The sequence below is a fragment of the Exiguobacterium aurantiacum genome, assembly GCF_001766415.1.
Classification (GTDB): Bacteria; Bacillota; Bacilli; order Exiguobacteriales; family Exiguobacteriaceae; genus Exiguobacterium; species Exiguobacterium aurantiacum_A.
This window is the reverse complement of record NZ_MKXO01000002.1, coordinates 1-227457: the sequence shown is the minus strand read 5'-3', so window position 1 is coordinate 227457 and position 227457 is coordinate 1. Positions and strand designations below refer to the sequence as shown.

The 227457-nt window shown below is 52.0% G+C and carries 234 protein-coding genes and 4 pseudogenes (1 of these 238 only partly in view); 116 read left to right on the top strand and 122 right to left on the bottom strand.

Annotation, left to right across the window (positions count from 1 at the left end; all coding sequences use genetic code 11):
* Together upp and BJU60_RS07040 are read left to right on the top strand one after the other, a co-directional pair.
* Nucleotides 1-380, top strand: the 3' portion of a protein-coding gene (gene upp / locus BJU60_RS07045) for a uracil phosphoribosyltransferase (protein WP_035386536.1). Its footprint begins 250 nt before the window's first position; 380 of the gene's 630 nt are visible here — the last part of the coding sequence; the start codon falls outside the window, past its left edge; the stop codon is at nucleotides 378-380.
* Between the two features lie 149 nt (nucleotides 381-529).
* The gene (locus BJU60_RS07040; protein WP_070328184.1) at nucleotides 530-1681 is read left to right on the top strand and encodes a GGDEF domain-containing protein; all 1152 of its coding nucleotides are present in this window, start codon (nucleotides 530-532) and stop codon (nucleotides 1679-1681) included.
* Between the two features lie 91 nt (nucleotides 1682-1772).
* On the opposite strand, the gene BJU60_RS07035 is transcribed toward BJU60_RS07040, so the two are convergent.
* The 3 genes from BJU60_RS07035 to BJU60_RS07025 form a co-directional block, all read right to left on the bottom strand.
* A complete protein-coding gene (locus BJU60_RS07035; RefSeq protein ID WP_070328183.1) occupies nucleotides 1773-3359 on the bottom strand; it encodes an ABC transporter permease/substrate-binding protein in 1587 nt (528 codons plus the stop codon).
* On the bottom strand, nucleotides 3356-4480 hold the full coding sequence (locus BJU60_RS07030; protein WP_070328182.1) for an ABC transporter ATP-binding protein: 1125 nt from the start codon (nucleotides 4478-4480) through the stop codon (nucleotides 3356-3358). The genes BJU60_RS07035 and BJU60_RS07030 overlap by 4 nt, the downstream gene beginning before the upstream one ends.
* Nucleotides 4481-4659: 179 nt before the next feature.
* Entirely contained in the window at nucleotides 4660-7326 is a 2667-nt protein-coding gene (locus tag BJU60_RS07025; RefSeq protein ID WP_070328181.1) for a cation-transporting P-type ATPase, read from the bottom strand.
* A 410-nt stretch (nucleotides 7327-7736) separates the two neighbouring features.
* On the opposite strand from BJU60_RS07025, the pseudogene BJU60_RS15370 reads away from it, so the two are divergent.
* From BJU60_RS15370 to BJU60_RS06950, 16 genes and pseudogenes are all read left to right on the top strand, one after another.
* Nucleotides 7737-7790, top strand: a pseudogene (locus BJU60_RS15370) (helix-turn-helix domain-containing protein); the annotation flags it as partial.
* A gap of 36 nt (nucleotides 7791-7826) precedes the next feature.
* Nucleotides 7827-8162, top strand: a pseudogene (locus tag BJU60_RS07020) (RNA-guided endonuclease TnpB family protein); the annotation flags it as partial.
* 858 nt (nucleotides 8163-9020) lie between these two features.
* On the top strand, nucleotides 9021-9248 hold the full coding sequence (locus BJU60_RS07015; RefSeq protein WP_070328180.1) for a hypothetical protein: 228 nt from the start codon (nucleotides 9021-9023) through the stop codon (nucleotides 9246-9248).
* Nucleotides 9245-9673: an ATP synthase subunit I gene (locus BJU60_RS07010; protein WP_070328179.1), complete on the top strand. Its 429-nt coding sequence runs from the start codon at nucleotides 9245-9247 to the stop codon at nucleotides 9671-9673. The genes BJU60_RS07015 and BJU60_RS07010 overlap by 4 nt, the downstream gene beginning before the upstream one ends.
* A complete protein-coding gene (gene atpB / locus BJU60_RS07005) occupies nucleotides 9673-10410 on the top strand; it encodes a F0F1 ATP synthase subunit A (protein WP_016510243.1) in 738 nt (245 codons plus the stop codon). The genes BJU60_RS07010 and atpB overlap by 1 nt, the downstream gene beginning before the upstream one ends.
* A gap of 81 nt (nucleotides 10411-10491) precedes the next feature.
* The gene (gene atpE, locus BJU60_RS07000) at nucleotides 10492-10704 is read left to right on the top strand and encodes a F0F1 ATP synthase subunit C (RefSeq protein WP_035386543.1); all 213 of its coding nucleotides are present in this window, start codon (nucleotides 10492-10494) and stop codon (nucleotides 10702-10704) included.
* A gap of 71 nt (nucleotides 10705-10775) precedes the next feature.
* Nucleotides 10776-11303, top strand: coding sequence for a F0F1 ATP synthase subunit B (gene atpF / locus BJU60_RS06995; RefSeq protein ID WP_016510248.1), 528 nt, complete (start codon nucleotides 10776-10778; stop codon nucleotides 11301-11303).
* On the top strand, nucleotides 11303-11836 hold the full coding sequence (locus BJU60_RS06990; protein ID WP_070328178.1) for a F0F1 ATP synthase subunit delta: 534 nt from the start codon (nucleotides 11303-11305) through the stop codon (nucleotides 11834-11836). The genes atpF and BJU60_RS06990 overlap by 1 nt, the downstream gene beginning before the upstream one ends.
* Nucleotides 11837-11854: 18 nt before the next feature.
* Complete coding sequence (gene atpA, locus BJU60_RS06985) at nucleotides 11855-13363, top strand: F0F1 ATP synthase subunit alpha (protein ID WP_070328177.1); 1509 nt, start codon at nucleotides 11855-11857, stop codon at nucleotides 13361-13363.
* Between the two features lie 36 nt (nucleotides 13364-13399).
* Nucleotides 13400-14257, top strand: a complete 858-nt coding sequence (gene atpG / locus BJU60_RS06980; RefSeq protein ID WP_070328176.1) for an ATP synthase F1 subunit gamma — start codon at nucleotides 13400-13402, stop codon at nucleotides 14255-14257.
* Between the two features lie 34 nt (nucleotides 14258-14291).
* Complete coding sequence (gene atpD / locus BJU60_RS06975; RefSeq protein ID WP_070328175.1) at nucleotides 14292-15710, top strand: F0F1 ATP synthase subunit beta; 1419 nt, start codon at nucleotides 14292-14294, stop codon at nucleotides 15708-15710.
* A 28-nt stretch (nucleotides 15711-15738) separates the two neighbouring features.
* Nucleotides 15739-16149, top strand: a complete 411-nt coding sequence (locus BJU60_RS06970; RefSeq protein ID WP_016510237.1) for a F0F1 ATP synthase subunit epsilon — start codon at nucleotides 15739-15741, stop codon at nucleotides 16147-16149.
* A 192-nt stretch (nucleotides 16150-16341) separates the two neighbouring features.
* Nucleotides 16342-17532, top strand: coding sequence for an EAL and HDOD domain-containing protein (locus tag BJU60_RS06965; protein ID WP_070328174.1), 1191 nt, complete (start codon nucleotides 16342-16344; stop codon nucleotides 17530-17532).
* Between the two features lie 204 nt (nucleotides 17533-17736).
* Complete coding sequence (locus BJU60_RS06960; protein WP_070328173.1) at nucleotides 17737-17982, top strand: DUF1146 domain-containing protein; 246 nt, start codon at nucleotides 17737-17739, stop codon at nucleotides 17980-17982.
* Between the two features lie 212 nt (nucleotides 17983-18194).
* Nucleotides 18195-19496 (top strand): UDP-N-acetylglucosamine 1-carboxyvinyltransferase, encoded by a 1302-nt coding sequence (murA, locus tag BJU60_RS06955; RefSeq protein ID WP_070328172.1) that lies wholly within the window; start codon nucleotides 18195-18197, stop codon nucleotides 19494-19496.
* A gap of 75 nt (nucleotides 19497-19571) precedes the next feature.
* Nucleotides 19572-20558 (top strand): rod shape-determining protein, encoded by a 987-nt coding sequence (locus BJU60_RS06950; protein WP_070328171.1) that lies wholly within the window; start codon nucleotides 19572-19574, stop codon nucleotides 20556-20558.
* Between the two features lie 159 nt (nucleotides 20559-20717).
* Here the strand turns inward: BJU60_RS06950 and BJU60_RS06945 are convergent, their stop codons facing one another.
* On the bottom strand, nucleotides 20718-21482 hold the full coding sequence (locus tag BJU60_RS06945; protein WP_070328170.1) for a response regulator: 765 nt from the start codon (nucleotides 21480-21482) through the stop codon (nucleotides 20718-20720).
* Nucleotides 21463-23271 carry a sensor histidine kinase gene (locus BJU60_RS06940; RefSeq protein WP_070328169.1) on the bottom strand — a complete coding sequence of 603 codons (1809 nt, stop codon included), beginning with the start codon at nucleotides 23269-23271 and terminating at the stop codon, nucleotides 21463-21465. The genes BJU60_RS06945 and BJU60_RS06940 overlap by 20 nt, the downstream gene beginning before the upstream one ends.
* Before the next feature lie 189 nt (nucleotides 23272-23460).
* Between BJU60_RS06940 and BJU60_RS06935 the strand changes: the two genes are divergently transcribed.
* The 4 genes from BJU60_RS06935 (at nucleotide 23461) to BJU60_RS06920 (ending at nucleotide 28287) form a co-directional block, all read left to right on the top strand.
* Nucleotides 23461-25392, top strand: a complete 1932-nt coding sequence (locus BJU60_RS06935; RefSeq protein WP_070328168.1) for a sensor histidine kinase — start codon at nucleotides 23461-23463, stop codon at nucleotides 25390-25392.
* A 157-nt stretch (nucleotides 25393-25549) separates the two neighbouring features.
* Entirely contained in the window at nucleotides 25550-26323 is a 774-nt protein-coding gene (locus BJU60_RS06930; protein ID WP_070328167.1) for a flagellar hook-basal body protein, read from the top strand.
* An 11-nt stretch (nucleotides 26324-26334) separates the two neighbouring features.
* The gene (locus BJU60_RS06925) at nucleotides 26335-27120 is read left to right on the top strand and encodes a flagellar hook-basal body protein (protein ID WP_070328166.1); all 786 of its coding nucleotides are present in this window, start codon (nucleotides 26335-26337) and stop codon (nucleotides 27118-27120) included.
* Nucleotides 27121-27183: 63 nt separating this feature from the next.
* A complete protein-coding gene (locus BJU60_RS06920) occupies nucleotides 27184-28287 on the top strand; it encodes a glycerate kinase family protein (protein ID WP_070328165.1) in 1104 nt (367 codons plus the stop codon).
* A gap of 17 nt (nucleotides 28288-28304) precedes the next feature.
* On the opposite strand, the gene mscL is transcribed toward BJU60_RS06920, so the two are convergent.
* Complete coding sequence (mscL, locus tag BJU60_RS06915) at nucleotides 28305-28685, bottom strand: large-conductance mechanosensitive channel protein MscL (protein WP_070328164.1); 381 nt, start codon at nucleotides 28683-28685, stop codon at nucleotides 28305-28307.
* A 205-nt stretch (nucleotides 28686-28890) separates the two neighbouring features.
* On the opposite strand from mscL, the gene BJU60_RS06910 reads away from it, so the two are divergent.
* The 7 genes from BJU60_RS06910 to BJU60_RS06880 all read left to right on the top strand — a co-directional run bounded on the left by BJU60_RS06910 (nucleotide 28891) and on the right by BJU60_RS06880 (nucleotide 36823).
* Nucleotides 28891-29142: a DNA-directed RNA polymerase subunit beta gene (locus BJU60_RS06910; protein ID WP_070328163.1), complete on the top strand. Its 252-nt coding sequence runs from the start codon at nucleotides 28891-28893 to the stop codon at nucleotides 29140-29142.
* A gap of 13 nt (nucleotides 29143-29155) precedes the next feature.
* Complete coding sequence (fabZ, locus tag BJU60_RS06905; RefSeq protein WP_070328162.1) at nucleotides 29156-29578, top strand: 3-hydroxyacyl-ACP dehydratase FabZ; 423 nt, start codon at nucleotides 29156-29158, stop codon at nucleotides 29576-29578.
* A gap of 11 nt (nucleotides 29579-29589) precedes the next feature.
* The gene (locus BJU60_RS06900; protein WP_070328161.1) at nucleotides 29590-30042 is read left to right on the top strand and encodes a hypothetical protein; all 453 of its coding nucleotides are present in this window, start codon (nucleotides 29590-29592) and stop codon (nucleotides 30040-30042) included.
* Between the two features lie 94 nt (nucleotides 30043-30136).
* On the top strand, nucleotides 30137-31876 hold the full coding sequence (locus tag BJU60_RS06895; RefSeq protein WP_070328160.1) for a methyl-accepting chemotaxis protein: 1740 nt from the start codon (nucleotides 30137-30139) through the stop codon (nucleotides 31874-31876).
* A gap of 63 nt (nucleotides 31877-31939) precedes the next feature.
* Nucleotides 31940-32989, top strand: a complete 1050-nt coding sequence (locus tag BJU60_RS06890; protein WP_070328159.1) for a C45 family autoproteolytic acyltransferase/hydolase — start codon at nucleotides 31940-31942, stop codon at nucleotides 32987-32989.
* A gap of 113 nt (nucleotides 32990-33102) precedes the next feature.
* Nucleotides 33103-33381 carry a hypothetical protein gene (locus BJU60_RS06885; protein ID WP_070328158.1) on the top strand — a complete coding sequence of 93 codons (279 nt, stop codon included), beginning with the start codon at nucleotides 33103-33105 and terminating at the stop codon, nucleotides 33379-33381.
* A 160-nt stretch (nucleotides 33382-33541) separates the two neighbouring features.
* Nucleotides 33542-36823 carry an Ig-like domain-containing protein gene (locus BJU60_RS06880; RefSeq protein ID WP_217265638.1) on the top strand — a complete coding sequence of 1094 codons (3282 nt, stop codon included), beginning with the start codon at nucleotides 33542-33544 and terminating at the stop codon, nucleotides 36821-36823.
* A gap of 51 nt (nucleotides 36824-36874) precedes the next feature.
* On the opposite strand, the gene BJU60_RS06875 is transcribed toward BJU60_RS06880, so the two are convergent.
* Nucleotides 36875-37321, bottom strand: a complete 447-nt coding sequence (locus BJU60_RS06875; protein WP_070328156.1) for a class I SAM-dependent methyltransferase — start codon at nucleotides 37319-37321, stop codon at nucleotides 36875-36877.
* Nucleotides 37282-37506 (bottom strand): hypothetical protein, encoded by a 225-nt coding sequence (locus BJU60_RS15365; protein WP_254281667.1) that lies wholly within the window; start codon nucleotides 37504-37506, stop codon nucleotides 37282-37284. Before BJU60_RS15365 ends, BJU60_RS06875 begins: the two co-directional genes overlap by 40 nt.
* Nucleotides 37507-37746: 240 nt before the next feature.
* Between BJU60_RS15365 and BJU60_RS06870 the strand changes: the two genes are divergently transcribed.
* From BJU60_RS06870 to BJU60_RS06855, 4 genes are read left to right on the top strand one after another with little or no spacing between them, the layout of a single operon-like run.
* The gene (locus BJU60_RS06870; protein ID WP_070328155.1) at nucleotides 37747-38148 is read left to right on the top strand and encodes a hypothetical protein; all 402 of its coding nucleotides are present in this window, start codon (nucleotides 37747-37749) and stop codon (nucleotides 38146-38148) included.
* Between the two features lie 4 nt (nucleotides 38149-38152).
* Entirely contained in the window at nucleotides 38153-38938 is a 786-nt protein-coding gene (locus BJU60_RS06865) for an ImmA/IrrE family metallo-endopeptidase (RefSeq protein ID WP_070328154.1), read from the top strand.
* 6 nt (nucleotides 38939-38944) lie between these two features.
* Entirely contained in the window at nucleotides 38945-39850 is a 906-nt protein-coding gene (locus BJU60_RS06860; RefSeq protein WP_070328153.1) for a hypothetical protein, read from the top strand.
* 31 nt (nucleotides 39851-39881) lie between these two features.
* Nucleotides 39882-41360, top strand: coding sequence for a cryptochrome/photolyase family protein (locus BJU60_RS06855; protein ID WP_070328152.1), 1479 nt, complete (start codon nucleotides 39882-39884; stop codon nucleotides 41358-41360).
* A gap of 86 nt (nucleotides 41361-41446) precedes the next feature.
* On the opposite strand, the gene BJU60_RS06850 is transcribed toward BJU60_RS06855, so the two are convergent.
* On the bottom strand, nucleotides 41447-42121 hold the full coding sequence (locus BJU60_RS06850; protein ID WP_070328151.1) for a hypothetical protein: 675 nt from the start codon (nucleotides 42119-42121) through the stop codon (nucleotides 41447-41449).
* A gap of 288 nt (nucleotides 42122-42409) precedes the next feature.
* Here BJU60_RS06850 and BJU60_RS06845 point away from each other — a divergent pair, with 288 nt between their 5' ends.
* The 6 genes from BJU60_RS06845 to BJU60_RS06820 are packed head-to-tail and all read left to right on the top strand — an operon-like array spanning nucleotide 42410 to nucleotide 47816.
* Complete coding sequence (locus tag BJU60_RS06845; RefSeq protein WP_070328150.1) at nucleotides 42410-43006, top strand: glycerol-3-phosphate responsive antiterminator; 597 nt, start codon at nucleotides 42410-42412, stop codon at nucleotides 43004-43006.
* A complete protein-coding gene (locus BJU60_RS06840; protein ID WP_070328149.1) occupies nucleotides 43003-44094 on the top strand; it encodes an ABC transporter ATP-binding protein in 1092 nt (363 codons plus the stop codon). The genes BJU60_RS06845 and BJU60_RS06840 overlap by 4 nt, the downstream gene beginning before the upstream one ends.
* The gene (locus tag BJU60_RS06835; RefSeq protein ID WP_070328148.1) at nucleotides 44091-44996 is read left to right on the top strand and encodes a carbohydrate ABC transporter permease; all 906 of its coding nucleotides are present in this window, start codon (nucleotides 44091-44093) and stop codon (nucleotides 44994-44996) included. The genes BJU60_RS06840 and BJU60_RS06835 overlap by 4 nt, the downstream gene beginning before the upstream one ends.
* Nucleotides 44993-45802 carry a carbohydrate ABC transporter permease gene (locus BJU60_RS06830; RefSeq protein ID WP_070328147.1) on the top strand — a complete coding sequence of 270 codons (810 nt, stop codon included), beginning with the start codon at nucleotides 44993-44995 and terminating at the stop codon, nucleotides 45800-45802. The genes BJU60_RS06835 and BJU60_RS06830 overlap by 4 nt, the downstream gene beginning before the upstream one ends.
* Nucleotides 45803-45817: 15 nt before the next feature.
* Nucleotides 45818-47125: an ABC transporter substrate-binding protein gene (locus tag BJU60_RS06825; protein ID WP_070328146.1), complete on the top strand. Its 1308-nt coding sequence runs from the start codon at nucleotides 45818-45820 to the stop codon at nucleotides 47123-47125.
* Nucleotides 47088-47816: a glycerophosphodiester phosphodiesterase gene (locus tag BJU60_RS06820; protein WP_083274047.1), complete on the top strand. Its 729-nt coding sequence runs from the start codon at nucleotides 47088-47090 to the stop codon at nucleotides 47814-47816. Before BJU60_RS06825 ends, BJU60_RS06820 begins: the two co-directional genes overlap by 38 nt.
* A 51-nt stretch (nucleotides 47817-47867) precedes the next feature.
* On the opposite strand, the gene BJU60_RS06815 is transcribed toward BJU60_RS06820, so the two are convergent.
* The 3 genes from BJU60_RS06815 to BJU60_RS15230 form a co-directional block, all read right to left on the bottom strand.
* The gene (locus BJU60_RS06815) at nucleotides 47868-48215 is read right to left on the bottom strand and encodes a hypothetical protein (RefSeq protein WP_070328144.1); all 348 of its coding nucleotides are present in this window, start codon (nucleotides 48213-48215) and stop codon (nucleotides 47868-47870) included.
* Nucleotides 48216-48306: 91 nt separating this feature from the next.
* Nucleotides 48307-48459, bottom strand: coding sequence for a hypothetical protein (locus BJU60_RS15235; protein WP_161567338.1), 153 nt, complete (start codon nucleotides 48457-48459; stop codon nucleotides 48307-48309).
* A gap of 49 nt (nucleotides 48460-48508) precedes the next feature.
* Nucleotides 48509-48655, bottom strand: a complete 147-nt coding sequence (locus tag BJU60_RS15230) for a hypothetical protein (RefSeq protein WP_167615672.1) — start codon at nucleotides 48653-48655, stop codon at nucleotides 48509-48511.
* 245 nt (nucleotides 48656-48900) lie between these two features.
* Here BJU60_RS15230 and BJU60_RS06810 point away from each other — a divergent pair, with 245 nt between their 5' ends.
* On the top strand, nucleotides 48901-50343 hold the full coding sequence (locus tag BJU60_RS06810) for a carbon starvation CstA family protein (protein ID WP_070328143.1): 1443 nt from the start codon (nucleotides 48901-48903) through the stop codon (nucleotides 50341-50343).
* 41 nt (nucleotides 50344-50384) lie between these two features.
* On the opposite strand, the gene BJU60_RS06805 is transcribed toward BJU60_RS06810, so the two are convergent.
* Nucleotides 50385-51512 carry a sensor histidine kinase gene (locus tag BJU60_RS06805; RefSeq protein WP_254281666.1) on the bottom strand — a complete coding sequence of 376 codons (1128 nt, stop codon included), beginning with the start codon at nucleotides 51510-51512 and terminating at the stop codon, nucleotides 50385-50387.
* A 178-nt stretch (nucleotides 51513-51690) separates the two neighbouring features.
* Between BJU60_RS06805 and BJU60_RS06800 the strand changes: the two genes are divergently transcribed.
* The gene (locus tag BJU60_RS06800) at nucleotides 51691-52554 is read left to right on the top strand and encodes an SDR family oxidoreductase (RefSeq protein ID WP_254281665.1); all 864 of its coding nucleotides are present in this window, start codon (nucleotides 51691-51693) and stop codon (nucleotides 52552-52554) included.
* 41 nt (nucleotides 52555-52595) lie between these two features.
* On the opposite strand, the gene BJU60_RS06795 is transcribed toward BJU60_RS06800, so the two are convergent.
* Nucleotides 52596-53312 carry a peptidoglycan DD-metalloendopeptidase family protein gene (locus BJU60_RS06795; protein ID WP_070328141.1) on the bottom strand — a complete coding sequence of 239 codons (717 nt, stop codon included), beginning with the start codon at nucleotides 53310-53312 and terminating at the stop codon, nucleotides 52596-52598.
* A gap of 460 nt (nucleotides 53313-53772) precedes the next feature.
* Between BJU60_RS06795 and BJU60_RS15495 the strand changes: the two are divergent.
* Together BJU60_RS15495 and BJU60_RS15490 are read left to right on the top strand one after the other, a co-directional pair.
* Nucleotides 53773-54354, top strand: a pseudogene (locus BJU60_RS15495) (RNA-guided endonuclease InsQ/TnpB family protein); the annotation flags it as partial.
* Nucleotides 54249-54584, top strand: a complete 336-nt coding sequence (locus tag BJU60_RS15490) for an RNA-guided endonuclease TnpB family protein (RefSeq protein WP_438802340.1) — start codon at nucleotides 54249-54251, stop codon at nucleotides 54582-54584. The pseudogene BJU60_RS15495 and the gene BJU60_RS15490, both read left to right, overlap by 106 nt.
* 284 nt (nucleotides 54585-54868) lie before the next feature.
* Here BJU60_RS15490 and BJU60_RS06785 read toward each other — a convergent pair whose 3' ends face one another.
* A complete protein-coding gene (locus BJU60_RS06785) occupies nucleotides 54869-55498 on the bottom strand; it encodes an NAD(P)-dependent oxidoreductase (RefSeq protein WP_070328140.1) in 630 nt (209 codons plus the stop codon).
* A gap of 116 nt (nucleotides 55499-55614) precedes the next feature.
* Between BJU60_RS06785 and BJU60_RS06780 the strand changes: the two genes are divergently transcribed.
* Nucleotides 55615-55956, top strand: a complete 342-nt coding sequence (locus BJU60_RS06780; protein WP_070328139.1) for a winged helix-turn-helix transcriptional regulator — start codon at nucleotides 55615-55617, stop codon at nucleotides 55954-55956.
* On the opposite strand, the gene BJU60_RS06775 is transcribed toward BJU60_RS06780, so the two are convergent.
* The 5 genes from BJU60_RS06775 to BJU60_RS06760 all read right to left on the bottom strand — a co-directional run bounded on the left by BJU60_RS06775 (nucleotide 55951) and on the right by BJU60_RS06760 (nucleotide 58362).
* Nucleotides 55951-56142 carry a hypothetical protein gene (locus BJU60_RS06775; RefSeq protein ID WP_070328138.1) on the bottom strand — a complete coding sequence of 64 codons (192 nt, stop codon included), beginning with the start codon at nucleotides 56140-56142 and terminating at the stop codon, nucleotides 55951-55953. The genes BJU60_RS06780 and BJU60_RS06775 overlap by 6 nt on opposite strands.
* A 333-nt stretch (nucleotides 56143-56475) precedes the next feature.
* Nucleotides 56476-57171, bottom strand: coding sequence for a TerC/Alx family metal homeostasis membrane protein (locus BJU60_RS06770; RefSeq protein ID WP_255569856.1), 696 nt, complete (start codon nucleotides 57169-57171; stop codon nucleotides 56476-56478).
* A 102-nt stretch (nucleotides 57172-57273) separates the two neighbouring features.
* A complete protein-coding gene (locus tag BJU60_RS15435; protein ID WP_255569849.1) occupies nucleotides 57274-57396 on the bottom strand; it encodes a hypothetical protein in 123 nt (40 codons plus the stop codon).
* A 201-nt stretch (nucleotides 57397-57597) separates the two neighbouring features.
* Entirely contained in the window at nucleotides 57598-57786 is a 189-nt protein-coding gene (locus tag BJU60_RS06765) for a hypothetical protein (protein WP_070328137.1), read from the bottom strand.
* Nucleotides 57787-57924: 138 nt separating this feature from the next.
* Nucleotides 57925-58362 (bottom strand): Rrf2 family transcriptional regulator, encoded by a 438-nt coding sequence (locus BJU60_RS06760; protein WP_070328136.1) that lies wholly within the window; start codon nucleotides 58360-58362, stop codon nucleotides 57925-57927.
* A gap of 148 nt (nucleotides 58363-58510) precedes the next feature.
* Here BJU60_RS06760 and BJU60_RS06755 point away from each other — a divergent pair, with 148 nt between their 5' ends.
* Together BJU60_RS06755 and BJU60_RS15225 are read left to right on the top strand one after the other, a co-directional pair.
* Entirely contained in the window at nucleotides 58511-59374 is an 864-nt protein-coding gene (locus BJU60_RS06755; RefSeq protein WP_070328135.1) for an SDR family oxidoreductase, read from the top strand.
* Nucleotides 59375-59598: 224 nt separating this feature from the next.
* On the top strand, nucleotides 59599-59772 hold the full coding sequence (locus tag BJU60_RS15225) for a hypothetical protein (protein ID WP_161568103.1): 174 nt from the start codon (nucleotides 59599-59601) through the stop codon (nucleotides 59770-59772).
* Nucleotides 59773-59861: 89 nt separating this feature from the next.
* On the opposite strand, the gene BJU60_RS06750 is transcribed toward BJU60_RS15225, so the two are convergent.
* Nucleotides 59862-60557 carry a TVP38/TMEM64 family protein gene (locus BJU60_RS06750; protein WP_254281664.1) on the bottom strand — a complete coding sequence of 232 codons (696 nt, stop codon included), beginning with the start codon at nucleotides 60555-60557 and terminating at the stop codon, nucleotides 59862-59864.
* 158 nt (nucleotides 60558-60715) lie between these two features.
* Between BJU60_RS06750 and BJU60_RS06745 the strand changes: the two genes are divergently transcribed.
* On the top strand, nucleotides 60716-62425 hold the full coding sequence (locus tag BJU60_RS06745) for a methyl-accepting chemotaxis protein (protein WP_070328134.1): 1710 nt from the start codon (nucleotides 60716-60718) through the stop codon (nucleotides 62423-62425).
* Nucleotides 62426-62466: 41 nt separating this feature from the next.
* Here BJU60_RS06745 and BJU60_RS06740 read toward each other — a convergent pair whose 3' ends face one another.
* The 5 genes from BJU60_RS06740 to BJU60_RS06720 all read right to left on the bottom strand — a co-directional run bounded on the left by BJU60_RS06740 (nucleotide 62467) and on the right by BJU60_RS06720 (nucleotide 65335).
* Nucleotides 62467-62889, bottom strand: coding sequence for a DUF1801 domain-containing protein (locus BJU60_RS06740; protein ID WP_070328133.1), 423 nt, complete (start codon nucleotides 62887-62889; stop codon nucleotides 62467-62469).
* Nucleotides 62889-63248: a DUF2200 domain-containing protein gene (locus BJU60_RS06735; RefSeq protein WP_131464509.1), complete on the bottom strand. Its 360-nt coding sequence runs from the start codon at nucleotides 63246-63248 to the stop codon at nucleotides 62889-62891. Before BJU60_RS06735 ends, BJU60_RS06740 begins: the two co-directional genes overlap by 1 nt.
* Nucleotides 63249-63336: 88 nt before the next feature.
* Nucleotides 63337-63951: a flavodoxin family protein gene (locus tag BJU60_RS06730; protein WP_070328131.1), complete on the bottom strand. Its 615-nt coding sequence runs from the start codon at nucleotides 63949-63951 to the stop codon at nucleotides 63337-63339.
* 29 nt (nucleotides 63952-63980) lie between these two features.
* Complete coding sequence (locus BJU60_RS06725) at nucleotides 63981-64643, bottom strand: haloacid dehalogenase type II (RefSeq protein ID WP_070328130.1); 663 nt, start codon at nucleotides 64641-64643, stop codon at nucleotides 63981-63983.
* An 11-nt stretch (nucleotides 64644-64654) separates the two neighbouring features.
* Entirely contained in the window at nucleotides 64655-65335 is a 681-nt protein-coding gene (locus BJU60_RS06720; RefSeq protein ID WP_070328129.1) for a Crp/Fnr family transcriptional regulator, read from the bottom strand.
* 83 nt (nucleotides 65336-65418) lie between these two features.
* On the opposite strand from BJU60_RS06720, the gene BJU60_RS06715 reads away from it, so the two are divergent.
* On the top strand, nucleotides 65419-65646 hold the full coding sequence (locus BJU60_RS06715; protein WP_070328128.1) for a glutaredoxin domain-containing protein: 228 nt from the start codon (nucleotides 65419-65421) through the stop codon (nucleotides 65644-65646).
* A gap of 142 nt (nucleotides 65647-65788) precedes the next feature.
* On the opposite strand, the gene BJU60_RS06710 is transcribed toward BJU60_RS06715, so the two are convergent.
* Both BJU60_RS06710 and BJU60_RS06705 read right to left on the bottom strand, forming a co-directional pair.
* Nucleotides 65789-66211, bottom strand: coding sequence for a hypothetical protein (locus BJU60_RS06710; RefSeq protein WP_070328127.1), 423 nt, complete (start codon nucleotides 66209-66211; stop codon nucleotides 65789-65791).
* 111 nt (nucleotides 66212-66322) lie between these two features.
* Nucleotides 66323-66829: a peroxiredoxin family protein gene (locus BJU60_RS06705; RefSeq protein ID WP_070328126.1), complete on the bottom strand. Its 507-nt coding sequence runs from the start codon at nucleotides 66827-66829 to the stop codon at nucleotides 66323-66325.
* A gap of 96 nt (nucleotides 66830-66925) precedes the next feature.
* On the opposite strand from BJU60_RS06705, the gene BJU60_RS06700 reads away from it, so the two are divergent.
* From BJU60_RS06700 to BJU60_RS06680, 5 genes are all read left to right on the top strand, one after another.
* Nucleotides 66926-67531, top strand: a complete 606-nt coding sequence (locus tag BJU60_RS06700) for an FMN-binding negative transcriptional regulator (RefSeq protein WP_070328125.1) — start codon at nucleotides 66926-66928, stop codon at nucleotides 67529-67531.
* A gap of 140 nt (nucleotides 67532-67671) precedes the next feature.
* Nucleotides 67672-68691: an iron-siderophore ABC transporter substrate-binding protein gene (locus BJU60_RS06695; RefSeq protein ID WP_070328299.1), complete on the top strand. Its 1020-nt coding sequence runs from the start codon at nucleotides 67672-67674 to the stop codon at nucleotides 68689-68691.
* Nucleotides 68692-68695: 4 nt separating this feature from the next.
* Nucleotides 68696-69715: a FecCD family ABC transporter permease gene (locus BJU60_RS06690; protein WP_070328124.1), complete on the top strand. Its 1020-nt coding sequence runs from the start codon at nucleotides 68696-68698 to the stop codon at nucleotides 69713-69715.
* Complete coding sequence (locus BJU60_RS06685; protein WP_070328123.1) at nucleotides 69712-70743, top strand: FecCD family ABC transporter permease; 1032 nt, start codon at nucleotides 69712-69714, stop codon at nucleotides 70741-70743. The genes BJU60_RS06690 and BJU60_RS06685 overlap by 4 nt, the downstream gene beginning before the upstream one ends.
* Before the next feature lie 146 nt (nucleotides 70744-70889).
* The gene (locus tag BJU60_RS06680; protein WP_255570025.1) at nucleotides 70890-71312 is read left to right on the top strand and encodes a cytidine deaminase; all 423 of its coding nucleotides are present in this window, start codon (nucleotides 70890-70892) and stop codon (nucleotides 71310-71312) included.
* Nucleotides 71313-71346: 34 nt separating this feature from the next.
* Here the strand turns inward: BJU60_RS06680 and BJU60_RS06675 are convergent, their stop codons facing one another.
* Entirely contained in the window at nucleotides 71347-72063 is a 717-nt protein-coding gene (locus BJU60_RS06675) for a polysaccharide deacetylase family protein (RefSeq protein WP_070328122.1), read from the bottom strand.
* Between the two features lie 153 nt (nucleotides 72064-72216).
* Nucleotides 72217-72936, bottom strand: a complete 720-nt coding sequence (locus BJU60_RS06670; protein ID WP_070328121.1) for a GntR family transcriptional regulator — start codon at nucleotides 72934-72936, stop codon at nucleotides 72217-72219.
* A gap of 148 nt (nucleotides 72937-73084) precedes the next feature.
* Here BJU60_RS06670 and BJU60_RS06665 point away from each other — a divergent pair, with 148 nt between their 5' ends.
* Together BJU60_RS06665 and BJU60_RS06660 are read left to right on the top strand one after the other, a co-directional pair.
* Nucleotides 73085-74434 (top strand): 6-phospho-alpha-glucosidase, encoded by a 1350-nt coding sequence (locus BJU60_RS06665; RefSeq protein ID WP_070328120.1) that lies wholly within the window; start codon nucleotides 73085-73087, stop codon nucleotides 74432-74434.
* 70 nt (nucleotides 74435-74504) lie between these two features.
* On the top strand, nucleotides 74505-76058 hold the full coding sequence (locus tag BJU60_RS06660; RefSeq protein ID WP_070328119.1) for a PTS transporter subunit EIIC: 1554 nt from the start codon (nucleotides 74505-74507) through the stop codon (nucleotides 76056-76058).
* A 51-nt stretch (nucleotides 76059-76109) separates the two neighbouring features.
* Here BJU60_RS06660 and BJU60_RS15220 read toward each other — a convergent pair whose 3' ends face one another.
* Both BJU60_RS15220 and BJU60_RS06655 read right to left on the bottom strand, forming a co-directional pair.
* Nucleotides 76110-76262: a hypothetical protein gene (locus tag BJU60_RS15220; RefSeq protein WP_167615675.1), complete on the bottom strand. Its 153-nt coding sequence runs from the start codon at nucleotides 76260-76262 to the stop codon at nucleotides 76110-76112.
* Between the two features lie 107 nt (nucleotides 76263-76369).
* The gene (locus tag BJU60_RS06655) at nucleotides 76370-77461 is read right to left on the bottom strand and encodes an RNA-guided endonuclease TnpB family protein (RefSeq protein WP_070328118.1); all 1092 of its coding nucleotides are present in this window, start codon (nucleotides 77459-77461) and stop codon (nucleotides 76370-76372) included.
* 296 nt (nucleotides 77462-77757) lie between these two features.
* Between BJU60_RS06655 and BJU60_RS14995 the strand changes: the two are divergent.
* The 4 genes and pseudogenes from BJU60_RS14995 to BJU60_RS06640 form a co-directional block, all read left to right on the top strand.
* Nucleotides 77758-77883, top strand: a pseudogene (locus BJU60_RS14995) (SDR family oxidoreductase); the annotation flags it as partial.
* Nucleotides 77884-77997: 114 nt separating this feature from the next.
* Nucleotides 77998-79236 (top strand): peptidase T, encoded by a 1239-nt coding sequence (gene pepT, locus BJU60_RS06650; protein ID WP_070328117.1) that lies wholly within the window; start codon nucleotides 77998-78000, stop codon nucleotides 79234-79236.
* 54 nt (nucleotides 79237-79290) lie between these two features.
* On the top strand, nucleotides 79291-79737 hold the full coding sequence (locus BJU60_RS06645) for an SACOL1771 family peroxiredoxin (protein ID WP_070328116.1): 447 nt from the start codon (nucleotides 79291-79293) through the stop codon (nucleotides 79735-79737).
* 2 nt (nucleotides 79738-79739) lie between these two features.
* A complete protein-coding gene (locus BJU60_RS06640) occupies nucleotides 79740-80462 on the top strand; it encodes a DNA/RNA nuclease SfsA (protein ID WP_070328115.1) in 723 nt (240 codons plus the stop codon).
* 23 nt (nucleotides 80463-80485) lie between these two features.
* Here the strand turns inward: BJU60_RS06640 and BJU60_RS06635 are convergent, their stop codons facing one another.
* Nucleotides 80486-81097 (bottom strand): stage II sporulation protein M, encoded by a 612-nt coding sequence (locus BJU60_RS06635; protein ID WP_070328114.1) that lies wholly within the window; start codon nucleotides 81095-81097, stop codon nucleotides 80486-80488.
* A 132-nt stretch (nucleotides 81098-81229) separates the two neighbouring features.
* Between BJU60_RS06635 and BJU60_RS06630 the strand changes: the two genes are divergently transcribed.
* A complete protein-coding gene (locus BJU60_RS06630) occupies nucleotides 81230-82855 on the top strand; it encodes an ABC-F family ATP-binding cassette domain-containing protein (RefSeq protein WP_070328113.1) in 1626 nt (541 codons plus the stop codon).
* Nucleotides 82856-82890: 35 nt separating this feature from the next.
* On the opposite strand, the gene BJU60_RS06625 is transcribed toward BJU60_RS06630, so the two are convergent.
* Entirely contained in the window at nucleotides 82891-83640 is a 750-nt protein-coding gene (locus tag BJU60_RS06625; protein ID WP_070328112.1) for a FixH family protein, read from the bottom strand.
* Nucleotides 83641-83945: 305 nt separating this feature from the next.
* Here BJU60_RS06625 and BJU60_RS06620 point away from each other — a divergent pair, with 305 nt between their 5' ends.
* Entirely contained in the window at nucleotides 83946-85115 is a 1170-nt protein-coding gene (locus tag BJU60_RS06620; RefSeq protein WP_254281663.1) for a LysM peptidoglycan-binding domain-containing protein, read from the top strand.
* 37 nt (nucleotides 85116-85152) lie between these two features.
* Here BJU60_RS06620 and BJU60_RS06615 read toward each other — a convergent pair whose 3' ends face one another.
* The 10 genes from BJU60_RS06615 to BJU60_RS06570 are packed head-to-tail and all read right to left on the bottom strand — an operon-like array spanning nucleotide 85153 to nucleotide 92415.
* Entirely contained in the window at nucleotides 85153-86163 is a 1011-nt protein-coding gene (locus BJU60_RS06615) for a ThiF family adenylyltransferase (protein WP_083274040.1), read from the bottom strand.
* Nucleotides 86160-86624, bottom strand: a complete 465-nt coding sequence (gene moaC / locus BJU60_RS06610) for a cyclic pyranopterin monophosphate synthase MoaC (protein ID WP_070328110.1) — start codon at nucleotides 86622-86624, stop codon at nucleotides 86160-86162. The genes BJU60_RS06615 and moaC overlap by 4 nt, the downstream gene beginning before the upstream one ends.
* A gap of 4 nt (nucleotides 86625-86628) precedes the next feature.
* Entirely contained in the window at nucleotides 86629-86856 is a 228-nt protein-coding gene (locus BJU60_RS06605) for a MoaD/ThiS family protein (protein WP_035385838.1), read from the bottom strand.
* Nucleotides 86853-87308, bottom strand: coding sequence for a molybdenum cofactor biosynthesis protein MoaE (locus BJU60_RS06600; protein ID WP_070328109.1), 456 nt, complete (start codon nucleotides 87306-87308; stop codon nucleotides 86853-86855). The genes BJU60_RS06605 and BJU60_RS06600 overlap by 4 nt, the downstream gene beginning before the upstream one ends.
* On the bottom strand, nucleotides 87286-87765 hold the full coding sequence (gene mobB / locus BJU60_RS06595; protein WP_070328108.1) for a molybdopterin-guanine dinucleotide biosynthesis protein B: 480 nt from the start codon (nucleotides 87763-87765) through the stop codon (nucleotides 87286-87288). Before mobB ends, BJU60_RS06600 begins: the two co-directional genes overlap by 23 nt.
* Nucleotides 87741-88976 (bottom strand): molybdopterin molybdotransferase MoeA, encoded by a 1236-nt coding sequence (locus BJU60_RS06590; protein ID WP_141737229.1) that lies wholly within the window; start codon nucleotides 88974-88976, stop codon nucleotides 87741-87743. Before BJU60_RS06590 ends, mobB begins: the two co-directional genes overlap by 25 nt.
* Nucleotides 88976-89524 carry a molybdenum cofactor guanylyltransferase gene (locus BJU60_RS06585; RefSeq protein WP_070328106.1) on the bottom strand — a complete coding sequence of 183 codons (549 nt, stop codon included), beginning with the start codon at nucleotides 89522-89524 and terminating at the stop codon, nucleotides 88976-88978. Before BJU60_RS06585 ends, BJU60_RS06590 begins: the two co-directional genes overlap by 1 nt.
* A complete protein-coding gene (locus BJU60_RS06580; protein ID WP_070328105.1) occupies nucleotides 89521-90024 on the bottom strand; it encodes a MogA/MoaB family molybdenum cofactor biosynthesis protein in 504 nt (167 codons plus the stop codon). The genes BJU60_RS06585 and BJU60_RS06580 overlap by 4 nt, the downstream gene beginning before the upstream one ends.
* A 4-nt stretch (nucleotides 90025-90028) precedes the next feature.
* Nucleotides 90029-91039, bottom strand: a complete 1011-nt coding sequence (gene moaA, locus BJU60_RS06575) for a GTP 3',8-cyclase MoaA (RefSeq protein ID WP_083274039.1) — start codon at nucleotides 91037-91039, stop codon at nucleotides 90029-90031.
* Between the two features lie 59 nt (nucleotides 91040-91098).
* The gene (locus BJU60_RS06570; RefSeq protein WP_070328103.1) at nucleotides 91099-92415 is read right to left on the bottom strand and encodes an MFS transporter; all 1317 of its coding nucleotides are present in this window, start codon (nucleotides 92413-92415) and stop codon (nucleotides 91099-91101) included.
* Nucleotides 92416-92637: 222 nt separating this feature from the next.
* Here BJU60_RS06570 and BJU60_RS06565 point away from each other — a divergent pair, with 222 nt between their 5' ends.
* Complete coding sequence (locus BJU60_RS06565) at nucleotides 92638-93150, top strand: hypothetical protein (protein ID WP_236633528.1); 513 nt, start codon at nucleotides 92638-92640, stop codon at nucleotides 93148-93150.
* Here BJU60_RS06565 and BJU60_RS06560 read toward each other — a convergent pair whose 3' ends face one another.
* The 7 genes from BJU60_RS06560 to BJU60_RS06530 all read right to left on the bottom strand — a co-directional run bounded on the left by BJU60_RS06560 (nucleotide 93151) and on the right by BJU60_RS06530 (nucleotide 98835).
* On the bottom strand, nucleotides 93151-93843 hold the full coding sequence (locus BJU60_RS06560) for a Crp/Fnr family transcriptional regulator (protein ID WP_070328101.1): 693 nt from the start codon (nucleotides 93841-93843) through the stop codon (nucleotides 93151-93153).
* Between the two features lie 113 nt (nucleotides 93844-93956).
* Complete coding sequence (locus BJU60_RS06555; protein WP_070328100.1) at nucleotides 93957-94157, bottom strand: hypothetical protein; 201 nt, start codon at nucleotides 94155-94157, stop codon at nucleotides 93957-93959.
* Entirely contained in the window at nucleotides 94147-94653 is a 507-nt protein-coding gene (locus BJU60_RS06550) for a ubiquinol-cytochrome c reductase iron-sulfur subunit (protein WP_070328099.1), read from the bottom strand. The genes BJU60_RS06555 and BJU60_RS06550 overlap by 11 nt, the downstream gene beginning before the upstream one ends.
* 20 nt (nucleotides 94654-94673) lie before the next feature.
* On the bottom strand, nucleotides 94674-95216 hold the full coding sequence (locus BJU60_RS06545; protein ID WP_070328098.1) for a 4Fe-4S dicluster domain-containing protein: 543 nt from the start codon (nucleotides 95214-95216) through the stop codon (nucleotides 94674-94676).
* A complete protein-coding gene (locus BJU60_RS06540) occupies nucleotides 95213-97459 on the bottom strand; it encodes a molybdopterin oxidoreductase family protein (RefSeq protein WP_070328097.1) in 2247 nt (748 codons plus the stop codon). The genes BJU60_RS06545 and BJU60_RS06540 overlap by 4 nt, the downstream gene beginning before the upstream one ends.
* Nucleotides 97452-97706, bottom strand: coding sequence for a hypothetical protein (locus BJU60_RS06535; RefSeq protein ID WP_070328096.1), 255 nt, complete (start codon nucleotides 97704-97706; stop codon nucleotides 97452-97454). Before BJU60_RS06535 ends, BJU60_RS06540 begins: the two co-directional genes overlap by 8 nt.
* 13 nt (nucleotides 97707-97719) lie before the next feature.
* Nucleotides 97720-98835, bottom strand: a complete 1116-nt coding sequence (locus BJU60_RS06530; RefSeq protein ID WP_070328095.1) for an MFS transporter — start codon at nucleotides 98833-98835, stop codon at nucleotides 97720-97722.
* Between the two features lie 133 nt (nucleotides 98836-98968).
* On the opposite strand from BJU60_RS06530, the gene BJU60_RS06525 reads away from it, so the two are divergent.
* Complete coding sequence (locus BJU60_RS06525; RefSeq protein WP_070328094.1) at nucleotides 98969-99340, top strand: DUF3221 domain-containing protein; 372 nt, start codon at nucleotides 98969-98971, stop codon at nucleotides 99338-99340.
* Here BJU60_RS06525 and modB read toward each other — a convergent pair.
* From modB to BJU60_RS06495, 6 genes are all read right to left on the bottom strand, one after another.
* The gene (gene modB, locus BJU60_RS06520) at nucleotides 99337-99978 is read right to left on the bottom strand and encodes a molybdate ABC transporter permease subunit (RefSeq protein WP_070328093.1); all 642 of its coding nucleotides are present in this window, start codon (nucleotides 99976-99978) and stop codon (nucleotides 99337-99339) included. The genes BJU60_RS06525 and modB overlap by 4 nt on opposite strands.
* The gene (modA, locus tag BJU60_RS06515; protein ID WP_070328092.1) at nucleotides 99975-100712 is read right to left on the bottom strand and encodes a molybdate ABC transporter substrate-binding protein; all 738 of its coding nucleotides are present in this window, start codon (nucleotides 100710-100712) and stop codon (nucleotides 99975-99977) included. Before modA ends, modB begins: the two co-directional genes overlap by 4 nt.
* Before the next feature lie 110 nt (nucleotides 100713-100822).
* Nucleotides 100823-101530 carry an iron-sulfur cluster repair di-iron protein gene (gene ric / locus BJU60_RS06510; protein ID WP_070328091.1) on the bottom strand — a complete coding sequence of 236 codons (708 nt, stop codon included), beginning with the start codon at nucleotides 101528-101530 and terminating at the stop codon, nucleotides 100823-100825.
* Nucleotides 101531-101678: 148 nt separating this feature from the next.
* On the bottom strand, nucleotides 101679-102959 hold the full coding sequence (gene aceA, locus BJU60_RS06505; RefSeq protein ID WP_070328090.1) for an isocitrate lyase: 1281 nt from the start codon (nucleotides 102957-102959) through the stop codon (nucleotides 101679-101681).
* A gap of 66 nt (nucleotides 102960-103025) precedes the next feature.
* The gene (locus tag BJU60_RS06500; RefSeq protein ID WP_070328089.1) at nucleotides 103026-103322 is read right to left on the bottom strand and encodes a hypothetical protein; all 297 of its coding nucleotides are present in this window, start codon (nucleotides 103320-103322) and stop codon (nucleotides 103026-103028) included.
* The gene (locus tag BJU60_RS06495; RefSeq protein WP_070328088.1) at nucleotides 103319-105511 is read right to left on the bottom strand and encodes a malate synthase G; all 2193 of its coding nucleotides are present in this window, start codon (nucleotides 105509-105511) and stop codon (nucleotides 103319-103321) included. Before BJU60_RS06495 ends, BJU60_RS06500 begins: the two co-directional genes overlap by 4 nt.
* Before the next feature lie 180 nt (nucleotides 105512-105691).
* On the opposite strand from BJU60_RS06495, the gene BJU60_RS06490 reads away from it, so the two are divergent.
* Nucleotides 105692-106138: a MarR family winged helix-turn-helix transcriptional regulator gene (locus tag BJU60_RS06490; RefSeq protein WP_070328087.1), complete on the top strand. Its 447-nt coding sequence runs from the start codon at nucleotides 105692-105694 to the stop codon at nucleotides 106136-106138.
* Nucleotides 106135-106770, top strand: a complete 636-nt coding sequence (locus BJU60_RS06485; RefSeq protein ID WP_070328086.1) for a nitroreductase family protein — start codon at nucleotides 106135-106137, stop codon at nucleotides 106768-106770. Before BJU60_RS06490 ends, BJU60_RS06485 begins: the two co-directional genes overlap by 4 nt.
* A 38-nt stretch (nucleotides 106771-106808) precedes the next feature.
* On the opposite strand, the gene BJU60_RS06480 is transcribed toward BJU60_RS06485, so the two are convergent.
* From BJU60_RS06480 to BJU60_RS15430, 4 genes are read right to left on the bottom strand one after another with little or no spacing between them, the layout of a single operon-like run.
* Entirely contained in the window at nucleotides 106809-107471 is a 663-nt protein-coding gene (locus tag BJU60_RS06480) for an NAD(P)H-dependent oxidoreductase (protein WP_070328085.1), read from the bottom strand.
* Between the two features lie 16 nt (nucleotides 107472-107487).
* Nucleotides 107488-108099, bottom strand: a complete 612-nt coding sequence (locus tag BJU60_RS06475) for a class I SAM-dependent methyltransferase (protein WP_070328084.1) — start codon at nucleotides 108097-108099, stop codon at nucleotides 107488-107490.
* Complete coding sequence (locus BJU60_RS06470) at nucleotides 108092-108793, bottom strand: ABC transporter permease (protein WP_070328083.1); 702 nt, start codon at nucleotides 108791-108793, stop codon at nucleotides 108092-108094. The genes BJU60_RS06475 and BJU60_RS06470 overlap by 8 nt, the downstream gene beginning before the upstream one ends.
* A complete protein-coding gene (locus tag BJU60_RS15430) occupies nucleotides 108790-108912 on the bottom strand; it encodes a hypothetical protein (protein ID WP_285801022.1) in 123 nt (40 codons plus the stop codon). The genes BJU60_RS06470 and BJU60_RS15430 overlap by 4 nt, the downstream gene beginning before the upstream one ends.
* A 136-nt stretch (nucleotides 108913-109048) precedes the next feature.
* Between BJU60_RS15430 and BJU60_RS06465 the strand changes: the two genes are divergently transcribed.
* On the top strand, nucleotides 109049-109921 hold the full coding sequence (locus BJU60_RS06465) for an ROK family protein (RefSeq protein ID WP_070328082.1): 873 nt from the start codon (nucleotides 109049-109051) through the stop codon (nucleotides 109919-109921).
* A 42-nt stretch (nucleotides 109922-109963) separates the two neighbouring features.
* On the opposite strand, the gene BJU60_RS06460 is transcribed toward BJU60_RS06465, so the two are convergent.
* The 5 genes from BJU60_RS06460 to BJU60_RS06440 form a co-directional block, all read right to left on the bottom strand.
* The gene (locus BJU60_RS06460) at nucleotides 109964-110458 is read right to left on the bottom strand and encodes a hypothetical protein (protein WP_070328081.1); all 495 of its coding nucleotides are present in this window, start codon (nucleotides 110456-110458) and stop codon (nucleotides 109964-109966) included.
* Nucleotides 110455-111972 (bottom strand): diguanylate cyclase, encoded by a 1518-nt coding sequence (locus BJU60_RS06455; protein ID WP_070328080.1) that lies wholly within the window; start codon nucleotides 111970-111972, stop codon nucleotides 110455-110457. Before BJU60_RS06455 ends, BJU60_RS06460 begins: the two co-directional genes overlap by 4 nt.
* Nucleotides 111973-112325: 353 nt before the next feature.
* On the bottom strand, nucleotides 112326-113066 hold the full coding sequence (locus tag BJU60_RS06450; RefSeq protein WP_083274037.1) for an AAA family ATPase: 741 nt from the start codon (nucleotides 113064-113066) through the stop codon (nucleotides 112326-112328).
* Nucleotides 113057-114325: a HAMP domain-containing sensor histidine kinase gene (locus tag BJU60_RS06445; protein ID WP_070328078.1), complete on the bottom strand. Its 1269-nt coding sequence runs from the start codon at nucleotides 114323-114325 to the stop codon at nucleotides 113057-113059. The genes BJU60_RS06450 and BJU60_RS06445 overlap by 10 nt, the downstream gene beginning before the upstream one ends.
* The gene (locus BJU60_RS06440) at nucleotides 114325-114972 is read right to left on the bottom strand and encodes a response regulator transcription factor (RefSeq protein WP_070328077.1); all 648 of its coding nucleotides are present in this window, start codon (nucleotides 114970-114972) and stop codon (nucleotides 114325-114327) included. Before BJU60_RS06440 ends, BJU60_RS06445 begins: the two co-directional genes overlap by 1 nt.
* A gap of 143 nt (nucleotides 114973-115115) precedes the next feature.
* Between BJU60_RS06440 and BJU60_RS06435 the strand changes: the two genes are divergently transcribed.
* Entirely contained in the window at nucleotides 115116-115679 is a 564-nt protein-coding gene (locus BJU60_RS06435) for a hypothetical protein (RefSeq protein WP_070328076.1), read from the top strand.
* 31 nt (nucleotides 115680-115710) lie between these two features.
* On the opposite strand, the gene BJU60_RS06430 is transcribed toward BJU60_RS06435, so the two are convergent.
* Both BJU60_RS06430 and BJU60_RS06425 read right to left on the bottom strand, forming a co-directional pair.
* Nucleotides 115711-116418, bottom strand: coding sequence for a hypothetical protein (locus tag BJU60_RS06430; RefSeq protein WP_070328075.1), 708 nt, complete (start codon nucleotides 116416-116418; stop codon nucleotides 115711-115713).
* A 94-nt stretch (nucleotides 116419-116512) separates the two neighbouring features.
* On the bottom strand, nucleotides 116513-118423 hold the full coding sequence (locus tag BJU60_RS06425; RefSeq protein WP_070328074.1) for an endonuclease MutS2: 1911 nt from the start codon (nucleotides 118421-118423) through the stop codon (nucleotides 116513-116515).
* Between the two features lie 457 nt (nucleotides 118424-118880).
* Here BJU60_RS06425 and BJU60_RS06420 point away from each other — a divergent pair, with 457 nt between their 5' ends.
* The 3 genes from BJU60_RS06420 to nagE are packed head-to-tail and all read left to right on the top strand — an operon-like array spanning nucleotide 118881 to nucleotide 121721.
* Nucleotides 118881-119369, top strand: a complete 489-nt coding sequence (locus BJU60_RS06420) for a PTS sugar transporter subunit IIA (protein ID WP_070328073.1) — start codon at nucleotides 118881-118883, stop codon at nucleotides 119367-119369.
* Between the two features lie 19 nt (nucleotides 119370-119388).
* On the top strand, nucleotides 119389-120237 hold the full coding sequence (locus BJU60_RS06415) for a PRD domain-containing protein (protein WP_070328072.1): 849 nt from the start codon (nucleotides 119389-119391) through the stop codon (nucleotides 120235-120237).
* Complete coding sequence (gene nagE, locus BJU60_RS06410; RefSeq protein ID WP_070328071.1) at nucleotides 120234-121721, top strand: N-acetylglucosamine-specific PTS transporter subunit IIBC; 1488 nt, start codon at nucleotides 120234-120236, stop codon at nucleotides 121719-121721. Before BJU60_RS06415 ends, nagE begins: the two co-directional genes overlap by 4 nt.
* Nucleotides 121722-121757: 36 nt before the next feature.
* Here the strand turns inward: nagE and htpX are convergent, their stop codons facing one another.
* A complete protein-coding gene (gene htpX, locus BJU60_RS06405; RefSeq protein ID WP_070328297.1) occupies nucleotides 121758-122639 on the bottom strand; it encodes a zinc metalloprotease HtpX in 882 nt (293 codons plus the stop codon).
* Between the two features lie 21 nt (nucleotides 122640-122660).
* On the bottom strand, nucleotides 122661-123209 hold the full coding sequence (locus tag BJU60_RS06400; RefSeq protein WP_070328070.1) for a LemA family protein: 549 nt from the start codon (nucleotides 123207-123209) through the stop codon (nucleotides 122661-122663).
* A 203-nt stretch (nucleotides 123210-123412) separates the two neighbouring features.
* On the opposite strand from BJU60_RS06400, the gene BJU60_RS06395 reads away from it, so the two are divergent.
* Nucleotides 123413-124597 carry an amidohydrolase gene (locus BJU60_RS06395; protein ID WP_070328069.1) on the top strand — a complete coding sequence of 395 codons (1185 nt, stop codon included), beginning with the start codon at nucleotides 123413-123415 and terminating at the stop codon, nucleotides 124595-124597.
* Between the two features lie 12 nt (nucleotides 124598-124609).
* On the opposite strand, the gene BJU60_RS06390 is transcribed toward BJU60_RS06395, so the two are convergent.
* The 5 genes from BJU60_RS06390 to BJU60_RS06370 all read right to left on the bottom strand — a co-directional run bounded on the left by BJU60_RS06390 (nucleotide 124610) and on the right by BJU60_RS06370 (nucleotide 128392).
* Nucleotides 124610-125899, bottom strand: coding sequence for a hemolysin family protein (locus BJU60_RS06390; protein ID WP_254281662.1), 1290 nt, complete (start codon nucleotides 125897-125899; stop codon nucleotides 124610-124612).
* Between the two features lie 126 nt (nucleotides 125900-126025).
* Complete coding sequence (locus tag BJU60_RS06385) at nucleotides 126026-126502, bottom strand: DMT family transporter (RefSeq protein ID WP_070328067.1); 477 nt, start codon at nucleotides 126500-126502, stop codon at nucleotides 126026-126028.
* Nucleotides 126503-126513: 11 nt separating this feature from the next.
* On the bottom strand, nucleotides 126514-127185 hold the full coding sequence (locus BJU60_RS06380) for a Crp/Fnr family transcriptional regulator (protein WP_083274036.1): 672 nt from the start codon (nucleotides 127183-127185) through the stop codon (nucleotides 126514-126516).
* Nucleotides 127186-127196: 11 nt separating this feature from the next.
* Nucleotides 127197-127622 carry a DMT family transporter gene (locus BJU60_RS06375; RefSeq protein WP_070328066.1) on the bottom strand — a complete coding sequence of 142 codons (426 nt, stop codon included), beginning with the start codon at nucleotides 127620-127622 and terminating at the stop codon, nucleotides 127197-127199.
* Between the two features lie 110 nt (nucleotides 127623-127732).
* Nucleotides 127733-128392, bottom strand: a complete 660-nt coding sequence (locus tag BJU60_RS06370) for a type 1 glutamine amidotransferase domain-containing protein (RefSeq protein ID WP_070328065.1) — start codon at nucleotides 128390-128392, stop codon at nucleotides 127733-127735.
* Nucleotides 128393-128774: 382 nt separating this feature from the next.
* Here BJU60_RS06370 and BJU60_RS06365 point away from each other — a divergent pair, with 382 nt between their 5' ends.
* Nucleotides 128775-129881: a glycerol dehydrogenase gene (locus BJU60_RS06365; protein ID WP_070328064.1), complete on the top strand. Its 1107-nt coding sequence runs from the start codon at nucleotides 128775-128777 to the stop codon at nucleotides 129879-129881.
* Between the two features lie 15 nt (nucleotides 129882-129896).
* Here BJU60_RS06365 and BJU60_RS06360 read toward each other — a convergent pair whose 3' ends face one another.
* Nucleotides 129897-130364 carry a hypothetical protein gene (locus BJU60_RS06360; RefSeq protein ID WP_070328063.1) on the bottom strand — a complete coding sequence of 156 codons (468 nt, stop codon included), beginning with the start codon at nucleotides 130362-130364 and terminating at the stop codon, nucleotides 129897-129899.
* Between the two features lie 59 nt (nucleotides 130365-130423).
* Entirely contained in the window at nucleotides 130424-130642 is a 219-nt protein-coding gene (locus BJU60_RS06355; RefSeq protein WP_016507949.1) for a hypothetical protein, read from the bottom strand.
* Between the two features lie 207 nt (nucleotides 130643-130849).
* Between BJU60_RS06355 and BJU60_RS06350 the strand changes: the two genes are divergently transcribed.
* Nucleotides 130850-131689, top strand: a complete 840-nt coding sequence (locus BJU60_RS06350) for a M15 family metallopeptidase (protein ID WP_070328062.1) — start codon at nucleotides 130850-130852, stop codon at nucleotides 131687-131689.
* 91 nt (nucleotides 131690-131780) lie between these two features.
* Nucleotides 131781-132104 (top strand): antibiotic biosynthesis monooxygenase, encoded by a 324-nt coding sequence (locus BJU60_RS06345; RefSeq protein ID WP_254281661.1) that lies wholly within the window; start codon nucleotides 131781-131783, stop codon nucleotides 132102-132104.
* Here BJU60_RS06345 and BJU60_RS06340 read toward each other — a convergent pair.
* Nucleotides 132087-132788, bottom strand: a complete 702-nt coding sequence (locus BJU60_RS06340) for a CBS domain-containing protein (RefSeq protein WP_070328060.1) — start codon at nucleotides 132786-132788, stop codon at nucleotides 132087-132089. The genes BJU60_RS06345 and BJU60_RS06340 overlap by 18 nt on opposite strands.
* 113 nt (nucleotides 132789-132901) lie before the next feature.
* Here BJU60_RS06340 and BJU60_RS06335 point away from each other — a divergent pair, with 113 nt between their 5' ends.
* Nucleotides 132902-133633, top strand: a complete 732-nt coding sequence (locus BJU60_RS06335) for an AzlC family ABC transporter permease (protein ID WP_070328059.1) — start codon at nucleotides 132902-132904, stop codon at nucleotides 133631-133633.
* On the top strand, nucleotides 133630-133932 hold the full coding sequence (locus BJU60_RS06330) for an AzlD domain-containing protein (protein ID WP_070328058.1): 303 nt from the start codon (nucleotides 133630-133632) through the stop codon (nucleotides 133930-133932). Before BJU60_RS06335 ends, BJU60_RS06330 begins: the two co-directional genes overlap by 4 nt.
* 39 nt (nucleotides 133933-133971) lie before the next feature.
* Here BJU60_RS06330 and BJU60_RS06325 read toward each other — a convergent pair whose 3' ends face one another.
* A complete protein-coding gene (locus tag BJU60_RS06325; protein WP_070328295.1) occupies nucleotides 133972-135420 on the bottom strand; it encodes an HD domain-containing phosphohydrolase in 1449 nt (482 codons plus the stop codon).
* A gap of 146 nt (nucleotides 135421-135566) precedes the next feature.
* Nucleotides 135567-137339, bottom strand: a complete 1773-nt coding sequence (locus tag BJU60_RS06320) for a mechanosensitive ion channel (RefSeq protein WP_070328057.1) — start codon at nucleotides 137337-137339, stop codon at nucleotides 135567-135569.
* 224 nt (nucleotides 137340-137563) lie between these two features.
* Here BJU60_RS06320 and BJU60_RS06315 point away from each other — a divergent pair, with 224 nt between their 5' ends.
* From BJU60_RS06315 to BJU60_RS06300, 4 genes are all read left to right on the top strand, one after another.
* Complete coding sequence (locus BJU60_RS06315) at nucleotides 137564-137977, top strand: methylglyoxal synthase (protein WP_070328056.1); 414 nt, start codon at nucleotides 137564-137566, stop codon at nucleotides 137975-137977.
* A gap of 79 nt (nucleotides 137978-138056) precedes the next feature.
* Complete coding sequence (locus tag BJU60_RS06310; RefSeq protein ID WP_070328055.1) at nucleotides 138057-138878, top strand: hypothetical protein; 822 nt, start codon at nucleotides 138057-138059, stop codon at nucleotides 138876-138878.
* A 114-nt stretch (nucleotides 138879-138992) separates the two neighbouring features.
* Nucleotides 138993-139508 (top strand): general stress protein, encoded by a 516-nt coding sequence (locus BJU60_RS06305; RefSeq protein ID WP_070328054.1) that lies wholly within the window; start codon nucleotides 138993-138995, stop codon nucleotides 139506-139508.
* Between the two features lie 13 nt (nucleotides 139509-139521).
* A complete protein-coding gene (locus BJU60_RS06300) occupies nucleotides 139522-140133 on the top strand; it encodes a general stress protein (RefSeq protein WP_070328053.1) in 612 nt (203 codons plus the stop codon).
* Nucleotides 140134-140179: 46 nt separating this feature from the next.
* Here BJU60_RS06300 and BJU60_RS06295 read toward each other — a convergent pair whose 3' ends face one another.
* The 3 genes from BJU60_RS06295 to BJU60_RS06285 are packed head-to-tail and all read right to left on the bottom strand — an operon-like array spanning nucleotide 140180 to nucleotide 143457.
* Entirely contained in the window at nucleotides 140180-141142 is a 963-nt protein-coding gene (locus BJU60_RS06295) for a 2-hydroxyacid dehydrogenase (protein ID WP_070328052.1), read from the bottom strand.
* A 41-nt stretch (nucleotides 141143-141183) separates the two neighbouring features.
* Nucleotides 141184-142326: a YcjF family protein gene (locus BJU60_RS06290; RefSeq protein WP_070328051.1), complete on the bottom strand. Its 1143-nt coding sequence runs from the start codon at nucleotides 142324-142326 to the stop codon at nucleotides 141184-141186.
* Between the two features lie 12 nt (nucleotides 142327-142338).
* Nucleotides 142339-143457 (bottom strand): GTPase, encoded by a 1119-nt coding sequence (locus BJU60_RS06285; RefSeq protein WP_070328050.1) that lies wholly within the window; start codon nucleotides 143455-143457, stop codon nucleotides 142339-142341.
* Between the two features lie 80 nt (nucleotides 143458-143537).
* Between BJU60_RS06285 and BJU60_RS06280 the strand changes: the two genes are divergently transcribed.
* Both BJU60_RS06280 and BJU60_RS06275 read left to right on the top strand, forming a co-directional pair.
* A complete protein-coding gene (locus tag BJU60_RS06280; RefSeq protein WP_070328049.1) occupies nucleotides 143538-143924 on the top strand; it encodes a VOC family protein in 387 nt (128 codons plus the stop codon).
* 96 nt (nucleotides 143925-144020) lie between these two features.
* Nucleotides 144021-144821: a formate/nitrite transporter family protein gene (locus BJU60_RS06275; protein ID WP_070328048.1), complete on the top strand. Its 801-nt coding sequence runs from the start codon at nucleotides 144021-144023 to the stop codon at nucleotides 144819-144821.
* A gap of 45 nt (nucleotides 144822-144866) precedes the next feature.
* Here BJU60_RS06275 and BJU60_RS06270 read toward each other — a convergent pair whose 3' ends face one another.
* The 13 genes from BJU60_RS06270 to BJU60_RS06215 all read right to left on the bottom strand — a co-directional run bounded on the left by BJU60_RS06270 (nucleotide 144867) and on the right by BJU60_RS06215 (nucleotide 156272).
* Nucleotides 144867-146327 (bottom strand): alanine/glycine:cation symporter family protein, encoded by a 1461-nt coding sequence (locus BJU60_RS06270; protein WP_070328047.1) that lies wholly within the window; start codon nucleotides 146325-146327, stop codon nucleotides 144867-144869.
* 346 nt (nucleotides 146328-146673) lie between these two features.
* Nucleotides 146674-146841, bottom strand: a complete 168-nt coding sequence (locus tag BJU60_RS15215) for a hypothetical protein (RefSeq protein ID WP_016507944.1) — start codon at nucleotides 146839-146841, stop codon at nucleotides 146674-146676.
* 1 nt (nucleotide 146842) lies between these two features.
* Nucleotides 146843-147046 carry a YwbE family protein gene (locus BJU60_RS06265; RefSeq protein ID WP_016508010.1) on the bottom strand — a complete coding sequence of 68 codons (204 nt, stop codon included), beginning with the start codon at nucleotides 147044-147046 and terminating at the stop codon, nucleotides 146843-146845.
* Nucleotides 147047-147110: 64 nt separating this feature from the next.
* Nucleotides 147111-147443, bottom strand: coding sequence for a hypothetical protein (locus tag BJU60_RS06260; RefSeq protein WP_070328046.1), 333 nt, complete (start codon nucleotides 147441-147443; stop codon nucleotides 147111-147113).
* Between the two features lie 38 nt (nucleotides 147444-147481).
* Complete coding sequence (gene mnhG, locus BJU60_RS06255) at nucleotides 147482-147841, bottom strand: monovalent cation/H(+) antiporter subunit G (protein ID WP_070328045.1); 360 nt, start codon at nucleotides 147839-147841, stop codon at nucleotides 147482-147484.
* Nucleotides 147828-148103 carry a Na(+)/H(+) antiporter subunit F1 gene (locus tag BJU60_RS06250; RefSeq protein ID WP_016507952.1) on the bottom strand — a complete coding sequence of 92 codons (276 nt, stop codon included), beginning with the start codon at nucleotides 148101-148103 and terminating at the stop codon, nucleotides 147828-147830. Before BJU60_RS06250 ends, mnhG begins: the two co-directional genes overlap by 14 nt.
* Entirely contained in the window at nucleotides 148103-148579 is a 477-nt protein-coding gene (locus BJU60_RS06245; protein ID WP_070328044.1) for a Na+/H+ antiporter subunit E, read from the bottom strand. Before BJU60_RS06245 ends, BJU60_RS06250 begins: the two co-directional genes overlap by 1 nt.
* Nucleotides 148576-150066: a Na+/H+ antiporter subunit D gene (locus BJU60_RS06240; protein ID WP_070328043.1), complete on the bottom strand. Its 1491-nt coding sequence runs from the start codon at nucleotides 150064-150066 to the stop codon at nucleotides 148576-148578. The genes BJU60_RS06245 and BJU60_RS06240 overlap by 4 nt, the downstream gene beginning before the upstream one ends.
* Nucleotides 150059-150397 (bottom strand): Na(+)/H(+) antiporter subunit C, encoded by a 339-nt coding sequence (locus BJU60_RS06235; protein WP_070328042.1) that lies wholly within the window; start codon nucleotides 150395-150397, stop codon nucleotides 150059-150061. The genes BJU60_RS06240 and BJU60_RS06235 overlap by 8 nt, the downstream gene beginning before the upstream one ends.
* Nucleotides 150397-150834 (bottom strand): Na(+)/H(+) antiporter subunit B, encoded by a 438-nt coding sequence (locus tag BJU60_RS06230; protein WP_070328041.1) that lies wholly within the window; start codon nucleotides 150832-150834, stop codon nucleotides 150397-150399. The genes BJU60_RS06235 and BJU60_RS06230 overlap by 1 nt, the downstream gene beginning before the upstream one ends.
* The gene (locus tag BJU60_RS06225; RefSeq protein WP_070328040.1) at nucleotides 150831-153239 is read right to left on the bottom strand and encodes a Na+/H+ antiporter subunit A; all 2409 of its coding nucleotides are present in this window, start codon (nucleotides 153237-153239) and stop codon (nucleotides 150831-150833) included. The genes BJU60_RS06230 and BJU60_RS06225 overlap by 4 nt, the downstream gene beginning before the upstream one ends.
* Nucleotides 153240-153692: 453 nt before the next feature.
* Complete coding sequence (locus BJU60_RS06220) at nucleotides 153693-155348, bottom strand: glycoside hydrolase family 13 protein (RefSeq protein WP_070328294.1); 1656 nt, start codon at nucleotides 155346-155348, stop codon at nucleotides 153693-153695.
* 168 nt (nucleotides 155349-155516) lie between these two features.
* Complete coding sequence (locus BJU60_RS06215) at nucleotides 155517-156272, bottom strand: alpha/beta hydrolase (RefSeq protein WP_070328039.1); 756 nt, start codon at nucleotides 156270-156272, stop codon at nucleotides 155517-155519.
* A gap of 385 nt (nucleotides 156273-156657) precedes the next feature.
* Here BJU60_RS06215 and BJU60_RS06210 point away from each other — a divergent pair, with 385 nt between their 5' ends.
* The 9 genes from BJU60_RS06210 to guaC all read left to right on the top strand — a co-directional run bounded on the left by BJU60_RS06210 (nucleotide 156658) and on the right by guaC (nucleotide 172549).
* The gene (locus BJU60_RS06210) at nucleotides 156658-160173 is read left to right on the top strand and encodes a chitobiase/beta-hexosaminidase C-terminal domain-containing protein (protein ID WP_070328038.1); all 3516 of its coding nucleotides are present in this window, start codon (nucleotides 156658-156660) and stop codon (nucleotides 160171-160173) included.
* Between the two features lie 98 nt (nucleotides 160174-160271).
* Entirely contained in the window at nucleotides 160272-161477 is a 1206-nt protein-coding gene (locus BJU60_RS06205; RefSeq protein WP_070328037.1) for an NAD(P)/FAD-dependent oxidoreductase, read from the top strand.
* A 51-nt stretch (nucleotides 161478-161528) separates the two neighbouring features.
* A complete protein-coding gene (locus BJU60_RS06200; RefSeq protein ID WP_070328036.1) occupies nucleotides 161529-162179 on the top strand; it encodes a hypothetical protein in 651 nt (216 codons plus the stop codon).
* 102 nt (nucleotides 162180-162281) lie between these two features.
* A complete protein-coding gene (locus BJU60_RS06195; protein ID WP_070328035.1) occupies nucleotides 162282-164366 on the top strand; it encodes a heparinase II/III family protein in 2085 nt (694 codons plus the stop codon).
* A 112-nt stretch (nucleotides 164367-164478) separates the two neighbouring features.
* Nucleotides 164479-166488, top strand: coding sequence for a catalase (locus BJU60_RS06190; RefSeq protein ID WP_070328034.1), 2010 nt, complete (start codon nucleotides 164479-164481; stop codon nucleotides 166486-166488).
* 133 nt (nucleotides 166489-166621) lie between these two features.
* Nucleotides 166622-167878: an MFS transporter gene (locus tag BJU60_RS06185; protein WP_070328033.1), complete on the top strand. Its 1257-nt coding sequence runs from the start codon at nucleotides 166622-166624 to the stop codon at nucleotides 167876-167878.
* 140 nt (nucleotides 167879-168018) lie between these two features.
* Nucleotides 168019-169203, top strand: a complete 1185-nt coding sequence (locus BJU60_RS06180) for an MFS transporter (protein WP_070328032.1) — start codon at nucleotides 168019-168021, stop codon at nucleotides 169201-169203.
* 93 nt (nucleotides 169204-169296) lie between these two features.
* The gene (locus BJU60_RS06175; RefSeq protein WP_254281660.1) at nucleotides 169297-171363 is read left to right on the top strand and encodes a PAS domain S-box protein; all 2067 of its coding nucleotides are present in this window, start codon (nucleotides 169297-169299) and stop codon (nucleotides 171361-171363) included.
* 202 nt (nucleotides 171364-171565) lie between these two features.
* On the top strand, nucleotides 171566-172549 hold the full coding sequence (gene guaC / locus BJU60_RS06170; protein ID WP_070328030.1) for a GMP reductase: 984 nt from the start codon (nucleotides 171566-171568) through the stop codon (nucleotides 172547-172549).
* A gap of 28 nt (nucleotides 172550-172577) precedes the next feature.
* On the opposite strand, the gene BJU60_RS06165 is transcribed toward guaC, so the two are convergent.
* The 3 genes from BJU60_RS06165 to BJU60_RS15425 are packed head-to-tail and all read right to left on the bottom strand — an operon-like array spanning nucleotide 172578 to nucleotide 177087.
* Complete coding sequence (locus BJU60_RS06165) at nucleotides 172578-173015, bottom strand: GNAT family N-acetyltransferase (protein ID WP_070328029.1); 438 nt, start codon at nucleotides 173013-173015, stop codon at nucleotides 172578-172580.
* Nucleotides 173015-173875 carry an MBL fold metallo-hydrolase gene (locus BJU60_RS06160; protein ID WP_070328028.1) on the bottom strand — a complete coding sequence of 287 codons (861 nt, stop codon included), beginning with the start codon at nucleotides 173873-173875 and terminating at the stop codon, nucleotides 173015-173017. The genes BJU60_RS06165 and BJU60_RS06160 overlap by 1 nt, the downstream gene beginning before the upstream one ends.
* Before the next feature lie 17 nt (nucleotides 173876-173892).
* Nucleotides 173893-177087 carry an EAL domain-containing protein gene (locus BJU60_RS15425; RefSeq protein ID WP_070328027.1) on the bottom strand — a complete coding sequence of 1065 codons (3195 nt, stop codon included), beginning with the start codon at nucleotides 177085-177087 and terminating at the stop codon, nucleotides 173893-173895.
* Between the two features lie 155 nt (nucleotides 177088-177242).
* Here BJU60_RS15425 and BJU60_RS06150 point away from each other — a divergent pair, with 155 nt between their 5' ends.
* Nucleotides 177243-177554, top strand: coding sequence for a hypothetical protein (locus BJU60_RS06150; protein WP_070328026.1), 312 nt, complete (start codon nucleotides 177243-177245; stop codon nucleotides 177552-177554).
* Nucleotides 177555-177593: 39 nt separating this feature from the next.
* Here BJU60_RS06150 and BJU60_RS06145 read toward each other — a convergent pair whose 3' ends face one another.
* Nucleotides 177594-178586 (bottom strand): MsnO8 family LLM class oxidoreductase, encoded by a 993-nt coding sequence (locus BJU60_RS06145; RefSeq protein WP_070328025.1) that lies wholly within the window; start codon nucleotides 178584-178586, stop codon nucleotides 177594-177596.
* A 275-nt stretch (nucleotides 178587-178861) separates the two neighbouring features.
* On the opposite strand from BJU60_RS06145, the gene BJU60_RS06140 reads away from it, so the two are divergent.
* The 4 genes from BJU60_RS06140 (at nucleotide 178862) to BJU60_RS06125 (ending at nucleotide 182226) form a co-directional block, all read left to right on the top strand.
* Nucleotides 178862-180238 (top strand): YjiH family protein, encoded by a 1377-nt coding sequence (locus tag BJU60_RS06140; protein WP_070328024.1) that lies wholly within the window; start codon nucleotides 178862-178864, stop codon nucleotides 180236-180238.
* 75 nt (nucleotides 180239-180313) lie between these two features.
* Complete coding sequence (locus tag BJU60_RS06135; RefSeq protein WP_070328023.1) at nucleotides 180314-180961, top strand: C39 family peptidase; 648 nt, start codon at nucleotides 180314-180316, stop codon at nucleotides 180959-180961.
* A 59-nt stretch (nucleotides 180962-181020) separates the two neighbouring features.
* On the top strand, nucleotides 181021-181731 hold the full coding sequence (gene rluF / locus BJU60_RS06130) for a 23S rRNA pseudouridine(2604) synthase RluF (protein WP_070328022.1): 711 nt from the start codon (nucleotides 181021-181023) through the stop codon (nucleotides 181729-181731).
* 168 nt (nucleotides 181732-181899) lie between these two features.
* Nucleotides 181900-182226 carry a hypothetical protein gene (locus BJU60_RS06125; protein WP_070328021.1) on the top strand — a complete coding sequence of 109 codons (327 nt, stop codon included), beginning with the start codon at nucleotides 181900-181902 and terminating at the stop codon, nucleotides 182224-182226.
* A 33-nt stretch (nucleotides 182227-182259) separates the two neighbouring features.
* Here the strand turns inward: BJU60_RS06125 and BJU60_RS06120 are convergent, their stop codons facing one another.
* The gene (locus BJU60_RS06120) at nucleotides 182260-183009 is read right to left on the bottom strand and encodes an SDR family NAD(P)-dependent oxidoreductase (protein ID WP_070328020.1); all 750 of its coding nucleotides are present in this window, start codon (nucleotides 183007-183009) and stop codon (nucleotides 182260-182262) included.
* Nucleotides 183010-183131: 122 nt separating this feature from the next.
* Between BJU60_RS06120 and BJU60_RS06115 the strand changes: the two genes are divergently transcribed.
* The 5 genes from BJU60_RS06115 (at nucleotide 183132) to ahpF (ending at nucleotide 189261) form a co-directional block, all read left to right on the top strand.
* The gene (locus BJU60_RS06115; protein WP_070328019.1) at nucleotides 183132-183758 is read left to right on the top strand and encodes a TetR/AcrR family transcriptional regulator; all 627 of its coding nucleotides are present in this window, start codon (nucleotides 183132-183134) and stop codon (nucleotides 183756-183758) included.
* A gap of 301 nt (nucleotides 183759-184059) precedes the next feature.
* Complete coding sequence (htpG, locus tag BJU60_RS06110; RefSeq protein WP_070328018.1) at nucleotides 184060-185928, top strand: molecular chaperone HtpG; 1869 nt, start codon at nucleotides 184060-184062, stop codon at nucleotides 185926-185928.
* Nucleotides 185929-186025: 97 nt separating this feature from the next.
* Entirely contained in the window at nucleotides 186026-186820 is a 795-nt protein-coding gene (locus BJU60_RS06105) for a hypothetical protein (protein WP_070328017.1), read from the top strand.
* Nucleotides 186821-187161: 341 nt separating this feature from the next.
* Nucleotides 187162-187725: an alkyl hydroperoxide reductase subunit C gene (gene ahpC / locus BJU60_RS06100; protein WP_016510347.1), complete on the top strand. Its 564-nt coding sequence runs from the start codon at nucleotides 187162-187164 to the stop codon at nucleotides 187723-187725.
* 12 nt (nucleotides 187726-187737) lie between these two features.
* A complete protein-coding gene (ahpF, locus tag BJU60_RS06095) occupies nucleotides 187738-189261 on the top strand; it encodes an alkyl hydroperoxide reductase subunit F (protein WP_070328016.1) in 1524 nt (507 codons plus the stop codon).
* A 36-nt stretch (nucleotides 189262-189297) separates the two neighbouring features.
* On the opposite strand, the gene BJU60_RS06090 is transcribed toward ahpF, so the two are convergent.
* The 5 genes from BJU60_RS06090 to BJU60_RS06070 form a co-directional block, all read right to left on the bottom strand.
* Nucleotides 189298-189699, bottom strand: a complete 402-nt coding sequence (locus BJU60_RS06090; RefSeq protein WP_070328015.1) for a hypothetical protein — start codon at nucleotides 189697-189699, stop codon at nucleotides 189298-189300.
* 100 nt (nucleotides 189700-189799) lie between these two features.
* On the bottom strand, nucleotides 189800-190504 hold the full coding sequence (locus BJU60_RS06085; protein ID WP_070328014.1) for a hypothetical protein: 705 nt from the start codon (nucleotides 190502-190504) through the stop codon (nucleotides 189800-189802).
* A gap of 24 nt (nucleotides 190505-190528) precedes the next feature.
* Nucleotides 190529-191482, bottom strand: a complete 954-nt coding sequence (locus BJU60_RS06080) for an ABC transporter substrate-binding protein (RefSeq protein WP_070328013.1) — start codon at nucleotides 191480-191482, stop codon at nucleotides 190529-190531.
* Nucleotides 191483-191501: 19 nt separating this feature from the next.
* Entirely contained in the window at nucleotides 191502-192503 is a 1002-nt protein-coding gene (locus BJU60_RS06075; RefSeq protein ID WP_070328012.1) for a FecCD family ABC transporter permease, read from the bottom strand.
* Nucleotides 192500-193564, bottom strand: a complete 1065-nt coding sequence (locus BJU60_RS06070) for an iron ABC transporter permease (protein WP_141737227.1) — start codon at nucleotides 193562-193564, stop codon at nucleotides 192500-192502. Before BJU60_RS06070 ends, BJU60_RS06075 begins: the two co-directional genes overlap by 4 nt.
* A gap of 137 nt (nucleotides 193565-193701) precedes the next feature.
* Between BJU60_RS06070 and BJU60_RS06065 the strand changes: the two genes are divergently transcribed.
* The gene (locus BJU60_RS06065) at nucleotides 193702-194538 is read left to right on the top strand and encodes an aldo/keto reductase (RefSeq protein WP_070328011.1); all 837 of its coding nucleotides are present in this window, start codon (nucleotides 193702-193704) and stop codon (nucleotides 194536-194538) included.
* Nucleotides 194492-195013, top strand: a complete 522-nt coding sequence (locus tag BJU60_RS06060; RefSeq protein ID WP_083274033.1) for a DUF4304 domain-containing protein — start codon at nucleotides 194492-194494, stop codon at nucleotides 195011-195013. The genes BJU60_RS06065 and BJU60_RS06060 overlap by 47 nt, the downstream gene beginning before the upstream one ends.
* 12 nt (nucleotides 195014-195025) lie before the next feature.
* Here BJU60_RS06060 and BJU60_RS06055 read toward each other — a convergent pair whose 3' ends face one another.
* From BJU60_RS06055 to BJU60_RS06045, 3 genes are read right to left on the bottom strand one after another with little or no spacing between them, the layout of a single operon-like run.
* Complete coding sequence (locus tag BJU60_RS06055) at nucleotides 195026-195841, bottom strand: MetQ/NlpA family ABC transporter substrate-binding protein (protein ID WP_070328009.1); 816 nt, start codon at nucleotides 195839-195841, stop codon at nucleotides 195026-195028.
* 25 nt (nucleotides 195842-195866) lie between these two features.
* Nucleotides 195867-196529 carry a methionine ABC transporter permease gene (locus tag BJU60_RS06050; RefSeq protein ID WP_070328008.1) on the bottom strand — a complete coding sequence of 221 codons (663 nt, stop codon included), beginning with the start codon at nucleotides 196527-196529 and terminating at the stop codon, nucleotides 195867-195869.
* Entirely contained in the window at nucleotides 196522-197268 is a 747-nt protein-coding gene (locus BJU60_RS06045; protein WP_070328007.1) for a methionine ABC transporter ATP-binding protein, read from the bottom strand. The genes BJU60_RS06050 and BJU60_RS06045 overlap by 8 nt, the downstream gene beginning before the upstream one ends.
* 190 nt (nucleotides 197269-197458) lie before the next feature.
* On the opposite strand from BJU60_RS06045, the gene BJU60_RS06040 reads away from it, so the two are divergent.
* Nucleotides 197459-199243: an SLC13 family permease gene (locus tag BJU60_RS06040; RefSeq protein ID WP_070328006.1), complete on the top strand. Its 1785-nt coding sequence runs from the start codon at nucleotides 197459-197461 to the stop codon at nucleotides 199241-199243.
* A 48-nt stretch (nucleotides 199244-199291) separates the two neighbouring features.
* Here the strand turns inward: BJU60_RS06040 and BJU60_RS06035 are convergent, their stop codons facing one another.
* Nucleotides 199292-200035: a hypothetical protein gene (locus tag BJU60_RS06035; protein ID WP_083274032.1), complete on the bottom strand. Its 744-nt coding sequence runs from the start codon at nucleotides 200033-200035 to the stop codon at nucleotides 199292-199294.
* A 192-nt stretch (nucleotides 200036-200227) separates the two neighbouring features.
* Between BJU60_RS06035 and adhP the strand changes: the two genes are divergently transcribed.
* The 3 genes from adhP to BJU60_RS06020 all read left to right on the top strand — a co-directional run bounded on the left by adhP (nucleotide 200228) and on the right by BJU60_RS06020 (nucleotide 202483).
* The gene (gene adhP / locus BJU60_RS06030) at nucleotides 200228-201259 is read left to right on the top strand and encodes an alcohol dehydrogenase AdhP (protein WP_070328005.1); all 1032 of its coding nucleotides are present in this window, start codon (nucleotides 200228-200230) and stop codon (nucleotides 201257-201259) included.
* Nucleotides 201260-201419: 160 nt separating this feature from the next.
* On the top strand, nucleotides 201420-201854 hold the full coding sequence (locus BJU60_RS06025; RefSeq protein ID WP_070328004.1) for a MarR family winged helix-turn-helix transcriptional regulator: 435 nt from the start codon (nucleotides 201420-201422) through the stop codon (nucleotides 201852-201854).
* A 104-nt stretch (nucleotides 201855-201958) separates the two neighbouring features.
* Nucleotides 201959-202483, top strand: a complete 525-nt coding sequence (locus tag BJU60_RS06020) for a CarD family transcriptional regulator (RefSeq protein ID WP_016510581.1) — start codon at nucleotides 201959-201961, stop codon at nucleotides 202481-202483.
* 30 nt (nucleotides 202484-202513) lie between these two features.
* Here the strand turns inward: BJU60_RS06020 and BJU60_RS06015 are convergent, their stop codons facing one another.
* The 3 genes from BJU60_RS06015 to mqo all read right to left on the bottom strand — a co-directional run bounded on the left by BJU60_RS06015 (nucleotide 202514) and on the right by mqo (nucleotide 205327).
* Nucleotides 202514-203209 (bottom strand): hypothetical protein, encoded by a 696-nt coding sequence (locus tag BJU60_RS06015; RefSeq protein ID WP_070328003.1) that lies wholly within the window; start codon nucleotides 203207-203209, stop codon nucleotides 202514-202516.
* 14 nt (nucleotides 203210-203223) lie between these two features.
* The gene (locus BJU60_RS06010; protein WP_070328002.1) at nucleotides 203224-203712 is read right to left on the bottom strand and encodes a hypothetical protein; all 489 of its coding nucleotides are present in this window, start codon (nucleotides 203710-203712) and stop codon (nucleotides 203224-203226) included.
* A gap of 115 nt (nucleotides 203713-203827) precedes the next feature.
* Nucleotides 203828-205327 carry a malate dehydrogenase (quinone) gene (gene mqo / locus BJU60_RS06005; protein ID WP_070328001.1) on the bottom strand — a complete coding sequence of 500 codons (1500 nt, stop codon included), beginning with the start codon at nucleotides 205325-205327 and terminating at the stop codon, nucleotides 203828-203830.
* Nucleotides 205328-205569: 242 nt separating this feature from the next.
* On the opposite strand from mqo, the gene BJU60_RS06000 reads away from it, so the two are divergent.
* Entirely contained in the window at nucleotides 205570-205983 is a 414-nt protein-coding gene (locus BJU60_RS06000; protein WP_070328000.1) for a (deoxy)nucleoside triphosphate pyrophosphohydrolase, read from the top strand.
* Between the two features lie 20 nt (nucleotides 205984-206003).
* Here the strand turns inward: BJU60_RS06000 and BJU60_RS05995 are convergent, their stop codons facing one another.
* Nucleotides 206004-208883, bottom strand: a complete 2880-nt coding sequence (locus BJU60_RS05995; RefSeq protein ID WP_070327999.1) for a DUF3427 domain-containing protein — start codon at nucleotides 208881-208883, stop codon at nucleotides 206004-206006.
* Nucleotides 208884-208995: 112 nt separating this feature from the next.
* Between BJU60_RS05995 and BJU60_RS05990 the strand changes: the two genes are divergently transcribed.
* Nucleotides 208996-209538, top strand: a complete 543-nt coding sequence (locus tag BJU60_RS05990; protein ID WP_070327998.1) for a histidine phosphatase family protein — start codon at nucleotides 208996-208998, stop codon at nucleotides 209536-209538.
* A gap of 47 nt (nucleotides 209539-209585) precedes the next feature.
* Here BJU60_RS05990 and BJU60_RS05985 read toward each other — a convergent pair whose 3' ends face one another.
* Nucleotides 209586-210449 (bottom strand): DegV family protein, encoded by an 864-nt coding sequence (locus BJU60_RS05985; RefSeq protein WP_070327997.1) that lies wholly within the window; start codon nucleotides 210447-210449, stop codon nucleotides 209586-209588.
* 259 nt (nucleotides 210450-210708) lie between these two features.
* Here BJU60_RS05985 and mprF point away from each other — a divergent pair, with 259 nt between their 5' ends.
* Nucleotides 210709-213207: a bifunctional lysylphosphatidylglycerol flippase/synthetase MprF gene (gene mprF, locus BJU60_RS05980; protein WP_254281658.1), complete on the top strand. Its 2499-nt coding sequence runs from the start codon at nucleotides 210709-210711 to the stop codon at nucleotides 213205-213207.
* A gap of 47 nt (nucleotides 213208-213254) precedes the next feature.
* Here mprF and BJU60_RS05975 read toward each other — a convergent pair whose 3' ends face one another.
* The 4 genes from BJU60_RS05975 to BJU60_RS05960 form a co-directional block, all read right to left on the bottom strand.
* A complete protein-coding gene (locus BJU60_RS05975) occupies nucleotides 213255-215645 on the bottom strand; it encodes a carbohydrate binding domain-containing protein (protein ID WP_070327995.1) in 2391 nt (796 codons plus the stop codon).
* 201 nt (nucleotides 215646-215846) lie between these two features.
* Nucleotides 215847-216398 carry a DUF1349 domain-containing protein gene (locus BJU60_RS05970; protein ID WP_070327994.1) on the bottom strand — a complete coding sequence of 184 codons (552 nt, stop codon included), beginning with the start codon at nucleotides 216396-216398 and terminating at the stop codon, nucleotides 215847-215849.
* Entirely contained in the window at nucleotides 216391-216933 is a 543-nt protein-coding gene (locus tag BJU60_RS05965) for an NUDIX hydrolase (protein ID WP_070327993.1), read from the bottom strand. The genes BJU60_RS05970 and BJU60_RS05965 overlap by 8 nt, the downstream gene beginning before the upstream one ends.
* A gap of 13 nt (nucleotides 216934-216946) precedes the next feature.
* Nucleotides 216947-217438, bottom strand: a complete 492-nt coding sequence (locus BJU60_RS05960; RefSeq protein ID WP_070327992.1) for an LURP-one-related/scramblase family protein — start codon at nucleotides 217436-217438, stop codon at nucleotides 216947-216949.
* A gap of 129 nt (nucleotides 217439-217567) precedes the next feature.
* Here BJU60_RS05960 and mntA point away from each other — a divergent pair, with 129 nt between their 5' ends.
* From mntA to BJU60_RS15350, 3 genes are all read left to right on the top strand, one after another.
* Nucleotides 217568-217975, top strand: coding sequence for a type VII toxin-antitoxin system MntA family adenylyltransferase antitoxin (mntA, locus tag BJU60_RS05955; protein WP_070327991.1), 408 nt, complete (start codon nucleotides 217568-217570; stop codon nucleotides 217973-217975).
* On the top strand, nucleotides 217968-218375 hold the full coding sequence (gene hepT, locus BJU60_RS05950; RefSeq protein WP_070327990.1) for a type VII toxin-antitoxin system HepT family RNase toxin: 408 nt from the start codon (nucleotides 217968-217970) through the stop codon (nucleotides 218373-218375). The genes mntA and hepT overlap by 8 nt, the downstream gene beginning before the upstream one ends.
* 215 nt (nucleotides 218376-218590) lie before the next feature.
* The gene (locus BJU60_RS15350) at nucleotides 218591-218824 is read left to right on the top strand and encodes a hypothetical protein (protein WP_233589705.1); all 234 of its coding nucleotides are present in this window, start codon (nucleotides 218591-218593) and stop codon (nucleotides 218822-218824) included.
* Nucleotides 218825-218860: 36 nt separating this feature from the next.
* Here BJU60_RS15350 and BJU60_RS05940 read toward each other — a convergent pair whose 3' ends face one another.
* Both BJU60_RS05940 and BJU60_RS05935 read right to left on the bottom strand, forming a co-directional pair.
* Nucleotides 218861-221638, bottom strand: a complete 2778-nt coding sequence (locus tag BJU60_RS05940) for a glycoside hydrolase family 3 C-terminal domain-containing protein (protein ID WP_070327989.1) — start codon at nucleotides 221636-221638, stop codon at nucleotides 218861-218863.
* Nucleotides 221635-222717 carry an alpha/beta hydrolase gene (locus BJU60_RS05935; protein WP_070327988.1) on the bottom strand — a complete coding sequence of 361 codons (1083 nt, stop codon included), beginning with the start codon at nucleotides 222715-222717 and terminating at the stop codon, nucleotides 221635-221637. Before BJU60_RS05935 ends, BJU60_RS05940 begins: the two co-directional genes overlap by 4 nt.
* 289 nt (nucleotides 222718-223006) lie before the next feature.
* Here BJU60_RS05935 and BJU60_RS05930 point away from each other — a divergent pair, with 289 nt between their 5' ends.
* Nucleotides 223007-224452, top strand: coding sequence for a DEAD/DEAH box helicase (locus BJU60_RS05930; RefSeq protein ID WP_070327987.1), 1446 nt, complete (start codon nucleotides 223007-223009; stop codon nucleotides 224450-224452).
* A 411-nt stretch (nucleotides 224453-224863) separates the two neighbouring features.
* On the opposite strand, the gene BJU60_RS05925 is transcribed toward BJU60_RS05930, so the two are convergent.
* On the bottom strand, nucleotides 224864-226057 hold the full coding sequence (locus tag BJU60_RS05925; RefSeq protein ID WP_070327986.1) for a DUF4317 domain-containing protein: 1194 nt from the start codon (nucleotides 226055-226057) through the stop codon (nucleotides 224864-224866).
* A gap of 255 nt (nucleotides 226058-226312) precedes the next feature.
* On the opposite strand from BJU60_RS05925, the gene BJU60_RS05920 reads away from it, so the two are divergent.
* Entirely contained in the window at nucleotides 226313-226945 is a 633-nt protein-coding gene (locus BJU60_RS05920; RefSeq protein WP_070327985.1) for an HNH endonuclease family protein, read from the top strand.
* A gap of 18 nt (nucleotides 226946-226963) precedes the next feature.
* The gene (locus tag BJU60_RS05915) at nucleotides 226964-227206 is read left to right on the top strand and encodes a hypothetical protein (RefSeq protein WP_070327984.1); all 243 of its coding nucleotides are present in this window, start codon (nucleotides 226964-226966) and stop codon (nucleotides 227204-227206) included.
* Nucleotides 227207-227457: the final 251 nt, after the last annotated feature.

The window sequence follows — 227457 nt, the reverse complement described above, 5'->3', positions numbered from 1 at the left end:
TGGTGGATGGCTTCCTCAAAATGATGCCGAACGTCAAAGTCGGTCACATCGGTCTTTACCGTGACCCAGAGACGCTCGAGCCGCACGAATACTATCTCAAGTTGCCGACAGATATTACCGAGCGTGACTTCATCGTCGTCGACCCGATGCTTGCGACCGGCGGATCTGCAGCTGATGCGATCGCAGCCCTTAAAAAACACGGCGCGAAGTCGATCAAGCTTGCTTGTCTCTGCGCAGCGCCAGAAGGCGTCGAACGCGTTCAAGCCGAGCACCCAGACGTTGAAATCTATCTCGCCGCACTCGACGAGAAGTTGAACGAACATGGCTACATCGTGCCAGGACTCGGTGACGCAGGTGACCGTTTGTTCGGAACAAAATAAGCAAAACGAAAGGAGGCTCCAGTCGGATCCTCCTTTTTTGTGCGCTCAATCTGTGGAAACCAATCCATAATAGTTGAGAAAATCGAAGCAACAACCGATAGTGAAGACAGAAGCGAATGTCATCTGTTGAAATGAGGAAGAGAACGACCATGAGGCCAAAACTGTCACTTTTGCAAGCCTATCTGTTGATTGCGTTATTAGCGCTGTTCTTGACGAGTCTATGGAGCTACAGCGCCTTCCAAAACATCGAACGGCAGAACGAGCGTATCGTCGAAGAGGCGATTCCGATCGCGAACGCGGCGTCTGAACTGTTCGCGCTCCTGCTCGATCAAGAGTTATCGGTCCGTGGCTATACATATAATCAAGATATGTTGTCGCTCCGACAATATAATGAGACGAAGTATGCTCTTGCTGAGACGATTCAAGTCATCCACGAGCTTGACCATCGCCATCCGATTATGCAGGAAATCATTCAAGGAGAGGCGCTTCCGCTTATTAATGAAATGGAGCTGTTTTATGAGTCGCAGCTTGCCCTCGTCGATGCGGGCAAAATTGTGGAAGCGAATGCACGGCGCTATAGCGGGATTGATTACATCAATCAATTTCGAGACGTTGACGCCGACATCCGGGAGGACATCGACAAGATCATTCAAGAGGCGTCACAGCGAAGTGTCAGTGCCTCGAATTCGGCGACGTGGGTGATCGTCATCGTCGTCGCGATCGCCATCCTCTTGTTGCTCGCATTCGTGCACACGTTCCGGCTCGAGCGCAGCAAGCAGGCGCTGATCCATCGGTCGCTTCATGACGCTTTGACCGGCGTTTGGAATCGTCGTGCCTTCGATGAAAAGCTCGAGCGACTTTGGGACGAGACGGAAGAAACAAGTACGGATGTCGCGCTCCTCCTGCTCGACATCGATGCGTTCAAACTGTATAACGATACGTACGGTCATTTGGCGGGGGACGCCTGTCTCGAACGGGTCGCACACGCCGTTTATAAAGCGGTCGGGGAAGATGGCATGGTCGCCCGCTATGGCGGCGAGGAGTTCGCGGTGTTACTTCGGCCGCACCATGCCCGTCAGTCAAAAGAAGTCGCGGAACGGATTCGCCAAGCAGTTCTTAAGCTGAACATTTTGCATGAAGCGTATCAGCCGCTCCGCAAAGTGAGCGTCAGCATCGGCGTCGCAGAACACATCCCCGGACTAGACGTCGAGAAGTCTGATTTGATCGAAGCGGCTGACCGAGCGCTCTATCAGGCGAAGCAAAGCGGACGTAACCGCGTTTCGATGGGGAAAGCGATGTAGGTCGTTCGATTCGAGGCGCCGAAAACGACCAACGTGGTCAACAAACGGACAGACAAAATCCCGCCCTTTTCAAGGGGCGGGATTTCTGTCTTTATTCTTCGATTAAACCTTCAGAGACGAGGAAGTCGTGAGCCACTTTCTCGGGACGTTGTTTTTCGACGTCGGCGAGGTAGTTCAACTCTTGCATGATTTCGTCCGTGATTTTGCCGTTGAGCAAGTTCAACACGTCTGCGAGCTCGGGATGCTCGGTGAGCGTCTCTTCATTGACGATCGGGACGGCGTAGTAAGGCGGGAAGAACTGTTGATCGTCTTCGAGGACGACGAGTTCGAACCGCTTCAATAGGCCATCGGTTGAGAAACCATCGATTGCCTGGCTCTCGCCGTTCATGAGCGCCGTGTAACGAAGGCCGCCATCGACCGGTTTCACGTCTGCGAAGTTGAACGGATACACTTCTTTCAAGCCGAGATAGCCGTCTTCCCGGTTCGAGAATTCGATTGTCGGGCCGAAGACGAGCTCGTCACTCACCGCGGCAAGGTCAGAGACGGTCTTCAAGTTATACTTGTCGGCGTCTTCTTGTTTGACGGCGATAGCGAACGTATTGTTAAATCCAATCGGGTCGAGTGTCCGGATATCGAACCGCTCTTGCATTTGCGACCGGACCTGTTCGTAGACAGCGTCCGGGTCGTTATCGACTTCTTGCTTCAAGACGTCGACGAAGAGTGTTCCGGTGTACTCGACATAGGCATCGATTTCACCGGTCCGGAGTGCGCTGAACGCGACTTGCGTACCGCCGAGGTTAAGTTGACGCTTCACCTCGAGGTCGGTCTTGTCTTCGATCAAATCGGCAACCATGTTCCCGAGGATCGCCTGCTCCGTATAGTTTTTCGAGCCGATGACAATCGTATCGTCTTCACGGGTGAAGGCGTAGATCGAACCGGCGAGGAGCAAGGCGAACGCTGTCGCGATCACGATGAGCGGTTTCGCCACTTTTCTAGCGGGACGGTGTTTTTTCTTCTTCATCCGTCCGTCGGCGAGGACAATCCCGTTCGGAGCGACTTTATACTCGATACGGCTGACGATGAAGTCGATCAAGAGTGCGAGTAGACCGGCCGGAATCGCACCTGCTAAGATCTGGTTGTTGTCGACTGTCTGGATACCGGCGAAGACGAGGTAACCAAGACCACCTGCTCCGACGAACGCTGAAATCGTCATGAGACCGACAGCTGTGACGGCTGAGATTCGAATCCCGGCCATGATGATCGGCAAGGCGAGCGGCAATTGGATCTTGCTTAAAATTTGGCGGTCGGTGAGGCCGATCCCTTTAGCGGATTCAAGCGTGTCACCCGGAATGCTCGACAGACCCGTGTACGTGTTCTTCACGATCGGGAGCAGCGAATACAGGACGACCATGATGATGGCCGGTGTCGAACCGATTCCGATGAACGGGATGAGGAAACCGAGCAAGGCAAGACTTGGCACAGCCTGAACGACGCTCGTCAGACCGAGGATCGGTTTGGCGAGGCGTGGCATCCGGAGAATCAAAATACCGAGCGGGACACCGATCAGTACTGCGAGCGAGACGGCGAAGACGGTCAGTTGCAAGTGTTCAAGCAAGAGCGTACCGATTTGGTCGGTGTTGCTCGCGACGTAATTGAAAAAAGATTGAATCGTATTCATATTGTTTCCTCCTCTTGCATGAATTGCTCACTGAGGACGGAAAGCAAACTGCTGCGTGTGATGAGTCCGTTAAGGATAGGTCCGGTCACGACCGGCAGATAGCCTTGGTCGCTCGTGTTCATGACGTCTAAAATATCGAGGAGCGAGTCCTCGCTCGAGACGAAAGCGTAGTTCACGTTCATGACTTCCTCGAGTCGTCTCGTCTTATCTTGGATCCCGTGGACGTCTTTCAATTTGATGAGTCCTTGAAGGACGCGATCGCGGTCCGTGATCAGGAGACTGTCGACTTTGCGTGAACGCATGATTTCAATCGCTTGCAACACCGTGCGTTTGCCGCTGATCGAGACAGGGTCCGTGATCATGATATCTTTCGCTTTAATGTATTCAGGGCTGTTCCAAATTCGATTTTTACCGATGAACGCTTCGACGTACTCGTCCTGCGGATTACGGAGAATCTGTTCCGGTGTATCGAACTGAACGATTTCCCCGTCACGCATGATACAAATACGATCAGCCAGCTTGATCGCCTCATCCATATCGTGGGTGACGAATACAATCGTTTTCTTGACTTCTTCTTGCAGGTTGAACAGTTCTTCTTGGAGGTCGTTCCGTGTCACAGGGTCGAGGGCGCTGAACGGCTCGTCCATCAAGATGACTTCCGGGTCGTTCATGAGGGCGCGGGCGAAGCCGATGCGCTGCTGTTGACCGCCGCTCAGTTCACTCGGATAGCGATCGATGAATTGATCCGGGTCGAGGCCGACCATGCGGAGCAAGTGCTCGGTCCGGGCGTCCATATCCTGTTCGGCGTGTCCTTCGAGACCGGCGATCAATTGGATATTCTCGCGGATCGTCATATGAGGGAAGAGGCCAGTCTGTTGAATGACGTAACCCATTTGGCGTCTCAGTTCGATCGGGTCCATCTTGCGTGTGTCTTGACCGTTGACGATAATCGTCCCAGATGTCGGTTCGATCAAACGGTTGATCATTTTAAGCGACGTCGTCTTACCGCAGCCGGACGGGCCGATAAAGACGACGAGTTCGCCTTTGTTAATCGTCAAGTTCATTTCCTTCAGTACAGTCGTACTTTTGAAGGTCTTCTCTACATTTTTAAACTCAATCATTGACTCAACTCTTTTCAAAAATTATTTTCACATAACCTTATTATTCCCTTGTGGTTAAAATGTAAACATTTATTTTTCAATTTTAGGTTTAACAACACTTAAAAACGGGATAAGGTATGTTTACAGCCATATAAAAAGCCCGTTCCTCGATTGAGGGACGGGCTGTTCGCGCGTTCGGGTTACTGTTTACGTTTCATGACGCTTCGAGATATTGCCTTCTCGATTTCAATCAAGAAGAAGACAACCAGACCGAAGACGAACGGAATGATCCAATCCGTTGCCGCAATCGCGACCGTACCGAATGCGGTGTTCATGAACGGTACGTATGTGATGAACAGTTGGAGCAAGACGAGCGCCCCGGATACGTAAAATGCGATCTTATTGTCGAAGAACGAGCGATTGAGTGCCGGTTCTGTTTCGACGCGAACGTTGAACAAGTGGAACATCTGGGCGATGACGATCGTGTTCAACGTCATCGTGTGGATATATTCGACGCTGTAGTCACCTGCGTTCATATACAGGTTGTAAATCAGTGTGCCGCCCCCGATGATGAGCGACACGAGCAAAATCCGAAAGATATAGTAAGGACTAAGGAGCGGCGTCTTCTTCGGTCGAGGGGCTCGCTTCATCGTTGACGGTTCGAGCGGTTCAAACGCGATCGCGAACGACAGTGTGATGGCGACGACCATGTTTACCCACAGAATCTGCAGCGCCGTGAGCGGCAACTGGGTGCCGAGGAAGATGCTCATGAGGAGGACGAATCCTTGGGCTCCGTTCGTCGGCAAGATAAACAGAATCGTCTTTTTCAAGTTGTCATAGACGCGTCGACCTTCTTTGACTGCTTTGAAGATTGTGTTGAAGTTGTCGTCGACGAGGACCATTTCGGCCGCTTCTTTCGAGACTTCTGTTCCTTTGATTCCCATCGCGACACCGATGTCGGCACGGCGCAGTGCCGGGGCATCGTTGACGCCGTCGCCGGTCATGGCGACGATATGGTCTTGCTCTTGAAGCGCTTTAACGAGGCGTGTCTTATTCTCTGGACTCGTCCGGGCAAAGATATTATAGTTGCCGACGACTTGAGTGAGCTCTTCGTCAGTCAAATCGTCGATGTCGGTTCCTTGGAGCGCGCCTGCTTCTGTTGGGATACCGAGCTCATTTCCGATGGCGATCGCGGTCTCTTTATGGTCGCCCGTGATCATCTTCACTTGAATCCCGGCCGACTGGCATTCATTGACCGCTTCGATCGCTTCAGGGCGCGGTGGGTCCATGATACCGATAAGACCGAGAAACTCGATATCATCATATAGATCGTCGTGGTCAATCTTTTGTTTCGACGTGTTAAACGTACGTTTGGCGACACCGATGACACGTTGTCCTTTTTTGGCGAACGCCGTCATCTTCTCTTCCCATTCGGCGACCGGGAAGTTAGGGTTGCCCGATTCGACCATCGTAAACAAGCGGTCTGGTGCCCCTTTCAAGTACATGACATGCTCGTCGCCATGTGCAGATAGTGTCGCCATGTATTTATGGGCAGAATCGAACGGGATTTTTGAGATGGTGCGGAGCGGATGAATCGGCGCGTCTGCCTTTTCACCGAGCGTGAGCAAACAGCCCTCGGTCGGGTCACCTGTAATCATCCATTGTTTCGTCTCTTCGTCATAGAATAGATCCGAATCGTTACACGTCACCCCAGCTAGGAGAAGTTCATTGAGCGTGTCGTCCTGTTTATTGGAATAGAGCGATCCTTCGTGTTCGATTCGACCTTCTGGAACGTATCCCGAGCCGGTGACGCTGAGCGTCCGGTCAGCGAGTTGGATATTTTGTGCCGTCATCTCGTTTTTCGTCAACGTACCGGTCTTGTCAGAACAGATGACCGATACGGCGCCGAGTGTCTCGACAGCGGGCAAACTTTTGACGATTGCCTGATTGTCAGCCATTTGGCGGACACCGAGGGCGAGGATGATCGAGATGATCGCCGGAAGTCCTTCGGGGATGACGGCGACAGCGAGACCGATGACCGCGAGCAACAGCTCGGCTGTCTCATAATCGCGGAGGAAATAACCAAAGATGAACGCGAAGACAGCGACCCCTGCGATGACGCTTGCGACCGTCTTACCGAAACGTTGTGTCTGCTGAATGAGCGGTGTCTGCACTTTTTCAACCTCAGCAATCGATGCGTTGATCTTCCCGAGTTCGGTTTTCGAGGCCGTCGCGACGACAATTCCTCTACCTGTACCGGCCGCGACCGACGTTCCCGAGAACGCTAAGTTAGTCCGGTCGCCGAGACCGATTTTCTCATCGAGCGGTTCGAGTGTCTTGTCGACTGTCGTCGCTTCACCGGTCAACGCCGACTCTTCGACTTTCATATTCTCGGCCGATACGAGACGCAAGTCGACAGGGATTTTATCCCCTGGTTTCAAATAAACGAGGTCACCCGGAACGAGATACTCCGCCTCAATCTCTTTTCGCTTCCCGTCACGCCTTACGAGGGCGGATGGGGACAACATGTTTTTGATTCCCTCGAGCGCTTGCTCGGCCTTGTTTTCTTGCAAGTATCCGATGATCCCGATGATAAGGACGACGAGCGCAATGACGATCGTGTCATACCAGTACCCAAGAACGCCTGTAATGACAGCAGCGACGAGAAGGACGTAGATGAGAACGTCGTTGAAATGACGCAAAAACTTGAGCCATTTCGGGTCCTTCTTCGGTTCGGGGAGCACATTTTTCCCGTGCTGTTCAATACGTGCTTGAGCCATTTCTTTCGTCAATCCTTGATCGATGTCAGTATCGAGATGGTCCTCGGTCTCTTGAATCGATAGCGTATGCCAGTTCCGTTCTTCCATTTCAAAACCCCTTTCACTACTCGCTTTTTGTCTGTGTATAAAAAAGCGTTCTACAACAATTGTTACCCGTAGTGAAAATGAATGTAAACTTTAATTCCATGTGAAATAATCGGAATTATGAAGTATATGTGAAACTCCATGCAAAGAAGTATGAGGATACAAAACAAGTTTGGCTGGCTGTCGGTCGAATCCTTTAACATAATTAAGCGAGAATTCTCCCACCTCTAAGCGTCTGGGGCGAAGCTTAGCGTAGGTGGGAGAATTCTCGCCCGTACATAAACCTCTTGGCCACCCCTGTGACAGATATAACGAACAGAAGTTCGTAATTCCGTCGGCTTTCCCTTCCCCCGCCGCGGGTATCGGAATGAGAAGAGAATCATCCTACTATCTGGTGGAAGGGAGGGGCAGACATGCTGAAGGGCTACAAATACAGGCTCCACCCGACGGCGGCACAGGCCGAGTTCCTCGTCAGGACGATCGGCTGCGCCCGCTTCGTCTACAACAAGCTGTCGCGACGCATCGTCGACGAGAACCAAGTCGTCGTCGTCGAGACGCTGAAGCCGAGGGAGATGATGCAGGACCGCCGCCTGGCAAAGTCGATCGGGGACGCCGGGTGGGGCGAGTTCGTCCGCCAGCTCGCCTACAAATGCAGGTTCCACGGCCGGACGCTGATCCAGGCCGACCCGTGGTTCGCCTCGACTCAAATCTGTTCGGCCTGCGGCGAGAACGATGGCGAGAAGGACCTGCACGTCCGCGAGTGGACATGTGTCGCATGCGGCACGCACCACGACCGCGACGTCAACGCGAGCCTCAACCTGTTGGGTCTCGCCGACTGAAACACCCCAGGGCAGGGACTGCCCGACGAGCTTGGTCCACAACCGTGGCTGGTCAAAGCACGGTCTTCCCAAGAAGCTCCCACTTCAAGTTGCGAAGCAAACAAGTGGTGAGTAGTTCACTGAATATATGATTCGGCCATCGCCTCGACGAGTAGGTCAGCCGAATGAACGGTGTGCATCGGCTTCGTCCGAGATTCGTGAATGCCGAGCTGTTCCTGCACCTAGAAAACCGGGTTTAACGTGACCATCGGCTGGCCTTTGCGTATGTTCGGTTTCGGAAGTCACAAAATAGACATAATTTCAGAGGTTGCTTACATCGTAATAGGTGCCACTCAACTGGTACCATATATCCATTTGAGCTTGATATTATAGCGTTTCCAGCCAATTCCTTCCCGGGATTAACACTGTGAGATTCATCACTACAAATTTGTCAGAATCGCTCGACACGGCAAAAAGATAATCGGTATACTGATACAGGATAATGAAAACGATTTCAATGCGAAATCAGCGTCCGTTTTAAAACCTTTTGTGAACGTGGGGAGGTTTGCGTTGTATTTTCCAATACGCGGATGTATAACTGAACTATTCCTCATCTGATTCGGTTTGTGAAATATTATAAAGTCAACATTTTTATTTCACCGTTTCTTCACACTTCTTTAAAATTTAGTGATTTTAATTTAGTTTGTGAAGTGCGTAAAAGCCTTGATACGACTTGGTTTAAAGCGCTTTTATAATTGTGAAATCAATTGACTTCTTATGCTATTTCCAGTACTCTGAACTTGTGTGACTTTTGATGGTCACGCGAGTGTGAATCGAAGAAGATGAAGTGCTGGCTGCCAGTTAGAAAGGGGGACTAGGATGACGAAAAAAGACAATCGTTACCTATCCTACGCCTCGCTCGCCTCACAAATCTCGACCGCGCTCGCCGGACCGATCGTCATCGGTTATCTCGTCGGCCAATATGGGGCGAGACGTGAATTTTGGGGCACGTTTGGTTGGAATGTGTCGGTGTTTCTCGGAATGTTTGTCGGGATCACCGCGCTCGTACTCACCCTTCGAAGTTTAATGACAGGAGAGGACGAATGAAGCTAGAACAAACGGAACTACAACAAGTGCAAGCAGACAGAAAAGCACAACAAGAGTTGATGAAACGCTATACGAAGTGGTTTGTCGGATGGTTCGCCATTCTCCTCGTCGGAGCGCTCATCGTCCCTGTGTACAAACCGGTATTTCTCGGCTTGTTCCTGGGTGGGGTCGCCAGTCTGATCATTCTACATATGCAGAATCGCAGCGTCATTCGAATGTTTGACGTGATCGAACATGGGCGACGCCCGAAATCGCACGGGACTGTTTCAAGAATGGCAGTCGGTGCGTTAGCCGTGATAGTCGGTCTCTTCTATGAAGATCGAGTATCGCTGATTGCGGTGGTAACTGGTCTAATCGCCGGCCACATCATACAATTTGGCGAGTTCACACTTGCCCAGCTCAGCAGGAAAAGAGGTGAATACTAATGGGTCATGAGTTTCCCACATATTCTCTACAACTTGGAGACTATACGTTATATGGGAGCTGGACGAACGTCATTACGGTGCTAATCGCATCACTGCTCGTCTTTGCGTTCGCCGTTTGGGGAACACGACGCTTGGCCATGAAGCCGACAGGTAAGCAGAACTTGATGGAATTCTTCGCGGAATTCGTACGCGGGATCATCTCGAGTGCGATGGATTGGAAGACAGGAGGCCGCTTTATCGGGTTTGGAATGACGTTGATTTTGTTCATTCTGATTTCGAACTTGATGGGTCTGCCGTTCAACGTCATTTCCGGTCACTATCTATGGTTCAACTCACCGACGGCCGATCCTTACGTCACATTGGCGTTGTCGACACTCGTCGTTGCAATGTCACACTATTACGGCGTGAAGCTACACGGTTTCAAGCACTATTCGGCGGAATTCGTGAAGCCGGTCTGGTTCTTATTGCCGATCAAGCTTATCGAGGAGTTCGCGAACACCTTGACGCTCGGTCTGCGTCTTTACGGTAACATCTTTGCCGGTGAAATCATGATTACCATCATCTTGGGACTCGCAATTACCGCACAAGGAGCACTTAACCCGCTCGGTGCTGTGTTCGCAATCCTGCCGATGATTTTATGGCAAGGTTTCTCAATCTTTATCGGGGTTATCCAATCCTACATTTTCCTGACGCTTGCCATGGTGTACATCGGGCATAAAGCTTCAGCCGAGCATTGATTCGGATAAGCTGGCCTCGCCAAAGCGTTGAACAAAAAAACTATTTACTTACTTTTAGGAGGAACATACACAATGGAACAAATGAATCTTCTCGCAACAGCAATCGTTATCGGTCTCGGAGCACTCGCGGCTGGTATCGGTAACGGTCTCATCGTATACGGAACAGTACAAGGACAAGCACGTCAGCCAGAACTTAAAAACGAACTTCGTCAAACGATGTTCATCGGTATCGGTTTGGTTGAGGCCCTCCCGATCATCGGTGTGGCTGTCGGTTTCCTTCTCCTCAACTCTTGATTACGAGTTAACGAGAACAACAAACGAGGGAGCAAGCCTCCCTCACTTATTTAGTCAAGAGGAGGGTATGCATGGATACGATGATGATTGCAGCTGGTGCTGGTGGCGAAGGCCTCCGCATCCTGGATATGATCTTTACACTTTTCACATTCCTCGTACTCTTGGCCCTGTTGAAGAAATTTGCTTGGGGACCACTCCTTGGAATGATGAGACAGCGTGAAGAGTATGTAGCGAACGAAATCGAGCTTGCTGAAAAGAGCCGCAAAGACGCGGAGACATATGTCGTCGAACAACGTGACGCTTTAAGCGCCGCACGTACAGAATCAAAAGAGATGCTTGACTCAAGCCGTCGTCAAGCTGAAGCCGAACAAGCACGCTTGGTGGAGCAGGCGCGTTTGGAAGCCGAAAAAATCAAGATCGAGGCTGGAAAAGCGATCGAGCGTGAGCGCGAGCTCGCGAAACAGTCGCTTCAAACCGAAGTCGTCACACAGGCGCTCTCGGCAGCACGCCACGTCCTTCAGTCAGACCTTAAAGGCGACGAAGTGAAACAACGTGCCCTCGTCACAGACTTCCTGTCTAAAGCGAAAGGCGCTAACTGATGAACATATCGTTAGCAAAACGCTATGCCAAAGCGCTCTTCGACTTAGCGCGGGAGCAAGGCACGCTCGACCAAGTCGAAGCGGAAGTGCGTCTGCTCGATGAAGTGCTCCACGCGACGCCTGAACTGACGGATCTCTTAACGAATCCTGCAGTCAGCGACAGCGAGCTTGCACAGCTTTTAACACACAGCTTTGGTGATATGACAGAAATCGTGCTTAACACACTTCTCGTCATGGTCGAGAACGACCGTGCGAGCGAAGTTCGCGGGCTGCCGCGTTACGTCTTAGATTACATCAACGACTTCCGCGGCATCGCTGAAGGGTTCGTCACAAGTGCTTACCCGTTGTCGGCAGCAGAGTTGAAAGAAGTCGAACTCGTCTTCGGTCAGAAGATGAACAAGACGCTTCAATTGAAGAACGTCGTCGATGAACAGGTTATCGGTGGACTTCGTGTCCAGATCGGTTACACGACGTATGATGACACAATCGAAACTAAACTAACACGCCTTGAGCGTGAATTGTTGAATGCGTAAGAAATAGGGGTGAATTCAATGACGATCAAAGCTGAAGAAATCAGCGCCCTGCTAAAAGAGCGAATCGCTTCGTACGGTTCTGAAATCGAAGTTAGTGAGACAGGTACAGTCATTCAAGTAGGTGACGGTATCGCTCGTGCATTCGGACTCGATAACGTTATGGCAGGAGAACTCGTAGAGTTCTCAAACGGCATAATGGGCTTGGCGCAAAACTTAGAAGAAGGCAACGTCGGGATTATCATCCTCGGCGACTACAAAGGTATCAAAGAAGGCGACTCGGTTAAACGTACGGGCCGCATCATGGAAGTACCAGTCGGTGATGCGCTCCTCGGACGCGTCGTCAACCCGCTCGGACAACCAATCGACGGTCTTGGACCGATCGTGACGGACACATACAACCCGATCGAACGTAAAGCTTACGGCGTTATGGCCCGTAAGTCAGTTCACGAACCGCTCCAAACTGGGATCAAGGCGATTGACGCCCTCGTACCAATCGGTCGCGGTCAGCGTGAGCTCATCATCGGTGACCGTCAAACTGGTAAGACTTCGGTCGCAATCGATGCGATCATCAACCAAAAAGAAGAAAACATGGTTTGTATCTACGTCGCAATCGGTCAGAAAGAATCAACTGTCCGTGGCGTAGTTGAGACGCTCCGTAAAAATGGTGCCCTCGATTACACAATCGTCGTTTCGGCTTCGGCTTCACAGCCTGCCCCGCTTCTTTACCTCGCGCCGTTTGCAGGGGTATCGATGGGTGAGTACTTCATGGACCGCGGACGACACGTCCTCGTCGTGTATGATGATCTCTCGAAACAAGCGGCAGCTTATCGTGAGCTCTCGCTTCTTCTCCGTCGTCCTCCAGGCCGCGAAGCCTACCCAGGTGACGTCTTCTACCTCCACTCACGCCTTCTTGAGCGTGCGGCGAAGTTGAACGACGAACTCGGTGGCGGCTCGCTGACAGCTCTTCCGTTCATCGAGACACAAGCGTCGGATATCTCGGCTTACATCCCGACGAACGTTATCTCGATCACAGACGGTCAAATCTTCCTTCAGTCAGACCTCTTCTTCTCAGGGGTACGTCCCGCGATCAACGCCGGTCTCTCGGTATCGCGTGTAGGTGGTGCGGCTCAAGTGAAAGCGATGAAGAAAGTTGCTGGTACGCTCCGTCTTGACCTCGCGTCATACCGTGAGCTCGAGGCGTTCGCCCAGTTCGGGTCAGACCTCGACAAAGCGACACAAGCGAAGTTGAACCGTGGACAACGGACGGTTGAAGTCTTGAAGCAAGAATTGAACGCACCGCTCTCGGTCGACAAGCAAGTGTTCATCATCTACGCTCTCACGAAAGGTCATCTCGATGACGTCCCAGTCGAAGACATCCGTCGTTTCGAAAAAGACATGAACGCATGGCTCGACCAAAACCGTGCGGACCTCTGCCGTGAAATCCGTCAAACAGGAAACCTTCCTGCTGACGAGGCGATGGTCGATGCAATTGCGGAATTCAAAAAGACATTCTCGCCATCGGTTTAATCCGGTGACGAGCGTCTATTAAGGTGGTGAATCGAAATGGCATCATTACGTGAGATCCAGATGCGGATCACCTCGACCCAAAGCACGAAGCAAATCACGAAAGCGATGAACATGGTGTCGGCCTCGAAGTTGAACCGCGCTCAAGGGAGCAACGCCAACTTCAAGCCGTACATGACCAAGTTGCAAGAAGTCATCTCGTCGATTGCCGGCGGTACTTCAGGCGCAACACACCCGATGCTTCAAGTCCGTCCCGTCAAACGGACCGGCTACATCGTCATCACGTCGGACCGCGGACTTGCTGGTGGATATAACGCCAGCGTCCTTCGCGACGTGTACCGCGAGTTGAAAGCCAAACACGATTCGACAGACGAGTACCGTCTGTACGTGATCGGGAAGGTCGGCGTTCAGTTCTTCAAGACACGTAACATTCCGGTGTACAGTGCGATGACAGGACTTAACGACCAGCCAACATTCATTGAAGTCGCGGAGATCGTCAAACAGACGGTCGGCGCGTTCAGTGAAGGCGAGATCGATGAATTGAAGCTCTGCTTCAACTCGTTCATCTCTGTCATCAGCCAAGAAGTGAAGATGGATCGATTGCTTCCGCTTGGGGATATCGAACAGACCGCATCTAATGTGATGTATGAATACGAACCAGAAGAAGAAACGATCTTAGCAGCGCTCCTCCCGCGTTACGCGGAAGGGCTCATCTACGGCGCGCTTCTCGATGCGAAAGTATCGGAGCACGCGGCTCGGATGACGGCGATGGCGAACGCGACAGACAATGCGGATGATCTCATCCGCGGACTCAAGCTCAAGTTCAACCGCGCGCGCCAAGCGGCGATCACACAAGAAATCACAGAGATTGTCGGAGGTGCGGCTGCGCTTGAATAAGCGCACGCCCTCTAGATTGTAGGAGGCTAACACGATGAACGAATACGGCATAAAAGGCCGCGTAGTCGCAGTCATGGGCCCAGTTATCGACGTTAAGTTCGAGAATCACTTACCGAACATCTACAACGCCCTCAAAGTCACATACGTGGCACAGACGGCGCAAGATGTCAGTGTCGACTTGACGCTCGAGGTGGCGATTCACCTTGGGGATGACACGGTCCGTACGATTGCGATGGACTCAACGGACGGCGTTCGCCGCGGCATGGAAGTACTTGACTTAGGTTCACCGATTTCAGTACCAGTCGGAGAAGAGACGCTCGGTCGTGTCTTCAACGTACTCGGTAACCCAATCGACGATAAAGAAGTTTCACCGACTGTACGTCGGGCACCGATTCACCGTCTCGCACCTACGTTTGATGAATTGTCGACAAATGTTGAGATCTTGGAAACAGGGATCAAAGTCGTCGACCTTCTCGCACCGTACATCAAAGGTGGTAAAATCGGCCTCTTCGGTGGTGCCGGTGTAGGTAAAACTGTCCTCATCCAGGAACTCATCAACAACATCGCGCAAGAGCACAGCGGGATTTCTGTATTCGCAGGAGTTGGCGAGCGTACGCGTGAAGGAAATGACTTGTTCCACGAGATGACGGAATCAGGCGTTATCAAGCAGACGGCGATGGTATTCGGTCAGATGAACGAGCCGCCGGGCGCGCGTCTACGCGTTGCCTTGACGGGTCTCACGATGGCAGAATACTTCCGCGATGAGCAAGGACAAGACGTTCTTCTCTTCGTCGATAACATCTTCCGTTTCACACAGGCAGGTTCTGAAGTATCGGCCCTTCTCGGTCGGATGCCATCTGCCGTAGGTTACCAGCCGACACTCGCGACGGAAATGGGTATGCTTCAAGAGCGGATCACGTCGACAGCTAAAGGATCGGTCACATCGATCCAAGCGGTTTACGTACCAGCCGATGACTATACTGACCCGGCTCCAGCGACAACGTTCGCCCACCTCGATGCAACGACCAACCTTGAGCGTCGTCTCTCGGAGATGGGGATCTACCCAGCCGTTGACCCGCTCGCATCGACTTCACGTGCCCTCTCGCCTGACATCGTCGGACCTGAGCACTATGAAATCGCGCGTAACGTCCAGCAGACGCTTCAGCGTTACAAAGAGCTTCAAGATATCATCGCGATCCTCGGTATGGACGAGTTGTCTGAAGACGATAAGCTCACGGTTCACCGTGCCCGTCGGATTCAGTTCTTCTTGTCACAAAACTTCCACGTGGCTGAGCAGTTCACTGGCCAACAAGGTTCGTACGTACCAGTTAAAGAGACAGTCCGTGGCTTTAAAGAGATCCTCGATGGTAAACACGATGATCTCCCGGAAGACGCATTCCGTCTCGTTGGTCCAATCGAAGACGTCATCGAAAAAGCGAAGACGTTGGTCTAAGACCTACACGGAAGGGGGAAACTAGACGATGAATACTCTTCACGTCAACGTCGTCACCCCGGATGGTGCAGCTTACGAGGGCGAGGCACGAATGGTCGTCGCCAAATCGGTGACAGGTGAACTCGGTATCTTACCGAAACACATCCCGATGGTGACGCCACTCGACGTCTCGGTCCTTAAACTGCGCCACGAAGATGGTGGACGCACGCTGATCGCACTCAGCGGCGGTTTCATGGAAGTTCGTCCCGATATGGTGACGATCTTAGCTGAAACGGCCGAAATGGCGGATAAGATCGACTACGACCGCGCCTCTGCGGCGAAATTCCGCGCCGAACGTCGCCTTCAAGATTCGAAGATTTCGGATACTGAATTCCGACGTGCGGAGCTGGCGCTCAAGAAAGCGGTCAACCGCTTGAGCATTCGCGATATTAAAGAATGACGAGCATCCTCTCTCACGTTTAGTGGGAGAGGATTTTTTCTGGTCTCATCCTTTTTGAACCAGACGTTTGAACCAGCTTCCTTCATTATATGTAGGTGGAAAGAACCATGTTTTTTTTGTGTCCAAATAGTGGAATGCAGGAACGGGTCGTCCGATAATATAGGTGGGAACTATCAAAAAGGAGATAAATGGATGAAAGTTTACGTTGCGCGTCAACCGATCTTTGACCAGAAACTACGTGTCTGCGGCTACGAACTGTTGTATCGCCGCAGCGAGAAAAATATGTTCGAACACGTCGACGATGCGCTTGCGACCGCCGACGTGATCCATAACGCCTACCTCGTCTTTAATTTTCGGGAATTGACCGAAGGGACGCGGGCGTTCATCAACTTTCCACAGAACTTGATCGAAGGGGAAGTGCCTTCATTATTGCCGCGGCAATCTCTCGTCATCGAAGTGCTTGAACACGTCGAACCGACCGAGAAAGTACTTGCCGCCCTGCGATCACTTCGTCGGAAAGGTTATACGATCGCCTTAGACGATTTCGTCTTCGAAGAGAAATACCGCCCGTTGATCGGGCTTGCGGATATTATTAAAATCGATTATCAGGCGACACCGGTCGATCAACAGAAACGCTTGATCGATGCGCTCGGACACCGGATCGAATTTCTGGCGGAAAAGATAGAGACGAAGCTTGAATATGATATCGCGAAAGAGCTTGGCTATAAAATGTTCCAAGGTTATTTCTTCAGTCGTCCGACAGTCATTCATGGGGCGGAAGTCCATCCGCTCCGTAATACGCTCGTCGAGGTGCTGAAAGAGCTCGATAAACCAGAACCGAACTTCCGCCGCATCGCCGGGCAAATTGAACGAAGTGTCGATCTGTCCTACAAGATGCTCCGGTCGGTGAACACGGTCTATCAAAAGGGCCGTACGACGATTCAATCGATCGAACAAGCCGTTGCCCGCATCGGACTTGATGAGATGCGGCGCTGGTCGTATTTGATGTTGCTTCGGGAGATGCAGACGTCTGAATCGAAAGAATTGATCAAGCAAAGCGTTATCCGTGGGAAGATGATGGAGTTGATTGCCGATGAGACAATTCCGGGGGTAGCTCCGTTTGATGCGTTCATCACCGGGATTTTCTCTTCACTCGACGTCATTTTGGACGAGACGATGCAAACGCTGATCGCCGAGCTCCCAGTCGAACCGGTTGTCAAAGAGGCACTTCTCGGTAAGCCGAACAAGTTGCATGAACTGCTCGAATCGGTGAAGGCATATGAGCAGTTAACTGTGCCAGTCGACGAGACGGCTCTAGATTGGTCTCGTTACTATATCGAAGCGATCCGCTGGGCGCTCGCACAGGACGAAAAAAAGGAATAATGTTTGAAAATTTGGTGGGACGTCAATTACTGTAGTAAAGGCTATGCGCCGATGACGTCCCTTTTATATGCGGTTTATTTAAAGAGAGTGAGCTGATAGGATGAGACGATTCGATTGATCATCATCATGCTAAGTCTTTTTTTCTCTGTCGCAACGTGCTATGATTAAAAATGGTACAAAATTTCGAAAAGAGGGGAATCGAGGATGTTAAACACCGTCTTATCGCTCGTCATTTATGTCGTAGCGATCTACGTCGCTTGGTGGGCACTCATGCCAGTTAAGTGGGAGAGCGTGCTCAACCAAGTGAGAAGTACGCAAGCCGCTGTCTTGCGTGTCCTCGTGGCCGTCGTCTTCGGTTCTCTGATCGCCCAGTTCTTTTTGGAGTATATCCGATTAGCTCAGGCGCTCGTACCATTACAGTCGATTTTCCAAATCATTAACAAACTGTAATCCTGTTGTAACGACTCCTATATGTATATCATGTAGGATAAACTCGTCTGACATGACGACCAATCATCAGGACAGATTATGATTTTATTTTTATTTTTTTCTGATGAGGCGTCACGTTAAAAAAACATCATAGTAATCGACATAACCACATCCGGAAACGGATATCGACGCATAAAATAAAAAAACAACGAAGCTGGAGGACAAAGAGAGATATGAAGGATTTGATTGTAGTCCGTGGAGGACGTAAATTGTCAGGTATTGTGCGTGTTGAAGGAGCTAAAAACGCCGTACTGAAAACATTGGTTGCCACTCTTTTAGCAGGCGAAGGAAAATCGGTACTTCAAAACGTGCCACGTCTTGCTGATGTTTACACGATTAATAAAGTGCTTCGCCACCTCGGTGCAGAGGTCGCGTTCGATGAAGCAAACAACGAAGTCACTGTCGATGCCTCGGGCACAATCAAAGACGAGGCACCGCTTGAGTACGTTCGCAAAATGCGTGCCTCGATCCTTGTCATGGGTCCTCTCCTTGCTCGTCTTGGCCATGTGCGTGTCGCAATGCCAGGCGGATGTTCGATTGGATCACGTCCGATCGATCTCCATTTAAAAGGATTTGAAGCAATGGGCGCGAAGACAGTGATCGGCAACGGTTTCGTCGAAGCATCAGTTGAAGGTCGCTTGAAAGGTGCGAAGATCTATCTTGACTTCCCATCGGTCGGTGCGACAGAAAACATCATGATGGCGGCGGTTCTCGCTGAAGGAACGACTGTTATCGAGAACGTTGCGAAAGAACCGGAAATCGTCGACCTCGCGAACTTCTTGAACGGTATGGGCGCTCACGTCCGCGGTGCTGGAACGGAAACGATCCGCATCGAAGGCGTAGACAAGTTGCATGGTGCTGAGCACTCGATCATTCCGGACCGTATCGAAGCCGGCACGTTCCTCGTTGCTGCTGCGATCACAGCCAGCGACATCGAAGTCATCGGAGCTGAGCGCGAACACCTACGTCCACTCATCTCGAAGATGGAAGAGATGGGCGTCAAGTTCGAAGAGACGACGGAAGGTATGCGTGTCATTGGACCAGAAGTGTTGAAACCGATCGACTTGAAGACGATGCCACACCCTGGTTTCCCGACAGATATGCAAGCGCAAATGATGGCCCTCGTCTTAAAAGCGGGCGGTACATCGGTTATTACGGAGACTGTGTTTGAAAATCGCTTCATGCATGTCGAAGAATTCCGCCGCATGAACGCAAATATTAAGATTGAAGGTCGTTCAGCAATCATTAAAGGTGGCGTCCGCCTCCAAGGTGCCGAAGTCGTTTCGACAGACCTTCGTGCCGGGGCAGCGCTCGTCCTCGCAGGACTCATCGCCGACGAGGAAACTCGTGTCGGTGACTTATACCATATCGACCGCGGATACGTCGATTTCCACAAGAAACTTCAAGCACTCGGTGCCGACATCGAGCGAATCGAAGGAACTGTCGAAATCGCTGAAGAAATGGTCAACAACTAATTAATAGACTCATAGGAGCGAGGAGATTCTTCTCGCTCTTTTCAATGAAGTAACGAACGGAGGAACCTACACACCATGTTTTCAAAAGATATCGGGATTGATTTAGGAACAGCAAACGTCGTCATCCACGTGAAAGGCCGAGGCATCGTCCTCGACGAGCCTTCAGTCGTGGCCATCAAGCGTTCGACAGGGAAAGTACTCGCCGTTGGTTCGGAAGCGTATCAGATGGTCGGGCGTACGCCTGGCGACATCGTTGCCATCCGTCCACTCCGTGACGGGGTCATCGCCGACTTCGCGACGACAGAAGCGATGCTTCGCCACTTCATCGAGAAGATTCAAGTCCGTGGCTTCTTCGGTGGCATCCGGATGCTGATCTGTACACCGGCCAACGTGACACCGGTCGAGGCGAAAGCCATTCGTGAGGCCGCTGAGAAAGCTGGCGCCAAAGAAGTCTTCCTCGCCGTGGAACCGAAAGCAGCGGCCGTCGGCTCGGGCATGGACATCTGGAAACCGGTTGGACATATGATCGTCGATATCGGGGGCGGGACGACCGACGTCGCTATCCTCTCGATGGGCGACATCGTCTGCGGTGAAACGATCAAGATTGCCGGAGACCGGTTCGATACGGACATTCTCCGTGCCATCAAAGACAAGCACAAGCTCATCATCGGTGAGCGTACGGCCGAGCAGATCAAAAAAGAGATCGCGACCGTATTCCCGGGTGGGCGCAACGAGACGATGGATATCCGAGGCCGAGACATGGTGCGTGGGCTTCCGCGTACAGTAACGATCACGTCAGAAGAACTCCGTGAAGCGATGGCCGAGTCGGCGAACGAGATCGTCGAAGCGACGAAGCGCGTCCTCGAGCAGACGCCACCAGAACTCGCGGCCGACATCATCGACCGCGGCATCATCATGACAGGTGGCGGATCGCTCCTTCACGGCATCGACCAGCTCGTTGCTGAACGAGTCGGTTTGCCAGTCATGATCGCCGACGAGCCGACGCTTAGCGTCGCGCACGGTACGGGCATCATGCTTGAGAACTTAGATCGATTGAAATAAGAGGAAAACTCGGTACACGGCGTCTACGCTTCCTAGAGAAGACGGGACGCCTGGGCCGAGTTTTTTTGTTCGTCCTTGTTGACTAGCCTTACACTAGTTTTTTGCTCCCCTAAACATCGGACGATAAAAAAACTTCTTCCCCGAGCGGGAAGAAGTTTTTTAGTGCCACTTGTAATCTTTGTCGACGAACAGGCGAGTGTTTGCTTCCGTCTGACCGGCGTTCAACCAGTCGTGGTAGTCACATGAACAAACGTCCTCTAAATGAAGCGAGTAGCCATTGTTGATTGTTTGGACCGTGATGTTCAAGTCGAAATCAGCAAGCGTCTTCTTTAAGCGATAGATGAGGTTATAGACGTTATGGAGTGCCCGTTGCGGATCATCGATATCGGGATAGAGCGTCTCGGCGATGAGCCATTTATTGACGACCTTGTCGCGATGGTAAATCAAGTAGGCGAACAGTTCTTCGGTCTTTTGGGTCGGCCATTTGACGAGGTCGCCTTCGTGCGTCTTGACGGAGAAATTGTTGAAACATTGGATCGTACACGTCCGATGATGCTTGGGCTGAAGCGTTTCTGTATACCGTTTCGAGACGAGCGGGACGAGGTCGTGAATCATTTCTTCGGTGATCGGTTTGAGGAGATAGTGGGTCGCCTGTAACCCGAACGCCTCGACCGCGTATTGGCTGTGTGCCGTCGTGAAAACGACTTGTGTCGTCTCAGGCAGGCGCTTGGCGAGGTCGATTCCGTTCATCTTTGGCATTTCGACGTCGAGAAAGACGAGATCGACTTCTTGCGTCGTTAAAAATTCGAGTGCTTGGACGGGGTCGTGGAACGAGCCCATCCATTTCAAATTCGGTTCTGCTTGGATGAATCGTTCCATCATCCTCAAAATATGGGGCTCGTCTTCAATCAGGATCGTCCGCATGTGTTACTGTCATCCTCTCTCGTTTCGGAAGCCGAATGTGCACGTTCGTGCCGACCCCGTGTTCAGAATTCAATTTAAACGTGGCGTCAGGAAGGTAACCGATTCGGCTCTTGACGTTCGGGATACCGATACCGCTCACTTCGTGAAGCACTGTCTTCGGGTCAAAGCCGACTCCGTTATCCGCGATACGGATATCGATCATATCGCCGGCGTCTTGGACGGATAGCATGAGACGTTTGACGCCGTCTTGTTTCATCAACCCATGCTGGACCGCATTCTCAACGAGCGGTTGGATCAAGAGTGGAGGAATGAGGGCGTCAAGAACGGTCTCGTCAATCTCTTTGATGATGGTGAAGGCGCCGTCGAACCGCGTCTGCTCGATCATCAAATAAGAATCGATCACCGCGAGTTCTTGCCGGAGTGAAATATCTGTCTCTGTGCGTCCGTTCTCGAAAATGAAGCGGACATACGTGCTCAAGTGACCAAGGAGGCGTGCGGCTTCATTCGGTGCCGTGTAGCAGAGTGCGATCACGTTCCCGAACGTGTTATACAAAAAGTGCGGTTTGATTTGAGAGTTGAAGAATGAGATCTCGCTTTGTGTGGCGAACGTCTGCACTTCCCGCTTCTGTTTTTTGTCGGTCGATAAATGAACCGGTAGCAACATGAACATGAGTAAAAAGTAGATGAGCGACAGGACGTTCGAATACAACACTTGGTTCGGATGCGTGATGAACACGTAGATGAGTTGGCCGATATAGCCGATGACCAACGCGAGCGTAAAGATTAGAAATTCAAACGGATACCTATCGTCTTTTCGTTCGAATAGCCAATGGATATTGAGTCCTGTCCAAAACAAGGCGATTACGAGTACATAAACCCAGGCAACATAATCAAACGTCGCGTGTACACTGTACGGAATGATGAGTGCGATCAAGCTGAACGCGTAGAGTGGGTAAGATGCGATGGAGAGGAAACGGCTGAACGGGACTTGCTCGAGCCGGAGTGCGAATCCGATCAGCATGGTCAAGCTAAGGAGTCCTGTGATCATACTGAACTTATGGGCAACGACGTAGGTCATGGCCGGGATGAATTCGAATATGATCATTTGATCACGTGTCAACAGCGACAAGCCGATCAAGAAGAAGAAGGCGGCACCATATAGATAGAGTGACTCTTTCCGGTGGAACATAAAGACGATCGCATAGAATGAAAAAATTAAAAGTGAAATCAAAATAATAATAAAATCGTAGGTGAAAAATTTATTTTGGAGGGCCATGATACTGCTCGTCGGACCGATGAGCAGACTGTCTTGGATGCCGGTTGTGCGTTCATCCGATCTGGTCACTTGCATCGTCAAGCGAAAATCGGGCGTGTGCGTATCGAGTAAGACGAGATAGGCATGCCGTGAATCGGGTGTCGACGAATAGACGGGAGATACCGCTTCACCATCGATTGCGAGACGGATATGCGGGTGGTTTCTCGGGACGCGTAACGCGTACTGGCCAGGCGGGAGAGAGACGTCCACTTCGTACGTCGCCACTTGATGTGGGGTCACGTACGGGACGTTGCGATACGTATGACGGTCGACTTGGTCGAGCAGGCTCGATTGAAAACGCCAAGTCCCGTCAAGACGTACGATTGTGTCAGTCACTTCGGAAGCGCTCAAGTCGGCAGTTCCTTGGATGACGGTAGCTGTACTGTCAATCGATTGCCCGCGTGTGAACGTGAGCCCACCTGTCAATGCCAGGAGGAGAATCAACAGCGTCAGCCCGATATATTTAGGGGTCATCAGCATGTTCCCTTCGCTATTTGTGAGTTTCTTGTGAGAAGTCATTGCTATACTGTTACTAGGTCAGGAAAAAAACTACATTTTTTAGAATAATAGTGTCTAACATCTAATTATAATACACGAATCTAGCTTATGTGAATAGCGAACGTAAATAAATAAAATATAACTGATACGGAAAGAAGGCCATGTATGAAACACTGGATCGAACAACGGATTAGCCGGCAAGTCCTAACGGTGTTCTACGTTCTCATCGTTTTAATTTCCGTTCCCTCGCTCGGGACTTATTTTTATACGCAACAGGCGATCGATGAGACGATGGTTGAACTCGAGCGGATCAGTGAACAACGGGCGCGTGCGACCGACTTGTTCGAGACGTGGCAATCGATGCAGTATGAGATGCGCGGGCACGTCCTGCTCGGTGAGGCGTCACTGCTAGATGAAGTACGAGCGGCACAAGGCCGGATCGACGAACAGACGACGTGGTTCGAACAAAGCGCCGCGAGCGCAGAAGAAGTGACGTTCGCGACTGAAGCCCGTCTCCTGTTCACAATCTATACGTCCCGGGTCATGCCCGGACTCGAGCGTTACGTGATTGCCAAGGCGAACGGAGAAGTCGATGAGCCGTTCTTACAGATGGCGACCGTTGGCCAACTCATGCCGCAAAACGCGAGCTCGGACCAGACACGATTCAAATTGAAGCCGACTAACGCGGCCGATATGAGCGCGAGCATCGTCGACATGGAATCGATATTCACCGATTATCGGTCCGAACTTGACTTCCAAGAAACCGGACTGCGTGAGTCGTTATCTGAACAGCTCGCCAAAGCCCAATGGAGTTGGCTCATCATCTTACTCGGCGCCCTGTTTACGCTCTTTATCAGTCTGCAACCGTATATCGTCCGGTTGACGAACCAGCTCCAGGCACTCATCACGAACAGCGAACGGTTGGCGGTCGATCCGCACGCATTGCTCGTCCCGGTCGATCCGCTTCAAAATGAGGTGGGGCAGCTTTCAAGATCGTTCAACGCGATGTCGAGCTCGCTCATCCGACAGCATGATGAATTGGAGCGGGAACGAGAGAAGACGGCACGAATCGTTCATACGATGCGAGACGCGATTGTATTTGTTAAGACGGACACAGGGCAAAGGTATGCCAATGCGGCGTTGTTTGATCTGTACGAACAACCAATCCCATTTGATGATCGCCAAAGTCTCTATCCGATTGAAGAGTTTTACCGACCGTTCATGGATCAAATCGACGATCAGGAAGGTCTCAACCGGTTCACAAATCGAGCGAAGCACGAAGGAATATTCGATGAGACGTTTACGTACTCGATGCAAGGGGGAACACGTATCATACGGATGTACGCCGAACCAATCGAACTACAGGACGAACGTGTTGGTGTTATCTTTGTGTTGCGCGACGTCACGAAAGAGATTGAGGTCGATCGGTTGAAAACTGAATTGGTCGCGACCGTATCTCACGAGCTACGGACGCCTTTGACATCCATCCTCGGCTTCACGGAGCTCCTCGAGCACCGTCACGTCGATGAACTGAAACGCAAGCGTTACCTAGGGATGATCAGCAGCGAGACGAGACGGCTCGAACGGCTCGTCAGCGACCTGCTTGACGTTCAAAAGATGGAAGCGGGAAAAATCCAGCAAGCCTTTAAAGTCGAAAGTTTGTTCGATCTCCTCTCGGACGTCCTTGAGGTTCATGCGGGGTCGACCGAGCTGCATGCGTTCCATTTCGAGTGTGACGAGGAGATTCGCGTTTCAGGGGACCCAGCCCAACTACGCCAAGTGTTCTCGAACATCTTGAATAACGCCATCAAATATTCACCCGACGGCGGGAATATTGCCGTCAACGTATCGTGTGAAGGGGACGTCATCCGCGTCGCCATCGAAGACGAGGGCATCGGGGTGACAGCAGAAGACGCCGAGCGACTATTCGAAAAGTTTTATCGCGTACAGAATGAACAGAGCCGCAACATTGGAGGCACCGGCCTTGGGCTCGCCATCTGTAAAGAGATCATCGAATCACACGGCGGAACGATTTCAGTCCGTTCTAAATCAGAACAAGGGACGACGATCATCGTCGAATTGCCGATTGTTGAATGATTGCATAGACAAAGCCCACTTCAGTCAAACTGAAGTGGGCTTTGTCTCGTATTGACGACTAAGAAGTTTTTATGCATTTTTTCGAAAAAGGGTGAATGATTCCTTCCTTTGGTACGATATAAGAAGTAGAAACTTTAAGGATGAAGGGAAGACGAACATGTTACGTGGACTTTATACGGCGGCGGGTGCGATGAACGCGCTTCAGCGGCAACAAGAGATATTGAGCAACAACCTTGGAAACGTTCGGACTCCGGGCTTCAAGGCATCAAACGGTGTCGTCCGGTCGTTCCCTGAACTATTGCTCGCCGAGGTGAGCCATCCTGGTAACGACCGTTCGCGCGTCCAAGGCGAGGTCGGCACGCTCTCGACCGGCGTGTATTTGCAGGAAACGATGCCACGCTTCTCTGCTGGCAGCGTCACGGCGACGGATAGCCCGACCGACGTATATTTGAAAGTTCCGGCTGACTTTACAGGCGCCGCCATGTTCGCGGTCGAACAGAACGGGGAGGCGCTCTATACGACGAACGGCCGCTTCTCGGTCGACGATGAGCGGTTCCTCCGCTCGGCGGATGGTGGGTACATCTTGTCTGATACGGGTGAACGCATCCAGTTGCCGTCTAGTGACTTCGAATTGTCAGGCGACGGTCAAATCACGTCGCTCGGTCAGGACGTAGCGACGCTCGGGGCGGTTCAAATCGATGATTTGGCCACGCTCGAACAAGTCGGGAACGACTATCGCGTCAACGGGGGAGCAAATCCCGCTGCGAACGTCCAGTTCCAACAAGGCTATATCGAGGAAGCAAACGTTGACCTCGACCGGACGATGGCTGACCTCATGGTGACGTACCGTCAGTTCGAGGCAAACCAAAAAGTCGTCCAGGCGTATGACAAGAGTGCCGAGCGGGCCATCGAAATCGCTCGGATTCGATAAGGAGGAAACCCATGCAGTCCATTTATAACTCGGTCTCGTCACTAGCCCAGCTTCAACGCCAGCTCGATGTGACCGGCCACAACATCGCGAACGTCGACACGGTCGGCTTTAAACGCCAGCAAGGTCACTTCGCCTCGCTCCTTTCGCAAGCGTATGACAATCAGCCTCGGGCCGAACTTGAAGTCGGCCGCGATACACCGAACGGGATCCGCATCGGTGTCGGCGGTCATGTCGGTGACATCTCCCAACAGTTCAACATCGGCCAAATCAAGAAGACGGACCGAGGTCTTGACGTCTTCTTGCAGGCGAGCCGCCAGTTTTTCGTCGTCGAGACGGAAGACGGGATCGGTGTGACCCGGAGCGGCAACATGCAGCTCTCGGTCGGCAATGACGGGACGACACTTTCTGACGTGAACGGCAACGCACTTCTCGGTGCAGATGGCAATCGCATCGTCACGCCGAACGAAGCGACGAATCATCGCGTCCGTCAAGACGGGGTCCTCGTCGCCAGCGTGAACGGCGTCGAAGAAGAGTTCGGGCGCCTCGACATCGTCGAGGTGCGCAACACGTCGGAACTTCGTCCGCTTGGGAACAACGTCTATTCGGCTGATCTTGACATCGAAGTCGACCGTCCAGTCGGGAATCTCTTATTAGAAGGGACGCTCGAATCATCGAACGTCGACTTGATGAAAGAGATGACCGATATGACGATCACACAGCGTGCCTACCAGATGAACTCCCGGGCGCTGTCGATGAGCGACCAGATGATGGGGCTCGTGACGTCACTTCGCCCATAACATTGACCGCTTCTCTTCGGAGGAGCGGTTTTTATTTTATAATGAGGTGAAGGAGGGAACGGTATGAGAATTGTTGTGGCGATGGATTCATTCAAAGGCTCGCTGACGAGTCAGGAAGCGAATCGGGCGGTGCGACGGGCGCTTGCGGAACATGACGTCGTAGAGATCCCCGTATCGGACGGGGGCGAAGGGTTTCTCGACGCCTGGCTGGCGACACATCCGGAAGCGAAGGCGGTCGAACAGGAAGTGACTGCGCTCGACGGACGGGTCCGTCAGGCGCGCTACGGATGGCACGAAGCAACACGAGAAGCGGTCGTCGAAGTGGCGGAAGCGTCCGGATTGACGCTCGTCAATCGGTTCGACCCGTGGCGGTACAGTTCTTACGGGACGGGGATGCAACTCAGACAAGCGATCGAACGCGGAGCGGGGCGCATCACGATCGGTCTCGGCGGCAGTGCGACTGTTGATGGTGGCAAGGGCGTGCTCGAAGCGCTAGGCGTCCGTTTCCTCGATGAGTCCGGACGAGTGCTCGAACCGTTCCCGCACGGACTCGAGCGCGTGAAGCGCGTCGACTGGTCCGGTCTGATGCCGGAGGCGAAGCACGTCACGTGGCGAATCGCCTCGGACGTGACGAACCCGCTCCTCGGACATGCGGGCGCGGCGGCCGTGTTCGGTCCACAAAAAGGTCTGGCACCAAGTGACGTCGCCCGCTATGACGACTTGATGAGCGCTTACGCTGCTTGTTTCGATCGCGCCGATACGGCGGTCGCCGGGGCGGGAGCTGCTGGTGGCATCGGTTTTGCAATGTACCAACTCGGGGCGACGTACGTGAATGGCATCGAGGAAGTGATGCGTTGGTCATCGTTTGACGCGCAACTGCATGGGGCCGATTGGCTAATCACGGGAGAAGGTCGCTTCGATGAACAATCGCTTCATGGGAAAGCCCCGTATGGTTTGGCTCGTTTTGCGCACGAACATGGTGTCCCGACGCTCGTCTTCACCGGCCAGACCGACATGACGGCACTACCGGAAGTCGGGATTGAAGCCATTTTCCCGATCATTTCCCGGGTCATGCCGCTCGAGACGGCACTGATGGAAGCGGCACCGCTCTTGACGAACGCGGTCACCCGGGCATTTCGACTAATTGAAAAAACGTCTAAACCGTGACGGTTCAGACGAACGCCTCATAGCGGACGGTTTTTGAGCAGATCGCGAATCTCGGAGAGCAACTGTTCTTCGCGCGACAACTCTGGCTCTGGCGTCTCTTCGACCGCTTGCTCGCGCTTCAGGCGATTGATCCCTTTGACCATCATGAACAAGGCGAAAGCGATCAGGAAAAACTTGACGATCTCTTGCAGAAAGTTGCCGTATGTGACGCTGACGCCGAGCACGGTGACTGCGAGCGTCGAGAAATCGATGCCGCCGATCAGGATGCCGAGGAATGGCATGAAGATATCGTTGACGAGCGACGTGACGATCGCCGTGAAGGCGGCCCCGAGGATGAAGGCGACAGCAAGGTTGATCACATTACCTTTGATCGCAAAGTCCTTGAATTCTTTCCACATGAAATGAATCCTCCTTTTACACTGAATACTCTCACGTTAGCATATTATTTAGGGCAAGCCGTATCTTTTTTCGCACGGGCGCTCGACTGCCAGAGGACGGGGCGCTTGTTCGACATTTCTAGATACGTTACACTTATAAAGAACTTATGAAACAATTTTAATACCTGGTACTAATATGTTATAATCAGATCAGCTGAAAGGATGAATGGACGTGACGAACGAAGAACAGAAGGGCTCGGAAGAAAAAGAGCCTAAAGAGCGGACGGAGCGAAAGCGCTTGTCGAACAACCGCCGTTTCCCGATCTTGTTACGCATCATCGTTGTCTTGATCTTGGCCGCCGCGATGCTCGCGATCGGTGCCATTATCGGGTACAGCGTGATTGGCGGAGGCGAGTGGAGAGACGTGTTCAACATCGACACGTGGCGCCATATCACCGATTTCTGGCTAACATCATAAGGGTGGTGGAACCATGTACACGATTGAACAGATTAAAGAAGTGATCCCGCATCGGTACCCGTTCTTGCTCATCGACCGGATTCTCGAGGTCGAAGAAGGCGAACGGGCCGTCGGTTTAAAAAATGTGACGGCGAACGAAGAATTCTTCAACGGACATTTCCCAGACTATAACGTCATGCCGGGCGTTTTGATCGTCGAAGCACTGGCCCAAGTCGGTGCGTTTGCGATGCTCAAACAAGAGTCGAACCGAGGTAAGCTCGCGTTCTTCGCCGGCATCGACAACTGTCGCTTCAAACGTCAAGTCGTCCCGGGCGACCAGTTGCGCCTCGAGGTCGAGATCTTGAAGGTGCGTGGTCCGATCGGTAAAGGACGTGCCGTAGCGACGGTCGACGGAGAAGTGGCGTGTGTTGCAGAACTGACTTTCGCCTTGAAGTGAGGGGAAACGAGATGCGTGTATTAGTGATTGCCTTGATGCTTGGATTAGCGACGATCGTCGGATGCCAACAGATGCAGACAGAAGAAGCGACAGAAGAGAACGTCGTCTTCGAACAGACGGCGGGCGATTCGATGATCGACAAGCGGGCCGGACAGTCTGAGTCGATCGCCGTGTCGCTCGAGCGGACGAACAGCTCGACAATGCTGTTCACGATCCGAATGCTCGAAGACCGTCGGCTCGACCCGACGACGGTGATCAGCTACGAAGTCGATGGCACGCGCGTACCGATCCCGTTCGGTGAAATCGTCGCCGAGCGTGAAGGTGACGTGCGGACGTACGTCTATCAAGCCGACATGAACCCTGAATTGTTCGTGCCGGAGACGCTCCCGTTGTTCCATATCGGAGAAGAAGGTGAGGCGGAGGTCTCGATGCCGCTCGAAGCCGTTAATTCGACAAATGAATAAAAAAACGGATGATTTTGTCGAAAATCATCCGTTTTTTGTTTACTCTTTTTTAGTTTCTTCCGATATAACCAATAAGGAACTAGGAGGGGAATTTATGAAACAAAATAAACCACAGTCACTACAGAATCGGATTCTCGCGGCGATGCTCGCCTTTGTGACGCTACTCATCGTCATATTCGGGGTCACTCAATACGTGAGTACGAAACATACGGTGCTCAGTTCGATGCAGGCCGTCTTGCTAGAAGACGCTGCTCGGATCAGTAAGGAGATAGATGCGGACGCGTATGTGGCGTTTTTACAAAACCCGGAGAAGAATGAACGATTCGAGCAGTTTCGGGAGCAACTCGATACGTATCGCACGCAAATCGGGGCGATGTACGTCTACACGCTCGCATTGGACGGTGAGGAGCTACAAATTATTGTAGATGGAATGAGTGGGACAGACGCGTCCGAGATTGGGGAACCGGTGTCTGCAACTTCGCTCGAAGACGCACAGCCGGCGTTTGAAGGCGGAACCGGCACGACGCCGATTGTCGAAGACCCGGAGTTTGGGACCTATATGACGGTGCTCGTCCCAATCAAGCAAGGGGATGAAGTCATCGGTGTCATCGGCATCGACAAAAGCGCGGCCGATGTTGCGGCGGTCACGACTGACGTATTACGTGAAAGTCTGCCCCCGGTACTCATCGGACTCGTCATCTTGCTCGGTCTCGCCTCGGTCATCATCTGGCGTTACCTCGGTTGGAAATTACGTCCGCTTCGTGATCTTGAACGTGTCGCAACGCATATCGCCGGTGGCGACTTGGCGACGGCGTCGGTTGAGATAAACAACATTCAACTGCGCGCGAATGATGAGATCAAGCGCCTCACTGTCTCGATGGACCAAATGACGAAGATGTTGAAAGGGTTGATCTCAAACCTACAGACGTCGGCACAGACGGTCCGGGATGAGAGTGGCAACGTCGCGAGCATCTCAGAGGAAGTAAACGACGCGTCGCGACAGATTGCGTTCACAATGGAAGAAATCGCCGGCGGGGTCGAGAATCAGAGCGTGCTCACGATGAAGCTGTATGGACATATGAACGAGTTCTCAGGACTCGTCGAACAGACGGCGACGGACGGGCACGGCGTGAGCACTCAAGCGGAAGTCGTCAGTCGAGTGACAGCAGAAGGGCTGCAACTCATGGAAGACGCGGTCGGGAAGATGACGAACATCCACGCGCAAGTGAATGAGTCGCAAGGCCAAGTGAAAGACTTTGAGCAACAGGCGGACGAAGTGACGGAGCTCGTCACGATCATCCGACAGATCTCGCAACAGACGAATTTGCTCGCCTTGAACGCGGCCATCGAGGCGGCCCGTGCCGGGGAGCACGGGAAAGGGTTTGCCGTCGTCGCCTCCGAGATTCGCGGTCTGTCGAACAGCGTCGCCCAGTCGGTCAGTGAGATCTCAGAGATCGTCGGCAGCGTCAAACGGAATTCGATCGCGCTCGGCGAGACGTTCACTGACAGTATGCACGCCGCCGAAGACGGCAGACGGACGCTCGAGGCGACGAAGCAGGCGTTCAATGAGATCGAGGCGAGTGTCCGTGAGATGCAGCGGTTGACCGGGTCGATGCAAGGACAGCTCGGTCGCGTCAAGACGAACCAAGAAGACATCAAGCGCGGTCTTTCAGACATTGCGTCGATCTCCGAAGAGAGTACGGCCGGTAACGAGGAAGTGGCCGCCTCGACCGAACAGATGTCGGCGACGAGCGAGACGATGAACCGTCTTGTCAAAGACTTGTCGCTCACCGCGGAAGACATGCAACAGATGAGCCGTCAGTTCAAGCTATGAACAGCTTCAAGTCAGACATCCCTCCCGCACGTCCGCTATAATGGGCGCAAGGGAGGTTTTTTCATGCAACGTGTCTCAAGCGAACTTACACAATTCCGCGGCAGTCATTATGACTTTGGCCGCTTTCAAGGTGAATATATCAAGCGCAGCAAGCTGCTCGAGAACCGGACCGATCAGTGGAAGCTGCGCGTCCCCCGGTTTGAGATCGACGAGCGCGAGGCGAAACAAGCGTTCGACCGGTTCGCCCCGCGGATTTGGGAAGAACTGCTCGGCCTGCAGGACGCGCTCGAACTGACGCTCGGCGATACGCTCCTTCACTTCGGTCATTTCCGGGTCAATAACCCGATCAGCGGCTGCTCGATTTTGACAGGGGACAACTTCCTCGTCCGCAACTACGACTATCATCCGATGACGTATGACGGGCGCTACAACGTGTTCCAACCGGACGAGGGCTACGCCGTCATCGGACCCGTCTCGCGCGTCACCGGGCGGATGGACGGAATGAACGAGCGCGGACTCGCCATGGGCTATAACTTCATCAACCGACGCCGCCCCGGCGACGGCTTCGTCTGCCAGATGATCGGACGGATGATTCTAGAGACGTGCGCGACGGTCGAAGAAGCGGTCGATCTGTTGAAAGACATCCCGCACCGCGGCTCGTTCACGTACGTCGTCCACGACAAGTCGTCAAACACACGTGTCATCGAGGCAACCCCGCGCGATATCCGCGTCCGCGAGTCGAACATTTGCACGAACCATTTCGAGCTGTTGCAGCACGAGAACCGTTACCATCTCGACGACTCGACGCGGCGGATGATGGAGATCAAAATGTATCAACATATCGTCCAAGACGCCGAGAGCGCGTTCCGGCTCATGAACGACTCGGATAAAGGTGTGTTTTCGGAGCTGTATAAAAGTTGGGCCGGGACGATCCATACGGCCGCCTATTTCCCGGAGACGCTCGAGACGTGGTTCGCCCTCGGCGGCGACCGCGACCCGGTCATCTTCGACTTTCAGACGTGGCTCGACGGGGAGGATTTCGACTTGCACGCCCTCGACGGTGAGATCGCGACCGATATCGAGTTCGCCAACACGGTCCAACTTTGGCGCTAACTAAAACAAGCAACGGCTCATTGCGAGTCGCTGCTTGTTTTAGTTCGTCTGGCGCACGTTAGCCCGTACTGTTTTCTGTAAAACCGGGAATACATAGAACAGGAGGGATTCATATGAAACGAATCGGATTATTGGCCATCATGCTCGGGTTGGTTGTCGTCCTCGGCGGCTGCGTGCCGGGTGACGGCTCCTACACGACGGATCCGGCCGGCTTTTTTTGGGGTGTCTGGCACGGCTGGATCGCACCGGTGTCACTGATTCTAGGGTTGTTCAATGACACGTATCGCGTCTATGAAGTGAACAACACCGGCTGGTTTTATGATTTAGGATTCTATATCGCCATCATCAGCGGTTTCGGCGGGGTGGCCGTGACGCGGAAGAGCCGGGGCTAGACACAATTGTCTGGCTCTTTTTTATTGACCTTCTTTTTGAAAACGGCGACTAGTTTATTGAAAATCGTGCTATATTTTTTATTGTTTAATCAGATATTACCAAAAGGAGACAAGGAAGATGGTTGCACGTATAAAGAAGAGTTTCATATTATTCATATTAATGATGTTAGTCGGGGCGATGATTCCGATGCCATTAACTTCAGCCGCGACGTTAAATCAGACAATAACCGATGCACGAGTAGTGGAAGGAACGACGGATCAGCCGAACCAACACGTTACGATCGTTGCGAATCACCAAGTTGTGACAACGACGAGTGACGCCACGAAAAAATATACATACACGTTTGATGATGTGCCAGTCGGTCAAATTGCGGTGTATCAGCGAGATCAATATGGGTTCGACCAATTGATTGATGTGACGATACGTCCAGAACCAAAATCCCCAGAGATGTTAGTGAAACCTCAAGATGCGACATTTGTAGGGATCATCGACAACGAGTTTGTGTTCGTCACACATCCCGATCATACAATCCATGCAACGTATGAAGGACGAGCAAAAGAAGGGATCGGGGAGTTATACATCCCTAAAAACAAAGCGGAGACTGTGAGTGTGTACGTCAGCAGCCCAGAGAAAGCTTCGACTCCAATCAAATCTTATGAAGCGGCTCCAGCGAACCCTGATGTGATGCAATTAGACGAACCGCCGCATGAAACATTACGTGTTTCAGGTACCACATTGCCTTACGTCACAATTTTTATCCGATTAGGCGATCTTGTAAGGACGGGTCAAGCAGATGCGAGTGGAAAGTTCGATTTTCCGTTCACAGGTTGGGAGCAACGAGCGTATGAGCAACAGACATACAGCGTAGAAGCGATGCACTTTGTGAACAAAGCAGAGGGAGCAGTGAAAGAATTCACGATTCCAGCATTCGTACCGACCGCCACGCAACCCCTACTCATTAGTGAAGAGTCGCTCACAAAGTTTAGTGGTGTGACGTATCCGAACGCAGACATCCTACTTGACGGAGAACGATGTGAAACGAGTAAAGATAACGGCTCTTTTTATTGTGAATACGAGCTGAATGAGCAAGTAGATCGAGTCCTCACCATTCAAAAAGATGGACAGATTTTATTTACGAAACAAGTTAAAGTGAAGCGAAATGACGCGACAATGAAATTTGAAAAAGTGTCTTTCGAGTTAGAGGATGCTCAATTGATTGGAAAAGCGACGCCAAATCAAACGTTTAACGTATGGTATTGGGACCGCAAAAATACTAGCTATGATAACTATCAAATTCATATACAAGCGAAGAGTGACGCACAAGGAAACATCGTATTCAACTTACCAAAACAATATGAAGTCGACTATATGGTATCGTATGTCGACGAGGAAGGACTCAGGACGCCAAAAGGAGTGTTCCGTGCCGACGACAACCGTGTACCGCCGACACCTATCCTGAAGATGGAGAGTAACCAAGTCGCCATCACGATTCCGCCGTTCCATTACCCGTATCAATTTTTGTGGTTTGAAGCGAAAATTGATAAAGCAGATGGACGTTCTTTTACGCAAAAGGTTTTCCCGAATAATCCTGTACTTTCACTTGGTGTGAACGACAAGTTCATGATTCGGACTGTTCTTTACGACGGGCGCGTGTCGGAGTGGGTAACAGGCACGTTCAATGCGATTCAAAAGCCGCTCATCCTTGACTTAACGAACGATACGACGTTGTTGAAAGGGACGACGGAACCGAACGCATCACTCAAGTTCACGAGCGGTGTTGTCAAAGAAGTAACAGCAGATGCCCAAGGGAAGTTTGAGTTTGCCGTCAACTTGAAGAAAGTGAACACGTTTAACGTGCTCGTCAGTGTTCCTGGTAAGGCGGAGCAGACGTTCAAGTATGAAGTGAAAGACACGGTGCGACCGACGTTAGAAATTTATAATATTCTTTCTGAGGACGCAAAAGAAATCATGTTTGATGCGAATGAGTACGTTGGCAACTTTGAAATCGCGTATTACAAAAACAGTTCGGTAGTGCGTAAAGAAAAAGTGAAATCAACGAAATCCTACATGATTCACAGTTCTGGCTTTGTTAGATCGGGATATTTTCCTGTTTCTGGCCTTAAGGCAGACGGCATCACGCATCTCATCATTTATGCGGAAGATTTGGCCGGCAACCCTTCTGGCGGAAATAAAATCACGGTGAAAGATACGACAGCGCCACGTGTCATTCTCCAAAAACACGTCCTAGCTGCAGAACATTTAATCTACGGAAAAACAGAACCCGGATCAACCGTGACATTCACGTACCGAAGTGACAAAGAAAAACCTGTCGTCGTCTCGAGCACGGGAATGTTCACAATCAAGACGACCGATCCAGTCGTTTCTCAAAAGTATGGGCAAGTGAAAATCACGGCTACGGATAAGGCGGGCAACAAAGGATATGGCTATATTTCGCCGAATGGAGAGAAGGTTCAAGACATTCGTCTAGATGGCGGTCAAAAGGCATGGTTCTATATGCAAAATGAGTATATGAACCAAAATCACTATGAATTCACCATTAACGGAAAAACGCAAAAGTATACCCAGATTGGGAACGTGATCACCTGGCCGAACGACATCGTATTACCTGCGACCGTGACAGTCAAACTCATCAATCCAGATAAAACGGTTAAATATGAGATGACAAAAGTGATTACAAAACCATATGTCACGAAACCGCTCTCGAACGTGAAATTCCAGCAAGGCGTTCGCAGAATCACAGGGAACGGGGACCCGTATGCGACGCTCGAAGTATGGAGCGGGACGACACGAATCGGTTATTCGGCGGCGGATGGAACCGGAAGATTTGATTTCAATTTGGTGCGCGCTTATACAGAAGGGGAACAACTTCGTTTTGTGATGTCGCCTCGTATAGGCAAGCAAGTCGTGACGACGATCAAGGCAAAAGACAACACGGCTCCGACGAAGCCAACCGTTAACGAGATTTCGGCAGTGACGACGAAAATCACGGGGAAAGCCGAAAAAGGTGCGACTGTTCTCATCACGTATAACGGGCGCACGTATTCGACTAAAGCGAACAACTCAGGTGTATATGCTTATTCTATTAAGAACTGGACGCCGGGAAAAACGGTCTCTGTTCGGGCGAAAGATGCATCAGGGAACCTGTCAGCTGTTCATGCCCAAACGATTAAATACGTGTTCAGACAGTTCAGCGTCAATACGCTTCGGACGAGTCACACTTACGTGACCGGCAAAGGCCATCCTGGCGCCATGGTCCAAGTGTACAACGGCGCATCGAAAGTCGGGAAAGCCGTCAAAGTCGATGCGAAAGGCAACTTCAAAGTGTACGTAAATAAACAACGTCAAAGCAACACGTTGACTGTTGAAATGACGCGGTCAGGCTATGTGACGAAACGAATCAATGTCATCGTCGCGAAATAAAAAATATCTCCTAGGACGATGTGTCCTGGGAGATATTTTTCGTATACATTGTCATACGCCCTGCTGTTTTTGTCCGCGGACAGCGACCGTATGATAGTCGCGCGAATCAGGCCCGCGCGTCACGACGATGTCGGTCAGACCGAGTCGGACGGCGGCCGGGATAAACTGTTCTAATACGACCGCTGTGATGCCGTCCCACGTCACGTCGCCTTTTCCATCGCAGTACGTGATGACGAACGACCCGCCCGGTCTGAGGACACGCTCGACTTCAGCCAGAATGGCATTCACATCTTCCCAAAAATAGAGCGTATGAATGCTGAAGGCACGATCGAACTGCGCGTCCGGGAACGGGAGTGTCCCGAGGTCGCCTTCAATGACTTCGGCCCGGCCTGCTTGCACGTCGGCTCGATTTCGTTTCAATGCCGAGCGGACGATGGTCGGGGAACGGTCGAGACCGGTCACATGGATGTGGTTGTGCGCCCGAAGGAGGCGTGCCATGGCGTCACCGGCGCCGCAACCGAGGTCGAGGATGCGGTCATTCGGCGAACCGTCAACTGTTCAATCGTCCAGTCGACTTCGACGCGATGTTGGCGGACCATCTTCTCGCCGATATATCTCCCGACGATGCCGCGCGGGTTCTCGTATTGACTGTCAATCCATATTTGGAGGCGCTTTAGGAGCATGGACTCAGTCCTCTCATTAGAAAATGTTTGTGAATCGAGTGTAGCACAATCGAACTATCACAGGGATGTCGGGGGAGAGACTAAAAAGAATTGACCTCAAACTAAAAAGAATCTTGATATTCCGCTTAAAACAAACTTACAATAGGTAAAGTGGTCAATTTAGATATCGAATCTCATTTATTTAGTTAAAAAGTTTGTTTTAACCGTAATAAAGGAATTGGTAGTAAAGGGGGAATTAATATGAATCAAAATGAATTGAATCAATTAGTCGGTAGAAATATCAAGCTTTATATTGAAGCAACGGGAAAATCTCCGAAGTGGGTATATGAGAGAGCAGGCATGACGAAATCGACATTTTACGACTTGTTAAAAGGTAATGGTGATGTTAATAAAAACGTCCAAAAAATAAACAAACTGTTTCGAATCAATGAACCATTTTATTTCTATAATGAACAGTTCATGCCACCGAAAACGATCGAACAGATTAATCTAGAGTCTAATCTCATAAATGTTGCGGCTGCTAGTTATCACAAAAGTGGGGATGAACATCGTCTTGATGAAACGATGAAAATGCTTGAAGATTTTATCTCGATGATTGACGTATTGGAACGATTGAATCAAATAGACAAGGAGCAATCATAATCTTATGATCAATCAGCAGAACTTGTTAGATGTCATAAAACAAAATAAACGATTGTTGCCAGAAGTAATCAGCAAAGTAGAGAATACGAAAGACAAAGGTTTGTCGTTTCGGTTAAAGACCCATGAAGCCATCAAAAATGAGTTAATGAAGCATGCATATGTGTTGTTGTTTCCAAGTGAAGAGCAACATTATGGAGGGTTGGTCACGTATCGAAACGGTAACTTTTATATTCACATTAATACGTCGCAACCAAGGGTCTATGAAAATTTTATGTGGGCTCACGAGTATTATCATTACATGTATGAACAAGAAGAAATTAAAAACAGTACCACACAAACGTTTTTTGACGACTCGGTTTTAAACGAAAACGAAAGAAAAGCTAATTTGTTTGCTGCTGAACTATTAATTAACAGCCACGTATTGAAAGAGTCATATGAATCAATTAAAGAGCTTTATTCAGAGGACGATTATCGCTTAAACATTATCCGTCTCATACCAATTTTTGAAGTGCCTTATAAATCATTGGTCATAAAAATGACTCAGGATGGTTTGATTAATGAAACAGAAGGCTTGGATGCTATCGATTATGACTACCGAAATCAACTGCCTAGTGACATCGACCATTCTCTGTTCAATCCTACGCTCGCGATTAAATTGAACGAAATTAATCGTATGCTCCAACAACAACGAATCAATCCGATGCTCAGAGAAACGGATTTAGGAAGTTTTGAATCAGTTTACGCGGACCACATGAAACGTCTTGTAGAGTTGCAACAGGAGAAGTGGTGACTTCCGATGAGTGAACTGAATGATTCGTTAATCACCTCGATTAATCCTTTTATCGAGAGAAGGTATGTCCCACCGACTTCTGTTCAACAAGCGTGTCTGTTCGACACCATGATTTTGACTCGATTAGCCAAAGTCGCGCGAGAGCACCCTGAAGACATGAATCTCTTTATCGACGAGTTGGTTGCAATCAATGCTGTTCTCTATATCCCAGAAACCATTCTTGCAGAGACGGCAGGAAATCAAGGTATGACAATGGAACGATATCGCGCTTTACACCAGCCCATGTTCGAAAGACTGTCTGAGAAAATTCAAGTGCGCGTTCTTTCGTTTGAGATGATGTATGAAATCTTAGCAACCACGATGAATCATCCGACTCAGGCGTTTCTCAAGTTTCGCCTATTGAATGTCCATTTGAACCAAACGAATAAAACAATTCAACATGAGATTGAGAGAGCCACTTCACCAGACGAAATCTTTCAGGCGGTATCACAACAGAAGAAAGACTTAGGCGAAAGAATATTGCATCTGTTAGCTTTTGTACTTTTAGAAGATGGAGTTCCTGCCGTTCGTCTATTCAGCGACGAAGAAAAAGGTGTGTATAACGTGCGCCGTCTGCTCAGTGTTGATGAAAAAGTGCTCTCGTTGTTGCACATTCAGACTCAACCATCTTTTCTCGCAACGTATCAGCTAGAATCATTTGATTGTTTGTTATGTGGCATCTTAAATAAAAAACGAGATATTTGGAATGAGGAAGAAATGGCAATTTTCTTATCTAAACATCGTGAAGGAAAACACCTTCATCGAAAAATAAGATTCTCGTATTCGGTTCGAGATGTGGATCAAAGACAACTTGATAATCAAGAACTCGTTCAATTTGTATGTCGGAATGAAGAATTCAGAATCATGTTTTAACAGAAGGTTAATAAAGCAGAGGTGGATGTAAATGCGTTCCTTTTGGATTTTCGGCAATCAGTTGTCACACGAGCTCGAGATGCTCGAACACGTTAAAACTGACGACGTCATCGTCATGATTGAAGCGACGTCACGGGCGATGTGGCGGAAATACCATAAACAAAAGCTTGTCCTCATCTTCTCGGCGATGCGTCACTTCGCCGATGAGTTGCGGGAGAAAGGTTACACCGTCGATTATCATGAGGCGGACTCGTTCCAAGACGCGTGGGACGACCACTTTACACGGTATGAGCCGGAGGAGATCCACTATACGGCTGTCACCGACACCGTGATGGAGAAGAAGGTGCAGCAGTTCGGGAAAAAACATCCGCTCGTCGAACATTCGGACGTGCCGCTCTTCTATTTAACGAAGCAAGAGGCCGTCGACACGCTCGGCAGCGAACCGTGGCGGATGGACCGATTTTACCGCCAGATGCGGAAGCGGTTCGATGTGTTGCTCGAGGATGGGAAACCGCGCGGTGGCAAGTGGTCGTTCGACGCGGACAATCGACAGCCGCCAAAGTCCGGCCTCACGTTCCCACCTGCCATCCACTTCCGACCGGACGCTATCACGACAGACGTCATCGAAAAAGTCGAACGCGACTTTGCGGACAATCCGGGGGACATCACGCCGTTCGTTTGGCCGGTGACACGTGACGAGGCACGTCGGGCGCTGAAACGTTTTGTCGAGGAGCGGCTCGAGACGTTCGGTCCGTATCAAGACGCGATGCTGTCGAATGACCAGGATATGTCGCATAGCTTGTTATCGTCTGCGATCAACATCGGACTCTTGACCCCGGAAGAAGTCGTTCAGGCGGCGGTTGAGTCGGACGCGCCGCTCGCTTCCGTCGAAGGATTCGTCCGTCAAATCCTCGGTTGGCGCGAGTATATGCGCGCAGTCTACGTGACATCGATGCCCGGTTACGAGTCGGTCAACACGTTTAACCATGAACGTGACTTGCCGCATTACTTCTGGGACGCTGAGACGGACATGAACTGCATCCATCAGAGTGTGAAACCCGTCATCGAGAAGGCGCACAATCATCATATCCAACGATTGATGGTGCTCGGCAACTTCGCGACGTTGTTCGAGATTTCACCGCAACAGACGAGTGACTGGTTCAACGAGATGTATATCGACGCCTACGACTGGGTCGTCTTGCCAAACGTGCTCGGGATGGCGCTCCATGCGGACGGCGGGAAGCTCGCAACGAAGCCATACATCGCCTCGGGTAAATACATCGACCGGATGAGCGACTATTGCAAGGGCTGCAAGTACAACCCAAAACATACGACCGAAGATGACGCCTGTCCGTTCAACGCCTTGTATTGGAATTTCATCGACAAGCACGAGGAGCGGTTCGCGAAGAACCAACGGATGAAGATGATGGTCCGCAACTGGCAAGGGCGCGATGACGCCGTCAAAGCCGACATTTTGGCGAAGGCGAAACAGAATCTAAAAGATGTGTAATGAAGATAAACGGGACTTGAAACAAGAAACGTGAGCCTAGAAATACCGGGCTCACGTTTTTCTCCAAACTTTTTGCCATCCAATCATCATGCATTCGGCCACTCGATTCCGATTTCAGAAAAAGAACATCTACTTTCTTCAATTCCTTCAACATCATTCGCGTTAATCAATTGAATATCCTCTTTCGATAAAACGATACGTCTAGTAGGGTCTTTCAACTTCAAATGATATAGCTTTTCCACTAGTGTTAGCTGTTCCTCCGTGAGTTCGTAATACTCTTCCCAATATTGCAGCGCGGCTTCATACTCCGATGCCTGTACTTCTAAAAGATCCGCCCCTCGCTCAAGCATGATGTCATAAGGATGGCTCGAAAACACGCGCTGGTCACTTTCCCATAAGACGGTCGTGACGACTGGACGAACCTCTCCATCCACTTCGTCTAACAAGTATTGAAGTGTTTCTTGCTTAGCTATTTGTTGTACCTGGTCCGGAGCTTCGAAAAAGTATTCCTTTGCGTCTACTGGATTCAAAGCGAAATGCTCGTTCCGGAAACCTGCGACATAAAAGTCTTGCCCGAACGCAACTGTTCCTCTGCTCCCTTGGCCATCATTGGTACTGTAGTTGTCACCATCCCACGAATGTTCGTAAGCAAAGTCAGGGTCATTTGCGATGAAAATAGCATGGACAATCGAGGCGAGGATGCATCCTTCCCATATGTTTTGGCGTGTCCATCCACGTTCGGTTAGTTGAAGTTTCTTCATTTCTACTCCTCCTTTAAAACAATTACCATTCTTTCATAGTATAGCCTGTTTATGAGGGAGAGAATGAGGCTGGTTGGTTTTGAATGGACTGTTTGTAAATCCCATTCACGAAAGGTTTACGCTTTTTTGCATGTCCTTCACGGACACTTTACAATCGTTCGGTACGATATGACTTGTGAGACCCCTCAATCCAAAGTGAATAGCATTCGGTAGAACATTCGAGAGACCAACAGAAGCCCATACGTCCGTGACGTCATGTTTCTGTTGGTCCTTTTTTCTTAAGAGAGGATGATTCAAGTGAATCCAACAATTCGCACGATTGGACGAGAGAAGATGATCGCATCGATCAAGTCGCCAAAACAGCTCGAGAAATTCCTGCAATCGGACGTCACGACGACGTTTCTTATGATGGGCACGCTCAGCACACTCGACCGGTATGTCGCGCATTTGAAGCGGGAGAATCGGACCGTGTTCCTGCACGCGGAACGAATCAACGGCATTAGTCTCGATCGGGAAGGCATCGATTATTTGGCGAAACGGGTCGGCGCTGACGGCATCGTTACGACGAAAGCGTCCGTCATCCAACACGCCAAACGGGCTGGCCTGATGACGGTGCAACGTCTGTTCCTCGTCGATTCGGACGCCGTCACCTCAGGCATCAAGATGGCGAACGAGCAACAGCCGGACGCGCTCGAACTCATGCCCGGTCTCATCCCGAGCGTAATCGAACATGTCGCCGGTAGCGTCTCGCTCCCGATCGTGACGGGTGGGATGATTCGTAAACCGATCGAAGTCCACCAAGCGTTGTCACATGGGGCGTTCGCCGTCTCGACAGGGGACGAGCGGCTATGGGCGTCACACGCGACGAAGGAGGAAATGGCATGAAGTCGATCCAACTGCAAGACCTCAAAAAATCATACGGGGACACCGAGGTCATCCGCGGCATCGACGTCACGATTGAGCCGGGCGAATTTTTCGCGCTCGTCGGACCGTCGGGTTGCGGCAAGAGCACGATGCTCCGGATGATCGCCGGTCTCGAGTCGATCACGAGCGGGACACTCCGGATTGACGGCGTCGCTGCGAACGAGCTGAAGCCAAGCGAGCGGCAACTGTCGATGGTATTCCAAAACTATGCGCTCTACCCGCATATGACGGTCGAGAAAAATATCACATTCGGCCTACATACGAAAGGACTCACGAAGCTCGAGCAGCGCGAACGGTGCGATGCGGCGGCCGAGACACTCGGTCTGACCGACTATTTGAAGCGCAAGCCGCGCCAGCTCTCGGGTGGGCAGCGGCAACGGGTCGCACTGGCCCGGGCTATCGTCACCGAGGCGCCAATCTGCCTCATGGACGAGCCGCTCTCGAACCTTGACGCCAAGCTCCGGGCCAAAATGCGTTCGGAGATCCGCCAGCTGCAACGCAAGCTGAACTTGACGATGATTTACGTCACACACGACCAAGTCGAGGCGATGACGATGGCCGACCGAATGATGTTATTGAACGACGGGGAAGTCCAACAAGTCGGCAAGCCGCTCGATTTGTACAACAAGCCGGCCAATACGTTCGTCGCCTCGTTCATCGGCTCGCCGCCGATGAACTTGACCGAGGTGAAACGGGCCGAGAAAGGCTGGATTGCCTCGGATGGACGTCTGTTCCATCCGAATACGGTGACGAAACACGATGTGGCAACGCTCGGTATTCGGCCGGAACAAATCACACCGGCCGGGGAGACGGTGACGTTTTATGCCGAACTGAAGAACATCGAGGTGCTCGGCACCGAAACGATTCTTGCGTTCGATATGGGCGGGACCGAATGGCTCGCCAAATGGCCTGGACAGTGGCCGCTCTCGATCGGGGAGAAGATCGCTTGTTACGTCGATCCGAAACAAATGTCGCTGTTTGATACGGCCGGCGATCGCATCGAGCCACGGCAACCGAAACTGTTCGAGGCGCTGGAGGTGTTCCAATGACGGTCGCGTTGCCGAAACAGAGAGTCCGGGCACGCCTCTCGGACGCAGCGGCCGGGATCTTATATTTATCGCCCTCGATTGCGCTGTTTGGCATCTTCCTCGTCTATCCGTTGTTCCGGACGATCTACTTGAGCTTTTTTCGGACCGATACGCAGGGGACGCCGCTCAGCTTCGTCGGGGGTGAGCACTACGCGAAACTGTTCACGAGCGCCTCGTTTTGGCAAAGCATCCAAGCGACGGTCGGCTTCGTTCTGTTGACCGTTCCGCTCACAATCATCATCGCGCTAGGGTTAGCGCTGCTCGCTAATGAGAAACTACGCGGTATCGGTTTCTTCCGGACGGCGTTCTCGGCGACGATGGGGATGAGCGTCGCGGCATCATCGGTCATTTGGATGTTTATGTACAATCCGTCGATCGGCATCTTCAACCGTTTCTTAGAAGCGGTCGGGGCGAGTGGGGTACAGTGGCTACTTGACCCGCAGTATGCACTCCTGTCGGTATCGCTCGCGACCGTCTGGATGAACATCGGTTTCACATTTTTGATCATCCTCGGGGGACTGCAAAATATCGACCGGACGCTGTACGAGAGCGCGGACATCGCTGGGACGAGTTACGGGACGCAGCTTCGGTCAATCACGATTCCGATGCTGTCACCGACGCTCTTCTTCGTCGGTATCATTTCGCTCATCAACGCGTTCCAGACGTTCGGACAGATCGATCTACTGACGAAAGGCGGTCCGACGAATTCGACGAACGTCATCGTCTACGCCATCTACAAGGACGCGTTCATCAACTATAACGTCGGTGGGGCGAGCGCCCAGGCGGTGCTCTTGTTCGTCACGGTGCTGCTCTTGACGTGGCTCCAGTTCAAGCTCGTCGAAAGGAAGGTGCATTACCAATGACGCTTCGGAAAGTAGTCACGTATACGCTCCTCGTCTTGAGTACGCTCGTCATGCTGTTCCCGATCGCCTACGCGTTCTCAATCAGTTTGATGGACGGAAGTGAAGTGCTGAAAGGGAACCTCATCCCGCGCGACGTGACGTTCGACAACTATGTCGCCGCGTTCGAGCGCATCCCGCTCCTGACGTACTTATGGAACAGTCTCGTCGTTGCGCTTTTCGTCATGGTCGGTCAGGTCGTCTTGTCGAGCCTCGCTGCGTTCGCGTTCGTCTTCATCGACTTCAAGGGGAAAGCGATTATCTTCATGCTCTTCCTCGCGACGATGATGGTGCCGTGGGAAGCGACGATGGTGCCGAACTTCTTGACGATCCAGTCACTCGGGTGGTTGAACTCGGTATGGGGGCTGTCGGTCCCGTTCTTCGCGCTTGCGTTCGGGACGTTCCTGCTACGGCAACAGTTCAAGACAATCCCGCACGAGATGTATGAGGCGTCACAAATCGCCGGGGTCAGCCGCTTCCGTTTCTTTTGGAATATCGTCTTACCGGTCTCGAAGACGCCGCTCGTCACGTTGTCGGTGTACAGTTTTTTGACGACGTGGAACATGTACTTATGGCCGCTCCTCGTCACGAACACGGAGCAGGCTCGAACGGTACAGATCGGGATTAAACAGATGCAGTCGAACGAAGTGGCATCGGACTGGGGTGTCGTCATGGCCGCGGTCATCTTGATCATCATCCCGACGCTGATGCTGTTATTCGCTGGACAAAAACAGTTGCAAGAAGGATTGACGCAAGGTGCGATCAAATAATAGGGGGAATGTACGATGAAGAAGAAAGCACTATTCGCAGGATTGACTAGTTCGCTGTTATTACTCGGGGCATGCGGTAGCGAAGAGGCGGCGACGGAAGCGTCGACGACAGAAGACGGGAAGACAGAGGTCGTGTTTTGGCACGCGATGAGCGGGGACCTAGAGACGGCGCTAAACAATCAGGTCGACGCCTTCAACGAGTCGCAGGAGGATTACGAAGTGAAACCGGTGTTCCAGGGGACGTATGAAGAGGCACTCACCAAATTTAACGCCGTCGCCGGTTCGACGGAAGCGCCGGCCATCATGCAGACGTTCGAGGTCGGGACGAAGTATATGATCGACACGAACAAGATCACGCCGGTGCAAGAGTTCATCGACAAAGAAGACTTCGATACGAGCGTTTGGGAAGAGAACATCTTGAGCTATTACCAAGTCGACGGCAAGCAATACTCGATGCCGTTCAACTCGTCGACACCGGTGCTCATCTACAACAAGGACGCCTTTAAAAAAGCGGGACTCGATCCGGAGCAGGCACCGCGAACGTATGACGAATTGAAGCAAGCGGCGAAGGCGCTCACGACCGATGACCAGACCGGTTTCACGATGCTCAACTACGGCTGGTTCTTCGAACAGCTCGTCGCCGCGCAAGGCGGGTTATATGTCGATAACGACAACGGGCGCAGCGGGGCGCCGACGAAAGCCGTGTTCGACGGCGAAGAAGGTCAGAACGCCTTCAACTTGATCAAAGACATGTACGACGAGAAGACGTTTATGAACGTCGGACAAAACTGGGACGATATGCGCGCTGCTTTCCAGTCTGGGAAAGTCGCGATGTATCTCGACTCATCGGCTGGAATTCGTACGGTCGCAGACAATGCGTCGTTTGAAGTCGGCGCCTCGTACTTGCCGGTACCAGATGAAGCGGACCGTGAAGGGGTCGTCATCGGTGGCGCCTCGCTCTGGATGGGGGACGGGATCGCCGACGAGACGAAACAAGGCGCATGGGAGTTCATGAAGTATGCCGCCTCGAAAGAAGCACAGGCCAAGTGGCACGTCGAGACGGGGTACTTCGCCATCAACCCGGACGCTTACAACGAACCGATTGTCGAAGAGATGTGGGCCGAGTACCCACAGCTAAAAGTGACGGTCGATCAATTGAGCGAGACGAAGGCGTCCCCGGCGACACAAGGCGCGCTCATCTCGACGTTCCCACAGTCGCGTCAGAGCGTCGTCAATGCGATGGAGAGCTTATACCAAGGCGTGTCGGTCGAGGACGCGTTGAAGCGTGCGGCCGACGAGACGACTTCCACCTTGGGGCAGTGACGTGTTGATTTATGCCCATCGCGGCTATAGCGCCAAGTATCCGGAAAATACGTTGGCGGCGTTTCAAGCGGCGCTGCCTTACGCCGAAGGCATCGAGCTCGATGTCCAGCTCTCAAAAGACGGCCGCCTCGTCGTAATCCATGACGAGACGGTCGACCGGACGACAGACGGGAGCGGCTACGTGAAAGACATGACGCTCCGGCAGATCCGCTTGCTAAGCACTGAGAGCGGGGAACGAATCCCGACGCTCGAAGAAGTACTCTCATTAATTGAACCGTCCGATGTCACGCTCAATATCGAACTGAAGACGGACCGATTCGATTATGACGGGATTGAATATCTCACATGGCTCGCTGTCTCCGAGTTCAAGCTTGAGCAACGTGTCGTCTTCTCGTCATTCAATCCGGATACGCTCATCCGGTTACGAGATATCGCCCGAGAAGCGAGGATCGCCGTTTTAACGGTGGACGGGCATCCGAAGCTGGTTGAATTTGTGGAGCGAGTCGGAGCCGAGGCTGTCCATGCTCAACCGGAGTTTATCGGGACGAGAGACTGGATGACGCTTCGGGAACAGAATCGCTTGATTCGACTATATACGATCAACGACCCGAGCGAGCTGCCGGACATGACTGGTGTCGACGCCATCATGACGGACGAGGTCGAGCGGTTTCAATCGAGGTCGCATCGCTGAAGTATATACCTCAGTCATTTTCTTATTGAAACTCTCTTAACAGATATAAATTTAGTATCCTGCGTTCAAAGTGGTGAATTCATCTTCTCTCAAAGGTGAATCGCCTTTGGAGTTATGTCCGTAATAGGTGACGACATACTCATTGTCCGGATTGGTTTTGACGAAAAATTCATATTCGACTCTCTTTTCGTCTTCGAATTTCAAACGATATAAGTATCCAAATTGATTAATGCTGAACTCGACGTCATAGGCGTTCTTCTCGATCGAAAAATGGTCATGTAACGTTTCATTCAAAAAAGTTTCTCGCTGATATACCTCATGTAGAAGAAAAAGTACTCCTCCCAAAATCAGTAAAGCAAAAGCGATTTGAAACTTGGGTAATGTTTTTTTAGATGTCATCTACATCGGCCTTCCTTAATGAGATCGATCAACTGCTACCGCACGAGCCATGGATAAACATGACAAAGCTCGCTCAATGAGGCGGTCGGTGTCATGTTTTCTTTGGTGAATCGCTAAATGCAAAATACAGACCGACCCCGAGGGCAAGCCCGAGAAGATAGTTGTCGAGAGCAATCGCAAACGTGACGCCGACGCCGAGTGCAAGCGGAAAGGCATAGCTGCCCGTCGTCTGTTTGTTGGACATGGAGACCTCCTCCTTTGCCCAGTTTCTACGAGTGTCGCCTCAAAAAGTTTCACGCTTTCTTCTTCGTCCCTTGGAACGCGAAAAACATCGCGATGCCGATCCCGATACCGAGCCACCAGTTGTCGAACAACAGTCCGAAGATGAGAATAAAGGCGACGGCGACCGGTAGTGCTAAATATCCACGTTGTCGTTTCATTTGATTCATCCTTTCTGTGTCTCTCTTTGACTGTTCCCGGAAGCGGAATGATTCATTCTAAAAGTAACCGTTTTCATAAAAATGGCTCAACAGCAACGTTTGTCTAAAAAATGAACATTGTTATTTTCATGTGAAATAGTGAGCAATTACATCTATCCATCCATAGGAAAGCCTGTTATATTTTAATTGTGATAAACTTCACAATAAGAAATCATACATGGGTCATATTATAGGAGGAAGAGAAGATGATTACATTTTTTATCGCACTAGGATTACTATTGGTCGGGTACCTCGTCTACGGCCGTTACGTCGAGAAGACGTTCGGCATCAAGGAGGAACGGACGACGCCCGCCTATGCGTCTCAGGATGGTGTCGACTATGTACCGATGGGGAAAAAACGTAACTCGATGATCCAACTGTTGAACATCGCCGGCGTCGGTCCGATCTTCGGTCCGATCATGGGAGCACTCTACGGTCCGGTCGCATTCCTTTGGATTGTCGTCGGGTCAATCTTTGCCGGGGCGGTACACGACTACTTGACCGGGATGATCTCGCTCCGGAACAACGGCGCACACTTGCCGCAGCTCGCCGAGAAGTTCCTCGGCCGCTCGCTCCGCCACGTCGTCAACGGGTTCGCGCTCTTGTTGCTACTGCTTGTCGGGACGGTGTTCGTTACGTCACCGGCCAACATGATCAACAACTTGTTCGACGGTAACGCGTCGACGCTCGCCTGGGTGCTCCTCGCCATCTTCGGCTACTACATTTTGGCGACGCTCTTACCTGTCGATAAGATCATCGGGCGCATCTACCCGTTCTTCGGGGCGCTCTTGTTGATCAGCGCCGTCGGCATCGCCGTCAGCCTGTTCGCCCAAGGCTATCAGGTCCCTGAGATGACGTTCACGAACATGCACCCGGACGGCTTGCCGATCTGGCCGCTCTTGTTCTTCACAATCTCGTGCGGCGCGCTTTCAGGATTCCACGCGACGCAGTCGCCGATCATCTCGCGGACGACGATGAAAGAAAGCAATGGTCGCAGCATCTTCTACGGCATGATGATCGTCGAGGCCGTCATCGCCATGATCTGGGCAGCGGCCGCGATGGCGATCTTCGAACCGGGTCAACTGCTCGCGATGATCAACGCCGGCACACCGGCGCTCGTCGTCCAAGAGGTGGCGACGCTCATGCTCGGCAGCATCGGCGGCACGCTCGCCATCCTCGGCGTCATCGTCTTGCCGATCACGTCAGGTGACACGGCGTTCCGTAGCGCCCGGATGATCATCGCCGACTACATGAAGATCGCGCAGAAGAAGTTCGCATCACGCCTTTGGATCGCACTCCCGTTGTTCGTCATCTCGTTCATCTTGACGAAAGTCGACTTCCGTCTCCTCTGGCAATATTTCAACTGGGCCAACCAGACGACGGCGGTCATCGCCTTGTTCGTCGGGGCGACGTACTTGTACATCAAAGGACGCAACTACTGGATCGCGCTCGTCCCGGGGACGTTCATGCTGTACGCGGTCTGGTTCTATATCTTGACGGCGCCGATCGGCTTCAAGATGGATGGGGTCATTCCGTACGTCATCGCGACGGTCGGGACGGTGACATTGTTCTTCTTGTTCTTCAAGCACGCCAAAGCGATGCGCGCCCAAAATCTCGAGTGCGACGCACCGGTTCGAAAAGCCGCATAACAAAAAGGGGCCTGGCATACATTGCCGGGCCCCTTTGTTGATCAGTCATATAAGTAAATTGAGAACGTCGTCCCTTCTCCGTACACGGAGTCGGCGTGGATGCCCCAACCGTGCGCCTCGGCGATCCGTTTGCAGATGCGCAGGCCGAGCCCGGTCCCTTTGATCGGACGGTGGGAGTCGGAGTCGACCCGGTAGTACTCGTCAAAGATGTAAGGGATGGACTCAGGAGGGATACCGATGCCTGGGTCACGGACGGACAAGACGAGCGTCGTATCGTCCATCGAGCCCGTGATCCGGATCGTCCCGCCTTTCGGTGAATACTTGATGGCGTTGCCGATCAAGTTGTGAAGCAGCTGCAACAACTTCTCCTGGTCGGCCTCGATCGTCGCGTCGCAAGTGGACAAGACGACCTGGTGATTCGGGGATGTCGTCTCATAGTGGGCGACAATGCCTTCAAGAACCGGTTTGAGTGCGAACGTCGACAGCGTCAGCAATTCCGCGGAGTAGTTGACGCGTTGATAGTCGAGGAAGTTATCGACGAGCCGTTCGAGCCGCTCCGCTTCTCGCTTCACGAGCGTCAGCATGCCGTGCGTCTTCTCGTTATCGGTATGTTGGTACATGAGCAGTTCGGTGTAGCCGCTGATGGCGGTGAGCGGTGAACGGAACTCATGCGACAGCTCGGCCAAAAATGAGTCTTTCTGCTCCTCGAACCGGCGCGCTTCGGTCTCGTCGCGCCAGAGGATGAACACGCCGCGCGGGGTGTGGGTGAAGTTCAAGATGAGTTGCAGCGTCCGGTCGCCGAGCTGGAAGTAGTGGGGTTCCATACTCGGACAGCAGCCGAAGCGATTGTCGAGCAATTCTTCCCAAAAAGACGTCACGGCAACCGGGTCGGCCTCGTTCCGTTCGAACACGTCATGGAAGAAGCGGCTCAAGGTCTCGAAATCGGTGAAGCGCCGCGTCGTCAGCGACGGACAGAAAGCACGGAGCGGTTGGTTCGTATACAGGTGGTTGCGGGTAAAATCGATATAACAGACGGCATCCTGCACTTCCTCGATGAGCGAAGCGATGGGAGAGTGCGGCAAGCGTCGTGTTGAATAGTTCGGGATGGCTCGTTTTGGACGTGTTCGGCCGTGCCTTGCGGATGAACGATAAAATCGGTTTCGATCCATGCGTCGGCCTCCTCTCTACGATGTCGATTGATCTGTCTCTATTATACGACATTGTGCAGTATTTCCCTATATAGTCCATGGACCTACCTAAAAATGAGAGGAAATCGGGACGGTCGGCACAAATTGTTCAAACACAAACAGACGAGGCTATACGACAATGAGAAGAGGAGGCGATATGATGAAGCAAGCGATTTTAGTGACCGGTGCGACCGGGAACGTCGGACAATACGTTGTGAAGTATTTAGAGGATCGAGGGGAAGCTGTCGTCGCGGCCGGAAGCAGGGTGGATGAGCTGCAGCGGCGCTTCCCGACGGCGGCACGACACGTCGAACTCGATTTTGAAAACCCGGACACGTACGAAGCGGCGCTCGACGGGGTCGATCGCGTCTTTTTGATGCGTCCGCCACAGATCGGGGACGCGGACGTGTTCGTTCCGTTCATTGAGGCGATGGCCGAACGTTCGATTCGACTCGTCGCCTTTCTTTCACTCATGGGCGTCGAGACGAATCCGTTCCCGCCCCACTATAAGATCGAGAAGCACATCGAGCAGTCAGGTGTTCCATCCGTTCATATCCGGCCAGGTTTCTTCATGCAGAACGTGACCGGCGTCCACGCCGAGGAGATCCGTCAAGACGACGAGATCTTCATCCCGGCCGGTAACAGTCAAGTCAGCTTCATCGACGCCGAGGATATCGGCAAGGCGATCGCGTACGTCTTGGCCGACCCGGAGTCACATCGCAATACGGCCTATACGCTCACCGGACCCGAGGCGCTCGATTATGTCGACATCGCCAACCAATTGACGATTCTGACCGGGCGGCGCATCACGTACGCCAAGCCGAGCATGCTGCGCTATCGCTCACACTATATTCAGGAACGTGGTCTGGATCCAGCGTATGTGAATGTGACGATGGCGCTCTACCTCATGACACGGCTCGGGACGGCGAAGGCGGTGACGGACGACTTTGAACGGTTGACCGGGGAGAAGCCGCGTTCGTTTGCTGAGTTCGCACGTGATCACGTAGATACGTTCCGGCACTAAAAAAATACACCTTCATCCTTTAGCGGATGAAGGTGTATTTTTTAGAACAACGTATACGGGTTGACGCTGTTGGCGGCTGTCGAGCCGCTATAGACGTACTTGTTTTTATGGATCTCGAAGTGGAGGTGGCTCCCGAACGAGTTGCCGGTATTCCCGATCGTCCCGATGTTCGCGCCTTTCGAGATCGATTGGCCTTTGACGACGTTCAACCGATCCATGTGGGCATAGACGCTCGTGTACGCTTGGCCGTTGATCGTATGCGAGATCATGACGTGGTTCCCGTAGGCGCCATAGTTTCGGGCGACGATGACTTGACCGGAAGCGGCAGCTTGGATCGGTGTCCCTTTGGCGGCCGCGATGTCGATGCCGTTATGGAACGTGTAACCGTACTTTCCGCTCGCCGGGCCATACCCTTGCGACAACGTGCCTTTCGCCGGCATGATGAATTTAGCCGCCGTGGCCGCCTGTAACGCCGTACCGCTATATTTTTTGACATATGTACTCGCTACATATTTCGTGCTGCCGTTGTAATTGATTTTCGTCCATGAGCCGGTCGCCCCTAGATACGTGAACGATTGACCGAGCTTGGCGCTGCCGACTTTTTTGTAGGCGGTCGATGGACCCGTCCGCACGTTCAAGCTGTTCGTTGTGATTTTGACTTTATAAGAAGTGGCTGCCTCTACCGGTGTTGACGTTTGAAGCGTCAAACCGGAAACGAGAAGTGCGCCGAGAGTAATTGTCATTAATTGTTTTTTCATTTTTTGGTAAATCCTTTCGGTCAGTTAACAGGGCGACGGAACGATGTTTTTCTTAACCTTCTTTAGGAATTTTACCATCAAAAAATATAATTAAATATGTCATTTATATTTCAAAAAAATATATTGGAATTTTAACTGATTTAAGCGAGAATTCTCCCACCTCTAAGCGTCTGGGGCGAGGCCCAGCGTAGGTGGGAGATGAATCGCCCGTACATAAACCTCTTGACCACCCCTGTGACAGATATAGCGAACATAAGTTCGTGATTTTGTCAGATTTCCCCGCCCCCGCCGCGGGTATCGGATGAGGAAGACGTTCATCACGACCATCGGCCGAGAGGAGGCGGAGACATGCTGAAGGGCTACAAATACAGGCTCCACCCGACGGCGGCACAGGCCGAGTTCCTCCTACAAGCCGCCGTTCCCGTTCCTCGCCGAGGCGGACAGCCTCGCGCTCGCCAACGCGAAGCTTCACCTCGACACGGCGTTCGCGAAGTTCTTCGCCGGGACGGCCGGCTTCCCGGTCTTCAAGTCGAGACGGAAATCGCGCGCCTCCTACACGACGAACAACCAGCACGGCACGATCCGCATCGAAGGGGGCCACGTCCGGCTCCCGAAGGTCGGGTTCATCCGCTTCACACAGCACCGAATTTTCGACGGCGAGATCCGCTCGGCGACCGTGTCGATGACGAAGACGGGCAAGTTCTTCGTGTCGCTCCTCGTCGAGCAGGACGACGAGCCCTGGGTCCCGGCCGAGCACAAAATCGGGATCGACCTCGGCCTCGGGCACTTCGCCGTCATGACGAACGACGCAATGGTGACGGAGACAATTCCGAACCCGCGCAACCTGCGCGAGGCCGAGGAACGGCTGAGACGGGCGCCTTCTCGCTCTCCCGCAAGAAGCCCGGCAGCCGGAACCGCGAGAAGGCGCGGCTCCTATTGGCCAAAAAGCATGAAAAGGTACGGAACCGCCGGCACGACTTCCTCCACAAGCTGTCACGACGCATCGTCGACGAGAACCAAGTCGTCGTCGTCGAGACGCTGAAACCGAGGGAGATGATGCGGGTCCGCCAGCTGGAATATAAGGCGAGATTCTATGGACGGACGTTCATCAAGGCCGACCCGTGGTTCGCCTCGACCCAGGTCTGTTCGGCCTGCGGCGAGAACGGCGGCAGGAAGGACCTGCACGTCCGCGAGTGGACATGCGGCGCTTGCGGCACACACCATGACCGCGACGTCAACGCGAGCCTCAACCTGTTGCGCCTCGCGGACTGAAACACTCCAGGGCAGGGACTGCCCGACGAGCTTGGTCCACAACCGTGGCTGGTCAAAGCACGGTCTTCCCAAGAAGCTCCCACTTCAAGTTGCGAAGCAAATAAGTGGTGAGTAGTTCACCTAGTTTGTGATTCAAAAGTATATGTTTGGACTCGGTTGTTTGAATAGGTATTCAAGTGACGAGTCGATGCTGGGGCATGTTTTTTAGCTGGAAATACAAACATTGAGACGTTACGAGTGAACGCAAAAAAAACAGGTGTGGCTGAATAAAGCGGCCACACCTGTTAGTTTCCAATCAGTGGATAGTCATGAACATATTGCCGCGTCTCGATTTCATCGAGCATAAAGTGGGCGACGTCAGCCCGGTCAATCACTAACTTGTCGAAAGCGAAATAACCTGTCCGATACTGCTCTGTCTTCGGACCTTCTGACAGACGAGGACAACGGACGACCGTCCAATCGAGCCCGCTCGCTTCAAGGATCCCTTTTTGCGTATAACTATCGCGAAGCAGATCGCTCGCGAGCGTCTTCATGAGCGTTTCGGCAAAACGGCTCATAAATTTCTGTTTGACGTCTTTTGGTACTTTGACGGTCGCGCCGGTCAAGTTGATGACCCGCTTCACACCGAACTCGTGCATCGCGGCGACGACGTGTGACGTCGCTTTTTCGAGGATATCTTTGTTCGACGTCTTCGTGTGGCCGAGTGCCATCACGACTGCGTCCGTTCCTTCGACGGTCCGGAAGACGTCCTCCCGATTTTCGGCATTTCCGCGGATGACTGTGAGCCGGGCGTGGGTGATGCCGAGTTTCTCTGGCGTTCTGATTAGAGCCTGAACAGTGTGTCCTTGTTCGAGCGCTTGGCCGATCAACTCATGTCCGGTTCGTCCGCTCCCTCCAAACAGTGCGATGTTCATGTCGTTCACTCCTTCATTTTAGTAGATACGTTTAGCGTACCCGTTCGTATACACAATTAGAAGTACGCACAATAATGACTTATACTATCTCTAAAGATACTAAAGGAGTGGATCATATGAAGGAGTGCCCGGTTGAAACGATCGTGCAAAAGATTTCCGGGAAATATAAGATGTTGATTCTTCATCGGCTCGGCACGCTCGGGACGAAACGGTTCAACGAGTTGTGTCGCTTGTTCCCACAGGCGACGCCACGGACGATGACACGGCAGTTGCGGGAGCTCGAGCAGGACGGGTTGATCACAAGAAAGATATATTCGGAGATTCCGCCGAAGGTCGAGTACTCGTTGTCGGAACAAGGTCGGTCACTTTACCCGATTTTACAGCAACTTGGCGATTGGGAAGCGGAGCAGCAAGAGTCGCAGTCGGCAAGCCATACGCCCCAATCATATCTGTCATAACTGATCTTCGATGAGCGCGACGGCCACAGTGAGAGCCTGAATGCGCCGTTTCGCTAGTGTCAGTTGGGACTTATAGCGCTCAGGCTCATCTTTTGCCTCGAGCGTCTTTATCGTCACGTTCAGCTTGTAGAGAATCGAGTCGATTTGTCGTTTCGCTTCTGTTAGTTCTATGGCTGAATAATCCATGTTGCCTCCTAAGTAAGTGTTTTTCTCCAGTATACATATGAAAAACCGAGGCGGGCGCCTCGGCTTAGCGTATTTGCGGTATATATTTTCTGGTACGGCGGTTTGACGAGCGCGGTGCGACGAGGAAGAACAATCCTAACATCACCCCAACTCCAAGTCCCCATAGACTGTTGAACAAAAACATCAACACGATCCCGAAGACGAGTCCAATACTCACATCACCCATACGGTCAAACATTTACAACCACCTTTTCTTTGTTTGCTAGACCAATAATTTACCCGGGTTTTAGACGAGATACACCTAACGACGAGATCTAGCTAGCATGTGTTTCTTTATGATACGTTTTTCTGCGAATTTGGTTTCGTTTTGTAAAAACTATAGACGACACTGATCAAGATGACGAGTACGATCGCACCGAGCGACATCCAGATCGGCATCTTGTAGACGTCACCGAAAATCATCTTCGTCCCGATGAAGACGAGCATGAAGCTGAGCCCATGCTTCAAATAGTAGAAGCGATCGATCAAGTTGGCGAGGACGAAGTAGAGGCTACGCAATCCAAGGATCGCCATAATGTTCGCGTAGAAGATGATATACGGGTCACGTGAGTAGGCGAAGCTGGCTGCGACCGAATCGACGGCGAAGACGATATCCGACAGTTCGATGAAGATGAGCGCGATGAAGAGCGGTGTGAAGAACAGCTTACCGTTGATGCGCTTCGTGAACTTCCCTGACGACATGTCTTGCGTGAGCGGCAAGTGGTTCTTTAACCAATTGATCGTCTTGTTGTCCTCGAGCGACTCGTCTTTGCCGATATTCTTGAACATCATCCAACCCGTATAGACGAGGAAAGCGCCGAACACGTAATAGACCCAACCGAAGTTCTCGAGAAGCGATACACCAGCGACGATGAAGACGGCCCGGAAGAGAATCGCACCGAGGATGCCCCAGAACAACACTTTATGCTGATATTTGAGTGGGATCGCGAAATAGGCGAAGACGAGCGAGAAGACGAACACGTTATCGATGGCGAGTGCCTTTTAGATGAAGTAGACGCTCGCATATTCGGTCGCGACCGTGCTGCCTTGCGAGTAGAACAACCAACCACTAAACGCAATGGCGATCCCGATTCAAACGAACGTCCATGTCCATGCCTCACGGAGCGAGACTTCGTGTGCCTTGCGGTGGAACACCCCGAGGTCAAGCGCGAGCATGAAGATGACGAGTGCCAAAAAGGCGATGAGTAGGGTCAACAATAATTCCTCCTTATAGGTTCATTTGAACTTTATATTATTATTATAAGTTCATATGAACTCAAAGTAAAGAGGATTCGTATTTCGCATTAAAACAAAGCGAGGAGAAATCGAACCTGTTGGGGCTATGGGAAGGGCTGGAAAATGGCACAGTCACATAAAAAAAGGCTTCTTAGCTGTTTTGCTAGGAAGCCCTTCGTCTTATTTTTTGCGTTTTTGAAATTGGTTGAAGACGCCTTTGACTTTATCCGTCAAGGAGTCGGAATGTCCTTCACCGCTTCGTTGGTTGGTCGTTTTATCATCGTTCATTTTCCCGGCGACTTCTTTCGCCTTGGCCGCGACTTGATCGATGATGTGGTCATACTTACCGTTTTGCTTATTTTCAGACATACGTCTAATTCCTCCTCGTTTCGAATCTTTATAAATAATATAACCGAATTTGCAACAATCTAAACTTTTGAGGTCGTTAGAACTTATTTTTACGAAGGGGATCTCAATGATAGCGAGACTGACAAAAACAGGGAAGCCTCAGTGGTTTCCCTGTCTTTGTGTTGCCACGTCTTGGACGACGTCGGCGAGTGTCACGTGCTTCAACACAGATTCCATCGCCGTTTGGGCGTTGATGAAGATCGGTTCGATTGTCGCTTGGATATTTTGGCCAACCGGACATGCCGGGTTCGGGTTGTCATGGATACTGAACAGTTCATTCTCCTCGACGACGCTGACGGCGCGATAGACGTCATACAGCGAGATATCGGTCAAGCCTTTAGCGAGCTTCGCACCAGCTACGCCGGGTTTGACCTCGATCAATCCGGCTTTTTTTAGCATCGCCATGATTTTACGGATGAGGGCGGGATTCGTATTGACGCTTCCGGCTAAAAAGTCAGACGAGGTGACGCCGTCCTGATTGAACTCGATCAACGTCAAGATATGAATGCCGACCGCGAAACGGCTACTGATGGTCATAAGCCACCACCTTTCTGAACAATCATGTAAGCAGATTAGTTACATCTTCAGTATAACAGGGAACAAATAATTGACAAATGAAGATGCTGTAACTATTATGATTACATGTAACTGATTTAATTGCAGGTTGAGAAGGAGGAAACGAATCATGAAATACTTAGTCACAGGTGCGACCGGGAAACTCGGTTCAAAAATCGTCGAGGTGTTGCTCGAGTCGATACCGGCGAGCGAACTTGCGGTCAGTGTCCGTAACCCGGAGAAAGCGGGAGCGCTGAAAGCAAAAGGAGTCGACGTGCGTCACGGCGACTTCGATCAACCGGAGACGCTCGACGAAGCGTTCCAAGGTGTCGAGCGGTTGCTCATCATCTCGGCGGACGGGGACAACGATACGCGCATCCGTCAACATGCGAACGCGGTCGAAGCAGCGAAGCGGGCCGGGGTCAAGTTCATCGCTTATACGAGCCTCGCCGATGCGACAGAGAGTCAAAATCTCATGGCACCGCCGCACGTCGAGACGGAAGAGGCGATCGAACGAACCGGGATCCCGCACGCATTCCTGCGCAACAACTGGTACTTAGAGAACGAACTCGGTGGCATTCAAGGCGCGCTCGCCGGTGCTCCTTGGGTGACAGCGGCCCGTGACGGGAAAGTCGGTTGGGCGCTGCAACAAGACTACGCCGAAGCAGCGGCGAACGTCCTCATGGCAGATGATTTCGAGCAAAACGTCTTCGAATTGTCAGGACCGCTCCATACGCAAGCAGAACTCGTCGAAGCGCTCAGTGACGTACTCGGCCGTGAGGTCAAACTCCAAGAAGTTAGTGCTGAGGCGTACGCCGACGTCATGCGCGGTGCCGGTGTGCCGGAAGGGGCGATCCCGATCGTCGTCGGCATTCAAGACAGTATCCGCAACGGGTCACTCGAAGTCGAATCAAATGACTTTGAATTGGTGCTCGGTCGTCCGGTGATACCGCTCAAAGAGGCGCTTCAAAAACTCGTCACCGCGTTATCATAACAACTACAGGACGGGGTGCTTCGTCTTTCTGACCAGATTATAAATGACAACGTCACGTTCTCGATTTCGAAGACGTGACGTTTTTTGATGAATGCTAGTGATGGATCCTCACATATTTGTCCCTACGTCCGACATAGCATGTATACTAACAATTAATGGATAATCGAAAGCGTACATATGCAAGAACCGGTAAATATCATCTCGTTCATAGGGGGAGTGATTGTATGAAAAACATGATGTTTTTAATGGGAGTTGTCCTCGGATTGCTCTTACTTTTCGGATTAAGATATGAATTCAATGTGATTGGGGATATGGGCTTCAAAGTCACGGCCATCCTCATGTTTGTGACGATGCTTGTCATTCGATCGACTGCAAAAATCTCTTTCTTCAGCCGTTAACTAAAAAACAGACCGCGAATCCAAAATTCGCGGCCTGTTTTTTAGTTGGTCCGGGACTCAAGTTGACCGGTCGCGTCTTCTAACGTGCTCTAGTTCGAAGTGAGCCCGAGCCACCGTTTCACCGGCTCCCGGAAGTAATATGTGATGCCGATCAAACTGACGAAGACGAGGGCGGCGACGAAGACCGTCGTCACGCTCCCTGAAGCGAGGCTTGCCCCTAAAAAGCTATAGGCGAGTGTACCGGGGATCATCCCGAGCACGGTCGCGAGAATAAATGACCTGAAGCGAACCTTGGCAATCCCGCCCGCGTAGCTGAGAAGATCGAAGCTGACGAGCGGGATGAGCCGGAGTACGAACACGTATAAAAACCCGCGCTGCTCCATCTGCGTGAACAGCTTTTCCGACCACGGATAGTTCTCGACCTTGAGCACGGAGCGTCCGAACAAGCGCGCCATGACGTAGCCGGTCACGGCGGCAGCCGTCGCTCCGAACAGAATATACAGGACGCCCGGCCAGACACCGAACGCGAGGCCGGCTCCGAGCGATAAGACCGACGTCGGCAAGAACACGATCGGTCCGATCGCGTAGATGAGGAAGAAGATGACCGGTCCCCACCAACCGAACGACAAGACGACGTCGCGGATGTCGGACGGGCGGAGTTCGTAATGAAAATGCGTGATATAGAAGATACTCCCGAACACGACGAGCAAGAGACTGATTTTGAGCGGGCGCGGCACGGGAATCATTCCTTTCGAATCGATTTTCTTTTGTTCATCGTATCGCATTTTTTATTGAAATGAAGGTGAGACAGCTTACAAACATGCGATCAATGTGCTGATGAATCGTATAATCTGTCGAAAAATAGAAACTTAGGTCAACGCATGTGCGATCACACTTCACGTGAACCTTCTTTCCTACGATAAAGCAGATAGGAGGGATGGTCATGAAGAATTTGAAAATGTCTAAAAAGTTTGCGGTGCTCATCACCGCGTTCATCGCGACGCTTGTCATCATCGCGACGCTCAGCCACGTCTTGATGGGACGGATGGCCGACGCGGGGGAAGAAATTTATGAGGAGCGGTTGTTGCCGATTCGGGCACTCGGTCAAGTTCGGACCGATAACCGAGCCCTGGAAAGCTATTTACTCGAGTTGATGTTAGCAACCGAAGAAAGTCGTAACGCGGAACTCCAAGAAAATATTACGGAGCGACGAGATAGCATGGTCGAGAATTTAAAGTTGTTTAATGAAAACTTCGCTTCGACAGATGTTGACATGCAACAACAGGTCACAGATTTGAATACGTTGATTACGACGTATTTGGAACGGATTGATATCGTCTTGCAACCGGCAATCAGAAACGAGAATACGGCAGCCTATCGTCAATATGTCAGCGAGCTACGCCCAATCCGCCTCGCGCTCGTCGAAACGGCGACGGTCGTCATGGACGGGATTAACGAAGAAGCCGAGACGGCAAGTGCGGCGATGCAAGAAAATCGTGCTCAGTCGGTGCTCTTGTTTTGGGTGCTCGTCGCCATCGGCGCACTCGTCTCGATCGGACTTGGCGTCTATATCACGCGTCTCATCGTGCGGCCGGTCCGTGAATTGAATGGACTTATGAGCCGTGCCGGAGCCGGTGACTTGACCGTCGACAGCACGTATACGTCTCGTGACGAGATCGGTTCGCTCGCGATGTCGTTCAATGAGATGAAAGAAAGCTTGCGTGACTTGATCGGTAGCGTCACGGTGACGGCTGGACGTGTCGCGACATCTTCGGACGACTTGAAATCGAACGTCGAGGAGACGACGAAAGCGACGGAAATGGTTGCTGTGACGATGGAAGAGATCGCGTCAGGGTCGCTCCGCCAATTAACGCGGGTGAAAGAATCGAACGGCACACTGACGGAACTGACGAACGGGATCCACCACGTCTCGGGCAGCGCCCAGCAGATGACAGAGCTCTCGGAAGGCGCACTCCGAAAAGTCGGAGCCGGTAATGAACTAATTGAGACGCTCGAGACACAGCTCGAGGAGATGAATGAGAAAGTCAAATCACTCCAACACGTCATCGGCCAACTCGACGTCCGTTCCCAAGAGATCGGGACGATCACCGGAACGATTTCAGGCATCGCCGAGCAGACGAACTTGCTGGCGTTAAATGCGGCCATCGAAGCGGCCCGGGCCGGCGATCATGGACGCGGGTTCGCCGTCGTCGCCTCTGAAGTGAAGAAACTCGCCGAAGAGTCGGCCGTCGCGACGAAGTTGATCGCGTCGCTGATCACGGACACACAGACGGAGACGAAACAAGCCGTCAAGACGATGCACGTCGTCGAAGACGATATGGCGCACAGCGTGACGAACGTCCAACAGGCAGGGACGGCGTTCGATGAGATTAAGCTCGCGATTGAAGAGGTGAGCCAGAAAGTCGAGGAAGTGTCTGGTGCTGTCGAAGAGATGGCGGCAGGTGCGACCGAAGTGTTGACATCGGTGCATGAGATTCAAGGTATCACCGAGACGACGGCGACCGAGACCGAGAACACATCGGCGGCGACGGAAGAACAGATGGCGTCAATGGAAGAAATCACGGCGTCGGCGCAAGAGCTGTCGAACATGGCAGACGAGATGCGCCAAATGACGAAAAAATTCAATGTATGACGAACGAAAGACAGGTCGACATAAAAATCGACCTGTCTTTTTTAGCGTCCTGTGTAGGTGGCGACCCACTCGTCCGGTGTCATCTTCGCGACGAGCTCACCGATCAAGTCGTACGGGATATGCTTCACGTGTTTGAAGCGGATGCAGCTCTTGCCCATATCGAGCTTCGTCGGCACTCGTTCAGCGTACGCCTGCTCGAACCAACGCAACACGTCTTCGTCGGCGTAGACGCCCATATGATACAAGGCGACGTGATTCTTCTGGGCGATGACGCTCAAAAACGGCAACGGGGCGCCCGGCGTCACGTGATAACCAGGCGGGTACATCGACAACGGCACGACGTAATGGACACCTTTCCCGTCGGTCGTCTTCTCGAACCCGTCCGGTAAGTTCGCATCAATCACGTCAATCAAGCGGATAAAGCTGTCGAGCCGTTTGTCATCGACGAGTGTCGTATAGTCCATTACTGTTCGCCCCCTCGCAAAATCTTCGCCATCGCCTTGCCCTTAGCCAGTTCATCGACGAGTTTGTCCAAGTAACGGATCTCGCGCATGAGCGGCTCCTCGACGTTCTCGATGCGGACGCCGCAGACGACGCCTTTGATGAGAGCGCGATCCTCGTTCATGTCAGGGGCCGATGCGAAAAACGTGTTGAAGTCGACTTCGGCTTCGAGTTGCCGCTCGAGCCCGGCTTCGTCATAGCCGGTCAGCCAGCGGATGATCGTATCGACTTCGTCTTTCGTCCGGCCTTTCCGTTCGGCTTTCGCGACGTAACTCGGATAGACGCTCGCGAAGCTCGTCGTGTAGATGCGGTGTGCCATAATATCGCCTCATTTCGTGGATGGTACCTTCATTTTCGCACACAACGGCAAAAGACGATCAATCCGTTTGTGGATTCCTCGCCTTGGTCGGTCACGGCATGATGTTGCCTTCAGCCGGGATCGGATGTTGTTTCAACATGTTCGCGAAATGATAGAGGTTATACGCCAAAACCCGTCCGTTCTTTTTCGTGAAGGCGTTGTTGCGGCCGGCGTCGAGGTAAGAGTCGCCTGGACCGGCTTCGCCGACCCAGTATGCGTCGACGTTCGGCGGGATAGTGAAGCTGATATGGGACAAACCGTACAGGATTGAGGCACAGGCGTGCTTCGCCCCGTCCTCGTTGCCCGTCACGACGACACCGCCGACTTTGTTGTAGTAAATGGCTTGACCGTGTTCATTTTTCAGCCCGCTCCCGCCGTATAGCCGTTCGATCACTTGGGTGGCGACGCTGCTCTTCTCCCCGAGCCAAAGCGGCGTCCCGATGATGAGGATGTCGGCGGCTTTCACTTTGTCGAAGAGTTGCGGCCACTCGTCGCCAGCCCCTTCGTCCTCGGTCACCCCGAAAGCGATATCGTAGTCGACGACGCGGACGATCTCTGACTCGACGCCGAGTTTGTCAAAGTGGGGGATGATGTCTTTCATCAGACCTTCCGTATGCGATACCGTGTCTCCGCTTTTCAACGAACAGTTCAAAAATAGTGCCTTCATCACGATTCCTCCTTCTCAAAAGCAAGACGTTACGAAGTTCTCCACTCCAAAATTCCGGTCAAGTCGTCGTAGACTGCGTCTGGACGCACATCCATCGTTTCGAAGGGCTTGCCGTCACGGTTGATCCACACCGTCTGGAAGCCGAAGTTCTTGGCGCCAATGATGTCCCAGCCGTTCGAAGACATGAACAGCACCTCGTCCCGCTTCAAGTCGGTCGTCTTGAACCAGCTCATATAGGCGGCAGGTGATGGCTTGAACTGTTTGACGCCGTCGATGCTGACGAGTTCGTCGAACAGTTCGGTGAACGACGCGTTCGCGATCAATTGTTCAAGCATGTCAGCGGTCCCGTTCGACAAGACGACGGTCTGGGTGTCCCGCAGCTGCTTCAACACGTCCTCGACTTCCTCGTATGGCGAGAGCTCCGCATACGTGGCGATGAGCGCATCCTCGACGTCGCTAGATGCGGTCACATCCGCCGCCGCTAAGGCGTAACGCAAGGCGTCACGCGTGACGACCGAGAAGTCTTCATAGCGGCCCGAAATCTGACGGATGAAGAAATATTCAAGTTGTTTCGTGCGCCACGTCTGGCTGATCTGGTCACCTTTCCCGGGGAACTGTTCGTCACATGCTGCCTTGACGGAATGGACATCGAACAGCGTCCCGTACACATCGAATACGAATGCTTTTATCAAAGAATCCCCTCCTAAATTTCGTCTAACGCCTGCTGGACCTTGTCCGCGTGGATTGAGAGACGCAGTCCCTTTTTGATATACCCGTCTTTCTTCAAGTTAGACATGATGACGCTCGTCGTCTCCCGTGTCGTCCCGACCATGGCGGCGATATCGGCGTGAGTCAGCTTCATGTTGATCGTCTGCCAGTCTTTTTTGCGTTCCCCGCTCTTCTCGCTCAATTTGAGGAGCAGGAACAAGATGCGGTACTTCACGTCGGTCAAAGCAATCTTTTCACTGAGCGCATACACTTCCTTGAGTCGCACGGATAGAATGTTGATCAGCTTCAAGGCGATCTTCGGATTCTTTTCGATAAATTGCTCGAACTCATCGACCCCGATCGTACAAAGATATGTGTCCGTCATCGCCTCGGCGTACAAGTCATCGTCGGTCAACGAGAGCGTCGCCGTCTCACCGAAGATATTGCCGCTCGTCAAAATGTCGACGGTGAACTGTTTGCCGTGCTGATTCATCCGATACAGCCGGACTTGTCCTTCTTTCAACAGGAACAACGCCGGGATCGGGGCGTCCGGGGAGACGATGACTTTCCCTTTTTTGACAGGACGCATCTTACTCATCTCATCGATCACTTTCAACTCTTGCATCGGCAGCTCGTCGAACAGGCTGATATGTGAGAGTAACGTCAATTTGTCCATCGTTCACACCTCGCTTTCGTGTAATCTGTCTTACTGTCTCTCTTGATTATAAGCGATAGAATGAGGAAAAAGGGGGGAGTCTCGTGCTCGAACTTTATACGATCGACGGCTGTTCACGGTGTCACCGTGTCAAATTGCGCTTAGACGAATTAGCAATCCCGTTCGTCGAAAAAAATCTATTCGAAGAACAGCGCTTTGCCGAAGAATTGATCAACTTGAACCGCGAACTTGTCACCCCGGCACTCGTGAACGAGACCAGGGTCTTCACGGGAGACGAGTTATGGGACGAACTCGAGCTACTGACAAAGTGAACAGGCGAAAAAAGGGAGTAGGGTGACTCCCTTTTGTCATATTGTGACGTGTTCGGTTAGGAACCGGGTGACTTCATCTGGCGTTTTCGCGTTCGCGCTATGGAGATGCTTGCGCAAATTGCTGTTCATACGCTGCCCTTTATTAACGAGTTGCTGCTTTCGGCACGACTTGTTTTTCGGTGCGTAGTTTGAAGACGATGGCCAAGATGAACGAGAAGAACAGATGCGTGACGAGACTCATCAGCTGATCCGGTGCGAACGCGTTCACGAGGTTCGTCCCCATGCCCATCATGAGCGGCATGATGACGAGCGGCCCGACGATCCAAATGCCGATGCCGAACAAGACGGCGAGCGCCCAAACGTTTGAGATGACCAAATGACCTAATCCGTACGTGACGCCGAAGATGATGCTGATGATCATATGGACGATCCAACCGACGACGAGACTTTCGCTCCCGACCATGCTGGCGATCATTCCAATCATGCCCATCATCTGCATCAGTAGACCAAATAAGATCCCGCCGATGACCCCGCCAATCACACCGTTGACCACGTACCGTTTCATCTTCCTCACTCCCCTTTATTTTTATACAACTAGCATAAATCGAATGGTGTTTGATTTCTGTAACCGGCCTTACAATTTAGACAAAAAGACGTCATAATGGACGTCTTTTTGTCATTTCAGATTCTTTGTGATGTACTGGACGATTTTCCGGAGCTCGGTCGCGGTCGGCCGACCGAACGGGCTCGTCTGAATCTGTTGATACAACAGACGCCCAGTCTCGTCGATGAGGAAGTAAGCCGGTTCCCCGTGCTCGCCGTGGTCGGCGTACGGGGCGTCGGCGCCATGGTACTGAACGCCGTAATCGAGCAGCGTCTCGAGCGACTCGTCTCGGAGGACAGGGAAGCTGAGCGCATTGTCGTCGGCCATCTGCTTCAAGTCCTCGGCGCGGTCGGTCGAGATCGTCACGAGCCGAATGCCTTTATCGCGGAAGTAGCCTTGTTGGCTCTCGAGTTCTTTCAAATCTTGGACACAGACCGGACACCAGGCACCACGGAAGAAGATGATGAGATGCCAACCATCGTGCCGTTCAATCGAGTCTGTGAGTGAGAACATGTCACCGGATACGTCCGGTAAGTTGAAGTTTGGGGCTTGGTCGCGTAAGTTGAAAAGTGTAGCCACTGGGGTTCCTCCTCTATATGTTGTTTCGAGGAGGCAATCCTACCATGTCATCGGCCGCTTTGTTTGTAAGCTAGCTAACAATGGAGGAGGAATTCGATGTACGTTCCAAAACTATATGCCGTCAACGACGCTGAAGAAGTCCACGCTTTCTTGAAAGCCCATCCGTTCGGCACCGTCGTCACACATGACGGGCAGAAGCCGCACGCGACACACGTGCCGCTCCGAATTCACGCAGAAGATGGTCACATCTGGTTCACGACGCATATTGCCAAGAACAACTCGCAATGGCAGTCGATTGAAGACCAGACCGTGCTCATTATCGTCCAAGGAACGAACGCCTATATCTCGGCGTCGTTGTATGGCCACGAGGACGTGTCGACGTGGAACTATCAGGCCGTGCATCTGTATGGGAAGGCGACGATTTTGTCACCTACAGAGCTCGAGATGGATCTGGCAGGGCTACTCCGTGACCATGAAGGGGAGAGAGAGAACGCCGTCGTCTGGGAAGAGTTATCGGAGCCGGTGCAACGACAAAAACACGGCGTCGTCGGTTTCCGTATCGATATCGATGAAATCCAGGCGGCGTTCAAGCTGAGCCAGAACCGGAACGATGAGGATTATACGCGCATCGTCTCGGAGTTAGAGCAGGCAGGATGTCCGATGGCGGATGTGATGCGAGATAACCGAGACCCGTCGACGTGAAGTCGATGGGTTTTTTGCGTATTTCACGTTGACAACGTCAAGCCGTTCATCCTATACTCATAAATGATAATGATTATCAATATCGTTATAAAGGCATTGTCATAAGAAAAGGGGATCAGAACGTGAAAAACTATAAACAGATGCTACATATGTTCATCATCATGTCTGCCTTCGTACTCGTGCTCGCAGGATGCGGCTCGAACAATGAAGATGCGGCCACGACAGATGAGTCTGCCGAAACGGCAGAAGGCTATCCGATCACGATTAAACATGCGTTAGGCGAGACGGTCATCGACAAGAAACCGGAACGCGTCGCGACAATTGCTTGGTCGAACCAAGACGTCGCCCTCGCGCTTGACGTCGTCCCAGTCGGTTTCTCGGCTGCGAACTACGGTGTCCAAGACGGCAGCGGCATGTTGCCATGGACGGCTGAGAAGCTAAAAGACCTTGGGGAAGAAAACCCGAACATTTACCAAGACACAGACGGTCTCGACTTCGAAGCGATCGCTGACTCACAGCCGGACGTCATCTTGGCTGCCTACTCAGGCATCACACAAGAAGACTACGACACGTTGAGCGAAATCGCACCGGTCGTTGCTTACCAAGAAACGCCTTGGGTCTCATCATGGCAGGACACGGTCCTCTACGACTCGATCGCCATGGGCATGGAAGCAGAAGGCAAACAGTTGATCGAAGACACAGAGAAACTCATCGCTGATAAAGCTGCTGAAGTACCAGGCATGGCTGGCAAGAAAGCGGCCTTCATCGCGCTCAGCCCGGATGACCTTTCAAAATTCTATATTTACACGACAGGTGACCCGCGTGGCGCCTTCATCGAAGAGCTCGGCATGGAATACCCAAAAAACATCACGGATCAAATTAAAGATGAGAACAGCTTCTACCTCGAGCTCAGCTCAGAGAACGCTGACATCTTGAACGATGTCGACATCTTCGTCGCTTACGGTAACGAAGAAACGTTGAAAGCACTTCAAGCTGACCCGCTCTACAGCAAAGTACCGGCTATCGAGCGCGGATCGGTCGTCATGATCGAAGACAACACGCCACTCGCGGCTGCCGGGACACCGTCACCGCTCTCGATCGAATACACGATCGACGACTACTTGAAGCTCGTCTCAGAAGCACTCGGGAAAGTCGAGTAATCATATGAATACGCTGAAGAAGTTGCAAACGCCGAGACATTTCCCGCTCCTGCTCGTAGGGTCGATCGTCCTGCTCGTCGTCTGCATGCTCGCTTCACTTGCTTTCGGCTCACGGACAGTCGGATGGGATGAACTGCTTGACGGTTTATTCCGTCCGGCTGTTCAGTCGTATGAAGCGGACATTGTCCGGCAACGGGTCGTGCGGACGCTGTTCAGTCTCATGTGCGGCGCGGCGCTCGGTGTGTCGGGTGCTTTGATGCAGTCGGTGACGCGAAATCCGATCGCTGACCCGAGCATTCTCGGGGTGAACACGGGCGCGGCGCTGTTCGTCGTCGTCGGGATCGCGTTCTTCAACATCTCGACTGCGGGCGACTACATCTGGTTCGCCCTCGTCGGTGCGCTCTTGACGGCCGCGTTCGTGTTCGGTATCGGCTCGCTCGGGCGGGGCGGCTCGACCCCGCTCAAGCTCGTCTTGGCCGGGGCGGCGACGAGTGCGGCCTTGTCCTCGCTCGTCATGGCAATCATGATCCCGCGCTCGAACGTCATGGACCAGTTCCGGTTCTGGCAAGTCGGCAGCGTCGGGGCGGGGACGATGGACTCGATCGTAACGTTTCTCCCGTTCTTCATCGCCGGCATTTTTATCGCCATTTTCGCGGCCCCGTCACTCAACATCATGGCGCTCGGCGAAGAGATGGCGACGGGACTCGGGGTCCGGATCGGTTCGTTGAAAGTCATCGCCTCGTTCGCCGGCGTCATCTTGTGTGGCGCAGCGACGGCATTGGCCGGTCCGATCGGCTTTATCGGTCTGTTGGCCCCGCACTTGATCCGTCTCGTGCTCGGCCCGGATGAACGGTATATCATTCCGATGTCAGCCTTATCGGGCGCCATCCTGTTGACGTTCGCCGACGTGGTCGGGCGTTTGCTCGGCAGTCCGGGAGAACTTGAAGTCGGCATCGTCACCGCGTTCGTCGGGGCGCCGATTTTGATCGCCTTGACGATGAAAGTGAAGGTGCGTGGCCTATGATGAAACAGTCAGTTCAACCTATCATTCACAATAGTCGCAAGCGCCGGCAGCGTACGGTGTTCGTGACGCTCGTGCTATTCGTGCTCGCGCTCGCCTTGAGCGCATTGATGCTCATGCTCGGTAATACGATCTATCCGGTCGCGGACGTCGTCCGTGTCTTGTTCGGGGAACAAGTACCGGGTGCGTCGTTCGCCGTAGGCACGATCCGTCTGCCGCGCATGCTCGCCGGCGTCTTCTCAGGACTCGCGTTCGGCATCGCCGGGACAGTGTTCCAGACGATGCTCAGAAACCCGCTCGCCAACCCGAACGTCATCGGCATCACGACAGGGTCGAGTGCGGCAGCCGTGTTCGGCATCGTCGTCTTGCAGGCGAGCAACACGTTCGTCTCGATGATCTCGGTCATCGGGGGACTCGCGACGGTCATCGTGCTCTACGTCTTATCAAAAGGCGCCGCTTTCTCGATCGGACGTCTCGTCTTGGTCGGGATCGGCATCCAAGCGATGCTGACCGCGGTCATCAACTACTTATTGCTCATCAGTCGCCAAAACGATGTCGGGACGGCGATGCGTTGGCTGAGCGGCAGTTTGAACGGGGTCAAGATGGAGACGTTGCCGCCGCTCATGCTCGCGGTCGCCCTCTGTCTCCCGGTCATCCTCCGCCTCAGCCGGCAGCTGCAGATTTTAGAGCTCGGGGAGATGACGGCGACGTCGCTCGGCATCAAGACGAACCAGACCCGGATCCTCTTGATCATCGCCTCGGTGCTCATGCTCGCGCTGGCGACAGCAACGACCGGACCGATCGCTTTCATCGCTTTCCTTGCCGGACCGATCGCGAAACGGCTCGTCGGGGATGGACGGTCGACGATCATTCCGGCCGGACTCGTCGGCGTCATTCTCGTGCTCGCCGCCGACTTGATCGGACAGTTCGCTTTCACAGTCCGCTATCCGGTCGGTGTCATCACCGGCATGGTCGGGGCACCGTATTTGATTTACCTCTTGATCCGGATGAACCGGAGAGGGGAATTGTAGACGACAGGAGCCGTGTCTGGTGGGACACGGCTCCTGTTTCGTCTAGGTGAAAGCGCCATCAAAAAGACGTTGACTTTGGTCGATGTGGGGTGTATGCTAAAAATCCTGCCCAAAAATCGAGGCACGGGAACTGGCATCAGTTCATTTTGAGTCAGAGAGGATACAATCCCATGAACCAACAACAATTAGTCGAGCGCGCCCGTCAATTGAAAGAGAACGCCTACTCACCGTATTCGAACTTCCGCGTCGGAGCGGCCCTTCTTATGAAGGACGGGACGGTCATCGACGGCGTCAACGTCGAGAACGTCTCGTTCGGAGCGACGAACTGTGCCGAGCGCACGGCTGTATTCACGGCCATCGCGCAAGGTTATAAAAAAGGTGACTTCGAAGCCGTTGCGGTGTCAGGTGACACGGTCGACTTCTTGCCGCCATGCAGCATCTGCCGCCAAGTGCTCGTCGAGTTCGGTGATCCGGACTTTAAAGTGTTGCTCACGAACGGCAACGCCGACGTCAAAGAAGTGACGCTCGAAGAACTCGTTCCGCTCGCGTTCACAGAGCTCGAAATGTAAACAGCAATGCCGAGTCCATGCGACTCGGCATTTTTTACTGTCTTGGCTTCCATTTATTGAAGAAGTTGTGCGGGGTTTTGATGCCTTGTAGCGTCCTGAATTCGTAGCCGCGTTTCTTCGAATGTCGGAGGATGTAGTCGAGTGCGGTCGGGGTGATCGAATGGTCGTGCGTCAGGATGATCGAGGCGATTCTCGCTCTGTAGTTCGCGTCGAGCCGGGCGAACACTTGATTTTGGACGCGGCGGTTGTCCGACTTATACCGGTAGTCGAGACTGTCGATGTTCCAGTCCCACATTTGGAAGCCGGCTTTCGCCATTGCTTGCCTGTGCGCTGATGTCATGTACGGATCGCTACCATACGGGGTGCGGACGATGTTCGATTTGACGCCTGTCACTTGAAAGACGAGCTTTTGGACCGTCTGCATCTCGCGCACGGCTGTCGTCGGCGTCCGGTAAAACTTATGCCGGTCGTGCGTCATCCCGTGCAGAGCGATGAGGTGTCCTTCGGCGACAATCCGCTTCAGCAATTTCTCATTGCCTTTTATATTGTTGCCGAGAATGAAAAACGTGGCCTTGACCTTATGCTTCTTCAAAACGTCGAGCAACGCGCCCGTCTGACGATGCGGCCCGTCATCGAACGTCAAATAGATAAGGCTGCGGTCGTTGTACGCTTTTGGCGTCGCCGCGCTTGCTGGCGACAAAGGGCTGAGCAACAGACAGGCCAACACGAACAAAATCAAGCTCTTCTTCATCGTACAAACCCTCCTAACGTTAAGTCGACGGGGGTTGGACGGTGCCGGCGTGAAATATACGTTACTCTTTACCCGATTACATTCCTAAAAATCGAACAAACAAAAAAATCGACATCGAATCGCTCGATGTCGTCACATACGTCTATATTTAATTCAATGCCTGCGTCCGGCACGGATGATGAAGCGGTATTCTTCGCTCTTGAAATACGTCTCCGTAAACTCGAAGCGGCTCCCGTCCATGAGGAAGGAATACAGCTCGACTTTGAGCACCGGCGTCCGTTCGCTCACTCCAAGCATCTCGGCAATCTCTTTCGTCGGGAGCACTGGGATGAACTCTTGGACGCTGTCGGCAATCTTCAATTGTTTGACGTTCTCGATGTACTCGTACTTCGAACGGGTCATCACTTCGTACGTCAAATCAGGAAAGAGCTTGAGCGGGAGGTACGTGTCCTCGACGATGAGCGGCTCACCGTCCGCGAATCGTTGGCGTCTTACATAGAAGACGAGTTCTCCTGTTTCAAGTTCGAGCGCTTCTCGAACTTTCTCACTCGGTGGTTGTAGCGTAAAGGTAAGTACTTTGTTCGTCACATCTTTTCCCTCTCGCTTCATGTCTTCGGTGAAACTTTTCAGTTCATACATATTGTGTTCGATCTTCTCGGACTGGACGTACGTGCCGCTTCCTTGTCGTTTCCACAACAGTCCTTCCTCTTGAAGCAGCTTGACCGCCTGGCGGACAGTGACTCGACTCACGTCGAACTCTTCGACGAGTTGCGCTTCTGTCGGGATTGCCTCTCCAGGAGCCCACGTGCCGGATTCGATGAAGCCGCGCATACTTTGTGCGACTTGTTGATAAAGCGGGGACTTTGCCTTCATGAAAAACACCTCCGATTTCCACTTGGATTTATACATTCAGTATACACAAAGTAAAACGTTTTCAAAAATAATGTTGACGACGAAAAATATATGTATTAAATTTGTATTGTAATCAATTAGATATGTATATTGAAAGGGGAAACGAAACATGAAACAGAGACAACGACTCGTCGTCGTAGGTGGCGGTAGCACGTACACAATCGGTATGATCATGAGCTTGATCGAAGAGAAAGCGCACTTCCCATTACGTTCAATCACATTTTATGATACAGATGGTGAACGCCAAGAGCGAGTCGCGAAAGCGACTGAGGTCATCTTGCGTGAGCATTATCCAGAACTTGAGTTGTTCGAATATACGACGGACAAAGAGTATGCCTTTAAAAACAAAGACTTTTTCTTCGTCCAAATTCGGACCGGTGGCTTGGAGATGCGCGAGAAAGATGAACAGATTCCGCTCCGTCATGGTGTGGTTGGACAAGAAACGTGCGGACCGGGTGGTATGTCTTACGGGATGCGTTCAATCGGCGATATGATTGAACTCGTCTCAGACATCCGCGCCGGGTCACCGGACAGCTGGATTTTGAACTATACGAACCCGGCGGCGATTGTCGCTGAAGCATTGAAACGGGCCTATCCAAACGATAAGAAGATTATGAACATCTGTGACATGCCGGCGGCCATCATGGTGAGCTATGCAAAAATTCTTGGGAAAGAGATTTGGGATCTCGTTCCGGAATATTTCGGGCTCAACCACTTTGGCTGGTTCACAGGCATTTATGACAAAGAAGGCAACGAGTTGACGCAAGACATCAAGCGCGCCATCTTGGAGGACGGCTTCATTCCCGAAGACTCAGAGATCGCCAACGATCCATCGTGGATCAAGACGTTCAAGCAAGTCGAGAAGATGCTTACCGACTTCCCGGAATACTTGCCGAACACGTATCTCCAATACTACCTGTACCCGTCCGACATGGCAGAGAAGGAAGACGTATCGAACACGCGGGCCCGCCAAGTCATCAACGGGCGACAACAGCGCGTCTTCTCGATGTGCGACCAAATCATTGCCGACGACACGCTCGAGAATGCGCATCTTGAAGTCGACATCCACGGGTGCTACATGATCCGTGTCGCGGCGTCACTTGCCTACAACAACGGGGACATCTTCATCGTCATGGTGAAGAACGATGGCATCATCGCCAACTTGCCGGACGATGCGATGGTCGAAGTGCCAGCGATGCTCACGAACCGCGGACCGAAACCGTTCGCCGTCGGGCACATCCCGCGTTTCTATAAAGGGATGATCGAAGGACAGCTCGCCTACGAGCAGCTCGTCGTCGATGCTTACTTCGAGAACAGCTATGAGAAAGCGCTCCAGGCGTTGACACTTAATCGGACTGTCGTCGACGCGCCGATCGCCCGTCAAATCCTTGACGACTTGATTACCGAGAATGAGAACTACTGGCCGGCCCTCAAACAACGAGAAACGGTCACGCGCTAAATAAAAGGGGATAGCATCCCCTTTATTCGCTTTATGAATTGACAACGCTTACACATGAGGAGTGAATCAGATGAGTCAATGGTTCGGGGTATTTCAAAAGTTTGGGAAGGCACTCATGGTGCCGGTGGCGCTTTTGCCGGCAGCAGGAATTTTGCTCGGTCTCGGGGCGGCGTTGACCGGTCCGCTCGCGGAAAGTTGGACGTTTCTTCAAAACGGGACGGTCGAGGCGGTCAGCGCCGGGATGTTGCAAATCGGCTTGAGCATCTTTGCCAACTTGCCGATCATCTTTGCGATCGGTGTCGCGGTCGGTCTGTCCGGCGGCTCGGGAATCGCGGCGCTCGCCGCGCTCGTCGGCTACGTCATCATGAACACGACGATCTCGATCGCACTTGGCATCACGCCAGAGATGGCAGCTGAGAGCGGGGAGTACGGCATGCTGCTTGGCATCCCGTCACTCGAGACGGGCGTGCTCGGCGGAATCGCGGTCGGCTTGCTCGCCGTCTGGGTGTATAAGAAGTTCCATACATTCAATCCACCAGAGATGCTCGGTTTCTTCGCCGGAGATCGCTCGGTTGGGATTGTGATGGTGTTCTTCTCTATCTTGCTCGGTTTCGTCATGATGCTCATCTGGCCACCGATTCAGACGGGTCTCACGGCGATGGCGAACGTAATCGCGAGCGATGCGACGAACCCGGCCTACGTCGGGCTATACGGCATGCTCGAACGATTGTTGATTCCAACAGGTCTCCATCATATTTGGTATGCGCCGTTCTTATGGACGTCACTCGGTGGCACGGCGACGGTCGGTGATACGATTGTAAACGGAGATCAGTATATCTTCCTCGCTCAAATTGCTGAAGGGGTCGATGTGACGGCTGGTCGATTCATGGCCGGTAAATTCCCAATCATCATGTTCGGATTGCTAGGAGCCGCATTGGCGATGTATCGGCAAGCGGATCCGGATAAGCGTCCGGTCGTACGTGGTCTTCTGCTCGCGGCAGCTGGGACAGCGTTTCTGACAGGAATCACGGAGCCGATCGAGTTCACGTTCCTCTTTGTCGCACCGATTTTATACATCATCCATAGTGTCTTGACCGGAATCTCGTTCGCACTCATGTATGCACTCGACGTTCATATTGGTTGGGCCGGGGGTTCAGGATTCATCGATTACATCTTGGTGAATGTGCTGCCAGGGACACCACGTTGGTGGATGAACCTCGTTGTCGGGGCTGGATTCTTCTTCGTCTACTACGGCATCTTTACATTTGCTATTAAAAAGTGGAACTTGGCGACGCCAGGTCGTGGGGGACAAGAGACGAAACTGTTCACACGAAAAGACTATAACGATAAGAAATCGACAAAAACGTCGATTCAGACGACGGCACTTGCCATTCAAGAGGCACTCGGGGGTCGTGACAATATCGTCGACATCGACGCCTGTTTCACACGGCTACGCGTCGAACTGAAAGACGTCTCGCGCATCGATGAGGATGAGTTAAAAGCACTCGGGGCGGCCGGGGTCGTCAAAGTGAAAAATAACATTCAGGCCATCTTCGGAGGACGTTCTGATTTGTACAAGAACGAACTGCTCAAGATTCATAAAGATATGGATCAAGCGAATTGAACAAAGCAGCCCAACCATGGACGGTTGGGCTGCTTTTTAGTGTGACTCGTGTCAGTTGATGGCTGACGGTGTTTTGAAGAACTGGATACCTTTGATAAGTGAGGCGAGGACGAGACCGATGGCGAGCGGAAACGTGATGACGCCGATGCCTTGCTCGGTGACGATCATATTGCCTTCTTCATAGTAGCCCTGTGAACTACTCACCACTTATTTGCTTCGCAACTTGAAGTGGGAGCTTCTTGGGAAGACCATGCTTTGACCAGCCACGGTTGTGGACCAAGCGCGTCGGGCAGTCCCTGCCCTGAAGGTTTTCAGTCGGCGAGACCCAACAGGTTGAGGCTCGCGTTGACGTCGCGGTCATGGAGCACCCCGCATGCGGCGCATGTCCATTCGCGGACGTCTAGCTCCTTCCTGCCGCCGTTCTCGCCGCAGGCCGAACAGACTTGGGTCGAGGCGAACCACGGGTCGGCCTTGATGAGTGTCCGTCCATAGAACCTCGCCTTATATTCCAATTGGCGGACGAACTCCCCCCATCCGGCGTCCCCGATCGACTTTGCCAGGCGGCGGTCCTGCATCATCTCCCTCGGCTTCAGCGTCTCGACCACGACGACTTGGTTCTCGTCGACGATGCGTCGTGACAGCTTGTGGAGGAAGTCGTGCCGTCGGTTCTTGACCTGCTCGTGCTTCTTGGCCAATAGGAGCCGTGCCTTCTCGCGGTTCCGGCTGCCGGGCTTCTTGCGGGACAGCGCGCGCTGCGCACGTTTGAGCCGCGCCTCGGCCTCGGGCACTTCGCCGTCATGACGAACGACGCGCTCGTCACGGAGAAGATCCCGAACCCGCGCAACCTGCGCGAGGCCGAGGTCGATCCCGATTTTGTGCTCGGCGGGGACCCACGGCTCGTCGTCCTGCTCGACGAGGAGCGACACGAAGAACTTGCCCGTCTTCGTCATCGACACGGTCGCCGACCGGATCTCGCCGTCGAAGATTCGGTGCTGTGTGAAGCGGATGAATCCGACCTTCGGGAGCCGGACATGGCCCCCTTCGATGCGGATCGTGCCGTGCTGGTTGTTCGTCGTGTAGGACGCGCGCGCCTTCCGTTTCGACTTGAACACCGGGAAGCCGGCCGTCCCGGCGAAGAACTTCGCGAACGCCGTGTCGAGGTGCAGCTTCGCGTTCGCGAGCGCGAGGCTGTCCGCCTCGCAGAGGAACGGGAACAGCGGCTTGTAGGAGGCCGGCGTCGGCGGCTTCCGCTTCTGCCCGGTCCCCGCCTTCGTCTCCTCGCGGATTTTGATGCGGTCCTCGAGCAGCTTGTTGTAGACGAAGCGGGCGCAGCCGATCGTTCGGACCAGGAAATCGGCCTGTGCCGCCGTCGGATAGAGCCGGTATTTATAGCCCTTCAGCATGTCTGTCCCTCCTTCACACCCGGCGTCAGGATGATTCTCTTCCCATTCCGATACCCGCGGCGGGGGAAGGGAAATCTGACGGAATCAAGAACTTATGTTCGTAATTATGTCACAGGGGTGCCCAAGAGGTTTATGTACGGGCGATTCATCTCCCACCTACGTTGGGCCTCGCCCCAGACGCTTAGAGGTGGGAGAATTCTCGCTTAATGATGTTAAAGAAGACGGTTGCTTTCTTTTTTGAAAAGGAGGAAGGACAATGAAACGTGTACAAGGTGGAGTCGCGCTTGTGACGGGCGGTGCCGCTTAAACGCATCGGAAAGCCGGCCGACGTCTCGAACCTCGTCTTGTTCCTCGCCTCAGACGAGTCGAGTTACTTCACGGGCGCCGAGTTCGTCATTGACGGCGGTGTCATCATCCAGTAAACGATGGACAGGCGCTTCGGTCGCCTGTCCATTTTTCAAACAATTTTGATACTTCTCCAAACGGTTCCCGTGCTACACTAAAACGGATGAGAAACGATAAGGGGAGGTATTTTTATGCAAGCAAAATTGATTGAACGCTTGATGACGTATGCCAAGATTGACACGCAATCTGACTTTACGAGTGAGACGACGCCGTCGACGGCGAAACAATGGGATTTGATCCGCCATCTCGAGGCCGAACTGAAGGCGATTGGGCTCGAAGACGTCGAGACCGACGAATACGGCTACTTGTTCGCGACGTTGCCGAGTAACGTCGACCATGACGTGCCGACGATCGGGCTGCTCGCTCACGTCGATACGGCGACCGATTTTACCGGCACAAACGTCAATCCGCAACTCGTCGAACACTACGCGGGTGGCGATATCGTCTTGAACGAGGCACTCAATGTTATCTTGTCACCGCGTGACTTCCCCGAACTTGATGATTACGTCGGCCATACGCTCATGACGACGGACGGAACGACGCTGCTCGGTGCCGATGATAAGGCCGGCATGGCGGAAATCGTCACGGCGGTCGAATACTTACTGTCGCATCCGGAAATCCCACACGGACCGGTCCGGATTGCGTTCACACCGGACGAAGAAATCGGGCGCGGACCACATAAGTTCGACGTCGCCCGCTTCAACGCCGACTTTGCCTACACGATGGACGGCGGTCCGCTTGGCGAACTTCAGTATGAAAGTTTCAACGCTGCCGGAGCGACCGTCACGTTCCACGGCACGAACGTCCACCCGGGTAGCGCCAAGAACAAGATGGTCAACTCGATGAAACTGGCGATGGCGTTCCATAACCGCCTTCCGGCCGACGAGGCACCGGAACATACGAGCCATTATGAAGGATTCTTCCACTTGAACGGATTCTCGGGTGATGTCGAGACGACAGTTCTCCAATACATCATCCGCGACCACGACCGGACGAAGTTCGAAGCCCGGAAAGTCTTGCTCGAGAAACTTGTCGCCGAATGGAAACAAAAATACGGCGAGGCACGCGTCGACTTGAAGATGGACGACCAGTACTACAACATGGCCGAGAAGATCGAGCCGGTCAAACACATCGTCGACACCGTCGCCGACGTCATGCGCGAGCTCGGGATCGAACCGGTGATCGAACCGATCCGCGGCGGGACCGATGGCTCGCAACTGTCGTATATGGGTCTCCCGACGCCAAACATCTTCACTGGCGGCGAGAACTATCACGGCAAGTTCGAGTACGTCTCCGTCAACAATATGGAAAAAGCGACACACGTCATTATCCAGACGCTCCGCACGTTCGCCGAACGCGCGCGAGCATAACACATGCGCCTCCAATCATTCTCTTCTACACTAGAGACATTGGAGGCGATTTTTATGAAGCATACGTTTCACATGAACCTTGACTGGACCGGCGGACGTAACGACGTCGGCACGATCGAGGCCGAACGGTTGAAGACGCAAATTTCGATTCCCCCGGAAATGGACGGACCTGGTATCGGGACGAATCCCGATGAGATGCTCCTCGGAGCTGCGGCGACGTGCTATATCATCACGCTCGCGGCCATGCTTGGACGGAGCGATCTTTCCCATCAAGGCATCACGATCGACGCCGAAGGTATCGTCGACGTGACGAACGGCGTGTTCACATACGAGACGATCCGTTATAAAACGGTGATCAACGTCCGCGCTGCGGCGACCGACCGGGATATCACGCTCGTCGAACGGATTGCTAAGAAAGCGAAAGATGGCTGTATGATTTCACGCGCCTTGGCCGGCAACGTGACGTTCGAGCTCGACACGACGGTCGTCCGCACGGGCTGACGATGTACCGGTTTGAACGACCGTTAAAAGAAGGGGTGATCGTCAAGCGGCGCAACCGCTTCGTCATGGACGTGTTGCTCGATGACAAGATTGTCGCGTGCCACTGTCCGGTCACAGGGCGAATCGGTGATCTCGTCTTCGACGGTGTGCCTTGCCTCGTCTCGGCGGCAAACAATCCGCGACGCCACACTTCTTTCACGGTGGAAGCCATCTCGATTGACCGGGACAAGCGCTGGATCGGCATCCATCAAGGACGGGCCAACGACTACGTCGAACATCTCTTGAAAGCGGACGCTTTGCCGGTCTTTCCGTCTCCAGAACGTGTCGAACGTGAAATTGTGTCAGGCGGTTCACGCCTCGATTTCAAAGTCGATGCAGTCTACATGGAAGTGAAAACACCGCTGACGGAACTGTTCGTGACGCCGCTCCCTCGCTTTGAAGGAAACGCAAGGCAAACCCCTGTCGAGACGAAACGGTTCATCCGTCATCTTGAAACACTGATCGCGACGTTGCCACAAGCAGGACGGGCCGTTTTATTGTATGTCTTCTTATATGACGCGCCCATCTTCACCGGCAATCCGAAGCGGAGACACGACGAGAAGATCCGCCGGCTGATCCGTGACGCGATCGCGGACGGGTTCGAAGTCTGGCAGTTGAACTGCGAAGTCACCATAGAAGGCATCACCCCGCTGCGCTGTCTCGAGACGACACATCACTTCAAATAAAAAAAGCCATCCTGCGATGACTTTCATTGCAGCAAAAGCGGTGTGACGTACGCCTCGATGACAGCAGAGACAGCGAGGAGCGGGACCGCGATGAACAGGAACGTCTTGACCCCTGCGAACAATAACGCTTTGAACGTGACGTCCGTCTCTTTTCCTCGTAACTTCTTCCATACATGACGGTTGAGCGACAGTCCCATCGCCGCCCCGAGCAGAATCGCCGAGATCTCGGTGACGCCGTGCGGTAAAATCCCGAGAACGAGCACTTTAATGACCGACTCGCCCGTGAAACCGACGAGCATGGCGACGAGGCCGATGACGGCGGCGTTGATGACGACGAACACATATGGGATGAAGAGTGGGATCATCCCGAGCAAGAAGGCGAGCAACGTGACACGTGTATTGTTCACGAACAAGGCGATCATCATGTCACGTGGACTCGAGTCGAACGTCAGCCCGCTCGCTTCAAACGATTCGCCGAGTTGGGCTAAAATCTCATCGACTTGTTCGGCCGCGACGAACGTGCGGAATAACCAATACGAGACGACGCCTGTCACGAAGAACACGAGCAACAGTCGGACGAAATCTTTGCGGTAGTAGTCGTTCCACGCCTCGCGGATCGATAGTGATGTTTTCATGAACGATTCCCCCTTATCCATTCATACGAATCCGTTCCACATTTGTTTCATATTTACCCGCGACTGCGCGTTTTTAAAAAACGTGATACAATACACGTCGTAAACAAATCAGAAAAACGAGGTATTCTATACATGATTACAGTAAATAACGTAAGTCTTCAATTCGGTGGCCGTAAGTTGTTCGAAGACGTGAACATCAAGTTCACACCAGGCAACTGTTACGGCTTGATCGGCGCGAACGGTGCCGGTAAATCAACATTCTTGAAAATTCTTGCCGGTGAGCAAGAGACGTCAACGGGTGACGTCAGCTTCTCACCTGGCGAACGTCTCGCCGTCCTTAAACAGGACCATTATGCGTACGAAGACCAGGCTGTGCTTGAAACAGTCATCAAAGGCCATGAGCGCTTGTATCAAGTCATGAAAGAAAAAGATGCAATCTATATGAAAGAAGATTTCTCTGACGAAGACGGCATGCGTGCCGCTGAACTCGAAGGTGAATTCGCTGAGATGAACGGTTGGGAAGCCGAGTCGGAAGCCGCAACCGTGCTTCAAGGTCTTGGCATCACTGACGCGTCGCACCATAAACTCATGAGCGAGCTCACGGGTGGCGAGAAGGTCAAGGTACTCCTTGCCCAAGCGTTGTTCGGTAAGCCAGACATCTTGCTCCTCGATGAGCCGACGAACGGACTTGACATCAAAGCGATTCAATGGCTCGAAGAGTTCTTGATCAACTTCGAGAACACTGTCATCGTCGTTTCCCACGACCGTCACTTCTTGAACAAAGTTTGTACGCACATGGCTGACCTCGACTTCGGTAAGATTCAACTGTACGTCGGGAACTACGACTTCTGGTACGAGTCGAGCCAACTCGCATCGCGCATGGCCAACGACCAGAACAAGAAAAAAGAAGAGAAGATCAAAGAGCTCCAAAACTTTATCGCCCGTTTCAGCTCGAACGCCTCGAAGGCGCGTCAAGCGACGTCGCGTAAAAAGTTGCTCGATAAGATCACACTGGACGACATCCGTCCGTCATCACGCCGTTATCCGTTCGTCGGTTTCTCGATGGAACGTGAAATCGGAAATGACGTCTTGTACGTCGACAACGTCTCGAAGACGATCGACGGTGTCAAAGTACTCGACAACGTCACGTTCTCATTGAACAAGATGGACAAAGTCGCTTTCGTCGGTCGCAACGACGTCGCCATCACGACGCTCTTCAAGATCCTCATGGGTGAGATGGAGCCAGACACGGGTACGGTCAAATGGGGCGTGACGACGATCCAGTCGTACTTCCCGAAAGACAACTCGGAATACTTCGAAGGCTCAGATAAGAGCATCTTGGACTGGTTACGCCAGTTCTCGCCAGCTGACGAGTCAGATACGTTCCTCCGTGGTTTCCTCGGCCGTATGCTCTTCTCTGGCGAAGAAGTCATGAAGAAAGCGTCTGTCCTCTCAGGGGGAGAGAAAGTTCGTTGCATGCTCTCGAAGATGATGCTCTCGAACTCGAACGTGCTCGTCCTTGACGATCCGACGAACCACTTGGACCTCGAATCGATCACAGCGCTCAACAACGGACTCGAGACGTTCAAAGGCGTACTCCTCTTCAGCTCACATGACCATCAGCTCATCTCAACGATTGCGACACGCATCATCGAAGTGACGCCGAACGGGATTGTCGACAAAGAAGCGACGTACGACCAGTTCCTCGAGAACGAATCGCTTCAACAACAAGTCGAATCACTTTACCAAAACGCATAATAAAAATCGATCGGCGCGTGCGCCGATCGATTTTTTTAATTGACCTCGACTGTCTCCATGACGTGTTCATGAATGTCGTGTCCTTTCGTCACATGGACTTGGACGTTGTACGTACCGGTCTCCGGGAACGTATGCTCACCCGCATAGCTTCCGTTTTCCGTCTCCTCAAGCTTCACCCAATCGTGCTTATCCGCACCGTCTTTGAATACTTCAAGTTGAACGTCCGCACCTGTCAGCGCCTCATGGTCAATTTCAACGTTGACGGTGAACGGGCTCGCTTCATTCGCCGTCACTTGCTTTGGATCGAGTGTGATATCAGCCCCGGCATGTTGGTGATGGTCCGTTTCAGCCTCGGCTTCAGCTTCTGTTTCTGGATGACCGACCGTCACCTTCGCTGTCGGCATCGTATGCATCGCCCGCGCCGTCACGTGGACTTGCACCGTATAGACCGCTTCATCCGCAAACGTTGCTTCCGTCTCATAGACCCCGTCTTCTGTGAGCGAAGCTTTCATCATCTCACTCTCTTCTTTGGCGCCGTTCTTCCACACTTCGAACTTGATCTCGTCCGCATCATCGACCCCTTTGCCGTCTTGCGTGACGCGAACCGATAACGTGACCGCTTCATCTATTTTCGCTGTCGCCGGTACGTTCAATTCTGCTTCGACGGGCTCCATCGACTGCACCGTCTCCGTCGCATTGTCCGCCTCTTCTGTCCCGCATGCCCCAAGGACGAACAGACCGATTATTCCTGTCGCCATCCCGATTCGTTTCACTGTTTGTCTCATCATGAATCCCCCTAGTTAATCGCTTACACGCTTCACACATTGTTCATGATATCATCCTTTTTCAGGAATTGTGTGATGATTTTGTGATATTTACCACGTCTTCCGCTCATAAATTGAACACAAAATTTGAGAGTCATTATCCAAAAATTCCTTTGCCTATTTTTAGGATTATAACGTGTTTCGGAACAAAACGGGGTATATAAAATATATACACAGCTCAATATATGGAAAGCCTTGACACCAAGATACATACACCAAGAATGGAGGCGAAAGGAAAAATGAAGAGCAAATTTGTACGGTTATTGATGGCTTTGTTGATCATGCTGGCACCGTTAGTCACCTATCCAAAATCAGCTGATGCCGCTGCTTCGAAGTTCATAACGAGCGTGAACACGACGAGTAAAGTCGTGGCGTTGACGTTCGATGACGGAGCGGATGGTGCGAATACGAACAAGATTTTGGACATACTTGCCAAGAACAACGTCAAAGCCACTTTCTTTTTGACTGGAACCGGCGCCAACCACCATCCTCAATACATTAAAAACATCGCAGCTAAAGGTCACCAAGTAGGTAACCACTCGTATAACCATCCGGATTTCACCAAATTGACTGCTGCGCAAATGAAATCTCAACTCGATCAGACTGAGAAGATCGTCAAAGCCCTTACCGGTAAAACGACAAAACCGATCTTCCGGGCTCCGTTTGGCGCCGTGAACAGCGCCGTCTTGAGCGGTGTCGGTGCTGCCGGCTACGCTTATACGATCCAATGGAACATCGATACGATTGACTGGAAAGGACTCACTGCTAGCCAAATCAATACGAAAGTCCAAACGAACATCAAACCAGGATCGATCGTCCTCATGCACACCGGTGCTGGTGCGCCAGGCACACCGCTCGCCTTGCCGACGATGATCTCGCAACTGAAAGCAAAAGGCTACAAATTCGTGACCGTCTCGCAACTACTTGCTCTCCAGTCGTCTTCGACGTCTAAAACGTACACCGTCAAATCAGGCGACACACTCTATAGCATCGCTCGGGCTTACAACGTCACAGTCGCTGCACTCGCTGCCGCCAACAAGATCACGAACTACAACTTGATCAGTGTCGGTCAAGTGCTCGTCATTCCAGGAACAAGCGTCACGCCACCCCCAACGACGACTGTCAAATATACGGTAAAAGCAGGCGATACACTCTACAAGATTGCGACACTGTACAAAACGACCGTCGCCAAAATCGCTGCTGCCAATAACATCACCAACATCAACCTGATCAGCGTCGGTCAAGTCCTGGTCATCCCAGGAACAACCGTCACTCCTCCGCCAGCGACGACCGTGAAGTATACCGTCAAGTCAGGCGACACGCTCTATAAGATTGCGACGACATATAATACGACCGTCGCCAAAATCGCTGCCGCCAACAACATCACGAACATCAATTTGATCAGCGTCGGTCAAGTGCTCACGATTCCTCGTTAAAAAAAAGGCAGTTCGTCGACTGACGAACTGCCTTTTCTTATTGTCCGAGACACTCATCGACCATGGCGACTGCAACATGCGGGTCGTTGACACCGTGGACGAGGACCCGACCATCTTTGAATAAGAGCATCCGGTGACCACGCCACCGCCATTCTAACGTGAATGGCGTCTTTTTCATTGTGATGTCAGCGCGCTCAAGTTGGTTCGCGATCGGCTCAAGTCCTTCGATGGACCGACGAACTTGAACAACGTCACGTCCGCATAGAAGAGCCGTCTGTTGCCGGTTCGAGACGAGACTCGGATACTCGTTCTGTTGGCACGACGGACACGCCACATCGACAAGCCGTTCGACATCGAGTCGTTGTGACTGATTTTCCCATAAGTCCTCAATCAAAAGTCGACGTTCCAATTTCTCATGACGGCCCGTCAAATATTTCAACGCCTCGACAGCTTGCCGGCTCGCGACGTGGTGGACGATTGGCGCCACGACTCCGGCTGTCGCACACGTCTGCCCAGCGAGCGGCAAGTGGCGCATGAGACAGCGGAGACAAGGTGCCTCACCCGGCAATACGGTATAGTTCATGCCATACGCCCCGACGCAAGAAGCGAACAAGAACGGAATGCCTCGCTCGAGCGCGAAATCGTTCAACAACAGACGTGTCTCGACGTTGTCCGTCGCGTCCAAGACGAGGTCGACGTGAGGCAAGGGACGAAGCCAGTCCCACGAGACGTCGGCGATGTGCGCGTCGATTTCAACGTCTCCGTTGATTGCTCGCAACCGCTCAAGCGCAGCGATTGCTTTCGGCGTCTCCGCTGTCGCGTCTTGTTCCGTATACAGCGTTTGCCGTTGCAGGTTCGTCACTTCCACATAATCCCGGTCGACGATGACGAGTCCGACACCGGCCCGAACGAGCTGATCGGTCACAGCCGCACCGAGCGCACCGAGACCGACGACAAGTACGCGCTTTGTCATCAGTTCCGCTTGCCCGTCCGCCCCGATTCCATGAAAACGGGCTTGCCGTGCATAACGTTCCGACAGGTGTGTCATCGGATATAGTCTCCTGACTTCCCGCCGTGCTTCTCGAGCAAGTAGGTCGGTCCAATGACGATGCCTTTATCGACGGCTTTCGTCATATCGTAAACGGTCAACGCCGCAATCGTCGCGGCCGTCAATGCTTCCATCTCGACACCGGTATCACCTTTTGTTTTAACGAATGATTCGATGATGAGATTGGTGCCGTCCCATTCAAACGTTAAATCAATTTTCTTCAAGGCGAGCGGATGACACATCGGGATGATCCGGCTCGTCTCTTTGGCGGCCATGATTCCGGCTACTTGTGCCACAGCGAGGACGTCACCTTTCTCAAGCCCGCCGTTTGTGATGAGCTGTTTGAGCGAACTACTCAATTCGACCGATGTCCGGGCGCGAGCAGTTCGCGTCGTTTCTTCTTTTCCTGATACGTCGACCATCCACGCTCGTCCCTGTCCATTCATATGCGTCAATTCCATCGTGTCACCCTCCACTCACCATCGGGATCACAGCGACCGTGTCGCCGGCCTCGACCACATACTCGTCAGTCTCATAGCGTTCGTTGACCGCGAACATGAGACGCTCTGCACCCGACACGCCCCTGTCCGACAATCCTTTGCGCAGGGAAGCGATTGTTTGCGGAGCGGGAACTGTATAAGATCGAACTGACAATTCTTCTGCCACGTGGGCAAAACATAATACTTTAATCATTTAAGCGTCACTCCTTCCGGGCGTCCAGGCTGCTGTTCTTTTTGATCTCCGATCCATTTCGTGCCATCCGTCCAGTGCTCCCGTTTCCAAATCGGGACAATTTCCTTAATTCGTTCGATTGCGTACCGGTTCGCCTCGTAAGCGTCGGCGCGGTGGGCCGAGCTTGTCGCAATCACGACCGCTTCTTCCAAAATATCGAGCCGGCCAATTCGGTGATGAATCGCAGTTAAAGCGCCAGGCCAACGCTCATCGACTTCTTTCGCGATTTGTTCGAGCATTTTCTCGGCCATCGGCACGTAGGATTCGTACTCGAGCAGTTCGGTCTGTTTCGTTCCGGTCATCTCCCTTACCGTTCCGATAAACAGGACGACGGCCCCGACGTTTCGGTGCCGGACCGCTTCGTAGAGTGCCATCGGCTCGAGGGGACGTTCATTCACTTGATACCAGTTCATATGCCATCCACCCTTCCACCGAACTCATCAAGCGATTCCGGTCTTTCACGGAATCACCGATTGCGATCACATTCGTCAAGTTGACCGGTTGTTCAAAACCTTCTCGAACGAGTACCACTTTCGGATAGTTTTTCTGCTTGTAGCCTTCAATGAGCAGCACATCGACGTGCGCTTCATACCAATTCACGAGTAATTCAAACGTGTCGACGGCTTCCCACTCGATGAACGTCCCGTTCTCACTGATCACACTCGATAACACGGCTCCGGCTAGGGCGTGGCGATGCGAGTCAGTCATTGGCAGGTCGAGCGCCCCTCCATGTCCGTGGTGTTTGATCACCCCGACACGGAGCCCCGTCGCCGACAACCGTTCTGTCAGTTCGGAAACGAACGATGTCTTTCCGCTATTTTGATAGCCGACCACTTGCAAGATCGTCAAAGTTGATCGATGATTCGACATCGTACCATGTCCCCTTTCTGAAATCCTCTCGTCCCGCCCGGTAGATGGATCAACGCGTTACATGACGCGAGTGAGGAGACGATACCCGACTTATCTTTTCCGCTCGGATGAACGACCGCGTGTCCGGTCGAATCAATCGTCACATGGGCACGTACGAACCGGTCGAACGGATTCGGTTTCGAAAAATCAACACCGAGTTCCGCCTGTACGACCGTACGCTCGGCTTGTCCATATAGCGTCTTCATATATGTCCCGACAAACAATTCCGTACCGACGAAGCAAGCGGACGGATTCCCGGATAACCCGAACAACAATCGGCCTTCGACGTTCGCGACCGTCGTGACGGACCCCGGGCGCATCCCGACTTTGTTGAACAATACAGACGCACCGAGTGCTTCGTAAACGTCCGGTAAGTAGTCAAAATCTCCGACCGACACTCCACCCGTCGTGACGATGGCGTCACTCGTGTGTAGCGCCTCTTCAATCGCATGTTTTGTCGCGAGAAACGTATCGGGAAGAATCCCGCCATATACCGCTCTCCCGCCGAGCGCCTCGATCTGAGCAAGAATCATATAGGCGTTGGAATTGTAAATTTGACCCTCAGCTTTTCTCTGCCCTGGTTCGGCGAGTTCATCCCCTGTCGCGAACACAGTAATCCACGGTTTTGTGAACACCTCGACCCGCTCGTAGCCGAATGTCGCGAGCAAGGCAATGATGCCGGGGTTGATACGGGTGCCACGATTCACGATATGAGCACCGGTCGCCACGTCTTCCCCACGATAGGAGATGTTTTTATCTCGGACAGGACGTTTGAATGTTACTCGTTGTTCATCTGCCTGAACGATTTCGAGCATGACGACCGCGTCTGCCCCGTCTGGGATTTTAGCACCCGTCATGATGCGGATGGCGTGACCGTCTAACAGCGGTGGACCGACGTGCCCCGCTCCTTGCACGTATTGAACGGACAAGGTCACCGGCTCGTCACGGCTCGCTGACATCAAGTCGACAGCTCGGACCGCAAAACCGTCATACGGCGATTTATCAAAGGCTGGGACGTCATGCGTCGCGATGAGGTCCGTCGCGAGAATACGTCCGTTCGCCTCATGCAGCATGACTGTCTCTATTGCGGGCTCACCCGTCGCTTCTCGGACGAGTGATATCGCTTCATCGATTGCGAGCGGTTTGCGAAACAACGTCGATACCTTCTCCATCAGTCCACTTCCTTCCGTAGCACCGCCGCATAATCGCTCGGTGTGTTCACGTTTTTAAACCAATCCCGTTCATCAAACGTGACGATCGTCGCGGCTGCCACATGAGGCATGACCGCCCGCTCGCCTCGTCTTAACGCGTCTTCAAATCGTGGTAACATCGACCGCGGATACAAGGCGATGAGCGGATGCAGTCTGTCGTCCGCAACAGCGACAACCGGGCGACCATCTCGTTCTAAGGCGAGCCGCTCATATACTTCTGAAGGAAGCAGCGGCGTGTCACACGCACAGACAGCGTACCAGTCGTCAGGCTTTTGACGCATCACGGTGACGATGCCGGCGAGCGGTCCCATGCCTCGCCATTCGAAAGTATCTTCAAGCTGATAATCGTCGGTCACCATGCCGGCTGGTACGACGCTCCATTGTGCTGTCGTCGTCGAGACGAGCGTCTGCCTGGCCCGTTCTTCAAACGATGCGCCTTGATAACGGGCCTGCCATTTCGGAGACCCGAACCGGCGCGATCGGCCCCCTGCCAAGACGATTCCAATCATCGCGTCGCTTCCCAGACGATGTGCGAAAGTTCAGGTAAAATCAATCGTGTCATCGCCAAATCGACGGCTCCGCGTGAACCTGGCATCGAGAAAATGATGGTATTTCCAATGCGTCCAGCCAAGGCCCGTGACAACATCGCAGCCGGACCGATGTCTTCCGTGAAGCTGACATGACGGAACAACTCACCAAAGCCGACCATTTCGCGGTCGAGCAGCGGCCGGATCGTTTCAATCGTGACGTCACGTTTTGTAATGCCCGTACCGCCGGTCGTCAAGATGACGTCCATGTTTTCGTCGACCATTCGTTTGACGGCCGCTTCGATTTCTGTCGCATCGTCCTTTGTGATCTCACGATATGTGACCGTGTGCGCGTTCTCTTTTAATAACGTGCAAATATGTTCGCCAGACACGTCCGTATCGAGCGTGCGTGTATCTGAAATCGTTAAAATGGCTGCCTTGACGCTCTTCATGTTTTGATGTGCGTGATTGTGTGCTTGCATGTCTCTATCCTCCGATATAACTCATTTCAATACGATTGCGTGTCCGATTCCCTGTCCGTGTTCGCTCTTCTGAATAACGGTCGTCGCGTACTTCCCACACCATCTTCAGTGTCATGGCGATGAGATCATCGCTCGCCCCGCTGCGGAGCAGTTCACGAATATCAGTCCCGTCTTCAGCGAAAAGACACGTATACCATTTACCGTCACTCGACAGGCGGCCTCGCGTACACGTCCCGCAGAACGGTTGACTGACCGATGAGATGAAACCGACTTGCGCTCCATCGGTGTAACTGTAACGTTGTGCGACTTCTCCTAGTGATTCAGGTGCAAGTGGTTCGAGTAATCCATTTCGTTGTTTCAACACCTCGAGAATCGATTCAGAAGAAACGACATGCTCGACGTTCCACTCGTTCGCCGTGCCGACGTCCATGAATTCGATGTATCGGAGCGTGATATTTCGCTCTTTGAAGTAAGCGGCCATCGGCGCGACTTCGTGATCGTTCCAACCTTTTCTGACGACCATATTCACTTTCACTTCAAGACCTTGCCGTTTCGCCTCATCAATGCCACGGAGGACTGCCTCCGGTGACGTGCCCCGACCGTTCATCATCCCGAACGTCTCGGGCGATAAGGCATCAAGACTGACGTTAACCCGGTCGAGCCCGGCTTGTTTCAATACTTTAGCCATTCGCTCCAAGTAGACGCCGTTCGTCGTCAAACCGATCGTCTCGATCGTCGTGACGGTGCGGAGGCGGCGAATCAACTCATCAAGATTTGGCCTGAGCAGCGGTTCGCCCCCAGTCAAACGAATTTTTCTCACACCATGTGGCGCAACGATGCGAACGAACCGCTCGATTTCGTCAAACGACAACAGCTCATCTCGTTTTAAGAATTGATGGTGGCGGAACGCCTCTTCCGGCATACAATAGCGGCAACGGAAGTTACATTTATCAATGACCGAGATGCGTAAATCTTCTAACGGTCGTCTCCGTCGATCAGTCCATGGTGTCATCATGATTCATCCTCTCTGTCAATCAACGACAGAAGGGACTATCAAAGTCCCTTCCTCGGTTGTCAGCGAATCGGTTTTTCAGCCCCGTTTCGCAAGTAGTAGTAAATCGTGGTCGCGATCGAAATCGCATAAAGTCCGAGCATGACGAACAGCGCACCGTTGAATGAGCCGACGAGTTCAAGCGACCAACCGAACATCTTCGGAATGAAGAACGCTCCATATGCCGCGAACGCTGCCGAGAACCCGACAACGGCTGGTGTTTTCGTCGCCACGAACACGTGTGGGATCATCGCGAACGTCGCACCTGAGTTGAGGCCGGTCGCAATGAACAAGACGACGAACGACAAGAAGAACATTGTCAAGTTGTTGTTCGTGATGGCCATGATGACCGATATCGTCCCGAGCGCCATGATACCGAACACGACGAGCGTCACCTTGGCCGCTCCGACCTTGTCGCTAATCCAGCCTCCAAACGGGCGCGAAGATGCGCCGAGGAACGCTCCTAGAAACGCGAGCGCCATCAAATCCGATTCAGGGAATTTCAACTTTAAAATCATCGGGAATGCTGCCGCATAGCCGATGAACGAGCCGAATGCAGCGGTATAGAGCAACGTTTGAATCCAAAAATGCTTTTCTTTGAATACACTCGCCTGATCACGGAGCGACTGGCGTGCGGTCGGTAAATTATCCATAAACCAATACGCACAGAGAGCCAACACAATCGTCGGGACGACCCAGAGGAGCGCGGCGTTTTGTAGCCAAATCTGTTGACCAGTCTCCGTCACAAGCGCGTTCCCGCCGATGAACCCGAAAATACTTGTCGTAATGACGAGCGGAGTGATCAATTGAACGAGCGAGACACCCAAGTTTCCGATACCTCCGTTAATGCCAAGCGCCGTTCCTTTTTTCGCTTTCGGATAAAACGCACCAATGTTAGCGTTTGAAGAAGAGAAATTCCCACCTCCGAGGCCACAGAGGGCGGCTAAAATCATGAATACCCAATAAGGTGTGTTCACGTTCTGGACAGCGTAAGCGATGCCGAGAAGCGGCAACAACAGCACCGACGTCGAGAAGATCGTCCAGTTCCTTCCGCCGAATATACTGTTCGCAAACGTATAGAAAAAGCGCAACGTCGCCCCGACGAGTCCAGGTAGTGCGGCCAGTGTGAACAACTGACCTTGTGTAAAGCTAAACCCGATTGAATTCAATTGAACGGCCGCGACCGACCACATCTGCCAGACGATAAACGCGAGTGTCAATGCCGGAACGGAGACGAGCAAGTTCCGATTGGCGACTTGTTTTCCCGTCCCTTCCCAAAACCCTGCATCCTCTGGCGTCCACTCGGCGAGCGCGTGCGATCCTTTGTCTAATTGTTGCATTGTCTATTCCTCCTCTTAACGGTTCAATTCGTACCCTAATCCCATCCTATCGACCCCCCTATAAAAAAAGTGTGCCTTCTTTCACACTTATTTCGCATTTTGATAGTTTTAATTGCCCTGTCATCAATCTGTGACAATATCTTCTTCTTTTTGTTTCTGTGACATTGAACACAGAAAATCCCTCCCCAATTCCTTACGATAAGGAATAGAGGAGGGATGAAGATGTCACATCTGATTCAAATTCAATGCACACCAGAGGTTCGACTGGCGCTGCAACCATATTTCTATAGTCAAGACGGTGCCCACGTGTTTCGTGTCTTCGGCACGTCGATTGCCGAAGCTACGTTTACAGAGGACGGGATCGAGCTGACGTTTCCACTCGAAAGCCCGATGGAAGAGCTAGAGGCGCTTCACAACTTGCTCGTTCGAATCGATACCCACCACGACGTAACGATTGAGGATTCAAAAGCTGTCATTGGCTATTTAAGAGACGGAACGACGGTAACCGTCTACCGCCAGTTCAAACGCTGGCTAGACTTTTTAGCAGCCGCCCGTGTCCGTTCGATGGAAGGCGTCGTCGTTGAGGTCCGCGCAAACGGCGTCAAACTTGCCGAAGGTGTACTCCGGTCTTACGAACTGGTTGAAGACGGTGCGTTTTATGTATCGGCCTGCACAATCGAGGCCGACGGATTAGAACATTTCGAAGGCGAGCTAGCGCTTGCCGCCGTCATGTGATCAATCGATGACACAGACCGAGACGGGACAGTCTTCACAATGGTTGAGTAGCTTTAACCGTGCTAGGTCATGGATGATGATTTGACGAGACGGCAACGAGATGACGCCGTCTTGCGCGAGCTCGTTCAACATACGGTTCACGCGTTCACGCGATGTGCCGCAATAGTTGGCGAGCTCTTGGTTTTTGAGTTTCAAATCGATGAGAATTCCATCTTCCACTTCAACCCCATAACTGTTCGCCATTCGAATGAGCGTCGAGTAGAGCGCTCCCTTTTTCCCGTTCAATACTAAGTCTCGGAATTTTGTATGTTGTTTCCGCATATGTTCATTGATCATAATCATGAACTCGCGAACAAACTCAGGATTTGACGATAAAATCATCGTTTCAATCCGGTCAATTTTGACGGCATAAATCTCGCTATCCTCTAACGCTTTCGCGTTGAATAAATATCTTGGTTCGATCGCGAACAGCGTCAATTCTCCGCAACAAGCCTCCGCACTCAAACAACGTAACGTCAACTCTTTCCCGTTCTCGGTCAATTTCGAGATTTGGATCAGCCCGCTTTTTACAATATAAAATTCAGACGCATCCTCCTGCTCCCGAAACAAGAAACCATTTTTTGGAACATGGATGATCCGATGGGCCAATTTTTTCGTTTCATCGAGCACCATCGTTTTACTAGAGTGAGTCATTTCCACCGACCTTCCTAAAAAAAACCTGTGCAATTTAGAAGCTTGACTTCATTTTAAACACAAATACCTTTGAAACGCAATCAACATTTGGAAGCGCTTCAAAGGGCAGGTTATTATTTATCACTATATTCAATTTTCTTCCAATATCGATATAACAATATAATCAAGCCGACATTTATAATGGCGATGCTCATGAATAGACGCATCGAGGCGTGGTCGTACACCATATAGCTTTCGATTGTATATTGAAATAGAACCATATTCGTTGCCAATAAAATGACAAGACCGATTAAACTCCATACTTTAGGCCCCATGATGAATCTCTCTTCCGACCGCAAAGATCTTCCCGTTCTCGATCTCAAGCAAGATTTTAGGAAGTTCTCGCTGTGGCGGTCCTGACTGCGGTTGACCGTCGACACTAAAATAACCGCGGTGGCATGGACATAAGAGCACGTCTTCTTCTTCCACATAGAACACCGGACACTGCAAATGCGTACATTTATTATTATAGGCGACAAACTCGCCGGTCTTCAAATGGACGAGAAGTGACGGTTCCGTCCCCGGATATTCGAATTCAAGCGATTTTCCCTGTTCGAGCGCCTCGACCGTCGTGATGAACTGACGGTCGGTTCTCGGCTCGCTGCGGACGAAAGTTGCGATATTGAACGGGATTGTCGCGAGACCGAGCGCGATGCCGGCACCGAACGTCGACTTGATGAACGCGCGGCGATTCAATTTCACATCGTCAGCTCGGCTCAAGTTATCAACGAGTCCGGATAAGCGTTCCCGGTCTTTTGGTTCTTTTGACATAAGTCATCTTCCTTTCTTCCTCAGTCGGAATAGACGCCAAAGAATTCAGGGACGTAATTCCACTTATCGTCTTGGGATGGTTTTTTCCCTTCAATCATGTTCATTTGCACGCGCTGGCGGCGCAATTGCATCATCTCGTCATGATCGATGAAGCGAATCGCATCCGACGGACAAACAGACGCACACATCGGCGCGATATCATGTTTTGAGCGGTCATAGCACATGTCACACTTGTACATCTTGTTCTTCTCAAAATCGAACTTCGGAATCCCGAACGGGCAGGCGAACGTACAGTTGCGGCAGCCGATACATTTTTCTTCCGAAGCGGACAACACGACGCCTTCTGGAGTGATTTGAATCGCATTGGCCGGGCAGACCTGGGCACAGGCCGGATTTTTACATTGCATGCAGATCATCGGGAAAGTCTGACGGCTCTCCGAGAAATCGATGTAGTCAACGTAGTTCCGCTCGAGCCCATCGTGGTCCCCGCATTCCCGACAAGCAGCTTGACAGGCCCGACAGCCGATACAGCGTTCAAATTCTAAATACATGACCTTATTCATTTTGTAGGAACCTCCTCATCCATGATGTGACAGCTCGTCGCAATCGCATGGTCCGCCATGAACGGCACGCTCGAACCGAGTGGAACCGTCAACGGGTTAACGTGCAGCGGGGTGTTAGCCGGCAATTTTTTCATTTTAACCGCACATACTTTGAATTCGGGCATGCGTGACATCGGGTCAAGGCACGGATTCGTCAATTGGTTGATCGCGAGCTCTTTGCCCCAGTGGTAAGGGACGAAGACCGTGTCTTTTCGAATCGCTTTTGTTAAACGTGCTTCGACGATCATGGAGCCGCGGCGTGTCTTCAATTCGACTTTGTCGCCCGTTTGAAGACCATAGCTTGATGCGAGCTCAGGATGAATCTCAACGAACGGCAGTTTTGACATCGTGCTCAAGAAATCGATGCGTCGTGTCTGGTTCCCCGTAAGGTAGTGGAAGACGACCCGACCTGTCGTGAGCGTGACCGGATATTCTTCATTCGCGTATTCTCCCGCCGGACGATACGTGACGACCGGTAGATTCGCCTTCCCGTTCGCCGTCCCAAAGCGCTCTTTGAACATCGTCGGTGTACCAGGATGATCTTCGGACGGACACGGCCAGAACACGCCGTATTCGTTGTCGATCCGATCCCACGTGATACCGGAATAATCAGCCGGTCCGCCTTTCGTGGCGATCCGAAACTCTTCCCAAATCTCAAGCGGCGTTTCGTACGGGAAGTATTGTCCACGGCCCATTCGTTCAGCGATTCGTTTCATGATTTCCCAATCTGGGAGCGACTCTCCGAGCGGCTCACGGACTTTTCGAATCCGAATCACTCGTCCTTCTAAATTCGTTGTCGTCCCTTCATCTTCCGCCCAAGAACAAGCAGGCAACACGACGTCCGCGAACTCACAAGATTCAGACATGAAGAAGTCACTGACGACGAAGAAGTCAAGCTTGTTGAAACTGTCCCAGACGTATGGAAGGTTCGGTGCCGACACGGCCGGGTTCGAGCACATGAGATGCATCGCTCGAATCGTCCCAGCTTGAATTTCATCAAACATCTCGAACGCGGAAACGCCTGGTTTCGGCATTTCGGAAGGATCGATGCCCCAGACCCCGCTCACATATTCGACCGCTTTCGGGTCGGTGAGTTTGCGGTATCCTGGCAACAAGTCGGCTTTTTGTCCGTGCTCGCGCCCACCTTGTCCGTTGCCTTGTCCGGTCATCGTCGCAACGCCAGAGGCGAATTTCCCGATCATGCCACGCAGAAGTGCCATCGATGTGTAGAGCGATACGTTGTCGACCCCTTTTGACTGTTGCTCGACACCACGAGCGAACAACATGACTGATCGTGGGCTCTTCCCATAAATATGACCAGCTTTTTCAATTTTTTCGATCGCGACCCCAGTCACTTCGCTCGTTCGTTCGAGCGACCAGTCCCGGACGGACGCCTTCAACTCTTCGTAGTTATCGCAGCGTTCGTCTACGTAAGCTTGATCGACGTAGTCGTGTTCGACGAGGAAGTTGAGCAACCCCATCGCGAGCGCCGCATCCGTTCCCGGTTTCAAATCGAGGTGGACGTCGGCCACGCGTGCCATCGGAATCTCGCGCGGGTCGGCCACGATGATCTTGGCCCCTTTATCTTTTGCTTTCCAAATATGTTGCGTCGTCGTCGGATGACATTCGGCGATGTTCGAACCGGCGACGAAGAACGTGTCGACGTGCTCAAACTCGGTCCACGGCAGCGTCGCCCCGCGGTCGATCCCGAGCGTCTTCAAAAATCCGCCGGCAGCCGACGACATACAGAAACGTCCGTTATAGTCGATGAACCGTGTCCCGAGCGCTACGCGAGCATACTTCCCGACGAGGTAACACTTCTCGTTCGTCATCGAGACACCACCGAAGACGGAAACCGCATCTTTTCCATGCTCCCGTTGGATCCGTTTGAAGTTCTCTTCAATCACGTCGAGCGCTTCTTCCCATGTCGCTTGTTCGAACTTTCCGTTCCGTTTGATGAGTGGTGTCAAAATGCGGTCTGGGTGCTCGATCGTCTGATAGGCAGTGACCCCTTTCGGACAAAGCTTTCCTTTGTTGACCGGAAAATCATAGCGGGGTTCAACCCCTTTTACGGCCCCTGTCTTCTCATCGACGCGAATGTGCATGCCGCACTGCATCCCGCAGTAGCAACAATGGGTCGTAATCAATTTCTCGCCCGGTTTGATTAAATTTTGTACTTCTGGCGACGTTAAAAAGTCACTCATCGTCTTCCCCTCCATAGAACGTTTCCGCTCTTCGTTTTGAAAATCCACTGACGTGATAGCCGTTGATCGTTTGAAGCGGATAATGCATTCCATCACTTCCAGACCGCCCTAACGCCGAATCGAGACGGGCCCGACGACGACAGGCATGACAGAGATCTTGGACCGTGTGTGCCTCGTCTACTTTCACGAGTTGATCCGACCCTTCGAGCAATTGTTTCACTTGTTCGATCTCTTCATGCGTACCCATCGGTTCTCCGCATTTAACGCACAGGTGTCTCATCTTTCGTCTCCTTTGGGCGCCCGAATCCCGGCATCGACATGCCCGTGTTCGTATCGACCGGGTGTGTCGGCAACTGACCGTTCATTAAATTCAACTGCATCTTCACGCGCATCGAACGGCGACACGGTTGGCAATAGTCAGACAGTTGTGTCCCATCTTGCAAGCCGAGCTGGATTGTCTGCGCTTGTAGGATGGCCTGGACGTCCTCGACTTGATTGTCCGTCGCATAGCGTGTGCCACATCCGGCACAGACGCGTGTCTCGTCCGCTTCGACTTCCCGATAGTTCATCGGTACACTAGCAGCCATCGGGCGGACCGGTAAGTGAAACAGCTTGCCGAACGGGAAGTAACATAAAAAGATGATGACCGTCAATTGATGGAACAAGGCGAGCTCATGATGGATGAATCCACCGAAGAACACGTACGAAACAGTTAATAACAAACCCGATACAGTGACGATGAGCAACATGAGGAGCGGCAAGATATCAAACTCGAACCGCTGTGTCACTTTTACGTCTTGATCGTTGATGCGGCGATAAAGCGCCATGAGCACCCCGACTAAAAGCATGAGCGCGGTGATGTTCAAGCCGTTATAGACCATCTCGGCGAACAGCCCGTGAGCGGCCATCTTGATCGTCGGAATATTAAAGACGACGATTTGATACGTCTCGATGTCGATCAAATCAAAACGCATCCATTGGAACGTCAAACCGAACGTGATGGCGAACGATCCGAGGCATCCCCAAGCGATTAACATATGCTGGGTCCAGCGGTACCATCCACGCTCCCAAATAAATTTCTGCAAGACGATGTTGTTGACCGTCGTCGCGGCGATCGCTTTACTGGCACGCTTCTTTTCTGATTTCATCTGTTTGAGACTTCGCTTCAACACTTGCGAGGTGGCCGGCCGGGCAAAGAATAACGTCAACCGGACGACCATCCCGATCATACAGATGACGGCCGCAATGTAATAACCAAACAACGCCATATCCACATGTTCAAATCCTGCCGAGGCAACCCACGTCGAGAGCACCAAGACGGTAAATCCTACGAACGACCACTTCGCGGCGGTCGAATAAAAATGACGATCAGTCATATGTGTTCCCCCTTCTCTTTCCGAACGACTTCATAGTTTCATCATAAAGATGACATCTAGACTTAACTGTTACTTTTTTCACAGATAAGCGATTCGAGACGTGACAGAATAATGAACGAAGGAGGCGCACGCTATGAAATCTTCTATTAAAATATTTTTGTTTCTGACCATCACGGCCATGCTCGTCGTCTTTTCCATCGGTTTCGTCTTCGCCAACCGGGCGACGACCGAACCGGACGTCGAAGGCTATGTGATCGAAGTGAATGAATCTGACCGCACCGCCCTCATCATCAGCGGCATCAGTGCGGAAGAGGCAAAACTGACCGCTGATGCGTTGTTCGCACGAGCCGAACCTGAAAACGTGAGCTGGTTCAAATTTCAAGTGAAGGCAACGTTCGAACAGATCGAGGTCGGCGATCACGTTCATATTTGGAAAAAGACCGGTCCGAGCATTCTCAACACTCCGAACCGATCTTATGTGAAAAAAGTCGACGTGCTCGACTAATATTGACGCTTTCCGTAACGTTCGCTCAGCCACAAGACTAAAAACGCCAGGCCGACCAACCATCCGCTCCAAATGAGCGCTTGGGTCATGTCCCCGTTTAACGTGGCCATATAAATCGCCGTGGCGAGCGTCATCGTCTCGCCCGGAATATTCCCAGCAATCATCATCGTGATACCAAATTCCCCGATCGAACGGGCAAATCCGAGGACGAATCCGCTCGTCAAAGCGGGTAAAAGAAGCGGAATCGTGACATACGTGAACAGTTGACGTTCCGTTCCACCGAGCACGCGACCGGCCTCGTACCATTCCGCATCCAACTGTTTTAACCCGAGCCGAATCGTCTGGTAGACGAGCGGGAAAGCCGCCAAGGCGGCGGCGATGATGTTCGCTTGTTTCGTGAACAAGATGGTAACCGGCAACAGTCCACCGATCCCGTTGTTGCCAAGAACGATCAACGCGTATAAACCAATCACGGTCGGCGGCAAGATGAGCGGCAATAAAAATAGCGTCTCGAGCAACCATTTCCCTTTAAACTGGCGATGATGCATGAGATAGGCGGCCCCGAACGCGAGGACGAAGGCAAGCATCGTCGCGATAAACCCGACTTCGAAAGTAAGTTGCAGTGGGGACTGCGTCATTTAGAAAACCCCTTTGCTAAAAAAATCGCTTGAATATCGTCATCGAATAAACGCTCATATACGTCACGCACATATGGACCATGCGTCAAACGGACAGCCGGATAGGAGATGATGCCGGTCGCTTCAAGCGAGACGGCTTGAATCGCTGCGACACCTTCTGTCAGCTCTGTTTTATACACGAATCCCCCATTCGCATCCCCTTGCTCGACGAGCGTAAGCACTTGTCTCACGTTTTGGGCAAAGATAATCCGAGATTTCACCTGTCCCCATACTTCCGCTTCATCCAACGCCGTTTTCGCATAACGGCCTGCCGGAACGTTCACCGGGTCTCCAATGACGATTCGGGCGCACAACTCCAATTCCTGCCACTCACTCGTGCAACTTTTTCCCTTTGGGGTCACAAACCACAACTCGTTTTTCAAGAACGCATCCCGGTCTAACACGGGCACCTGCAACTTGTCGACATCCTCCTCACTAGCGGCTAAAAAGATGTCAGCCGGAGACCCGTGATTGATTTGGGATCGTAAGGCGCCACTCCCGTTCGTGACGACGCGGATGTCGACGTCGCCGAGTTCGGCTTCAAGTTGTCGTTCCACATGCTCTAGGACTGGTCCTAAACTCGCCGCCGCTAAAATCGTCACGGTCTCGTCATGGGCGCCAGAAGGACTTGACCAGATTTGACTCAATAACAGGACGACCGCTACCCCGACGATGACTCCACTCACCCGCTTCATGATTGATCACTCCTTTGCTTCTCCTTTATCGTAGCGATTGACTCGCGTTCCTTCTGTATCAAATGTCACAAAAATACACCTCCACGTGATGGAGGTGTAAATTGTATCTGTCAGACAAGCGTACGTGCACGCGGGAACAAAACATTGTTCTCAAGGTGAATGTGTTCGAACGTATCTGATTCTAGTGCCTCTAGACGTTGGTAGACGAGTCGATACGTCCCACACGCACCTTCAGGCGGCGTATAGTCGTTCGTAATGTGACGAAGTTCTTTCAAAATGTCACCGGCCGCTGCATGTTCCGACTCGAGCGCTTCTAAAATGGTCATAATCTCACGTTCCGTCTCAGCCGTCGGTGCCGACTCATGTCGAAGCAACATCGGGAAGTCTTCCATCTCTTCTTTGACGATATGCTGTTCAAGTTCCACTTTCAATTGATTGAACAACTGATGGATGCGTCCAAGGTGTGGATGGTTTTGTCCATGCACGCGGAATACTTTCGTCACATATGGTGTGAGCTGTGGCAATTCATCCGTCAAAAATTGGTGATGCTTATAAATAATATGCTCAATCAATTCCGAAGACGAAGCTGCATCCCAATCGATGCTCGTTTCGTTCATCTCCTGTTTGCGTCGATAGAGCGCGTTGACTTCTTCTAAAATATCTTCCGTCGATCGTTTCGACTTGTCTGTCGCTTCAGCGAGCGGTCGATTGCCGCCGCAACAAAAATCGATTCGATTCCGTTTAAAAATGTCTGCTGCTTGCGGGCATTGCTTGACGATTTCAGATACGTGCGTGTCGCTCGTGAATGTTTGTGTCATCTGTCATAACCTCCATGTTCGTTTTGACATGTTCAGCGTAGCAAGCGTTCAACTTTAAAAATGTGAAATACGTCACATTTAAGCAACTAAAATCGACTCGTTCCATATTTAGACACACAAAAAAAGCCCCTTTTTCAAGGGGCGTTCGTCAATGTGATGGCGTTTCAAACTGTTCCGCCTCGGTCGATCCAGCGAGCGCGGTCGTCGACGACTGTCCGCTCGAGATGACGAGTGAGACTTCATCGAAGTAGCCGGTGCCGACTTCACGCTGATGGCGCGTCGCCGTGTAGCCGTGTTGTTCGGCCGCAAATTCGGCTTGTTGTAACTCAGAATATGCTGCCATCCCACGATCTTTATAGCCGCGGGCGAGCTCGAACATGCCGAAGTTGAGCGAATGGAACCCGGCGAGTGTGACGAATTGGAACTTGTAGCCCATCGCCCCGATCTCTTGTTGGAACGTCGCGATCTCGTCGTCAGACAGCTTCTTCTTCCAGTTGAACGAAGGCGAACAGTTGTAGGCGAGCATTTTTCCAGGATACTTCGCATGGATTGCGTCCGCGAACTGGCGTGCTTCTTGCAAGTCCGGTTCCGACGTCTCGCACCAGACGAGATCGGCGTAAGGCGCATAGGCGAGACCGCGGGCGATCGCCTGCTCGATGCCGGCCTCGGTCCGGTAGAAGCCTTCCGGCGTCCGGTCGCCGACGATGAACGGATGGTCAATCGGGTCGATGTCACTTGTGATCAAGTTGGCCGCATGCGCGTCCGTCCGGGCGACGATGATCGTCGATACGCCCATGACGTCTGCTGCTAGGCGCGCCGCGATCAAGTTTTTCACAGCCGTTTGCGTCGGGAGCAATACTTTACCGCCGAGGTGACCACACTTTTTCTCCGAAGACAGCTGGTCTTCTAAGTGGACACCGGCCGCACCAGACTCGATCATCGCTTTCGTCAGCTCGAAGACGTTGAGCACACCGCCGAACCCAGCTTCCATATCGGCGACGATCGGCGCGAACCAGTGCGTATCCCCTTTCCCTTCCGCCGTTTGAATCTGATCGGCCCGTTGCAGCGCCTGATTGATTCGCTTGACGACGCTCGGTACCGAGTTGGCCGGGTACAGGCTTTGGTCCGGATACATATGCCCTGATAAGTTCGCATCAGCGGCGACTTGCCAGCCGCTTAAGTAGATGGCCTCAAGCCCCGCCTTCACTTGTTGGATCGCCTGATTTCCGGTGAGCGCCCCGAGCGCGTGGACGTAATCCCGTTTGTGGAGCAGGTCCCACAGACGTTCCGACCCTTTCGTCGCGAGCGTATGTTCGATCAAGACCGATCCACGAAGCTTCATGACGTCGTCGACTCCGTACGGACGCTCGACCCCGTCAAACCGTTCCGACTGAAAAACCTTCTCGAGTTGCATGCGTTGTTCATTCATTGTTATTCCTCCTGTATTATATTAGTTTTGTTTTAATTAAATTGTTATATAACAGATGTTGCAAACTTAATCCAAGTAGGCGCAGCATTCGAGTGCCGACTTGAACGTCGAATGTTCCATCCCACAACTGCGGCAGACGTTTTCCTCGTCCCGCTCTTCTGGTTTGCGGAATACGACGACTTCCTCGACCGGTTCTTTCATGATTTGGAGCGAACCGTCCGTCCGATCGAGCACGAGGCGCATCAAGTCGTTGCCATATACGAATGCGGTATTGGCGAGCGTCGCTGTCGACTCTCCAGAGACGATGCGGCGGACGACCCAACGTTCGATTAACTGTTCGCTTTCGATTTTTTTCGTTGTCATGATGATGCTCCTCCTTTTAAGTTCAATTCAAGTGTCGACTGTGTCAAAAACTGACGGCGGCGGCGATGCAAGATCGGTTCCGTGTACCCGCTTGGCGAATCCGTTCCTTGGAACACTAAGTCTTTTGCTGCTTGATACGCGATCGAGTCGGTCACGTCCGGCGTCATTGGCCGGTAGTTCGGGTCGGCCGCGTTCTGCTTGTCGACGACTTCAGCCATCCGGTACATCGTCGCTTCGACTTGCTCACGCTTACAGACACCATGATAGAGCCAGTTGGCCACGTGTTGGCTCGAGATGCGGAGCGTCGCCCGGTCCTCCATCAACCCGATATGGTGGATGTCCGGCACTTTCGAGCAGCCGACACCTTGCTCGACCCAGCGGACGACATAACCGAGCAGCCCTTGCAGGTTGTTCTCGAGTTCCTCCCTCACTTCATCGTCTGTATAGACGCGTGTCGCGAGCGGAATCTCGAGCAGGCGTTTCCGTTCGCTGTCGATATCGAACGGCCGTTGCACCAACTCCCGTTGGACACGGAACGCATCCACTTGATGGTAATGGAGCGCGTGGAGCGTCGCGGCCGTCGGCGACGGGACCCAGGCGGTCGTCGCGCCGGACTCAGCATGGGCGACTTTCTCCCGCATCATGTCGCGCATCTTATCAGGCATCGCCCACATCCCTTTGCCGATTTGGGCTTGTTGATAGAAGTCGGCCGCGAGTCCGGTCAAGACGTTCAAGCGTTCGTAGGCATCGAGCCAAGCCGACGTCTTCATTTCGCCTTTCTTGCGCATCGGCCCAAACGTGAGCGACGTATGGATCTCGTCACCGGTCCGGTCAAGAAAACCGGTATTGATGAAGACGATCCGCCCCTTCACGCGTTCGATGCAGTTTTTCAAGTTGAGCGACGTCCGTCTCTCCTCGTCCATCACACCGACTTTGAGCGTATGGCGCGGCAAGTCGAGCACGTCTTCGATCGCGTCGAACAAGTCGTTCGTGAACGTGACTTCCTTTGAACCGTGCATTTTCGGTTTGACGATGTAGATCGACCGTTCCCGCGAGTTCCGTTTTGAGTCGAGGTGACGGCTCGCGATCAGTGACGTGAAGATGCCGTCAAGGATTCCTTCCGGTACTTCCCTTCCTTGATTGTCGAGCATCAAATCTGTCGTCATCAAGTGACCGACGTTCCGAATGAACAATAAAGAGCGTCCCGGCAGCACGACGTCTCGTCCGTTTCTGCCTGTGTAGCGGCGGTCTTCATTCAGTTGGCGCTTGAGGGGCTTGCCGCCTTTCGTGAACGTCGCTTCGAGCGTGCCGTCCATCAGTCCGAGCCAGTTTTTGTACAGGTGGACCTTGTCCCGAGCGTTGACGGCTGCGACCGAGTCCTCACAGTCGACGATGGCCGATAAGGCAGACTCGAGTTCGATATCGGTGAGCCCTGCCCCATCCGTGCGGCCGATCGGATGGTTCCGGTCAAATTTCAGTTCGGCGTGGAGGCCGTTATGGACGAGCACTAAGCTCGTCGGACTGTCCGGATTCCCGACGTAACCGACGAAACAGTCATTGCTGAACGGGACGTCTTGTCCGTTGATGATGGCGTATGGTTCATCGGCGCGAACCGCGTATCCTTCCGCGTCCCGGTGCGAACCCGTTAGAAGCGGGAACGTGTCGTCGAGGTATTGTTTGGCGTAAGCGATGACCGCTTTACCCCGGACCGGATTGTAGCCGGCCGACTTCGTTTTTCCGTCCGCTTCATCGATGACGTCCGTTCCATACAGCGCGTCATAAAGACTTCCCCAGCGTGCGTTCGCCGCGTTCAGGGCATAGCGTGCGTTGTCGAGCGGGACGACGAGCTGTGGTCCGGCTTGCTGTGTGATCTCCGAATCGACACCTGAGACGTCGATACTAAAATCAGGGACGACCGGTTCGATGTAGCCGATCGATTGGAGGAAGCGTTCGTAGCCGACAAGGTCAAAGTCTTGTTTCTGTTCGCTGTACCACTTCTGTAACAGTCGCTCAAACGACTCCCGTTCGTGAAGCAACGCCTCATTTCGAGGAATGAACTCGTCTAGTATGCGCTCGACTCCTTGCCAAAACTGATGCCCCGTCTCTGCTCCTGGCAATACATGAGCCGAGACGAAGTCGAGGAGCTCCTGATGTACGCGATAAGTTCCTACTTGTGTATACTGTTCCAAGCCTTCACATCCTCCCGTATTTGTTGTTATATATCAGTTGACTTTAATATAGACTATTATATAACAGTTTGGCAACAGGTTTTTTAAAACTTTTTATTTGCCGGCAATCGAAAAACACGTTAGGATGAATTACATGACCCATCAATGATTGAGTCATCAATTAGTTAAGGAGGGTTATGGATGCGCGAATCTTGTTCGCCTAGCGACCAAATTCTCTACAACGTCATCACTGTACAAAAAGAACTCAGCCAGCTGTTCGATACCGAAATGGATGGACTGAGCCTGACCCGATACGATATTTTGAGCAACTTGAATCACGTCGGTCCACTTCGCCAACGCGAGCTGCAACAGCGCGTCGATGTCGATCACGCGGCCATCACCCGTCACTTGAAACAACTCGAGACGCAAGGGCTGATCGCTCGTGAACGATGTCTTCAAGACAATCGCGTCATCTACGTCGACTTGACCGAGCTCGGTCGCGACAAAATTGCACATTGGACCGAGCAAAAGAAGTGCTTATCGGACCGACTTTTTGTAAACATGAAGGTAGAGGAGCAACAACATTTGCTCGACCTGTTAAATACGTTACAACACAACATTCAACACGAAAGGAAGACCCTAATATGAACACGACAACACAGAAAGACTTTATGGAGATTGTAAAAGGACGCCGTTCGATTCGCGTCTATGACGAGAGCGTCAAAATCTCGAAAGACGAAATGACACAAATCCTCGAGGAAGCGACGACAGCACCGTCTTCGCTCAACCTTCAGCCATGGCGCTTCGTCGTCATCGACAGCGCCGCCGGAAAAAAGACACTCCTCCCGCTCGCGAGCTTCAATAAGCGTCAAGTCGAGACGTCATCGGCTGTCATCGCCATCTTCGCCGACTACCAAATGGCCGACTACACGGAAGAGATCTTCAATTCGGCTGTCGAGCGCGGCCTGATGCCTCCTGAAGTCCGCGACCGCCAAGTCGACATGATCAAAGGCATCTTCAAAGACGCACCGAACGAAATGATCAAAGACAGCATCTTGCTCGACTCAGGCCTCGTCGCGATGCAGCTCATGCTCGTCGCCCGTGCCCACGGCTACGACACGAACCCGATCGGCGGCTACGATAAGAAGAATATCGCCGAAGCGTTCGGTCTCGAGAAAGAACGCTACCTCCCGGTCATGCTCCTCTCGATCGGCAAAGCCGCGGAAGAAGGTTACCCGTCGGTCCGTTTCCCAATCGACCGCATCACAGACTGGAAATAAGCAAAAGCTCAATCGCGTCGAGGCGATTGAGCTTTTTTTCATCCGATGTATTTGACGACCTCGTTGAAGTCGCGGCGCGTCTTCGGCGCGAAATCGCGAGCCCGGTAACCGAACGCGACCATGGCCGAGAGCGACCAGGCCCCGCGTTCCATGACACCTTCTGAAATCAACAGTTCGTCAATCTGTTGTTGGTTGAACCCTTCGATCGGACATGAGTCGATCCCGATTTGGGCTGCTGCCGTCATCATGTTGCCGAGCGGGATGTACGTCTGGCGCTTGATCCACTCTTGGAACACTCGCTCGTCGTCTAACAGACGATAATCTTGTTCTTGGAACTCCTGCACTCGTTTGATTCGGAGCGCATATTCATCCTCGGTCCGTCCTTGGACGCCCGTGATGATATGGCGCAGATAGTCCGAATCATAGCGCATTTCCTGCGGAGTCCGGGCCAAGATCAAGACGAAATGGCTCGCCGTCAACGCTTGTCCTTGAGCGCCCCACGTGTTGTCTTTGATTTTTTGAAGTAAATCTTCGCGGCGGACGACGACGAACTGCCACGGCTCGAAGCCGAATGAGCTCGGTGACAACCGTCCCGTCTCCAGGATAAATTCAAAGTCGCTTTCATCAATCTTGCGGTCCGCGTCGAACTCTTTCGTCGCTTGACGCCAACGGTACGCTTCTAAAATATCTTTTTTCTTCACTCAAATCCACTCCCCATTACCAAGATGACTCCATCATATCAAATCGATAAATGAGAAACCGTTCATGAAGATTCTTCAGCGGCAATCGGACGTCTTGGACGTAACGGAACGGTGTCTCATCATTCAAAAAGTGTAAATAATCGTCGGACGGATAGTAGAGGATGATATCGACCGGACGCGGCGAGAGCTCGACCGAGTCGAGGATGTTGGCAACGACTTGGCGGAACACTTGAACCGAGAACGGGTTGAAGAAATAAAATCGGTTCGCCTCAGGTGGGATCATAAACCGTTCGGCATACGCGCACTCGAACTGGACGCTCCCACGCGACCGATGCTTCTTCGTATAGTTGACCCAGTTTTGAAGCGCCTCCTCGTGATAGCCCCCATCCATCTCGACCCCGATGGCGCGGACACGGAACGTGTAGGCGAGATAAAACGGCAACCTCCCTTTCCCGGATCCAAAGTCGACGACCGTGTCCGTCGGCTCGAGCGGATAGGCGTCGCGTAACAAGTCGAGCGCAGCATATGGGGTCGGCTCATAGCGATGGTATTCGACCGAGGTCGGGAAGCCTTGCTGAGGCTTCACCGTCTCGATTTGTAGCAGTCGTTCATATTGTTGTTCAGTCATGAAAGTGTCCCTTCTTGATTTTTTGGAAGAATGAATCATGCAACGCCTCGGCCAAGTCGATTTCGCGATCAAGGTACGGCTGACGCGACATCCAACCTTCCCCGGCATAAAGTGCCAGTGCGACGAAACCACTGCCGAAGACGACTGCCGCGAGCGGACGGCCGTCAAGGAACGCATATAAGCAAATCATGGCGATGATCGTGACGCTAACCCGCAACATCCAATGGCTTCGCCTAATCTGTAACTGATACTGAGTCCACATATGGAGCCAAGCGATTAGGAGAACCGACAAGAAGAATGACAAAATTGAAGCATGTGTCCATCCCCAATCGACGAGCACCGGCCTAAACAACGAAACGACCACACCATATTTAATGATCAGCTTAACGATATGATAGGACAGCGAATAGCGCTTCAACACCTTGATGAGCGCATCGCCGGTGCTTCGCGTGACATCTGCTCGTTCGACCCAAATGAAAAACGTATCGCTGACGACAAGGAGCAGGAAGAGCACCGCCCAAACGAACGCCGAAACGTCGCCGATCCAATCAAGACCACCTTGCCAGAACAAGATATACTGATAACCGAGAAAGAAAAAGAGCGGAAACACGACGTACAATCTGAGCCGCCACGTTTTCCAATGCTTGGCCGCATGGTCGATGACGCGTCGCTTCAATAAATACCGAGCTGTCATCGCACGGCCACATGTTCAACCATTTCAAACAACGTCTTGCTTACCGATTTAATCGAGTCGCGCAGCTGTCGTTTCGCCGCTTCCGTCTCAAAACCGGCGTTCCCGATATGAACATCCATGTGAACCTCCTCGCGACCGATTTGCATCATTTGGCATGGTGCGCTAATGTGGATAAGCATGTGTTCTTGTCTATCTATCATACCATGCCCCAAACATAGCCTTGACAACAAAATCCCCCGTAAAGGAGTAAGTACTATGCAACATTATCTAGCCATCGATATCGGTGGAACGAGTATCAAATACGGAGTCGTCCAAACTGATGGGACACTTCTGTCGAACGACCACGTCCCGACCCCTAAGACGTGGAAAGCATTTCTCGAACAGATCGATGCAATCGTGAACAACACGCAAGCCGCGGGACCGATCCAAGGAATCGCCTTTAGCGCTCCAGGCGCCGTCGATTCGTCGACCGGGGTGATTCACGGCGTTACCGCCCTCCCCTACATTCACGAACAGCCTTTCCTCGAGCCGTTTCAAGACCAGTACAACTTACCCGTCACCGTCCTAAACGACGCGAACGCGGCAGCGCTCGCCGAAGGATGGACCGGGGCCGCCGCTTCTTTGAAACGTTATGCGACAGTCGTCATCGGCACGGGTGTCGGTGGTGCTTTTATCGACTCGAACGAAGTCATGGTCGGTTCACACTTCCATGGCGGCGAGTACGGCTATTGGATTCTTGACCCGAATGCCCCCCACCCGGACGGCACGTGGAGTAAAGTCGGTGCGACGGCCGTTCTCGTGAAGCGGTGCAGTGATCGCCTCGGACTGCCCCTCACCGGCAAAGACGTGTTCGACCTTCAATCGGACTTACGTATCCATGAGGAACTCGAAAACTTCTATCGTTGGAATGCGATCGGACTCTACAATCTCCAGTTCGGGCTCGACCCGGAACGGATTTTGATCGGTGGCGGCATCAGCCGGCGGCCTGAAGTCCGTGACGGCATCAAGCGTCACCTCGATGCGCTCACGGATTCGTTCGGTACGTTCCGGATCGACGTCGAGACGTGCGCCCACTTCAATGAGGCCAACTTGATCGGTGCTGTCCGTTTCCACCTTTTAACGAACTAAAAACAGGGTTTCCATCACCGCTTGGTGAAGGAACCCTGTTTTCTATTGTCTGATGCGGTCCTCATGCAAGTGGTGATACACCTCGTCCCGGATCGCTTGGAGCGTCCGATCATGAACAATCACGTGGGCGCGAATGATGCGGTTCGTCCGCTCATCGATTTTCCGCGTCTCTAGATAGCGATCTAAGATCGGTAAACTGAAGTCATCGATTGGCAAATACGTAATCGGGATCACTTCCTGTCCCGATTTAACGGAGACTTGTATCCCGTTCACGTCAGGAAAGAAGTGCGACTCGTAATACGGCTCGATGATGAGCTCGTCTTTCATCGCGTCCCTTACTTCGGGGATTGTCGTCGGCAAGGCAATAAAGTACACCATCTGATCAAACGAGAACGAGACGTCTTGTAACGAAACGTGCAATGCCGCCGCCTCACGCTTGGCGATGTGACGTAAGATGAATAGATAGCAGTACCGGCTCGACAGCAGTATGGTCCCAACAAAGGCGACCACCATCATCATGACGCTAAACTCGCTCATAGCGTCACCCCTTCCCAGCGACAGACTTGATTTTTCCCGCGTGACTTGGCCGCATAAAGCGCCTGGTCCGCACATTCAATCAACTGTTCGACCGTCTGATCACGAAGCGTATGCTTCGAGGCGACGCCAAAACTGAGCGTCAACTGCCCACCCGGTTGTTGATTCCCGTGCGTGAATGTTGTACCGAGCACGGCTGAACGAATCGTTTCGGCCACGTGCGTCGCTCCGATCTCATCGAATCGCGGGAGCAAGACGACAAACTCTTCGCCGCCGAAACGATACGCCATCTGTTCATCGGGTACACTTCGGCGAATGACGCTCGCGAGTCGCGTCAACAGTTCGTTCCCCGCCAAATGACCGTTCGTATCGTTATAATGTTTGAAGTGGTCGATGTCCATGACGATGAGCGACAGTTCGTCTTCATCACATTCGCGGAACAATACATCCAAATCTTGCTCGAACGAGCGATGGTTCTTCAAACGAGTCAGTCCGTCACGGAGCGCGAGCGTCTCAATCCGTTGATAAAGCGTCGTCTGATGCAACGCAAGCGATGCCTGTTCCGCGATGGGCCGAACCCCATCGATTTTTTGAGGGGTGATCGGCTTCTTGTTGACGACGTTATCGATGACGAGCAATCCGTACGGGATACCTTGATGATGTAACGGGAAAATTGTGCACTCGTCCATCTGTAACTCTGTATGTAATAGTCGTAGGACCGCATCATCGGTGATGCTCGCATAGACGTGTTGCGGTCGGCCCGAGTCGAGTGTCTGTTTAAACACATGATTGGAATTAAATGGGAACGTCATTTTGCGAATCCGTTCGTTCAATGGCTCATCGTGTGTCGAGTCCGTCTCTTTCTCGTCAATTAAATCTTGAAGGTCATAATGTTGCCGTGTGATTTCTTCCCAAATTTGGTACCCTTCCTCGGGATTCATCGGTCCCGTCCCCATGACGCCGTAAATGCTGTCTTTTTCCGGGTCGGCAAAAAAGATGATCGAGCGGTTGAAGCCGAGCCCATGACCTGCCGTCACCGACGTCAAAATCGTCTGTAGGAGACGGTCCGGGTCGAGCGTATCTTGCATCGTGAAGCTGACTTCACGAAACACGTTCAATTGACGAGAGCTTGTCGTCAACATCCGTAACCGATCCGATCGTTCCCGTTTCAATTGTTTAATATAACCGAACAAGAGCGCGGCACCGAGTCCGAAAAAGATATAACTGAGCAACAACGGAAACGATAAGTCTCCTGATTGGCTATAGACGAGCAACCAACCGACAAGAATCGCGGTCACCATGCCCGTCCATTGAAAACAGATGAGGCCGGTCGCGATGAGCAGCAACACCGACCAATGTAAATCATAAAAGTCGAACAGAATCCCATGCCAAATCACGACAAGGCTACTCGCCCCAACGAGTAGCCAACGGTTCAAAGATGGGGTCGTCATCAAGCGCAGTACGTTGATGACGAGTGTGATCAGGACGATGCCAACAATCAATAAACCGTATACCATCGCTACCCCTCATTTCGTCAATAATCATCTCTACACGTCTATTATAGAGCGATTATTCAAACGTGGGACAGTTTTCGCCCAATTACTGACCAAACTTTTAAGTTTCTTGAAAGATTTTCCAACAGACTTCAACGTTTGTTTTACATCATTATTTCGTGTACTTTAGCACAGTAACGTGAAATGATGGAAGCAATTAACCGAATCAAGTGAGGTGGAAACCTAATGGATTTTTGGATAGACACGCTCTCATCGATCGGGACGTACATGCTGATCGCTGCCGGTGTCAGCGTCGCGATCATTTTGTTGCGGAAAATCACGAAGTCATAACAAAAGGCGGCCACGGCCGCCTTTTGTTATTCAAATAAAATCCGTTGCATCCGCTCCGGTGACGCTAAAAAGTCGCGCATGACCCGGACGTGTTCGAGTTCATCGAACGTCGTCGGCGCGAGCCCTGCCTCGACTTCCAAAATCGCCGCGTCCGGATACGACATGAGAATCGGTGAATGGCTCGCGATGATGAATTGGCTTCCGGCCTGCACGAGCTCATGCATCCGGGCGAGCATCGTCAATTGACGCATCGGCGACAACGCAGCCTCCGGCTCGTCTAAAATATAGAGGCCCGCGCCCCGGAAACGGTGGAGCATGAGCGACAAGAACGCTTCCCCGTGCGACTGCTCATGGAGTGAGCGACCGCCATACGATTCGTAAAATCGTTCAGGGTCTGGACTCGATCGCGCTATTTCGTCCACGTAACTCGATAGCTGATACGCCGTCTCGGCCCGGAGGAAAAAACCGTCCTTCGGGCGATACGCACTACGAATCGGGCGTAACGCCTCGAACAGCGGGCTATGCGTCGACTCGGTCTCAAAGCGGAACGTCGTCGCCCCGCCTTCCGGATTGAATCCGGCGGCAATCGCCATCCCTTCGATCAACGTCGACTTGCCGCTGCCGTTTTCCCCGACTAAAAACGTGACCGGCTTCGTCAACGTCAATTCGTCAAACGCTTCAAAAATCGGGAGCGAAAACGGATACCCTGGCGTTTCGATCCGATCTCGTTCTAAGCGGACACCTCGTAAAAATAAGTTCAATCCCATTCGATCCAAAAAATCGCCCCCTCGTTTGATTCGACCCCGTAATTGAGTTGCTGCGCTTCAAGCAACAACTTGTTGATGGCGAGTCCAAGACCGTGTCCGTTCGACCGGTCACCTTTGACGTACATATCCCATACGCTCGCACGCATCCTATCATCGAGCCCCGGACCTTGATCCTCGATCTCGAGTCGGTTTCCGACAATTCTGATTGTGATGACGCCACCGTCGGGACTCACCTGGTAGGCGTTATGAAGAAAGTTGGACAACACCCGTTCCATCGCCGTTTGGTCGGCTTGTAGCGTGACTGCTTCGAGTTCGAGTTGGACGGTGACTTGTTTATGCCGGAACCAGTCTTCCATTCGTGCTACCGTCTCACGAATGAGTCCGTCCAATCGGATCGGCTCGATTTGAAGCGGCAGACTTCGTGACGATAACTTCGAGTACTCGAGCATCTGCGTGACGAGACGATCGATTCGGTCAACTTCTTCGGTCATGCTCCGTCCCGTCGACGAGACGTCTTCTGGCTTGACGACGCCGAGCTCGAGCATCTCTGCCTCGTTGCGAACGATAGCGAGCGGTGTCCGCACATCATGTGTGACACCAGAGATGAACGTCTTTTGCAGCGTCTCTTTTTCTTGAAGCGCACGATTCATCTGATCGACCGCTTCCGTCAAATCACCGATTTCATCGTCTGTGACCGGCGGCAAGTTGATTGTGTGTGTTCCTGCCATGATCGCCGTTGCCGCTTGTTTCAATTGGACGAGCGGTGACGTCAAGCGCCGCCCCATCCAATACGTCACGCCTATCGCCGCGACGAGGGCGAGCAGGAAGCCACTCCCGAGAATCATATAGATTTGACGGAACTGGGGATTCGCTAGCGGCGCATTCGTATACGTCACGATTTGAATGTCTCCTTCTTCTCGTAAAAACGTCAAGAGACGCGTACCGTTTACGCTGACTTGATCGCGTGCCGCTAATGCGTCCGGGTTCAGCGTCGGTGTCATCTGTCGCCGCATCCGTCCGCCTCGGTCAAGATCGATCGGTTCGCCGTCTTGAAACACGAGGACGTTGAGCTGTCCCGGTATGCCTCGCCCTTCAGCTAACGCGTCATAGACGATGTCCGCTTCACGCTCGAGCTGGGCGTAGCTTTCCGTCTCGGCAAAGCGGCCGATCAAGAGCGACGTGAGCCCGAACGTGAGCACGGCCATGACCACGAGCGGGAGAATGGCGGTCCACAACAACTTTTTCATCAACCGGTTCATCACACGTCCTCCAATCGATAACCGACCCGATGCACCGTCTTCAACTGCCGTTTGATCGTCTTGGACTTGTCGCGGAGCTGTTTAACGTGCGTGTCGACCGTCCTCGTGTCACCGACGAACGTATAGTCCCACACGTCGTCGAGCAATCGGTTCCGGTCAAGCGCTTCCCCGATATGCTTCATGAAATAGAGCAGCAGTTCGTACTCCTTATTGGCCAATCGAATCGGTTTCCCGTCTTCCGTCACCGTCCGTGATTTTTCATCAACTTTCAGATCACCGAACACGATGCCATCCGTCTGCTTGACGAGACGCTTCAATCGAATCTCGAGCTCTTTCAAGACGATCGGTTTAACCAAATAGTCGTCAGCACCGAGCTCAAGACCGAACACCCGGTCATCGGCTTCCCCGCGTGCCGTCGTCAACACGATGGCCGGCCGCGGCTGAAGTGTCTGTAATCTCGGAATGAGCGTCCATCCTTCCCCGTCCGGCAGGCGAACGTCGAGCAGGACCGCATCGAACGGCTGATCAAGCAGTCGTTTCGCCTCGGCGAGTGTCCTCGCCACGCTGACAGTAAAGCCCGCGTACGTCAAAAAACGGGCCATCCCGTCCGCTAGCTTCTGTTCATCTTCCACTACGAGCACGTTCATCTGTATCGCCTCCACTCCCATTATATCGCATCAAGAAAGCATCCCATCGTTTCCCAAATACAATTTGCAAAAACCTTGCAACTCCCTCACAACTTGCCGGCGGGCAAGATTTACACTTGAGGTAGTAAAAGGAGGAGATACACATGAAATCATCAAAATTAGCACTCGCTTTGGCCGGCCTGCTTGCCGTCTCGGGCACAGGCGTCTACGCAGCCACGAACGAGACGACGACAACTGAAACGACAGAATCGACGGAAGCTTCGACGCAATGCGAACGCGGTGAACGCGGCATGTTCGGAGACCGGGCAGCCGGACAAGCGGCGTTGCTTGAGGCGCTCGGTTTGACCGAAGCCGAGGTCGAAGCGGCACGTGAAGAAGGACAGTCGCTTCCTGAGCTCGCGGAAGAGAAAGGCATCACGGTCGACGCATTCATTGACGCGATCATCGCCTCACACGAAGTGAAACTTGATGCAGCGATCGAGAACGGTGATTTGACGCAAGCGGAAGCCGACGCGATTTTAGCTGAACATGAGGAGCGATTCGCCGACGTGACAAGCTATGACGATCTAGACATGCAAGGACCGGGAGGCAGAGGTCGACACGGTCACGGATCGCATCACGGTGGCCAATTCGGTGGTCCAAACCAAGACGACAATACACCTTCAACAGATGACAATGTAGAAAATCAGAGTACAAATTCACTGTAAGCAAAAAGGCAACCAAATCTCGGTTGCCTTTTCATATGGCCAATAAAAGTAACGCGTATCCGATGAGCCCGACGGCAAAGGCACGAAAACTGCTGTCACGCTCTTCGGGTAACTCTTCTTTCATGACGTTCAAGATGATGCCACCGGCCAAAAAGGCGACAATCATCGACAGCGTGACTTCATGAAGCGCTGAAAACGCCCCGACACTCCAGCCGACGAGCACCGCGAGTGAAAGCAACAACCTTCCCCGCTCGTCATATAACTGTTGATGGTGGTGTCTCAACCCTTGATCGACCGTGATGAAATGAATCCCTAACGCGAGAAAGTAGAGCGTCATCGCCCATATCGTGTCGAACTCACTCTCTGCGAGTACATACCCGATGCTAAAGTTGTAAAAGATGAACAGCGCCATATGAATCCAAAACACGCTTCCTTTATCTCGTTTTTTCATTTGGGACGCCAATCGCTCTAATCCGTAAAAAACGGCCAAACCGAACATACTAACGATGAGGATATGGTTCTCGATCGAGGCGAACAGGCCGCTCCCGAGATGTCCTTCGAGTTCGCGTTGGTATTCATTCAGTTCAGGCAAAAGATGCAAGAACACGTAAGCGACAGCGACGCCACCGGCGAGCGACAAGAAGCGGCTCCGTGGCGTCTCACGCACGTGAATCAGTTGACCTGAAAAGTAGTGAATCAAGGCAAATCCGATGGCAAACAACAAGCTTAACCAAAACATCTAGTCCACCTCCGACACATTACCCGACAGCCGGACGTTTCGTCATGACTCTCGGTCCTTGGTCCTTACCCGAGCGCTTAAGGTCATACACTTTTTAGTCTCCACGTTCGGCGCGTTGCCGTGCCCGAATCTCTTTTTCAACACGACGCAATGCTTTCTTCGAGCCACGCTCAAAATCATGCGCCTCTTTGCGCTCTCGATAATCCACGAACAACGTTTCCATGTCATAACCCGCCGGATAGAGATCAACCGCCTGCGCTTCAAGCCGGACGCGTCGCAACGGATGGTCGCTGAACGTCCCTTCTGCATAAACCGTGACCTGTCGCCCAGAATCGTCCGTCGCATAGACGAGCCCGACTTGATTCGTCTCGAGTAACCGAACGCGATCTCCTTTTTCAAATTGCTGAATCAGGTCCGGTTTCGCGTTCACCACTTCTTGTGTCAGCTTCGAAGTGTCGACGAGTGTCTGGTCATATACTTTTTCTTTCATATAACGTGACGCCTGTTTCAAAATCGCTTCGGGCAGCTTCATTTTCCGGGCAATGAACAACGCGTTGCTGTCACCGGACTGACCGATCAACAACCGATACTTCGGCTCGAGCGTGTCCGGGTCGAACTGCATCGCCGCGTTCATGAAGTCCGGATGCGCCTCGGAATACGCTTTGATTTCCCCATAATGGGTCGAGGCGACGACGAGACAGCCGCGCTTGTACGCCTCTTCTAAAATCGCGATGGCGAGCGCCGCGCCTTCGTTCGGTTCGGTCCCACTCCCAATTTCGTCAAATAAGAGCAGCGATCGCTTGCCGGCCCGCTGCATGATCGTCGCCACGTTGTTCATGTGGGCCGAGAACGTGCTGAGGGCAGAACCCATGTCTTGATTGTCACCGATATCGACGAACACGTCGTCAAACGTCGAGATGTCCGTATCGGGATGAGCCGGGATGTGCAGACCGCTCATGGTCATTAAAGTAAGCAAGCCGATCGTCTTCAAGACGACCGTTTTCCCGCCGGCGTTCGGTCCGGTGATGATGAGTCCGCGGTACGTCTCGCCGAGCGAGAAGTCGAGCGGGACCGCCCCATCAAGCAACGGGTGCCGGACTTGTCGCAAACGAATTTTCCCGGTCCCGTTCACGCGTGGCGAAATTCCTTCGATCGTCTGGCTATACTTACCTTTGGCGAATACCATGTCGTACTGGGCGATGACGTCGAGCGTCGTCTCAATCGCCGTTAACGCTTCGGCCACCATACCGGTCAGCGTCGCGAGCACTTGATAGATTTCAACCGCTTCCTCGGTCCGTTTGACGGCGAGTTCCGCGTTCAGCTTGCTGATCGCTTCCGGCTCGATGAACACGGTCGTCCCCCGGTTCGACGTATCGATGATCGTCCCGGCGACTTTATGTTTGTACGACGCCTTGATTGGGATCGTGAATCGATCCTGCTTCTTCGTCACAAACGCGTCTTGAATCGCTTCACGGTTAGCCGCGCTCTTCAAAAATTTAGTCAACCGCTCCTCGATCCGTCCTTCGAGAATATCGATTTGCTTCCGAGTCCGTTTCAGTTCTTTTGACGCCTCATCGACGACGCGTCCGGCCCGGATCGACCGAACGATTTCTTCTTCGATCGAGCGCCTTTCACTCATCTCGTCCGCGTACAGAGATAACAACGGTGCAAAGAACGTCTGCTCGGCCATGAATCTTTTCAGTTTGCGGGCTCCACGGAAAAATTCAGCGACGGCTTCAAGTTCACACGCCTCGAGCTGGATGCCACGACTGATTTTCCCGATGAGCGGTTCCATATCGGACACCCCGATGAACGGGACGTGCGACGAGGCGTCTAGAATGGCTCGTGCCTCCGACGTCTCCTGCAGTCGTTTCTTCACCGTCTGTAGATGGCTCGTCGGTTGTTGATTTCTGAGCAACTTGCGACCGAACCCGCTGATGCAGTAGCGTTCGACTCGTTGGATGAGTTCAGTATATTGTAGTTTTTCTAACGTTTGTTCGTTCATGGTGATCTCTCCTTGAAATAGGGTGGAGATACCGCGCAAACAAAAAGCGTCGGTCGATGACGACCAACGCAAAAAGACAGACCGGTGTCTGGCAGTTTATGATGGGCGGTATCCGTAACAGAACATGAAGGCATGACAAAAACACGCGTCATCCTACGTTTTTCAGTTCGTTAGGCAGATACGACCTCACTCATCAACATGCAACACCTTTCACTTAAGATTCGTCTTCACTATACAACAAATTTCAGAATAAGTACATTTTTAGAGAGCGCTTACAAATTAGGTCTTGTCTTCTTTTAGATAGCGTGCTATGTTGAGACAGAAGAAACGAATATTGATCACATGTGACTGATTCGATCAGGCATGGGGTAAGACGAAAGGCTCACGCCACCCGTCTATACTCCATGCCTGTTTTGTTTTTTCACAATCATTTTCGCAGGGAAAGGATGAAGTGAACATGTTATTGAATAAGTGGATGAAGAGACATACACTGACACTTTATGCACCCATGGAAGGAGACATCATTCCACTTGAGCAAGTGGCCGACCCCGTCTTCAGCGAGAAGATGATGGGCGACGGAATCGCCATTAAGCCGACAAACGGGACAGTCGTCGCACCGGCTAATGGAACGATCGTCCAAATCGCACCGACGAAGCACGCCATCGGCATCCGGACGGAAGACGGAGCTGAGATTTTGATTCACGTCGGGTTAGACACGGTCGAACTTTCAGGAGACCCGTTCACAGTCCACGTCACTGTCGGTGACCATGTTGACGTCGGACATCCTTTGTTGACAGCGGACTTGGAGCAGATTCATCAAGCCGGGAAGGACACGGTCACTCCGATGATCGTCACGAACGGAAGCGACTTACCTCACCCCTACTCGTTCCACGCGGGCGGGCCCTCGCTTTCCGGAAAGACTGTCGTCGCTCAAGCGGAACAATGACTCCTCGATAGGAGGACACATGTTAAAAATCAAAAAAATCTTAAACAACAACGCGGTCATCGTCTCGGACGAAGGTGAAGAAAAGATTGCCATCGGACCAGGCGTCGCCTTTAAAAAAGGGCGCAACGACATCGTCAATCCGCATAAAATCGAAAAACTATTTGTCATGTCGGAAAACGATAAGTTTCAACAACTGCTCAGCCGCATCCCGGTCGACCACTTCACCATTTCCGAAGAAATTATCACGCATGCGGAGAAGCGGCTCGAGACGACGTTCAATGAGCACATCCACGTCGTCCTGACCGATCATATCTCGTTCGCCATCGAGCGTGAAGAAGAAGGGATCTCGCTTCGGAACAAGCTGTTGAACGAGATCAAAATCTTGTATCGCAACGAATATGAGATCGGGCTCTGGGCGCTGCAACTGATCGAGGACAAAATCGGGTTGAAGATGCCGAAAGATGAAGCGGCTTTCATCGCGCTCCATATCCATACACTCAAAGTGAAAGGAGGTGATTTGCGCAAGACGGTCAAACAGACGACGATCGTAAGAGACATGATTCAATCGATTTCACGACGACTCGACCTATCTATCGAAGAAGATGACTTATCCTATCAACGCTTATTAACCCATTTACGATTCGTCATGGATCGGGTCAACCATTACGATCATCACACGATCGACGAGGACATGCTTCGGATGATTCAAACAAAATTCTCGTCCGCTTACGCGTGTGCGTCTGACGTCGCAACTGAAATGGAAAACTTATACGGCATCGTCTTGCCCGAGTCAGAGCTTGGTTACATCACGCTCCACATTCAGCGCCTGCAAGATCAACACCATCAAAAAGGAGGACATTTACAATGATGAACTTTTTACAACGTCTCGGACGTTCGCTCATGTTGCCGGTTGCGGTACTTCCTGCAGCGGCCATCCTCATGGGCATCGGTTACTGGATCGACCCAGTCGGCTGGGGTTCTGAAAACATCGCCGCCGCCTTCCTCATTAAAGCCGGTGCAGCCATCATCGATAACATTCCAATTCTCTTCGCTGTCGGGGTCGCCCTCGGTATGGCGAAAAACCGTGACGGCTCGGCCGCTCTCAGTGGTCTCGTCGCTTTCCTCACGGTCACGACATTGTTGTCTTCCGCGACAGTCGCTCTGTTCCAAGGAATCGACGTCACTGAAGTCAACCCAGCATTCGGTCGGATCGCCAACGCGTTCGTCGGTATCTTGTCAGGTATCGTCGCTGCTCAAATGTATAACCGCTTCAGCCATGTGAAGCTCCCGGACGCGCTCGCCTTCTTCAGCGGCAAACGTCTCGTACCGATCATGACGGCGTTCGCCATGATTGTCGTCTCGGTCGCACTTTACTTCGTCTGGCCGGTCGTCTACACAGGACTCGTCGGATTCGGTGAAACGATTTCGAAAATGGGGGCGATCGGGGCCGGACTTTACGGATTCTTCAACCGTCTATTGATCCCGACAGGTCTTCACCACGCCCTCAACTCGGTATTTTGGTTTGACGTTGCCGGCATCAACGATATCGGTAACTTCTGGTCCGGTGAAGGTGAGAAAGGGATCACTGGACGCTATCAAGCTGGATTCTTCCCGATCATGATGTTCGGTCTCCCGGCAGCAGCCCTAGCGATGTATCACACTGCGAAAACGAAACGTAAAAAACAAGCGGCCTCGCTCCTTCTCGCCGCAGCGTTCGCTTCATTCTTCACAGGTGTCACGGAACCGCTCGAGTTCTCGTTCATGTTCCTCGCACCAGTTCTTTACCTTGTCCATGCTGTGTTGACAGGCGTGTCACTCTTTATCGCTGCCACATTCCAATGGACGGCCGGGTTCGGCTTCAGTGCCGGTCTCGTCGACTTCGTCCTCAGCTCACGGCTACCGCTTGCGAACCAGCCGTACATGTTACTCGTCCAAGGCCTCGTCTTCGGTGCCATCTACTACACGATCTTCCGCTTCATGATCGTCAAACTTAACTTGGCAACGCCAGGTCGCGAGTCGGACGAAGCAGTTGATGCAGTCGCGACAGAAACAGCGCCTGAAGGTGATACGAAAACGGCACCAGTTGCAGCAGGTGGTCAGTACTCTGCGATGGCAGCCATGATTTATGACGGTCTCGGTGGTGACCAAAATGTCACCGGTATCGAATCGTGTGTCACACGTCTCCGTGTCGACGTCAAAGACATGGACACGGTCGATCAAACGCAAATTAAGAAAGCGGGCATCCCAGGAATTAAAGTCGTCAGCCCGAACCATATTCAAGTCATCGTCGGGACGAACGTTCAATTCGTCCTCGAAGAGATTGAAAAACTCCGGAGCAACCGCGCCGGATGACGAACGAAAGCCACCTCGCTATGGAGGTGGCTTTTTTTACATGCCTCGTAGTCGTTTGATGCGTTCTTCCGGATTCGGGTGTGTCGAGAACAGACCGCTCAGCTTTTTCTTCATAGGATCCGAAAAATAAAGTGATGCCGACGCCCGTGACGCCTCTTTCACTGGCGTTTTGACGTTAGCGATTTTCTCGAGCGCCGAAGCGAGTGCGTCCGGGTTTCGCGTCAGCTCGGCCCCGCTCGCATCAGCCAAAAACTCACGATTTCGCGAGATAGCCAGGTTGACGAGCGTTGCGATGATTGGGGCTAAAATCAACAGGACGAGCCCGACGATCATAAAGATCGGATTTTGGTTGTTGTCCCGCCGTCCACCGATACTTCGGAAAAACAGCATCCTCGAGCCGATGTCACTCATGATGGCGATGACGGAGACGAGGGCGAGCGTCACCGTCGCCAGGCGGACGTCATAATTTTTAATATGCGCGACCTCGTGGGCGATGACACCTTCGAGTTCTTCGCGGGTCAACTGGTCCATTAAACCGGTCGTCACGGCGACCGCCGCCTTCTCGGGTTTGAGCCCGGTCGCGAACGCGTTCGGTGACGGGTCATTGATGATGAAAATCCGTGGCATCGGGACACGGGCGACCATCGCCATGTTCTCGACCGTGTGCCATAAGAAACGATGTTGTTCGACCGATGTGATCTCTTGGGCGTGATTCATCTTCATGACGATATTCGTGCTCGACATGATGACGATCCCGATGTAAAACAACGAGAACACCGGAGTGAAGATGAGCCCCGGGAGCGGATCGCCATAGTTCAAATACGAGATGACAACCCCGACGGCTAAGACGAGGAGGACGAATCCGGCCACGATGAACACGGTTTTAATCTTATTCTTGCGGATTTGTTCATACAGAATCATCGTCGCCACTCCAATCCATTAGAATGAGACGCGAACGTTCTCGCGTTCTTCTTCGCGCGCCTCGAGCATGTCGCGTTTTTCGAACTTATGGACGGAAGCGATGACGTTCGTCGGGACCGATTCGATTTTCGTATTGTATTTCATGACCGTATTGTTATACAGCTGTCGCGAGTAAGCGACTTTGTTCTCTGTCTGGGTCAACTCTTCTTGTAGCATCAAAAAGTTCTCGTTCGCTTTCAAGTCCGGATACGCTTCGCGCAGCGCGAACAAGTTTTTGAGCGCACCACTCAGTTGATCGTTCACTTCCATCTGTTCCTGACGGCTCGTCTTCGAGCCAAGCTGGTTCCGTAGCTCGACGACTTTCGCAAGCGTCTCTTGTTCATGCTTCGCATACCCTTTCACCGTTTCGACCAAGTTCGGGATCAAGTCGTAGCGGCGTTTCAGCTGAACGTCGATCTGTGCCCACGACTCGTCGACCCAGTTTCGATATTTGACAAGTCCGTTGTACATCGAAAAATAGATGACCGCCAAGACGGCGATGATACCAATTGCGATAATCCAACCCATTTCAACACCTCATTTCATGATTTACTTCTGTATTAATTCCCTTTTGTCGTATACCATAAGCATAACTTAGAAAAATGTAACCAATGACCCATGGCGATCATGGGAAACACCGCTCAGGCGATTAGAAACTCTTACCTCTTAGATACGTATAATCTATGGAGCTGGTTTCAAACAAAAATGATTAACTGACAGGAGTGCAAATCATGCTTGTGACTGACCTCGATTCACGATTGGCGGAACTGTACGACGAGATGGTGTCGCTTCGACGCCATTTTCACCAATATCCCGAACTGTCGTTTGAAGAACAGGAGACACCAAAAACGATCGCCACTTATTTGCGCAAGCTCGGCCTCGAAGTCCGCGAAGGCGTCGGCGGCAACGGCGTCGTCGGACGCATTCGAGGCGGCAACGGACCAACCATCGCCTTCCGGGCCGACTTTGACGCTTTGCCGATCCAAGACTTGAAAGACGTACCGTACCGCTCAAAAGTGAACGGTTCGATGCATGCGTGCGGCCATGACGCCCATACGGCGACACTGCTCGTGCTCGCCAAAGCCTTGAGTGAGACCGACCTGCCGGGAGACGTCGTTCTCATCCATCAGTTTGCGGAAGAACTCGCGCCCGGAGGAGCCAAGCCGATGATCGAAGATGGCTGCTTGGACGGTGTCGACTACATCTTCGGCGCTCACATCTGGACGCCGCTCCCGTACGGCACGATCGGGGTAAAAGCCGGTCCGCTCATGGCCGCAGCCGACCGCTTCGAGCTGACGATCAAAGGGAAAGGCGGTCACGGCGCGATTCCGCAACATACGGTCGATGCCGTCATGGTCGGGGCGAACGTCGTCGGTCAGTTGCAACAAGTCATCAGCCGTCGCACCGACCCGCTCGAACCGGCCGTCTTAAGCGTCGGCACGTTCACCGCGGGCCAGGCGTTCAACGTGATTGCTGACGAAGCGAAGTTATCAGGGACAGTCCGAACGTTCACGCTAGACACACAAGAACGGATCATCACAGAGATGGAGCGCGCCATCTCCCACGTCTGCGCGGCGAGCGAGGCGACGTATGAGCTCGAATATATCCGCGGCTACCCTCCCGTCATCAATCATTACGCCGAGACAGAGCATGTTCGCCAAAGTGCAGCTCACGTCGTCGGTGAAGCCGGCGTCATCGAGATGTCTCCGCTCATGGTCGGAGAAGATTTCGCCTACTACATGCAACACGTTCCCGGCAGCTTCTTTTTCGCCGGGGCCGGCAATCCTGAAGTCGGCGCCGTCTTCCCTCATCACCATCCTCGCTTCGATGTGGACGAACGGGCCATGCTCCACACCGCCCGTGTGCTCATGCGCGCGGCGTTCGAAACATGGAACACACACAAAAACGAAGACTGACGCCCTAAGGCATCAGTCTTCGTTTGGCGTTTCTGACAACATCGACACGAGAACTTGGTCGACGCGTTTCCCGTCCATATCGACGACTTCGAAACGTAACCCGTACGCCTCGACGATGTCTCCCCGTTTCGGGAAGTCGCCGAGCGAATAAATAACGAGCCCTGCGAGCGTGTGGTACGAATTACGGCCCTCATCGAAACGATTATCTCGAATCCCGAACGTTCGTTTCAAATCTTCAATCCCGAGCAAGCCATCCGCCAAGTACGTCCCGTCCGCGCGGCGGACCACTTCCGGCGTCTCTTCTTCAATCATCACTTCTCCGACAATCTCTTCTAGTATGTCGAACAACGTGACCATACCGAGGAAGCCACCGTATTCATCGAGCACGAACGCGATCTCGACACCGTTCTTTTGCATCATCTGCAGCACTTGGCTGGCCTCGCGTTGCTTTGGCACGATGAGCGGCTGCTTGATGCGTTTTAAAATTTGTGACGGCTCACGCAACGTCGCGAGCGTTAAAATATCACGGACATCGATGTAGCCGACGAACTCGTCGAGCGAATCGCGTCCGACTGGAAGTTTGTTGTGTTTACTCTCATAAATCGATTTTTTAATATCGTCCATGTCATCCTCGAGGTCGACCCATTCGAGCATCGTCCGCGGCTGCATCAGTTCATAGATCAACTGGTCGTGGAAAGCGAAGACGCGCTCGACTTGTTGCACTTCTTCATGGGCGAACGCCCCTTGCTGCGCTCCTTCGAACAACAACTGTTTAATTTCGAGCTCGGTCTCCCCACTCGACTGTTCTGCTTTCAAGCCGAGCAGTTTGAACAAGAACAATGTCGATTTCGATAAGATCCAAATGAACGGGCGCATGACTTTGCTGAACAGGTCAAGCGCCGGAATGATCGACATCGTCACCCGTTCAGGTGACACGAGCGCAATCCGTTTCGGGACAAGCTCTCCGATGATGAGCGACAAATACGTGATGATCGTGACGACGACGACGTAACCGACCGTCGGCGCATACTGCGCGCTCATTCCGAGCTGTGCGAATAAGTCAGCGAGCGGTGTTGAAAAACGCGCGCCCCCGTAAGCCCCGTTGATGATCCCGATCAATGTGATCCCGACTTGGACGGTCGACAACAGGTCGGTCGGGTCTTTTGAATGTCTGAGCGCGATCTTGGCGCTGCGTTTGCCTCGATTCGCCTCGACTTCAAGTTTTGCCGGTTTCGACGAGATGAGCGCGATTTCAGTCATCGCGAACACCCCGTTCAACACGATCAAAAATATGACGATCATTAAATCAATTACTATGGAAGAATCCACTTGTTTCATCACCTCTACGTATATTTCGTACTACTCCATCTCATCATATCAGACATCTATTATCCACCTGTACCCGTTTTGCTCACGAAAAAAGCCACTTCATTGTGAAGTAGCCTGTTCCGTCGCTTGATGTTCGATGGCTGCCGCCTGAGCTTGTTTGAATACAATCACGCCTAGTAGCAAGATCATCAACCCGATGATTTGGCCTGGTGACAGTGATAACCGCGGCATTCCGAACACTCCGAAGAGGTCGACGCCGAGTGCCCAAATCAACTGAGACACGAGAATGATCGAGACAGATAATGTCGGACCGAGCAGTTGAATGCTTCGCATCACACAAAATACAACCCCGACACCGAGCAAACCACCGAGCGCATAAATCGGTGAAATGTCGAACACGCCGCGGATGTTTCCGCCGAAAAGTGCGAGCGGGACGAGCGACCCGACGAATCCGACGATAAAGACGAGCACGGTCGTCGCCCAAGCTCCTAAATACACGTTCATTTTGGCATTGACCGCTGCTTGTACACTGATGAACGCGCCAGCCACCGCTGAACAAATGATTCCTACTAACATGAACTGCCTCCTTATTCATACACCATGCCATTGGCACGTTCGTTTAATCGTTTCGCATCGAGAATCGTCACTTTCGTCCGACTCCGTTCGACGAGTCCCTCGTCCGCGAACGCCTGCAGCGTCCGATTCAAGTGGCGATAGCTCGTCCCGAGCCATTCGGCGACTTCCTTCCGTTTCAACTGACTCATCTCTTGTTGGAACAACTCATTTCCTGACGCACTGAGTGAGACGAGATAGCCTGCTAACCGCTCTTCAAGCGTCGACATCAGATGATTCGAGGAGGCGTTCGCCTCAATAAATAACTTTTCCGACACCCCACGGAGCAGGTGTTCCGTGAACTCGATCGTCCGGTTATGCGTCCGCAGCGCTTCAAACGGGATGCGCAGACACGTGACCGCCCCGACCGCTTCGACCGTATGCAGGACGTCCCGGCCGCTGGCGTACTCAATATCGCCAATCAAAGACGGCGCCGTCTTCAACCGCAAGAGTCTCAGTTTTCCTTCCTCGCTCAACGTATAAATTTTGACGCGTCCCTCTAAAACGACGAACAACGACTCAATCGTTTGATCGTTCGCACACAACATCGCACCGGTTGGAAATGTCACGATCGACGACGCCGCGAGTGTCTCCGTCGAAAAAAGATGGTGCCAGTTAAGGCGTGTTAACGCAGCTTCAACCCCCATGTCACCCCTCCTCACGTGAATGTGTAAATCCCGATACCGACAACCATCAAGGCGAGTCCCATGATTTGACCTTGATTGACAGGCTTCTTCTTCACCCCGAACCAACCGTTCAAATCGATAAGGAACGCCCCAATCAATTGGGCGACGAGCAACACGCAGATTGCCCACGTCACACCGAGTCGCTGGATGGCCGTCAGCTCTCCAAAGACGACGAAGACGCCAAACAACCCACCTAAACTGTAATACCATGGCACACGCCGGAACGCCGTCATGTCTGCATCACGTTTGAACGCATAAATGCCCAAAGCGAGTATGAGTCCGACAAAGTGGACGATCGTGACGGACAACCAGGCCCCGACCGCGTAACCAAGCTTTGCGTTAAAGATGCCTTGTAACGCGATGAACGTTCCCGAGAGTACTGCAAAAATGATTCCCATACTTACCTCCTATTCTCCTCGTCTGACTGTACGCGAGAATAAAATGCTTGAAAAGGACATATGTCCAAAAAAAAGAACAACCTAGGTCAAGCCCTAGGTCGTTCGCATCATTATCCTAAAATTTTCACGATTTCTTCCGCGACTTGCTCAGAAGACTGCGGGTTTTGTCCCGTGACAAGGCGATCATCGACGGCGACGTTGACAGCCCAATTGTCGGCTTTGTCAAAATCTCCGCCCTTCTCACGAAGTGCCGTCTCTAACAAGAACGGTACAGCTGAATCGAGTTGCATCTCGACTTCTTCAGCATCCGTGAATCCAGTCACGCGCTTACCTTTCACGAGTGGTTCGCCGTTGCTCAACTTGACGTTGACGAGGCCGATCGGGCCGTGACAGACAGCTGCAACGATATTGCCGCTCTCGTATACGTCTCGAACGACACGCTGTAACGTCTCGCTTCCTGGGAAGTCGACGACTGTCCCGTGTCCGCCTGGAAGGAAGACAGCATCATATGTCTCATCCGCTACTTGATCAAGACGGACCGTATCTTTCAACAAGGTTTTCGTATTTAAGATTTCTTCCGGTAATCCGTCTTCTAGACTGTTCGCATCGATTGGCACGTCTCCACCTTCGATACTAGCAATCGTTACTTTGTAGCCTTTCTTCTCGAACAAAAGGTACGGTTCAGCGAACTCCCCGAGCCATAACCCTGTTTCGTGGCCGTTCTCTAATTTATTGGCAGATGTCGTGACGATCAGTACGTGTTTAGACATGTGATTTCCTCCTTCTGAAATAAGCATACGAATTAAATGTTCCCGTTGTGGTCTCATTCAAACCATCGAACGCTCGACACGACGAGACGTCATTCTTTTTTTGACCTGGTCATTTTTTTGAAACAGGAACGGCGCCTGAACTCGTTATACTCGGGTTATCAGTCATCAGGAGGGAACCATCGTGACCAAATCGATACTTGAATGGGGATTTCTTGCCGTTGCCGCTTTAATTGTCGTCCTCGTAGTACTCGGCGGAATGTGGACGAACATGTGACCTCGCTTCGCTGAGATGTCACATGATTGTTCGTTTGAAACACGCCTTAAATCGGGAACAGACACATGTTGTCCTATCGCCACATTCATTTGAGAAAGGATGTTGAATATGTCAGAACGCGTTTTCATCAGTCCCGCAAAGTATGTGCAAGGCAAGAATACGATTGACCGGATCGGAGAGTATGTCGGGCATTTCGGTTCACAGGCACTTCTCATCGCTGACGATATCGTCTGGAGCTTGATCGGTGAACGGGTGACCGCCTCGTTGACGTCGAGCGGTGTGAACGCCGAGAAAGCCGACTTTGTCGGGGAGGCGTCACGTCACGAGATCGAACGGATCGCCAAGGCGGCAGAAGCGAACGAGACGGCGTTCGTCATCGGCATGGGCGGCGGGAAAACGCTCGACACGGCCAAAGCCGTCGCCGATGCGCTTAATGCCCGCATCGTCATCGTGCCGACCATCGCCTCGACTGACGCCCCGACGAGTGCCCTCTCGGTCATCTATACGGATGAAGGTAATTTTGAGAGTTACCGGTTTTATAAGAAGAATCCCGATTTGGTCCTCGTTGACACGAAACTGATCGCCGAGGCCCCGGCCCGCTTCCTCGCCTCAGGGATCGCCGACGCGCTCGCGACGTGGGTCGAGGTCCGGAGTGTCCTCGCGTTCGGTGGCAAGACGATGGCAGGCGGCGTCCCGACGATCGCCGCCGAAGCGATCGCCAAGCGCTGTGAAGAAGTGTTGTTCGATTATGGGATTCCGGCCTATGAATCGGTAAAAGCAAAAGTCGTCACGCCGGCGCTTGAAGATGTCGTTGAAGCGAACACGCTATTGAGCGGTCTCGGTTTCGAGAGCGGTGGATTGGCGGCAGCCCATGCCATCCATAATGGCTTTACCGCCTTAGACGGGGAGATCCATCATTTGACGCACGGTGAGAAAGTCGCGTTCGGGACACTCGTCCAGCTCGCGCTTGAAGGACGGACGCAAGCCGAGTTCGAACGGTACGTCGCCCTTTACATGGCGCTCGATTTGCCGGTCACACTCGAAGACGTGAAACTAAAAGACGCGTCACGAGAAGATATCTTGAAAGTCGGTCAAGCAGCGACCGCTGAAGGGGAAACGATTCATAGCGGTTTCGACGTGTCGCCTGAAGATGTGGCCGACGCCATTATCGCCGCCGACCGTTACGCCCGCCTCTACCAAAGCAAACTGACCTAAAAAGACGAGGAACGGCTACTTGAGCTGTTCCTCGTCTTTAGTTGAAGTTACGAATGAGACGACGATGCCGAGCGCCATACAGCTGACTGTCAGCACGAAAAACGTCAGTTGATTCGCGTAAATGATGTTCGTGAACTGGTTCCAACCCGACGCGTACGCCGCATTTTCAGAAGCTCGTATCCCGTCCCGCAACGAACTTGCCTGCCCGAAGTTCACGTATAGACCGATCCCCGCCATCAATATGCTCCCGGCGAAGAGACCGACCCGCGCGAGACCGTTCACCGACGCGACCGTTCTCCTGGCGAGCCGGACGGTGATCCAAATGAACAACAAGACGAACGGCCAGCCAACCAACAAGACGAGCACGTACGGGTTTCCTTCGCCCGCTGGCTCCGTATAGGCGGCCGTCATCGTTTCACCGAGCTTGAATAACATAAATGTGATGAGCGTGATGATGAACCACGCCTTGATCAACTTCTCCATGACAACACCTCGTCCCCAGTATACCAAAAACACCATGCGCTTTCGCACACGGTGTCAAATCACTCTTTCGGACGAACGGCGTAGTAGATCAAAATGACGAGCCACGTCCAAACCCCGGTAAAGATTCCGAGGATCGCGATGATGAAAAAACCGAGCGGGATCATCGATTTCGTCCGGTTGTAGTCTTTCCACATATTCGATAACCCTTTGATATTGAAATACAAAAAGGCAAAGAATAGGACGAGCAATAACAACGGTAAGCCAAAAATAAGTTCCATATGCGTCCACTCCTCTCTTCTGTTGCACAGTTCTTGTCTATACAATCAGTTTACTTCGTTTAAGCCCCCCGGCACATCGGGCTGGGGCAGTACATCTATCGGGTCACGAGACGGAGACTGTCGTTTGAGTATTCCCTAATCACTCGTCTTTTCATCATTTCAAAAAAAGGGAAAGGAAAACTATCCATGCATAAGGGGGTCGTCCTAATGAAACTCATCCGCCTGCTGCTCATCCTCGTACTCGTCTTCACCGCCTCGTCTACTTATGCCGCCACCCCGTCGCCTCAGCCCGGCTACACGATCAAGACGACGAAACTATACTGGCGGGCCATGCAATCGTCACCGGTCGCCAAGACACTCCTCACCAACACACCCGTCCGTTACACAACGTACAATCGAAGCTGGTCGAACGTCTACATCGGGAGCACCCGCTACTTCACACCATCGAGCAATCTAAAGGCCGGTATCCCGAAACTCACGTCAACGGAGCGGTTGCGGCTCGTCAACAAGCAACATGGCCTGTCCGCGTCCTATCGGTCCCGTCAACTCGTCACGCTCACCATCCCGACCGTCTATGCGAAAGGAAGCGAACGGACGCTCATGGCTGCCGAGGCGGCGCACGCGCTCGCTCGTCTCTACTATGACGGCCGAAAACAAGGACACACGCTTTACGCATTGAGCGCGTACCGGTCCTACGCCACGCAAAAATCACTCTACAATTATTGGGTCAACGCTCGCGGCACGGCCTATGCCTCGATGTATGTCGCTCGTCCCGGCCACAGTGAGCACCAAACCGGGCTTGCCGTCGATATGACGAGTCAACAGATGCGGATGGGACTATACGCCTCGTTCGATCAGACACCTGAAGGCAAATGGATGATCCAGAACGCTCACCGCTATGGTTACATCGTTCGCTATCCAAAAGGGAAAGAAAAGATCACCGGCTACAACTATGAGCCGTGGCATCTCCGCTATGTCGGTGTGAAGGAAGCGACGACGATGAAGCAAAACAACTGGACGTTCGAAGACTGGTGGGCCAAACGCTAAGTCCGAGCATCTAGTCGCTAGGAAGCGAGGTGCCCCATGTATACTAGACGTGTACGAATTTGCAGAGGAGGACATCTCGATGTGGATTGTGATGAACAAACTAGATGTTGAAAAAGGGAAAGTCGATGCGGTCAAAGCCCGGTTCCAAACGACAAAAGGAATCGAGACGATGGACGGATTTATCCGCATGCAAGTATTGACCGATACGTCTGACGAAACGAAAGATCAAGTCGTGATCATGACGACGTGGCGCGACGCTGCGAGCTTTGAAAACTGGCGCGACAGCGGTGCCTATAAACACGCCCATAAAAAACGGGACGACGGCACGTCTGAAGTGAAGCCCGTCGTCCTCGGAAATACCGTCACCCAATACGAGGTCGCGATCGAGCACATGGCCTCAACCGATCACGTATAAAATATCTTGCGGTCGGATGATACCGAGAAGCGGGTCACTCTCTTCCCCGGTCTCGGTGATCAAGAGCGCGTCGAGGCGCACACCGTCTTTCATGTTGATGAAATGTTGATGCGCCTCGATGACAGACGTCTCCTTCGCAACGAAACGGTAACGACGAAGGTGCGGATCGTGATGAAGTACGTCTTTAACTTGAACGCCCTCGAGTGACACATGCGGGCCGTCGATTGTCTCGGCGAGCCAGCTGGTCACTCCTTTTTTTGTCAATAACCCGCGCCACGAGCCGTCAGTGTTATAGACCGGGAACTGGGAATAGTTTTTATCCCGAATCTCACCGAGCACCTCGACTAACGCGTCATCGGCATTAAACGTCGTCACGAGTTTACGAAACAGCGGGATGACTTGACGCGGGTGCAACAGCTCCCGCTCCACTTCGAGCATCAACTCGACGATCGAGTCGTGCGGTTCGGCGATAATGAAATCAGGCTCTCGCCGCTCGTGGACGATCGCGTTGCGCAACTGGCTCATTTGGTGCAAATCTTCTTTATAGCGTTCGATGATCGGATTATGCTTAGCGAGACGGTTGACCATGTTGCTGAAGCTGAAATGTTGTCCGTCCCCCATCTCACGGCTCAAATAATCTTCAATCCGATGGTACGATGCGATAAATTCTTCGGCTCGACTCATATGTTCACTCTCCTTATCGCCTATCTATACCCTATTTTTTAATCGTTTGAGCAGGAAACCATTCCTTCGTCTCGAATGAATGGACATCACCTATTTTGAAAGGAGGAGAGCCGATGGCGACTCCGATCCAGCAAGCTACTCCCTTATCCAACCAAGACGCGTTCCGCTCCGGGATGCGCGCCGGTATCCCGGTCGCGGTCGGTTATATTCCGATCGCGATCGCGTTTGGTCTCCTCGCCAAATCGTTCGACATGCCAAACGTCATCACGTTGGCCATGTCGTTATTCATCTTTGCCGGTGCGAGCCAATTCATCGGTATTCAATTGATCATGGCCGGTTCGATGTATTGGGAGATCGTCTTGACGACGTTCATTTTGAACTTGCGCCATTTCCTCATGTCGGCCTCGCTGTCGCAACGGATCGAAACAACCTCGAACCGTTTCCTGGCTGCCATCGCGTTCGGGGTGACCGATGAGACGTTCAGTGTCGCCTCGACTCGGAACGAAGCGACACGTGGCCATTTTGTCCTCGGTTTGAACTTGATCGCCTTTTTCGCTTGGAACGTCGGGACATGGATCGGCGTATTTCTCGCTTTCGGCCTCCCCCAGTCAGTCCAGGCGAGCATGGGCATCGCCTTGTACGCCATGTTCATCGGATTGCTCGTCCCATCGCTCACGCGAAAACCGGTCATCGTCGTCGCGGCGCTTGCCGTCGTGACCCAAGTCGTGCTCTATTGGGGTGTCGCCTCGTTCATCCCGCTATCATCGGGTTTGAGTATCATCATCGCGACAATCGTCGCCGCCGGGGTCGGTGCCCTGCTCTATGAACAGGAGGGCGCAACATGATCAGTCTGTTCCTGCTCGTCCTCGCTATGGCGCTCGTCACGTACGTCCCGCGGCTCGTGCCGCTCCTTTGGCTGCGCGACTTGAAGTTACCGCCGCTCTTGAAGCGCTTCTTGTTGTTCACACCGTATGCCGTGCTCGCGAGCTTGATTTTCCCGGGTATCCTCTATTCGACGAGCAGCCTGTCGTCAGCTTTGGCCGGAGGCGTCTTCGCTACGATGCTCGCCTTGCTGCGCGTCAACTTGATGCTCGTCGTGCTCGGCGGCATCCTCGGGGTGTACGTCGTCGAAACGTTCATCTGACAAACAGGTCTGTCTCCGCGGAGACAGACCTGTTATCGTTTAGGCGGACAACGCCTCACGGCGCAGCTGAACGAACACATCGACGAACGCCGCGTCCCATTGGGTACCGCGCCCGCTCTCTAGAATCGACAGCGCCTTCTCGACTTGCATCCCTTGCCGATACGGACGGTCTGACGTCATCGCGTCGTAGGCGTCAGCGATCGCCATGATGCGGCCGAAGAGCGGGATAGCTTCACCGGACAATCCGTCCGGATAGCCGTTCCCGTCGATTCGTTCATGGTGTGACCGTACACCCGCCATGAGCGGCTGAAGTGAGACCGGCAACGTGATCTGATTCAAAATATGAATCCCGATTGTCGGATGCTCTTGAATTTGGGCGAACTCGTGGTCTGTCAGTTTTCCTTCTTTCAACAAAACGTCGTCACGAATCCCAATCTTCCCGATATCATGAAGCAACGCCGATTTTCGGAGTAGCTCAATCTGCGCCTGCGGCCAACCTAACGCACATGCCAGTTCGACAGAATAGGCGGCAACCCGTTCCGAATGGCCGGCCGTGTAGGAATCACGGGCGTCGAGCGTAGCCGCGAACAAGACGAACAAGCTGTTCAGCAGTTGATCGTTTTCTTCCTCACGTTCATTGACGTTCTTCACCATCTGATTGAACCCGTTCACCAGCTGCGAAAACTCATCAGCGTACGGGTTGTCGATCGGTTTCAGCTCGCCGGCATCGAGCTGTTCGATCCCTTGTGTCAACGTGGCAAGCGGACGCTTGATGTTGTCGTATAGGAGCAGGCTACTGAACGTCGCGACACCGACGATCACGACCAAGATCAACCCGGCCCAACGCCAATATGCGTCGACTTGCTCGACGGTCGACAGTTGGACGCCCGAAGCGAGAATGAACAACATGACCGGAAACACCCCGATGACGAGCATACTGATCAAAAGCTTCGTCCGGACGCTAATTGACTGGTACGACGCCTGGAGCGGTGTATCGTACAGTTGCTCACTTTGATCTTGTAAATGAAGCAACAACGGCTCGACCGACCGATACGTCAAGAAGAACTCGATGAGCGCATGTAAAATGGCGATCAATACCGCCCCAAAAGCCGCCATTCCAATCAAACGGTACGGCAAATTGATCCAGTTTTGTTGAATCGCCAACGCGGTCAAGCTCATCGCCGGCACTGAAAGGCCAAATAAATGCGGTCCTAGTATACGCTTCACCGTCAACGTCGGAAAGTGACTCGTCTGATCGAACGCCTGTTGAAGCGCTTCGTAACTAGGCGTCTCACTTCGAAAGACGCTCTGAATCGGCCGGATGTGACGCCGATACATGACTAGCTCCAAACTGATCATGACCACACCCGACACCGCCATGATGGCAAATAAAGATATCACTTCAGCACGGGACAGTTCGAGCGTTTGGAAGATGAACAGACCCCCGACACCGAACACCGCGATCCCTGAACCGATGATATAATTCATAATTAACGTATTTTGAAAGCGTTCAAACACTTTGACCCCTCCTATTCTTCACTGACTTCTCTCATTCTGTTTATCGACCAAAAATCACCCTTTTTCACAACACAAAAAACGAGCCTCTCACTAGAGAGACTCGCTCAGTTCACTGATTATGGACGACGTGGACCTTCGTTGTCGTCGGGTGAACGGTTATCTTCTGGCGTGATGTTTTCATGGAACGGGTTCGGTTCTGGACCGTCCACGTTCGTCACATCCGTTGTCCGATTCGTTTCACGTTTCAACTCTTGTTTCGTTTGATCCGCTTCACGTTTCGACTGATCGATACCTTGCTTCGCCTGTCGCTTCGCAGCTTCGGCTTCTTGATTCATTTGTGCTTTCTCTTGTTCGAGACCCTCTTTTGATACTTCCGTCTCGTCGATGCTCTTCTCAGCTTTTTTCAAGTAGCGAGCTGCTGTTTCACGTCCACCGAGACCGAAGGCAAGGCCGAACGCAAGGGCGACAGCACCGAGGATAAGCAGGAACGCCGTATTGACGATCATCGGTGCGATGCCGAGCTGACTGATGGCCATGAAGAAGGCGATCCCGAGAATCGCATACTTCGCGACGTGGCGTAGTACGCTCGGTTGACCTGACGCATCGACGAGCACGCTGCCGACGAGACGCTCTGCCATATTGGCGAGCCAGAAACCGACCGCCAAGACGATGATGGCTGCAATGACCATCGGCAAGTAAGCAAAGATTGCAGTTGCGAGCGAGGCCATGAAGTCGAGGTTAGCGACTTGCAGGGCTTCCGACACGAACAACAAGATGATGATGATTTGAACGATCGTGCCGATTACTTGAGCAATCGACGTCGATGATGTCGAACGTCCACCGAGACCCATCTTGCTTGCGAGCGAGTTGACGCCCAAATTCTCAAGAAGTGATACGACCACCCCTTTGAGCCATTTGGCAACGAACACACCAGCGAGAATCAAGACGATTGCGACGATGATGTTCGGGATCATGGCCAAGACATTGTTCAACATGGAGATGGCAGGGTCTGAGATGCCTCGAATGTCGAGTGCCTCAAGTGCTGAGATTGTGACCGGGATCATGATCAAGATGAAGACGACCGTACCGACCGCTTTCGCTAGGCTTGACCCTTTCACGTAATCTGCCAAGTGAAGTTTCTCGGCAAACTTGTTGAGTCCTGCCGCTTCCAAGAACTTCGTCAAAATATCGCGGACAATTTTCGCGACGATATAACCGATCGCAAAGATGAGTGCCGCTGCGACGAGTTTCGGAATGAAGGCGAGGAAGCTGTTCAACAAGTCTTCAAACGGTCCACTGATGCCTCGGAGACCGAGCGCGTCAAGGACGGCAGGAAGTGCTAACAACAACACCAAGTAGAAGACGATGTTTGCGACCGTGTCGACCCATTTCGTCTGGTTGACACTTGTCGACTCCTGACCTGTCTTCTCCATCAACTTGCTCAAGTTGAGGCGATGACCCGCCATTTGAATCGCTTTCTTCAAGAGCGTCGCGATAATCCAGGCGACGAGTAGAATGAGACCTGCTTTGACGACTCCGGTAATTAAACCTGAGAAGCCTTCATAGATTTGACTAAACGGCTGCGTGATCGCTGGCACGTTCATAAATTCAAAGATGATTAAGAATGCGAGAAGTAATACTCCAAAGAAGACGACTTTCGCGATGATTCGTTCAGGTGTCCACCGCTTTTCTTCTTTTCCGGGTTTCTCCGGCTCTCCTTCTTGCTTGACACCAACACGATCGTCGAGGCGTGCTTTACGTAGCGCTTTGCGCGTCACGTTTTCCAGAACTTTCGCCAAAATAAAACCGACGACAAGGACAAGAAGTGCAAGCAAGAGCTCTGGCAACCAAGACATGAACGTGTTGAAATTATACGTTGTATCGTTCATCCGACATCTTCCTCCAATCTCTTTTGAAATGATTATTATTTATTTGACTCCCTTTATAAATACCAACATTTTCATATGCCTAAACATAGACAATTCTTATCCTTGAATAAATATTAACTGGAAAAATGATTTTTTAGGTAAATTTTACCTTAAGAAACAAGGCGTGTCTTTCTAGTTCAAATATGATACGAATTAAGAAGAAGTATTTTTAAGGAGGAGTCAAGATGAACATCGCCCTGATTGCCCACGATAAGAAAAAAGATGATTTAATCGTACTCGTCAAAGCCTATTCTCACATATTAGAGAAACATCATTTGTTTGCGACGGGAACGACCGGAACACGTGTCGCCGAAGCGACGGGACTTCCGGTCCATTGTTTTAAGTCGGGACCGCTCGGTGGCGACCAAGAAATCGGCGCCTCGGTCGCCCGTGGAGAGATGGATATGATCATCTTCTTCCGCGACCCATTGACGGCCCAACCCCACGAGCCGGACGTGAGTGCATTGATGCGCCTCTGTGACGTCTACTCGATTCCGCTCGCCACAAACATGGGTGGAAGTGAAATCTTGATTCGCAGCATCGAACAAGGCGACTTTGAATCGCTCAAACTTTCCCATAACGACGAACCGCCTGTATGACCATTTTATATAGAAGAGAGGAATTGTCCTGAACCCACATGTATCGAACGACCCGACCGTACAGCAATTTTACGAACAAGTGCGAACACATCTGTCTGAACTGTTAGACGATAACTCAACAGCGGAGCGCTTGCTCAACAGTTTGGCCGGGTATATTCAACAAGCAGAAAGAAGCGGTCAATCCCTCGACGGCCTGACGAGTCAAGACCCACGCGCCTATGCGATGTTCTTGATCGAAAAACCAAAAACGAACGACGAGTATCGTCGTCGTTACCGCTCCATCATCGAGCAGTCGGGCGAACTTAAAATGCATGAGAAGGTACAGGCGAACCGTGAGTTCGACTGGGCCGTCGAGCGATTGAACGAGACGCAGCTCGAACTCCAAGACATCGAAAAGCGTGACGTCTCGTTTCTCGCCTACACAAAAATCGAGGCGATCAAATCGTCTCGCCGCATTTGGAACCAGTTCGGCTGGCTGCTCGGCATGGTGCTCGCGTTCGCTTACGCCAACCTGTTGCTCGTCATGGACGACTTGTTCAGTCTACGGCTGTTCAGTGCACCGACGACCTCGTATCCGCTCGATTACTTCGCCTTCGTGCTGCCGGTCTTACTGACCGGTGCCGTCTTCGGTTTACTGACGCGCTTCCGTCACCACTTTCAGACGATTGGACGGCGCATCTTGTTCGCACTGCTCATCATTCTCGTGTATGTCGGCTTCGTGATCCTGATCCAACCGCTCCTGTTCACGCTCGGATGGTCGTTTTTGATTCAATTGACGCCCATCTACGCGTTAGTGTTGTTAGCGATTAGCGGCTTCATGGCGCTGTGGACACTCGCCGAGTTTGTCTGGAAGAGCACGCGTTGCCATCTCGGGAACGATACGATGACCATTTATTATTAATGACGCCAGTCTCAGGTGAGATGGCGTTTTTTGTTTGAACATTCGCCAGAACGGAAATTACTAATACCGTGACGTCAATTTAATCGTAAGACGAGATGATAAAGGGGGCAGACCATGTCAGACCGCAAAATGATCGGGTTATTTCATAGCGAGCAAGAAGTGATGGACAAAGTGAACGAACTCAAAAAGGCCGGGGAAGCGGAGAAAAATATGCATGTCGTAGCCAAGCGGGACGGGGAAATTTCCGCATTGCGCTATCACACCGATGTGAACGCCGAGTCTGGGATTCGAGATGTCAATTGGTTAGACCGCGTCAAAGCATTCCTTCACGGCAGCGACCGGATTCGCGATGAGCTGCGTAATATGGGTCTTAGCGATGCCGAGGCAGAGGAATACTATTCAGCCATCGACGACGGTAAACTGTTGCTTTACGTCGATAAACATTCGTACGAGCGCTATCCGAATATGTATAAAAAAGACAGTGAACTCGACCACGACCAAGGGGAAAAGGCAGACGGGATTGCATTCGATGCCAAACCGTTCAATGATCATGATGAAAAACCACGCGGTACGAAAGAAGATCCGATTGTACGGGGACATTCCGGCTTAGAGGACCATCGCCGATTATAAGGAGGAGACAACCATGAGTGAGAAACGATTTATTAGCATGTACGACACGCAAGAATCGGCTCTAGGAAAGATTGAGGAGCTACGTGTCAAAGGATACAAAGACTCAGACATTTACGTCGTCGCCAAACATGAGGACAGCGTCTCGATTTTGCGCCGTAAAACGGACGTGCACACCGAGGCCTCGCACGATACAGGTTGGTTCGACAAAGTCCGTTCGTTCTTGAGCGGCCACGAAGACGTTCACGCCGGGCTCCGCAACATGGGACTGAGCGAAGAAGAAGTCAATCGCCATTACAGCGACGTCGAGGCCGGCAAGATTTTGATCTATGTCGATGAAGACTACGAACGCCGTCACAATGAAAGTTTGACGATCGATTCGACGCCTTACAACGAGTCGAAGCACGATACGGGCCATCAAGGACATCATACAGCTGACGGTTTGGAAGTTGACTCGAAGCCGTTCAACGAATCCGCACCAGACAACCCGAACCGGGCCGTCGATCAAGAACAAGACACGCTTGATGAAAAATCCAAACTAAACGATAAAGAAGCGAAGCTTCGCGGGCTCGATGACCGAGCGTTACGCAACGATGTCGAAGATCCAGACAACATTCGCCGCTTTTAATGGACAGAAAAGAGGAACCTGACACATGGCGTCAGGTTCCTCTTTTTTACGTCAATCGATTTTTTGGTTCTTTCCCTTCGAGTACGTTGACGATGGCTTCTCGGTTGAGCGCCATCATCGAGAGGCGCGTCTTGATCGTGGCGCTACCGATATGCGGGAGCGTCGTGACGTTCGGAAGCGTCAAGAGCGGATGGTCCATCGCCACCGGTTCTTTCGCGAACACGTCGAGCCCCGCCGCCCAAATCTTGTTTGCTTTCAATGCCTCGTACAGTGCCGACTCATCGATGATCTCGCCGCGGGCGACGTTGATGAAGACGGCCGTGTCTTTCATTTTGGCAAACTGGTCGGCGCCGATCATGCCACGCGTCTGTTCGGTGAGCGGTGCGAGCACGACGACGAAATCCGACTGCTCGAGCAAGTCATCGAGTTCGGCGTAGACGAATCCGTACATCGACTCCGATTCATGACGACGCGTCCGATTATGGTACAAGACGTCCATGTCAAAGCCGCGGGCCCGGCGTGCGACCGCCTCGCCGATGCGTCCCATCCCGATAATCCCGAGCTTCGCCTGATACAGGTCCATCCCGACGTAGCCCATCGGTGTCCACGATTTCCATTCCCCTGCCCGCAAGTCACGTTCTGCCTCTCCGAGCCGGCGCCCGGTCATCATCATGAGTCCGAACGCGAGGTCCGCTGTCGTCTCGGTCAAGACGTCCGGTGTGTTCGTCACGACGATGCCGTGCTGTTTTGCCGCTTCGATGTCGATGTTGTTATAACCGACGGCCAAGTTCGAGATGACTGCGAGGTCAGGCGCCTGTTCGATCAACTCGCGGTCGATCGTGTCGCTGAGCATCGTCCATAGCGCATGAGCCGATGCTGCTTCTTTCAACAAGACGTCACGCGGTACGCTCACCGCCTCTTCGTCCCACATGCGGACGTCATACTTGTCTCGTAGCGGCGCCACTGCTTCTTCTGGCAGACGTCGTGTGATGTAAATTCGTTTCTTCATATCCATTCCCCCTGTTCTCTCTCATCGTAACAAACTTCGAATCACGATTTGTCTTTCGACATCGGATTCTCTTTTATGAACTGATCGAACAATGAACTAAAGTCACTGTTGAGCAGTTGCTCGATCGTCTTCGAAGAATCCATCGCATTGCGATACGCGACTTCATTGATGGCAAGGCCGATTGCCCAGGTGATCCCGGATGCCACTGTCGCATTGATCACGCTCGCCGCCGCGTTCGCACCTGGGAAGAACTTCATGACGTTCAACAACAGCGTCTTCGAAAGCGTCCGTCCGATTTGCGGGATGATCGTGCTGCCAATCAACGTTTTCAACATGTCATCGCTCGCTTTGACGCCCCAATAACGGAACAAGTGGACGCTCATCGTCACTTGGATCGGTGTCAACGCGATGGCATCCGCGAACGGGAGTGGCACGGCAGCGGCAGTCCCAGCACTCGCGACATAGCCCGAGATGATCCGGTTCGCCTTCTTGCGTTTCAGCTTGAGCATCGCTTCGCTCTCCGCATGAATCTCCATGAGCAATCCTTCTTGAAGTGACTGGTCGAGCTGGTCGACCGACCATGTAACGAGACGTTCCCAGTCAAGGTGGTCCCGAAGTTCAGCATCGTTCAATAACTCACCGGCGACACTTACCTGAAAAATTGCGTCTTCCGGTACGACTCCAGCCAATTCGTTTCGCAGCGCCGTCAATTCATCCATGTCGACTTGATCGATTTGCGTCAATAAGACTGCGACCGAAGTGACGTCGTTCAACTGTTTGATCAGCGTCCGATCGAGCGGTGTGACCCGTTTCATCGAGGCGTTGATGGCGTACCAGACGAGGTGCATCTGCTCGGCCGCGGGTTTTGTCTGTGCCCGTTCGACGAAGCCGATGACTTCGTCGGCATACGCCTGTTGGCGCTCACTTCCGATTTCGTACCCTTCACTATCATAGAGGACGATCGCGATGTCATCACTCATGAACTGGTGGATTCCACGCGTCACCGGCTCGCCGGCCGCCACTTTCGTCAAATCGCGACCGAACACATGGTTGACGACCGAGCTCTTCCCAGAACCGGTCGCACCGGCGATTAAAATGTTCGGCTTCTTGACTTCGCCTCGCAGACGACCCAACTCTTCTTTCAAATCGTACGTATCTAAATTAAATGGCGCTTTTTTCTCCATATGACTTCCTCCTCATTGATTGAGCGTACGCCCAAGCTGCTTCATCTCATTCTCGAATCCACGTTGCACGTCCTGAACAATCGCTTGCCTGACCGTCTCATACTGTTGGTCGATGGCTTTTTTGATGCCCCGCTCCGCTGTCCGGCGCTTGAACGCCCAGTAAATGAAATGAATACCCGGAATCATCCCGAGCACCATCTTTCGAATCGTCCGCTTAAATGAATAATCAAAGCCGAGTTCGACCCGGCGCGTCTTGAAGCCGACGTCAGCTTGTTTGCCGACGAGCGGATAGCGCTCCATCAGTTGAATGTAATGACGGACCCCCTGCGCCATCGCTTCTTCTGTCGTGAGCGCGGCCTGTTCGAGCGTGCTCTCCAAATCTTTTTCGATTTGACGCGCTTTCCAGCTGATCATTGCTTGCGGGGTGATCATCCGAATTTTTTCAGCCGAACGGTAACTCCGGTCGCGCCACGCTTCGAGCTCGTCCAATAAATGCCGGGTCAAGTTGAGCGGTAATTTCCGCTCGACATCCTGCCAGAGGTTCGTTCGGTTCCGCTGCCAGACCGCCTCATAACCGAGCGTCGATACGACTTGTCCGCTCAGCAGCTTTTTCTCGACACTGTTCACCCGGATCATGGCGTCACGATTGATGCCAAGTTCTCGCATCAAGACGTCTTCCATCGCCTCGGCTTTCTCCACGTTCATCGCGCTGTCCGGATTATAGTTCGTTAAGATGATGGTGACGTTGCTCTCTTTCGCGTAAAGTGGCTTCAAAATCGACTCGAGCTCATACGTTTCGACACGACCTGAGTTGATCGACAGCAAATAATAAATCGTGTGGAACCAGTCAGCGATGTCGAGTGCCCCTTCCCGCTTATTGACGACGGCGATGACCGCTTCATGCCATTCTTCAGACCGGTCGGCTTCAAGTCCCCACGTATCAAAAAAGCGGAACAAGATCCCGCGTTCAAGATCGTAATACTCGTATTCGTGCAGGCCTTCTGCCGTCACCGGGCTGCCCGCCCGTGACTCGGCCACGTCACGTCCGTAAATATAGTTCAAGAAGGCGCTCTTGCCGACGCCTGTTTTTCCCGCGATCAATATGTTCGAGACAAGCCCCGTGTTGTCCATATGGTTCCCCCTGCAGTCGTTGTATAATACCATTATACTAAACGGCCGCTTTTGAAACGTCCGACGGAAGGATGAGACGCATGCTTCACCACGTAGAGCTCTATGTTTCTGACCTGAACAAAAGTTTAATCGCTTGGGACTGGCTCCTCACAGAGCTTGGGTATACGGTATACCAACAATGGGAACACGGAAAAAGTTATCGTCATGGTGAGACGTACCTCGTCTTCGTTCAAACCGAACCGGCATACCTCGAACCCTCGTACCATCGGAAGCGAACAGGACTGAACCACCTCGCCTTTCACGCTGAATCGGTGGAGCAACTCGAATCTTTTCGCAGCCGCTTGTCCCGTTACGGCTTCAATGAGCTGTACGCCGACCGTTTTCCGTATGCGGGCGGTCCGAACTACGTCGCGCTCTATTTCGAAGACCCGGATCGCATCAAAGTCGAACTCGTGGCGACGATGTGAACGGATACAAATCCCCTTATCGAAAGTTTGTGAAAACAATTGCAAACTTTTTTAAGACCTCCTAGACTTAAGTTGTCTAAAGGAGGTCTTATTCAAATGGAAAAACAAGTTATCGATTATATGGAAGAAGCCGCCCATAAAAAAGCGACGCTCCTTCATCACTCGTTCGGTCAATACGCACTTCGCTCGCTCGTCGCCGGTTTTTTGATCGGGATCGGAGTCGTCTTCGCATTTACGGTCGGAAACATGTTCATCGACGTACCAGGGACGATGCTGTTTGCCGGCATGAGTTTCTCGGTCGCACTCGTCTTCATCGTCTGGATGGGCGGAGAGCTGTTCACGAGCAACACGATGTACTTGTATACCGGTGCGAAGCGTGGACGTGTCGCATGGAGCGATCTTGTCAAAGTGTGGGGCATCAGCTGGATCGGCAACTTGGTCGGCGCGCTGTTGCTCACGATCCTTGTCATCGGCGCCCACAGCATGGGTGACATGAATAGTGACCACTTGCTCGCAGTCGTAGCTGCTAAAAAGATGGGCGGTGACGCACTCGCCATTTTCTTAAAAGGAATTCTTTGTAACGTACTCGTCTGTATCGCCATCTTCATGCCGCTCAAGACGCAAAACGACGTCGCCAAAATCATGTTGACGATGCTCCCGGTCGTCGTCTTTTTCGCCGCCGGTTTCGAGCACTCGATCGCCAACATGGGTATCTTCGGGCTGGCCCTCTATTATGTGCCGTCTGAAGCCATCAACATCGGGCTCGCACTCTATAATCTACTGTTTGCCACACTCGGTAATATCGTCGGGGGCGCCTTGTTCGTCGCCGGCACGTACCTCCATTTGAACGCAAAACCTGGGACAGCGAACGTGGAAACGCTCCGCCAGAACGCATAAAAAGACAGGGGCCCCGATGCAGGGCCCCTGTTGTTGCGTAAATGATTATTTTGACGAATCGGCAGCGGCGATTTGAACCGCACCTTCTGCGACTTCGTCCTCGTCGACGTCCCAACATTCCGTGTTCTCGATGCCGAGCTTACGGGCCGAGAAGCGTGGGTTGAGACCTTGGGCCCGTTGCTCTTCGTAGTCACGAAGTACTTTGAAGGCAACACCGCCGAGAAGCGAGATGGCGACCAAGTTGATGAGTGTCATACCGGCCATGAACAAGTCGGCGAGACTCCAAACGAAGCCAAGGCTCGCGACCGAACCGAGGAAGACAAAGCCCATTGTGAGAAGGCGGAAACCGAAGACAGCGCCTTTGCTCTTCTTGATGAACTCGATGTTCGTCTCACCGTAGTAGTAGCTACCGACGATCGAGCTGAATGCGAACAAGAGGACACTGACGGCGATGAAGCCAGGTGCCCAAGCACCGATTTGCTCAGCCAACGCGTTTTGAAGGAGTGCGATCCCTTCACCGTTACCAGCCGCGTAGCTGTCCGAAAGGAGGACGATAGCCGCTGTCGCCGTACAGACGATCAACGTATCCAAGAACACACCGAGCGTCTGCATGAAACCTTGTTTCGCCGGGTGTGACACTTCTGCTGCCGCTGCTGCGTTCGGTGCCGAACCCATACCAGCTTCGTTCGAGAAGAGACCACGACGGACACCCATCATGATAGCCGCACCGACCGAACCGCCAAACGCTTGCTCGATTCCGAACGCGCTCTTGAAGATCATGCCGAGGACGGCTGGCATTTCTGTGATGTTCACGACGACGACATAAAGAGCGACGATCAAGTAAAGGACAGCCATGATCGGTACGACGATTGCCGAGAAGTTCGCGACACGTCGGACGCCACCGAAGATGACGAGTCCTGTCAAGACGACGAGGATAGCGCCACCGACTGCAGCTTCGAGACCGAACGCGTTATCAAACGCTGCTGCGATCGTGTTCGATTGTACCGAGTTGAAGATAAGACCGAACGTGAATGCAATCAATACTGCAAAGATGATACCAAGGACGCGGTTGTTGAGCCCTTTTTCAATGTAGTAAGCTGGACCGCCGCGGTATGCGACGTCGTCTTTTACTTTATACACTTGAGCGAGCGTGCTCTCGATCATCGCGGTAGCACCACCGACGAGGGCGACGATCCACATCCAGAACACTGCTCCCGGTCCACCGAGTGTGATCGCGACCGTGACCCCTGCCAAGTTACCAGTTCCGATTCGCGTTGCCGCTCCGATGAAGAACGACTTCGCCGAGCTGATGCTCTTACTATCTGTGGCATCTGATTTTTCTGTGACGACACGGAACATCTCTTTTAAGTAGCGGAACTGCATAAACCTTGTCTTGACCGTAAAGTAAATCCCGGCCCCAATCAATCCGACGATAAGCACGTACGACCATAAGATGTTGTTTAAAAAGTCGACGCTTCCTTGTAACAAGTTTTGTACAGCTTCCATGAATAAGTTCCTCCCTGTTGTGGAAATCTAAGTTGAAGATTTTTTATGATGTCTTAGTTCTGAATTATACAAAGATTCTGACAATTAGCAACAATTTTTTTATAGGTGAGTTCACAAAAAATTCACATGATACACGACAAAAAGACTGAAAAACCGACACTTAAAGCGCTTACATACTATTTTGGAAGAATGAATAAATCATCATTTTTATTTCGTTATTTGATTTAAGGTTTCACTTTTTTTAAAGAAGCTTCATCTGCATGACTTCAACGATCGCCATTTCATTGACGCGTCGTCTGATTGACCCCAACAAAAAAACAGTCGCTCGCATGAGCAACTGCTTGGTTTATACGCCGGTCCGTTTCTTCTGGTTGTTCGGCTTTTTCGTCAACTGGTTCGTCAACGGTTTTTGCTTCGTCCCACGAAGTCCTGTCGGCACTTTCGTTTCGTTCTGTTTCTTCTCGGCGAGTTTTTGCTTCATTGCCTCTTGGAAACTCAATTTCTTTTCACTCATATTATTCACCTCCAGCTTCGATCACTTTTACCCGACCGACCTGTCCATCGTTTAAGCGTACTTTAATGCCGTGCGGGTGACTTGGCGAGTTCGTCAAAATGTCTTTGACGACGCCTTTCGTCAACTTCCCGCTCCGCTGATCTTGTTTCAGGACGATCTGGACGTGGAGTCCTGGGCGAATGTCCGCGCGTTTCTTACCATCCATACCCGACACCCCTTTCCGTATAGTCAACCTCTATCATATGCTCTTTTCCCGCATTTGTCACAGTCTATTCTACGACACCGATTTGTCTGACCATAGTCGTCACGTAGCTTTGGTCGGTCTGAAACGTCCGAATGGATGTGTCACGGACAATTTGGACGTCGACGACACCGCGTTTGAATGCCAGCGTTACGATCGCGTGTCCGGCTTCATTGACGAGTTGTGCCGTACCGTCAAGTTCGTGATAGGTTTTTGTGAGCGCCCGGGCAAACGCGATATAATCTGCTGTCGTGACTGCTTCGACGTGACCGAAGATATCGATGGACACAGCCTCTCGACTAGCCCATATGATTGTCAGTCGATGCGTCTCAACCTCATTCCCGATTTCGATTTGATGCATCGAACCCCTCCTAAAAACACTCCCCGAAACGGAGAGTGTCAGTGTACGTCTTTTCGTGCTTCCGGATACTTTTTCTTCAAATCGTCCTGCGTCGTCAATTCAGAGAGCGGGACGCCTGTCCGATAAGCAGCACGTGACACCATCATTGCCGCAAGTGGCGCCGTCAAGAAGACGAAGAGAATCGTCAGCAAAATCTTTCCGGAGAACATCCCTTCTGCGAGCAGGAAATAGAGGAACGTCCCGACCATGACGGTGATGACGCCGAGCGTGGCGCTTTTCGTCGCCGAGTGTGTCCGCCCATACACGTCCGGAAAACGGATGAACCCGATTCCACCAACCAAGCTCAGAAAGCCTCCGATTAGACATAGGATGGCAACAATCCATTCAATCACGGTCAAAGATATCCCCCCTCTCAATGAATTTCGACAGTGCGATTGTTCCGATAAAGGCGAGGATTCCGATGACAAGAATGACCTCGGCGTAAGCAATCGTCTCTTGCAGAATCATCAAAATCCCGATGATCCCGATTAACGTGATCCCAATCGCATCGAGCGCAACAATCCGATCCGGCATCGTCGGCCCTTTGACAGTTCGGATGAACGAAATGACGAGCGAGATTGACATAAAGAATAACGCGATCATAAGCAACACTTTAAACATTAATGTGTCACCTCCATAATCGCTTTTTCGAACGTGTTATGAATCTCACGAATCATCTGTTCCTTGTTTGGAACGTGAATCGAGTGGACGAAGATCGACTTTTTATCTTCTGAAAAATCCATCGAGAGTGTTCCCGGCGTCAGACTGATGAGCGAAGCGAGGAGCGTCAACTCCCAATCCGACTTGAGTTGCGTCGGGACTTCGATGATTCCGGGCTCGATGTTTAGTTTCGGACTGAGCAGCACTTTGACAACATCGATGTTCGACTTGATCAGCTCTTTAATGAACAAGGCGATCAGTTTGAATGCGGCGAAAACGCGGCGCATATAAAAGTCGAACTGCAGGAAACGGCGCAAGACGAACAAGATGAATATCCCGACGATATAGCCAAGCAAGAAATCGACGCCGGTGTAGCTATTCCAAAGCACCGCCCACATGATGGCGATGACTGTGTTGAGAACGATTTGAAACGTCATGCTCCCCCTCCTTTCAAGACCGAATCAATATAAATTGACGGATCGAGCAACTGATTCGACGCTTCAAGGAAGAACGAGAGAATCGGCTGCGCCGCGACACCGAGCACCGTCGTCAAAATGACGAGCGGGATGGCCGGGAGTAGCAAGTCCCCGACTTTAATTTTCCCTTGCGCTTTTGTATGCTTCTGTTCGCCCCAGAACACGTACATGAAGATTTTGATCATCGAGAACAGTGTCAGCATCCCGACAGCGAGCGCAATCCCGCTAACAACGTACTGACCAGTCTCAAAACCTGCGATGACGAGCGACAGTTTACTGATGAAGCCACTGAACGGTGGGATTCCAGCAATCGCAATCCCCGTAATGAAGAACATCCATCCGAGAAGAGGGTGCGTCTTCAACAGTCCCCCCATCTGTTTGAGGTCGGTCGTGCCAGTAATCCGTTGTGCCGTCCCAGCATAGAGGAAAAGCGCCGTCTTCACGATGATGTTGTGGACGATATAATAAATCGCGGCCGCAATTGCCAGACTCGTGTATAGACCGAGAGCGATGACCATATAACCGACCTGCGACACGATGTGATACGACAAGATTCGTTTGAAATCAAAGTTCGAAACCGCACCGAGACCACCGATGACGATCGTGATTGCACCGACCCAAATGAGGATGGGCTGTGTGAAGTCAAGGTTGTGCGGGAAGATGAGCGTGAACGTTCGGATGATGGCGTAAATACCAACTTTCGTCAGCAATCCACCGAACAAGGCAGCGACAGCGGCCGGCGGGCCGAAATACGAGCGTGGAAGCCAGAAGTACAGCGGGAATAACGCCCCTTTCATGCCGAAAACGATGAAGTAGAACATCGCGATAACGTTCAATACACCGACTTGTTCGAGCTCAGCAACGCGTTCGGCGAGGTGCGCCATATTGAGCGTCCCTGTCACCGCGTACGTGAACGCCATCGTTGCGATGAACAAAATCGAAGCGAAGATGTTCATGACGACATACTTGAGAGATTCGCGAAGCTGATAGTCCGTACCACCCATAACAATCAGGACGTATGACGAAATGAGCATCACTTCGAAGAAGACGAATAGGTTAAAGATGTCACCTGTCAAGAACGCTCCGTTCACACCCGTCAATAGGAAGAAGTAGAACGGGTAAAAATAGAACTTTTCTCGTTCCGGAGCAATTGTCCGGAAAGCAAAGAAAAGACAGAGCAAGCCGACGATTGACGACATGAGCACCATGATCGCCGCAAATAAATCAGCTACGAGCACGATTCCAAACGGCGCCGACCAACTGCCCACTTCTAACACGACAATCCCTTCGGCACGGACAACAGTGAGTAAATAAATCGAGACGCCGAGCATAATAATCGCGGTCAATCCGCTCAAGAAGCGCTGGGTACCGATTCGTTTCGAAAACAAAATCAAGATTGCCCCGACCGCGAACGGAATCAGAAACGGGAGTACGAGCAAGTTATTCATCAGCCGACCCCCTTAATTTTTCTAAATCATCCGTCTTGAACGCTTGGTACGTACGATACGACAGGACGAGTAAAAATGATGTCATCCCGAAGCTAATGACGAGTGCCGTCAAGACGAGCGCCTGTGGCAATGGATCAGCGTACGCTTCAGAATTTAAATTGAGCAACGGCGGTGTACCTGTCTGGAGACCTGCCATCGTCAACAGTAAGAAGTGCGCCCCGTGCGACAAAAGGATTAAACCGAGCACGATTCGCAACAAGCTTTTCGTCAGTAACAGGTAAGTGCCGACCGTGAAGAGGACACCGACCGTAATCGACATGAGTATTTCCATTACGAATCATCCTCCGCAATCGCTAAAATTATTGTCAAGGCAATACCAACAACGACCAGATAAATCCCTAAATCGAATGGTAATGAAGTCGCCAGTCCAGTTCTCCCAAGTACAGGCAAGTTCACGTACTCATAAAACTGACTCAAGAATGGGTAACCGAACAACATGCTCGAGACACCCGTAAACAAGGCGACGAGCAAACCGACAGCAATCATCGTGGTGAAATTGAACGGGAGCGCCTTCTTGATGCTTTTCATGTCGAACCCTAAATACATGAGGAGAAGCGCACTCGCCGTCATCAATCCACCGATGAATCCTCCGCCAGGGTTGTTGTGCCCGGCGAAGAACAAGTAAAGCGAAAATGCGAGCAAGACAAACGTGACGACCCGAGTGATGCTATGGAGCATCAAGTTACTGGCTCTCGCTTGTTTTCTCATACGTCTTCTCCTCCTTTCAATTTCAATTTAATCAGCGTAACGATCCCGAGCGCGGCCACGGCAAGAACGAGTACTTCGAGCAACGTATCTAACCCACGGAAGTCGACAAGAATGACGTTGACGACGTTATATCCTCCGCCGAGCTCTTTCGCATTTTCGAGGAAATAATCCGAAATCGAATCATAATCCGCGAGGTTTCCGAGCGCCGCCGAACTGAGGGCGACGAGCGTCATCATGACCCCTACACCGACCGAGATGATCAAGTTCGTCACGTTCAAGCGTGGCGTGAACTTCTCTTTACGCATCTCAGGCAAGTGATAGAACGCGAGCATGAAGATGACGAGCGTCACCGTTTCGACGAGTAGCTTCGTGAGTGCCAAGTCGGGAGCTCTGAACACAATCAACAAGAGAGCGAGCAAGAACCCGATGACACCGACGACGATGACAGCGGTGATGCGGTGATTCACGAACGGGACCGTGACAATCGCCCCGATGAGGAGCGGAATCAAAATCCACATGAACGGCTCAATCATACTCGTGTTGGCCGTATCAATGGCGAAGGCATCGAAGCGCCAAAACGTGTAGCCAACGAGGAGAAGCATGAACGTGAAGATATAGGCAAAGTAGTCACGCAAGAGACCTGTCATCTGTAGACGTGTGATCCATTGCGAACCTGACGTGAGACCTGTCAACGCATTGTCATAGTACCAGTTGAACGGGTCACGTTCCCGGTTATAAATCGCAAGTCTCGTCCATCGCCCCATGATGGAGAACAAGAACGAGGCAATCAAGACGACACCGAATGTCATGAGCAACTCCGTGTTAATCCCGTGCCAAAGCTTGATGTTGACGATGAACTGTTCACCGTCTGGCAAATACGTTGGCAAGATGGCTTGTTTTGCCGGTTCGATGATTGAATACGACAACAAGTTCGGGAACAGACCGAAGACAATAACGAGCACAACGAGGATAATTGGACTAATTAGCATCCCAATCGGTGCCTCATGTACCTTACGATTGTAATTGTCCGGCTCAAACTTCCCGCGGAACGTGCGGAAGAACATGATCAAGCTGTACAAGAATGTGAAGATACTCGCGACCCAAGCGACAAGCGGAAACATCAGTCCGAGCGAACCGACATCGAACGCTTCAAAGTTTCGAACGTCCAACATCGCCGTGAAGAACTTCTCTTTACTCAAGAAGCCGTTGAACGGCGGCAATCCGGCCATCGACGCAAGTCCGATGAGCGAAACGGTAAACGTGATCGGCATGACTGTCATCAAGCCGCCGAGTTTCCGGATGTCACGGGTTCCGGTCTCATGGTCGATAATCCCAACTGCCATGAAGAGTGCGCCTTTGAACGTCGCATGATTGAACAAGTGGAAGATTGCGACGAGAATTGCTTGCGTATATATCGGGTCATCTGCCCCGTCAGCGAGCGCGGCCGATCCGACTCCGAGTAGCGACATGATCAGACCGAGTTGGCTCACCGTCGAGAAGGCGAGAATCCCTTTCAAGTCCTTTTGCCGAACCGCCGAGATCGAGCCCCAAAGGAGCGTCACAAGTCCGACGATTGACAGCGTCCAGAACCAAACAGTCGAACCGCCGAATACTGGTGTCATCCGAGCGACAAGATAAATCCCGGCCTTGACCATCGTGGCTGAATGCAAGTAAGCACTGACCGGTGTCGGAGCCTCCATCGCATCTGGTAGCCAGATATGGAACGGGAACTGTGCCGACTTCGTGAACGCACCGAGCAAGATGAGGATCATCGCTGGCACAAACATCGGACTCGCTTGAACGATATCGACATTGGCAATAATCTCACGAATACTGAATGTGCCTGTCATCTGATACAAGAGGACGAATCCACCGAGCATCGCCAGACCACCGGCGACGGTGATGAGCATCGATTTTTGAGCACCTTTTGTCGACTTGTCTTTATGGAACCAGTAGCTGATGAGGAGGGCTGACGCCATGCTTGTCACTTCCCAGAACACGTACAGTACGATCAAGTTGTCCGACAAGACGACCCCGAGCATTGCTCCCATAAACAGCATCAAATAGACGTAAAAATTTCCGAGCCGTTCCTTTTTAGAGAGATAGAAGATAGAATACAGAACAACGAGCGATCCGATTCCTGTGATTAATAGTACAAACAACATACTTAAACCGTCTAAATACGCTGTAAAATTGATACCGAGCTCTGGAATCCATGACACAGTCGTCTCAACGACTTGGCCGGACGAAATCACCGGCAACCAGTTCAGAAAGTAGATGAACAGTGCCGTCGGGAGTAACCAGACAAACCATCCTGTATGAATTTTCGAGACGTACTTAAACAAAAATGGCACGATGATAGCGAATAAAAAAGGCGATAAAATCACCCAATGCAATGCGGACAATACGTTCCCTCCTTCAACCATCTCTCAATTTTTCTTGAAATACCTTGTAAGGTAATCTTTTACATTAGAGAATTTAGATTCCTTTTTCTTTTGCTTCGATGAAGTTTTCCGAATATCTTTTTCGATACCCGATTTTCATCTGACTCAACCCGGAACATTTTTTTCAATGCTCTCAGAACCTGCTGTTGAATCCCAGTATAACTTACTATTTTTTATGATTCATCCCTCCTGCTCTCGAAAATTCAAATTCACATGACCTTGTTAATAAGAAGAGACATGAAAATTTAAATTTTATTAGCCTATTTTAAAAATACTTAAAATGGAATAATAATGTATTTTAATACCAAAAAACTTTCTAAATAATCTTTTATTTTCAAACCTGTTACATCCTAAGACTCTTGAAAAAGACATAAAAAACACTTTCCCGTTAACAGGAAAGTGCTTGTGTTGAGTTTATAAGCGATATAACCGGGCTTCAAACGGCTTCAGCATGAACGTGTCTTGCTCGATCGGTTCCGGGTCCACCTCATTCGTCAAGACGAGTGTCGCCTCGTCAAGACCAGGCAGCGTCGTCTCGGCCGGATTCGCCGTCAAGTTGACGAGCACGTAAAAACGGTGCTGTTCGAACTTGCGCTCATACGCGAATACTTGCAGATGTTCCGGCACGAGATCGCGGTAACTTCCATACGTGAACGTCTCCTCGGCTCGGCGCAGTCGGATCATCGCTTTGTAGAACGACAGAATCGAGTTCACGTCTTTAGACTGTGCTTCCACGTTCAACGTCTCATATTCGGCATGGATCGGCATCCACGGGGTGGCTGACGAGAAGCCGCCGTGCAGGGAGGCGTCCCATTGCAACGGCGTCCGGACGTTGTCGCGCGACGTCCCCCACACGTGTTGCATCGAATCGATTTCACTCATCCCGTACGCGATCCGTTCGAAGTACTCGTTCTTTGTCGCGACGTCATCGTAGTCGTGAATCGATGGCAACGGCACGTTCTTCATACCGATTTCTTGCCCTTGATAGATGAACGGCGTCCCGTGCATGAAGAAGTACATCATCCCGAGCGCGGTCGCACTCTCACGCCAATAGTGGTTCTCATCCCCGACGAGCGAGACGGCACGCACCATGTCATGGTTCTCGATATAGAGGGCGTTCCACCCTGTTTCAAGCAACCCTTGTTGCCACTTGTCAAAAATACGCTTCAGTTCGACGACGTCAAGCGGGGCGAGCCGGGACTTGCGCATAATATCGACGTGGTCGAAATGGAACGCCATGTTCATCGCCCCGTTTCCAGGTCCCATCCACAGGTCGGCCGCTTTCGGCTCGATCCCGTTCGTCTCCCCGACCGTCATGATATCGTACTTGGCGAACGTCTCTCGCTTCATCTCTTGGAGATACTCGTGGATCCCCTCGATATTTGAATACATCGAGAACGCCGTGACGTGACGTTTGCCATCCGGGGAAGGCAACATCGTCTCGGTCGGCATCTTTTTAATGTGGCTGATCGCATCGACCCGGAACCCATCGATTCCTTTATCTAGCCACCAGTTGATCATATCGTAGACCGCACCGCGCACTTCTTCATTCTCCCAATTCAAGTCAGGCTGTTTTTTAGAGAACACGTGAAGGTAGTGCTGCTCGGTCGCCGCGTCATATTCCCAGGCCGATCCGCCGAAAATGCTGGCCCAGTTGTTCGGTGGCTCGTCTTCTGATCCGTCTCGCCATATATACCAATCCCGCTTCGGGTTGTCTTTCGAACTTTTCGATTCGACGAACCATGGATGTTCGTCTGACGTATGGTTGACGACGAGGTCTAGCAATAGCTTCATCCCTCGCGCATGGACCGCGCTCAGCAACGCATCGAAATCTTTCATCGTCCCGAACTCTTCCATAATGTCTTCGTAATCGCTGATGTCATAGCCGTTGTCATCGTTCGGTGATTTATACATCGGACAGAGCCAGATCACATCGATGCCGAGGTCTTCCAAGTAATCAAGCTTTTCGATAATGCCACGGAGGTCGCCGATGCCGTCCCCGTTCGAATCTTTGAAACTGCGTGGGTATATTTGATAGGCGATGGCTTCTTTCCACCATGCCCGGGCGATGCCTTGCTTCTCACTTTGTCTGAACGCCGTCTCCATACGTCAAATTCCTCCTAAGCCTACGATTAGTATCAATGAAGGTACATACCACTGTTTGAGTAAATCTAATCTTACAATAGCATTAGTGCAAGCGTTTGCAAAGAAGTGCAAATAAAAATGCAGTCTTAGAGACTACATTTGTTCAACCGTCGTCACTTGTTCACAGAACGTACCGATCGCGTCGGCTAATCGACCGCGATCATGGTCCAGCGTCGCCACATGGTACGATTGCTCCAAAACGATACGCTGCTTCGGTGCCTGAATCTTGTCATACAACCATATCGAATCTTCCGGCGGGACGACGTGGTCGACAGCGGAATGGATGACGCACGTCGGAACTTCTACGTCCGACACACGAGGCCGAACTTCCTCGATCAAAGCGAGCAATTCGCGAATGGCCGACGTCGGTACTTTGTCGTAGACGATCTCATACACGTCATTTGCCTTGATATCCGGCTCGTCCTCGTCGATGAAGCGACAGACGTCGTCAGCCGCATGACACGCGTAGCCCGGTACAGACAACGCCGCGTTGATCGTGATGACGGCGTCGGCAAGGCCGGCGAGCGCGGCTTTCAAGGCGAGCGTCCCGCCCATCGATTGTCCGACGACGATGACGTGGCGACATCGCTCGCGCAAGAAGCGGATACCTGCTTCCATGCTCTCATACCAGCACTTGCCCGTCGAACATCTAAAGTCCTCGGGGTCCGTCCCGTGCCCCGTCAAGCGAGGGGCATACACCGTGAAGCCCTTTTCCATCAAGTCAATCCCGACATCGCGCACGCTTTGTGGTGTCCCATTAAAACCGTGACATAATAATATCCCGGTTTGATTCCCTTCATAATAAAACGTCCCCGCTCCCGGGATGACCGGATAAGTAGTCGTCGTCATTCGTTTCCTCCCTATCAATTCACAGTTAACCGATACACTTAATTTGTATTAATGAATTGTAAGAGTTCATGGCCTTGTCGTCAACCTAAAAGGGAAAATCCATAAACTCATTACCTTGTCATCAAAATGTAATATGAACTTCGTTAAAAGAAGATTGAGTTCTGACGTCTGCTTGGTTATGTTTAACATGTAGTTGCAAAGTTGGTAAATGATAGTCAAATACACCAATCGATGGAGTCGTAACGAGCCATTTTCATAGACACCAGTCGAATAATGTAAGCGCTATCATTTCTCGTATTGACTAGGAGGGGGCTAACGCTCAACAAGTGACCAAACGAATTGGGAAATCGTATCGGCCATCTACATACCAAAGGGAGACTACAACATGGGGAAACCAAAAGCACGTTCACTCAAACAAATGACCGGCCTCGCTTTATCAGCCGGACTAATCGTCAGCAGCATGACGCCAATCGCGGCAAACGTACAAGCCGAAACGTTGAACGCAGCAGACTTATTCATCTCGGAGTATATTGAAGGCTCAAGCAACAACAAAGCGATTGAATTGTTCAACGGAACCGATTCAGCCATCGACCTCTCTGCCTACAAGCTCGAACTGTATTCAAACGGCGGGACGGCTCCTGGCACGACGCTCAACTTGACGGGGACCCTCCAACCGGGTGGCACGTATGTCATCGTCAACGGCAGTGCGAGTGAAGCGCTCAAGGCAAAATCAAATGCGACGAGCGGCGTGACGAATTTTAACGGTGATGACACGCTCGTCTTGAAAAAAGGTGACACTGTGCTCGACGTCTTCGGTCAAATCGGTGTCGACCCGGGCACAAAATGGGGAACAAGCGTCGCGACCGCTGACCAAACGTTGGTTCGAAAAGACACAGTCACGACAGGTGACGTGAATGGTAGTGATGCGTTCGAACCCGCTACGGAATGGAATGCTCTCCCGATCGATACGTTCACGAACCTCGGGTCGCACACGTTCCAAGGTGTCGTATACGGCGATGGCGGAACGGTAGAACCACCGGCACCGGTCACTCCGATTTCAATCAGTGATGCCCGCACGAAGGCAGAAGGTGAAACGGTCACGATCAAAGGCGTCGTTACGGCCAAACTTGCGAACACGATCTCGATTCAAGACGCGACAGGCGGCCTCTCGGTCCGTCCGACATCACTCGCGGTCAACGTCGGCGATGAAGTCGTCGTCACAGGTGCAATCGGTTCATACCGTGAGCTCCTTCAATTAAACAACGCCGTCGTCGTCTCGAAACAAACGGCGAGCGTTCCTGCTCCACAAGTGTTGACGGGCGAGCAGATCAATGAGGACGTCGAGTCTGAACTCGTGACGGTGAAGAACGTCACGCTCTCGGGTAGCGGTCAGAACTTGACGGCGACAGACGGAACGAAGGAATTTGTCGTCCGTGACGAACGCGGCATTCTCGATTTGCAGACGGGCATCAACTATTCGTCGATTACAGGAATCGTCCAACAGTTCGACAACACGTATCAAATCATCCCGCGTGACGTGTCGGACACAGTCATTGACCCATCTGTCCTCCGTCCGGCGACAGCGAAGCCAGGTGCAGGAACGTTCGTCGGGCCACAAGATGTGACGCTCTCGACGACGACTGCGGGCGCTGAAATCTATTACACGCTCGATGGGTCAGACCCGAAAGTGAACGGGACGCGTTATACAGGTCCAGTCCGTGTCGAAGAGACGAAGACGCTCAAAGTCGCCGTCAAGTCAGGCGATGCGTTCAGCGCCGTGACAACGTACGACTATAAGATCACGGACAAGATCCGCATCCATGACATCCAAGGCGCGAGCCACACGTCACCGCTGAACGGCCAAACGGTCGAAGGCGTCGAAGGAATCGTCACGTACACGTTCGTCTCGATGGGTACGACTTATTACTACATTCAAACACCGGACATGGAAGCCGACCAAGACGCACGCACGTCAGAAGGCATCATCCTGTACGGCGGACGTTCGATCGCCGGCATTCAAGTCGGAGACCTCGTCAACGTGAAAGGTGTCGTCAGCGAGTATGCGATCGAAGGCTATAGCGATCGCCAACGGACAGATATGTTGATGACACAAATCGATACACGCAACGGACAAGTCGATGTCGTGAAGAGTGGCGTCACACTCCCGACGCCAGTGAAGATTGACGAGTCGAACTTGCCGACCGAGTTTATCGACAGTGACGCCCTCGCCGTCTTCAATCCAGACAAAGACGCCATCGATTTCTGGGAAAGCTTAGAAGGGATGCGTGTCGAGACCGCTAACCTCAAGTCAGTATCGCCGCAACAAAACGGTGACCTCGTGACCGTACTCGAAAGCACGCCTACCGAGACGTTCAACGGAGGAATCCTTTTGAAGAAAGATGACGCAAACCCGGAACGGATCCAGTTCCGTCTCGAACCGAACACAGAAGCGCGTGAGTTCGATGTCGCGACCGGTGACCGTTTCAACGGACCAATCGTCGGTGTCGTCGGTTATTCATATGGCAACTACAAAATTCAAGCAGGTCTCGATGAGATGAAAGCTGCCTTCGTCAAAGGTGATGCTAAGCGTGAGACGACATTCATCGAGGCAGAAGAAGACAAGTTGACGATCGCTTCTTACAACCTCGAGAACTTCTCGAACAACGTGAAGGAGACGTCGGACGAGAAGGCACTCAAACTGGCGAAAGCGTTCGTCGAAGAGTTGAACAGTCCGGATATCATCGGCGTGACCGAAGTTCAAGACAACAACGGGCAAAGCACAGGAGATGCTGCAGCTGACCAAAGCTATCAGCGCTTGATTGACAACATCGTCGCCGTCGGCGGCAAGACGTACAAGTACGTCAACATCGATCCTGAGAACAATAAAGACGGCGGTGCACCGAACGCCAACATTCGTGTCGGCTTCTTGTATAACCCGGAGCGCGTCTCACTCACGGAGGGCATCCCTGCCGGTGACGCGACGACGGCTGTCGGCTACGAGAACGGGAAATTGACGCATAACCCGGGCCGGATCGAGCCACTCGACCCAGCCTTCAACAGCTCACGCAAGCCGCTCGCAGCCCAGTTCGACTTCCAAGGCGAGAACGTCGTCGTCATCGCCAACCACTGGAATTCAAAAGGTGGCGATACTGGTTTCTTCGGTTCACAGCAACCGGTCGTCCTCGGCAGTGAAGTGCAACGTAAGAAAATCGCACAACTCGTCCACAACTTCGTAGCGGACGTGAAAGCCGATAACCCGGATGCGAACGTCGTCGCCCTCGGTGACTTCAACGACTTCGAGTTTTCGGACGCGCTTCAAATCTTCAAAGGTGACTTGATGACGAACATGGTCGAGAAAGTCCCTGCCGTCGATCGTTACTCTTACGTCTACCAAGGCAACTCGCAAGTGCTCGATCACATCCTCGTGTCGAACCGTTTGGCCGCTACGACCGAGATCGATATGATTCACGTCAACGCCGACTTCACAGAGATGTCAGGTCGGGCCAGTGACCACGATCCGGTCCTCGCGCAAATCGATCTCACGCCAACACCGGAAGTACCAGAAGTAGAAGTGAAACGCTACACGGTCGAGAATAATAAGGCCGCCCGTCTCGTCTTACAAGACGACTTCATCGGCGTGACGATCGGTAAAGGGACGAACTTCAAGAACGGCATCTTCGTGCGCGGCGTTTACACGGAATTGACGGGTGACCCGCTCAAGAACGTCGTCGTTCAAGTGAAGCCGAAACAAGCCGGTGCCATCATCGACTTTAAAGGCGCGACCGTCAAAGAAGTCATCGTCGACGGGACGAACCTTGCAGAAATTCGTGGTGCCGAGAACATCAAACGCATCACGTATACGAAAGGCGCGTCTACTAAAACAGTTGTCGTCAAAAAATAACGAACGCTACCGCAGACATCTCGTCTGCGGTTTTTTGCGTTTTCAATCTCAAAATTCGGGGATTAAGAAGAAGATGCTGATTATCGGAGGATGACGTCATGGAAATGCACAACGGGAACTTATATTGGCCGATCACTGAGTCGGAACAGATCGTCTTACAAAAGCCGATCCGAAAAGAACAGTACGACGTGCTCGTCATCGGAGCCGGCATGTCCGGCACATTGACGGCTTACACGCTTTATAAGGACGGCATCGACTTCGCCGTCCTCGACAAAGGAAAAGTCGGAGCCGGAAGTACGGCGGCGAACACTGGGCTCATCCAATATTCAAACGACATCATGTTGCATGAGCTCGCTGATCAGATCGGGGAAGTCGATGCCGTCCGCTTCTATAAATTATGTAGGGAGGCGGTCGATGCGCTCGATGAGGTCGCCGAGACCGTCGACGCAAAAGACGTCTACATCCGACGCGACAGTCTTTGCTTCGCGAGCGAGGAGGCAGATGTCTCCAAACTGAAACGTGAATATGAGATGCTCACCAAGCACGGGTTTGACGCTGAATGGCTTGATCAAACGGCACTCCAAGACCGGTTCCCATTCGATAAACCGGCCGCACTGATCACAAAAGGCGATGCTGAAGTCAACCCGCTCACGCTCAGCCGTCAAGTCGTTCGCCACCTATCGATGAACGACGTTCCGATTTTCGAGGAGACGGACGTGACGGAAGTCGTGCCTGACGGAGACGGCTGGCTCGTCTTGACGCCAGACGGTACGTTCAAAGCCGGACACGTCATCTTCGCGACCGGTTACGGGCCGGCCCCACTGCTCGACACCCATCGCATCGAGCTCAACCGTTCCTACGCCATCGCGACGAACCCAATCAAGGATTTCAAGGATTGGGACGGGCAGGCGCTCATTTGGGAGACGAAACGTCCTTACCTCTATTTACGGACGACCGTCGATGGCCGTATCATCGCTGGCGGTCTCGACGAAGAAAAACCGGAGACGCCTCATAGCGACGCGCTCATCCGTAATCGGGCCGAACGGATTCGAGAAGAAGTCGAAGCGCTATTCCCGATGTACGAATTGACAGTCGAATACGCTTGGGCAGCTCTGTTCGGTGAATCGATCGACCACCTGCCCTTCATCGGGGAACACCCGGACCGGAAAAACCTGTTCTACCTGCTCGGGTATGGCGGCAACGGTACGGTTTACAGCATGTTAGGTTCTAAAATCTTGAGTGATTTAGTGCGCGGCATCAACAATTCGGATGCCCGGCTCGTACGATTAGATCGAACGCGTTAATCCCCTGGCGATCAGGGGATTTTTTCATACATAAGATTGGAAGTGATAACCATGAAATCGAAACGAAAACCGAAGTGGGTATATCGTCTGAGACGAGCGCTGCTGCTCGTCCCGGCCATCGCGTTCACCGCTTACATGTGGCCGAATGACCCGCCGAAACAGAAAGACAAAACCGAGCAGATGTCTCAGCACGAAGCAACTTATACGATTGAAGCGAGCAAACCGATACATGAAGATGACGCGGTCCGCTATGAATACGATGTCGTCGTCCACGGACGTCCTGACGTCGAGACGCTCCAGTCCATCAGCCATGACGTCATGAGTGAGGTGACCGAACGAGACACGTTCCAAGCCGCATTGATCCGTTTTTATGATCACGAGGCGTATATTGGCACGGACTCTCCCCTCGGTCAGGCCGTCTACGCGCCAGGAGGCGACTGGTCGCTCGCCGAGACGGTCGAGGCCGGCGACTACGACGACATGGTGTTCGGTTGGCAGCTTCGCGAGAAGGAATGGACCGGCCAACTATCTGAAGGCGAGGTACGTGTCTGGGAAGAGTGGAACAAGATTTACGAGGCGAAACAATCCAACGACCCTGATTTGAAAGCAAAAGTGACCCGGACCATCTCGACGAAATACGATCTCGAGCCTGAAAAAGTGCAGCATATCGTCTTGAAGCAGAGTGTTTGGGCAGCGTTGTGACACCTTTCGTTCACTGAACAAGCAGGACTTCCCTCCCCCAACGGCTAACTGTATGGGGCAGGGATTTTTTGCTGAATCGTGCTCCAGAAAGGACGACACTTTATGAGACGCTCCGTTATCGTCTTGGTTTTATTGCTCCTGATCAACATTAGTATTTCACCCGAAAACGTCGAAGCTGCGACGCCAGCCCCATATCAAGTAAGCGTCTCCGCCGGCACCATACTTTATCAATTTTCAGGCAAGACACTCATCCCGAAGACGACGCTAAAAAGCACGAAAATATTTCGAGCCGTCACGACATCGGGTGCCTACTATCGCCTCGTTGACGGAAGAACGACCTGGTACGTAAGGAAGCAAGATGGACGACTGATTTCGACGAACCTATCGTTAACCGCGATTGCGGACTCGGCAAACACACGGCTTATTCACGAATACATGAGGACGCTGACGCGCGGACATATCCCCTACTATTACGACGAGCTGAAAGACTCGACTGCCATCGCCCGAGCCGACGCCGCCATAAAGGGGAATTGGTATATCCCATCACCACCCTATCAGTTGCGCGTCCCAAATATTGATACATATCGATTCGACAAGTACGTCCCAAACGTCGATTCAAACTCATTCAAGTTTCAAATCCACTATTTCACGACACTTAACCAACTGACGCAAGCTTACGCCGCCACCGGACAAGATGAGTATCTCCGTTACGGGAAGCGAATCATCTCGAGCTGGACGAAGCAATATCCGATTTCTGCCTATACGCGCCACCCATGGCCTTACCATGACCACGGTACCGCGATCCGTACGTTCCATTTGCTCAATTTTTGGAACGTATTCCGGACATCGCGCGTCAATACTGACCCAGCGTTCTCACAACTGTTTGCGAAAACACTTTATGAACACGCGACGCTCTTGGCGAAGACGAGCTTTTATAAACCGAATAACAACCACGGTATCTTTCAAGACATGGCGCTCTCGGCCGTTGCCGAGACGCATCGATCCTTTGACCGCTCTGCGGCTTGGCGAGGGCTCGCCACAACCCGCCTGACGAGACAACTGAACCATAGTTTAAGTGCGGACGGCGTCCATCTCGAACACTCACCCTACTATCAAATCTATCTATATGACACACTCGCCCGCTTCAATGATTGGGCGTCGGCGAACCGCTTTGCGCTGTCGAGTCGAATGCGTGACGTGAAAGACATGCCGGTGGCGCTCACGTATATGCTCAAACCAAACGGCACGTTGCCGATGTTCGGCGACACACCGTCCATCACCCACCGAACGGACGCCATCCCTTACATTGAGCGGTATCCCCACCTCCTCTATGCGATGACGGGAGGCAAGGCCGGAGTACAGCCTACGGCCAAGGCAGGCCGACTGTCCAACCAATACGCATTCTTCAGGCAACATTGGGGAGGACGCTCCGGACCGTTCCAAGACGCCGTCCAAGTGACGATGACGGCTGGTTACCATAGCAACATCCATAAACATGCTGACGACCTGTCCATCGACTTGTACGGTTACGGCCGCGATTTCCTAGTCGAGAGCGGACGTTATGCGTACACGAAGCGTCCTGAACGGAACGTCGTGCTCCAAGCCGCTGCTCACAATACGGTTCACGTTGCCGGGCAAAGCTTCCGATTGATTCCGAGCAACTTGCGACGAAGCCAGATCACGTCGGTCGGGACCTCCTCGATTCAGTGGACGGCTTCCGCGACGAGCCAATTGATCGGGAACGGCATGTCGCACACTCGGCGTCTCGCCTATGACCGTGACGGGACGGTGCTCGTCTATGACCGGGTCACGAGTCCGGTGACCGAATCGTTCGTCCAGCGGTTCCATCTCGGTGTCGGATTGCACCGGGTGGCGAGTGGCAGTCGATACGCTTACTTCAAAGACGCGACTGGCCGCTCGCTCCATCTCCTGCAACTTGAGGTCGGCTCGATTCCAAAACTCGCCGTCGGGTCGAGCCACGTCTCGTACCGCGATTACGATTGGCAGCGCCGCAACCAAGTCACGACAACGAAACGCGGAAAAGGCGTGACATACTTGACGCTCCTTCACATCGGGGAAAAACCGACGAAAATCAGTTCCTACAAGATGGAGACGACCTCCCGCCACTATATCGTCCGATACACCTTATCAGATGGAACGACAAAGACGTTGTCGATGCTGCGTTAACCGACCCCCATTTTAAAATGGGGGTTTCTTCTCGTAGCGTTAGGGAAAAACCGTAAAGTAGGTCAATCACGGCTTACGTCGGGAGAGCATATACTTATGGGGAGGCAACATGATGGGGAATAAAAAAGAAGAACAGTTGAAACAACATACGATCGACAATGAACAAACAGCAGGACTGACGACGAACCAAGGACTGAAGATGGCGGAGGATGAGTTCTCGCTCAAAGCGGGGCTTCGGGGACCGACGCTCATCGAAGATTTCCACTTCCGTGAAAAAATGACGCACTTTGACCATGAACGGATTCCGGAACGGATCGTTCACGCGCGCGGCGTCGGTGCCCACGGAGAGTTTCAAGTATACGAGTCACTTGCCGACTATACGAAAGCGGATTTCCTGAACGATCCTGCGAAAGTGACGCCTGTCTTCGTCCGCTTCTCGACGGTACAAGGCTCACGCGGTTCCGGGGACACCGTCCGCGACGTCCGTGGTTTTGCGACGAAGTTTTATACGGACGAAGGCAACTATGACCTCGTCGGAAACAATATGCCGGTCTTCTTCATCCAAGACGCCATCAAATTCCCGGACCTCGTCCACGCGGTGAAACCGGAACCGCACACGGAAGTGCCGCAAGGCGGGAGTGCCCACGACACGTTTTGGGATTTCGTCGGCCAAAACCATGAGGCGGCTCACCACGTGATGTGGGCGATGAGCGACCGCGGCATCCCGCGTAGCCTGCGCATGATGGAAGGGTTCGGCGTTCACACGTTCCGACTCGTCAACAAGGAAGGGAAAGCCCACTTCGTCAAGTTCCATTGGAAACCGAAGCTCGGTGTCCACTCGCAAGTGTGGGACGAGGCGCAAAAGGCCGTCGGGAAAAACGCCGACTTCCACCGCGTCGACTTGTATGAGGCGATCGATAAAGGCGACTACCCGGAATGGGAACTCGGACTGCAGATGATCCCAGTCGAAGACGAGTTCAAGTTCGACTTCGATATCCTCGATCCGACCAAACTGTGGCCGGAAGAAGAGATCCCGGTCAAACTTGTCGGGAAGATGACGCTCAACCGGAACGTCGATAACTTCTTCGCCGAAACCGAACAGGTCGCATTCCATCCAGGGCATATCGTTCCCGGCATCGACTTCTCGAACGACCCGCTCCTGCAAGGGCGCTTGTTCTCATACACAGATACACAGCTATCACGTCTCGGCGGACCGAACTTCCATCAGATCCCGATCAACAAACCGGTCTGTCCGTTCCATAACAATCAACGCGACGGCATGCATCAAATGTCGGTCCATAAAGGCCAGACGAGCTACCATAAAAACGCGCTCAACAACAATCAGCCGGCACCTGTGCCGGTCGACCAAGGTGGATTTGAGCATTACCAAGAGAAAGTCGATGGTCACAAAGTCCGTGGCCGCAGCGACAGCTTCCTCGACTTCTACTCACAAGCCAAAATGTTCTACAACAGCATGACCGACGTCGAAAAGCAGCACATTCAAGACGCCTACAGCTTCGAGCTCGGCAAATGCGAGTCGGACATGGTGAAAGAAAATGCCGTCGACTTGTTGAACCGGATCGACCGTCACCTCGCCTCGGTCGTCGCCGACAACTTAGGCGTCGCACTGCCTGCCGAGAACAACGAAGTCGTCTCGGACAAAACATCGCCTGCCCTCAGCATGGCGGACACGATCTCGAAACCGGATACGAAGAGCGTCGCCGTCCTTCTCGCCGGTGATGTCGATGCCGCGCAAGTGAAGGCGTGGGTCCAAGCGCTCGCCGACAAAAAAGTGAACTATAGCCTCGTCGGGAAGAAATCGTACACGCTCGGTGACCTCAAAGTGAAAGAGACGTACGATACGGTCGACTCGAGCCTGTTCGACGCCGCTTTCCTCGTCAGCGCCGCGAGTTCGGTCGAAGACGACGTCCTCGAGTTTATCGAGAACACGTATAAACACTTCAAGCCGCTCGCTTTGCACTTACACGATGATTCAGTGCTCGATCAGTGCCGCGTCAAGACGGACCAACCTGGCGTCTACACGTTCAAACAGCACAGTCTCGACGGATTCGACACGTTCATCGACGGGATTGCCAAAGCCCGGTTCTGGGACCGCGCTTGACGCTTGACGATTCACGAACAGAAGGACTCAACTCGGTATTTTCGAGTCGAGTCCTTTTTTGTCCACCCTTCTTTTCCACACCTGCAAACGTTATACTAGGTGGGGTATAAGTTGATGGAGGAGGAATCGTGTCATGCGAAATAAGATTGATTCATATGTGACCGACACCGAGCAACAACGCCGTCTGTATAAACGGACGTTGTTCGTCGTCGTGCTGTCTCAAATTTTCGGGGGTGCCGGCCTCGCCGCAGGCATAACCGTCGGGGCGCTCCTCGCCCGCGACCTGCTCGGGACCGATGCGTATGCGGGTGTCCCGACGGCGCTGTTCACGCTCGGCTCTGCCGGCGCCGCGTTTCTGATCGGGATGATATCGCAACGGGTCGGACGCCGTTTCGGACTCGCGACCGGGTTCTTGACGGGATCACTCGGTGCGTTCGGTGTCATCTTCGCCGCCGCGTTCGAGAGCGTACCGCTCTTGTTCGTGTCGCTCCTCATTTACGGGGCCGGGACGGCGAGCAACCTCCAGGCCCGTTACGCCGGAACGGATTTGGCGAATGCGACCGAACGGGCGACCGCGGTCAGTATCGCCATGGTATCGACGACGTTCGGTGCCGTCGCCGGACCGAACTTGGTCGAACCGATGGGGCGGGTTGCTGACGCCATCGGCATCCCGACGCTTTCTGGTCCGTTTTTACTCGCGGGAGCCGCCTACTTCGTGGCCGGTCTCATCTTGATCGTGTTTTTGAACCCTGACCCGCTCCTCGTCGCCAGAGCCATCGAATCGAAACGGAAGCAATCGACAGACGCGACGCAACGTCAACCCGAAGAAGTCCACTCTCGTCTTGGCGTGTACGTCGGTGCTTTCGTCATGGTGCTCAGCCAAATCGTCATGGTCGCCATCATGACGATGACACCTGTCCACATGCGGCAGCACGGCCATGAACTGAGCGCGGTCGGTCTCGTCATCGGCTTCCATATCGGCGCGATGTATTTACCCTCGCTCGTGACCGGCGTGCTCGTCGACAAAGTCGGCCGTGAAATCATGGCCATCGCTTCCGGGGTGACGTTATTCTTCGCAGGCGTCGTCGCGGCGTTCGCACCGGCCGACTCGCTGTTCTTGTTGATCGTCGGCCTCGTCTTGCTCGGTGTCGGTTGGAACTTTGGTCTCATCAGTGGGACGGCCATCTTGGTCGATGCGACGACACCCGAGACGAGAGCGAAGACGCAAGGATCGGTCGACGTCTGGATCGCCTTGTCCGGCGCCTCGGGCGGCATGCTGTCCGGTATCATCGCCTCCCAGTCGAGCTATTTGACGCTATCACTGCTCGGCGGAATCGTTTCACTCGTTCTCGTACCGATCGTCCTCTGGTACCGCCGCCACTTGATCTAATGAAAAACCGATCCGCTCACGCGAATCGGTTTTTCGTGCACAATGCGTCGTCTCTGACAAGCTCTCATCAATTTGCTATACTCCTTTAGTTATGTTTACTAACTATTTAGGTTCAAACAAATAAGGAGGCCTCATCGCCGATGCAATTGACCGCACAAAAATTATGGACGAAAGACTTCCTCATCATCTCGCTCGTCAACTTCTTCTTGACGCTCATCTTTTTCTTGCTCATGGTAACAATCGGTGTCCACGCCGTTGCGACGTACGGCGCGACGACAAGTGAGGCCGGTCTCGTGACCGGGATCTTCATCATCGGTACGCTCGTCGGCCGGCTGTTCATCGGACGATTGATCGATTCAATCGGACGGCGCAAGACGCTGTTGATCGGGCTGACCTTCTTCACGGCCACGATCCTGCTCTATTTCGTCGACCTCGGCGTCGGCTTCCTACTGTTCACCCGCTTCGTGCACGGTCTCGGCATGGGTTTATCGAGCACAGCGACCGGCACGATCGTCGCACAGATCATTCCCGGAGCGAGGAAAGGTGAAGGTATCGGGTACTACAGCATGAGCTCGACGCTCGCCACCGCCATCGGCCCGTTCGTCGGCTTGCTGATGAGCCAATATACGAGTTTCTCAACCATCTTTATCGCTTGTCTCGTCGTCGGCGTCGTCAGTTTAGTGAGCGCCTTGTTCGTCACCGTTCCCGAGGCCGACAATCCGGAAATCGTTCGCGGGTTGTCACTTAAGGCGTTCGTCGAGCCGAAGGCGTTACCGATCGCGCTCATCATCGTGATCGCCGCGCTCAGTTTTTCGAGCGTCTTGTCTTACATCAACTTTTACGCGACCGAACTCGACCTCGTCGAAGCGGCGAGCGTCTTCTTCCTCGTCTATTCGATTTCCGTCCTGTTGTCGCGCCCGATCACGGGACGGCTCATGGACGCGCGTGGCGCCAACGTCGTCATGTATCCGGCCATCTTCATCTTCGCGGTCGGGCTGCTCGTCCTTAGCCAAGCGACGAGCGCTTTGGGCCTTTTACTCGCCGGCGCGTTGATCGGGCTCGGCTTCGGCAATATCCAGTCCGGTACACAGGCCATCGCCGTCAAGGCGGCCTCACCTGGACGGATGGGGATGGCGACGTCGACGTTCTTCATCGCCCTCGACGCCGGGCTCGGTTTCGGTCCCTACTTCATCGGGCTACTCATCCCGCTGACCGGTTTCTCTACCATCTATCTGTTGCTCGCCGGGGTCGTCGCCTTCACGATTTTCTTGTATTACGTGATGAACGGCCGTCAAGAACGGGACCGTCTCAAACAAGCTGCCTGACAGGACTTTCACAGTCCTGTCTTTTTTGGAATGTTCACACATCTTTTTATGAATGTTGTAATATAAGAATGACGTGTCAAAAATTCGACTGAAATGAGGGACATTATGCGCGCCGACCAGACGATCCAACACCATTCTTCCATCCTGCTCCAGACGTTCGACAAAATCTCGGATTTTGTGTTCTTCATGGAAGTGGACGGTTCGACCTATCGCTATGTATTTGTGAACGAGCCGGGGAAGCAGGCCATCGGTTGGACAGACGCTGACGTCGGAAAGTGTGTCGGCGACATGGTTCCGGCCGAGACGGCCGCACTCATCACCCACCATTATGACGAGGCGATTCGCGCACGAAAGAGCATCGTCTATGAAGACTACCGCCTCGCTGATTCGTTCTACTCAGAAACACTCGAGTACCAAGATGTGATCTTGTTGCCGCTTCATTATTTCGAGTCGGAAGTGACGCCGGTATTTGACGAATCCGGTGCCTGCACCCACGTCATCTCGGTCGTTCGGGAAGTGACGGAGCGGAAACGGCGTGAGCTCGAGCTATCGATTTTACGTGACCAGCATGAGTCGTTGCGCCGCTACTCGCCCCACGGCATTTTCGTGCTCGACCCCGAACTTCGGGTCAAGTCGATCAATCCTGCCGTCACAAACATCACCGGCTATTGCGAGGCCGACTTCATAAATCGTTCGTTCCTCGACTGGCTGCCGGACTCGGAACAACCTCTCGTCTGCGAAGGACTCCAGTTCGCCTTATCCGGAAAGCCCCACAAGTACGGGGTCACGGCGCATCAAAAGACGGGTGAAGCGCTCGACCTCGCCGTCTTGAACATCCCGATCGAGATCGGCGGCAACATCACCGGCCTGTTCGCCATCATCATCGACCATACGCCGGAGAAGACCGCCGAACGCGCTTTACAAGAGAGTGAACGACGCTATCGCCAGCTCATCGAGACGATTCCAGAAGGGATCATCGTCCATAAAGACGGCCTAATTTTATATGCGAACGCCGTGGCGTTAGAGACGATCGGGGAGACGTATATCGAGAGCGAATCCATCTTTACATATATCGCTGCCGAATACCATGAGGCGACGATGACACGCCTTTCTGCCTTGCAGCTCGGTGATCCTGTCCAAGACACGGAAATCGTCCTTGTCACGCCGTCCGGTCAGCACTTACGTATAGATATCGGCAGTCTATTGATTGATTATGAAGGGACGACCGCCGTAATGACCGTCCTGCGTGATGTGACCGAGAAACGAGAGATGGAACGGGCGTTACGCCAAAGCGAGACGCAGTACAGGCTGATCACGGAAAACATGAGCGACCTCGTCTGCATCCTCGAGCGTGACGGCCGTGTCCGCTACGCCTCGCCGTCCCACCAGAGCGTCCTCGGCTATGCGCCTTCGGTTTACGAAGGTAAGAATACGCTCGACTTCATCCACCCGGAAGACGTCACGCCGACGAGACAACAGCTCAAAGCGATGACGGCCGGCAGTGAGCCGCTCACTCTCGAGTTTCGTCACCTCCACCACGATGGCAGGTGGATTTGGCTCGAGACGAAAATTCAGGCTATCTATGAAGAAGCGACGTTGCTGCACTATTTAACGGTCACCCGTGAGATCATGCAGCGTAAAGTACTCGAGAAACAACTGAAACACTTAGCCTACCACGATACGCTGACCGAGCTCCCGAACCGCCGTTACTTCTTGGCTTACTTAGAAGAGGCACTCTCGAGGGTCGAAGAGGACGGCGAGGAGCTGGCCATCCTCTCGCTCGATATCGATCATTTCAAACAGATCAACGACACGCTCGGACATGACGTCGGTGACGAGCTGCTGCGACAGTTCACACTCCGTCTCACCCAGGCGCTACGGAAACAAGATGTGATCGCCCGCTTCGGCGGCGACGAGTTCTCTGTATTGATCCGCTATACCGATTTGTCAGCACCTGACCGGGTCGCGGACAAGCTGATTGCTTCGCTCCAGCACCCGTGGCAGATTGAAGGCCACACGTTCGTCACGACGTCGAGTGTCGGTGTCGCTCGTTACCAATCAGGCATGACAAAGAAACGATTGCTCAAGCAAGCCGATCTCGCACTTTATGAAGCCAAGTCGAACGGCCGCAACCGATATGTGATGTTTCAAGACCGCTGACTAGCGGTCTTTTTTCACGTGAAACATTAACGTAGTTAGCCTAAACACGAACATTAAGAATATAAATAACGTTATTGTATTGAAAATATACATTTTTCCGATACATCCCTTTGACTTTCATCAAAAAATGCGTTACATTACCGAATGGGCGAAGTATTTCTAGACAACTCAATTAAAATGTTCGTAAATAGGGGTGCAAACGATGGATAAAGTGTTTGATTATGAAGATATTCAATTGATTCCGGCAAAATGTGTCGTCGATAGTCGTTCGGAATGTGACGCGAGCGTCACACTCGGCGGCCTCACGTTCCGCCTTCCGGTCGTTCCGGCGAATATGCAGACGATCATCGATGAGAACGTGGCGCTCTCGCTCGCTGAGAACGGCTATTTCTACATCATGCACCGGTTCAATCCGGAAACGCGGCTACGGTTCATCGAAGACATGCACGGACGTGGCCTGTACGCGTCAATCAGTGTCGGCGTGAAAGAAGACGAGTATCGGTTCGTCGAACAGCTCGCCGAAGCGGGACATACACCAGAATTCATCACAATCGATATCGCACACGGCCATTCGAACGCGGTCATCCGGATGATCCAACACATCAAACAGCATCTTCCGAGCTCGTTCGTCATCGCCGGGAACGTCGGGACACCGGAAGCGGTCCGTGAGCTCGAGCATGCCGGGGCGGACGCGACGAAAGTCGGCATCGGACCGGGAAAAGTGTGCATCACGAAAATCAAGACCGGCTTCGGGACAGGCGGTTGGCAACTCGCCGCGCTCCGCTGGTGTGCCAAGGCGGCGACGAAACCGATCATCGCGGATGGGGGCATCCGCACGCACGGCGACATCGCCAAATCGGTCCGCTTCGGGGCGTCGATGGTCATGATCGGCTCACTGTTCGCCGGTCACGACGAGTCTCCGGGGGAGACGTTCGAGCAGGACGGGAAACTGCTCAAAGAATACTTCGGGTCGGCTTCTGAATTCCAAAAAGGGGAACGGAAAAACGTCGAAGGCAAGAAAGTGTTCGTCGAGCACAAAGGGGCGCTTCAAGACACGTTGACCGAGATGGAGCAAGACCTCCAGTCGGCCATCTCATACTCGGGTGGGAACAATCTCGACGCGTTACGTACCGTCGATTACGTCATGGTGAAAAACTCAATCTTCAACGGGGATAAAGTGTACTGAAAAAGGCGACTCGCGCGAGTCGCCTTTTTCATGCATCGGTCAAACGTTTCGTCATCATGTAGTAGTCAGAGCCCGGGGGATAGTCGCGGAGGACACCGGCCACCTCGTAGCCGAAACGTTCATAAAACGCTTTCGCCTGAAACGAAAATGTCGTCAGCTTTACTTGCGTGGCTCCGAGTGCGCGGGCATGACGCTCACTTTCCTCAAGGAGTCGTGTCCCAATCCCTGCACCGGCATGGTTGGAGTCAACCCATAACCGGTCAAGGTCGAACCAGCCCCAGTAGACGCTACCGAACAGTCCGGCAATCACTTGACCGTCACGCTCCACTTTCAACTGGACGACCGGGACGTCGGCATTGCGGATTGCTCGGTGATGCGCTGAATGAACATCGTTGAACGCACGCAACCGATTCGTCAAAAACTGTTGGAACGCCTCGTCGTCTTCACGGATGTGGATGATGTCCATCACGCTTCACCACCTGACCCGTTCACAAAAAACGTGATCAGTTCTTGTTCTTCTTCATCAACCGGATGACCGGTCAAGCGTTCGTATTGAGCCGTTATTAACTCTTTATTTCCCGGGAAATCGAGACTGATTTGCGCTAGAATCCGTAACATATCACGGTCTTTCTCATACTCTGCCCGCGTCGCCACTTGACCGTGCGACCAGACGTACGCCTCGGCCTCGAACGTGTCGAGGACGCTCAACAACCGTAGCGTCTCCCCGGCCGTCATCCGCCAAGACGGGGCATACAAGTTCGCATATAAGGCGTCCCCTAAAAACAGCACTTTCTCTTCCGGGATATAGGCGACGACCGCGTCGGCCGTATGATCGCCCCCGACGTGTTTCAACAAGACGTGGACGCCACCGAGGTCGAGCGTCAATGTGTCGTCGAACGTCACGGTCGGTAGGACGACTTGCATCGAGCGGGTGTCCCCGAACTCGAGCCGGATCGCCTCCGCACAAAAAGCGATCTCGATGCCGCTCTCGACGCGTTCATCGAGCGACTCGTCGTCCCAGTTGTATGGTATGAGACGCTCCATCCTCGCTTTCGTCGCCCCGCTTGCAACCGAGACGGTATCTTGTAACGCCGACAGACCGAAGATGTGGTCCCAGTGCCAGTGCGTCAACGCGACGAGCGACGGACGGCTGATCCCCCGCTCGGCCAAGGCGTCTAAAAATAAGTTCGCGTGGGCCTCGGAATTGCCCGCATCGATCATGAGCGTATGGGTGTCCCCGACGACCGCGCCGATGATCGGCCGGTCCGTCTCACTAACGGGCGTCATATACCAAAAGCGTTCTGAGTAGCGTTTTAACGTCTGCATGAGCCCCCTCCTTTCATTCATTTATTTTCTTGATACGAATCATAAATATAGTAGCCGTCCCCACCACCGTTTTTAGCGATATACATCGCCGCATCCGAGTGATGGATGAGCGTGTCGAGGGAAGACAAACTAGCGTCAGAATATGCGACACCAATACTGGCTGAGAGATGTAGCGCCAATCCGCCCCCGATCGTGATTTCCCGGGAAATAACGGTCGATAGTTGGTCAAAAACGGCTTCTTCAAGCGATTCCGGACTTGCCTCGATGACAATCAAAAACTCATCCCCGGCAAACCGGTACGCTTTCCCTGCATGCATGTGACTGAACGATCCGATACGTTTCGCCACTTCGACGAGCACTTCATCGCCGACGAGATGACCGTGCGTATCGTTGATTCGCTTGAAATCATCCAAATCGATGAACAGGAGCGCCACCGGCCGTTTTCGATTCATCGTCTGTCTCAAGTCCGTCATGAGCGAGTGACGGTTCGGCAATTTAGTCAGCCCGTCTTTTGTGATGAGCTCGATCACTTCCTGATGTTTACGTTCTCGGCGAATCTCGTTCTCCATCCAACGGGTCACGAGTAAGATCGTGTCCGTCATCTCGTGGATTGCCACCGCATCGGCGACATCGTTTAAACTGCCCTGCTCCGCCAGGAAGACGACCCATCCGAACGTCTTGCCTTCGTTTGATAACGGCAAGCTGATCATCGATGCGAATTCAACCCCTTCGAGGACGAGCTCCGAACGTTTCAATTTTTGATGCCCGACCGTCGTCAGCGCATGAACGTGCTGTAGGCGCTCGTCCGTCCAATCGATCCAGGCATCCCCATCGGCGGACAGGACGCGCTGGCGTGATTCTGTCGAGAAGATGACGGCATGCGAATAACCGATCCACTCCCTGAGCACTTCTTGGATCCGCTTCAGCTTGTCAGCAAACGGGGCTTGGATGGCCGTAACCTCGTACAGCGACTCGAGTGTCTGTTGACGCCGCTCTTGAGCACGTGCCTGTTCGGTCAATTCGATTTCGGCCATCACCCAACGCGCAAAATCTTCAAGCGTCTGCACCGCCTCATGCTCGAACGAGCGGGGCACTCCGTCGGTGACGCAGAGCGTTCCGATGACGTGTCCGCTTCTCGTCATAAGCGGCACACCCGCATAAAAGCCGATCCCTTCGAGCAACGGATTCTCACTCAACGCCTCCGCGGTTTTGACGTCTTCGATCACGAGGGATCCCTGACCGGTCACGACGCGGTCACATAGCGTCCACTTCCGATCGATGTGGGGTGGACTTTCGAAATTAGTACCTTGGCACGATTTGATCCACTGCCGGTCCGTTGTCAGGATCGAGATGAGCGCGATCGGCATCTCGAGCGTCTTCGCGACGAGTCGGCTGATGCGATCGTACCGTTCTTCCCGCGGGGTATCTAAAATTTCGAGCCGAAGGATTGTTTTCAATCGTTCGGCCTCTGTCTCATCGAACCGTGCCGCTAACTTGGACCGGTCCGAGCCGTCTAACCGCAGCGCCTCGTATTGACAGACGATTGTCTCAAGTGCCGGCTCGAGGTTAGAGAGCGAGAGCGGCCGGCTGAAGAAATAGCCTTGCACGTCGTCGCATCCGAGCCGCTGGATTGCACGGTACTGTGCTTCCGTCTCGACACCTTCCGCCGTGACTGCTAAGTTCAGTTTTTTAGCGAGTGCGACAATCAGTTTGACGATCTCATATTCTTTTAATCCGTTGTCTTTATCGAGCTGACTAATGAACGACCGGTCGATCTTGATGCCGTCGATGTCGAACATCTTCAAATAGTTGAGTGACGAATAGCTGACGCCGAAGTCATCAATCAAGATGCGGAATCCCGCCGCCTTCAAGTAGTCGACTGTCTGGATCCCGATGAGCGGTTCCTGCATGAGCGTATGTTCCGTGATCTCGAACTCGAACTGATCAGCTGAGAGGCCATACGTTTTAAGAAGCGGGATCAGGTTGCTTTGGACGTAGTCTTGACGGAACAAGACCGGGGACAAGTTGACCGCGACACGGCGGCCGTTGAACAGCCCGGGTCGATCGCTCAAATCGCGGCAGACGCGTTCGAACACGAACTCAGTGATGTCCTCGATCAACAGTGACTGCTCCGCAATTTTGATGAATGTTTCAGGCGAAATGTTTCCGAGCACGGTGTTCTTCCAGCGGACGAGCGCCTCGAAATGGACGGCGCCATTCCGACAGTCTACTTTCGGCTGATAGACGACGCCGAGTTCGCCTGCCTTCAATCCTTTATGAAGTTCCATCTCAATCGTCATCTCGTCGATGTAATGCTGCATATAATCGTCTTTCTCATACACTTTAATCATCTGTTTACCGGCTTGCCTTGCTTCTAGCAATGCTGTCGACGCGTTCATGATCACTTGGTCGGCGTCTTCACTGCCAGAACTGATACCGAGACAGCCGGACAGGGTGAACTCGGTCTCGGCAACATGGTACGTGTAATCCGCGATTGTCGCCAGTAAACGTTCCCCATGCATGTATGCTGTCTCGATCGAGGTATGCGGCAGTACGGCGATGAAATCTTCCCCGTCGACGCGACCGATGATTGAGCCTTTCGGCAGCAAGTCAGATAAGTGACGGGTCATCTCTTTGATTAAACGTTGCGATCGCTCCACCCCTTGGAGCGACAGGATGATCTTAAAACGGTTGATATGGAAGCGCATGACGCTCGTCGCTTCCTCACGCTCTCGTTTGGCGAACAGTTTTTCAAGCTCGAGCTTCACTTTCATCAAGTTCGGCATGCCCGTCAAATAATCGATGTTCTCGATGCTGCTGAGTAGCTTCATCTCCGCATCTTCCGACAAATCGGTCGTCAAACCGAGAACGTAGCGCACTTCTCCAGTGTCGTCCTCGAGCGGCATGAGCATGGATGAGGCGAAGCGTGCGGTGTTAGTTTCTATATTCATCTTTGACATGAAATAAACTGGCTCACGAGACGAAACGACCACATCATAGTGCAAAATCAACTCGTTCGCGACGTCCGGCGCATACATCTCGTGCAAATAGCGACCGCTCACATCGTCCGGAAGCGACGACGCGCGCTTCCCCTGCTCACTGACACGGACGTAACGATACCCTTTCGGCGTCACTTCCATCAAAAAGACCATTCGATACAAGCGAACGAATACATCAAACAAATAATGTGGATCGGCCTTCATCTGTTGCATACTTTACCTCCATACAATCTCCATTTCCTTTAGTTTAGAACTTTTACGCCGACTTGTTCATAAAACCGTTCAAAAAAAGGGAAAGTATTTTTGGAAATAGCTAAAAAAATCGGGTATAGGTAAATGAGTTTAGATGAAAAGTGAGGTGAACCGTCATGCTCAGTCGGAACGTCTATCCACAGACGCGACCAGGGAAATGGTCCGTTGTCCTGTTGCTCGCCGTGTTTCTGCTCTTAGTCGTCTCTGCTCTCATCGTCCAGTCGGGTCAACCGTTCAACTTCGACACCTTGTTCGATAACACATGGGGTGTCGTCTTCTCGATGTCAGCCATCGCCGCTGCCCTCGGTGCGTTCGTCGTCGGTCTATACACCATCCTCCGCAACCACGAACGCTCGGTCGCCGTCTTCTTTACTGTCTCTCTCGGCGGACTCGTCGCCTTGTTCGTGCTTATGCAACTGTTCCGCTAATCTAAAACGCTCCTTCCCGATATGAGAAGGAGCGTTTCGTTAGAGGAGTTCTTTCGCGAGCAGACGGTAGACGTTCAACCGCTGTGCTTGTGTATGTTGGATACTGCAAATCATCGCCTCGTCAAAGCCATACTGCACGGACTCGTCCTGCAATTTCGCCGCGATCTGTTTTGGCGTCCCGACGAGATGGATGGCACGGTTGTTGGCGATGTGGATCTTGTCGACTTCGGTGAGCGGGTAATCGTTGGCCGCTTCCGGGCTGAGCAATTGACGCAGCTGCCCTCTCATCAGGAATAGGCGTGACAAGTCGGACGGACGCGCCAAATATTCCGCCTCTTCCTCCGTTTCGGCCGTCGTCACGAGATACGTGACATTGATTTCAGGCTTCTCCATGAACGCTGACGGTGTGAAGTGATGCCGGTACGTGTCGAGCGTGTCTTTGCTCAATTCCCCGTTAAAAAATTGGGCGAACGAGTAGCCGACGCCCATGCGGCCGGCTTGGACGGCGCTGTTGCCGCTTGACCCGAGCAGCCAAGCCTCAGGGAGCGTCACCCCGGTCGGTGCGGCCGGCGTCGTTTTGTACCACCGTTCTTCCGGCGTCTCATCGTTGATCAGTTGGAGTGTCGTCTGCAATTTCTCATATAGTCCGTCCATCATCGGCTTCTGTCCTTGCGACATCGCGTAGATGGCGTTGGCGTCGCCACCCGGGGCCCGGCCGACCCCAAAGTCGATTCGACCTGGTGCGAGTGCGCTCAGCGTCTTGAACACTTCGGCCATCTTGAGCGGCGAATAGTGCATCATCATGATGCCGCCCGACCCGAGACGAATTCGTTCCGTCTTCGCAGCGATATAGGCCGCGATGACTTCCGGGGCCGAACTCGCGAACGACATGCCACCGTGGTGTTCAGCCATCCACATCCGGTAATACCCTAGCTCTTCTGCCACTTGGGCGAGTTCGACGGCGCTCTGTAATGCATGTTCTGACGTATGTCCGGACGTCACCGGCGCTTGATCGAGGACGCTTAATCTCATCGTTATCATTCACTCCTTATAGTATATATGTTGAACATCTCGAATTTGTAAGACTCGCCGTCATCATACTAAAGTCGACTTGACAATACGAATAGTCCGCTCATCGTGACGCTGTCTTTTTTCAGAAAATTACAACGGATTGTTGCTAGGCACGTAACCCCTTCTTTATAATGAACGAGAAGACGCGATTCTTTCATAGCAAATCACGAAACGCATGATGGGGACATGCGGGTGATATGCGCCAACTACTATTTCGGGGAAATGGGGTAACTAACATGAATCAAACACCAAACAAGCCTGGCCAAGACGGGACGTCATTCACGTCCAACGATTTTTTGAAGTTTTTGATTCCATCTTTAATCGGACTCATGTTTTTCATCGTGCCGATTCCGACCGATGACGGATTCACGATCCCGGTCGCCTTCTTGTCGAACCAATTGATCGGTTTGATCGGCGGTGTCGTCCCGACACTCGCCGTCATCATGATGGGCATCTCGGTGCTCGGGTCACTTTGGACATATCTAGCCAAACCGGCGTTCGTCCTTGAGCGGCCACACTTCAATTCACTGTTCAACGTCACACCGTTCTGGTTCGGGATGCGGGTCGTCGGTCTGATCGCCGGGGTGATGACGTTGCTCGTGATCGGGCCGGAGATGATCACATCCGAGTTTACGGGTGGCCTGTTGCTGTATGATTTGATTCCGATTTTGTTCGCGACGTTCTTATTTGCCGGCATGTTGCTACCGCTCCTGTTGAACTTCGGACTGCTCGAGTTCGTCGGGACGATGCTCATCAAAGTGATGCGCCCACTCTTCAAACTGCCGGGCCGGGCCTCGCTCGACTCGCTCGCATCTTGGGTCGGTGACGCGACGATCGGGATTCTGTTGACGACGAAACAATATGAGAACGGCTACTACACAAAACGAGAGGCCGCCGTCATCGCCACGACGTTCTCGGTCGTCTCGATCACGTTCACAATCGTCATCTTGTCGTATATGGAGCTCGATGCTTACTTCTTACAATATTATGGCGCCATCGTCGTGTCAGGTATCGTCGCAGCACTCATCATGCCACGGATTTATCCGTTGTCGAAAAAAGCCGACACCCCATATGAAGAGACCGAACTAAAACCGGAAGAGCCGGTACCGGCCAACGTCTCGATGCCGAAATGGGCACTCCGTCAAGCGTTGCTCAAGTCACGCTCAAGCAAGAGCTTCGTTGCCACGTTGAAAGACGGTTTCCAAAACGTGCTCGACATGTGGCTCGGTATTTTGCCGATCGTCATGGCCGTCGGGACGATCGCGCTCATCACTGCTGAGTACACCCCGCTATTTACGATTCTCGGTAAACCGTTTGAACCGATTTTGATGCTGTTGCAAGTGCCGGAGGCGGAAGCCGCCGCTCAGACGATGGTCGTCGGTTTCGCCGACATGTTCTTGCCAGCCGTGCTCGGCAGCGGTATCGAGAGCGAGATGACACGGTTCATCATCGCCACTGTATCGGTCACGCAGCTCATCTTCATGTCGGAAGTCGGGGGACTGCTCCTCGGGTCGAAACTTCCGATTTCATTCTTCGACCTCGTCCTCATCTTCTTGCTCCGGACGTTCATCACGCTCCCGATCGTCGTCGGGATCGCCCACTTGGTCTTTTGACGACAGAACGCCTCTTCTCATATTTCCCTGGGAAGAGGCGTTGTTTGTATAATGGAGAAAAGGGAGGGGTGCGCCATGGAACATCATTACGCCGGACAGCTCGAGATTGCGAAAAAAAGCTATGCCGGCATCATCGACCCGGAAGCGTATGTGAACGACCGCTATCATGGACATTGGACGGTGAAATCTAAGCAACGGGTCGACGGGGTCCCGGCGTTGCTTCAAAAAGCGTTCAACGGTGGGAAGAATAATTGTACCCTCACATCGATGACGGCCATTTTCCGTTATTACCATGACCACGGCTATCCCAACATCCCTGACGACGTGTTTCAACTCCAACAAGACGCGCGCGAGATCGCCCTCGCCCATCAGTTCAAAGACGAGAAAGGGACACCGCCGACACGAATCAGTGTGATCATCACAAAACTCTGGTCCCGTTATGGCTATGCTGGGCACGGGAGTTCCCGCTATTTATGGAAGTGGTCTACGTTCGAACGGGAACTGGCCGCCGGTCGACCGTTCATTTTGAACATGGCGAACGGATTTTATAAAAATCATTCCGTTACGGGAATCGGCTATATGATCTTTAAAAAGCCCGGCTTCCCGGACGTCGTCTTGCTCGAGGTGCTCGACAATCGCTCACAGAATATCCGTTATATCGACTTCAACGAGTTCAACTTTTGGGGCAGCATCACCCGCGTCCTTCCTCCTAGCGGACAGTAATTGTGATCCCCCCTCTAAATGCGGTATAGTGAAGTATCATTTCATAAGGACGTGTAACCATGCGTATTAACAAATTTATTAGTGAATCCGGCAAGGCGTCCCGCCGCCAAGCCGATCGTCTCGTCGAAGAAGGACGGGTCACGATCAACGGGAAGAAAGCGAAAATTGGGGACCAAATAAACCCGGGTGACGAAGTACTCGTCAACGGTTCGGCCGCCCGCGTCGCCCGCAACAACGTCTACATCGCTGTCCATAAACCGGTCGGCGTCACGAGCACGACGGAGAAGAAAGTCAAAGGCAACCTCGTCGACCTCGTCAACCACCCGCTCCGCATCTTCAACATCGGCCGGCTCGACAAAGACTCGGAAGGGCTCATCTTGATGACGAACGACGGCGATATCGTCAACGAAATTCTTCGCGCTGAGGGCGAGCACGAGAAGGAATACATCGTCTCGGTCGACAAGCCGATCACACCAGAGTTCGTCGAACAGATGGAAGCCGGCGTCAAAATCCTCGGTCAAAAGACGTTACCGTGTAAAGTCCATCCGCTGTCGAAGTTCGACTTCAACATCACATTGACGCAAGGACTCAACCGCCAGATCCGCCGTATGTGTGAGACGCTCGGTTACGAGGTATACCGCCTTCAACGCGTGCGCGTCATGAACATCACGCTTGGCAAGCTCCCGCCCGGACAATGGCGCGACCTGTCGAAAAAAGAGCGCGAGCAGTTGTTCCGCGAATTGAATTACGAACCGAAAGAATGGTACTGAAACAAGCCCAGACGCTTTTGTCTGGGCTTGTTAGCGTTCATAGAGAAAGACAATCGTTTCTCTAGTTCCGACGATCTCATGTCGTTTAGGCGAAAAATAGTCAAACGTTCACCAAAACGGGAATAGTTCTATACAGATGATTTTGTAACGGAAAAGAGGTGAATCGTCATGAATGGCGCCTTGTTCCCCCGCACCTCGGTCGGCAAGTGGTCGATCATTCTCATTGGCTTGTTCCTCGCCATGTACGTGCCGTTCTTGTTGCTCGACAACTTCGACACGACGTTCACGTCAACGCTTTGGAGCGACAACGCCGCACACATGCTTCGACTTAGCTACATGACCACGTTCTTCGTACTCGGACTCGGGGCGTTCGTGACCGGCTGGTGGGCCATCTTGAAACAAAAAGAGTACGCCGTCCTCGTCTTCTTCGCCGCCGTCCTCGGTTCAGGATTGTTCGTCCTGCTCGTCATGGAACTCGTTGGGATTTTGGAGTAGCGAAAAAGTAGGGCCTCAGATGAGACCCTACTTTTATTTAGCCGTGACGCCCCCGTCGACCGGTAGTTCGATGCCGGTGATATGGTTCGCCTCGTCTGACGCGAGGAACAAGACGGCTGCCGCCACCTCATGTGCCGTCCCTAAATTCGGCAAGGCGACTTGATTCAAGAAATGCTGTTTATAGTCCGGATGCTCCATGTGCGGCGCGCTCATCGGCGTGACGATATAGCCCGGGTGGACCGAGTTGACGCGAATGTTTTGTTTGCCGTAATCGACGGCTGCTGCTTTCGTGAGCGAGCGGACCGCACCTTTCGATGCTGTATACGCTCCTGCTCCGGCCATACCGGTCAACGCCGAAATTGATGAAATGTTGACGATCGAGCCGCCGGAATTTTTCTCCATGAGCGGGATCGCATATTGCGTTCCGAGCATGACGCCATCGATGTTGATGCGATACGTCCGCGCCCAGTCGTCTTCTGTTTGCTGTAAAAATGGTTTAGCGAGCGCGATGCCAGCGTTGTTGACGAGAATGTCGAGCTTGCCGCACGTTGCTTGGACTTCTGCGTAAACCTTCTCCCAATCTGTACGTGATGTCACATCGTGTTGAATCGACAGCGCCTCCCCGTCCTGCGCTCGAATCGCCTCGACAACGCTCGTTACTGCTTCAAGATTGATGTCGGTCGCGACGACCGTCGCCCCTTCTTTTGCGAACAATTTCGCCGTCGCTTCTCCCATCCCACTGCCTGCACCTGTGATGACCGCAACTTTCCCCTTTAATCGCATTAAATTCTCTCCATTCTTAAATTATGATAGTCTAACTATCGTAATAATAGACGAGGCACATTTGATTCTCAACGAAACTGCCTGAACACGTTATAATGACGAGACAACAAAGAGGTGATTAGATGAACAAACGACAACAAAATAAAGAAGATCGCTTGAATCACATCATCGATCAAGCTGAGACACTTTTTTTGAAAGACGGGTTTGAGCGCGTCCAAATGCAGGACATCGCCGACGCTGCAAACATCGGGGTGGCGACGCTGTTCCGCTATTTCCCGAAAAAAGACCAACTGATCGTTGCGGCCGCCGTCCATAACTTGACGCCGACGTTGCACGTCTTCAAGGAATTGACGGCGCGTCCCGGAGACGCCTACTCAAGACTAGAAGCGATACTCGATTATTTGCTTGGGCAACAGCTGCGTCAGACGAGCCACTCCCGATTCCGTGAGGCGTTCGAGAGCTACGCCTCGTTCGTCGCCTCCCCGCTGCCGGGAATCGACGGCTATATCGAACTGCAGCGCCAAATCATGGCGACGCTCGAGCCGCTCATCCAAGACGGGCGGACGGACGGGTCGTTCCGTCACGATATCGACGTGAAAGAGACGGTCATCACCGTCATCAACGCGTTCGGCACGTTCGGCAACAACATCATCTTGAAGTCGCACATCAGCTATTTAGAGAAAGATATCGACCCAATGATCCAACAACGTGTCTTGAAAGAGATGCTGCTCGCTTACGTGCGGGCATGACAAAAGCCCCTTCGCAGTTGAAGGGGCTTGATGTTTAGGCAAAAAAAATGAGCACCTCTCTAAAGAGGTGCTCTCGAAAAGTCTACCGCGTCGAACCACGCTCCACAACGTGCTCCCGAAGGAATGTCCGCCGTCTTACATAGACCAGCTCATCGCATGTACTCAACAATACTCGAATGATGCTTCGTCGTCAATCTTTTGTTTTCATCCGCCTTGACATCTCTCCAAAAATTAGGATAATGAAGAGTGTTAGCACTCTTATATACAGAGTGCCAAAATCGAACGACAAAGGAGAACGGTCATGACAAAGAAACAGTTTCAAGCCGAATCGAAACGAATTTTAGAGTTGATGGTCCACTCAATCTATACACATAAGGACATCTTCCTGCGTGAGCTCATCTCGAACGCGAGTGATGCCATCGACAAGATGTATTACCGCGCCCTCTCGGACGAGGCGATCGACTTCAACAAGGACGATTATTTCGTCAAAGTCGAACTCGACAAAGACGCACGCACGGTCACAATCCGTGACACCGGGATCGGGATGACGGAAGACGAACTCGAATCGAACCTCGGGATCATCGCCAAGAGCGGTTCGCTCGCGATGAAGCAGGCGACGAAGATGGAAGAAGACCACAGCTTGATCGGTCAATTCGGCGTCGGTTTCTACTCGGCGTTCATGGTCGCCGACCGTGTGACGGTCCGGACCCGTTCCGTCGACAGTGACCAAGGATATCTTTGGGAGTCAGACGGCATCGACGGCTATACGATTGAGCCGACGTCTAAACAAGAGATCGGAACCGAGATCGTCCTGCACTTGAAAGCCGACACCGAAGACGATACGTATTCTTCATTCTTAGAGGAATATGAGGTCCGCTCGCTCATCAAGAAGCATTCGGACTTCATCCGCTACCCGATCAAACTCGACGTGACGAAACACCGTCCAAAAGACGACTCGGAAGAATTCGAGGACTATGTCGAAGAAGAGACGATCAACAGTATGGTCCCGATTTGGCGCAAGCGGAAGAACGAACTGACGGACGAGGACTACACGGCGTTCTACCACGAGAAGCGCTACGGTTTCGACGAGCCGCTCAAACATCTCCACTTGAACGTCGACGGTTCGATCCGCTATCAGTCGATCCTCTATATCCCATCGACGGTCCCGTACGACTACTACACGAAAGAGTTCGAGAAAGGGCTCGAGCTCTACTCGAACGGCGTCTTGATCATGGAGAAATCGCCTGACTTATTGCCGGACTACTTCGGTTTCGTCAAAGGGATGGTCGACTCGGAAGACCTATCGCTCAACATTTCCCGGGAGATGTTGCAGCAGGACCGCCAACTGCGCGTCATCGCTAAGAACGTCAAGTCGAAAATTAAAGGCATGCTCGAGAAGATGCTTCAGAATGAGCGCGAGGACTACGAGAAGTTCTTCGACGCGTTCGGCCGCCAAATCAAGTTCGGCGTCTACGACCAGTTCGGCGCCGCGAAGGATGAGTTGAAGGACTTGCTCTTGTTCCACTCGTCGAACGAGAAAAAGCTCGTCTCGCTGAAAGAATACGTCAAGCGTATGAAAGAGGACCAGAAGTACATCTATTACGCGACGGGCGAATCGATCCATCGTATCGATCTTCTCCCGCAAACGGAGCGTTTGAAAGAAGAAGGCTTCGAGATCCTCTACTTCACAGAAGAAATCGACGAATTCGCTATCAAAGTGCTCCAGTCATATGAAGACAAAGAGTTCAAGTCGGTCGCGAGCGGTGACCTCGGCCTCGACGATGAGGCGGCGAATTCGCTCAATGAAGACAATAAAGACTTGTTCGCCTTCATGAAGACCGAGCTCGGCGATCGCGTCAAAGAAGTGCGCGCGTCAACTCGTCTCAAGTCGCACCCGGTCTGCTTGACGGTCGCAGGTGACGTCTCGATCGAGATGGAGAAGATCATGAACACGATGCCGAACGGCGGCGGCATGAAAGCAGAAAAAGTGCTCGAAGTGAACGCCGACCACGCCATCTTCCAGACGTTGCAACGCGTCTATACGGAAGACGAGGCGAAAGCGAAACAATATACCGATCTTCTTTACCAGCAAGCACTCCTCATCGAAGGATTGCCACTTGAAGATCCGGTAGCGTATTCGAATGCAGTATGTGCGTTAATGGCAGAATGATGAACCAAGGCAGAGGGCGACCTCTGCCTTTTTCGTTTATTCTAACTTAGTCATGGTACAATTTAAGAAGATAAAAACATCGGAACCGAGGTGACATATGCTGTTCGAAAAAAACAAACTATACAAACGCTCTGTCCTTCACGATCAATACGGCGGGAGTCGTCAACGTGGAATTAGTACTCCGAACAAACATAAGCTAATCTTTATTTTTGATAGCGGGATGGATGAAGAGTTTGGATACAAGAATGGCTGGAGTGAAGACGACGGTTTATATTATTACAGCGGTGAGGGTCAAGAAGGGAACCAATCTTTTTCTTTTGGAAACAAAGCTCTCCTAAACCATATCGAAAATGGAGAAGACGTCTATCTCTTCGAATCACTTGGAAAAGGTAGTTATCGCTTCGTGGATCAACTTATTTTAATCGGTTACGACATTCAATTCGGAATTGATAAACACCATAACCAGCGCGAAGTAATCGTTTTTGCATTCGAACCGCTACACGTTGTTCAAGAAGAAGCCCATCATTTTGCATCAACTATGCGCTATAAAACCGTTGAAGAGTTAAATGAAATTGCTTTACGTGATCCGAAACGAGCTACTGGTTTAAGTATGCCAGCTCGAAAATTACAAGTTCGCGAACAAACAGCAGCTCTTTATTACGCTGTGCTGGCTCGGGCAAATAATTGCTGTGAAGCTTGTGGAAACCAAGCCCCGTTTGAAACAGAAGAAGGTCCTTATCTCGAACTCCATTCTTTATATAAAGAATCAGATGATGGATTATCACGTCCCGATCAAGTGGCTGCATTATGCCCAAATTGCCACGCTCGCATGCACAAAGGGAAAGACGGAGCGGACTATAATAAACAACTGATTCATAAGTTAACAACTTGACGAACCTTAATCCAATATGGATAAGGTTTTTTTGTATGCAATTGATAAAATGTTGATTATTTACGAGAATGAAGCGCTTAATCTCTTCTTTACTCTTTTTAACCAATAACTGTTCTACTCATTTTATATGAGTTTAAAAAAACAAATTAGCAGTTTTCATGTAACCGTTTTCTTTACTGTTATGATGCGATTTTACATAAACACCTTGATAGATCAACCTTTTAGGCAGCATGCATACGTCTTGACAATTTCGCCTAGTTATATGAAATTAGTATTACATTATAATTATTCTAGTAGAGATACAATTCCGCTAGAGTAAAAACCCAAGGAGGACATACCCCATGTCATTAATCGGCAAAGAAATCTTACCATTCACAGCACAAGCGTTCCAAACAGGAGAATTCCTCGAAGTATCAGACAACAACCTTAAAGGTCAATGGAGCGTCGTTTGCTTCTACCCGGCTGACTTCACATTCGTCTGCCCGACTGAACTTGAAGACCTTCAAAACGAATACGCGACATTGAAAGACCTCGGCGTCGAAGTCTACTCAGTGTCTACAGACACACACTTCACGCATAAAGCTTGGCACGAAACGTCAGAGAAAATCGGCAAGATCGAATACATCATGATCGGCGACCCGTCACACACGATTTCACGCAACTTTGACGTCTTGAACGAAGAAGATGGCCTTGCTGACCGCGGTACGTTCATCATCGACCCAGACGGCGTCATCCAAACTGTCGAAATCAACGCAGGCGGCATCGGCCGTGACGCGAGCACGCTCGTAAACAAAGTCAAAGCAGCACAATACGTCCGCAACAACCCAGGCGAAGTTTGCCCAGCGAAATGGGAAGAAGGCTCAGCGACACTTCGTCCAAGCCTCGATCTCGTTGGCAAGTTGTAAGGAGCGGATTCCATGTTAGAAGCAGATATTAAACAACAATTAGACCAATACTTGCAGCTCATGGAGGGCGACGTCGTCCTCCGTGTGAGCGCTGGCGACGACGCGGTCTCTAAAGAGATGCTCGAACTCGTCAACGAGCTCGCAAGCATGTCGTCACGTATCTCCGTCGAAAACGTCACGCTCGAACGCACACCGAGCTTCAGCGTGAACCGTCCGTCTGAAGAGACGGGCATCGTCTTCGCCGGGATCCCGCTCGGTCATGAGTTCACGTCACTCGTCCTCGCGTTGCTCCAAGTGAGCGGCCGAGCGCCGAAAGTAGACGCAGATGCGATCAAGCAGATCCAAAACATCCAAGGGACGTACCACTTCGAGTCGTACATCAGCCTCAGCTGCCATAACTGTCCGGACGTCGTCCAAGCACTTAACGTCATGAGCGTGCTCAACCCGAACATCTCACACACGATGATCGACGGCGGCGCGTTCAAGGCAGAAGTCGAAGCGAAAGAAATCATGGCCGTCCCGACCGTCTTCTTGAACGGAGAAGCGTTCGGTAACGGACGGATGTCACTCGAAGAGATCTTGGCGAAACTCGGCACAGGTCCTGATGCTTCGGCGTTCGAAGACAAAGAAGCGTATGACGTCCTCGTCATCGGTGGTGGTCCTGCTGGTGCAAGTGCGGCCGTTTACGCAGCTCGTAAAGGCATTCGTACCGGCATCGTCGCTGAACGTTTCGGCGGTCAAGTGATGGATACGATGGGCATCGAGAACTTCATCGGCACGTCGTACACGGAAGGTCCAAAACTCGTCGCGAGCTTAGAGGAACACGTGAAAGCATATGGCGTCGACGTCATGAATCTTCAACGTGCGAAGCGCCTTGAGAAGAAAGACCTCGTCGAAGTCGAACTTGAAAACGGCGCGATCCTGAAGAGTAAGAGTGTCATCTTGTCGACAGGGGCACGCTGGCGCAACGTCAACGTCCCAGGCGAAGCTGAGTTTAAAAACAAAGGTGTCGCCTACTGCCCACACTGTGACGGTCCACTCTTCGAAGGCAAACGTGTCGCGGTCATCGGCGGCGGTAACTCTGGCGTCGAGGCGGCAATCGACCTCGCTGGCATCGTCAAGCACGTCACGGTACTCGAGTTCGCATCTGAACTGAAGGCCGACCAAGTACTTCAAAACCGTCTTCACAGTCTCCCGAACGTGACCGTCGTCACGAACGCCCAGACGACTGAAATCACAGGTACGGACAAAGTGAACGGGATCTCGTACATGTCTCGTGAGACGAACGAAACGCATCACGTCGAACTTGAAGGCGTCTTCGTCCAGATCGGCCTCGTCCCGAACACGGACTGGCTCGATACGGTTGAACGCAACAACTTCGGAGAGGTTATCGTCGACCATCATGGTTCGACGAACATCTCAGGCGTGTTCGCGGCAGGCGACTGCACGAACAGTGCCTACAAACAGATCATCATCTCGATGGGCTCTGGTGCGACAGCCGCACTCGGTGCTTTCGACTACATGATTCGCAACTAACGAAAAACTCGTCCTCCACGTGGGGACGAGTTTTTTTTATAGTTCAAACGACTTCCCAGTATCCGGGATGAACAGGATCGACTCCCCCGTTTCCGTTTCAAATACATAAGCGACAGTTGGGACGAACGGATTCCAGTCGTCCCCGTTCGTTCGCACACTTTCCGTATAAGTGACGCTCCCGTACGTTGTGGACAGTTCTTGTTCCGCGGCAGCGACCGAGTAAGTCGGAATCGAAAGTACGATTGTAGCGCTGACTAAAAACACACTCACAAATGCGGACCATACTTTACGTCTCGGATACGTGAGCTTCACTAAAATCAATATCGAAATCATCCAACCGATCGGCACACCAAATGTCGCCGCACCTCCGTACCACGCATTATTCACGTAAAGTAACGTCACCGCCACTATCAAACCGATTGTCCACCACCATTTCATCCTGATCACCTCACTCATATTATCTCAAAAAATAATAATTCCTCAATCGAAATGAACGCATTCAAAAACCGCTCGGCAACGCACGAGCGGTTTCAACAAATCAATTATGCAACAACGGACACGTTCCGCAACATGAGGAACGATCACGATTTTGTTTCACGTACGCCAAGCAACAATGTTTGCGCACATAATAGCTCTCAGTTCCATTATCGATTAGCTTGAACGTCATATTCAACGGATTCGCGCTTTTCACTCCGTCATCGATCAGCGTATGCAGGTTCTGTCGATATTCGTCTGTATGTTCAGGCTCTGATTGGTGCATCTGTAAATCGACTTGAAATAGATTATGTGAAATCAGGCTATACATGTGAGACAATTTTGCTTTTGTTTCGTCTGAAACTTTTGTTAGCAAAGGAGTAAGGTGACTGGCAAGCCAGCGAACCCAGGCCTCGTTCGCGTCGCGTCCGTCTTGAGACGAAAACACGTCATATTCATGAATGACAAATTCCATACAACCATCCTCGATGCACCGAATCCCGCCGCTATTAAGACGTGGAATTACTAGACAATCGAATCGATTGAATGCGTCGAGTAAACCCATGAACAAAACCGAATAGCGTTTGGCAAACAGTGTCCCTGCCACGACCGGATGACAGTTTTCCATTTGCTCTTGTTGATACCGTAGAAGGGAAGAGACCACACTTGCATCCGTCAGCAACTCATCGTAAGCAAAGTCTGGTGATGACGTCGAATCGATCACAATTCCATATTCGTCTTTTAAATAGCGATGCATTTCATCAGTCATCATGACTCCTCCTTTCTGTGCGGCTTATTTCAATAGATGTCCTTCAAGTTGATCCATGATCAAATTTCGTCCTTTAGGTCCCCAGGCCATGTATACCCAATAGTCGTCAGGGTAGACTTGATTCTTCTGAACGGCCGGGACGGATTGCCAAAGGTTACTGTTTTTAATCTCTTCCATGTGAGCTTTCCCGTTATTGTCGACTTGGAAAAATAAATGGTCAGCGTCAATTTCAGGCACTTTTTCGAAAGATAATTCACTCGATCCGCCATCCGCTGGTACCATGTTCGCGGCATTTAATTTCAGATTCTCATACATCAACGTGTTCAACGGATGATCTGTTTTCGCATAAATGTTAAGACCTCGATCTTTCGGGCGCACGCGAAGGAATGCAACTTTTTCATCCCCTAGTTCAGTTTCAAATTGCGCAGATAACTCTTCCGCACGATCATTTGTCTGTTGGATGATATTTTCCGCTTCTGTTTCTTTACCGAACACTTCTGCTACTTTCAAAAAGTTCGTCTCCCACTCTTTCGGGTCCACGTCTCCCTCTTCCGAACCAATCAATATGGTCGGCGCAATCGCGTTCAATTGGTCATAAGATTCTTTCAACCAGACATCCCCGATGATAACGTCTGGTTCTGTCGCCATAATCGCTTCAAAATTCCCTTGATATGGGTCACCGACACGCTGGGCATCTTTCAAATCTTCTTGTAGATAAGGCAAGACCCCATCGCCAATTTGCTCAAAACCATTCGTGACACCGACCGGCGTAATGCCGAGTGACAACAAATAATCTTCCCATCCAGGGACAAGAACGACTACCTTCTCAACATCTGATGAAAGTTCTGTCGTCCCTCCGGCATGTTCAATCGTTCGTTTTTCAGTCGTCGCTGTTTTCGTCTCAGTCTCTGACTGGGCACATCCAACACCGATCACTAAAAGGAGTGCCGCCATTGTGGCAAGCCATAAATGTTTCATATCTCATCCTGCTTTCTGTTTATATTTTTTTAGTGAGCAAATGTAAAAAGTAAGGGGCTCCGATGATTGCGATAACAATTCCCGCCGGTATCTCACTAGGCTGTAAAATAAGGCGTCCGATTGTGTCAGCTGTCAAAACGAGCAGTGCTCCCACTAGACCTGAAATCGGAATAACATACCGATGCTTTGTCCCGATCAGTTGCTTCGTCAAGTGAGGTGCGATCAAACCGACAAAGCTAATGCCGCCACCGACGGCCACACAAGCGCTAGCAACCGCTACCGCAATCCAGCTCAACCACAGCCGGGTCTGTTCCACTTTCACCCCTAAGCCGACAGCCATGTCTTCTTTAAACGTCAACACATCTAAATAGCGGCTGCGGTACATTAAGAGCCCTCCACCGATCAAGAGCCAAGGGAGCAGTGAAGCAACTTTTTCCCAAGAAGCACCCCAAATACTGCCGGCCAACCAAAGTTTTGTGAATTGGTACTGAAAAGGATTCAACGCAAGTGTCAATACGATCATTAACGCACTCATTCCAGACGCCACACCGATTCCAACTAGAATTAACCGAATCGGCGGTGTTCCTTCGTTCCGATTGTAAGCTAACACATAAATGATGAAGGCGGTTAGCACCCCACCGATTAGCGCGACCACCGGTAAGCTGACCGCTTGAATCCACTCGTTTGAAGTGGTCGGCAACAAAGTGACGAATAATACGACGAATAGCCCTGCCCCGCCATTGATGCCTAATATACCTGGTTCAGCTAAGCTGTTTCGCATCGTCGCTTGTAAAGTAGCCCCTGAAATAGCAAGTCCGAAGCCGATGAATGAAGCCAAGAAAATTCGCGGCAACCTCAAATCGAACAAGATCATTGTCTGTTGACTTGTCCCTTGACCGAAGAGGGTGTCTAACACTTCTTGTGGAGTAAGGGATATGAACCCTGAATTGATGCTATACAGTGCGACCATCCACCAACTCACAATGAGCATACCGGTCCAAGCAATATATGGCTTTCTCATAGTTCACGCCTCGCTTTTCTCGCGATGTGTAGGAAGAACGGGACCCCAATCAAAGCTAAAATTGCACCCACTGGGATTTCATAAGGTGGATTGATGGTTCGGGCCAACAGATCAGAGATAAGCAATAACAAAGCACCGTATATAGCCGAACAAGGAATGATGTATCGATAGTCAACTCCGACAATCCCGCGAACCATATGAGGAACAACTAAACCGATAAAGCCGATTGGACCGACCATCGAGACCGAGGCACCGGCTAACAGTAGAACGACTAAAGCTAGTATAAATTTCGATTTCTTAACATCTTCTCCTAAACCAATCGCCACATCTTCACCAAGACTTAACGTCGTAACTTTGCGACTGAATAGAATCGCAAACATCAACATGGCGACAATCCATGGTGCCACGACTTTTAATTGTTCGAACGAAACACCGATGAGTCCTCCGGCATACCAAAATGCCACATCTTGCGACACTTTAAAATAGATGGTGACTGCTTCACTTAAAGCAAAGAATAAGGCCGAGACTGCCGAACCAGCCAACACGAGACGCAGTGCGGTAACTTGACCGTACAAGCTCGTCACACCGAACGTTAAGCCCATACTTATTACAGCTCCGATGAACGTAATAAACATTAACAGCGTGAACGAGATGTTCGGGAAAAATACGAATGAAATCGCCAATGCGAATGCGGCGCCTGCGTTAATTCCAAGAATACCAGGATCCGCTAAGCTATTTCGTGTCACTCCTTGCATAATGGCTCCAGCTACGGCAAATGATGCTCCAACGAGTATAGCCGCAAACACTCTTGGCAAACGTAAATCCCAAATCACAACATGTTGGGTATTGGATGAATCATAATGAAAAATGGCATCTTGAATAGTAGAAATAGGGATTGTGGCTGCTCCGACTGCAATTGAGTAACTTGACACAATTACGATTGAACATAAGCCAAAAAGTATCCAATACGTAAATTTAATTAAATTTGATTTTGCTCGAATGAGTCGCACGTCAATTCCTTTCCGCTTCTTTTCATAGATAATGATAATCATTATCAACATAAGTATTATTCTTTACCTGCCTCAATCAGTCAAGGCTATTTTGTATAAAAATAGTTTTTAATACAGTTCAAACGTTTCATTCCCCGGGAAAGTGGAATAGCGGACAAGAGAACGGATTTTGAATGAGGAGGCATTTTATGAACATTCCGACCATCAAACTACACGACGGTTACGAGATTCCGGCTATCGGACTCGGCACTGTCTTCTTACGAGGTGAGGCCGGTGTCGACGCCATCACTAGCGCGATCCGTAACGGTTATCGTCTCATCGACTCAGCGATTCGCTACGATAACGAAGGCGCGCTCGGGGAAGCAGTCCGGCAGTCCGGCATCCCGCGTGAGCAGTTATTTTTGACGTCGAAACTGCGTGGTCAATATTTCGATTATGATGAGGCCCTCAATATGATTCAAGAATCGCTCTACCGGGCCAACCTAGACTATTGGGACTTATTTTTACTCCACTGGCCGAACCCGAAGCAAGATAAATACGTCGAGGCATGGCGCGCGCTCATCCAAGCGAAAAAGAACGGATGGATCCGCTCGATCGGCGTCTCGAACTTCATGCCTGAGCATCTCGATCGCTTGATCGAAGAGACGGGTGAGACACCGGTCATCAACCAAATCGAGCTCCATCCCTACTTCTCCCAAGTCGAGCAACGTCAAGCCGACAAAGAGCGAGATATCGTCACTGAGGCGTGGAGTCCGCTCAGCCGGGCCCGGACAGTCATTCATGACGAGACGATCACCGAGCTCGCCAACCAAAAAGGTAAGACCGTGTCGCAAGTCATCCTGCGTTGGCACATCCAGCTTGGCGTCATCCCGCTCCCGCGTTCGTCGAGCGAGCTACACCAACAAGAAAATCTCGACGTCTTCAACTTCGAGTTGACCGAGGACGAGATGGAGACCATCAATGCGTTGACGAAACCGGATGGCCGCATCGACAACCAAGACCCGAGAGAGTATGAAGAGTTTTAACAAAACAGGATTGAGCGTGCGCTCAATCCTGTTTTTCTATATATTCGAACTAAACCACTCAAAGGAGAATCTTATGCTATCACAACAACGAAAAAACATGATTGTCATCCTGAAACGAGAGGTAGTTCCTTATTTACGGTCGCATCAATTCAAAGGCTCGTTTCCTCACTTTCGGCGCGTTCAATCAGACCAAATGGATTTAGTCACCTTTCAATTCAATCGTCATGGTGGCTCGTTCACTGTCGTGTTGGCTCAAGCTCCAGCCACTGTTTTTCTGACACCTTGGGGAGAACAAATCAGCCCACAAAAAATGACCGCCCACGATGTCGACGTCGACGCGCGACGAAGACTAGGCAGTCATTCTCCATATGAAGACGATATTTGGTTCTCTTACGAATCAGCTCAGTTGGAACAAGACTATATACGCGTGGCGCAACAAGTCATTGATTCATTTGAACAACACATTTCACTTTGAGCGCAAAATTAATTAAAACGCCGGGATCGCCGTTTCGTCGTAATTCTCTTCTAAGAACGCACGGACTTCGTCACTCGTGAGCGCTTCACCGAGTTTCTGGATCGCTTCATCGTCCTTATTGTCTTCACGGGCGACGAGCGTGATGGCGAAGTCGTTCTCGACCCCTTCCGTCAAGAGCGCGTCGCTCTTCGGTGTAAGGTTGAGCGGTGCCGCGTACGCCGGCGTCATGAGGACCGCGTCGACGTCGTCATAGGCACGCGCGAGCATGAGAAGGTCGACTTCTTCAAACTTAAGGTTTTTCGGGTTATCCGTAATGTCCGCTTGCGTGTAGTACGAGCCATTCTTCTCCCCAAGTTTGATCACGTCGTGTTGCGCGAGGAGTGAGAGTGACCGGTCGATGTTCGAGACGTCGTTCGCGATTGCGATCGTCGCGCCTTCTGGGATGTCGTCGATGTTGTCGTACTCTTTCGAGTAGACGCCGTAGTTGGCGAAATAGATCGGTTCGATCGGGACGAGGTTGGCGTCATTGCTGCGGTTGAACTCTTCCATGTACGGGACGTGCTGGAAGAAGTTCGCATCGACTTCTTTCGCCGCGAGCGCCGTGTTCGGTTGCACGTTGTCGCCGAGGACGACGATTTCGAGTTCGATGTTGTCTTCCGCGAGCTGGTCTTTCGCGATCTCGAGCATGTCGGTCATCGGCGGGATGAGCGAGGCGACTTTGAGCGTCTGCGGCTCGTTCGTCGGTGCTTCCGTCGTTGTTTCGTTGTCAGTTCCACACGCCGCGAGGACGAGAGTGAGTGAGGCGAAGAGTGCCATTAATTTTTTCATTGATTTTCCTTCTTTCTGTAGGTGATTAGCGTTTATCGATGACCCGGGCCACCGTCGTACCGGTGAACTGAATCAGCTGGACGAAGACGAGCATGATGAAGATCATATACAGCATAAGCTCCGTCTTGAACTGTTGATAGCCGTAGCGGATGGCGAAGTCGCCGATGCCGCCGCCCCCGACCACCCCCATGATGGTCGAGTACGAGATGAAGCTGATGATCGACGTCGTCAGCCCGAGGACGAGTCCGGACCGGGCCTCGACGTATAAGAATTTGAAGATGACGTCTTTGATCGACGCCCCCATCGATACGGCCGCCTCGACGACGCCGCGCGGGACGTCTAGGAGCGACTGTTCGACGAGACGAGAGTAGTGGGCGATGGCGATGATCGAGAGTGGCACGGTCGCTGCCGCCGTCCCAAGCGCCGTTCCGATGATGAGCCGCGTAAATGGAATCAAAAACACGACGAGGAGCAGGAACGGGAACGAGCGGACGATGTTGACGACCAAGTTGAGCACCGAGAAGACGGCCCGATTCTCGAGCAACTGCCCTTTCCGGGACAAGTAGAGCCACGTTCCGAGCGGTAAGCCGACGAGGACGGCGGCGAGGATCGAGACGCCGACCATGATGAACGTCTCACCGATCGAGCGCCAAATCTCGGTCTGATATTGAACGAGCACGTCAGGCATCCGGCTCACCCGCCTTTCGCAACTCGTTGACGAACCAAGCCGGATTATTGTCGATTTCCGGGACACCACGCGGGACGAGATCGAGCGTCTCATACACCGATCCATCCGCCATGACGGTCACGCGGTCACACACTTGCTTGATGACGTCCATCTCGTGGGTGACGATGACGATCGTGACACCGAGCGCCTCGTTGATCGACTTCAGCACGCCGAGGATTTCGGCCGTCGTGTTCGGGTCGAGCGACGAAGTCGGCTCGTCACACAACAAGACGTGCGGTTCGTTCGCGAGCGCCCGGGCGATGGCGACGCGTTGCTTTTGCCCGCCGCTCAGCTGGGCCGGGTACTTGTCCTTAAACGACTCGAGTCCGACAAAGCGGAGGCATTCGAGCACCCGTTCCTCGTGCTTCGCCTGCGGTCGTCGTGCCAGTTTAAGCGGGGCGACCACGTTGTCATATACCGTCTTGTTGCCGACGAGGTTGAACTGTTGAAAGATCATCCCGATGACGTGTCGCTGTTCGCGGAGTTGCCGGCTCGATAGACTCGTCAGTTCGTTCCCATCGACCGTGACCGTCCCTGCGTCCGGCGTCTCGAGCAAGTTCATCAGGCGCAGCAGTGTCGACTTACCGGCACCGCTCGCACCGATGATACCATACATCTCTCCTCGTTCAATCTGGAGCGAGACGTCGCGGACCGCCTCGTCACGACCAAACTGTTTGCTTACATTCGTTAACGTGATCATAGACCGTCCCCTTTCTTTCATGATGGAAAAGTGGATGATAACCGTTCTTCATTTTAGCGAACTAAAGAGCAATTGTCAGTTGAGGCGGCTCATCAGAATGGTTCGGTTTGAGCTTGAAGTACGTTTTACTTCACTTTAAGCCTTCTAGACACTTATAATAAAATTAATAAATACCACAGGGGGTATGTGAATGACTACCGAAATATTATTGACCTTCGCTGTCTTGGCGCTAGCGATCGTCTTATTCGTCACCGATAAACTCCGGACCGACCTCGTCGCCGTCTTGATCATGGTCATCTTGCCATGGACCGGGGTCATCACGGCTAATGAGGCATTTTCTGGATTCGCGTCAAACGCTGTCATTTCTGTCATCGGGGTTATGTTGATCGGTTACGGTGTCGAACGTTCCGGCATCATGACCGTCGTCGCAGAATTTATCACGAAACGAGTCGGGGTCAAAGAAAAGAACGTCATGGCAACGACATCGACAACCGTAGGACTCATCTCGGCGTTCATGCAAAACATCGGTGCGGCCGCCTTATTTTTACCGGCCTTGAAGCGGATCAGTAAAAATGCCAACATCCCGGCTTCCAAGCTGATCATGCCGATGGGGTTTGCCGCCATTCTCGGGGGCACACTGACGATGGTCGCTTCGGGCCCGCTCATCATCTTGAACGACTTGTTGACCGAGTCCGGGTTTGACGCTTTAAACTTGTTCGCTGTCACACCAATCGGTCTCGTTTTGCTCGCGACCGGCATCCTCTACTTCTACTTCGCGGGCGGCCTCGTCTTGCCGAAAGCGTCCGGGGAAACGCAGACGACGAGCGCTTCTTTCATGGAAGAAACGCATCAATTGACGACCGACATCCATGAGCTCGACGTCAACGCTCGCCTTGCCGGACAAACGATTGAACAACTCGATATTTGGTCGACGTATGGGATCAACATTCTCGCACTTCGCGAAGGTGAGAGCCACGTCTATGGCCCTTGGCGCAAGACTCGCCTCGCCATCGGGCAGACGCTCGCCATCCTCGGAACGGACGAGGCGATCAATCGCTTCGCGGCCGATTATGAACTGACCATCAAACCTGAACTTGAATACTTCGCTTCGCTTGAAAATGAAGACGAGAGCGGATTCGCTGAGATCATCATCCCGCCGACGTCGCCGTTTATCGGGAAGACGCTCCGCGATATTGGCTTCAGAAAAAATTTCCGACTTGAGCCGCTTGCCATCGTCGGAAGCGACGGTACGCAGACAAAACTGGAAAACGTCCCGTTCGAAGCCGGCATGCAACTCGTCGTCTACGGCAGTTGGAAAGATTTGATCAATTTGCGGAACGGTCGCGAAGTCGCGATTTTAAGCGATGTGAAAGCACCCGAACTCGCACCACAGCAGAACAAGAAAAAGCCAGCCTTGTTTTCAATCATCGTCGCCCTCGGTCTCGTCTTTCTCGGCTTTCCACTGTCGCTCAGCTTCTTTACGGGAGCCCTGCTGATGATTTTACTCGGTGTCATCCCGAAAGATGAGATTTACCCAGCCATTGACTGGAAGACCGTGTTCTTACTAGCCGGGCTCATCCCGCTCGGTATAGCCTTTGAAAAGAGTGGCGCTGCCGCTTATACGGCGGATGCCATCGTCAATCTCGTTGGCGGGTGGAGCACGCTCGCAATTCTATTCATCATCGGGATCATCACGATGTTCTTCTCACTCTTCATGTCAAACGTGGCAGCGACCGTCTTGCTCGTCCCGCTCGTTCTGATGATGGCCGATACGTTCAACATCGATCCGATCGGTCTTGCGCTACTTGTCGCGGTATCAGCTTCGAACTCGTTCATTTTACCGACCCATCAAGTCAACGCCTTCATCATGGGACCGGGTGGTTACCGCAACGCGGACTATATGAAGGCCGGAGGAGTCATGAGCCTCCTCTTCCTTGTTGTCTCGGTTATGATGATTTATGTGCTATATATGTAACATTCGAAAAGACAGAAAGCGCAATCACGCTTTCTGCCTTTTGTGCATTTAAATCGGGTGCCGCTTGAAATGGTCGGCGATATGAGACCGCATCGCATCACGGTTCTCAGCGAAGATACGATGTCGGTGTCCGTTTCCGCCTGACGGATGCGGAAACCCGCTCACGACACGTTCTGGTGCGATGAGCCCTCGGGCGACGAGCGTCTCGACGGCCCGACGCACGTTGACACCCATCGGTAAAATGAGCGCATCTTCGAGGACGGCCATCTCGTCGGCGAAACTGCCCTCGACGTATGAACGGAACAGCTCCGTTCTTAACATGTCCGGACTCGAACCGTTATAGTTTTTCCCTTTATAAAAAACCGGATAAGGCAACACAGCGGTGTTCTGCACGAGATGGTTCGCCTCACCGAACAAGTCGAGCGTCGACTCGATCTGGAGATGGTGATGCAAGTCCAAGTCGTCGAGCATCGTCACCAAGTTCTTGCGGATCGGCCCTGAGAAGCTGCCGCGCTGTTTGACGGCCTGGAGCGCTGCTTCATCCGAAGCGTCAGCTAAGTCGCGGATCGCCTCGAACGACTGTCGCATTTGATAAAGACCCGGTGTGATGCCAGCAATGACGACTTTAGCGTTCGGATTGATGTATTCGAACGGGGCATAATAAATGGTCAATTGCTTCTTCGGGTCTTCCTCAAGAAGGAACATCTCGCTCTTCAACGTCGTTTCGTCCATGTCAGGAAGCTCAATGATTTTCTGTTTATAGGCTTGAAACAGGTCGGTTCGTGTCGGCACGATTCATCCTCCTTTCGTGTTCTGTCTTATCCTGTTCCCCAAAATCATTATGTGAAAAAAGTTCATGAAAGCGACAAGACTTCGCCTTTAGTTAAGCGTTTTCATTCCCTTTTTTATGCTATTCTTTTCTTGTCAGTTTGGTAATTACATATCTTTAATTACCTATAATTAGGATGGGGAGCGTGGGGTAAAGTGAAAGCAGTCGTAGTCAATTCATCTAACAAAGCGAATATCGAAGTGGTTGAAAAGGAGTTGCGTCCACTAAATTCTGGAGAGGCGCTTGTCGACGTCGAGTATTGTGGCGTATGTCACACGGACCTACACGTTGCCGCGGGAGATTTCGGTGATGTCCAAGGCCGCGTACTCGGACACGAAGGCATCGGGATCGTTTCAAAAATTGCTGACGACGTAACGAGTTTGAAAGTCGGAGACCGCGTCAGTATCGCCTGGATGTATCATGCCTGCGGGCGTTGTGAGTACTGTACGACTGGACGCGAAACGTTCTGCCGCCACGTACAAAACGCTGGATATAGCGTTGATGGCGGGATGGCCGAGCAAAGTATCGTAATGGCCGATTTCACTGTCAAAGTACCAGACGGACTCGATCCGGCACAAGCTTCGAGTATCACGTGTGCCGGTGTCACGACGTATAAAGCCATTAAAGTGGCTGACGTGAAGCCAGGTCAAATCGTTGTTATCTACGGATGCGGTGGTCTTGGTAACCTAGCAATTCAGTACGCCAAACACGTGTTCAATGCGTACGTCGTCGCAGTCGACATCAATGACGACAAACTCAAACTCGCTAAAGACAGCGGCGCCGATATGATCATCAATCCAGTGACAGAGGGCGCTGCGGACAAAATCATCCAAGAGCAACTCGGGGGCGCACATGCAGCGGTCGTCACGGCCGTTTCAAAAGTAGCCTTCAACTCTGCGGTCGACGCTGTAAGAGCGTGTGGAAAAGTTGTCGCGGTCGGACTTCCGTCTGAAACAATGGATTTGAATATCCCACGTCTCGTCCTCGATGGCATCGAAGTCGTCGGATCACTCGTCGGTACACGTAAAGACTTAGAAGAGGCTTTCCAGTTCGGGGCCGAAGGAAAGGTCGTACCGGTCGTCCAGAAACGTTGCCTCCACGAAGTCCAAGATATTTTCGAAGAGATGGAACAAGGTAAAATTCAAGGACGAATGGTCATCGATTTCAAAAATAAAGAATGCCAGTAAAAAAACGAGGCCATTTGGTCTCGTTTTTTTACTAGCGTCTAAACTGGGTCATCGTATGACATGATCATCTGTTCAGTTGAAATTGAGATACTAGCGCATTGACGCGCCCTATCCGCTTTTGTATAGTTAGGAACGACAAAACAGAATAGGAGTGACCAATTTGACTCCATACGAACAACTTACGCCAACGCACCTTTTGGATTTGCTCGGTGAGCGCCACGATCAAATCCGACGCATTAGCGAACGGGCATGGAACGAACAACATGATATTTACATCTCCAACTCGGAATGGTACATCCTCGCCCGCATCTACCGAAAGAATCCGACCATCTCCGAAGTGACACGGAACGTCCATGTGTCACGCCAGGCGATCCATAAACTGATCAAGAACTTGAAGACAAAAGAGCTCGTCACGGTGACCGACCATCCGACGAGCCGAAAAGACAAATGCATTCAGCTGACCGACCTCGGTATCCGCTGTTATGAACAAAACGAGGCGCTAAAAGCCGATCTCGAACAAAAAATTGCCACGACACTCGGCGACGATGCGTTTAATCAATTGCAGACGTTGCTCCAAACCGACTGGAAACTCTGATCTCTTCTCATCATAAGAAGAGGTTTTTTCCGTCTGTGCGGCCTTCAATGTCAACCGGGTTGACAATTTACATCAATTACCTCTATAATGGATATTAGGAAGAGGTGATCGATTTGTTCAAAATTGATGATTTAATCATCTATTCGACCCACGGAGTTTGTCGCATTGACGAAATTTCCGATATGACGGTCGCAGGTGAGACGAAGTCGTACTATACGCTCCATCCAATCAACAACGCGCAGAAGCTACAGATCAGTATTCCGGTCGATAGTGACAAAGTCATGATGTTGACACTCTTGGAAGCTAAAGAAGCAAAAGAGATCCTCGAATCGTTCCGCTCTCCTGGTGTCGAATGGAATCCCCATCCGAATAACCGGAACCGCGAATTCTTGCATGTCGTTCATTCGGGCAACCGTCACGATATCGCTCAAGTCATCAACACGCTTGCTCGGAGACAAACCGAAGCAGTCTCGTTGAACAAAAAGTTATATGAACAGGATCGTAAGATTTTAGAAAACGCTAAAACGATTCTTGTGAAAGAACTTTCACTCGCGCTTCATTTGTCGGAAGAAGTCATCGATCAACAGATTGCCGCTTATTTGAGCGCTGAACCTGTTGCCGCCACTTGATTGGACCCTTCTATATGAAGTGGTCTTTTTTTATTGTCTGAACGCCTGTAACACTTGTTCCTTCAACGGTTGGAAGCTCATCCCTAAGTTCCCGTGGTACATAAAATGCTTCGAGCATAGCACCGTCCCGATTCCACCGTCACGGTATGTAAATGGAATCGGGCCTTTTGCAATCCAGTCGCAGAGTCGAAGGTTTCGATTGAATGTCTGACGTGGAACCATGTGCTCCTCTTCAAGCAAACCGAGCAGTTCGCCGAGTGCCTGTTTGCTATGGACAATAATTACTTTCGGTCGATAGGTGAATAACAATTCTCGGAACACTCGATTCCCATACTGAATCAAGTCAGGATTTACGCCAAGCAAATCTTTCGCTCGTCTCGTCGGATAGGCGTTCATATTCGTCTCAATCACTTCAACTTCTCCATTCGCCCTCAGCTCTAAATCTTCGACAAATTTATTCAAGCCGATCCGCGTGCGTGATAAGTCCGTCTTCCCTTGCGAACGGCGAATCGTCTTCACGCGCTCCAAAAACTGCTCTCGATGACAAAATGTATCGATATACTCTTCAGCACTTGCAAAGTCGTCCTTATGCATCGGCGTCGCTGGATTGATGCCAACGATGAAGACGTTACCTTTTGAACTCGGGGATTTACTGACGAACGGTCGGAAATAGTAGGGATGGGGCTCACGTTCGACCCAACTTTTTAACATTTCAACTGAATACATGCCCCGGTCTCCTCTCAATCAGTCTGTAAAGTCACATCTTCAGCTAATCCCGTATTGTTAATCTTGTTGTACTGGTCATAAGCTTCCGTCACTTCGTTCAAGTCTTCTGGATCAATCAAAAATGTTTGAGTCCCTTTCTCAATCAGCAAAAGCGGCTGCCCTTTGAACTTTACTTCATCCAAGATCTCGGATGCGTCTCGAACGATCACTGTCTCCGTTGTTGGCGTGAGGCACCGGACTTCTGTGTGATCTAGCCACTCCAATATTTCTGTGACTTCCGACTCGATATCAAACAATATGGCGACCAAAACATAATGATCCCCTTGTTTCATCAGGACAGCATAGCAATCACCCATTTGGACGCATTCCGTCTTCGCCGTCTCCATATAGTCTTCGTAATGAGGGAGGACACAATACTCGTAATTGTCCGGATATTTTCGCAGGTGTTCGAGATAAGCACCATACTTTTTTCTTTCCCACTGTGTAAGCTTGATTTTATCCATCCTCTACCTCCTACATGATGGTATTCACCTTTTATTTATAACCAATATATGGTTTTTTAATGTTGCAATTCAAAAGAAAAAGCGAGAATATTTTCGCATTCTCGCTTCAACCGATTCAATTGTGCACGACACCCTTTTCTTTCAAGCCGAGCGCCATTGCCGTCGATTCGTGGATCGTCTTGAACAGCTCAGGATGGTCTGAGAGCGAGACGCCGTACGATGGCACCATTTGCTTGATCTTCGGCTCCCATTCCGGCAACTGCTCAGGGAAGCACTGCTCGAGCACTTTCAACATGACGTGGACCGCTGTCGACGCACCGGGTGACGCACCGAGGAGCGCCGCGACCGAACCGTCTTCCGCACTGACGACTTCTGTCCCGAATTGGAGCGTGCCTTTGCCTGCTGGCGTGTCTTTAATGACTTGCACACGCTGACCAGCGGCGACGATTTCCCAATCCTCGTTTTTCGCGGTCGGAATGAACTCACGGAGCTCGTCCATCCGCTTGTCGTGCGACAAGAGCACTTGCTCGATCAAATATTTCGTGAGCGGCATCTCTTTCGCCCCGGCCGCAAGCATCGTCACGACGTTGTACGGTTTGACCGATTGGATGAGGTCGAGGTTCGAGCCTGTCTTCAAGAACTTCGGCGTAAAGCCGGCGAACGGTCCGAACAAGAGCTCTTTCCGTCCATCGATGTAACGTGTATCAAGATGCGGCACCGACATCGGCGGCGCGCCGACTTTCGCCTTACCGTATACTTTGGCGTGGTGCTGCTCGATGACGTCACGGTTTTTACAGACGAGGAACAACCCGCTCACCGGGAATCCGCCGATATGCTTCGACTCCGGGATACCCGTCTTTTGCAACAGCGGCAAGCTGCCGCCACCGCCGCCGATAAAGAGGAACGGCGCCGTATGCGTCTCGATCGTATTCGCCTCGATGTCCTTCACTTTCACTTCCCATAGCCCGTCTGGCAACCGTGTCACGTCCTCGACGCTATGCTTGTAGTTGACCTCGACATCATGATTCGTCAAATGGTCAAACAGCACCCGCGTCAGCGCGCCAAAGTTGACATCCGTCCCTGAGTCAATTTTCGTCGCGGCAATCGGCTCATCGATCGTGCGACCTTCCATGACGATCGGCATCCATTCGCGCAACTGCTCCGGATCGTCCGATAAGACCATACCATCGAACAACGGATTATTTGTTAGCGCTTCCAAACGTTTCTTCAAGAAGCGGATATCTTTCTCCCCTTGGACCATGCTCATATGTGGGATCGAGCGGATAAAGTCTTCCGGTTGTTGGATCAATCCTTTGTTCACTAGATGCGCCCAAAACTGGCGCGAGATTTGGAACTGCTCGTTGACGTTAATCGCTTTTGAGATGTCGAGCGTGCCGTCCGAATTCTCGGTCGTATAGTTCAACTCGCAGAGGGCGGCATGCCCCGTTCCTGCGTTATTCCACTCGTTCGAGCTCTCTTCCCCTGCGCTTGCGAGCTTCTCGAACACTTTGACTTCCCACTCCGGTACGAGCTCTTTAAAGAGCGACCCGAGCGTCGCGCTCATAATTCCCGCACCAATCAAAATGACGTCTGTTCTCTTCTGGACACTGCTCATGAAAACCCCATCCTTCTCCCCTGAATTTGTGTATGAAACGACTCAGTAAATCCCCATTCGCCGATCGTTTCTTTGTACTCGTTATACTGATTATAACGCTTTTGTGATGAAAGATAAGGGTTAAGTAGTGAAAATAGAGATGAAACTTTTTATCGAGTTTACACTTCGGAAATCGCCGACGTCACACTTTGTTTCGAATGGTATGATGAAGGCAACTAAACGAACAGAGCGAGGTCAGAAGTATGAAAAAAAAAGTAAAAGTTGTAGCAGCTGTAATCGAAAATGAGAACCAAGAGATTTTGTGCGCACTTCGCTCAACCGATATGCTTATCTCAAATATGTGGGAGTTTCCTGGTGGGAAAGTCGAAGCTGGTGAAAATCTACAAGAAGCACTTGAGCGAGAAATTCTTGAAGAGTTAAACTGTGAAATCACAGCACATGAAGTGATTAATGAACACGTTCATGAATATGAGACGTTTATCATTCAATTAATTTCACTGCGTGCTGAATTGAAGTCAGGCACTCCGGTTGCAACGGAACATGACGCTTTGATCTGGTTGAAACGAGAAAACTTACATTCCCTCGTCTGGGCGCCAGCAGATATCCCTGCCGTAAATGACGTCATCAATCAAACGACGAAAGCCGAGAACGTGTAAAAAACACGTCTCGGCTTTTTTCAATGCGTTTGTTCATGAAGGTAGTCGTAGATTTGTTGGTCAACATGTTCTTGGAGGAGTAAGTTCATTTTTACAACAGGAACAAGCTTTTGAGATTTTTCTGCTATCATTTCCGCATCAATTACTGACGAGTCCTCGATATCTACTTTACCCATGTAATAAAAATCGTCTCCTATATCTTTGTTTAAAAATAAATGGAGAGCTATATTATTTTCTTTATAACTTAGTATGTTTTGTACGTTTGGATGTCTCTTTTTCGATTTCTCCTTCATGTACCACGACAATGTTTCAACATCAACTAGTTTATTACCATATTTCAAATCTTGAATATTTTGTTCGGTTCTAACCTTTGCAAAGATAGGACATGTATTATGCTTAGCTCTATAACCATATACCGTCGTACTCTCGTCTTTATCCCAATTTAATAAGCGACATGCGTCTTTTCTAGAGTATTTTTCAAATCGCGTTAACGGATATGTCTGATCATATCGTTTACTTCTTGCCAAAGAAGCCTCTATGACATCAACAAATAACGTATAAAACCACTTATTATTCAACAAGTATTTCAAATGCGAAGACAATTGATATCTATTGCTCTTTATAGAAATGAGCGGTTCGGTCCCATATTTCACTCGATCTTTATTCTCAAAAAACTCGAGTGTCAAAACTTTTTCTACAGATTGTAAGGTCTCGAAGTTACAGTAAATCGATTTGTCGTTCAGCTCACTTTCGAACTCTTTTTGAGAAACTGATCCTTTGTTTATAAGAAGCTGTAATAGTAAATTTTCATGTACTCTTTTACCAGCTAATAGCTCTTGGGTAACCATCACTAGTAATTTTGAATGGTCCTCTGATAACGAGGGACTATTATCTAATTTATATAATAAATGTCCATAATGACTCTTGGTGTTACCTTGTGTACCAATTATCAACGGATCAATCGAATTGTATTTAATAAAGTCTATGAGCATTGGTATTCTTCCAAGTCGATTTTTTAAGTTTTCATAAGCACCTTTGATAACTTTTTCTGTAGTTAAATTCGTCGAGTTAATAGACTTATAAATTCTTTCTTTTGCAACTTGTTCGAAGTTGATAGTGGATGTACCCGAGATATAGCTTCTCTCAATCATTTTCCTTCTGATAGTATCTTTGTTTAGCGAACGGTCATCTGATAATGCTACTGGGATCAAATAGTTATTTTTATAGTTTCCGATAAAATCAATAACTGTTACATAGTCTTTAGATTGATGCTTCCTCAGACCCCGCCCTAACTGTTGAATAAAGATAATACTTGATTCGGTTTGACGTAACATAACAACTTGATTGATGCTTGGAATATCGATTCCTTCGTTAAAAATATCAACTGTTAGAATATAATCTAACTCTCCAGCTTCAAGCTTAGCGACTTCTTCATTTCGTTTGTCTTGCGCATCACTACCTGTGAGTGCACAGGTTCTAAAACAATTCTTATTTAATTCTTCAGAGAGTCTCTTTGCCTCTCGTTTTGAACTACAAAATATCAAACCACACAATCGATCTCCAGAAAATCCATAGTAATCTGTCTTTTCAATAATTTGCTTAACTCTCTCTTCAGACACTAGGCGATTAAACGCTTCTGTTCCTTTTTGCACCCCGTCAATATCGAGATCCGTTACCCCAAAATAATGGAATGGGCATAACATATCCTCTTCAAGTGCTTCTTGCAACCGAATCTCGTATGCAATGTTGTAATCAAACAACTTAAACAAATCATATCCATCTGAACGTTCAGGAGTTGCCGTCATACCTAGTAAAAAAGTAGGCGTGAAATGCTCAATAACTCGTTGATAAGAAACAGCTCCTGCTCGATGACTTTCATCGATCAATACGTAGTCAAATGCATCTCGATCGAATTGATCTAACGTTTCTTGTTTAGAAATCGTTTGAACCGTCGCGAAGATATACTTGGCCTCTATTGCTCTACTCGAACCAGAAAGAATGCCAAAATCTTCACTTCGTCCACCAATGACTCGATGAAAATCGGTCTTCGCTTTTTGTAAAATTTGTTCCCGATGAACAATAAATAACATTCTGTTCGGACGATAACGACGCACGTCAAAAGCGGCTAAATATGTTTTTCCAGTGCCTGTCGCAGAGACCACCAGCGCTCGTTGATTTCCTTGAGACCGAACAGCTTCAATTCCATGTAAGGCAGAACGTTGCATCGTATTCGGTTCGATCTCTAGCGCGTCTTTGAGTAGATTAGTATCATATACACTCGGAAATTCGGCAACTCGCTCGCCGAACATAGGACGATATACACTCTCATACGACGAAATCCATTCTGATGTCATTGGACTCGATTTATTCCACATCTCTTCAAATTGATTTGAAAAATGCGAAATAATCTCACCATCTTTATGAGAGGTTAATTTGATATTCCATTCATAATTCGTTTTTAACGCACCTGCCGTTAAATTAGAACTCCCGACAATGAGAGAAACGTACTCATTATGCTTAAAGATATAACCTTTAGAATGAAACGCTTCTACATCAGCGATCCTCACGTCTACATTTTCAAGCTTCAAGAGCTCTCTAAACACTTTCGGTTGATTAAAAAATTGATACGTAGAAGTTATGATTCTGCCTCGAATTCCTTTTTTATGCAAATCGTACAACGTTGATTTTATAGTAGCCAAACCAGACTCAGTAATAAACGCAACCGAGAACTGAAACATCTGACACACCTTTAACTCTTCAATGAGAGAGGTGAGCACATCTCGACGTTTTGATCGTTGATTCACCAAAAGTTCTGGTCTAAATGGGCTGATATGATGATGATTCTTATCAATAAATCCTTTTTCTAAAGAATTTTTTAATTGATCTGTAAAATGACTCATGTGATCCTCCTGTTCGAATTATAATAAATTGAAATAATTCCTATTACATGAAATCGTTTTACATATATTTCATTATTATCTTCTCATCAAAAATGATCAAGGAGAATCCACTATGCCAACCATCTACCTCGTCCGTCACTGTTCGGCCACCGGTCAAGAGCCGGACGCTCCGCTCACGGAAGCCGGTCAAATCCAGGCGATCGCCTTGCGCGATTTTTTCGAAGACGTCCCGATCGAGCGTATCATCTCGAGCGATTACACTCGGGCCGTCGCTTCAATCACACCTGTCGCTAACGAGCGGAACTTAACGATTGAACAGGAACCGAAGCTTCGTGAGCGCATCCTCTCGCTCGAACCGCGGGCTGATTGGTTCGACCTACTCCGCCACTCGTTCGACGACCCTTCGTTCAAGTTACCCGAAGCTGAGTCGGGCCTAGACGCAACTGCTCGGATTTTGGACGTCGTCACTCAAATAAACGGTCCGACGATTCTCGTGACACACGGCAATCTGCTCGCGCTCTTGTTACAACATGTGGATAACCAGTTTGATTTCGAGACGTGGCGGAATCTTAGTAATCCGGACGTCTATCAGTTGGAAATTGTGGATAACTTTTTTTCAGTCAAACGCGTCTGGTCGGACCCTGCCTGTGGATAACGTTATCCACAGAAAAAGCCGTCTCATCACGAGACGGCTTCACTGCTTCACTTTTCCACAAAGAACATCGAGATCGCACCTAGACCGACGTGAGTCCCGACCGAGACACCCATCTGCATCAGATAAATCTCACCTTCGAAGTCCGATTCGGCTTGGATTTTCACTTTCAAGTTCTCAGCGATTTTCTGGTCCGATGTATAACCGATGATGATGAAGTTTGTGACGTCTTTGTCGTAGCGTTTAATGAACTCGTCCGTGTAGTGCTTGAGCACTTTCCGAGTTCCGCGTTCTTTGGCGACGATGGCACCTTTCCCGTTCTTCATGCTCATGATCGGCTTGACCATCAACAGCTTGCCGATGATCGCGCTCGCGTTCGAGATACGGCCACTCTTGATCAAATGATCCAAGTCGTCGACCGACAAGAAGTGTTTCACTTTCATCTTATACGCCTCATTGAAGTCGACGAGTTCCTCGAACGTCGCACCCGCTTCACGCATCTGTGCGCTCTTCATAAGTAACCAACCGCTGCCGTGGCTCATCGAACGGGAATCGACGATATGAATCTTCACCGTCGAATCCGGATGCGCCTCTTCAAAATATTCTTTGCCGAGCACGGCCGATTGATACGAACCACTCGTCCCACTCGACATGCAGATACATAAAATTTCGTGATGGCCGGCCGTGACGGCATCTTCCATCAGCTTCAAAAACGTCGCCGGGCTCGGCATCGCCGTCGTCGGAAATTCCGGTAGCGCTTCCAACATTCCGTAAAACTCATCGGGCTGAATATCGACGCGGTCTTCATACGACTTATTGTTCATCGTGATGATGAGCGGAGCTACACCGATATCATATTTTGCTAAAATGTCGTCTGATAAATCGCAAGTTGAGTCGGCTAGTAATTTAATCATAGTATCCTCCAAATTGTCTCCTAAGGTGACGGGAATCGTCCTAGTTCACTACGCCGATTAAGACGTCAAGACAGGACACCTTTAGTGTACCAAATATAGAGGGTTTGATGTTTTTTTACTAGGCTCAATGTGCGACTTATTCATGTTTTTGAATCGATGTGCGAATTCGGGTCGTATACACTACAGGATTCACTATTCCTCACATGCAAAACAGCATATAATGCTAACACTAAGCTTGTAGCCGTAAGGAGAAGACATGATGCAAAAACGACTTTCTTGGAAGCAGCTGAAATGGTTGGTTCCATTCCTATTGATTGGCCTGATTCTTTATCAGAGCGGGCAAGAACTACAAAACTTATCGCTCGCAGCCGCCTTCTCGGCGTTAGAAAAACTGACAGGATTCGAACAATCCAGCTTGATCCTTCTTGGCTTGCTCGCCGTCCTGACGATGACCGGATACGACTACTTTTTACTCCGCTCATTGAACGTTCATATCCCGGTCCATAAGCTGCTTCGTGCGGCTTGGATCACCAACTCGATGAACGGCATGCTCGGGTTCGGCGGCGTCATCGGCATCGCACTCAGGACCTCGCTGTATCGTCCGTACACGGATACATTGCGACTGCTCCGGGCTATCGGTTGGATGACACCGACGCTGATCAGCGGACTGTCTCTACTGTCGATCGGGGTCCTCTCCGGCCTATTTCCGACCACAACGCTGATATCGACGAAGCAGTGGATTTGGCCCATATTGCTGGCAACGCTAGCCGTCTTGCCACTTTACATCTATATGACCCGCAAACGATCGAACTTGAGCTGGTCGACGTTACTCGGCTACATCGCCACATCATTCGCGGAATGGGTGACAGCAGGACTCGTCGCCTTGTACGCCTTGTATCTCCTCGGCGGGGACGCCCCGATTGCTAGTATGCTGGGCGTATTCATCGTCGCCACAATCGTTGGGGTCGTTTCACTCGTCCCAGGCGGAGCCGGCTCATTTGATCTATTGTATTTGGTCGGGATGACGCAGCTCGGCATCAACCAAGAGATTGTGTTGTCGTCCTTGATCGTCTATCGGTTCGTCTACTTCATCGTCCCGTTCATGATTGGTTTGTTTTTAGCCGCGATCGCCTTCGGGGACCAGGTCGTCAAACAAATCGAATACAAACCGATCATCGGCTCATCGTATGAAATCGGGACGGTCGTCTGGCGCACCGTGTTGCGGACACTCGCCAAGACCGGTCGGATCGCCGGCAGTCTGATCGCTTTGATGACGAGTCTCGTCCTCTGGTTTCAAACGCTGCTCCCGAGTGTGGCCCCGCTTTATGTGACAGCCCCTTGGATGCAATGGGTCGGGACGCTTTGTCTGTTCGTTGCCGGACTCCTGACGTTAGTGAGCACCTACGGCATGTATATCCGCACGAAACGGGTGCTGTGGATCACGGCTGTGTCGTTCTTCTTCGCGACGCTTGGTATATTCGCACGCGGGTTCAATTTGTTCGAAGCGTTGGTCGTGGTCGGATTTGCCTTGTTCGTTTGGCTGACCCGAAACCAGCACACGCGGTATCGCTCGATCCTGACCATCAGTCGCTTCTTCCGAAACGTGTTGTATGTCAGTCTATATGTCGGGACACATGCGATTTTGCTCCAGTCATTCAGTCAAAGCGACACGATTTTCTTTGAACCGGATCAAGCCGCCCTGTTAAGCGTGAGCGCTGTCATGATATCAGGCCTGCTATTGAGTGTCCTGTTCGTCTTGTTTAACCGTCTGAAGCGTCCCCGTCTTGGTGAGGCGTTCGAATCGGTGCGCTTTGAACGGTTCCAGACGACGCATGCGACATCACACACGTTTGATTTGGCTTACATGAATGACAAGCGCGTCTATTATGGGCCTGATGACAACGCCTGCCTGTTGTTCGCGTTATCTGGTAATCACGCAATCGTTTTAGGAGACATACAAGGTGAGACGAGTGCCGCCTCCGAGCTGTTGATTCAGTTCATTGAGGCGACCGACCATCTCGGCTATGTCCCGTTGTTCTATCAAGCCACACCGAACTGGATGCCGCGCCTGCATGACGCTGGCTTCACGTTTTTCAAGCTTGGCGAAGAGGCGACGATCAATGTCGATACGTTCTCACTGACAGGTAAAAAGCGCGCGAACATGCGCTCCCTAAACAACCAGTTCATAAAAAAAGGCTTTACCGTGGACGTGATCACGCGACCGAACGAGGCGATCATCACCTCGTTAAAAGATATTTCCGAAGAATGGATCGGTAATCGCAGTGAGAAAGGCTTCTCGCTCGGATTTTTCAACGAGCAGTCCCTATCCCATTATCCGACGGCGCTGCTGAAGGACGTCGATGGGCAAATTGTCGCCTTCATCACGCTGCTCCGCGGGCATGGTACCGTATCGATTGACTTGATGCGCTCGTGTTGTGACGCCCCGCCCGGCTCAATCGAAGTACTGATTCTTCACGTAATCGAGTGGGCGCGGGAGAATGAATATGCCGATGTCGGGCTCGGAGTCGCCCCACTCGCATCGGTCGGTGAGCATACGTTCGCTTACTGGCCCGAGCGGATCGCGGCGGACATCTTCGAGAACATCAGCTACATTTATCCGTTCAGTGGCTTAAGGCAATTTAAGAACAAGTTCAAACCGACGTGGGAAGGCCGCTACTTGGCATTCCGGCAACGACGGACGCTCCTGCCTTCCTTGTTGCGCACGGCCCGGCTGATCAGTCGAAAAAACGTTCAATGACACGCGAAAGGAGCGCCTCGAAAATGTCGAGACGCTCCTTGTTTACATTATTTCGTTGTCACACTGACATTATCAATCGTCACATCGTGCGCACCGAGCGGTGAACCGTCCGTGCGTCCGAGCAAGAATTTCAATCCTGTCATATCGGTTTGACCCATCGTGAGCTCAAACTCATACGTTTTCGTCTCAGGTCCGACTTGAACGATTTGGCTCAAGTAACGCGTATACGCCGCGTTCTCGACCGTCACTTCCATGTTGCGCGCGACTGTCGAAGAAGCATCGAAACGGACGACGTACGTCTGTCCCTGGTGCAGTTCAAGACCGCCTTGCTCAAGCAAGACGCTCCAAGGTTCCTGTCCTTCTTGCCCGATCGAGATTTGAGCGGCTTCGTTCACCGCTTCAACCGCGGCTTGCGCATCGAAGTGCACGTAAGAGCCCCAATGTGTCAACCCGTCCGTGAACGATCCGTTCTTCAGCGGAGACGGGTCGATCGCGATCGGTGTCACATCGAACAGTTTGACGTCGTCAAGCTCAATTGAGCCTTTCGCCGAACCGAGTACGAACTGGAGCTGGCTCAACAGGTCCGTCGCTTGTCCCATCGTGAACGGGATCTCGATCGTTTCAAACTCGCGCGTCAACGCGACGTCTTGAAGCGGGAGATACGCGTTGCCGTCCGCTCCATTCAAACCGACTTGAAGTGCTTTGATGCGTTCCGCTCTCGCTTTAAAGCGCAACACGTAGTCATGACCTTCCGTCAGTTGAATCCCGTTTTGGACGAGCGTTGCCGGTTCGCCCTTTTTCGGGTTCGTCACGAACTTGAAGTGACGCAACTTCTCGTCAACTGTAGCCGTCCCTTTCGTTGCGCCCGGGTCGAACTGCCAGTATGTCAAGCGGTCCATCGCGCCTTGGTCAAACGTTCCGTTGTAGACCAAGTTCCCGTCGCCGAGCGCTGGTTTCGTCGCGTTCGGGTCAAGTGCTGCACGTTCGGCTTGTTCGACACGGACGTTCCCGATTTGAACGCCTGACGTGCTAAGTCCCATGTTGAACTCGAGACGCGCCGCAAGGTCCGTGTCTTCTGTCATATCAAACGTCATCGAATATGTCTGTACGTCTGTCGTCAAATCGAATGAACCTTCATCCGAGTATTTCGCGTAGCCGCGGTCTGGTCCGCCGCCGACTTTCACGGCGATCGAACGGGCCGAATCGGCACTCGCGTCGAACGTCACTTTATAGTGTCCGCCTTTACCGAGTGAGACGTTTTGAATCAATTGGTGCGAATATGGCTGACTGCCGGCTTGAGTGATCGAGATGTCGGCAAAGCGTGAGCCTGCTTGTTCGATGACATCAACCGTCCCGACGCCGCCAAAGTCTGGCAAGGCCACATAGTTCCAGTACGTCGGATCGAGCGCTTGCGAACCGTTCGTCACGGTCGTGATCGGCTCCGTGTAATCTTGGTCGTAGACGAGGTTTCCGTCTTCAGACGGTTGTTTCGCTCCGTCGGGCAATACGATTTCTTCGTCCGTGTACACCGGTTCGACCGCCTTGCGGTAGTCGCGGTTCTGTAAATCGAACACACGAACGTAATCGACTTCCATCTCGGCCGGGAACGGTGTCGTCGCATCGACGTCCCCGTCAAACCAACCGCCGACGGCCAAGTTCATCACCAGGTAGAAGTTTTGGTCAAACGGCGCTGGGTAGCTGTACTTCGTCGCCTGGTTCAACCCTTTCGAGTACCAGTCGTTTTGCGTCTGATAGAGCTCTCCATCAACGTACCAGCGCAACTCGCCAGGCTCCCACTCGACGGCATATGTATGCCATTGATTGATGCCGTCACCTTCTTCAAAGTGATAATCTTTGCCTGTATATTTGTTGTTCGGCCAGTTCTCGCCATAGTGAATCGTCCCAGCGACTTTGTCAGGCTGGCTGCCCCATGATTCCATGATGTCGATTTCGCCAGACGATGCCCAGGCACCGTACCGGTCTTGTTCCGGCAACATCCAAAACGCCGGCCACAAGCCTTTCCCTGTCGGTAGTTTTGCCCGCATCTCATAGCGACCGTATGTTTTACTGAACTTGCCTTTCGTCGTCAGCTTCGCCGACGTAAAGTCATACGTCCCGAGTTCATCCATCGTTTGTTCCCGTTTGGCGCGGATGACGAGCTTGCCGTCTTTTACGAAAGCGTTTTCGTTTTTGTCCGTATAAAATTGCTTCTCATTGTTTCCCCAACCCGGTGCGACCGGATTACCGTCGTTATCTTTCAACCAGTTCCCCGTATCGAAATTCCATTTTGCCTGGTCGATTTCTTTCTTGCTGAACTCATCCGCCCAGACGAGCTTCCATTTCGTATTGTCTTTTTTCTCTGGCTTTTCGGCAGATGCGCCTTGTGCGGCTGACAAGACAAGTCCGGTACCGAGAGCAAGTGCTACCCATTTCTTCATCAAAATCCCTCCTTTGACATAAATGAAGGCAGACACACGAAAACCGTCCCTGCCTCAACTCTAAAGCTACGCACCAAATTGAAAGCGTTTTCCGAAAGCGCTTTCGTTAGTTCTATTATATTTTTTTCGTCTACCTAGATTCAACCATTTTCTTGAAGTGAAATGAAAATGAAATAAAGAAAAAAAGAATCAACCTATGAATTAGGTCAATTCTTCGATGACTGTCCAATCTGAAATCGTGACTTTGAATCCAAGCGCCTCCGTATCCGGACTACAGGCGTACGGTCCGACGCGTAACGTCGACACGTCATGGAGATGGGCGATTCTTAGTTGTTCACGCCTGCCGTCCCCATATTCGAAGAACACCTCGACATCACCGTCTGTGTAGACGAGCTCGAACGTCAATGGTCCGTTCACTTCTTCGTTCGAAAAGTCCCGCGTCGACCAATCCGAGTAACCAAAGGACGTGACGACGGCCCCAAGGTGTGACGGTCCATCCGGGATATACTCGACCGACGTCTTGAGCCAATGGTCGTCATTCGCATACAACAAAATGCCGGCCTGGTCGTATGTATGGCTCGGCTTCATCTCAATCGTTGCCTGGCACGTGAAGCGCTTGGCCGATATGTCCTTCACCAAGGCGTGCGCCGTCATCCGGTTGAACCCATAATGGGTGTTCCGCCAAAAGTCGGTGTCGGCTTCTGTTTGGAAGGTGAGTCTCTCCTGTACGTCTGTTGCTCTCGGCTCATTGATCCACGTGTACTACTGCCACACGATTGATTCCTCCCCATTGGCCTCGCATCGCGAACAAAAGTGGAATCATCGGTTCGTGGTACGGGATGAATTCTCCTGACCGGATCATGTCGAGGATGGTCGCCTCATCCGCCCACTGCACCGCCTGCACTTCTGATTCTTGAAGCGTCAACTTATTCAAATCGACATCCATTTCGACAAGATAGATGTCGTCGAACCCTTCGTCAAAGTTGATCGTCAAATGTGGTCGCGTGTCTGTTAAGTCTAGTGTCAGACCGATCTCTTCTTCAAGCTCGCGCATCGCCGCCTGTTGACTCGTATCGCCGACCATGGCACTGCCGCCTACCGTGATGTCCCACATGTTCGACCAGCCGTCTTTGAACGGTTGGCGCTGTTGAATCAACATCTGCCCATCCTTGTTAAAGATACAGACGTGGATGACAAGATGGTAATCGCCATTCTCGAGACGATTGCCCCGCTGCCACGTCCGCCCTGTCTTTTCTCGGTCAACGTTATAGACGTCCCAAAACTCCATCGTTCAATCCCCTTTATGTGGCCGCACTCGCTGCCGCTTGATCTGATTTCACACAATCGATGGCAACGACGATCGAGATGAGCATGTGCTCCATCGTCTCATCGATCACTTGAATCTCATACGTGTCGCCCCATGACAACCATTTCTTCTGGACGCTGCCGATGACTTGCCCGTTCTGTGTCACCTCGAAGTCCATATCCCACCAGTCACCATCGATTTCAATCCCTGCTGCGTCAATCGTATAACGCGGTTTGAAGAAGGTGAACTCTTTTGAGATCGTCATCGTCTCCTCACCCTCGACATCGACGTAAAACTTCGGTAAGAAGCTGAATGTCTTTTTCGTAATGGTCGTGATCTCCCGCCCATCCTTGTCCGAGATGGTGAACGACTTCGGCAGCTTCATAAAGCTCCCTTCGACGAAATACATATCGTTTTCATCCGCGTCCTTGATCGTGAACCGTCCGCGCAAGCTGAAGACTTTCTGTTTCATGTAAAGCGTGTTCATCGTCATCCCTCCAATTTATGTCTGTTGTCCTCTATACGAGTATATACCCGACTATGGTTCATTTTTTCTGATGGAATGAATGTTCAGGCCGACACAACAGGGCGTATAATGAGATGAGGAGGTGAGAGATTGATTTCTGAAAAAGTAAAACAAGCTGTCGCTGAAACGATTCAACGTGAGACCGACGCTGATTTCATCTTGTTATTCGGGTCATTCGCCAAAGGAACAGATCGTGAGGATAGTGATGTCGATTTAGCATACTTCGGTCAGAAGCGACTCTCACCATATAATCGCTTTGCCTTGGCGAGCGAATTAGCGCTTCTATGCGGGCGAGACGTCGACTTGATCGATATCCGTGAAGTCGACACCGTCTTTGCCATGCAAATTTTCTCAGAGGGCGTTCCATTATCGATTCAAGATCAGAACGAATTTACGCGACAACAGATGAAAGCCTTTCGGATGTATGCCGAATTGAACGAACAACGAGACATCGTCTTGAAAGAAATCAAAGCTAGAGGAAGTGTATTCGATGAATGATGTTGTGTTGAACAAAGTGACGACAATCGAGCGCTGTCTTCAGCGAATCCATGACGTGTATGACGATAATCCAGATCACCTAAACGATTTCACGAAGCAAGACAGTATCATTCTCAACATCCAACGCGCCTGTGAAGCGAGTATCGATATCGCGATGTACCTAGTCAGTCAAAAGAAGTTGGGCGTACCCAAAGCGAGCCGGGACGGGTTCATCATGCTCGAGGAAGCAGGTATCATTGATAGTGCCTTAGCGAAGACGCTCATGAACATGGTCGGATTCCGTAATATCGCCGTCCACGACTACCAAGCACTCCAACTCGAAATTCTTGAAGCGATTCTCGAAAAGCACATCGATGATTTTAAAACGTTCACAAAAATCATTCTCCAATTAGATCTGTGACAGTCATGGGCGAACAAATCTCAATCGAACTAAATGTCGACTCTTTAACTTATGAAACTCAAATCGTCGGTGATATCTCCTTCATTATTGACTCTTATATATATTTCCCTGGCCAAGGATGGTCCGATTTTGTCGTCATCGTCTTGAAATGGTGGATTGACAGTTGTCGTGCCCTTTTATCCGCGCCACTACACGAAAAGTATTCATTCTCCTTTATGGACGGACGAGACGATGTGATTGCGAGAAAAGTGAACGCGACAGAGGCCGAACTCCTATACGTAGGCAGTGATACACGTCACGTGCTCATGGGAACTGTATTGATCGAAGAGCTGAAACAGGCCCTCATCAAAACGACATACCAGCTTCTCAACGCGATCGACCGGAACGGATGGGAGAATGAAGAGGCCGAGACGTTACGTCACGCCGTAAAATCACTTGAACGCATATAAAGAACGCCGCCTCGTTTCCGAGACGGCGTTTTTCAATTATCCATTCTTCATGCTGAACGAGTCAGCGAGCGTGAACGTGATGTCTTTCACGTCAAGGCCACCGAGTGCGAAATAGAGTTGCAAGTAGTTGTGTTGGTTCAAGAAGAACAGTTGCTTCGTCTGCGTCACCCATTCCCCGCCCGTTCCGTTAAACGTGAACGTCGGACCCGGGATGTTGTTCGCAAATAGCGTCACCGGCATCTGGGCGAGCTCTCCTGCTTCCGAACGGGCCGTGATTGTCACGTCGTACGTGCCCGTCTCATCGACCGATACGGCGAAGACGTGCGTGTTTCCCGTCGATGTGTCCGCATCAAGTAAGCTGACGCTCTCACCGTTCGCGAGATGCTGATACGTCACATCGAAATCAATCGCTTGTCCTGCTTCTTCGTTGAGTCCGATCACTTCGACTGAACCGTCATGAAGCCCTAGCAGACGCTCCATCGCCGGAGACTTAAAGACAAAGCGGCAAATGTTCGCCGCACTCCGCAACAGTTCCGCCCGCGTCAACGTACCGGCAGCGAGTGCCGCTCCCGTATTGTCGTCGAACGAGTTCGTATCCGGACGGTCGACGACCATGTACAAGTCGTTCTGCGACTGGACCATCGCCGCCGTGTTCTGACGGTTCGCCGGCTCATCTTCATGGTGGTTCACTTTCGCCCACCAGTCGGTCATGACGATGCCTTCAAAGCCCCACTCGTCGCGAAGGACACGTGTGTTCTGATCATATAGCCCGGCCGTCCAGACGCCGTTGACGGCACCGTACGTCGTCATGATCGACGTCGCCTTACCTTCTTTGACCGCCATCTCGAACCCTTTCAAATAAATCTCGCGCAACGCCCGTTCCGAGACGACCGAGTCGATGTCGTGGCGGTGCGCTTCTTGGTTGTTGGCGCTGAAGTGTTTGAGCGTACCGGTCACGCCGACGCGGTGCATCCCGTTCAACTGGGCGATCGCCATCTTGCCCGTCACGTGCGGATCTTCCGAGAAGTACTCGAAGTTCCGTCCGTTGAGCGGATTACGATGGATGTTCATCCCTGGTCCGAGCAACGTGTCGACGCGGTTTTTCCGCATCTCGAGTCCCGTCATCTCGAACAGGTCTTCGATCAACGCCACGTTGAAGCTTGACGCCAACAGCGTCCCGTTCGGCAACGCAAACGCCTTCGTGCCGATGTCCATCCGGATACCAGACGGACCGTCCGCGCAACAAGCGGCCGGAATGTCGAGCTCGTTCAAACGGTCCGACACGCCGCCGAACGCGGCGGCCGTCCCTGGTGTCACGCGGGGTGAGTTCATACCTTGTCCGCGGACGATGCAGGCGAGGTCCTCATCCGTCAACTGGTCGAGGAACGTCTCAAGCTCGGCTTTCCCGTGATAGACGTCCGTCAGCTTCAAGCCGTTGTCGCTTGTCTGATGGCGCTGCATCGGACGTTCGGCGAGATAACGTGCCTCAACGTCAACCTGGCGCAGCGGTGTTGCTTCGTAGCTGACTTCATATCCTTGGCCGCTTGCGACCGGCTTGATGCGGTCAAACGGTGTGACCGGCGCCATGTTCTCGCTGAGCGTCTCGACGACTTGTAGTTCGGCGAGCTCATAGTCGAAGACCGCGACGGCTGAACGTACGTCCGTCCCAGCATGAATCCGGTACGTCCCGGCTTCTAAGACAAAGCTCGATGCGTGTCCGGTGACGCCACGATCGTCATAGCTCGCAAAGTCCGTGACCGGGACGGAGAATTCGAGCGTTTGCCGCTCTCCTGGTGCAAGCAGACCTGTCTTATCGAACGCGACGAGGGCGCGCGCCGGGTTACCGAGGACGCCTTGCGGCTTCTCGACATACAACTGGACGACTTCTTTCCCGTCAACTGCCCCGGTGTTCGTCACCGCGACGTTGATCGTAATCAAACTGTTCTGTTCGCTCGCTTCAACGACTTCCGTGCTGAAACTTGTATACGACAACCCGAAACCGAATGGATAGAGCACCTCGTCTTTCGCGAACGTCTCGAAATAGCGATAGCCGACATAAATATCTTCTTGATAAATTCCTTTGTCGGCGTGACCGAAGTTTTTCGTCGACGGATAGTCGTCAATCGACCGGGCGATCGTGTCTGTCAACTTGCCGGACGGGCTGACTTTGCCTGTGAGTACATCGACGAGTCCCGTCCCACCTTCTAATCCCCCTTGCCATGCATAAAGAATCGCGCTCGGCTCATAATCCGTCGCCCACTTCATGTCGATGATGTTGCCGACGTTCAAGACGACGGCCGTCTTCGTAAACGCCTTCGACACTTTCTCGATCAACTCGTTCTCGATCTCGGTCAACAAGTAGCTGCCCGGGTCGGCCGTGTTGTCACGGTCCTCACCCGCCGTACGCCCGATCATGATGAGCGCCATATCTGACTTGGCTGCCGCTTCCGCGACGAGCGCGTCCGTGACGGCCATCTCCGGCTGTGACCACGGTTCGCCGGCCCAGCCGACACCTTTGTCGAACGGGTTTTCTTCGACCCACGCCTCATACGTTTGAAGGAGCGACTCGTTCAGCTGGATGCCTTCACTCGCTTGGAGCGCCTCGAGCGGACTCGTCACGTGGGAGACGTTGACCATCCCTCCTGAGCCGGTCCCGCTCTTATAGTAGTTGAATTGGCTGCGACCGAACACGGACACGGTCGTCCCCGCCTCGATCGGCAGCGTCTGTTCGTTCTTTAAGAGGACAGCCCCTTCGGCGACCGCCGTTCGCGCCAGTTGTTTATACGTATCCCAGTTCAATGTGTAATGTTTCATGTGGTCAGCTCCTTCATTTCGTTTGCGATTTCGTTCATACAGTCTTCAGCTTGCGGATAGTCCCCGATTTTATCGAGGAAGGCGTGGTCCATCCCTCGGTATTGAATCAGTCTCGTCTTCACGCCGTCGCGCGCGAGTTTCCGCGCATACGCCTCGCCTTCTAAGCGCAAATAATCGTACTCCGCCGTCACGATAAGCGCGGGCGGGAGGTTCTTCAAGTCGTCCGCCAACAAGGGCGATACGAGCGGATGCGTCACGTCGGTCGCACCTTGTAAATAAATGTTGTTGAACATCGAATCCGAATCGCTGAGCGCTAGCACGATCCCGCGAATCAAGTCGTGATGATGTCGGATATCGTATTGTGCGATGTCCCATGCGTAATCATCTGTCGGAACCGAACCTAAATTGACGACCGGATAGATGAGTGCCTGGAAGCTGATCATGCTCGTCTGTTGCGCACGATCGAGTAAACAGCAGCCGGTCGCCAAATTTCCCCCGGCGCTATCGCCCGCGACGGCGATAGTGTCTCGCAACACCCCGAGCTCATCGGCCTGGTCGTATACCCATTTGACCGCTTGAAAGCAATCATGCAAGCCAGCCGGGAACGGATGCTCCGGCGCGAGCCGATAGTCGACCGAGACGACGACCGCGTTCGCTTTCTCAGCGAGCGCTTTGCACGGGTTCTCCACCGTGTCGAGTGTCCCGCCAAAGAAGCCGCCGCCATGGAAGAACAGGACGGCCGGTAACGGCTCGTCTGACTCGGGCCGATAGAGCCGGGCCGGGATGTCGCCTTCAAGACTTGGAATCGTGATCGGTTCCTTCGTGATCGGACGTGTCGTCACGTCACGGTTCGGCCATCCCATGCTCGCGCGGACGGCCTCAAGGTCAAACGGTGCCGGTGCCTCATCGCCTGTTACGTGTTGATTGTTGTTCGCCAACACGCGCGGGTCGAGGTCGCCTTGTTTGTTTAAGTCCGGAATCGGTTTGATCGTCGTCTCGACGCCATCAATCGTCTCTCGAATATGTACTGCACTTAACTCATCAACTAACCGTTCGTACGGGTTACTTTGAGTCGACATGAACTGAATGCTCCTTTCTCAATCACCGCTACCTTGCTGATGACAGCTTTATCCGTTGACTGAAATCTTACTTGTTCAGACACGGCTTCAAATTCGGTCGTGTCATCGGTGAAGTGTTGACGCAACTAGCGTTAGACGGTAGAAGTCAGTTCGACCTCTTCCCTTCGCACTCGCTCGATTTCACGGATGAACGACGAACCGCTCCCTTTCGTGTATAATGAGACGTAAACTAAATTGCTAATGAAAATTTCTACAACAGAAGTTTCTTACACGAAAACGAGGTAAACATATGAATCAACCAAACTTTGCGGACTACCGCTTAAGTGAAGACATCCAACGCGCACTCGGCATCATGAAATACGTGGCACCGACAGAAGTGCAACAGAAAGTCATCCCGCTCGCACTCGAGCACCAAGATCTAGTCGTCAAAGCACAGACCGGAAGCGGCAAGACGGCCGCATTCGGCATTCCTATCACTGAAATGATCGAGTGGGAAGAAAACAAACCACAAGTGTTAATTCTCACACCGACACGCGAGCTCGCCGTCCAAGTCCGGGAAGACATGACGAACATCGGCCGCTTCAAACGAATCAAGGCGACTGCCGTTTACGGGAAAGAACCGTTCTCAAAACAACGTGAAGACTTGAAACAGAAGACGCATATCGTCGTCGGGACACCGGGACGCGTCATGGACCATATCGAACGTGAAACGCTCGTCTTGGACCAAATCAAGTACTTGATCATCGATGAGGCGGACGAGATGTTGAACCGCGGCTTCCTCGCCGACGTTGAAGCCATCATCCAAAAGCTACCGACTGATCGCGTCACGATGGTGTTCTCGGCCACGTTCCCGAATGACATCGAGCGTCTGTGCAAACAACACATGAACGAGCCGACCCGCATCTCGATCGAGTCTGCTGGCGTCACGGCCTCGACGATCGAGCACGGCTTGATCGAAGTCCGCAATGAAGACAAGTTGTCGGTGTTACAAAACATCACTGTCGTCGAAAATCCTGACAGCTGTCTCATCTTCTGCCGGACGAAAGAGCATGTCGACACCGTGTATGGCGAGCTCGATAAGGCCGGCTATTCTTGTGAACGGCTCCACGGTGGACTCGAGCAAGAAGACCGGTTCGCCGTCATGGAAGGGTTCAAGATGGGCAACTTCCGTTATCTCGTAGCGACAGACGTCGCGGCACGCGGCATCGATATCGATAACGTCAATCTCGTCATCAACTATGACGTCCCGATGGAAAAAGAGAGCTACGTGCACCGGACCGGACGGACAGGCCGCGCCGGTAACAAAGGGAAAGCCCTTACGCTCGCGACTCCTTATGAAGGTAAATTCGTTCGCGCCATCGAAGCGTTCATCAAGTTCGAGATCCCGACGATGGACGCCCCGACCGAAGCACAAGTCGCTCGCGGCAAAGCGGCGTTCGAAGAGAAGTTGAGCGGTCGACGCGTCGTCCGTAACAACAAGACGGCCCGCATAAACCAAGACATCCTGAAGCTTCACTTCAGTGGCGGGAAGAAGAAAAAACTCCGTGCCATCGACTTCGTCGGCACGATCGCCAAAATCCCAGGTGTGACAGTCGAAGACATCGGCATCATCACGATCACCGATCAGATGACGTACGTCGACATCTTGAACGGGAAAGGCTCACTCGTCCTTCAGGCGATGGAGTCGACACCGATCAAAGGCAAAAAGCTAAAAGTGAGTAAAGCACATAAATAACCAATCCAGGTCTCGGAGAGTTTGATCTCTCCGAGCCTTTTTTTTTGTGTTTTGACCACGTTATCGAAAGCGCTTTCGAAAAACAGTAAAAAAATAGCGGTTTCGAGAGAACGCTTTCAACAGAATCATACCGATAACACGTCTTGAATTCAACCTTCCTCACGCGATTGTCAAAAAAAGGCTCAGGCAATGTCGCCTGAACCTTCATCTCTCACTCTAAAAATTTCAATTCCGCATTGTTTCGTGCACGATATCCGGTCACTTCTACCTTGCATACAGAGCACAGCCAGCGTGCGAATCACCGTTCACCATTTCCCGCGAAATACATAACATTGTAAAGAGAACAATCGCTGCGAGCACATGCTCAATCAGCTCTGTCGGGTGCAACGGATTTCGTCCAGCCGAGATGAATTAGTCGAACAGTTCTTCCGAGATCAACTTGAACCCTTCGATTTCCGTGTCCTCTTCTAATTCGATTAACAGACACCGTTTGCCTTTCACGTTCACTTGCTTCACGTATTTCAAGTCTTGCGGGCTGATCGTGATATTCGCGACTTTCGTGTTGATTTTAATCGACTTTGACGTATATTTCGGGACGACGCTGCTCGCCTTCATCTCGTATTGCGTGTCATCGACGACTTGTTTGAACGCCTGCTCGACTTTCTCCGTCGTCACGTCCTCGACACCGCTCGCCTTCAAGACGACTTCGACCGCTCGCGCGTCAAGCATCGGGACCGTCTCATCCTCGTCCTCACGCTCTTCTTCCGCGACGATCAAATAATTGATTTCTTCATAGACGGTGGCGAGCGTCGCCAAGTTGACTTCTTCCCCGATGACAGCTTTGACGACTTCCTCGAACATCGCTTTCTCTTCGATCGCCGTCACGATCTCGGTTCCATTCAATACGTTATCGATAAAACCGAAGTCCGGTTGGTGCGCTTTCTGGGCCGCATACAAGACATGGTTGACGTCGGCCGCGTTGTCCGTGAAACATGGGAATAAGAAACCGCCGACGGGTGCGTCGAGTTTGATGACAGGATTGATGAAGACGTTCGATTTGTACTCACGCTCGATAAAGTCGAACACGAGCGACTGTTTCGGCAGTTCCGTCTGGTTGATGCTGCCGAGGATGAACCGCGACGTGTACACCTCGTCGCGCATATCGATCTCCGTTTCTTCGGAATGACGCCGCGTCGGTTTATTGTATTGGAAACGAATGAACGTGACGACGACATCTTTTTCGAACGGGGCGTCTTGGACCATCTTCAACGCGATTTTCTGCATCGAAGCAGCCCAGTCCTCTGTGTCTTCCGTCTGCAGTCCTTTGTACAACAATGTCTGCGTATGGTCGGTCTGACCCGCTTCCGGGTGCTCGAACTTCACTTCAAACAGCTTCTCGTCGAGCTTGCCGCCGAGTACTTTCTTAAAACTCGTCAAAAATAGCTCTTGGTGCTCTTGCTCCAAAAACGGGAACGACCGCATCTCTTCGTGGAAGATCTCGTTGCTGTCTTGCCGGATGTAAATATTATAAATTTCAGCGATTTTGACCGCTTCCGCATTCAACTTGAAATGCTTGCGGATTGCCGCGATGTCTTTTTGATTCATCTGACCCAACTCCTTCGTTCTTGACTACAAACCGACTTCATTATACCAATAGTTCTCCCTCACGCGTATGTCAGTAGTTCTAAAGCCGGGACGTCTGATGTCATGTTTCATGCCCCAGACCTCAACTTTTATAATCTTTCGATTCATTTTTGTAAATTTTAATCTTTCTGCTGACTTTGCCGTGTATATTCAATGTGCATTCAGAAATCGAGGATGCAAGTCGTTCAGTCGTCATACATAATAGGAGGCACAAACATGTTGAAAAAATGCATCAGTTCTTTGTTCGCCATCATCTTAGTCGTCACGACGCTTCACTTAACCACTCCGACCGCCTCGGCGCTCCCGCCGGGTATTCCATCGAAGTCAAGCGCTCTCACGAAGTTGAACGCGTTGACGGTCAAGACAGAAGGTGCGATGACCGGCTATAGCCGCGATTTGTTCCCGCATTGGAGCGGTCAAGGCAACGGTTGTGACACTCGTCAAATCGTCTTGAAACGCGACGCGGACTCATACGTCGGCGACTGCCCGGTCACGTCAGGGTCATGGTACAGTTACTACGATGGAGTCACATTCACGTCGCCATCTAGCCTCGACGTCGACCACGTCGTACCTTTGGCTGAAGCATGGCGTTCAGGCGCGAACAGTTGGACGACGACGAAACGCCAAAGTTTCGCCAACGATTTAACTGGCCCGCAACTGATTGCCGTCTCAGCCAGCTCGAACCGCTCAAAAGGTGACCAAGACCCGTCAACATGGCAGCCGACACGGACCGGGGCTCGTTGTGCTTATGCGAAGATGTGGGTCGAGACGAAGAGCCGTTGGGGACTGAGCCTCCAGTCATCAGAGAAAGCGGCCCTTCAAACCGCCATCAACGCTTGCATTTACTGATTCAGAAAGGAGTCTGCTATGCATCAACATTCCTCTACATTCAAAGCCTCACATGGCGTTATGACTGAAGAAGTCGGCGTCATTAGCGGAGAGCTCGAACTGAAGACGACGTGCCAAGAAGACGGCACGCTCGAACTCACCATCACTTACGTCGGGGCGGCTGAGTGGTATACATTGCCCGGGAAAGACTATAAGCTACACGACCTACGTGACCATGACGTCGTGCATCAGTTGCTCGTCAACGTACTCACACGCGATTAACGAAATGAGGCTGGGACATAACCCAGTAGATTTATAAGAAAGAGGCCACCGGGAGCGACTTGTTCGCTCCCGGTGGCCTCTTCTCATTTTTATGGGTTCGTGCACGCATTTCAGACTAAACAGATAGGGGCGACCTTTGATAAAGTTAAAGTGACCAAACCATAACTTTGGAGGTGCCCCTATGTACAAAGAGTATACCATGAACCAGTTGGTTTTGCCCCTAGATTTAGAAGTCCGTCTCCAGGAAAACG

Excerpts from the sequence above, each read along its gene's own strand:
- BJU60_RS06070 (WP_141737227.1), bottom strand. The coding sequence starts at position 193,564 with ATGTTGATAATGATTATCATTATCTATGAAAAGAAGCGGAAAGGAATT.
- BJU60_RS06605 (WP_035385838.1), bottom strand. The coding sequence starts at position 86,856 with ATGATTAAAGTATTATGTTTTGCCCACGTGGCAGAAGAATTGTCAGTT.
- BJU60_RS06315 (WP_070328056.1), top strand. The coding sequence starts at position 137,564 with ATGAACATCGCCCTGATTGCCCACGATAAGAAAAAAGATGATTTAATC.
- BJU60_RS06730 (WP_070328131.1), bottom strand. The coding sequence starts at position 63,951 with ATGAAGGCACTATTTTTGAACTGTTCGTTGAAAAGCGGAGACACGGTA.
- BJU60_RS06800 (WP_254281665.1), top strand. The coding sequence starts at position 51,691 with ATGAAGCAAGCGATTTTAGTGACCGGTGCGACCGGGAACGTCGGACAA.
- BJU60_RS06230 (WP_070328041.1), bottom strand. The coding sequence starts at position 150,834 with ATGAGAAAACAAGCGAGAGCCAGTAACTTGATGCTCCATAGCATCACT.
- BJU60_RS06540 (WP_070328097.1), bottom strand. The coding sequence starts at position 97,459 with ATGAGTGACTTTTTAACGTCGCCAGAAGTACAAAATTTAATCAAACCG.
- rluF (WP_070328022.1), top strand. The coding sequence starts at position 181,021 with ATGCGTATTAACAAATTTATTAGTGAATCCGGCAAGGCGTCCCGCCGC.
- BJU60_RS06890 (WP_070328159.1), top strand. The coding sequence starts at position 31,940 with ATGCAACGTGTCTCAAGCGAACTTACACAATTCCGCGGCAGTCATTAT.
- BJU60_RS06430 (WP_070328075.1), bottom strand. The coding sequence starts at position 116,418 with ATGTTTTGGTTAAGCTTGTTGTTTGCCATCGGATTTGCCTTGATTCAC.
- BJU60_RS06165 (WP_070328029.1), bottom strand. The coding sequence starts at position 173,015 with ATGGACATCATCCACATCCGTGAAGACGACGAGGCGTTCCAACAGTTT.
- BJU60_RS06295 (WP_070328052.1), bottom strand. The coding sequence starts at position 141,142 with ATGAAGAAACGAATTTACATCACACGACGTCTGCCAGAAGAAGCAGTG.
- ric (WP_070328091.1), bottom strand. The coding sequence starts at position 101,530 with ATGACACAAACATTCACGAGCGACACGCACGTATCTGAAATCGTCAAG.
- BJU60_RS06140 (WP_070328024.1), top strand. The coding sequence starts at position 178,862 with ATGAATCAAACACCAAACAAGCCTGGCCAAGACGGGACGTCATTCACG.
- BJU60_RS06925 (WP_070328166.1), top strand. The coding sequence starts at position 26,335 with ATGCAGTCCATTTATAACTCGGTCTCGTCACTAGCCCAGCTTCAACGC.
- BJU60_RS06670 (WP_070328121.1), bottom strand. The coding sequence starts at position 72,936 with ATGAAGGCAAAGTCCCCGCTTTATCAACAAGTCGCACAAAGTATGCGC.
- BJU60_RS07010 (WP_070328179.1), top strand. The coding sequence starts at position 9,245 with ATGAAGCTAGAACAAACGGAACTACAACAAGTGCAAGCAGACAGAAAA.
- moaA (WP_083274039.1), bottom strand. The coding sequence starts at position 91,039 with ATGATGACACCATGGACTGATCGACGGAGACGACCGTTAGAAGATTTA.
- atpF (WP_016510248.1), top strand. The coding sequence starts at position 10,776 with ATGGATACGATGATGATTGCAGCTGGTGCTGGTGGCGAAGGCCTCCGC.
- BJU60_RS06720 (WP_070328129.1), bottom strand. The coding sequence starts at position 65,335 with ATGGACAAATTGACGTTACTCTCACATATCAGCCTGTTCGACGAGCTG.
- BJU60_RS06910 (WP_070328163.1), top strand. The coding sequence starts at position 28,891 with ATGGACGTGACGAACGAAGAACAGAAGGGCTCGGAAGAAAAAGAGCCT.
- BJU60_RS06490 (WP_070328087.1), top strand. The coding sequence starts at position 105,692 with ATGCGCGAATCTTGTTCGCCTAGCGACCAAATTCTCTACAACGTCATC.
- BJU60_RS06305 (WP_070328054.1), top strand. The coding sequence starts at position 138,993 with ATGTCAGACCGCAAAATGATCGGGTTATTTCATAGCGAGCAAGAAGTG.
- BJU60_RS06545 (WP_070328098.1), bottom strand. The coding sequence starts at position 95,216 with ATGAATAAGGTCATGTATTTAGAATTTGAACGCTGTATCGGCTGTCGG.
- BJU60_RS06335 (WP_070328059.1), top strand. The coding sequence starts at position 132,902 with ATGGCGACTCCGATCCAGCAAGCTACTCCCTTATCCAACCAAGACGCG.
- BJU60_RS07040 (WP_070328184.1), top strand. The coding sequence starts at position 530 with ATGAGGCCAAAACTGTCACTTTTGCAAGCCTATCTGTTGATTGCGTTA.
- BJU60_RS06270 (WP_070328047.1), bottom strand. The coding sequence starts at position 146,327 with ATGGAAGCTGTACAAAACTTGTTACAAGGAAGCGTCGACTTTTTAAAC.
- BJU60_RS06710 (WP_070328127.1), bottom strand. The coding sequence starts at position 66,211 with ATGAAACGGTACGTGGTCAACGGTGTGATTGGCGGGGTCATCGGCGGG.
- BJU60_RS06775 (WP_070328138.1), bottom strand. The coding sequence starts at position 56,142 with ATGGATTATTCAGCCATAGAACTAACAGAAGCGAAACGACAAATCGAC.
- BJU60_RS06420 (WP_070328073.1), top strand. The coding sequence starts at position 118,881 with ATGTTATTGAATAAGTGGATGAAGAGACATACACTGACACTTTATGCA.
- BJU60_RS06440 (WP_070328077.1), bottom strand. The coding sequence starts at position 114,972 with ATGAACGTGCTCGTAGTGGAAGATGAACAGAAGCTAGCGGACGGGATG.
- BJU60_RS06475 (WP_070328084.1), bottom strand. The coding sequence starts at position 108,099 with ATGACTGAACAACAATATGAACGACTGCTACAAATCGAGACGGTGAAG.
- BJU60_RS06525 (WP_070328094.1), top strand. The coding sequence starts at position 98,969 with ATGAAATCTTCTATTAAAATATTTTTGTTTCTGACCATCACGGCCATG.
- BJU60_RS06395 (WP_070328069.1), top strand. The coding sequence starts at position 123,413 with ATGCTTGTGACTGACCTCGATTCACGATTGGCGGAACTGTACGACGAG.
- BJU60_RS06920 (WP_070328165.1), top strand. The coding sequence starts at position 27,184 with ATGAGAATTGTTGTGGCGATGGATTCATTCAAAGGCTCGCTGACGAGT.
- BJU60_RS06115 (WP_070328019.1), top strand. The coding sequence starts at position 183,132 with ATGAACAAACGACAACAAAATAAAGAAGATCGCTTGAATCACATCATC.
- BJU60_RS06280 (WP_070328049.1), top strand. The coding sequence starts at position 143,538 with ATGCTTCACCACGTAGAGCTCTATGTTTCTGACCTGAACAAAAGTTTA.
- BJU60_RS06260 (WP_070328046.1), bottom strand. The coding sequence starts at position 147,443 with ATGCATCAAATCGAAATCGGGAATGAGGTTGAGACGCATCGACTGACA.
- BJU60_RS06585 (WP_070328106.1), bottom strand. The coding sequence starts at position 89,524 with ATGATTGGAATCGTCTTGGCAGGGGGCCGATCGCGCCGGTTCGGGTCT.
- BJU60_RS06445 (WP_070328078.1), bottom strand. The coding sequence starts at position 114,325 with ATGAACCGGTTGATGAAAAAGTTGTTGTGGACCGCCATTCTCCCGCTC.
- BJU60_RS06090 (WP_070328015.1), bottom strand. The coding sequence starts at position 189,699 with ATGAAATGGTGGTGGACAATCGGTTTGATAGTGGCGGTGACGTTACTT.
- BJU60_RS05990 (WP_070327998.1), top strand. The coding sequence starts at position 208,996 with ATGCCAACCATCTACCTCGTCCGTCACTGTTCGGCCACCGGTCAAGAG.
- BJU60_RS06950 (WP_070328171.1), top strand. The coding sequence starts at position 19,572 with ATGTTTTCAAAAGATATCGGGATTGATTTAGGAACAGCAAACGTCGTC.
- guaC (WP_070328030.1), top strand. The coding sequence starts at position 171,566 with ATGGATAAAGTGTTTGATTATGAAGATATTCAATTGATTCCGGCAAAA.
- BJU60_RS06340 (WP_070328060.1), bottom strand. The coding sequence starts at position 132,788 with ATGAGTCGAGCCGAAGAATTTATCGCATCGTACCATCGGATTGAAGAT.
- BJU60_RS06180 (WP_070328032.1), top strand. The coding sequence starts at position 168,019 with ATGCAATTGACCGCACAAAAATTATGGACGAAAGACTTCCTCATCATC.
- pepT (WP_070328117.1), top strand. The coding sequence starts at position 77,998 with ATGCAAGCAAAATTGATTGAACGCTTGATGACGTATGCCAAGATTGAC.
- BJU60_RS06960 (WP_070328173.1), top strand. The coding sequence starts at position 17,737 with ATGTTAAACACCGTCTTATCGCTCGTCATTTATGTCGTAGCGATCTAC.
- BJU60_RS05935 (WP_070327988.1), bottom strand. The coding sequence starts at position 222,717 with ATGTCGACTCAAAGTAACCCGTACGAACGGTTAGTTGATGAGTTAAGT.
- BJU60_RS05995 (WP_070327999.1), bottom strand. The coding sequence starts at position 208,883 with ATGAGTCATTTTACAGATCAATTAAAAAATTCTTTAGAAAAAGGATTT.
- BJU60_RS06350 (WP_070328062.1), top strand. The coding sequence starts at position 130,850 with ATGAAACTCATCCGCCTGCTGCTCATCCTCGTACTCGTCTTCACCGCC.
- BJU60_RS06485 (WP_070328086.1), top strand. The coding sequence starts at position 106,135 with ATGAACACGACAACACAGAAAGACTTTATGGAGATTGTAAAAGGACGC.
- BJU60_RS06685 (WP_070328123.1), top strand. The coding sequence starts at position 69,712 with ATGATGAAACAGTCAGTTCAACCTATCATTCACAATAGTCGCAAGCGC.
- BJU60_RS06065 (WP_070328011.1), top strand. The coding sequence starts at position 193,702 with ATGAACATTCCGACCATCAAACTACACGACGGTTACGAGATTCCGGCT.
- BJU60_RS06935 (WP_070328168.1), top strand. The coding sequence starts at position 23,461 with ATGAAACACTGGATCGAACAACGGATTAGCCGGCAAGTCCTAACGGTG.
- BJU60_RS06055 (WP_070328009.1), bottom strand. The coding sequence starts at position 195,841 with ATGAAAAAATTAATGGCACTCTTCGCCTCACTCACTCTCGTCCTCGCG.
- mobB (WP_070328108.1), bottom strand. The coding sequence starts at position 87,765 with ATGTCGAATCATCGATCAACTTTGACGATCTTGCAAGTGGTCGGCTAT.
- BJU60_RS06040 (WP_070328006.1), top strand. The coding sequence starts at position 197,459 with ATGACTACCGAAATATTATTGACCTTCGCTGTCTTGGCGCTAGCGATC.
- modB (WP_070328093.1), bottom strand. The coding sequence starts at position 99,978 with ATGACGCAGTCCCCACTGCAACTTACTTTCGAAGTCGGGTTTATCGCG.
- BJU60_RS06620 (WP_254281663.1), top strand. The coding sequence starts at position 83,946 with ATGGCTTTGTTGATCATGCTGGCACCGTTAGTCACCTATCCAAAATCA.
- BJU60_RS15215 (WP_016507944.1), bottom strand. The coding sequence starts at position 146,841 with ATGAGTGAAAAGAAATTGAGTTTCCAAGAGGCAATGAAGCAAAAACTC.
- BJU60_RS06135 (WP_070328023.1), top strand. The coding sequence starts at position 180,314 with ATGGAACATCATTACGCCGGACAGCTCGAGATTGCGAAAAAAAGCTAT.
- BJU60_RS06895 (WP_070328160.1), top strand. The coding sequence starts at position 30,137 with ATGAAACAAAATAAACCACAGTCACTACAGAATCGGATTCTCGCGGCG.
- BJU60_RS06205 (WP_070328037.1), top strand. The coding sequence starts at position 160,272 with ATGGAAATGCACAACGGGAACTTATATTGGCCGATCACTGAGTCGGAA.
- BJU60_RS06660 (WP_070328119.1), top strand. The coding sequence starts at position 74,505 with ATGAGTCAATGGTTCGGGGTATTTCAAAAGTTTGGGAAGGCACTCATG.
- BJU60_RS06355 (WP_016507949.1), bottom strand. The coding sequence starts at position 130,642 with ATGGAACTTATTTTTGGCTTACCGTTGTTATTGCTCGTCCTATTCTTT.
- atpE (WP_035386543.1), top strand. The coding sequence starts at position 10,492 with ATGAATCTTCTCGCAACAGCAATCGTTATCGGTCTCGGAGCACTCGCG.
- BJU60_RS06080 (WP_070328013.1), bottom strand. The coding sequence starts at position 191,482 with ATGAAACATTTATGGCTTGCCACAATGGCGGCACTCCTTTTAGTGATC.
- BJU60_RS06325 (WP_070328295.1), bottom strand. The coding sequence starts at position 135,420 with ATGAATTATATCATCGGTTCAGGGATCGCGGTGTTCGGTGTCGGGGGT.
- BJU60_RS06655 (WP_070328118.1), bottom strand. The coding sequence starts at position 77,461 with ATGCTGAAGGGCTATAAATACCGGCTCTATCCGACGGCGGCACAGGCC.
- BJU60_RS15235 (WP_161567338.1), bottom strand. The coding sequence starts at position 48,459 with ATGTCCAACAAACAGACGACGGGCAGCTATGCCTTTCCGCTTGCACTC.
- BJU60_RS06045 (WP_070328007.1), bottom strand. The coding sequence starts at position 197,268 with ATGATCACGTTAACGAATGTAAGCAAACAGTTTGGTCGTGACGAGGCG.
- BJU60_RS06580 (WP_070328105.1), bottom strand. The coding sequence starts at position 90,024 with ATGCAAGCACACAATCACGCACATCAAAACATGAAGAGCGTCAAGGCA.
- BJU60_RS06240 (WP_070328043.1), bottom strand. The coding sequence starts at position 150,066 with ATGAATAACTTGCTCGTACTCCCGTTTCTGATTCCGTTCGCGGTCGGG.
- ahpF (WP_070328016.1), top strand. The coding sequence starts at position 187,738 with ATGTTAGAAGCAGATATTAAACAACAATTAGACCAATACTTGCAGCTC.
- BJU60_RS06965 (WP_070328174.1), top strand. The coding sequence starts at position 16,342 with ATGAAAGTTTACGTTGCGCGTCAACCGATCTTTGACCAGAAACTACGT.
- hepT (WP_070327990.1), top strand. The coding sequence starts at position 217,968 with ATGAATGATGTTGTGTTGAACAAAGTGACGACAATCGAGCGCTGTCTT.
- BJU60_RS06435 (WP_070328076.1), top strand. The coding sequence starts at position 115,116 with ATGAAATCATCAAAATTAGCACTCGCTTTGGCCGGCCTGCTTGCCGTC.
- atpB (WP_016510243.1), top strand. The coding sequence starts at position 9,673 with ATGGGTCATGAGTTTCCCACATATTCTCTACAACTTGGAGACTATACG.
- BJU60_RS06000 (WP_070328000.1), top strand. The coding sequence starts at position 205,570 with ATGAAAAAAAAAGTAAAAGTTGTAGCAGCTGTAATCGAAAATGAGAAC.
- BJU60_RS06060 (WP_083274033.1), top strand. The coding sequence starts at position 194,492 with ATGGCCGCATCGACAACCAAGACCCGAGAGAGTATGAAGAGTTTTAAC.
- BJU60_RS05985 (WP_070327997.1), bottom strand. The coding sequence starts at position 210,449 with ATGATTAAATTACTAGCCGACTCAACTTGCGATTTATCAGACGACATT.
- BJU60_RS06615 (WP_083274040.1), bottom strand. The coding sequence starts at position 86,163 with ATGACACACCTGTCGGAACGTTATGCACGGCAAGCCCGTTTTCATGGA.
- BJU60_RS06840 (WP_070328149.1), top strand. The coding sequence starts at position 43,003 with ATGAAGTCGATCCAACTGCAAGACCTCAAAAAATCATACGGGGACACC.
- BJU60_RS06250 (WP_016507952.1), bottom strand. The coding sequence starts at position 148,103 with ATGTTTAAAGTGTTGCTTATGATCGCGTTATTCTTTATGTCAATCTCG.
- BJU60_RS06880 (WP_217265638.1), top strand. The coding sequence starts at position 33,542 with ATGATGTTAGTCGGGGCGATGATTCCGATGCCATTAACTTCAGCCGCG.
- BJU60_RS06765 (WP_070328137.1), bottom strand. The coding sequence starts at position 57,786 with ATGTCTGAAAATAAGCAAAACGGTAAGTATGACCACATCATCGATCAA.
- BJU60_RS06760 (WP_070328136.1), bottom strand. The coding sequence starts at position 58,362 with ATGACCATCAGTAGCCGTTTCGCGGTCGGCATTCATATCTTGACGTTG.
- BJU60_RS06050 (WP_070328008.1), bottom strand. The coding sequence starts at position 196,529 with ATGCCTGACGTGCTCGTTCAATATCAGACCGAGATTTGGCGCTCGATC.
- BJU60_RS06125 (WP_070328021.1), top strand. The coding sequence starts at position 181,900 with ATGAATGGCGCCTTGTTCCCCCGCACCTCGGTCGGCAAGTGGTCGATC.
- BJU60_RS15230 (WP_167615672.1), bottom strand. The coding sequence starts at position 48,655 with ATGAAACGACAACGTGGATATTTAGCACTACCGGTCGCCGTCGCCTTT.
- BJU60_RS06465 (WP_070328082.1), top strand. The coding sequence starts at position 109,049 with ATGCAACATTATCTAGCCATCGATATCGGTGGAACGAGTATCAAATAC.
- BJU60_RS06370 (WP_070328065.1), bottom strand. The coding sequence starts at position 128,392 with ATGTCTAAACACGTACTGATCGTCACGACATCTGCCAATAAATTAGAG.
- BJU60_RS06300 (WP_070328053.1), top strand. The coding sequence starts at position 139,522 with ATGAGTGAGAAACGATTTATTAGCATGTACGACACGCAAGAATCGGCT.
- BJU60_RS06855 (WP_070328152.1), top strand. The coding sequence starts at position 39,882 with ATGCGTTCCTTTTGGATTTTCGGCAATCAGTTGTCACACGAGCTCGAG.
- mqo (WP_070328001.1), bottom strand. The coding sequence starts at position 205,327 with ATGAGCAGTGTCCAGAAGAGAACAGACGTCATTTTGATTGGTGCGGGA.
- BJU60_RS15430 (WP_285801022.1), bottom strand. The coding sequence starts at position 108,912 with ATGGATGTTCATATCGGGAACGCCGGTTTTGAGACGGAAGCGGCGAAA.
- BJU60_RS06945 (WP_070328170.1), bottom strand. The coding sequence starts at position 21,482 with ATGCGGACGATCCTGATTGAAGACGAGCCCCATATTTTGAGGATGATG.
- BJU60_RS06635 (WP_070328114.1), bottom strand. The coding sequence starts at position 81,097 with ATGAAAACATCACTATCGATCCGCGAGGCGTGGAACGACTACTACCGC.
- BJU60_RS06815 (WP_070328144.1), bottom strand. The coding sequence starts at position 48,215 with ATGACATCTAAAAAAACATTACCCAAGTTTCAAATCGCTTTTGCTTTA.
- BJU60_RS06645 (WP_070328116.1), top strand. The coding sequence starts at position 79,291 with ATGAAGCATACGTTTCACATGAACCTTGACTGGACCGGCGGACGTAAC.
- BJU60_RS06860 (WP_070328153.1), top strand. The coding sequence starts at position 38,945 with ATGAGTGAACTGAATGATTCGTTAATCACCTCGATTAATCCTTTTATC.
- BJU60_RS06930 (WP_070328167.1), top strand. The coding sequence starts at position 25,550 with ATGTTACGTGGACTTTATACGGCGGCGGGTGCGATGAACGCGCTTCAG.
- BJU60_RS06175 (WP_254281660.1), top strand. The coding sequence starts at position 169,297 with ATGAGGGACATTATGCGCGCCGACCAGACGATCCAACACCATTCTTCC.
- BJU60_RS06380 (WP_083274036.1), bottom strand. The coding sequence starts at position 127,185 with ATGGGGGTTGAAGCTGCGTTAACACGCCTTAACTGGCACCATCTTTTT.
- BJU60_RS06190 (WP_070328034.1), top strand. The coding sequence starts at position 164,479 with ATGGGGAATAAAAAAGAAGAACAGTTGAAACAACATACGATCGACAAT.
- BJU60_RS06755 (WP_070328135.1), top strand. The coding sequence starts at position 58,511 with ATGAAATACTTAGTCACAGGTGCGACCGGGAAACTCGGTTCAAAAATC.
- BJU60_RS06875 (WP_070328156.1), bottom strand. The coding sequence starts at position 37,321 with ATGGCACGCCTCCTTCGGGCGCACAACCACATCCATGTGACCGGTCTC.
- BJU60_RS06195 (WP_070328035.1), top strand. The coding sequence starts at position 162,282 with ATGAGACGCTCCGTTATCGTCTTGGTTTTATTGCTCCTGATCAACATT.
- BJU60_RS05960 (WP_070327992.1), bottom strand. The coding sequence starts at position 217,438 with ATGAACACGCTTTACATGAAACAGAAAGTCTTCAGCTTGCGCGGACGG.
- atpD (WP_070328175.1), top strand. The coding sequence starts at position 14,292 with ATGAACGAATACGGCATAAAAGGCCGCGTAGTCGCAGTCATGGGCCCA.
- BJU60_RS15350 (WP_233589705.1), top strand. The coding sequence starts at position 218,591 with ATGGACGGACGAGACGATGTGATTGCGAGAAAAGTGAACGCGACAGAG.
- BJU60_RS06940 (WP_070328169.1), bottom strand. The coding sequence starts at position 23,271 with ATGACCCCTAAATATATCGGGCTGACGCTGTTGATTCTCCTCCTGGCA.
- BJU60_RS06390 (WP_254281662.1), bottom strand. The coding sequence starts at position 125,899 with ATGATCGTCATATTTTTGATCGTGTTGAACGGGGTGTTCGCGATGACT.
- BJU60_RS06215 (WP_070328039.1), bottom strand. The coding sequence starts at position 156,272 with ATGACGACGACTACTTATCCGGTCATCCCGGGAGCGGGGACGTTTTAT.
- BJU60_RS05930 (WP_070327987.1), top strand. The coding sequence starts at position 223,007 with ATGAATCAACCAAACTTTGCGGACTACCGCTTAAGTGAAGACATCCAA.
- BJU60_RS06235 (WP_070328042.1), bottom strand. The coding sequence starts at position 150,397 with ATGGAAATACTCATGTCGATTACGGTCGGTGTCCTCTTCACGGTCGGC.
- moaC (WP_070328110.1), bottom strand. The coding sequence starts at position 86,624 with ATGGAATTGACGCATATGAATGGACAGGGACGAGCGTGGATGGTCGAC.
- BJU60_RS06500 (WP_070328089.1), bottom strand. The coding sequence starts at position 103,322 with ATGACAACGAAAAAAATCGAAAGCGAACAGTTAATCGAACGTTGGGTC.
- BJU60_RS06105 (WP_070328017.1), top strand. The coding sequence starts at position 186,026 with ATGCTGTTCGAAAAAAACAAACTATACAAACGCTCTGTCCTTCACGAT.
- BJU60_RS06835 (WP_070328148.1), top strand. The coding sequence starts at position 44,091 with ATGACGGTCGCGTTGCCGAAACAGAGAGTCCGGGCACGCCTCTCGGAC.
- BJU60_RS06805 (WP_254281666.1), bottom strand. The coding sequence starts at position 51,512 with ATGGATCGAAACCGATTTTATCGTTCATCCGCAAGGCACGGCCGAACA.
- BJU60_RS06825 (WP_070328146.1), top strand. The coding sequence starts at position 45,818 with ATGAAGAAGAAAGCACTATTCGCAGGATTGACTAGTTCGCTGTTATTA.
- BJU60_RS05925 (WP_070327986.1), bottom strand. The coding sequence starts at position 226,057 with ATGAATCAAAAAGACATCGCGGCAATCCGCAAGCATTTCAAGTTGAAT.
- BJU60_RS06845 (WP_070328150.1), top strand. The coding sequence starts at position 42,410 with ATGATTCAAGTGAATCCAACAATTCGCACGATTGGACGAGAGAAGATG.
- BJU60_RS06200 (WP_070328036.1), top strand. The coding sequence starts at position 161,529 with ATGAAATCGAAACGAAAACCGAAGTGGGTATATCGTCTGAGACGAGCG.
- BJU60_RS06425 (WP_070328074.1), bottom strand. The coding sequence starts at position 118,423 with ATGAACGAACAAACGTTAGAAAAACTACAATATACTGAACTCATCCAA.
- BJU60_RS06785 (WP_070328140.1), bottom strand. The coding sequence starts at position 55,498 with ATGAACATCGCACTGTTTGGAGGGAGCGGACGAACCGGACATGAGTTG.
- BJU60_RS06345 (WP_254281661.1), top strand. The coding sequence starts at position 131,781 with ATGAACAAACTAGATGTTGAAAAAGGGAAAGTCGATGCGGTCAAAGCC.
- BJU60_RS06750 (WP_254281664.1), bottom strand. The coding sequence starts at position 60,557 with ATGCGATACGATGAACAAAAGAAAATCGATTCGAAAGGAATGATTCCC.
- nagE (WP_070328071.1), top strand. The coding sequence starts at position 120,234 with ATGATGAACTTTTTACAACGTCTCGGACGTTCGCTCATGTTGCCGGTT.
- BJU60_RS06455 (WP_070328080.1), bottom strand. The coding sequence starts at position 111,972 with ATGGTATACGGTTTATTGATTGTTGGCATCGTCCTGATCACACTCGTC.
- BJU60_RS06565 (WP_236633528.1), top strand. The coding sequence starts at position 92,638 with ATGTCACATCTGATTCAAATTCAATGCACACCAGAGGTTCGACTGGCG.
- htpG (WP_070328018.1), top strand. The coding sequence starts at position 184,060 with ATGACAAAGAAACAGTTTCAAGCCGAATCGAAACGAATTTTAGAGTTG.
- BJU60_RS06275 (WP_070328048.1), top strand. The coding sequence starts at position 144,021 with ATGGAAAAACAAGTTATCGATTATATGGAAGAAGCCGCCCATAAAAAA.
- BJU60_RS06245 (WP_070328044.1), bottom strand. The coding sequence starts at position 148,579 with ATGACGTTTCAAATCGTTCTCAACACAGTCATCGCCATCATGTGGGCG.
- atpG (WP_070328176.1), top strand. The coding sequence starts at position 13,400 with ATGGCATCATTACGTGAGATCCAGATGCGGATCACCTCGACCCAAAGC.
- BJU60_RS06265 (WP_016508010.1), bottom strand. The coding sequence starts at position 147,046 with ATGGATGGTAAGAAACGCGCGGACATTCGCCCAGGACTCCACGTCCAG.
- BJU60_RS06185 (WP_070328033.1), top strand. The coding sequence starts at position 166,622 with ATGCGAAATAAGATTGATTCATATGTGACCGACACCGAGCAACAACGC.
- BJU60_RS06970 (WP_016510237.1), top strand. The coding sequence starts at position 15,739 with ATGAATACTCTTCACGTCAACGTCGTCACCCCGGATGGTGCAGCTTAC.
- BJU60_RS06450 (WP_083274037.1), bottom strand. The coding sequence starts at position 113,066 with ATGGGATTGAACTTATTTTTACGAGGTGTCCGCTTAGAACGAGATCGG.
- BJU60_RS06590 (WP_141737229.1), bottom strand. The coding sequence starts at position 88,976 with ATGGAGAAGGTATCGACGTTGTTTCGCAAACCGCTCGCAATCGATGAA.
- BJU60_RS15225 (WP_161568103.1), top strand. The coding sequence starts at position 59,599 with ATGAAAAACATGATGTTTTTAATGGGAGTTGTCCTCGGATTGCTCTTA.
- BJU60_RS06745 (WP_070328134.1), top strand. The coding sequence starts at position 60,716 with ATGAAGAATTTGAAAATGTCTAAAAAGTTTGCGGTGCTCATCACCGCG.
- modA (WP_070328092.1), bottom strand. The coding sequence starts at position 100,712 with ATGAAGCGGGTGAGTGGAGTCATCGTCGGGGTAGCGGTCGTCCTGTTA.
- aceA (WP_070328090.1), bottom strand. The coding sequence starts at position 102,959 with ATGAATGAACAACGCATGCAACTCGAGAAGGTTTTTCAGTCGGAACGG.
- BJU60_RS06830 (WP_070328147.1), top strand. The coding sequence starts at position 44,993 with ATGACGCTTCGGAAAGTAGTCACGTATACGCTCCTCGTCTTGAGTACG.
- mprF (WP_254281658.1), top strand. The coding sequence starts at position 210,709 with ATGCAAAAACGACTTTCTTGGAAGCAGCTGAAATGGTTGGTTCCATTC.
- BJU60_RS06010 (WP_070328002.1), bottom strand. The coding sequence starts at position 203,712 with ATGGATAAAATCAAGCTTACACAGTGGGAAAGAAAAAAGTATGGTGCT.
- BJU60_RS06550 (WP_070328099.1), bottom strand. The coding sequence starts at position 94,653 with ATGTCAAAAGAACCAAAAGACCGGGAACGCTTATCCGGACTCGTTGAT.
- BJU60_RS06570 (WP_070328103.1), bottom strand. The coding sequence starts at position 92,415 with ATGCAACAATTAGACAAAGGATCGCACGCGCTCGCCGAGTGGACGCCA.
- BJU60_RS05965 (WP_070327993.1), bottom strand. The coding sequence starts at position 216,933 with ATGGAGTTTTGGGACGTCTATAACGTTGACCGAGAAAAGACAGGGCGG.
- ahpC (WP_016510347.1), top strand. The coding sequence starts at position 187,162 with ATGTCATTAATCGGCAAAGAAATCTTACCATTCACAGCACAAGCGTTC.
- BJU60_RS06535 (WP_070328096.1), bottom strand. The coding sequence starts at position 97,706 with ATGGGTACGCATGAAGAGATCGAACAAGTGAAACAATTGCTCGAAGGG.
- BJU60_RS06555 (WP_070328100.1), bottom strand. The coding sequence starts at position 94,157 with ATGGGGCCTAAAGTATGGAGTTTAATCGGTCTTGTCATTTTATTGGCA.
- BJU60_RS06560 (WP_070328101.1), bottom strand. The coding sequence starts at position 93,843 with ATGACTCACTCTAGTAAAACGATGGTGCTCGATGAAACGAAAAAATTG.
- BJU60_RS06460 (WP_070328081.1), bottom strand. The coding sequence starts at position 110,458 with ATGAGCGAGTTTAGCGTCATGATGATGGTGGTCGCCTTTGTTGGGACC.
- BJU60_RS07025 (WP_070328181.1), bottom strand. The coding sequence starts at position 7,326 with ATGGAAGAACGGAACTGGCATACGCTATCGATTCAAGAGACCGAGGAC.
- BJU60_RS06600 (WP_070328109.1), bottom strand. The coding sequence starts at position 87,308 with ATGAACTGGTATCAAGTGAATGAACGTCCCCTCGAGCCGATGGCACTC.
- BJU60_RS06810 (WP_070328143.1), top strand. The coding sequence starts at position 48,901 with ATGATTACATTTTTTATCGCACTAGGATTACTATTGGTCGGGTACCTC.
- BJU60_RS06015 (WP_070328003.1), bottom strand. The coding sequence starts at position 203,209 with ATGTATTCAGTTGAAATGTTAAAAAGTTGGGTCGAACGTGAGCCCCAT.
- murA (WP_070328172.1), top strand. The coding sequence starts at position 18,195 with ATGAAGGATTTGATTGTAGTCCGTGGAGGACGTAAATTGTCAGGTATT.
- BJU60_RS06665 (WP_070328120.1), top strand. The coding sequence starts at position 73,085 with ATGAAACAGAGACAACGACTCGTCGTCGTAGGTGGCGGTAGCACGTAC.
- BJU60_RS06330 (WP_070328058.1), top strand. The coding sequence starts at position 133,630 with ATGATCAGTCTGTTCCTGCTCGTCCTCGCTATGGCGCTCGTCACGTAC.
- BJU60_RS07035 (WP_070328183.1), bottom strand. The coding sequence starts at position 3,359 with ATGAATACGATTCAATCTTTTTTCAATTACGTCGCGAGCAACACCGAC.
- BJU60_RS06690 (WP_070328124.1), top strand. The coding sequence starts at position 68,696 with ATGAATACGCTGAAGAAGTTGCAAACGCCGAGACATTTCCCGCTCCTG.
- BJU60_RS06780 (WP_070328139.1), top strand. The coding sequence starts at position 55,615 with ATGAAGGAGTGCCCGGTTGAAACGATCGTGCAAAAGATTTCCGGGAAA.
- BJU60_RS06470 (WP_070328083.1), bottom strand. The coding sequence starts at position 108,793 with ATGACAGCTCGGTATTTATTGAAGCGACGCGTCATCGACCATGCGGCC.
- BJU60_RS06530 (WP_070328095.1), bottom strand. The coding sequence starts at position 98,835 with ATGACTGATCGTCATTTTTATTCGACCGCCGCGAAGTGGTCGTTCGTA.
- BJU60_RS06415 (WP_070328072.1), top strand. The coding sequence starts at position 119,389 with ATGTTAAAAATCAAAAAAATCTTAAACAACAACGCGGTCATCGTCTCG.
- BJU60_RS15425 (WP_070328027.1), bottom strand. The coding sequence starts at position 177,087 with ATGCAACAGATGAAGGCCGATCCACATTATTTGTTTGATGTATTCGTT.
- BJU60_RS06700 (WP_070328125.1), top strand. The coding sequence starts at position 66,926 with ATGTACGTTCCAAAACTATATGCCGTCAACGACGCTGAAGAAGTCCAC.
- BJU60_RS05920 (WP_070327985.1), top strand. The coding sequence starts at position 226,313 with ATGTTGAAAAAATGCATCAGTTCTTTGTTCGCCATCATCTTAGTCGTC.
- BJU60_RS06865 (WP_070328154.1), top strand. The coding sequence starts at position 38,153 with ATGATCAATCAGCAGAACTTGTTAGATGTCATAAAACAAAATAAACGA.
- BJU60_RS06290 (WP_070328051.1), bottom strand. The coding sequence starts at position 142,326 with ATGGAGAAAAAAGCGCCATTTAATTTAGATACGTACGATTTGAAAGAA.
- fabZ (WP_070328162.1), top strand. The coding sequence starts at position 29,156 with ATGTACACGATTGAACAGATTAAAGAAGTGATCCCGCATCGGTACCCG.
- BJU60_RS06675 (WP_070328122.1), bottom strand. The coding sequence starts at position 72,063 with ATGAAGAAGAGCTTGATTTTGTTCGTGTTGGCCTGTCTGTTGCTCAGC.
- BJU60_RS06385 (WP_070328067.1), bottom strand. The coding sequence starts at position 126,502 with ATGTTAGTAGGAATCATTTGTTCAGCGGTGGCTGGCGCGTTCATCAGT.
- BJU60_RS06320 (WP_070328057.1), bottom strand. The coding sequence starts at position 137,339 with ATGAACGATACAACGTATAATTTCAACACGTTCATGTCTTGGTTGCCA.
- BJU60_RS06695 (WP_070328299.1), top strand. The coding sequence starts at position 67,672 with ATGCTACATATGTTCATCATCATGTCTGCCTTCGTACTCGTGCTCGCA.
- BJU60_RS06210 (WP_070328038.1), top strand. The coding sequence starts at position 156,658 with ATGGGGAAACCAAAAGCACGTTCACTCAAACAAATGACCGGCCTCGCT.
- BJU60_RS06150 (WP_070328026.1), top strand. The coding sequence starts at position 177,243 with ATGCTCAGTCGGAACGTCTATCCACAGACGCGACCAGGGAAATGGTCC.
- BJU60_RS15365 (WP_254281667.1), bottom strand. The coding sequence starts at position 37,506 with ATGCTCCTAAAGCGCCTCCAAATATGGATTGACAGTCAATACGAGAAC.
- BJU60_RS06885 (WP_070328158.1), top strand. The coding sequence starts at position 33,103 with ATGAAACGAATCGGATTATTGGCCATCATGCTCGGGTTGGTTGTCGTC.
- BJU60_RS06400 (WP_070328070.1), bottom strand. The coding sequence starts at position 123,209 with ATGGGTTGGATTATCGCAATTGGTATCATCGCCGTCTTGGCGGTCATC.
- BJU60_RS05915 (WP_070327984.1), top strand. The coding sequence starts at position 226,964 with ATGCATCAACATTCCTCTACATTCAAAGCCTCACATGGCGTTATGACT.
- BJU60_RS06740 (WP_070328133.1), bottom strand. The coding sequence starts at position 62,889 with ATGGACTATACGACACTCGTCGATGACAAACGGCTCGACAGCTTTATC.
- BJU60_RS06285 (WP_070328050.1), bottom strand. The coding sequence starts at position 143,457 with ATGGACAACACGGGGCTTGTCTCGAACATATTGATCGCGGGAAAAACA.
- BJU60_RS06085 (WP_070328014.1), bottom strand. The coding sequence starts at position 190,504 with ATGACTGATGAAATGCATCGCTATTTAAAAGACGAATATGGAATTGTG.
- BJU60_RS06375 (WP_070328066.1), bottom strand. The coding sequence starts at position 127,622 with ATGGGAATCATTTTTGCAGTACTCTCGGGAACGTTCATCGCGTTACAA.
- BJU60_RS06870 (WP_070328155.1), top strand. The coding sequence starts at position 37,747 with ATGAATCAAAATGAATTGAATCAATTAGTCGGTAGAAATATCAAGCTT.
- BJU60_RS06990 (WP_070328178.1), top strand. The coding sequence starts at position 11,303 with ATGAACATATCGTTAGCAAAACGCTATGCCAAAGCGCTCTTCGACTTA.
- BJU60_RS06630 (WP_070328113.1), top strand. The coding sequence starts at position 81,230 with ATGATTACAGTAAATAACGTAAGTCTTCAATTCGGTGGCCGTAAGTTG.
- BJU60_RS06850 (WP_070328151.1), bottom strand. The coding sequence starts at position 42,121 with ATGAAGAAACTTCAACTAACCGAACGTGGATGGACACGCCAAAACATA.
- BJU60_RS06365 (WP_070328064.1), top strand. The coding sequence starts at position 128,775 with ATGTCAGAACGCGTTTTCATCAGTCCCGCAAAGTATGTGCAAGGCAAG.
- atpA (WP_070328177.1), top strand. The coding sequence starts at position 11,855 with ATGACGATCAAAGCTGAAGAAATCAGCGCCCTGCTAAAAGAGCGAATC.
- BJU60_RS06360 (WP_070328063.1), bottom strand. The coding sequence starts at position 130,364 with ATGGAGAAGTTGATCAAGGCGTGGTTCATCATCACGCTCATCACATTT.
- BJU60_RS06795 (WP_070328141.1), bottom strand. The coding sequence starts at position 53,312 with ATGAAAAAACAATTAATGACAATTACTCTCGGCGCACTTCTCGTTTCC.
- BJU60_RS06900 (WP_070328161.1), top strand. The coding sequence starts at position 29,590 with ATGCGTGTATTAGTGATTGCCTTGATGCTTGGATTAGCGACGATCGTC.
- BJU60_RS06625 (WP_070328112.1), bottom strand. The coding sequence starts at position 83,640 with ATGAGACAAACAGTGAAACGAATCGGGATGGCGACAGGAATAATCGGT.
- mscL (WP_070328164.1), bottom strand. The coding sequence starts at position 28,685 with ATGTGGAAAGAATTCAAGGACTTTGCGATCAAAGGTAATGTGATCAAC.
- BJU60_RS06075 (WP_070328012.1), bottom strand. The coding sequence starts at position 192,503 with ATGAGAAAGCCATATATTGCTTGGACCGGTATGCTCATTGTGAGTTGG.
- BJU60_RS05940 (WP_070327989.1), bottom strand. The coding sequence starts at position 221,638 with ATGAAACATTACACATTGAACTGGGATACGTATAAACAACTGGCGCGA.
- BJU60_RS06640 (WP_070328115.1), top strand. The coding sequence starts at position 79,740 with ATGTACCGGTTTGAACGACCGTTAAAAGAAGGGGTGATCGTCAAGCGG.
- BJU60_RS07015 (WP_070328180.1), top strand. The coding sequence starts at position 9,021 with ATGACGAAAAAAGACAATCGTTACCTATCCTACGCCTCGCTCGCCTCA.
- BJU60_RS06145 (WP_070328025.1), bottom strand. The coding sequence starts at position 178,586 with ATGAGATTAAGCGTCCTCGATCAAGCGCCGGTGACGTCCGGACATACG.
- BJU60_RS07030 (WP_070328182.1), bottom strand. The coding sequence starts at position 4,480 with ATGATTGAGTTTAAAAATGTAGAGAAGACCTTCAAAAGTACGACTGTA.
- BJU60_RS05975 (WP_070327995.1), bottom strand. The coding sequence starts at position 215,645 with ATGAAGAAATGGGTAGCACTTGCTCTCGGTACCGGACTTGTCTTGTCA.
- BJU60_RS06160 (WP_070328028.1), bottom strand. The coding sequence starts at position 173,875 with ATGCAGACGTTAAAACGCTACTCAGAACGCTTTTGGTATATGACGCCC.
- BJU60_RS06120 (WP_070328020.1), bottom strand. The coding sequence starts at position 183,009 with ATGCGATTAAAGGGGAAAGTTGCGGTCATCACAGGTGCAGGCAGTGGG.